Annotated in this window: 220 protein-coding genes (2 of these 220 only partly in view); 114 read left to right on the forward strand and 106 right to left on the reverse strand. The window is 74.1% G+C overall.

The features are described 5' to 3' along the window. Positions 1-2,031 carry the 3' portion of an ATP-binding cassette domain-containing protein gene (locus BFL37_RS09650; RefSeq protein ID WP_086514913.1) on the forward strand. It extends 336 nt beyond the left edge of the window, so the window shows 2,031 of its 2,367 coding nt (coding positions 337-2,367); the start codon falls outside the window, past its left edge; it ends in the stop codon at positions 2,029-2,031. A gap of 29 nt (positions 2,032-2,060) precedes the next feature. On the opposite strand, the gene BFL37_RS09655 is transcribed toward BFL37_RS09650, so the two are convergent. Both BFL37_RS09655 and BFL37_RS09660 read right to left on the reverse strand, forming a co-directional pair. Continuing rightward, on the reverse strand, positions 2,061-3,905 hold the full coding sequence (locus tag BFL37_RS09655; protein ID WP_086514914.1) for a glycoside hydrolase family 2 protein: 1,845 nt from the start codon (positions 3,903-3,905) through the stop codon (positions 2,061-2,063). A 129-nt stretch (positions 3,906-4,034) separates the two neighbouring features. Further along, on the reverse strand, positions 4,035-6,662 hold the full coding sequence (locus BFL37_RS09660) for an MMPL family transporter (protein ID WP_086514915.1): 2,628 nt from the start codon (positions 6,660-6,662) through the stop codon (positions 4,035-4,037). Between the two features lie 67 nt (positions 6,663-6,729). On the opposite strand from BFL37_RS09660, the gene BFL37_RS09665 reads away from it, so the two are divergent. Further along, entirely contained in the window at positions 6,730-7,314 is a 585-nt protein-coding gene (locus BFL37_RS09665) for a TetR/AcrR family transcriptional regulator (RefSeq protein WP_241533942.1), read from the forward strand. Positions 7,315-7,328: 14 nt separating this feature from the next. Here the strand turns inward: BFL37_RS09665 and BFL37_RS09670 are convergent, their stop codons facing one another. Beyond that, a complete protein-coding gene (locus tag BFL37_RS09670; RefSeq protein ID WP_086514917.1) occupies positions 7,329-8,186 on the reverse strand; it encodes a 3-hydroxyacyl-CoA dehydrogenase in 858 nt (285 codons plus the stop codon). Positions 8,187-8,392: 206 nt separating this feature from the next. Between BFL37_RS09670 and BFL37_RS09675 the strand changes: the two genes are divergently transcribed. From BFL37_RS09675 to arfB, 3 genes are read left to right on the forward strand one after another with little or no spacing between them, the layout of a single operon-like run. Further along, positions 8,393-9,241, forward strand: coding sequence for a phosphatase PAP2 family protein (locus BFL37_RS09675; RefSeq protein ID WP_086514918.1), 849 nt, complete (start codon positions 8,393-8,395; stop codon positions 9,239-9,241). Positions 9,242-9,269: 28 nt separating this feature from the next. Then, positions 9,270-9,509: a hypothetical protein gene (locus BFL37_RS09680; protein WP_086514919.1), complete on the forward strand. Its 240-nt coding sequence runs from the start codon at positions 9,270-9,272 to the stop codon at positions 9,507-9,509. A gap of 39 nt (positions 9,510-9,548) precedes the next feature. After that, entirely contained in the window at positions 9,549-9,971 is a 423-nt protein-coding gene (arfB, locus tag BFL37_RS09685) for an alternative ribosome rescue aminoacyl-tRNA hydrolase ArfB (RefSeq protein WP_086514920.1), read from the forward strand. A gap of 27 nt (positions 9,972-9,998) precedes the next feature. On the opposite strand, the gene BFL37_RS09690 is transcribed toward arfB, so the two are convergent. Continuing rightward, complete coding sequence (locus BFL37_RS09690; RefSeq protein WP_086514921.1) at positions 9,999-11,048, reverse strand: LLM class flavin-dependent oxidoreductase; 1,050 nt, start codon at positions 11,046-11,048, stop codon at positions 9,999-10,001. 133 nt (positions 11,049-11,181) lie between these two features. Here BFL37_RS09690 and BFL37_RS09695 point away from each other — a divergent pair, with 133 nt between their 5' ends. Further along, positions 11,182-11,526 (forward strand): DUF2200 domain-containing protein, encoded by a 345-nt coding sequence (locus BFL37_RS09695; RefSeq protein WP_086514922.1) that lies wholly within the window; start codon positions 11,182-11,184, stop codon positions 11,524-11,526. On the opposite strand, the gene BFL37_RS09700 is transcribed toward BFL37_RS09695, so the two are convergent. Both BFL37_RS09700 and BFL37_RS09705 read right to left on the reverse strand, forming a co-directional pair. Then, entirely contained in the window at positions 11,523-11,750 is a 228-nt protein-coding gene (locus BFL37_RS09700; RefSeq protein WP_086514923.1) for a DUF2283 domain-containing protein, read from the reverse strand. The genes BFL37_RS09695 and BFL37_RS09700 overlap by 4 nt on opposite strands. Further along, positions 11,750-12,325 carry a TetR family transcriptional regulator gene (locus BFL37_RS09705; protein WP_086514924.1) on the reverse strand — a complete coding sequence of 192 codons (576 nt, stop codon included), beginning with the start codon at positions 12,323-12,325 and terminating at the stop codon, positions 11,750-11,752. The genes BFL37_RS09700 and BFL37_RS09705 overlap by 1 nt, the downstream gene beginning before the upstream one ends. 95 nt (positions 12,326-12,420) lie before the next feature. Between BFL37_RS09705 and BFL37_RS09710 the strand changes: the two genes are divergently transcribed. From BFL37_RS09710 to BFL37_RS09720, 3 genes are read left to right on the forward strand one after another with little or no spacing between them, the layout of a single operon-like run. After that, positions 12,421-13,554, forward strand: a complete 1,134-nt coding sequence (locus tag BFL37_RS09710) for a zinc-binding alcohol dehydrogenase family protein (RefSeq protein WP_086515295.1) — start codon at positions 12,421-12,423, stop codon at positions 13,552-13,554. 46 nt (positions 13,555-13,600) lie between these two features. Beyond that, complete coding sequence (locus tag BFL37_RS09715) at positions 13,601-13,900, forward strand: rhodanese-like domain-containing protein (protein ID WP_086514925.1); 300 nt, start codon at positions 13,601-13,603, stop codon at positions 13,898-13,900. Positions 13,901-13,937: 37 nt separating this feature from the next. Then, positions 13,938-14,522: a YdeI/OmpD-associated family protein gene (locus BFL37_RS09720; RefSeq protein ID WP_086514926.1), complete on the forward strand. Its 585-nt coding sequence runs from the start codon at positions 13,938-13,940 to the stop codon at positions 14,520-14,522. Between the two features lie 13 nt (positions 14,523-14,535). Here the strand turns inward: BFL37_RS09720 and BFL37_RS09725 are convergent, their stop codons facing one another. Next, entirely contained in the window at positions 14,536-15,195 is a 660-nt protein-coding gene (locus tag BFL37_RS09725) for an HAD-IA family hydrolase (protein WP_086514927.1), read from the reverse strand. 153 nt (positions 15,196-15,348) lie between these two features. Here BFL37_RS09725 and BFL37_RS09730 point away from each other — a divergent pair, with 153 nt between their 5' ends. Together BFL37_RS09730 and BFL37_RS09735 are read left to right on the forward strand one after the other, a co-directional pair. Further along, on the forward strand, positions 15,349-15,543 hold the full coding sequence (locus tag BFL37_RS09730; protein WP_086514928.1) for a hypothetical protein: 195 nt from the start codon (positions 15,349-15,351) through the stop codon (positions 15,541-15,543). Positions 15,544-15,633: 90 nt separating this feature from the next. Then, positions 15,634-16,779 carry an FAD-dependent oxidoreductase gene (locus BFL37_RS09735; protein WP_086514929.1) on the forward strand — a complete coding sequence of 382 codons (1,146 nt, stop codon included), beginning with the start codon at positions 15,634-15,636 and terminating at the stop codon, positions 16,777-16,779. A gap of 42 nt (positions 16,780-16,821) precedes the next feature. Here the strand turns inward: BFL37_RS09735 and BFL37_RS09740 are convergent, their stop codons facing one another. From BFL37_RS09740 to BFL37_RS09780, 9 genes are all read right to left on the reverse strand, one after another. Continuing rightward, positions 16,822-17,499, reverse strand: coding sequence for a hypothetical protein (locus tag BFL37_RS09740; RefSeq protein WP_241533943.1), 678 nt, complete (start codon positions 17,497-17,499; stop codon positions 16,822-16,824). 122 nt (positions 17,500-17,621) lie between these two features. Further along, on the reverse strand, positions 17,622-18,581 hold the full coding sequence (locus tag BFL37_RS09745) for an acetylxylan esterase (RefSeq protein ID WP_086514931.1): 960 nt from the start codon (positions 18,579-18,581) through the stop codon (positions 17,622-17,624). Between the two features lie 105 nt (positions 18,582-18,686). Continuing rightward, positions 18,687-19,346 carry a TetR family transcriptional regulator C-terminal domain-containing protein gene (locus tag BFL37_RS09750; RefSeq protein WP_086514932.1) on the reverse strand — a complete coding sequence of 220 codons (660 nt, stop codon included), beginning with the start codon at positions 19,344-19,346 and terminating at the stop codon, positions 18,687-18,689. After that, positions 19,343-21,400 (reverse strand): CocE/NonD family hydrolase, encoded by a 2,058-nt coding sequence (locus BFL37_RS09755; protein WP_086514933.1) that lies wholly within the window; start codon positions 21,398-21,400, stop codon positions 19,343-19,345. The genes BFL37_RS09750 and BFL37_RS09755 overlap by 4 nt, the downstream gene beginning before the upstream one ends. Next, positions 21,397-23,145 (reverse strand): dipeptide ABC transporter ATP-binding protein, encoded by a 1,749-nt coding sequence (locus BFL37_RS09760; RefSeq protein ID WP_086514934.1) that lies wholly within the window; start codon positions 23,143-23,145, stop codon positions 21,397-21,399. The genes BFL37_RS09755 and BFL37_RS09760 overlap by 4 nt, the downstream gene beginning before the upstream one ends. Beyond that, complete coding sequence (locus BFL37_RS09765; protein WP_086514935.1) at positions 23,142-24,023, reverse strand: ABC transporter permease; 882 nt, start codon at positions 24,021-24,023, stop codon at positions 23,142-23,144. Before BFL37_RS09765 ends, BFL37_RS09760 begins: the two co-directional genes overlap by 4 nt. Continuing rightward, positions 24,020-25,036: an ABC transporter permease gene (locus BFL37_RS09770; protein ID WP_086514936.1), complete on the reverse strand. Its 1,017-nt coding sequence runs from the start codon at positions 25,034-25,036 to the stop codon at positions 24,020-24,022. Before BFL37_RS09770 ends, BFL37_RS09765 begins: the two co-directional genes overlap by 4 nt. Continuing rightward, the gene (locus BFL37_RS09775; RefSeq protein WP_172403787.1) at positions 25,033-26,679 is read right to left on the reverse strand and encodes an ABC transporter substrate-binding protein; all 1,647 of its coding nucleotides are present in this window, start codon (positions 26,677-26,679) and stop codon (positions 25,033-25,035) included. The genes BFL37_RS09770 and BFL37_RS09775 overlap by 4 nt, the downstream gene beginning before the upstream one ends. Before the next feature lie 124 nt (positions 26,680-26,803). Beyond that, on the reverse strand, positions 26,804-27,271 hold the full coding sequence (locus BFL37_RS09780) for a VOC family protein (protein ID WP_086514937.1): 468 nt from the start codon (positions 27,269-27,271) through the stop codon (positions 26,804-26,806). A gap of 103 nt (positions 27,272-27,374) precedes the next feature. Between BFL37_RS09780 and BFL37_RS09785 the strand changes: the two genes are divergently transcribed. Beyond that, positions 27,375-28,355: a helix-turn-helix transcriptional regulator gene (locus BFL37_RS09785; RefSeq protein ID WP_086514938.1), complete on the forward strand. Its 981-nt coding sequence runs from the start codon at positions 27,375-27,377 to the stop codon at positions 28,353-28,355. Between the two features lie 15 nt (positions 28,356-28,370). On the opposite strand, the gene BFL37_RS09790 is transcribed toward BFL37_RS09785, so the two are convergent. After that, a complete protein-coding gene (locus BFL37_RS09790) occupies positions 28,371-30,359 on the reverse strand; it encodes an APC family permease (protein WP_086514939.1) in 1,989 nt (662 codons plus the stop codon). A gap of 491 nt (positions 30,360-30,850) precedes the next feature. Here BFL37_RS09790 and BFL37_RS09795 point away from each other — a divergent pair, with 491 nt between their 5' ends. Beyond that, a complete protein-coding gene (locus tag BFL37_RS09795) occupies positions 30,851-32,200 on the forward strand; it encodes an LPXTG cell wall anchor domain-containing protein (RefSeq protein ID WP_086514940.1) in 1,350 nt (449 codons plus the stop codon). A 99-nt stretch (positions 32,201-32,299) separates the two neighbouring features. Here the strand turns inward: BFL37_RS09795 and BFL37_RS09800 are convergent, their stop codons facing one another. Further along, positions 32,300-33,529 (reverse strand): multidrug effflux MFS transporter, encoded by a 1,230-nt coding sequence (locus tag BFL37_RS09800; protein ID WP_086514941.1) that lies wholly within the window; start codon positions 33,527-33,529, stop codon positions 32,300-32,302. A 154-nt stretch (positions 33,530-33,683) separates the two neighbouring features. On the opposite strand from BFL37_RS09800, the gene BFL37_RS09805 reads away from it, so the two are divergent. Continuing rightward, on the forward strand, positions 33,684-34,514 hold the full coding sequence (locus tag BFL37_RS09805) for an oxidoreductase (RefSeq protein ID WP_086514942.1): 831 nt from the start codon (positions 33,684-33,686) through the stop codon (positions 34,512-34,514). Here BFL37_RS09805 and BFL37_RS09810 read toward each other — a convergent pair. From BFL37_RS09810 to BFL37_RS09840, 7 genes are all read right to left on the reverse strand, one after another. Continuing rightward, positions 34,499-34,936 (reverse strand): VOC family protein, encoded by a 438-nt coding sequence (locus BFL37_RS09810; protein WP_086514943.1) that lies wholly within the window; start codon positions 34,934-34,936, stop codon positions 34,499-34,501. The genes BFL37_RS09805 and BFL37_RS09810 overlap by 16 nt on opposite strands. A gap of 8 nt (positions 34,937-34,944) precedes the next feature. After that, on the reverse strand, positions 34,945-35,202 hold the full coding sequence (locus tag BFL37_RS09815) for a hypothetical protein (RefSeq protein WP_086514944.1): 258 nt from the start codon (positions 35,200-35,202) through the stop codon (positions 34,945-34,947). Between the two features lie 69 nt (positions 35,203-35,271). Continuing rightward, the gene (locus BFL37_RS09820; protein WP_086514945.1) at positions 35,272-35,469 is read right to left on the reverse strand and encodes a hypothetical protein; all 198 of its coding nucleotides are present in this window, start codon (positions 35,467-35,469) and stop codon (positions 35,272-35,274) included. Positions 35,470-35,535: 66 nt separating this feature from the next. Continuing rightward, positions 35,536-36,234 (reverse strand): potassium channel family protein, encoded by a 699-nt coding sequence (locus tag BFL37_RS09825; protein ID WP_241533944.1) that lies wholly within the window; start codon positions 36,232-36,234, stop codon positions 35,536-35,538. Then, on the reverse strand, positions 36,227-37,591 hold the full coding sequence (locus tag BFL37_RS09830; protein WP_086514946.1) for a TrkH family potassium uptake protein: 1,365 nt from the start codon (positions 37,589-37,591) through the stop codon (positions 36,227-36,229). Before BFL37_RS09830 ends, BFL37_RS09825 begins: the two co-directional genes overlap by 8 nt. 62 nt (positions 37,592-37,653) lie before the next feature. After that, positions 37,654-38,316, reverse strand: coding sequence for a methylated-DNA--[protein]-cysteine S-methyltransferase (locus BFL37_RS09835; protein ID WP_086514947.1), 663 nt, complete (start codon positions 38,314-38,316; stop codon positions 37,654-37,656). Next, positions 38,313-38,888, reverse strand: a complete 576-nt coding sequence (locus tag BFL37_RS09840; RefSeq protein ID WP_086515298.1) for an RNA polymerase sigma factor — start codon at positions 38,886-38,888, stop codon at positions 38,313-38,315. Before BFL37_RS09840 ends, BFL37_RS09835 begins: the two co-directional genes overlap by 4 nt. Before the next feature lie 347 nt (positions 38,889-39,235). Here BFL37_RS09840 and BFL37_RS09845 point away from each other — a divergent pair, with 347 nt between their 5' ends. The 6 genes from BFL37_RS09845 (at position 39,236) to BFL37_RS09870 (ending at position 46,047) form a co-directional block, all read left to right on the forward strand. Continuing rightward, the gene (locus BFL37_RS09845) at positions 39,236-39,973 is read left to right on the forward strand and encodes a response regulator transcription factor (protein WP_086514948.1); all 738 of its coding nucleotides are present in this window, start codon (positions 39,236-39,238) and stop codon (positions 39,971-39,973) included. Between the two features lie 269 nt (positions 39,974-40,242). Next, positions 40,243-41,535, forward strand: a complete 1,293-nt coding sequence (locus BFL37_RS14820; protein ID WP_086514949.1) for an LPXTG cell wall anchor domain-containing protein — start codon at positions 40,243-40,245, stop codon at positions 41,533-41,535. Between the two features lie 177 nt (positions 41,536-41,712). Beyond that, on the forward strand, positions 41,713-42,927 hold the full coding sequence (locus tag BFL37_RS09855) for a Gfo/Idh/MocA family protein (protein ID WP_172403788.1): 1,215 nt from the start codon (positions 41,713-41,715) through the stop codon (positions 42,925-42,927). 78 nt (positions 42,928-43,005) lie between these two features. After that, positions 43,006-43,692, forward strand: coding sequence for a hypothetical protein (locus tag BFL37_RS09860; RefSeq protein ID WP_086514950.1), 687 nt, complete (start codon positions 43,006-43,008; stop codon positions 43,690-43,692). 169 nt (positions 43,693-43,861) lie between these two features. Then, positions 43,862-44,584, forward strand: coding sequence for a YcnI family protein (locus BFL37_RS09865; protein WP_086514951.1), 723 nt, complete (start codon positions 43,862-43,864; stop codon positions 44,582-44,584). Then, positions 44,581-46,047 (forward strand): PepSY-associated TM helix domain-containing protein, encoded by a 1,467-nt coding sequence (locus BFL37_RS09870; RefSeq protein ID WP_086514952.1) that lies wholly within the window; start codon positions 44,581-44,583, stop codon positions 46,045-46,047. Before BFL37_RS09865 ends, BFL37_RS09870 begins: the two co-directional genes overlap by 4 nt. A gap of 33 nt (positions 46,048-46,080) precedes the next feature. On the opposite strand, the gene BFL37_RS09875 is transcribed toward BFL37_RS09870, so the two are convergent. From BFL37_RS09875 to BFL37_RS09895, 5 genes are all read right to left on the reverse strand, one after another. After that, on the reverse strand, positions 46,081-47,094 hold the full coding sequence (locus BFL37_RS09875; RefSeq protein ID WP_086514953.1) for a LacI family DNA-binding transcriptional regulator: 1,014 nt from the start codon (positions 47,092-47,094) through the stop codon (positions 46,081-46,083). Between the two features lie 52 nt (positions 47,095-47,146). Next, a complete protein-coding gene (locus BFL37_RS09880; RefSeq protein ID WP_241533945.1) occupies positions 47,147-47,854 on the reverse strand; it encodes a Pr6Pr family membrane protein in 708 nt (235 codons plus the stop codon). A gap of 94 nt (positions 47,855-47,948) precedes the next feature. Continuing rightward, complete coding sequence (locus tag BFL37_RS09885) at positions 47,949-49,148, reverse strand: glycosyltransferase family 4 protein (protein ID WP_086514955.1); 1,200 nt, start codon at positions 49,146-49,148, stop codon at positions 47,949-47,951. Positions 49,149-49,265: 117 nt separating this feature from the next. Next, on the reverse strand, positions 49,266-49,874 hold the full coding sequence (locus BFL37_RS09890) for a YdcF family protein (RefSeq protein WP_086514956.1): 609 nt from the start codon (positions 49,872-49,874) through the stop codon (positions 49,266-49,268). A gap of 61 nt (positions 49,875-49,935) precedes the next feature. Beyond that, positions 49,936-50,187, reverse strand: a complete 252-nt coding sequence (locus BFL37_RS09895) for a DUF4287 domain-containing protein (protein ID WP_086514957.1) — start codon at positions 50,185-50,187, stop codon at positions 49,936-49,938. A gap of 110 nt (positions 50,188-50,297) precedes the next feature. Between BFL37_RS09895 and BFL37_RS09900 the strand changes: the two genes are divergently transcribed. The 5 genes from BFL37_RS09900 (at position 50,298) to BFL37_RS09920 (ending at position 54,518) form a co-directional block, all read left to right on the forward strand. Then, positions 50,298-52,103: a BCCT family transporter gene (locus BFL37_RS09900; protein WP_086514958.1), complete on the forward strand. Its 1,806-nt coding sequence runs from the start codon at positions 50,298-50,300 to the stop codon at positions 52,101-52,103. A gap of 165 nt (positions 52,104-52,268) precedes the next feature. Then, complete coding sequence (locus tag BFL37_RS09905) at positions 52,269-52,835, forward strand: fluoride efflux transporter FluC (protein WP_241533946.1); 567 nt, start codon at positions 52,269-52,271, stop codon at positions 52,833-52,835. Beyond that, complete coding sequence (locus BFL37_RS09910; protein ID WP_086514959.1) at positions 52,832-53,212, forward strand: fluoride efflux transporter FluC; 381 nt, start codon at positions 52,832-52,834, stop codon at positions 53,210-53,212. The genes BFL37_RS09905 and BFL37_RS09910 overlap by 4 nt, the downstream gene beginning before the upstream one ends. 55 nt (positions 53,213-53,267) lie before the next feature. Further along, positions 53,268-53,879, forward strand: a complete 612-nt coding sequence (locus tag BFL37_RS09915) for a class I SAM-dependent methyltransferase (protein WP_086514960.1) — start codon at positions 53,268-53,270, stop codon at positions 53,877-53,879. Between the two features lie 48 nt (positions 53,880-53,927). Next, positions 53,928-54,518 carry an NUDIX hydrolase gene (locus tag BFL37_RS09920; RefSeq protein ID WP_086514961.1) on the forward strand — a complete coding sequence of 197 codons (591 nt, stop codon included), beginning with the start codon at positions 53,928-53,930 and terminating at the stop codon, positions 54,516-54,518. 84 nt (positions 54,519-54,602) lie between these two features. On the opposite strand, the gene BFL37_RS09925 is transcribed toward BFL37_RS09920, so the two are convergent. The 4 genes from BFL37_RS09925 to BFL37_RS09940 form a co-directional block, all read right to left on the reverse strand. After that, positions 54,603-55,451, reverse strand: coding sequence for a DUF4097 family beta strand repeat-containing protein (locus BFL37_RS09925; protein WP_086514962.1), 849 nt, complete (start codon positions 55,449-55,451; stop codon positions 54,603-54,605). A gap of 55 nt (positions 55,452-55,506) precedes the next feature. Then, positions 55,507-56,169: a response regulator gene (locus tag BFL37_RS09930; protein WP_086514963.1), complete on the reverse strand. Its 663-nt coding sequence runs from the start codon at positions 56,167-56,169 to the stop codon at positions 55,507-55,509. Then, the gene (locus BFL37_RS09935) at positions 56,157-57,362 is read right to left on the reverse strand and encodes a sensor histidine kinase (RefSeq protein WP_086514964.1); all 1,206 of its coding nucleotides are present in this window, start codon (positions 57,360-57,362) and stop codon (positions 56,157-56,159) included. The genes BFL37_RS09930 and BFL37_RS09935 overlap by 13 nt, the downstream gene beginning before the upstream one ends. A gap of 90 nt (positions 57,363-57,452) precedes the next feature. Then, on the reverse strand, positions 57,453-57,896 hold the full coding sequence (locus BFL37_RS09940; RefSeq protein ID WP_086514965.1) for a DoxX family protein: 444 nt from the start codon (positions 57,894-57,896) through the stop codon (positions 57,453-57,455). Positions 57,897-57,979: 83 nt separating this feature from the next. Here BFL37_RS09940 and BFL37_RS09945 point away from each other — a divergent pair, with 83 nt between their 5' ends. Further along, on the forward strand, positions 57,980-58,528 hold the full coding sequence (locus tag BFL37_RS09945; protein ID WP_086514966.1) for a TetR/AcrR family transcriptional regulator: 549 nt from the start codon (positions 57,980-57,982) through the stop codon (positions 58,526-58,528). 135 nt (positions 58,529-58,663) lie between these two features. Beyond that, a complete protein-coding gene (locus tag BFL37_RS09950) occupies positions 58,664-60,334 on the forward strand; it encodes an alpha-amylase family protein (protein ID WP_086514967.1) in 1,671 nt (556 codons plus the stop codon). A gap of 66 nt (positions 60,335-60,400) precedes the next feature. Here BFL37_RS09950 and BFL37_RS09955 read toward each other — a convergent pair whose 3' ends face one another. The 3 genes from BFL37_RS09955 to BFL37_RS09965 form a co-directional block, all read right to left on the reverse strand. After that, the gene (locus BFL37_RS09955; RefSeq protein ID WP_086514968.1) at positions 60,401-61,312 is read right to left on the reverse strand and encodes a glycine betaine ABC transporter substrate-binding protein; all 912 of its coding nucleotides are present in this window, start codon (positions 61,310-61,312) and stop codon (positions 60,401-60,403) included. 64 nt (positions 61,313-61,376) lie between these two features. Beyond that, a complete protein-coding gene (locus BFL37_RS09960; RefSeq protein ID WP_086514969.1) occupies positions 61,377-62,312 on the reverse strand; it encodes an ABC transporter permease in 936 nt (311 codons plus the stop codon). Next, the gene (locus tag BFL37_RS09965) at positions 62,309-63,703 is read right to left on the reverse strand and encodes a quaternary amine ABC transporter ATP-binding protein (protein WP_086514970.1); all 1,395 of its coding nucleotides are present in this window, start codon (positions 63,701-63,703) and stop codon (positions 62,309-62,311) included. Before BFL37_RS09965 ends, BFL37_RS09960 begins: the two co-directional genes overlap by 4 nt. 591 nt (positions 63,704-64,294) lie before the next feature. Between BFL37_RS09965 and BFL37_RS09970 the strand changes: the two genes are divergently transcribed. The 13 genes from BFL37_RS09970 to aroQ all read left to right on the forward strand — a co-directional run bounded on the left by BFL37_RS09970 (position 64,295) and on the right by aroQ (position 77,186). Continuing rightward, complete coding sequence (locus BFL37_RS09970) at positions 64,295-65,536, forward strand: sugar ABC transporter substrate-binding protein (RefSeq protein ID WP_086514971.1); 1,242 nt, start codon at positions 64,295-64,297, stop codon at positions 65,534-65,536. Continuing rightward, complete coding sequence (locus BFL37_RS09975) at positions 65,536-66,528, forward strand: carbohydrate ABC transporter permease (RefSeq protein WP_086514972.1); 993 nt, start codon at positions 65,536-65,538, stop codon at positions 66,526-66,528. The genes BFL37_RS09970 and BFL37_RS09975 overlap by 1 nt, the downstream gene beginning before the upstream one ends. Further along, a complete protein-coding gene (locus tag BFL37_RS09980; protein WP_086514973.1) occupies positions 66,521-67,402 on the forward strand; it encodes a carbohydrate ABC transporter permease in 882 nt (293 codons plus the stop codon). The genes BFL37_RS09975 and BFL37_RS09980 overlap by 8 nt, the downstream gene beginning before the upstream one ends. 82 nt (positions 67,403-67,484) lie before the next feature. Continuing rightward, entirely contained in the window at positions 67,485-68,255 is a 771-nt protein-coding gene (locus BFL37_RS09985) for a ThuA domain-containing protein (RefSeq protein WP_086514974.1), read from the forward strand. Continuing rightward, on the forward strand, positions 68,252-69,472 hold the full coding sequence (locus tag BFL37_RS09990; protein ID WP_086514975.1) for a Gfo/Idh/MocA family protein: 1,221 nt from the start codon (positions 68,252-68,254) through the stop codon (positions 69,470-69,472). Before BFL37_RS09985 ends, BFL37_RS09990 begins: the two co-directional genes overlap by 4 nt. Before the next feature lie 20 nt (positions 69,473-69,492). Beyond that, on the forward strand, positions 69,493-70,833 hold the full coding sequence (locus tag BFL37_RS09995; protein WP_172403789.1) for an ROK family transcriptional regulator: 1,341 nt from the start codon (positions 69,493-69,495) through the stop codon (positions 70,831-70,833). 100 nt (positions 70,834-70,933) lie between these two features. Continuing rightward, positions 70,934-71,164, forward strand: a complete 231-nt coding sequence (locus BFL37_RS10000) for a hypothetical protein (protein WP_086514976.1) — start codon at positions 70,934-70,936, stop codon at positions 71,162-71,164. Positions 71,165-71,298: 134 nt separating this feature from the next. After that, positions 71,299-72,246 (forward strand): ATP-binding cassette domain-containing protein, encoded by a 948-nt coding sequence (locus BFL37_RS10005; protein ID WP_086514977.1) that lies wholly within the window; start codon positions 71,299-71,301, stop codon positions 72,244-72,246. Beyond that, complete coding sequence (locus BFL37_RS10010; protein WP_086514978.1) at positions 72,243-73,079, forward strand: ABC transporter permease subunit; 837 nt, start codon at positions 72,243-72,245, stop codon at positions 73,077-73,079. The genes BFL37_RS10005 and BFL37_RS10010 overlap by 4 nt, the downstream gene beginning before the upstream one ends. Before the next feature lie 97 nt (positions 73,080-73,176). Continuing rightward, positions 73,177-74,544, forward strand: a complete 1,368-nt coding sequence (locus BFL37_RS10015) for a sensor histidine kinase (RefSeq protein ID WP_172403790.1) — start codon at positions 73,177-73,179, stop codon at positions 74,542-74,544. Next, the gene (locus BFL37_RS10020; RefSeq protein ID WP_086514980.1) at positions 74,541-75,218 is read left to right on the forward strand and encodes a response regulator transcription factor; all 678 of its coding nucleotides are present in this window, start codon (positions 74,541-74,543) and stop codon (positions 75,216-75,218) included. Before BFL37_RS10015 ends, BFL37_RS10020 begins: the two co-directional genes overlap by 4 nt. Before the next feature lie 60 nt (positions 75,219-75,278). Continuing rightward, positions 75,279-76,496, forward strand: a complete 1,218-nt coding sequence (locus BFL37_RS10025) for a glycoside hydrolase family 26 protein (RefSeq protein ID WP_086514981.1) — start codon at positions 75,279-75,281, stop codon at positions 76,494-76,496. 99 nt (positions 76,497-76,595) lie between these two features. Continuing rightward, entirely contained in the window at positions 76,596-77,186 is a 591-nt protein-coding gene (gene aroQ / locus BFL37_RS10030) for a gamma subclass chorismate mutase AroQ (RefSeq protein WP_086514982.1), read from the forward strand. Positions 77,187-77,316: 130 nt separating this feature from the next. Here the strand turns inward: aroQ and BFL37_RS10035 are convergent, their stop codons facing one another. From BFL37_RS10035 to BFL37_RS10045, 3 genes are all read right to left on the reverse strand, one after another. Further along, a complete protein-coding gene (locus BFL37_RS10035; RefSeq protein ID WP_086514983.1) occupies positions 77,317-77,808 on the reverse strand; it encodes an FBP domain-containing protein in 492 nt (163 codons plus the stop codon). A 236-nt stretch (positions 77,809-78,044) separates the two neighbouring features. Continuing rightward, entirely contained in the window at positions 78,045-78,494 is a 450-nt protein-coding gene (locus tag BFL37_RS10040) for an MSMEG_6728 family protein (protein WP_086514984.1), read from the reverse strand. A gap of 147 nt (positions 78,495-78,641) precedes the next feature. After that, the gene (locus tag BFL37_RS10045) at positions 78,642-80,237 is read right to left on the reverse strand and encodes a hypothetical protein (protein ID WP_086514985.1); all 1,596 of its coding nucleotides are present in this window, start codon (positions 80,235-80,237) and stop codon (positions 78,642-78,644) included. Positions 80,238-80,440: 203 nt separating this feature from the next. On the opposite strand from BFL37_RS10045, the gene BFL37_RS10050 reads away from it, so the two are divergent. Continuing rightward, positions 80,441-81,481: a LacI family DNA-binding transcriptional regulator gene (locus tag BFL37_RS10050; RefSeq protein WP_086514986.1), complete on the forward strand. Its 1,041-nt coding sequence runs from the start codon at positions 80,441-80,443 to the stop codon at positions 81,479-81,481. 66 nt (positions 81,482-81,547) lie between these two features. Here BFL37_RS10050 and BFL37_RS10055 read toward each other — a convergent pair whose 3' ends face one another. Then, positions 81,548-82,549 (reverse strand): LacI family DNA-binding transcriptional regulator, encoded by a 1,002-nt coding sequence (locus BFL37_RS10055; protein ID WP_086514987.1) that lies wholly within the window; start codon positions 82,547-82,549, stop codon positions 81,548-81,550. Between the two features lie 231 nt (positions 82,550-82,780). On the opposite strand from BFL37_RS10055, the gene BFL37_RS10060 reads away from it, so the two are divergent. The 3 genes from BFL37_RS10060 (at position 82,781) to BFL37_RS10070 (ending at position 86,015) form a co-directional block, all read left to right on the forward strand. Beyond that, on the forward strand, positions 82,781-84,052 hold the full coding sequence (locus tag BFL37_RS10060) for an ABC transporter substrate-binding protein (protein WP_172403791.1): 1,272 nt from the start codon (positions 82,781-82,783) through the stop codon (positions 84,050-84,052). 68 nt (positions 84,053-84,120) lie between these two features. Beyond that, positions 84,121-85,110, forward strand: coding sequence for a carbohydrate ABC transporter permease (locus tag BFL37_RS10065; RefSeq protein ID WP_086514989.1), 990 nt, complete (start codon positions 84,121-84,123; stop codon positions 85,108-85,110). Beyond that, complete coding sequence (locus BFL37_RS10070) at positions 85,110-86,015, forward strand: carbohydrate ABC transporter permease (protein WP_086514990.1); 906 nt, start codon at positions 85,110-85,112, stop codon at positions 86,013-86,015. The genes BFL37_RS10065 and BFL37_RS10070 overlap by 1 nt, the downstream gene beginning before the upstream one ends. Positions 86,016-86,111: 96 nt before the next feature. Here the strand turns inward: BFL37_RS10070 and BFL37_RS10075 are convergent, their stop codons facing one another. From BFL37_RS10075 to BFL37_RS10085, 3 genes are all read right to left on the reverse strand, one after another. Beyond that, positions 86,112-87,368, reverse strand: coding sequence for a glycoside hydrolase family 27 protein (locus tag BFL37_RS10075; protein WP_241533947.1), 1,257 nt, complete (start codon positions 87,366-87,368; stop codon positions 86,112-86,114). Next, a complete protein-coding gene (locus BFL37_RS10080; protein ID WP_086514992.1) occupies positions 87,365-88,882 on the reverse strand; it encodes an alpha-N-arabinofuranosidase in 1,518 nt (505 codons plus the stop codon). Before BFL37_RS10080 ends, BFL37_RS10075 begins: the two co-directional genes overlap by 4 nt. A gap of 111 nt (positions 88,883-88,993) precedes the next feature. Continuing rightward, on the reverse strand, positions 88,994-91,429 hold the full coding sequence (locus tag BFL37_RS10085) for a glycosyl hydrolase family 95 catalytic domain-containing protein (protein ID WP_172403792.1): 2,436 nt from the start codon (positions 91,427-91,429) through the stop codon (positions 88,994-88,996). A gap of 159 nt (positions 91,430-91,588) precedes the next feature. Between BFL37_RS10085 and BFL37_RS10090 the strand changes: the two genes are divergently transcribed. After that, a complete protein-coding gene (locus tag BFL37_RS10090) occupies positions 91,589-92,176 on the forward strand; it encodes an AAA family ATPase (RefSeq protein ID WP_086515302.1) in 588 nt (195 codons plus the stop codon). Here the strand turns inward: BFL37_RS10090 and BFL37_RS10095 are convergent. Together BFL37_RS10095 and BFL37_RS10100 are read right to left on the reverse strand one after the other, a co-directional pair. Next, positions 92,146-92,730 carry a hypothetical protein gene (locus BFL37_RS10095; RefSeq protein ID WP_086514994.1) on the reverse strand — a complete coding sequence of 195 codons (585 nt, stop codon included), beginning with the start codon at positions 92,728-92,730 and terminating at the stop codon, positions 92,146-92,148. The two genes, BFL37_RS10090 and BFL37_RS10095, sit on opposite strands and share 31 nt — an antisense overlap. 17 nt (positions 92,731-92,747) lie before the next feature. Then, positions 92,748-93,704, reverse strand: coding sequence for a DMT family transporter (locus BFL37_RS10100; RefSeq protein WP_086514995.1), 957 nt, complete (start codon positions 93,702-93,704; stop codon positions 92,748-92,750). A 69-nt stretch (positions 93,705-93,773) separates the two neighbouring features. Between BFL37_RS10100 and BFL37_RS10105 the strand changes: the two genes are divergently transcribed. Further along, on the forward strand, positions 93,774-94,388 hold the full coding sequence (locus BFL37_RS10105) for a TetR/AcrR family transcriptional regulator (protein WP_086514996.1): 615 nt from the start codon (positions 93,774-93,776) through the stop codon (positions 94,386-94,388). 25 nt (positions 94,389-94,413) lie between these two features. Here the strand turns inward: BFL37_RS10105 and BFL37_RS10110 are convergent, their stop codons facing one another. Beyond that, positions 94,414-94,899, reverse strand: a complete 486-nt coding sequence (locus tag BFL37_RS10110) for a hypothetical protein (protein WP_086514997.1) — start codon at positions 94,897-94,899, stop codon at positions 94,414-94,416. A gap of 142 nt (positions 94,900-95,041) precedes the next feature. Here BFL37_RS10110 and BFL37_RS10115 point away from each other — a divergent pair, with 142 nt between their 5' ends. Further along, a complete protein-coding gene (locus tag BFL37_RS10115; protein ID WP_086514998.1) occupies positions 95,042-95,710 on the forward strand; it encodes an SDR family NAD(P)-dependent oxidoreductase in 669 nt (222 codons plus the stop codon). Positions 95,711-95,836: 126 nt separating this feature from the next. Then, the gene (locus BFL37_RS10120; RefSeq protein WP_086514999.1) at positions 95,837-96,280 is read left to right on the forward strand and encodes an AraC family transcriptional regulator; all 444 of its coding nucleotides are present in this window, start codon (positions 95,837-95,839) and stop codon (positions 96,278-96,280) included. Positions 96,281-96,428: 148 nt separating this feature from the next. Here the strand turns inward: BFL37_RS10120 and BFL37_RS10125 are convergent, their stop codons facing one another. From BFL37_RS10125 to BFL37_RS10135, 3 genes are all read right to left on the reverse strand, one after another. Continuing rightward, entirely contained in the window at positions 96,429-97,337 is a 909-nt protein-coding gene (locus tag BFL37_RS10125) for a dienelactone hydrolase family protein (RefSeq protein ID WP_086515000.1), read from the reverse strand. Between the two features lie 274 nt (positions 97,338-97,611). Then, entirely contained in the window at positions 97,612-98,304 is a 693-nt protein-coding gene (locus BFL37_RS10130; RefSeq protein ID WP_086515001.1) for a YceI family protein, read from the reverse strand. Positions 98,305-98,417: 113 nt separating this feature from the next. After that, positions 98,418-99,410 (reverse strand): helix-turn-helix transcriptional regulator, encoded by a 993-nt coding sequence (locus BFL37_RS10135; RefSeq protein WP_086515002.1) that lies wholly within the window; start codon positions 99,408-99,410, stop codon positions 98,418-98,420. Between the two features lie 99 nt (positions 99,411-99,509). Between BFL37_RS10135 and BFL37_RS10140 the strand changes: the two genes are divergently transcribed. From BFL37_RS10140 to BFL37_RS10155, 4 genes are all read left to right on the forward strand, one after another. Next, positions 99,510-100,547 carry an MDR family NADP-dependent oxidoreductase gene (locus BFL37_RS10140; RefSeq protein WP_241533948.1) on the forward strand — a complete coding sequence of 346 codons (1,038 nt, stop codon included), beginning with the start codon at positions 99,510-99,512 and terminating at the stop codon, positions 100,545-100,547. Between the two features lie 104 nt (positions 100,548-100,651). Beyond that, complete coding sequence (locus BFL37_RS10145; RefSeq protein WP_086515003.1) at positions 100,652-101,158, forward strand: sigma-70 family RNA polymerase sigma factor; 507 nt, start codon at positions 100,652-100,654, stop codon at positions 101,156-101,158. After that, on the forward strand, positions 101,155-102,018 hold the full coding sequence (locus BFL37_RS10150; RefSeq protein ID WP_086515004.1) for an anti-sigma factor family protein: 864 nt from the start codon (positions 101,155-101,157) through the stop codon (positions 102,016-102,018). The genes BFL37_RS10145 and BFL37_RS10150 overlap by 4 nt, the downstream gene beginning before the upstream one ends. 88 nt (positions 102,019-102,106) lie before the next feature. Beyond that, the gene (locus BFL37_RS10155) at positions 102,107-103,483 is read left to right on the forward strand and encodes an MFS transporter (RefSeq protein WP_086515005.1); all 1,377 of its coding nucleotides are present in this window, start codon (positions 102,107-102,109) and stop codon (positions 103,481-103,483) included. Here the strand turns inward: BFL37_RS10155 and BFL37_RS10160 are convergent. From BFL37_RS10160 to BFL37_RS10170, 3 genes are read right to left on the reverse strand one after another with little or no spacing between them, the layout of a single operon-like run. Beyond that, complete coding sequence (locus tag BFL37_RS10160) at positions 103,480-103,983, reverse strand: tetratricopeptide repeat protein (protein ID WP_086515006.1); 504 nt, start codon at positions 103,981-103,983, stop codon at positions 103,480-103,482. The two genes, BFL37_RS10155 and BFL37_RS10160, sit on opposite strands and share 4 nt — an antisense overlap. A gap of 23 nt (positions 103,984-104,006) precedes the next feature. Further along, positions 104,007-104,336, reverse strand: coding sequence for a hypothetical protein (locus BFL37_RS10165; protein ID WP_086515007.1), 330 nt, complete (start codon positions 104,334-104,336; stop codon positions 104,007-104,009). A 32-nt stretch (positions 104,337-104,368) separates the two neighbouring features. Then, the gene (locus BFL37_RS10170; protein WP_086515008.1) at positions 104,369-105,379 is read right to left on the reverse strand and encodes a LacI family DNA-binding transcriptional regulator; all 1,011 of its coding nucleotides are present in this window, start codon (positions 105,377-105,379) and stop codon (positions 104,369-104,371) included. A gap of 228 nt (positions 105,380-105,607) precedes the next feature. Here BFL37_RS10170 and BFL37_RS10175 point away from each other — a divergent pair, with 228 nt between their 5' ends. The 4 genes from BFL37_RS10175 (at position 105,608) to BFL37_RS10190 (ending at position 111,189) form a co-directional block, all read left to right on the forward strand. Continuing rightward, a complete protein-coding gene (locus tag BFL37_RS10175) occupies positions 105,608-106,897 on the forward strand; it encodes an extracellular solute-binding protein (protein WP_086515009.1) in 1,290 nt (429 codons plus the stop codon). 10 nt (positions 106,898-106,907) lie between these two features. Next, positions 106,908-107,936: a carbohydrate ABC transporter permease gene (locus BFL37_RS10180; protein WP_086515010.1), complete on the forward strand. Its 1,029-nt coding sequence runs from the start codon at positions 106,908-106,910 to the stop codon at positions 107,934-107,936. Next, on the forward strand, positions 107,933-108,838 hold the full coding sequence (locus BFL37_RS10185) for a carbohydrate ABC transporter permease (protein WP_086515011.1): 906 nt from the start codon (positions 107,933-107,935) through the stop codon (positions 108,836-108,838). Before BFL37_RS10180 ends, BFL37_RS10185 begins: the two co-directional genes overlap by 4 nt. A 74-nt stretch (positions 108,839-108,912) precedes the next feature. After that, entirely contained in the window at positions 108,913-111,189 is a 2,277-nt protein-coding gene (locus BFL37_RS10190) for a glycoside hydrolase family 3 N-terminal domain-containing protein (RefSeq protein WP_431305860.1), read from the forward strand. Positions 111,190-111,269: 80 nt separating this feature from the next. On the opposite strand, the gene BFL37_RS10195 is transcribed toward BFL37_RS10190, so the two are convergent. Further along, positions 111,270-112,118 (reverse strand): NAD(P)H-binding protein, encoded by an 849-nt coding sequence (locus BFL37_RS10195; protein WP_086515013.1) that lies wholly within the window; start codon positions 112,116-112,118, stop codon positions 111,270-111,272. Between the two features lie 86 nt (positions 112,119-112,204). Between BFL37_RS10195 and BFL37_RS10200 the strand changes: the two genes are divergently transcribed. After that, entirely contained in the window at positions 112,205-112,942 is a 738-nt protein-coding gene (locus tag BFL37_RS10200) for a TetR/AcrR family transcriptional regulator (protein ID WP_086515014.1), read from the forward strand. 34 nt (positions 112,943-112,976) lie between these two features. Here BFL37_RS10200 and BFL37_RS10205 read toward each other — a convergent pair whose 3' ends face one another. Beyond that, a complete protein-coding gene (locus BFL37_RS10205) occupies positions 112,977-113,834 on the reverse strand; it encodes a helix-turn-helix transcriptional regulator (RefSeq protein WP_086515015.1) in 858 nt (285 codons plus the stop codon). 101 nt (positions 113,835-113,935) lie between these two features. On the opposite strand from BFL37_RS10205, the gene BFL37_RS10210 reads away from it, so the two are divergent. Next, positions 113,936-114,616 (forward strand): SDR family NAD(P)-dependent oxidoreductase, encoded by a 681-nt coding sequence (locus BFL37_RS10210; RefSeq protein ID WP_086515016.1) that lies wholly within the window; start codon positions 113,936-113,938, stop codon positions 114,614-114,616. Between the two features lie 21 nt (positions 114,617-114,637). Here the strand turns inward: BFL37_RS10210 and BFL37_RS10215 are convergent, their stop codons facing one another. The 3 genes from BFL37_RS10215 to BFL37_RS10225 are packed head-to-tail and all read right to left on the reverse strand — an operon-like array spanning position 114,638 to position 117,720. After that, positions 114,638-116,053 carry an MSMEG_0567/sll0787 family protein gene (locus tag BFL37_RS10215; protein WP_241533949.1) on the reverse strand — a complete coding sequence of 472 codons (1,416 nt, stop codon included), beginning with the start codon at positions 116,051-116,053 and terminating at the stop codon, positions 114,638-114,640. Positions 116,054-116,056: 3 nt separating this feature from the next. Further along, positions 116,057-117,178, reverse strand: coding sequence for an MSMEG_0568 family radical SAM protein (locus tag BFL37_RS10220; protein WP_086515017.1), 1,122 nt, complete (start codon positions 117,176-117,178; stop codon positions 116,057-116,059). An 11-nt stretch (positions 117,179-117,189) separates the two neighbouring features. Next, a complete protein-coding gene (locus tag BFL37_RS10225) occupies positions 117,190-117,720 on the reverse strand; it encodes an MSMEG_0572/Sll0783 family nitrogen starvation response protein (RefSeq protein ID WP_086515018.1) in 531 nt (176 codons plus the stop codon). 276 nt (positions 117,721-117,996) lie between these two features. Here BFL37_RS10225 and BFL37_RS10230 point away from each other — a divergent pair, with 276 nt between their 5' ends. From BFL37_RS10230 to BFL37_RS10255, 6 genes are read left to right on the forward strand one after another with little or no spacing between them, the layout of a single operon-like run. Next, positions 117,997-118,899 carry a carbon-nitrogen hydrolase family protein gene (locus tag BFL37_RS10230; RefSeq protein WP_086515019.1) on the forward strand — a complete coding sequence of 301 codons (903 nt, stop codon included), beginning with the start codon at positions 117,997-117,999 and terminating at the stop codon, positions 118,897-118,899. A gap of 1 nt (position 118,900) precedes the next feature. Beyond that, complete coding sequence (locus BFL37_RS10235; RefSeq protein ID WP_241534037.1) at positions 118,901-119,221, forward strand: MSMEG_0570 family nitrogen starvation response protein; 321 nt, start codon at positions 118,901-118,903, stop codon at positions 119,219-119,221. Then, entirely contained in the window at positions 119,218-120,522 is a 1,305-nt protein-coding gene (locus BFL37_RS10240; RefSeq protein WP_241533950.1) for an MSMEG_0569 family flavin-dependent oxidoreductase, read from the forward strand. Before BFL37_RS10235 ends, BFL37_RS10240 begins: the two co-directional genes overlap by 4 nt. Positions 120,523-120,531: 9 nt before the next feature. Then, positions 120,532-121,398 carry a carbon-nitrogen hydrolase family protein gene (locus BFL37_RS10245; RefSeq protein ID WP_086515021.1) on the forward strand — a complete coding sequence of 289 codons (867 nt, stop codon included), beginning with the start codon at positions 120,532-120,534 and terminating at the stop codon, positions 121,396-121,398. A gap of 49 nt (positions 121,399-121,447) precedes the next feature. Next, positions 121,448-122,614 (forward strand): MSMEG_0565 family glycosyltransferase, encoded by a 1,167-nt coding sequence (locus BFL37_RS10250; RefSeq protein ID WP_086515022.1) that lies wholly within the window; start codon positions 121,448-121,450, stop codon positions 122,612-122,614. Beyond that, complete coding sequence (locus BFL37_RS10255) at positions 122,571-124,025, forward strand: AMP-binding protein (RefSeq protein ID WP_086515023.1); 1,455 nt, start codon at positions 122,571-122,573, stop codon at positions 124,023-124,025. The genes BFL37_RS10250 and BFL37_RS10255 overlap by 44 nt, the downstream gene beginning before the upstream one ends. 9 nt (positions 124,026-124,034) lie before the next feature. Here the strand turns inward: BFL37_RS10255 and BFL37_RS10260 are convergent, their stop codons facing one another. Continuing rightward, the gene (locus BFL37_RS10260; RefSeq protein WP_206601269.1) at positions 124,035-124,445 is read right to left on the reverse strand and encodes a RidA family protein; all 411 of its coding nucleotides are present in this window, start codon (positions 124,443-124,445) and stop codon (positions 124,035-124,037) included. Between the two features lie 93 nt (positions 124,446-124,538). Between BFL37_RS10260 and BFL37_RS10265 the strand changes: the two genes are divergently transcribed. Together BFL37_RS10265 and BFL37_RS10270 are read left to right on the forward strand one after the other, a co-directional pair. Beyond that, a complete protein-coding gene (locus BFL37_RS10265) occupies positions 124,539-124,946 on the forward strand; it encodes a winged helix-turn-helix transcriptional regulator (protein WP_086515024.1) in 408 nt (135 codons plus the stop codon). After that, the gene (locus tag BFL37_RS10270; protein WP_086515025.1) at positions 124,947-125,483 is read left to right on the forward strand and encodes a GNAT family N-acetyltransferase; all 537 of its coding nucleotides are present in this window, start codon (positions 124,947-124,949) and stop codon (positions 125,481-125,483) included. Positions 125,484-125,496: 13 nt separating this feature from the next. Here BFL37_RS10270 and BFL37_RS10275 read toward each other — a convergent pair whose 3' ends face one another. Then, positions 125,497-125,964, reverse strand: a complete 468-nt coding sequence (locus BFL37_RS10275; protein ID WP_086515026.1) for a MarR family winged helix-turn-helix transcriptional regulator — start codon at positions 125,962-125,964, stop codon at positions 125,497-125,499. 94 nt (positions 125,965-126,058) lie between these two features. Between BFL37_RS10275 and BFL37_RS10280 the strand changes: the two genes are divergently transcribed. The 4 genes from BFL37_RS10280 (at position 126,059) to BFL37_RS10295 (ending at position 129,706) form a co-directional block, all read left to right on the forward strand. Beyond that, positions 126,059-127,021 (forward strand): alpha/beta fold hydrolase, encoded by a 963-nt coding sequence (locus tag BFL37_RS10280; RefSeq protein ID WP_086515027.1) that lies wholly within the window; start codon positions 126,059-126,061, stop codon positions 127,019-127,021. Beyond that, positions 127,018-127,416: a polyketide cyclase gene (locus tag BFL37_RS10285; protein ID WP_086515028.1), complete on the forward strand. Its 399-nt coding sequence runs from the start codon at positions 127,018-127,020 to the stop codon at positions 127,414-127,416. The genes BFL37_RS10280 and BFL37_RS10285 overlap by 4 nt, the downstream gene beginning before the upstream one ends. Positions 127,417-127,498: 82 nt before the next feature. Further along, complete coding sequence (locus tag BFL37_RS10290; protein WP_086515029.1) at positions 127,499-128,392, forward strand: serine hydrolase domain-containing protein; 894 nt, start codon at positions 127,499-127,501, stop codon at positions 128,390-128,392. Between the two features lie 72 nt (positions 128,393-128,464). Continuing rightward, entirely contained in the window at positions 128,465-129,706 is a 1,242-nt protein-coding gene (locus tag BFL37_RS10295; protein ID WP_086515030.1) for an AAA family ATPase, read from the forward strand. 36 nt (positions 129,707-129,742) lie between these two features. Here the strand turns inward: BFL37_RS10295 and BFL37_RS10300 are convergent, their stop codons facing one another. Continuing rightward, positions 129,743-130,798: a LacI family DNA-binding transcriptional regulator gene (locus tag BFL37_RS10300; protein ID WP_241533951.1), complete on the reverse strand. Its 1,056-nt coding sequence runs from the start codon at positions 130,796-130,798 to the stop codon at positions 129,743-129,745. 100 nt (positions 130,799-130,898) lie between these two features. On the opposite strand from BFL37_RS10300, the gene BFL37_RS10305 reads away from it, so the two are divergent. The 3 genes from BFL37_RS10305 (at position 130,899) to BFL37_RS10315 (ending at position 135,263) form a co-directional block, all read left to right on the forward strand. Further along, positions 130,899-132,869 (forward strand): glycoside hydrolase family 127 protein, encoded by a 1,971-nt coding sequence (locus BFL37_RS10305; RefSeq protein WP_086515032.1) that lies wholly within the window; start codon positions 130,899-130,901, stop codon positions 132,867-132,869. A 206-nt stretch (positions 132,870-133,075) separates the two neighbouring features. After that, entirely contained in the window at positions 133,076-134,596 is a 1,521-nt protein-coding gene (locus BFL37_RS10310; protein ID WP_086515033.1) for an alpha-N-arabinofuranosidase, read from the forward strand. 118 nt (positions 134,597-134,714) lie between these two features. Next, positions 134,715-135,263 (forward strand): GNAT family N-acetyltransferase, encoded by a 549-nt coding sequence (locus BFL37_RS10315; RefSeq protein ID WP_086515034.1) that lies wholly within the window; start codon positions 134,715-134,717, stop codon positions 135,261-135,263. Between the two features lie 36 nt (positions 135,264-135,299). On the opposite strand, the gene BFL37_RS10320 is transcribed toward BFL37_RS10315, so the two are convergent. Together BFL37_RS10320 and BFL37_RS10325 are read right to left on the reverse strand one after the other, a co-directional pair. After that, positions 135,300-135,890 (reverse strand): GNAT family N-acetyltransferase, encoded by a 591-nt coding sequence (locus BFL37_RS10320; RefSeq protein ID WP_086515035.1) that lies wholly within the window; start codon positions 135,888-135,890, stop codon positions 135,300-135,302. 46 nt (positions 135,891-135,936) lie between these two features. Beyond that, positions 135,937-136,299: an Lsr2 dimerization domain-containing protein gene (locus BFL37_RS10325; protein ID WP_086515036.1), complete on the reverse strand. Its 363-nt coding sequence runs from the start codon at positions 136,297-136,299 to the stop codon at positions 135,937-135,939. A gap of 100 nt (positions 136,300-136,399) precedes the next feature. Here BFL37_RS10325 and BFL37_RS10330 point away from each other — a divergent pair, with 100 nt between their 5' ends. Continuing rightward, on the forward strand, positions 136,400-137,473 hold the full coding sequence (locus BFL37_RS10330) for a GTP-binding protein (protein WP_086515037.1): 1,074 nt from the start codon (positions 136,400-136,402) through the stop codon (positions 137,471-137,473). 47 nt (positions 137,474-137,520) lie between these two features. Here the strand turns inward: BFL37_RS10330 and BFL37_RS10335 are convergent, their stop codons facing one another. Beyond that, positions 137,521-138,726, reverse strand: a complete 1,206-nt coding sequence (locus BFL37_RS10335; protein WP_086515038.1) for an LPXTG cell wall anchor domain-containing protein — start codon at positions 138,724-138,726, stop codon at positions 137,521-137,523. 239 nt (positions 138,727-138,965) lie between these two features. On the opposite strand from BFL37_RS10335, the gene BFL37_RS10340 reads away from it, so the two are divergent. Further along, positions 138,966-139,973 (forward strand): NAD(P)/FAD-dependent oxidoreductase, encoded by a 1,008-nt coding sequence (locus BFL37_RS10340; protein ID WP_086515039.1) that lies wholly within the window; start codon positions 138,966-138,968, stop codon positions 139,971-139,973. A 65-nt stretch (positions 139,974-140,038) separates the two neighbouring features. After that, a complete protein-coding gene (locus BFL37_RS10345; protein WP_086515040.1) occupies positions 140,039-142,228 on the forward strand; it encodes an ATP-dependent Clp protease ATP-binding subunit in 2,190 nt (729 codons plus the stop codon). A 66-nt stretch (positions 142,229-142,294) separates the two neighbouring features. Here the strand turns inward: BFL37_RS10345 and BFL37_RS10350 are convergent, their stop codons facing one another. Continuing rightward, positions 142,295-144,478, reverse strand: coding sequence for an alpha-galactosidase (locus BFL37_RS10350; protein ID WP_086515041.1), 2,184 nt, complete (start codon positions 144,476-144,478; stop codon positions 142,295-142,297). 82 nt (positions 144,479-144,560) lie between these two features. Beyond that, positions 144,561-144,929: a hypothetical protein gene (locus BFL37_RS10355; RefSeq protein WP_086515042.1), complete on the reverse strand. Its 369-nt coding sequence runs from the start codon at positions 144,927-144,929 to the stop codon at positions 144,561-144,563. Positions 144,930-145,022: 93 nt separating this feature from the next. Between BFL37_RS10355 and BFL37_RS10360 the strand changes: the two genes are divergently transcribed. The 3 genes from BFL37_RS10360 to BFL37_RS10370 are packed head-to-tail and all read left to right on the forward strand — an operon-like array spanning position 145,023 to position 148,076. Further along, the gene (locus tag BFL37_RS10360) at positions 145,023-146,027 is read left to right on the forward strand and encodes an aldo/keto reductase (protein WP_043675427.1); all 1,005 of its coding nucleotides are present in this window, start codon (positions 145,023-145,025) and stop codon (positions 146,025-146,027) included. Positions 146,028-146,034: 7 nt separating this feature from the next. Continuing rightward, the gene (locus BFL37_RS10365; protein ID WP_086515043.1) at positions 146,035-147,240 is read left to right on the forward strand and encodes a dipeptidase; all 1,206 of its coding nucleotides are present in this window, start codon (positions 146,035-146,037) and stop codon (positions 147,238-147,240) included. Continuing rightward, complete coding sequence (locus tag BFL37_RS10370; protein WP_241533952.1) at positions 147,237-148,076, forward strand: GNAT family N-acetyltransferase; 840 nt, start codon at positions 147,237-147,239, stop codon at positions 148,074-148,076. Before BFL37_RS10365 ends, BFL37_RS10370 begins: the two co-directional genes overlap by 4 nt. A 26-nt stretch (positions 148,077-148,102) precedes the next feature. Here the strand turns inward: BFL37_RS10370 and BFL37_RS10375 are convergent, their stop codons facing one another. From BFL37_RS10375 to BFL37_RS10430, 12 genes are all read right to left on the reverse strand, one after another. Continuing rightward, on the reverse strand, positions 148,103-149,914 hold the full coding sequence (locus tag BFL37_RS10375; protein WP_086515044.1) for a DUF2207 domain-containing protein: 1,812 nt from the start codon (positions 149,912-149,914) through the stop codon (positions 148,103-148,105). Then, entirely contained in the window at positions 149,907-150,296 is a 390-nt protein-coding gene (locus tag BFL37_RS10380) for a hypothetical protein (protein ID WP_086515045.1), read from the reverse strand. The genes BFL37_RS10375 and BFL37_RS10380 overlap by 8 nt, the downstream gene beginning before the upstream one ends. Before the next feature lie 36 nt (positions 150,297-150,332). Continuing rightward, complete coding sequence (locus BFL37_RS10385) at positions 150,333-151,682, reverse strand: serine hydrolase (protein ID WP_241533953.1); 1,350 nt, start codon at positions 151,680-151,682, stop codon at positions 150,333-150,335. Positions 151,683-151,851: 169 nt separating this feature from the next. Next, the gene (locus BFL37_RS10390; RefSeq protein ID WP_086515046.1) at positions 151,852-153,096 is read right to left on the reverse strand and encodes a glycoside hydrolase domain-containing protein; all 1,245 of its coding nucleotides are present in this window, start codon (positions 153,094-153,096) and stop codon (positions 151,852-151,854) included. Between the two features lie 213 nt (positions 153,097-153,309). Next, complete coding sequence (locus tag BFL37_RS10395) at positions 153,310-153,759, reverse strand: phage holin family protein (protein WP_086515047.1); 450 nt, start codon at positions 153,757-153,759, stop codon at positions 153,310-153,312. Between the two features lie 84 nt (positions 153,760-153,843). Continuing rightward, on the reverse strand, positions 153,844-154,449 hold the full coding sequence (locus BFL37_RS10400; protein WP_086515048.1) for a hypothetical protein: 606 nt from the start codon (positions 154,447-154,449) through the stop codon (positions 153,844-153,846). Beyond that, entirely contained in the window at positions 154,446-155,024 is a 579-nt protein-coding gene (locus tag BFL37_RS10405) for a hypothetical protein (protein ID WP_086515049.1), read from the reverse strand. The genes BFL37_RS10400 and BFL37_RS10405 overlap by 4 nt, the downstream gene beginning before the upstream one ends. Continuing rightward, positions 155,021-155,395: a hypothetical protein gene (locus tag BFL37_RS10410; RefSeq protein ID WP_086515050.1), complete on the reverse strand. Its 375-nt coding sequence runs from the start codon at positions 155,393-155,395 to the stop codon at positions 155,021-155,023. The genes BFL37_RS10405 and BFL37_RS10410 overlap by 4 nt, the downstream gene beginning before the upstream one ends. Next, positions 155,392-155,580 (reverse strand): DUF2273 domain-containing protein, encoded by a 189-nt coding sequence (locus tag BFL37_RS10415; protein WP_086515051.1) that lies wholly within the window; start codon positions 155,578-155,580, stop codon positions 155,392-155,394. Before BFL37_RS10415 ends, BFL37_RS10410 begins: the two co-directional genes overlap by 4 nt. Further along, positions 155,577-156,017, reverse strand: a complete 441-nt coding sequence (locus tag BFL37_RS10420; RefSeq protein WP_086515052.1) for an Asp23/Gls24 family envelope stress response protein — start codon at positions 156,015-156,017, stop codon at positions 155,577-155,579. The genes BFL37_RS10415 and BFL37_RS10420 overlap by 4 nt, the downstream gene beginning before the upstream one ends. A 204-nt stretch (positions 156,018-156,221) precedes the next feature. Beyond that, entirely contained in the window at positions 156,222-157,379 is a 1,158-nt protein-coding gene (locus tag BFL37_RS10425) for a helix-turn-helix transcriptional regulator (RefSeq protein WP_086515053.1), read from the reverse strand. Between the two features lie 419 nt (positions 157,380-157,798). Then, a complete protein-coding gene (locus tag BFL37_RS10430) occupies positions 157,799-158,341 on the reverse strand; it encodes a hypothetical protein (protein ID WP_086515054.1) in 543 nt (180 codons plus the stop codon). A 209-nt stretch (positions 158,342-158,550) separates the two neighbouring features. Between BFL37_RS10430 and BFL37_RS10435 the strand changes: the two genes are divergently transcribed. Further along, complete coding sequence (locus BFL37_RS10435) at positions 158,551-158,988, forward strand: hypothetical protein (RefSeq protein WP_241533954.1); 438 nt, start codon at positions 158,551-158,553, stop codon at positions 158,986-158,988. Positions 158,989-159,080: 92 nt separating this feature from the next. Then, positions 159,081-159,653 (forward strand): NADPH-dependent FMN reductase, encoded by a 573-nt coding sequence (locus BFL37_RS10440; RefSeq protein ID WP_086515055.1) that lies wholly within the window; start codon positions 159,081-159,083, stop codon positions 159,651-159,653. A 60-nt stretch (positions 159,654-159,713) separates the two neighbouring features. On the opposite strand, the gene BFL37_RS10445 is transcribed toward BFL37_RS10440, so the two are convergent. After that, positions 159,714-162,071 carry a beta-L-arabinofuranosidase domain-containing protein gene (locus BFL37_RS10445; protein ID WP_172403793.1) on the reverse strand — a complete coding sequence of 786 codons (2,358 nt, stop codon included), beginning with the start codon at positions 162,069-162,071 and terminating at the stop codon, positions 159,714-159,716. A gap of 183 nt (positions 162,072-162,254) precedes the next feature. Here BFL37_RS10445 and BFL37_RS10450 point away from each other — a divergent pair, with 183 nt between their 5' ends. From BFL37_RS10450 to BFL37_RS10510, 13 genes are all read left to right on the forward strand, one after another. Next, the gene (locus tag BFL37_RS10450) at positions 162,255-163,541 is read left to right on the forward strand and encodes an ABC transporter substrate-binding protein (protein WP_086515057.1); all 1,287 of its coding nucleotides are present in this window, start codon (positions 162,255-162,257) and stop codon (positions 163,539-163,541) included. Then, the gene (locus BFL37_RS10455; RefSeq protein ID WP_241533955.1) at positions 163,538-164,488 is read left to right on the forward strand and encodes a carbohydrate ABC transporter permease; all 951 of its coding nucleotides are present in this window, start codon (positions 163,538-163,540) and stop codon (positions 164,486-164,488) included. Before BFL37_RS10450 ends, BFL37_RS10455 begins: the two co-directional genes overlap by 4 nt. Next, positions 164,485-165,393 (forward strand): carbohydrate ABC transporter permease, encoded by a 909-nt coding sequence (locus BFL37_RS10460; RefSeq protein ID WP_241533956.1) that lies wholly within the window; start codon positions 164,485-164,487, stop codon positions 165,391-165,393. The genes BFL37_RS10455 and BFL37_RS10460 overlap by 4 nt, the downstream gene beginning before the upstream one ends. A 369-nt stretch (positions 165,394-165,762) precedes the next feature. Beyond that, positions 165,763-166,932 carry an ATP-binding protein gene (locus BFL37_RS10465; protein WP_086515058.1) on the forward strand — a complete coding sequence of 390 codons (1,170 nt, stop codon included), beginning with the start codon at positions 165,763-165,765 and terminating at the stop codon, positions 166,930-166,932. Between the two features lie 271 nt (positions 166,933-167,203). Further along, entirely contained in the window at positions 167,204-168,229 is a 1,026-nt protein-coding gene (locus BFL37_RS10470) for a LacI family DNA-binding transcriptional regulator (protein WP_241533957.1), read from the forward strand. Positions 168,230-168,267: 38 nt separating this feature from the next. After that, positions 168,268-169,314, forward strand: coding sequence for a LacI family DNA-binding transcriptional regulator (locus BFL37_RS10475; protein WP_086515059.1), 1,047 nt, complete (start codon positions 168,268-168,270; stop codon positions 169,312-169,314). A 226-nt stretch (positions 169,315-169,540) separates the two neighbouring features. After that, on the forward strand, positions 169,541-170,755 hold the full coding sequence (locus tag BFL37_RS10480; protein ID WP_172403794.1) for an extracellular solute-binding protein: 1,215 nt from the start codon (positions 169,541-169,543) through the stop codon (positions 170,753-170,755). Further along, on the forward strand, positions 170,752-171,711 hold the full coding sequence (locus tag BFL37_RS10485) for a carbohydrate ABC transporter permease (RefSeq protein WP_172403795.1): 960 nt from the start codon (positions 170,752-170,754) through the stop codon (positions 171,709-171,711). Before BFL37_RS10480 ends, BFL37_RS10485 begins: the two co-directional genes overlap by 4 nt. Continuing rightward, positions 171,708-172,538, forward strand: coding sequence for a carbohydrate ABC transporter permease (locus tag BFL37_RS10490; RefSeq protein ID WP_086515061.1), 831 nt, complete (start codon positions 171,708-171,710; stop codon positions 172,536-172,538). The genes BFL37_RS10485 and BFL37_RS10490 overlap by 4 nt, the downstream gene beginning before the upstream one ends. Positions 172,539-172,612: 74 nt before the next feature. Then, positions 172,613-174,679: a glycoside hydrolase family 31 protein gene (locus BFL37_RS10495; protein WP_086515062.1), complete on the forward strand. Its 2,067-nt coding sequence runs from the start codon at positions 172,613-172,615 to the stop codon at positions 174,677-174,679. A gap of 110 nt (positions 174,680-174,789) precedes the next feature. Next, a complete protein-coding gene (locus BFL37_RS10500) occupies positions 174,790-175,845 on the forward strand; it encodes an ABC transporter substrate-binding protein (protein ID WP_086515063.1) in 1,056 nt (351 codons plus the stop codon). 65 nt (positions 175,846-175,910) lie between these two features. Further along, the gene (locus BFL37_RS10505; protein ID WP_172403809.1) at positions 175,911-176,936 is read left to right on the forward strand and encodes a FecCD family ABC transporter permease; all 1,026 of its coding nucleotides are present in this window, start codon (positions 175,911-175,913) and stop codon (positions 176,934-176,936) included. Next, on the forward strand, positions 176,933-177,703 hold the full coding sequence (locus BFL37_RS10510; RefSeq protein ID WP_086515065.1) for an ABC transporter ATP-binding protein: 771 nt from the start codon (positions 176,933-176,935) through the stop codon (positions 177,701-177,703). Before BFL37_RS10505 ends, BFL37_RS10510 begins: the two co-directional genes overlap by 4 nt. A gap of 28 nt (positions 177,704-177,731) precedes the next feature. Here the strand turns inward: BFL37_RS10510 and BFL37_RS10515 are convergent, their stop codons facing one another. The 3 genes from BFL37_RS10515 to BFL37_RS10525 form a co-directional block, all read right to left on the reverse strand. Further along, the gene (locus BFL37_RS10515) at positions 177,732-178,196 is read right to left on the reverse strand and encodes a hypothetical protein (protein ID WP_086515066.1); all 465 of its coding nucleotides are present in this window, start codon (positions 178,194-178,196) and stop codon (positions 177,732-177,734) included. Between the two features lie 58 nt (positions 178,197-178,254). Continuing rightward, complete coding sequence (locus BFL37_RS10520; protein WP_086515067.1) at positions 178,255-178,746, reverse strand: hypothetical protein; 492 nt, start codon at positions 178,744-178,746, stop codon at positions 178,255-178,257. 127 nt (positions 178,747-178,873) lie between these two features. Beyond that, complete coding sequence (locus BFL37_RS10525) at positions 178,874-179,524, reverse strand: helix-turn-helix transcriptional regulator (RefSeq protein ID WP_086515068.1); 651 nt, start codon at positions 179,522-179,524, stop codon at positions 178,874-178,876. Positions 179,525-179,706: 182 nt separating this feature from the next. Here BFL37_RS10525 and BFL37_RS10530 point away from each other — a divergent pair, with 182 nt between their 5' ends. The 3 genes from BFL37_RS10530 to BFL37_RS10540 all read left to right on the forward strand — a co-directional run bounded on the left by BFL37_RS10530 (position 179,707) and on the right by BFL37_RS10540 (position 184,670). Then, the gene (locus BFL37_RS10530; protein WP_086515314.1) at positions 179,707-180,507 is read left to right on the forward strand and encodes an NAD-dependent epimerase/dehydratase family protein; all 801 of its coding nucleotides are present in this window, start codon (positions 179,707-179,709) and stop codon (positions 180,505-180,507) included. 54 nt (positions 180,508-180,561) lie between these two features. Beyond that, positions 180,562-181,833 (forward strand): MFS transporter, encoded by a 1,272-nt coding sequence (locus BFL37_RS10535; RefSeq protein WP_241533958.1) that lies wholly within the window; start codon positions 180,562-180,564, stop codon positions 181,831-181,833. Between the two features lie 104 nt (positions 181,834-181,937). Then, positions 181,938-184,670, forward strand: coding sequence for a phosphoenolpyruvate carboxylase (locus BFL37_RS10540; protein ID WP_086515069.1), 2,733 nt, complete (start codon positions 181,938-181,940; stop codon positions 184,668-184,670). Between the two features lie 599 nt (positions 184,671-185,269). Here the strand turns inward: BFL37_RS10540 and BFL37_RS10545 are convergent. Beyond that, positions 185,270-186,454 (reverse strand): PP2C family protein-serine/threonine phosphatase, encoded by a 1,185-nt coding sequence (locus BFL37_RS10545; protein WP_086515070.1) that lies wholly within the window; start codon positions 186,452-186,454, stop codon positions 185,270-185,272. Positions 186,455-186,744: 290 nt separating this feature from the next. After that, positions 186,745-187,845: a threonine aldolase family protein gene (locus BFL37_RS10550; RefSeq protein WP_086515071.1), complete on the reverse strand. Its 1,101-nt coding sequence runs from the start codon at positions 187,843-187,845 to the stop codon at positions 186,745-186,747. A gap of 53 nt (positions 187,846-187,898) precedes the next feature. On the opposite strand from BFL37_RS10550, the gene BFL37_RS10555 reads away from it, so the two are divergent. Beyond that, the gene (locus tag BFL37_RS10555) at positions 187,899-189,221 is read left to right on the forward strand and encodes a DUF2254 domain-containing protein (protein WP_086515072.1); all 1,323 of its coding nucleotides are present in this window, start codon (positions 187,899-187,901) and stop codon (positions 189,219-189,221) included. Positions 189,222-189,250: 29 nt separating this feature from the next. Here the strand turns inward: BFL37_RS10555 and BFL37_RS10560 are convergent, their stop codons facing one another. Together BFL37_RS10560 and BFL37_RS10565 are read right to left on the reverse strand one after the other, a co-directional pair. Next, the gene (locus BFL37_RS10560; RefSeq protein ID WP_086515073.1) at positions 189,251-189,922 is read right to left on the reverse strand and encodes an NUDIX domain-containing protein; all 672 of its coding nucleotides are present in this window, start codon (positions 189,920-189,922) and stop codon (positions 189,251-189,253) included. Positions 189,923-189,995: 73 nt separating this feature from the next. Beyond that, on the reverse strand, positions 189,996-191,267 hold the full coding sequence (locus BFL37_RS10565) for an NAD(P)/FAD-dependent oxidoreductase (protein WP_086515074.1): 1,272 nt from the start codon (positions 191,265-191,267) through the stop codon (positions 189,996-189,998). 276 nt (positions 191,268-191,543) lie between these two features. On the opposite strand from BFL37_RS10565, the gene BFL37_RS10570 reads away from it, so the two are divergent. From BFL37_RS10570 to BFL37_RS10580, 3 genes are all read left to right on the forward strand, one after another. Continuing rightward, the gene (locus tag BFL37_RS10570; RefSeq protein ID WP_086515316.1) at positions 191,544-191,990 is read left to right on the forward strand and encodes an Asp23/Gls24 family envelope stress response protein; all 447 of its coding nucleotides are present in this window, start codon (positions 191,544-191,546) and stop codon (positions 191,988-191,990) included. A gap of 120 nt (positions 191,991-192,110) precedes the next feature. Further along, positions 192,111-192,926: an aquaporin Z gene (gene aqpZ, locus BFL37_RS10575; RefSeq protein ID WP_086515075.1), complete on the forward strand. Its 816-nt coding sequence runs from the start codon at positions 192,111-192,113 to the stop codon at positions 192,924-192,926. A 111-nt stretch (positions 192,927-193,037) separates the two neighbouring features. Then, on the forward strand, positions 193,038-193,991 hold the full coding sequence (locus tag BFL37_RS10580) for an Asp23/Gls24 family envelope stress response protein (RefSeq protein ID WP_086515076.1): 954 nt from the start codon (positions 193,038-193,040) through the stop codon (positions 193,989-193,991). A gap of 46 nt (positions 193,992-194,037) precedes the next feature. Here BFL37_RS10580 and BFL37_RS10585 read toward each other — a convergent pair whose 3' ends face one another. Then, positions 194,038-194,481: a DUF805 domain-containing protein gene (locus BFL37_RS10585; protein WP_086515077.1), complete on the reverse strand. Its 444-nt coding sequence runs from the start codon at positions 194,479-194,481 to the stop codon at positions 194,038-194,040. A gap of 272 nt (positions 194,482-194,753) precedes the next feature. Between BFL37_RS10585 and BFL37_RS14855 the strand changes: the two genes are divergently transcribed. Then, positions 194,754-195,050, forward strand: coding sequence for a hypothetical protein (locus BFL37_RS14855; RefSeq protein ID WP_206601270.1), 297 nt, complete (start codon positions 194,754-194,756; stop codon positions 195,048-195,050). Here BFL37_RS14855 and BFL37_RS10595 read toward each other — a convergent pair. Together BFL37_RS10595 and BFL37_RS10600 are read right to left on the reverse strand one after the other, a co-directional pair. Beyond that, on the reverse strand, positions 195,028-196,155 hold the full coding sequence (locus BFL37_RS10595) for an ABC transporter permease (protein ID WP_086515078.1): 1,128 nt from the start codon (positions 196,153-196,155) through the stop codon (positions 195,028-195,030). The genes BFL37_RS14855 and BFL37_RS10595 overlap by 23 nt on opposite strands. Further along, complete coding sequence (locus tag BFL37_RS10600) at positions 196,152-197,033, reverse strand: ABC transporter ATP-binding protein (protein ID WP_086515079.1); 882 nt, start codon at positions 197,031-197,033, stop codon at positions 196,152-196,154. The genes BFL37_RS10595 and BFL37_RS10600 overlap by 4 nt, the downstream gene beginning before the upstream one ends. 286 nt (positions 197,034-197,319) lie before the next feature. On the opposite strand from BFL37_RS10600, the gene BFL37_RS10605 reads away from it, so the two are divergent. Next, positions 197,320-197,856: a hypothetical protein gene (locus tag BFL37_RS10605; protein WP_086515080.1), complete on the forward strand. Its 537-nt coding sequence runs from the start codon at positions 197,320-197,322 to the stop codon at positions 197,854-197,856. Between the two features lie 128 nt (positions 197,857-197,984). Further along, positions 197,985-198,407: a hypothetical protein gene (locus BFL37_RS10610; protein ID WP_086515081.1), complete on the forward strand. Its 423-nt coding sequence runs from the start codon at positions 197,985-197,987 to the stop codon at positions 198,405-198,407. On the opposite strand, the gene BFL37_RS10615 is transcribed toward BFL37_RS10610, so the two are convergent. Continuing rightward, entirely contained in the window at positions 198,398-199,288 is an 891-nt protein-coding gene (locus BFL37_RS10615; RefSeq protein ID WP_086515082.1) for an SMP-30/gluconolactonase/LRE family protein, read from the reverse strand. The genes BFL37_RS10610 and BFL37_RS10615 overlap by 10 nt on opposite strands. Then, on the reverse strand, positions 199,285-200,079 hold the full coding sequence (locus tag BFL37_RS10620) for an SDR family NAD(P)-dependent oxidoreductase (RefSeq protein ID WP_086515083.1): 795 nt from the start codon (positions 200,077-200,079) through the stop codon (positions 199,285-199,287). Before BFL37_RS10620 ends, BFL37_RS10615 begins: the two co-directional genes overlap by 4 nt. A gap of 62 nt (positions 200,080-200,141) precedes the next feature. On the opposite strand from BFL37_RS10620, the gene BFL37_RS10625 reads away from it, so the two are divergent. Then, on the forward strand, positions 200,142-200,915 hold the full coding sequence (locus BFL37_RS10625; protein ID WP_086515084.1) for an SDR family oxidoreductase: 774 nt from the start codon (positions 200,142-200,144) through the stop codon (positions 200,913-200,915). 9 nt (positions 200,916-200,924) lie between these two features. Here the strand turns inward: BFL37_RS10625 and BFL37_RS10630 are convergent, their stop codons facing one another. Next, on the reverse strand, positions 200,925-201,494 hold the full coding sequence (locus BFL37_RS10630) for a TetR/AcrR family transcriptional regulator (RefSeq protein ID WP_086515085.1): 570 nt from the start codon (positions 201,492-201,494) through the stop codon (positions 200,925-200,927). 110 nt (positions 201,495-201,604) lie between these two features. Between BFL37_RS10630 and BFL37_RS10635 the strand changes: the two genes are divergently transcribed. Continuing rightward, positions 201,605-202,270 (forward strand): SDR family NAD(P)-dependent oxidoreductase, encoded by a 666-nt coding sequence (locus BFL37_RS10635; RefSeq protein ID WP_086515086.1) that lies wholly within the window; start codon positions 201,605-201,607, stop codon positions 202,268-202,270. A gap of 18 nt (positions 202,271-202,288) precedes the next feature. On the opposite strand, the gene BFL37_RS10640 is transcribed toward BFL37_RS10635, so the two are convergent. Further along, positions 202,289-203,023: a response regulator gene (locus BFL37_RS10640; RefSeq protein WP_086515087.1), complete on the reverse strand. Its 735-nt coding sequence runs from the start codon at positions 203,021-203,023 to the stop codon at positions 202,289-202,291. Further along, positions 203,020-204,477 (reverse strand): sensor histidine kinase, encoded by a 1,458-nt coding sequence (locus BFL37_RS10645; RefSeq protein WP_086515088.1) that lies wholly within the window; start codon positions 204,475-204,477, stop codon positions 203,020-203,022. Before BFL37_RS10645 ends, BFL37_RS10640 begins: the two co-directional genes overlap by 4 nt. Positions 204,478-204,787: 310 nt before the next feature. Here BFL37_RS10645 and BFL37_RS10650 point away from each other — a divergent pair, with 310 nt between their 5' ends. Then, positions 204,788-206,371: an MFS transporter gene (locus BFL37_RS10650; protein ID WP_086515089.1), complete on the forward strand. Its 1,584-nt coding sequence runs from the start codon at positions 204,788-204,790 to the stop codon at positions 206,369-206,371. Positions 206,372-206,452: 81 nt separating this feature from the next. On the opposite strand, the gene BFL37_RS10655 is transcribed toward BFL37_RS10650, so the two are convergent. Then, positions 206,453-207,301 (reverse strand): alpha/beta fold hydrolase, encoded by an 849-nt coding sequence (locus BFL37_RS10655; RefSeq protein ID WP_086515090.1) that lies wholly within the window; start codon positions 207,299-207,301, stop codon positions 206,453-206,455. Between the two features lie 86 nt (positions 207,302-207,387). On the opposite strand from BFL37_RS10655, the gene BFL37_RS10660 reads away from it, so the two are divergent. Then, on the forward strand, positions 207,388-208,113 hold the full coding sequence (locus tag BFL37_RS10660; protein WP_086515091.1) for a hypothetical protein: 726 nt from the start codon (positions 207,388-207,390) through the stop codon (positions 208,111-208,113). Positions 208,114-208,207: 94 nt separating this feature from the next. Here the strand turns inward: BFL37_RS10660 and BFL37_RS10665 are convergent, their stop codons facing one another. Both BFL37_RS10665 and BFL37_RS10670 read right to left on the reverse strand, forming a co-directional pair. Further along, the gene (locus BFL37_RS10665; RefSeq protein ID WP_086515092.1) at positions 208,208-209,641 is read right to left on the reverse strand and encodes a phytoene desaturase family protein; all 1,434 of its coding nucleotides are present in this window, start codon (positions 209,639-209,641) and stop codon (positions 208,208-208,210) included. Then, positions 209,638-210,534, reverse strand: coding sequence for a UbiA family prenyltransferase (locus tag BFL37_RS10670; RefSeq protein WP_241533962.1), 897 nt, complete (start codon positions 210,532-210,534; stop codon positions 209,638-209,640). The genes BFL37_RS10665 and BFL37_RS10670 overlap by 4 nt, the downstream gene beginning before the upstream one ends. 64 nt (positions 210,535-210,598) lie before the next feature. Between BFL37_RS10670 and BFL37_RS10675 the strand changes: the two genes are divergently transcribed. Then, complete coding sequence (locus BFL37_RS10675; protein WP_086515093.1) at positions 210,599-211,792, forward strand: glycosyltransferase; 1,194 nt, start codon at positions 210,599-210,601, stop codon at positions 211,790-211,792. Between the two features lie 40 nt (positions 211,793-211,832). On the opposite strand, the gene BFL37_RS10680 is transcribed toward BFL37_RS10675, so the two are convergent. Then, positions 211,833-212,546, reverse strand: coding sequence for an SDR family oxidoreductase (locus BFL37_RS10680; RefSeq protein ID WP_086515094.1), 714 nt, complete (start codon positions 212,544-212,546; stop codon positions 211,833-211,835). Between the two features lie 72 nt (positions 212,547-212,618). On the opposite strand from BFL37_RS10680, the gene BFL37_RS10685 reads away from it, so the two are divergent. Next, positions 212,619-213,098 carry a MerR family transcriptional regulator gene (locus tag BFL37_RS10685; protein ID WP_241533966.1) on the forward strand — a complete coding sequence of 160 codons (480 nt, stop codon included), beginning with the start codon at positions 212,619-212,621 and terminating at the stop codon, positions 213,096-213,098. A 21-nt stretch (positions 213,099-213,119) separates the two neighbouring features. On the opposite strand, the gene BFL37_RS10690 is transcribed toward BFL37_RS10685, so the two are convergent. Then, entirely contained in the window at positions 213,120-213,482 is a 363-nt protein-coding gene (locus tag BFL37_RS10690; protein ID WP_015489162.1) for a hypothetical protein, read from the reverse strand. A gap of 88 nt (positions 213,483-213,570) precedes the next feature. On the opposite strand from BFL37_RS10690, the gene BFL37_RS10695 reads away from it, so the two are divergent. From BFL37_RS10695 to BFL37_RS10710, 4 genes are all read left to right on the forward strand, one after another. Beyond that, positions 213,571-214,092: a MarR family winged helix-turn-helix transcriptional regulator gene (locus tag BFL37_RS10695; protein ID WP_086515095.1), complete on the forward strand. Its 522-nt coding sequence runs from the start codon at positions 213,571-213,573 to the stop codon at positions 214,090-214,092. An 89-nt stretch (positions 214,093-214,181) separates the two neighbouring features. After that, complete coding sequence (locus BFL37_RS10700) at positions 214,182-214,604, forward strand: organic hydroperoxide resistance protein (RefSeq protein ID WP_086515096.1); 423 nt, start codon at positions 214,182-214,184, stop codon at positions 214,602-214,604. After that, positions 214,604-215,011: a DoxX family protein gene (locus BFL37_RS10705; protein ID WP_086515097.1), complete on the forward strand. Its 408-nt coding sequence runs from the start codon at positions 214,604-214,606 to the stop codon at positions 215,009-215,011. The genes BFL37_RS10700 and BFL37_RS10705 overlap by 1 nt, the downstream gene beginning before the upstream one ends. A gap of 137 nt (positions 215,012-215,148) precedes the next feature. Next, on the forward strand, positions 215,149-215,553 hold the full coding sequence (locus BFL37_RS10710; RefSeq protein ID WP_086515098.1) for a VOC family protein: 405 nt from the start codon (positions 215,149-215,151) through the stop codon (positions 215,551-215,553). Between the two features lie 10 nt (positions 215,554-215,563). Here BFL37_RS10710 and BFL37_RS10715 read toward each other — a convergent pair whose 3' ends face one another. The 7 genes from BFL37_RS10715 to BFL37_RS10745 all read right to left on the reverse strand — a co-directional run. Continuing rightward, a complete protein-coding gene (locus BFL37_RS10715; protein ID WP_086515099.1) occupies positions 215,564-216,688 on the reverse strand; it encodes an epoxide hydrolase family protein in 1,125 nt (374 codons plus the stop codon). 137 nt (positions 216,689-216,825) lie between these two features. Next, positions 216,826-217,758: a MerR family transcriptional regulator gene (locus tag BFL37_RS10720; protein WP_086515100.1), complete on the reverse strand. Its 933-nt coding sequence runs from the start codon at positions 217,756-217,758 to the stop codon at positions 216,826-216,828. Between the two features lie 73 nt (positions 217,759-217,831). After that, on the reverse strand, positions 217,832-218,890 hold the full coding sequence (locus tag BFL37_RS10725; protein ID WP_172403797.1) for an ABC transporter permease: 1,059 nt from the start codon (positions 218,888-218,890) through the stop codon (positions 217,832-217,834). Next, positions 218,887-219,978: an ABC transporter permease gene (locus BFL37_RS10730; protein ID WP_086515101.1), complete on the reverse strand. Its 1,092-nt coding sequence runs from the start codon at positions 219,976-219,978 to the stop codon at positions 218,887-218,889. The genes BFL37_RS10725 and BFL37_RS10730 overlap by 4 nt, the downstream gene beginning before the upstream one ends. After that, entirely contained in the window at positions 219,975-221,549 is a 1,575-nt protein-coding gene (locus tag BFL37_RS10735) for a sugar ABC transporter ATP-binding protein (RefSeq protein WP_086515102.1), read from the reverse strand. Before BFL37_RS10735 ends, BFL37_RS10730 begins: the two co-directional genes overlap by 4 nt. 97 nt (positions 221,550-221,646) lie before the next feature. Then, entirely contained in the window at positions 221,647-222,651 is a 1,005-nt protein-coding gene (locus BFL37_RS10740; protein ID WP_086515103.1) for an ABC transporter substrate-binding protein, read from the reverse strand. A gap of 180 nt (positions 222,652-222,831) precedes the next feature. Beyond that, positions 222,832-223,871, reverse strand: the 3' portion of a protein-coding gene (locus BFL37_RS10745) for a sugar ABC transporter ATP-binding protein (RefSeq protein WP_086515104.1). The gene runs 664 nt beyond the window's last position; 1,040 of the gene's 1,704 nt are visible here — the last part of the coding sequence; its start codon lies beyond the right edge, outside the window — the gene reads right to left on this strand; its stop codon occupies positions 222,832-222,834.

The following is a 223,871-nucleotide window of genomic DNA, read 5'->3' on the forward strand; positions in this document are numbered from 1 at the left end:
GACGTCCACGCCATGCTGCGCATCCTCTTCTCGCGCCTCGGCGATCCGCACATCGGCTCGCCCAACGCCTTCTCGTTCAACGTGCCCAGCGTGCGCGTCCAGGGGTCGATGACGGTCGAGAAGGCCAGCGCCACGCACGCGGTCGAGCAGGACCACACGATGCTCGGCGGCATGTGCCCGCGCTGCGAGGGCCTCGGCCGCGTCAACGACATCGACCTCACGCAGGTGCTCGACGACTCGCGGTCGCTGCTCGAGGGCGCGATCACCGTCCCGGGCTACACCGCCGACGGCTGGCTCGTGAAGATCTTCGCCGCCTCCGGTTTCGTGCCCGGCGACGTGCCCATCCGCGACCTCACCGACCAGCAGCGGCACGACTTCCTCTACAGGGAGCCGACCAAGGTGAGGGTCGACTCGATGAACATGACCTACGAGGGTCTCGTGCCGAGGATCCAGAAGTCGATCCTGTCGAAGGACAGGGAGTCGATGCAGCCGCACATCCGCGCGTTCGTCGACCGGGCGGTGACGTTCCAGCCGTGCCCCGACTGCGACGGCACGCGGCTCGCCGCCCCCGCGCGGTCCTCGCGGGTCGCGGGGATGTCGATCGCGGACGCCTGCCGCGTGCAGATCTCCGACCTCGCCGCGTGGGTCCGCGGCATCGACGAGCCGACGGTCTCGCCGCTGCTGCAGTCGCTCGCGCAGACGCTCGACTCGTTCGTGTCGATCGGCCTCGGGTACCTGTCGCTCGACCGGTCCTCCGGCACGCTCAGCGGGGGAGAGGCGCAGCGCACGAAGCTCATCCGGCATCTCGGCTCGGCGCTCACCGACGTGACGTACGTGTTCGACGAGCCGACGATCGGCCTGCACCCGCACGACATCCAGCGCATGAACGACCTGCTGCTGCAGCTGCGCGACAAGGGCAACACGGTGCTGGTCGTCGAGCACAAGCCCGAGACGATCGCGATCGCCGACCACGTCGTCGACCTCGGGCCGCGTGCCGGGTCGCACGGCGGCGAGATCCGGTTCGAGGGCACGGTCGAGGCGCTGCGCTCCAGCGGCACCCTCACGGGGCGGCACCTCGACGACCGGGCGAGGTTGAAGGACGCGGTGCGCGAGCGGTCGGGCGTGATCGAGGTGCGCGGCGCGTCGACCCACAACCTGGAGGACGTGGACGTCGACGTGCCGCTCGGCGTGCTGACGGTGGTGACCGGCGTCGCGGGTTCGGGCAAGTCGTCGCTCATCCACGGCTCCATCGCCGGGCGCGACGGCGTCGTCTCGATCGACCAGACCGCGATCCGCGGCTCCCGGCGCTCCAACCCCGCCACCTACACGGGGCTGCTCGAGCCCATCCGCAAGGCGTTCGCGAAGGCCAACGGGGTGAAGCCGGCGCTGTTCAGCGCCAACTCCGCCGGCGCGTGCCCCACGTGCAACGGCGCCGGCGTCGTCTTCACCGACCTCGGGCCGATGTCGACCGTGTCGACGACGTGCGAGGACTGCGGCGGCAAGCGCTTCATGGCCTCCGTGCTCGAGTACACGCTGGGCGGCAAGGACATCAGCGAGGTCCTCGCGCTCCCCATCGCCGAGGCGCATGCGTACTTCGCGGACGGCGAGGCGCGGACGCCGGCGGCGGTGGCGATCCTGTCGCGCCTCGAGGACGTGGGACTCGGGTACGTGACGCTCGGGCAGCCGCTCACGACCCTGTCGGGCGGCGAGCGGCAGCGGCTGAAGCTCGCGGTGCAGATGGCCGAGAGGCAGGGCGGCGTGTACGTGCTCGACGAGCCGACGACCGGCCTGCACCTCGCCGACGTCGCGCAGCTGCTGGGCCTGCTGGACCGCCTCGTCGAGTCGGGCAAGACGGTGATCGTCATCGAGCACCACCAGGCGGTGATGGCGCACGCCGACTGGATCATCGACGTGGGGCCCGGTGCGGGTCACGACGGCGGCACGATCGTCTTCGAGGGCACGCCCGCCGAGCTCGTCGCATCGCGCGCGACCATCACCGGCGAGCACCTCGCGGCCTACGTCGGCGGGTGACCCCGGAGCCGTCCCGGGGGGGCGTGCCGCTACGCCTCCCCGTCCCGCTCCTCGTACGCCGCCCGCTGCTGCTGCACCTCGCGGATCCGCGCGATGTCGAACTTGGGCCGGCGGTGGAAGTCGTAGATGCCGTTCTCCTCCTGGAACGTGTCGGTCAGCTGCGTGAAGCAGTAGCCGAACATGAGCGGATCCTCGAGCAGCACCTCCGTGAGGCCGCGGAACCGGGCGTGCCACTCCTCCACGGTGGCGACCCGCTCGCCGTAGCCCCAGGAGACCGCGCGCTCGGGGTCGCCCGCGTCGGCCTGCGGGCGGTCGATCTCGTCCGGGTTCCACCAGATGCCGCCGTACTCCGAGACGAAGAACGGCTGGCCGGCGTACGGCACGGAGATCGCGCGGCCGTCGAGGTCGTTGACGAAGGGGCGGCCCTCGGCGAGGCCGGCCTGCTCGCGGCGGAACGCCTCCGGGTCCTGCTCGTAGGAGTGGGAGTCGTAGACGTCGGAGGAGCGGACGCGGTGCGAGTAGCCGGAGGCGTCGAGGACGGGACGCGACGGATCCGCCGCCTTCGTGGCCAGGTACATGCCGGCGGTCACGTCGTCGAGCTGCGTGATGCGGTCGTGGATCGCCTGGTACGTCTCGTTCAGCGGGCACCAGCCGACGATCGACGGGTGGGAGCGGTCGCGCGTGACCGCCTCGATCCACTGGGTGATGAAGGACGCCGTCGGCTGCTGCGCGTCCTTGCCCAGGCCGCCGCCCGCGCCCCAGTCGCCGAACTCGCCCCAGACGAGGTAGCCGAGCCGGTCGGCGTGGAAGAGGAAGCGCTCCTCGAACACCTTCTGGTGCAGGCGCGCGCCGTTGAAGCCCGCGGCCATCGACAGCTCGATGTCGCGGACCAGGGCGGCGTCGTCGGGCGAGGTCATGAGCGTGTCCGGCCAGTAGCCCTGGTCGAGCACGAGGCGCTGGAAGACGCGGCGGCCGTTGAGGAGCACGTCGCGGCCGTCGATCGCGATGGAGCGGAGGCCGCCGTAGGAGGCGACCTCGTCGACCACCCGGGCGTCGTCGCCCGAGCCGTCGACCAGGCGCAGCGTGATGTCGTAGAGGTGCGGATCCTCGGGTGACCACAGCCGCACGCGGTCCTCGGGGATGCGGAGGGTGACGCGCGCGCCCAGGTCGCCTGCGCCGATCCGCGACCGCGTGATCTCCCCGTCGGCGTCCGCGAGCACGGCCTCGAACGCGAGTCCCGCCGTGCGGTGCGAGAGCTCGGGCGTGACGGTGAAGGAGGAGTCCGCGCGCTGCGGCTCGATGTGCGCCGAGCGGATGTGCGCCTCGGGGACGGGCTCCAGCCACACCGTCTGCCAGATCCCGGTGGTGCGCGTGTAGAAGCAGGCCGTGTTCTCGAACCAGGTCGCCTGCTTGCCGCGGGCCTGCGGCTCGTCGCGGGTGTCGCGGGCGCGGACCACGATGGTCAGCTCCTCCTCGTCGGCGCGCACGCCGAGGTCCGCGGTGAACGACGTGAAGCCGCCACGGTGCCGGGCGACCTCCTCGCCGTTCGCCCACACGGTGGCGTCGTGGTCGACGGCGCCGAAGTGGAGGAGGACGCGGCGGCCGCTCCAGCCCGCGGGGATCCGTACGGTGCGGCGGTACCAGACCGCCGTGAGGAAGTCGACGTCGCCGATGCCCGACGCCGTGGACTCCGGCGCGAACGGCACGAGGATCTCCTCCGCCAGGTCCCGCTCGAGCAGCCCGCGCTCGAGGCCGGAGTCGCCGCGGTCGCGCTCGAACCCCCACGGGCCGTTCAGGTTCAGCCAGTCGGGGCGCGTGGACTGCGGGCGCGGGTGCTCGGGCTTCGGGATCGCGGGGGCGGTGGCGTCGGTCATGGGCGGAGTCCTTCTGTCACGGAGGGGCCGGGCGAACGTGCTCGGGATCCACTCTCGCGCAGCCGGATGGGACGGGCCCGCGGGAATCGCCGTCCGCGCCGACCTCGACACGACGGCCGACCGCCGCGCCTACCGGTCGTGCGGCGCGGCCTCCGTCTCGGCCTCGATGGTGGTCGCCGTGGGCGGGGCCGCGTGTGCGCCGTGCCCGCCGTCGGCCGGGAGGCCGGCGGGGAGAGGCGGCGCCGAGGCCGACGCGTGCGGGTGCGTGCGCTCGAGCGCGGCGCCCTCGATGTCGACGTCCGGGAGGATCCGGTCGAGCCAGCGCGGCAGCCACCAGGCCGAGCGGCCGAGTAGGTGCATGAGCGCGGGCATCAGCAGCATGCGCACCACGAACGCGTCGAGCAGCACGCCGAACGCGAGGCCGAACCCGATGGACCGGATGATCGTCGACTCCGAGAAGATGAACCCGCCGAAGACCGACACCATGATCAGCGCCGCGGCCGTGACGACCGCGCGTCCGGCCCGGAAGCCCTGCACCACCGCGAGCCGCGCCTCGGCGCCGTGCACGTACGCCTCCCGCATCCCCGACGCGAGGAACAGCTGGTAGTCCATCGCGAGGCCGAACAGGATCCCGACGAGGATCACCGGCAGGAAGCTCAAGATCGGCCCCGGGCTCTCCAGCCCGATGAGACCCGCGCCCCAGCCGAACTGGAACACCGCGACGATGAGCCCGTAGGTCGCGAAGAGCGACAGCACGAACCCGCCCGTCGCGATCAGCGGCACGAGCAGCGAGCGGAACACCACGATCATGATGAGCAGCGACAGCCCCACGACGACGAGCAGGTAGAGCGGCAGCACCGCGGCCAGCGCCTCCGAGATGTCGATGTTGGTGGCGGCCTGCCCGGCGACGCCGAGCGAGATGCCGCCGTCGATCTCGGGCATCGCGCGGATGTCCTGCACGAGCTGCTCGGTCGACTCGCTGTTCGGGCCCTCCTGCGGCAGCACCTGGAACGCGAGCACCGTGTTGTCGTCGGTGTTGGCGACGGGCGCCACGGCGACCACGTCGTCGAGGTCGTGCAGCGCCTGGGCGACGTCGACCTGGGTGGCGAGCAGGTCGTCGTCGGCGAGGCCCGCGGGCACGTCGGCGACCACGAGCAGCGGGCCGTTGGCGCCCTCGCCGAACTCGGCGGCGACCGTGGTGAAGGCGCGCTCGCTGGTGGATCCGGCCGGCTCGCTGGATCCGTCGGGGAGGCCCAGCCGCATGGAGAGGCTGGGGATCGCGACCACGAGCAGGGCGACGACCGTTCCGACGACCGTGAGCACGGCGCGCGCGTTCGACATGGGCTTCAGGGCCTTCGCGGCCTCCTGCGGGCGGGTCGCCGACCCAGCTTCATCCGCCGCCGCGCGGTCGCGCTTCCGCAGCACGCGCGTCCCGGCGAGGCCGAGCACCGCGGGCGTGAGCGTGATCGCGACCAGCACCGCGACGAGCACGCAGACCGCGCCGACCGTGCCCATCAGCGCGAGGAACGGCACGCCCGTGATGTTGAGGGCGAGGAGGGCGACGATCACGGTGGATCCCGCGAACACCACCGCCGTGCCCGACGTGCCGTTCGCGAGGCCGATGGACTCGCGCACGCCGGTGCCGGCGAGCATCTGCTTCCGGTGCCGGTTGACGATGAAGAGGGAGTAGTCGATGCCGACCGCGAGGCCGAGCATCACGCCGAGCACCGGGGTCACCGACGCCATGTCGACGACGCCGGAGAACGCGAGCGAGGCCGTGACGCCGACGCCCACGCCGACCACCGCGGTGACGATGGGGAGCGACGCGGCGATGAGCGTGCCGAGCATCACGATGAGGACGATGGCGGCGAAGATCAGGCCGACGACCTCGCCGATGCCGAAGATCTCGGGGACGCCCTGCGCGAGGTCGGTCGCGAAGTCGACGCTCGTGCCGTCGACGGGGGAGTCCTGGAAGTGCGCGATGGCCTCCTCCTTGGTCTCCTCGGAGAGCTCGAGGCGCGGATCCGTGAAGGAGATGTTCACGATGGCCGTCGAGCCGTCCTCGGAGACCACGCCGATGCCGTCCGTGAGGCCGAGGAGCGTGCGGCCGAGCTCGGCCTGCTCGGCGCCCGACTCGAGCTCGGTGCGGTTCGCGTCGACCGTCGCCTGCTGCTCCTGGAGGGCCTGGGTCTGCTGGTCGAGCTGGGCCTGCTGCGCGTCGAGCGGCGCGAGCTGGGCCGCCTGCGCGCCCGCGGCCTCGGCCTGCTGGCGCGCGGCGGTGAGCTGCTGCTGGCCCGCCTCGAGCTGCGCCTTCCCGGCGTCGAGCTGCTGCTGCGCGGCATCGAGCTGGGCGCGGCCCGCGGTGATCTGGTCGTCACCGCTCTGCAGCCGCGCGGCCTGGTCGGCGCGCTGCTGGGTGACGGCGAAGGGATCCACCACGGAGGCGACGCCCTCGAGGTCGCCCGCGCTCTCGGCGAGGGCGGAGATGTCCTGCTCCTGCTGGTCGGTGAAGGCCGACCCGTCGGTGGTCGTGTAGACGACCGTGCCGGTGCCGCCCGCGGTGTCGGGCAGCGTCTCGGCGAGCTCGTCGGTGACGGCGCCGGACGCCGTGCCCGGGATGTCGAAGCTGTTGCCGAGGGTGCCGGCGAACGCGAGGAACGAGCCCACGCCGATGCCGAGGATCACCACCCACGAGACGATGACGAGCCACGCGCGACGCGCGGCCAACGAACCGAGCCGGAACAGCAGTGACGCCATGGGATCTCCTTCAGACTCCTCGACGATACGCTACGTCTCGTCTAGTTTCTGGAGCTACCCTGTGCAGGTGAACGAGCACCGAACCGGACGGGTCCGCAGCGAGGCGGCCCGCGAGGCGATCCTCGGCGCCACCGTGCGCCTCATCCACGCCGTCGGCTACGACCACCTCACGATCGAGGGCGTCGCCAAGGAGGCGGGCGTCGGCAAGCAGACGATCTACCGGTGGTGGCCGTCGCGCGGCGCGCTCATCGCCGAGTGCATGACCGAGGGGCGGCTGATCCCGGTCGAGTTCGCCGTGCCCGACACGGGCGACCTCCTCGCCGACATCGAGCGCTGGCTCACCGACGTGCTCGCCGTGCTCGACGCCCCGACCGGCGGCCCGCTCGTCCGCTCGCTCGTGGCGGCGGCCGCCGAGGACGCGGCCGTGGGCGACAGCCTGAGCGCGAGCCTCGGCGTCGACCGCGACCTGTCCGAGCGCCTGGCCTCGGGGATCCGCGCGGGCCAGCTCCCCGCCGACGCCCCCGTCGAGGAGCTCGGCCAGGCGATCCTCGGCGTCATCGTGCTGCGCGTGCTCGGTCGCGAGCGCGACCACGCCGAGAGCGTGACGCGGCTGGTGCGGTTCGTGCTGGGGGGCGGCGGGGCGGCGGGCTGACCGCAGCCCGGGCATCACCGGTAGTCGTAGAACCCCTCGCCCGACTCCACGCCGAGCTTGCCCTTGTCGAGGTACTCGCTCTTGAGGTGGGCCGCCCACGCCTGCGCGCCCGGCTCGTCGCTCGCCGCGGAGATCGCGTAGGCCGTGCGGAGGCCGACGACGTCGTAGATCTGGAACGGGCCGAGCGGCGCGCCGGTCGCGATGCGCCAGGTGGTGTCGACCGTCTTCGGATCCGCGACGCCCGCCAGCACGAGGCCCGCGGCCGCCTCCAGCAGCGGCACGAGCAGCGAGTTGAGCACGTAGCCGGGCTGCTCCTTCTTCAGCGGGATCGGGACCATGCCGATCTCCTCCGCGAACGCGACGACCCGGTCGAACACCTCGGGCGACGTCGCTGGCGTGCCCATGATCTCGGCCGTGTTCTGCCGCCACACGTGGTTCGCGAAGTGCAGCGCGAGGAAGCGGTCGGGGCGGCCGGTGGCGTCGGCGATCGCGCTCGGGAGGAGGGTCGAGGAGTTGGTGGCGAAGACCGTGCGCTCGGGGGCGGCGTCGGCGATGCGGCGGTAGACGTCCTGCTTGAGCTCGAGGCTCTCGGGGACCGCCTCGATCACGAGGTCGGCGTCGGCGACGGAGGCGGCGAGGTCGCTCGTCAGCGTGATCCCCGCGGCTGCGGCGGTCGCGGACTCCCTGCTGTCCTCACCGGTCTCCGCGACGAACTGCGCAACGATCGCGTCGAGCCGTCCGCGCGCGGCCACGAGCGCGGCATCGTCCACGTCGTAGCTGGTCACGGTCTTCCCGTGGTTCGCGGCCTGGAACGCGATCTGCGCGCCCAGCACTCCCGCGCCGAGGACGGTGACCTTCGTGATGTCGGGCATGGGGGACTCCTTCGTCGGCGGACCGCGTCGGCGGGCGGGTCCCGCGGCGGCGTCCCTCCAGCGAAGCACCGGGCGGCGGGGTCCGACCGGCGCGTGCGGCGAGCGGACAGGCCCGGCGCGCCCGACCGGCCGCGCCGGAACAGTCGCGCGTGACGCGTCGGTAGGTTCGAATGGCGGGAATCTCCGCCGGACGTGGAGGATCCCCGATGAGCGACACCCCCGGGCGCAGGCCCCTCGCCCCGCTCGACCCCGCCGACCAGGGCGTCGAGGGCGAGCTCCGGCGCGACCGCTTCCTCGGCGACCGCGACCTCACGCGCTGGGACACGCCTCCGGGTCGCGCGATCGCCCGCGTCGAGCAGCGCGTCGTGCGGACGATCGGGCCGCACGCGGCGCTCGGCGTGACCCTCGTGATCGGGCTCGCGCTCGCCGTGGCACTGTCGTGGATCGCGGCCGAGGTCTACGACGCCGTGACCGACGCCGACGGGGTCGCCGGCCTCGACCAGCCCATCCTCCAGGCGATGCTCGGCATCCGCACGCCGTGGCTGAACGCGGCCGCGACCGCGTACACGGACGTCGCCGGCGTCGTGATCATGCCGATCATCGCGGTGGTCACGATGCTGTTCTTAGGCCTCCGGCGGCGCTCCTGGACCCCGGTCATCCTGATCCTCGCGGCCGGCGGCGGATCCCTGCTGCTCACCATCGCGGGCAAGGAGATCATCGGCCGCGCCCGCCCCGACCTCGCCGACGCGGTGCCTCCCTACGAGACGTCGCCGTCGTTCCCGAGCGGCCACACGCTGAACGCGGTGGCGATCACCGGGATCATCGCCTACCTGCTCCTCCTGCGGCAGCACCGCCGCGTGACGCGCGTGCTCTCGGTCACGGTGGCCGTGGTCTTCTCCGTCACCATCGGCATCTCCCGTGTGTACCTCGGGCACCACTGGTTCACGGACGTGCTCGCGGCCTTCTTCCTCAGCGGCGCGTGGCTCGCGCTCGTGATCACGGCGCATCGGCTGTACCTGACGGCCAGGCGGCCGGGGGCGGTGGAAGCCCGCTGACGGATCGCGGGTGTGCGACGGTGGATCCATGGACGACAGGCGCAGCTTCGAGCACGACTCCGCGGCACATCAGCGGCTGACGGGTGAGCCGTCCGCTCGTCAGATCCTCGTGCTGATCGCGGTGACCGCCTTCATGTCCGCGTCCGCCCTGGCCTTCGCCGAGCTCGGGTTCGTCATGCGGATCGTCGTGATGGTGGTCGTGATGCTGGTGCTCGCGCTGATCGGCCGGGTCATCATCCGCCGCAGCAACCTCCGCCAGCACCGCTAGCCTGCACGCGCCACTGCCGCTCCGTGCGACCCTTGCCGCATGGATCTCGAGGTCGGCCCCGCGCTGACCATCCCCGCGGCCGAGCTGCGGTGGCGGTTCTCGCGGTCGTCCGGACCCGGCGGACAGCACGTCAACACGTCGGACAGCCGGGTGCAGCTCACGTGGGACGTGGCGGGATCGCTCGTGCTCACCGACCCGCAGCGGGAGCGGATCCTCGATCGCCTCAGCCGGCGCCTGGTCGCCGGGACCATCACGGTGACGGTCTCGGAGCAGCGGTCGCAGCTGCGCAACCGGGTCGCCGCACTCGACGCGCTGCGTGAGATCGTTGGCGTTGCGCTCGCGCCGGACGCCGCGCCGCGTCGGCCGACCCGTCCCACGAAGGGCTCGCAGCGCCGCCGCCTGGCTGCTAAGACGCAGCGATCCGCCACGAAGCAGCAGCGCAAGCGCCCGACCGGCGACTGACAGCGGAGGCGGGCAGGCGTCAGCGAATCAGGCCGACGCCCCCACCGCCACGTCAGCCCGGTCCCACCCCAGCGCCTCGCCGATCTGCTTGATCGCGGCGAGCGACCGCAGGTTGAAGTCCACGCCGAGCTGATTCGGGATGGTGACGAGGAGGGTGTCGGCCGAGGCGATCGCCTGGTCCTTGCCGAGCTCGTCGATGAGGCGCTCCGGGCTGCCGATGTAGGAGCGGCCGAAGCGCCACTTCTCGCCGCCGACCTGGCCGACCTGGTCCTGGCCCTCGATCTGCGAGCGGACGCCGAAGTACATCTCCGACTCGTCGTCGATGATCGGGATGATACTGCGGCTGACGCTCACGCGCGGCTCCCATGCGTGCCCGGCGGCGGCCCATCCGTCGCGGAACAGCTGGATCTGCTCGGCCTGGAGCACGTCGAGCGGAACGCCGGTGTCCTCCGAGAGGAGCGTCGACGACATGAGGTTCATGCCCTGCTCGGCCGCCCACCGGCCGGTCGCGCGCGTGCCGGCGCCCCACCAGATCCGCTCGCGGAGGCCCGGCGACTGCGGCGTGATCGCCACGCCGCCCGCGATGATCCCGCGCTGCGGGGCCGCGGTCGCGAGCTCCTCGCCCTCGAGCGCGCGGAGGAAGAGGCCCGTGTGGCGGCGGGCCATGTCCGCGTCGGTCTCGCCGTCGCGCGGCACGTAGCCGAACGACTCGTAGCCGGCCTCAACCTGCTCGGGCGATCCGCGGCTGATGCCGAGCTGCACCCGGCGGTTGGAGATGAGGTCGGTCATGGCCGCCTCCTCCGCCATGTAGAGGGGGTTCTCGTAGCGCATGTCGACGACGCCGGTGCCGATCTCGATCCGGCTGGTGCGGCTCGCGATGGCGGCCAGCAGCGGGAACGGCGACGCCTGCTGCGGCGCGAAGTGGTGCACGCGGAAGTACGCGCCGTCGATGCCGATCTCCTCGGCCGCGACCGCGAGGTCGATCGACTGGAGCAGCGAGTCCTGGGCGGTGCGCACGCGGGATCCGCGCACGTCCTGCCAGTGGTTGAACGACAGGAAGCCGATCTTCGTGGCCATGGGGCGCTCCTCGGTGCTCGTCGGCGGCGGATCCGGGTGGATGCGTCTGCATGGAAGTGAACCACGTGCGAGCGGCCGGGTATTCCCGCGGGCGATCCTGGACCGCACGCCCGCCTCGGCCTACGCTCCGACCATGCACCGCATCTTCACGACGCCGTTCGCCGCGGTCTACCCGCTCTACGTGAAGAAGGTCGAGCGCAAGGGGCGCACGCGAGCCGAGGTCGACGAGGTGATCACCTGGCTCACCGGCTTCGGCGCCGCAGAGCTGCAGCACCACCTCGACGCGGAGACCACATTCGAGGACTTCTTCGCGGCGGCCCGCCTCAACCCGCTCGCCGAGGAGGTGCGCGGCGTGATCTGCGGCGTCCGCATCGAGGAGATCGAGGACCCGCTCATGAAGGAGATCCGGATCCTCGACAAGCTCGTCGACGAGATCGCCCGCGGCCGGCCGATGCAGAAGGTGCTGCGCGGCAGCTAGCCGATCCGCTCCGCCTCCGCGAGCACCGCCGCCGGCAGCACGGCGCTCGCGTGCAGCACCTCGATGCCGAGGAGGCGGCCGTCGGCGTCGAAGTCGAGCGCCACCTCCCCGCGGTCGCCGGGCGTCACCAGCGAGTGGATCTGCGACGCCACCTCACCGGGCGCGATCGGGTCGGCCAGCTCGACGTACGCGGCGTCCGCGGCCGCGTCGTACGTGACCCGCATCACGCGCCCTCGCCCATCACCCGGCGGAACGCGTCGAGCGTCTCGCGCAGCACCTCGGCGAGGTCGGTGTCGTTGCCGCCGTCGGAGAGCCAGCGGCCGATCGAGACGCCGAAGACGGTGGCGGTGGCGTGGGCGACGAGCACGGCGGTGAGCGGATCCACGCCGCGCTCCACGAACCCCGCACGCACGGCCTCCTGCATCGCGGCGACTTTCCGCATCTCCCGCTCCTGCAGCCCGGGGTCGGCGCCGATGATGCGCTTGCGGGCGAGCAGCGTCGCGCGCCCCTCCGCGAACTGCGACGCGACGACCTCCGGGAAGCCGTCCTCCACGACCTGGAGCGGCGAGCGGTCGGCCGGCGCCGCCCGGATGATCCGCGTGACGAGCGCGGGCAGCTCGTCCTCCTCCGCGAAGAGCACCTCGCGCTTGTCGGCGAAGTAGCGGAAGAAGGTGCGGGTCGTGAGGCCGGCGCGGGCGGTGATCTCGGGCACGGTCGTCTCCGCGAAGCCCCGTTCGTGGAACAGCTCGAGGGCGGCGGCGGCCAGGCGCTCACGCGTGTCCGGCTGCCATCTGCTCATGCGTCGATCCTAGTGATGACACGACGTGTCATGGCTGTGTATGGTGATGACACGCGATGTCATCGGGCAGCGCGATCCGCAGATCGGAGAACCGCATGCCCACCGAGACCGCCGCCTGGCTCGCCTCGTCCGCCGCCGACCTCACCGTCGGATCCGCGCCGCGGACCGCTCCGCGGGAGGGCGAGGTCGCGATCCGCGTCCGCGCCGTCGCGATCAACCCGCTCGACACCATGAAGCAGCACATGGGCGACCTCATGTACCGCTGGCTGCCGCACCCCGCGGTGCTCGGCGAGGACGTCGCGGGCGTCGTCGACGAGGTCGGCCCGGGCGTCACGCGCTTCGCGCTCCGCGACCGCGTCGTCGCGTACGCGGTGGGCATGGAGAAGGGGCGGCGGCACGCACCCGAGGGAGGCTTCCAGACCCGCGTGATCGTGCGCACCGACCTGGCGTCGCCGATCCCGGACGCGATGCGCTTCGAGGACGCCGCCGTCCTCCCGCTCGGGATCTCCACTGCCGCGTCCGGCCTCTTCGGCGCCGGCCAGCTCCGGCTGCGCACGCCGGACGCGAGCACGCCGCCGACGGGGGAGACCGTGGTGGTCTGGGGCGGATCCACGAGCGTCGGCATGAACGCGATCCAGCTCGCCGTCGCCGCCGGGTACGACGTCGTGACGACCGCGTCGCCGCGCAACCACGACCTCGTGCGCTCGCTCGGGGCGAGCCGCGCGTTCGACTACCGGAGCGCGACGGCCGTCCGGGACATCACGGCGCACCTCGCGGAGGGCGGGCGCCGGGTCGCTGGCGTGCTCGCCATCGGCACCGGATCCGGGGCACCGGCCGTCGACATCGCCATCGCGACGGGCGCGACGCGCGTCAGCATGGCGAGCCCGCCGGTGTCGTTCGAGACCCTGCCGCGCGGCGGGCGCGTCGGCCTGCCGCTCGTGCGCCTCGGGATCCGCATGGGCACGGCCACCCCGGCCCTGATGCTGCGGGCGCGCGTCCGCGGGATCCGCGCGCGCTTCATCTGGGGCAGCGCGCTCATGCACGACGAGGTCGGCCCGATGCTCTGGGAGCGCTTCCTCCCGGCAGCGCTCGCCGAGGGCCGCTACGTCGCGGCGCCCCGGGCCGAGGTGGTCGGCACCGGCCTCGACGCGATCCAGCCGGCGATGGACCGCTTGCGCGAAGGCGTCTCGGCGCGGAAGCTCGTGGTCGCGCTGGACGACCGGGCGTGACCGCCGCGGCTAGCGTGGGGAGCACCGACCACCGAGGAGCACCCGCATGAGCCGCATCACCGTCGACCAGCTCGCCGCCCTGGACTCGCCCGTCCTCATCGACGTGCGCGAGCCCGACGAGTACGCCGCGGGTCACGCGCCGGGCGCCGTGAACCTGCCCATGTCGCAGCTCGACGCCCGCGTCGACGAGGTCCCGACCGACGCGCCCGTGCACGTGATCTGCCAGTCCGGCGGACGCAGCGCCCGGGCGACCGAGGCGCTCGCAGCCAGGGGCGTCGACGCGGTCGACGTCGAGGGCGGCACGAGCGCGTGGATCTCCGCGGGGCACCCGGTCGACCGCAACTGAGCCGGGCCGCGTCGGCGGCGCTCCGTAGCATCGGGGCATGCCCGCCGCCGCGCACGACCTCCTCACCCTCCCCGACCGGGCCGCGTGGCGCGCCTGGCTCGACGCGCACGAGGGGACATCCGACGGCGTGTGGCTGGTGCTCGCGAAGAAGGGCACGACGGATCCGACCTCTCTCACCTACGCCGAGGCGCTCGACGAGGCGCTGTGCAGCGGATGGATCGACGGGCAGACCGCGAGCATCGATGAGCGGATCTTCCGCCGCCGCTTCACCCCGCGGCGGAAGGCGTCGCTGTGGTCGGAGCGAAACATCGGCCTGGTCGCGACGCTCACCGCGGAGGGGCGGATGCGGCCGGCCGGGATCCGCGAGGTCGAGCGCGCGCAGGCCGACGGTCGGTGGGAGCGCGCCTACGCGGGCCAGGCGTCGGCGGCGGAGCCGGAGGACCTGCTGGTCGCGCTCGCCGCCTCGCCCGATGCGGCCGCGACCTTCGCGACGCTGTCCAAGGTCAACCGCTACGCCGTGATCCACCGGGTGACGACGGCGCCGAACGCGACCGTCCTCGCGAACCGGCTCGCGAAGCTCGTCGCCATGCTCGAGCGCGGGGAGGGGCCGCACCCGCAGTGAGCGAGGCGCCGGGTCAGGCGCTGGGCAGCGTCAGCGTCAGGATCCCGTCGCGCACCTCGACCGTCGTGCCGTGGTGGTCGCGGACGCGGGGGAGGCCGACGGTGGTCTCGCTCTCGTGGTCGCCCACGACGACCACGCGCATGCCCGCGGCGAGGCCCGCGCGGATGCCCGCCTCGGCGTCCTCGTAGACGATCGCGTCCGCGGGATCCACGCCCAGGCGCGACGCCGCGAGCAGGTAGCCGTCGGGGTGCGGCTTGCCGTTCTCGACGTCCTCGGCGGTGACCACCACGTCCGGCACGCGGACCCCGGCGCCGGTGAGGCGGGCGCGCGCGAGCTCGAGGCCGGCGCTCGTGACGAGGGCGTGGGATCCGGCGGGCAGCGCGGCCACGAGGTCGCGGGCGCCGGGGATCTCGACCGTGGCGGGGCTGCCGTCGAGCTCCAGCCGGTCGAGCTCGGCGAGGAGCGCGGGCACGTCGCTGCCCGCGGGCGCGAACCGGGCGATGCTGTCGGCGGCGCGCACGCCGTGGATCCGCCGGATCAGCTCCTCGGGGTCGTGCCCGAAGCGCACGGCGAGCATCGTCCAGATCTCCTCCACGAGCGCTGTCGAGTCGACGAGCGTCCCGTCCATGTCGAGGAGGAGCGCGCGGGCGGTGAGCGTGACGGGGGAGGGCATGGGTCCAGTCTCCCGGACGGGTGGCATGCGCGGGCTCCCGGGCCGGCCACGATGGAAGGGGCGCCGCGATGCGGTGCGGGGCGAGCGGGGGCGGCATGGCGGCCGGGAACACGGACGAGGTCGAGTGCGCCAGGGGACTCCTGAGGCGATCCCGTGGGTGACGTGGTCGAGGCGGCGCTCCTCGTGCTGTCGGTCGTCGGCCTCGTCGGCCTGATGGTCTGCTTCGTCTGGATGACGGCCCACGGGATGGTCGACAACCGTCGGCCGACACGGTCCATGCTCCTGACGGGCTTCGCGTGCGCCTTCGTCGGCTGGGGCGCGATGCTGATCCGCGTCTTCCTCTTCTGAGGCCGCCTGCCGCAGTCCTCCACGAGCCGCACCGGTTACGGCCTCCCGCCGGGCCCGGTCTGCCGCCGCAGGCCCCCGTAGCCTGGACGCATGGCGGGATCCACCGGGCGCGGGCGCGCATCGCACCATGTCGTCATCGGCGCGGGGCTCGCGGGGGCGGCCACCGCGTGGCAGCTCGCGAGCCGCGGGCACGAGGTCACGGTGCTGGAGCGCGACCGGCCGGCGAGCATGCTGGGCAGCTCGCACGGATCCGCCCGCATCCTCCGCTACGCCTACGACGACCCCTTCTACGTGCGCCTGATGCGCGACGCCCGCGTGCTCTGGGATCGCCTCGAGCGCACCACGGGCGCGCGGCTCGTGACCCCGACCGGATCCGTCGACTCGGGACTGGTGCGCCGCCCGGCCGAGCTCGCGCGCGTGCTGGAGCGCGTCGGGATCGAGCACGAGCTGATGGGCGCGCGCGAGGCCGAGGGGCGCTGGCCCGAGATGGCCTTCGACTCCGACGTGCTGTTCCACCCGGCCGCGGGCGTGGTCGACGCCGAGGCCGCGGTGCGCACGATGCTCGACCTCGCCGTCGCGCACGGCGCCGTCGTGCACGAGGGCTGGACGGCCGAGCGGGTGGAGCGGGTCGGCGCGGGCTTCGTCGTGACCTCCGACGACGGCCGCCGCGTCGAGGGCGACAGCGTGGTGGTGGGCGCGGGCGCCTGGCTGCCCGAGCTGCTCGGCGGCGCGCTGCCGCTGCCGCGCGCGGCGCTCGACCGCATCCCGCCGCTGCGCGTGCGGCAGGAGCAGGTGTTCCACTTCGCGTACATGGACGGCCCGCCCGCTCGATCGGTGCCGACCTCCATCCACATGGACGAGCGCATGCAGGTCTACGCGCTGCCCGGCGGCCGCGACGTCGAGGGCCGCGGCCACAAGGTCGCCGAGTTCGACGGCGGGCGCGTGATCCCGTCGGCCGCGCACCAGGACGGCGTCGTCGATCCCGCCAACCGCGCCCGTGTCGTCGAGTGGGTGCGCCGCAACCTGCCGGGCGTCGAGCCCGTGCCGTACGCGGAGGCCACGTGCCTCTTCACGAGCACGCCCACAGAGGACTTCGTGATCGACCGGGTGGACGGGATCACGATCGTCTCGCCCTGCTCCGGCCACGGCGCCAAGTTCGCGCCGCTCATCGGCAGCCTCGCGGCGGATGCGGCGACCGGCGAGCGCGTCGAGCCCCGGTTCGCGCTCGCGCCCTGAGCCCTGAGGCCCGCGGTCCGTGCGAGCCGGATCCGGTCTCGCTCAGACCTTCTGCGGTCGACCCCGGCCGGCCGTGCGGGCGCGGGCGCGCCCCTGCAGCCGCGCCTCGGCCACCTCCGCGACGCGTTCCCGATCGGCCGCCAGCCGCGCCACCTCGGCGCGCAGCTCGTCGACGCGGTCGTCGCGCCCCTCCTCGGGGAACGCGCCGGGCAGCAGCTGCGGGGCGAGCCGCGCGCGCACGATCTGCTCGAGCGCCGAGTCGCGCGCGATGACCAGCACCTCGCGGAGCGCCGCCGGGTCGCGCGAGAGGGCACCCAGCCGTTCCACGATCTCCTCCGCGATCTCGGCGCGCAGCCGGAGGCCCGGCACGTCGCCCTCGCGGTAGTCGTCGGGCCGCTTGCCCTTGCCGTCGCGCAGTGCGGCGCGGTCGCGGGCCATGCGCAGCCGCTCGGCCTCGCCGCGCTTCTCGCCGATGAGCTCGGCCAGCTCGCCGCGGAGCGCCTCGATGAGCGACTCCTCGTCGAACGGCCGGCGCTCCCGCAGCGTGCGCAGGATGATGAGGTTCCCCATCTGGATCCGGAGCGCGACGCCGACGAGCAGCAGCGCCTCCTCGACGAGGACCTCCTTCTGCGCCGGATCCGCGGCGACGCGGGCGGCCACGGACGGCGGCGGGGCACCCGGCTTGGAGGACTTCGCGGGGCGGATGCGGGGCCGGGGCATGACGTCCTCCCGGTCCGCTCGCTCCACCGGCGAGGTGATCCCAGGCTACGCGGAACGGCCGACCTCGGGGCGGGTCATGCCCCCGATCAGGGAGCGGATCCGCGTCTCGCCCGCGCCCGCCCTCACCCCATCGTGCGCTTCAGGAACGCGATCGTGCCGAGCTCGTCGTCGATGCCGCCGCCGTCGTGGCCGTTGTACTCCCACTCGATGATCTCCTTCTCGCCCGCGTACGCGTTGAACGCGCCGTAGACGGTGGAGGGCGGGCAGGTCGCGTCCATGAGCCCCACCGAGAAGCGGGCGGGCGCGGTGGCGCGACGCGAGAACGCGACGCCGTCGAAGTACCGCAGCACGGCGTGCACGTCCTCGCCGCGCCCCCGGTGCGTCTTCAGGTAGTCGACGACCTCGTGGTACGGGTACGCGTCGGTGATGTGGGTGGCCCGCTCGATGTCGCAGAGGAACGGCACGTACGCGGAGACCGCGGCGAGGTCGTCGCGGAGGCCGGCGACCGCGAGGGCCATGCCGCCGCCCTGGCTGCCGCCCTGCACGGCGATGCGCGACGGATCCACCACGTCGAGCGACCGGGCGACGTCGACCGCGCGCACGGCGTCGGTGAAGAGGCGGCGGTAGTAGTAGGTGTCGCGCGACGCGATCCCGCGGGTCATGAAGCCGGGGATCGCGGGTCCGGCCTCGCCGTGGTCGGCCGTGTCGCCGGCGCTCCAGTACGAGCCCTGGCCGCGGGTGTCCATCTGCAGGTGCGCGAAGCCGGCGGCCGCGTAGATCAGCGTCTCCTCGGCGCGTCCGCGGCCGCCGCCGTAGCCGACGTACGAGACCACGGTGGGCAGCGGGCCGGTCGCGCCGCGCGGGGTGCGGAGCCAGGCGCGCACGTCGGTGCCGCCGGATCCCGCGAAGGTCACGTCCTGCACGTCGACGAGCGCGAGGTCGGTCTGCACGGGCGCGAGCCGCACGTCGAGGTCGTGGCTCCCGGCCTCGGCGAGCGTGTCGGCCCAGAAGGCGTCGAAGTCCTCGGGGTCGACGTGGCTGCTGACGTGCGCGCGGGCGGCGTCGACGGGTTCGATGAGCATGGATCCTCCGGGAGCGGTGACGACGGGCGGTCGGCGACCGCGCGCCCTCGGGCCGCGTCGCCTCGCTCATCATGCCCGCCCGCGGGTCGGACGGCACGCGCGGGCTCAGCGGAAGAGCGGCGACCCGTCGGAGAGCTCGGCGTCGAGGAAGGTCCAGATCCACTCGAGCGCCCGCGCGTTGTCGAGGCCCGGGACCTTCTGGGAGAGCTGCGTCGCGATCCCGTCGCTGAAGGCCGCGAGCTTGAGCGCGACCTCGGGCGCGTCCACCGCGCGGAACGTGCCGGCCTCGACGCCGCGGCGGATCGTGCGGACGAGGCACGCCTCCCACACGCGGATGCGCTCGAGGCGGTCGGCGGTGAGACCGGGCTGGCGGGCCACGGCGGTCCAGTAGTCCGACCAGAGGCGCCAGTGCGACTCGGCCTCGTCGTCGCCCGTGAACAGCGGCTCGACCAGCAGGCGGATCCCGTGCACCGGATCCGGGTCGGCGTCCACCTCCTCGACGATCGACGCGTAGAACCGGTCGGTCTCGAGCACGACGACCTCGTCGAGGATCTCCGCGACGCTCCCGAAGTGGTACGTCACCGTGCCGACCGAGACGTCGCCCTCGGCCGCGATGTCGCGGAGGCCGGTGGCGGTGAGGCCCTGGCGGAGGATCACGGCGCGGGCGGCCTCGACGATCATCGCCCGCCGGACCTCCGGCTTCTCGCGCTTCCCGCCGCGACGGGCCGCGCCGTCGGTCGCGGTCGCGGTGGTGCCGGCGCTCATGCGGAGGTCCGCGGCACGAGGTCGTCGAACGTGCGGTCGGCGACGAGCACCTCGGGCGCGTCCGGGCCGCCGTCGCGCGCCCAGGCCTTGAGCGTGTTGACCACGCGGAAGGCGTCCGCGTCAGCGGTCACGCGCGAGGTCGTCTCGAGCCGCGCGCGCCAGCCGGGCTTCTCCAGGCCGATGGCCCAGCGCGATTCCGCGACGGCGGACAGCGGGTCGCCCTCGGTGATCCGGTACGTCTCGCGGCTCGACTCGGTGAAGACGAGGCCGTCGGGGTAGATCCGGGATCCGCCGTAGCCGGGGTCCACGTCGAGCGTCCACTCGCCGGTCGCCACGTCGTGGGAGACGCTGCGCTCGGGCAGGCCGGAGTCGTCGGGGATCCGCTGGATGGCGAGCGGCGTCGACTGCACGGCCTCCTCGAAGCGCACGCCGTCGTCCTCCGCGCGCGTCCAGACGGGCAGGGTCACGGTGCTGCGGGAGGGCTCGACGATGAGGGTCGCCTCGCGGGCGTGCGGCCAGATCCACGGCCAGTACGCCGACGACACCGCGATGCGCAGCCGGTGCCCGGCGGGGAAGGAGTGGCCGGTGGCGACGAGCGGGACGCGCACGACCACCTCCTCGCCCGGGACCATGGGGTCGATCCGGGCGCGGTCGACCCGCTTGTTGAGGTTGAGCACGCCGCGCGTCACGAGGGTGGACGCGCCGTCGGGGGCGACGTCGCACAGCCGCACGATCACGTTCGCGTCGGGCAGGTCGCTCGTGACCGCGAGGTCGACCAGCACGTTGCCGAGCACGTCCAGCGGCTCGTCGAGGAGCAGGTCGAAGCAGACGGAGAGGCCGTCCTCGGCGCGCTGGTCCGGCGGCAGGTCGGTGGCGTTGCCGAAGGGGAAGAAGCGGCCGGCGTCGAGGCCCGTGCGCTGGGGGGAGCGGATCACGACGGCGTCGCCCGCGGGGACGGGCCCGTGGAACACGGTCAGCGGCAGCACGGGCTGGGCGGCGACGGACGCCGGCGGCGGCCACGACTCCGCGGCGACCCAGCGGCCGGTGCGCACCGGGTAGCTCGTGGCGGGCGGCTCGGAGTCGCTGAGGAAGGCCCGGAGCGCGGGATCCGCCTCCACCCCGGTGTCGACGCCCTTCAGCCAGCGGTCCCACCAGCGGAGCGTCTCCTGCAGGAAGCCGATCGACGGGCCGGGCGTGAGGCCGCGGTCCGGGTACTGGTGCGACCACGGGCCGACGATGCCCTTGGCCGGGCCGGGCAGGTTCTCCACGAGGCGCAGCACGGCGTCGCGGTACGGATCCGCCCAGCCGCCGACCGCGAGCACCGCCGCGGAGATGTCCGAGTAGTCCTCGCACACGCTGCCGTGGCGCCAGTAGTCGTCGCGCTCCTGGTGCGCGAGCCAGGTGGGCGTCATCGGCTGGTTCGACTCGAGGCGCTCGCGCCAGCGCTCCACCCAGCCGTCGCCCACGACCTCGGGCCGCGGCGGCCGGGAGTTGAACGCGAACATCGTCGCGCCCCACGCGGCCATGTCGATGCCGAGCACCGCGCCGCCCATGTAGTGCACGTCGTCGTCGTACCGGTCGTCGGTGGAGCAGACGGTGACGACGGCCTTCAGGGCCTCGGGCGCGCGGGCCGCGAGCTGCAGGCCGTTGAAGCCGCCCCACGAGATCCCGAAGACGCCGACGGCGCCCGAGCACCAGTCCTGCGCGGCGATCCACTCGATCACGGCGACCCCGTCGTCGAGCTCCTGCGCGGAGTACTCGTCCACGAAGAGGCCGTCGGAGGATCCGGTGCCGCGGATGTCGACGCGGATGGACGCGTAGCCGTGGGCCGCGTACCACGGGTGCCGCTCGCTGTCGCGCGGGGCGGTCCAGTCGTCGAGCCGGTACGGCAGGTACTCGAGGAGGGCCGGGACGGGCTCGTCGGTCGCGGGCGCCCAGATGCGGGCGTGCAGGCGGGCGCCGTCGGGCATCGGGATCCAGACGTCGCGCTGCGACACGCCGGCATCGGCGTCGGCCCCGGTCGTCGGGCTCGTCCCTCGTGCGGCGTCGGTCATCGTGCGTCCTCCCAGTCCCGGATCCGGTGCCCGTCGCCGAGCTCCCTCCACCCTCCACCCGCGGCGTCGCGCCAGGTGGCCGTCACGTCGGCGACGTCCGGCAGCTCGGTGGCGCCGGGCTCGAGCGTCGCCGCGAGCAGCTGGCGCGTGTAGGGGTGGTTCAGCCCCTGGAACACGCGCTCGGTCGGGCCGATCTCCACGATGCGCCCGCCGGTCATCACGGCCACGCGGTCCGCGACGCCGCGCACGACCGCGAGGTCGTGGCTGATGAAGAGGCAGCTCAGTCCCTTGTCGCGCTGCAGGTCGGCGAGCAGCTGGAGGATCTCCGCCTGCACGCGCACGTCGAGCGCCGTCGTGATCTCGTCGGCGATCACGAGCTGCGGGCCCGCGGCCAGCGCGCGGGCGATCCCGACGCGCTGCCGCTGCCCGCCCGAGAGCTGGCTCGGCAGCCGCGACGCGAACTCCGGCGACAGCCCCACCTCGGTGAGGATCTCGCCCACGCGCTCGGCCGAGGCACGGCCCGTGAACAGCTTCAGCGGCCGGGCGATGGCCGCGCCGACGGTACGCCGGGGGTTGAGCGACGTGTCCGCGTTCTGGAACACGAGCTGCACCGCGCGCCGGAGCTCGGGCGATCGGCCGGCGACCGCGGAGGTCAGGTCGCCCGTGACGCCGTCGCCCTGGAAGCGGAACGTGCCCGACTCGGTGGGCACCAGCCCGGCCAGGGCGGTCGCGAGCGTGGTCTTGCCGCTGCCGGACTCGCCGACCACGGCGAGCGTCTCGCGCGGCGCGATGGTGAACGACACGTCGGACACCGCGGGCGGCAGGCCGCGGGCGTACCGGACGACGAGGCCGTCGGCGACGACCATCGGGGTCTCCGCGGCGGGAACGGTGCCCGGAGCGTCCGTGCCGGCGCCGCCCGGGGCTGTGCTCCCCGGGATCGCCGCCAGCAGCTCCCGCGTGTACGGATGCTCGGGCGACGCGAACAGCTCCGCCGTCGGCCGGTGCTCGACGATCACGCCGTCGCGCATCACCGCGATCTCGTCGACCATCGTCGAGACGACGCCGAGGTCGTGGCTGACGAGCAGCACGGCCATGCCGAGCTCGCGGGCGAGGTCGCGGATCAGGGTCAGCACGGCCGCCTGCGTCACGACGTCGAGCGCGGTCGTCGGCTCGTCGAGCACGAGCACCCGGGGGCGCGCGGCGACGGCCATGGCGATCGCGATGCGCTGCTGCTGCCCGCCGGAGAGCTGGTGCGGGTACCGGCGCACGATGGTCGCGGGATCCGGGAGGCGCACGAGGCGGATCAGCTCCAGCACCCGCTCGTCCTCGCTCGGCAGCCCGTGGCTCTCGAGCGCCTCGCGGAGCTGGCGGCCCACGCGCATCGAGGGCGTGAGCGCCTGGCCGGCGTTCTGCGCGACGACCGCCGCGGTGCCGCCGCGGAGCGCCCGCGTCGCGGCGGGCGAGAGGGCGAACACGTCCTCGCCGCCGACCTCCACGGATCCGGCGACGATCCGGGATCCCCGGCGCAGGTGCGCGAGGAGCGTCCGCGCGACCGTGGACTTCCCGCTGCCCGACTCGCCGACGAGCCCGAGCGCGCGCCCGGCGCGGATCTCGAAGCCCACGCCGCGGACCACCGGCACGTCGGCGCTCCCGGCCGCGTAGGAGATCGCCAGGTCGGCGACGCGGACGACCGTGCCGAGCCGCACCTGGCCGGTGAGCGTGTCCTCGAAGCCGCCGGGCGTCATGCCATCCCCCTCTGCGCGCGGTCGACGCCGAGCGACTTGCTGAGCCCGTCGCCGCTGAGGTTGAGGCCGACCACGAGGGTCGCGAGCGCCACGATCGGCGCGAGCGTGCCGAGCGGCACGACCGTGAGGGCGGTGCGGTTCTCCTGCACCATCAGCCCCCAGTCGGGCGTCGGCGGGTTCGCGCCGAAGCCGAGGAACGAGAGCGACGAGATCAGCAGCACGATCCACGACGCGCGCATCGCGTACTCCACGAGCACGACGTCGAGCACGTTCGGCAGGATCTCGCGGAACACGACGCTGAGCGGCCGCTCGCCCCGGGCGCGGGCGGCCGTGACGTAGTCCTGCGTGATCACGGTCCGCGCGGCGCCGCGCACCACGCGGGTCACGGCGGGCGCGTACACGACGGTCACCGCGAGCACGATGACCCAGAGGCCGGATCCGAACACCGTCACCACCACCAGCAGCGCGAGGATCGACGGCACGCTCAGCAGCGCGTCCACGACGCGCATGACGACCTCGTCGAGCCAGCCCTCGGCGTACGCGGTGACGCAGCCGACGACCGTGCCGACCGCGACCGCGATGGTGGTCGCGAGGAAGGTGACGACGAGCGCGTAGCGGCCGCCGTTGAGCGTGCGCGAGAGCACGTCGCGGCCGTACTGGTCGGTGCCGAGCCAGTGCGCCCAGGTCGTGCCGGAGAGCACGTCGTTCGAGTCGGTCGCGACGGGGTCGTGGCCGGCGATCCACGGCGCGAGCACCGCGAGCACGACGTGCACCGTGATGATCGCGAGCCCGACGGTGAGCGCCGTCGATCCCCGCAGCGGGCTCGTCCACGCGCGCAGGCGGCCGCCGCGGCGGGTGGGCAGGGGCGTCGCGGTCATGCGCGGGCCTTCCGTCGGGTGATGGAGCGCGGGGATCGGGCGGGCCGGGTGCGGCGGGCGGTCTGCCTCGTGCGGAGCCGTGGATCCAGCGCGAGGGCGATGAGGTCGGCTGCGAGGTTGCAGACCACGTAGACGCCGGCGCTCAGCAGCGCGATGGCCTGGATGGTCGGCAGGTCGCGGGTGAAGACGGACTCGAGCATGAGCTTCCCCATGCCGGGGTAGTTGAAGACGTTCTCGACGACGACCACGCCGCCGAGCAGCCAGGCGACGTTGAGCGCGACGACGTTGAGCGTCGGCAGCAGCGCGCTCGGCACCGCGTGCCGCCACACCACCTGCCGGGTGGTGAGGCCCTTGAGCTCGGCCGTGGTGACGAACTCGGAGGCCATCACGTCGACGGTCGCCGAGCGCATGGTGCGCACGATGTAGGCGGCCATGGCCAGCGTCAGCACGATCACCGGCAGCCACACCGAGGGCAGCAGCTCGGCGACCGTGGCGTCGGTGCCGCGGAGGACGACGGCGGGGAAGACCGGGATCGTGATGGCGAACAGCAGCACGAGCACCGTGGCGACCATGAACTCGGGCACGCTCATCACGACGAGGCTCACGATGCTGATGACCGAGTCGCTGGTGCGTCCCCGGCGGACGCCCGCGACGACGCCGAGCGCGAGCGACAGCGTCACGCCGACGAGCATCGCCGGCACCGCGATGAGCATGCTGTTGCGGAAGGCGGCGAGGAGCGTCGGCGCGACCGGATCCCCGCTCACGAGCGAGGTGCCGAAGTCGCCGCGCGCGGCGCCCAGCAGCCAGTCGCCGTACCGCAGCCAGACGTTCCGGTCGAGCCCGAGGGACTCGCGGAGCGCGGCGACGGCCTCGGGCGTCGCGTCCTGGCCGAGGAGCTGCTGCGCCACGTCTCCCGGCAGCAGCTGGATCGCGAGGAACACGAACAGGGACGCGAGCACGATCGTGAGGATCGCGGTGCCGAGGCGGCGCAGGACCTGCGCGGTGACGCTCATCGGCGGAACCCGATCGAGAGGTGGTCGAACTCGAAGCCGTATTCGCGGTAGTTCACGACGTCGCGGGAGATGCCCACGAGCCGGTCGCCGAACATGGGCGTCATGTCGGCGCTGTCCTCCACCACGATCCGCTGGGCGTCCTGGTAGAGCATCCGCCGCCGGTCGTCGTCCATCGTGGCGCGGGCGTCGTCGAGGAGCGCGTCGAAGGTCGGGTTCGACCACGCGCTCTCGTTGTAGGAGGAGCCGGTGCGGAAGATCTGGTTGAGCAGCTGGTCGATGGGCCGGCCCGTGAACCAGTAGCTGACCATGAGCGGCTTCTGCATCCAGATCTCCGTGTAGTACGAGTCCGAGGAGGCGTTCGTCACCGTGAGGTCGATGCCCGCCGCCTTCACCTGGTCGCGGTAGGCGACGGCCATGGGCGTGAACACCGACTCGTAGCTCGAGGTGTGGATGGTGGTCCGGAGCCCGGGCACGCCCGCCCTCTGGAGCAGCGCCTTCGCCTGCTCGGGGTCGTAGGCGCGGTCGACGTCGACGAACGCGGCGAGCGACGGCGGCACGGGGTTGTCCCAGCCGGCCGTCCCGGTGCCCTGCAGCGCCGTCGCGAGGACCTGCTCGGGGTCGTAGGCGAGCTTCATGGCCTGGCGCACGAGCGGATCCTGGAACTCGGCGCTCGTGGCGAGCATCGGGATCGTGTACCACTGCGCGTTCTCCACCCGCGCGACCGTGGCGCGGCTCGAGGCGGAGACGACCCGCGCGGTCGCGAAGTCGAGGTTGGTCTGCGAGATCAGGTCGATCTGCCCGGCGAGCAGCGCGTTCACGCGGGCCGTCGTGTCCTGGATGGAGGAGAAGTCGATGCCGTCGAGCACCGGGCGCCCGGCGAAGTGGTCCTCGAAGGCCTCGACGCTGCCGGATCCCGCGGGCTGGAACGACGAGAGGCGGAACGGGCCCGTGCCGATGCCGGTTCGGCCGATCGTCCCGATGGCGTCGGCCGGCACGATGTAGCACTGGTACGCGGTGAGCAGCGAGGGGAACTCCGCGTTGGGGGTCTTCAGCTGGAAGACGAGGGTGTGCGGATCCGGCGCCGACATGCTGCCCGGGTCGAGCATGTCGCCGAGCACGCCGCCCTGCGGGGAGGCCGTGGCGGGATCGATGACGTGCTGGATGGAGGCGATCGCGTCGGCCGCCGTGAAGCGCGTCCCGTCGTGGAACCGCACGTCGCGGCGCAGGCGGAAGGTCCAGATGACGCCGTCGGGCGACGCCGACCACTCCTCGGCCAGGTCGGGGATCGTCTCACCCTGCTCGTCGAGCCTCACGAGCCGGTTGTAGAGGGCGCCGAGGTACTCGTACGCCGACAGCGAGCTCGCGGAGTCGAGGGTCTCGGCGGCGGATGCGGCCGGCCGCGCGACGCGGAGGCGGCCGCCCCGCACGGGCGTGCCGGTCGCTGCTGCCTCCGGGATGGTCGTGCTGCGCGCGCCGGGGGCGCATCCGGTGAGCGCGAGCAGGCCGAGACCCGCGATCCCGGCGGTGCCCGCCAGGACGGCGCGGCGGCTCGGGGTGCGGGGTCGCTCGGGACGGTCGGCGATGCGCAGGGTGCGCGCGCTCGCGCCGGCGAGCGTGGTGCGGGTGGTGACGATCGATGGCATCGGGACGGGCCCTCCTCGTTATCGTTCAGGTGAACGATAGGGGAGATGCGGGCCCCTGGCGAATGCGGGGGCGCGCGCGGACCCGGCGTCCGTGCGCGCCCCGGCCGTCGTGGGCGCTGCGCGATCAGCCCGCGGCGGGCGCCTGCACGTCGAGGATCCAGGTCACGCCGAAGCGGTCGGTGAGCATCCCGAAGCCCGCCGACCAGGCGGATGCCGCGAGCGGCTCGATCACGGTCGCGCCCTCGCCGAGCCCGTTCCACAGGCCCTCGATCTCGTCCAGCGTCTCGCCCCGCACCGACTGGAAGAAGGTGCGGTCGGTGATCGTCGCGCCCTGGGCGCGCGTCGTGGTGCCGGCGATCGCGCTGCCGTCGGCGTCGTCGTGGCCGGGCACGTCGTAGGCCATGAGCCGGAAGCCGTCGGCCGTCTCGAGCCGGCCGAAGACGACCTTGTCCGCGCCGGGGGCCTCGGCCGGCATGCCGAAGTCGGAGTAGGCCGTGACGGCGACCTGCCCGCCGAAGACGCCCTGGTAGAAGTCGAGCGCCTGGCGCGCGGTGCCGCGGAAGTTGAGGTGGGTGGTGGTCGTGATGCTCACGGTGTCTCCTCGTGTGGGTGCGGGCCGGGGATCGGGCCGCTGAGGAGCACTCTCCCGGGGGTGGAGGTCAGGGACGGTCCTCTACTCCGGCGAGACTGGATCCATGATCGGGAGCTCGTCGCGGATGCTGTCCCTCCTGTCGCTGCTGCAGACCCGGCGGGACTGGCCGGGGCGGATCCTCGCCGAGCGCCTCGAGGTCACCCCGCGCACCGTCCGCCGTGACGTCGAGCGGCTCCGCGAGCTCGGGTACGAGATCCGCTCGGTGAAGGGGCCGGACGGCGGCTACCGGCTGGCGGCCGGGGCGGAGCTGCCGCCGCTGCTGTTCGACGACGAGCAGGCCGTCGCGATCGCGGTCGCGCTCCAGGCGGCGCCCGCGATGGGCGTCGACGTCGACGAGGCGGCGGCGCGCGCCCTGGCGACCGTGCGGCAGGTCATGCCGTCGCGTCTCCGGCACCGGATCGACGGCATCCGCTTCACGGGCGCGGAGCCGGAGCCCGGACCGGGCGCCGAGCCCCGCGTGGATCCGGCGGTGCTGGAGGCCGTGAGCGCGGCGGTCCGCGACCGGCTGACCCTGCGCTTCGACCTGGCCGACCGAGTCGGGCAGGAGGGATCGTCCCGACGCGTGGAGCCGCACGCGATCGTGGCCCGGCGCTCGCGGTGGTACCTCGTGGCGTGGGACCTCGACCGCGACGACTGGCGCACCTTCCGGCTCGACCGGATGCGGCCGCGCACGCCGACGGGCCCGCGGTTCGCGCTGCGGGAGCTGCCCGCGGCGGATGCGCGGTCGTTCCTCGCGGCTCGGGCGAGGGGATCTGAGTCCGAGGACCGCTGGCCGTGCACGGGCGAGGTGCTCGTCGAGCTGCCCGCCCGCGCCGTGGCGCCGTGGATCGGCGACGGCGAGATGGAGGAGGTGTCCGCGACCTCGACGCGGATCACCGTCGGCTCGTGGTCGTGGACCGGGGTCCTCGCCGCCGTGGCCCGCTTCGACGCGCCGTTCTCCGTGATCGGCCCGGAGGAGCTGCGCGAGGCGGCCGGCGTGCTGGCGGCGCGCCTCCGATCCGCGCAGGATCCGCCGCGCCCCTGACGGGAGGTCGCCCCCTCAGCTCACGTGCACGTCCGGCCGCCGGGACCGCACCGGCTCGGCCCGCCGCAGCACCTCGCGCGTGACGGGCGCGACCTCGCCCGTGCCCGTCACGAGGAAGCGGAGGAGGTTGCCGACGGGGGACCCCTCCGTCCACTCGAAGTAGACGCTGGGCTTCACGCCCGTGAGGTCGCGCACGGCCAGCAGCACGGCCGCGATCGTGTTGGGCACGTTGCCGCTCGTGACCCGGAGCACGCGGAAGCCGTGCCGCACGACGCCCTGCACCAGGAGGTCCTCCTCGAAGTTCGAGGAGTCGCCCGGGGTCACCTCGAGGAAGATCACGGGGGCGCGCGCCGGGATCCCGCTGTCGCGCCGCTCCTCGCTCGCCTTCCGCCGGTACTCGGCGTCGTGCTGCTCCTCGGTGAGCCCCTCGCCGGGCTCGTCCGGCTCGTGCGCGATGATGCTGACCGCGCCGTAGTCCTCCGCGTCCTCGACCACGAAGGCGCGGGCCCGCTCGTCCATCGTGAGCGAGGTGGCGCGCAGCTGGAACGAGCGCTGCACCCGGCTGACGCTCGAGACCACGAGGATCCCGAGGATGAACAGCGCCGCGATGCGCACGCCGTCCGGCCGCTCGATGACGTTGACCACGGTCGTGTACGCGAACACCGTCGCGATGGCGGCGAAGCCGATGGTGCGCTTGCGCTGCCCCGCCTTCCGGGCCGAGAGCGTCACCGCGGTGGAGGCCGAGGTGATGAGGACCAGCACGCCCGTCGCGTACGCCCCCGCCTGCGCGTTCACGTCGGCCTGGAACACGAGCGTCACCAGCACCGCGATCGCCGTGAACACGAGCACGAGCGGGCGGACGGCGGCGGCCCAGTGCGGCGCCATGCCGTAGCGCGGCAGGTAGCGCGGCACGATGTTGAGGAGGCCGGCCATCGCGGAGGCGCCCGCGAACCAGAGGATGCAGATCGTGCTGATGTCGTAGAGCGTGCCGAAGCCGTCGCCGAGGAAGTCGTGCGCCAGGTACGCGAGCGCGCGCCCGCTGGCCGTGCCGCCCTCCTGGAACTCGGCCTGCGGGATCAGCATGGTGGTCACGAAGCTCGACGTGATGAGGAACGCGCTCATGATGAGGGCCGCGGTCGTCAGCAGCCGCTTCGTGCCGTGGATCCGGGTGCGCGGCACCCCGTCGGCGTCGTCCCCGCCGCGCACCTGCGGCATCAGGGCGACGCCGGTCTCGAAGCCGGAGAGGCCGAGCGCGAGCTTCGGGAACACGATGAGCGCGATGCCCACCATCACGAGCGGGTTGCCGTGCTGCGCCGTGAGGGCGGCCCACCAGTCGTCGACGATCACGAGGTTGCCGGCCACGTGGAAGAGCGAGACGACGATCACGATCGCGTTGAGGGTGAGGAACACCGCGACGAGCGCGACCGCGATGGAGATCGCCTCGCGGAACCCGCGCAGGAAGACGAACGCGAGCGCCGCGATGAGCACGAGCGTCAGCAGCACCTCGTTGCCCTCGAACCAGGCGGGCGCGAACGGGTTCTCGATGGCGTGCGCGGTCGCATCCGCCGCCGACAGCGTGATGGTGATGAGGAAGTCCGTCGCCGCGAACCCGAGCAGCACCAGCACGAAGAGCTTGCCGCCCCACCAGGGGAGGAGCCGCTCGAGCATGGCGATGGATCCCTCGCCGCGGGGGCTCTCGCGCGCAACGCGCCGGTAGACGGGGAGCGCGCCGAGGAGCGTGAGGAGGACGAGCACCAGCGTCGCGAGCGGCGACAGGAGACCTGCCGCGACCGCCGCGATGGCCGGCTGGTAGCCGAGGGTGGAGAAGTAGTCGACGCCCGTCAGGCACATGACGCGCCACCACGAGTGCGTCTTCTCGACCGTCTCGGCGTGCGGGCCGGGGTGCGCGCCGGACGCGCCGGGCAGGCCGTCGAGGAGCCAGGCGGTGAATCCCGCGCGCCGCCGCCGCTGCTCGGGCGCCCGCAGGAGCTTCGGGCCGCTCACGAGCGGGCCGCCGAGGCGGGGAGGTGGAGCGGGGACGTCATCTGACCGTGATCCGGGCGGTGCACGGGGATCCTCCTGAGGCGGCGCCGGGACCCCGTCTCGCGGATGCGACGGTCGGGCCCGGCAGCATCGTCGCCTCATCGTGCCACCTCGGGGCGGGATGCGGGTGGGCGTGCAGGGTGCGGTCATGCGGGCGGGCGTTCCGCGGATGGCCGCCACGCGCGGCGCCCGATGTCGCGTCCCGCATCGGGGCCTCCACGAGCACCCCAGAACAGGGGCGGTCCGCGACCACGATCCGCATGGATCCGCCCGTGTACGCCGTGCGGGGCAGCGGACGTCATCCTCGGGGCGGAGGGGCCGATCCATACAGTCGGTGGTGGGGAGCTGATCCTCCCCACCGCGTCGCCGAGGCCCTGGGACGCGTTCCCTCTCCGCACGTCCGCGGCACAGCGATGACGCGGATGCGCGGTCCTGCACACCTTGGAGATGTCATGACCCGCACCACCACCACGACCGCCGCTCGCGGCCGGTCCTTCCGCCGCGCAGCCGTGGGCGCCTGCCTCTCGGCGTCGCTCGCCCTGCTGCCCCTCGCGCTGGCGCCCGCCGCGCACGCCGCGACGGCTCCCGTCGACGCGACGCCGACCGCCGTCGAGGCGACCCCTGCCGCCGAGGCTTCCGTCGCCGCCGAGGCTCCTGCCGCGACGCCGACCCCCGCGGCGACCCCTGCCATCGATGCGTCCGCCGAGGACGCGACCCCGGTCCCCGCCGCCACCGGGGAGGCCGTGCCCGTCGTCGATGCGCCCCTCGAGCCGGCCGCCGCGGCCACGCCGAACCCCGCATCCGCGGTCGGCGCACCGACGCCTGCCGCGGAGGCCCCCGGCGTCGAGCGGCCCCTCACCTGGACCGGGCCCGACCTGGGAGCGCCCCTCACCATCTCGAAGGGCGTGCCCTTCACCGGCATCGGCTACCCGGGCAGCCTCGTCTCGGCCACGTACACCAATGCCGACGGCCAGCTCGCGATCGCGGGCTACGGCTTCGTGGAGGACGACGGCACGTGGTCCTTCGCCGCCGACTTCGGCGACCTGACGGAGGGCGCGACGACCGCGCGCGTCACGGTCACGCAGGTGGCGCTCGACACGGAGGAGCCCCTGACGCAGGACCTCGCGCGCACCATCCGCTTCGCCGAGGCCCCCGTCGGGCCGTTCGTGCGCGGCGAGGTGGGCTTCACCCTCGAGCGGATGACGCTCAGCATCTCCGAGGCGAAGGACAAGCGCATCGGGATCCGCCCCGCCGCGACCGGCTTCCTCCGCTACGAGGCCGTCGAGGTGACCATCCAGGACGAGGACGGGCAGTACGTCGGCGTCAACATCGACAGCGTCGGCGGCGTCGACCCCGGGATCCCCATCGATCCCCCGGTGGGCACCCGCTCGCTCCAGGACCGCGTCCGCGCGGACGAGGACGGCACCTACCGCCAGGACCTCTCCCTGTACGGACCCCTCCAGCCGGGCAAGTACTTCTTCGTCGTCCGCGGCCTGGAGTCGGGCATGGCGCAGGGCATCGACTTCTTCCTGACGGCGGACGAGGCGGCGACGCCCGTGATCCCGGACCTCCCCACGCAGCCCGGCACGTCCGTCCCGGCGCCCGCCGCGCCGTCGGTCGTCCCCGCGGGCACGGCTCCGAAGCCGATCGCGAAGCCCGTCTCCCACGGCGACCAGCTCCCCGTCACGGGCACGGACGGGGCTGCCGCCCTGGGCCTCGGCGGTCTCGCCGCCGTGATGGCGCTCGTCGGCGCGGGTGCGGTCGTCGCCCGTCGCCGCCTGCGCTCGAGCTCCGCGGAGTAGCGCCCGCATCACCGCGCGTGACGACGGCCGGATCCCTCGGGATCCGGCCGTCGTGTCGTGCGGGCGGCGCGCCCCGACGCCCTTCCGTCCCGACCGCGGTCATCCGCCGGCGCGGGCCCGCGAGGCCCACAGCTGCGCGGCGAGCCCGACCACGATGAAGCCGCACATCAGCGATCCCATGGCGGTCGCGGTGCCTCCGAGCGCGCCCGCGAGCGGTGTCGCCAGCCCGCCGAGCCCGAACTGCAGGCCGCCGACGAGCGCCGAGGCCGTGCCCGGGTGCCGATGGCCGAGCGCCTGCGTCAGGGTGATGGAGCCGGGGATCACCCACCCCCAGCCCGCGGTGACGAGGGCGAGGGCCGGCCAGACCAGCGCGGGGCCCGTCCCCGCGAGGGCCCCGACCAGCACGAGGGTCGAGCCGAGCGCGCAGGTGGCGAGGCCGACCGTGAAGAGGCGGTCCTCGTCGAAGCGTCCGATGAGGCGGCGGAAGACGAGGGTCGACGCGATCATGCAGGACGCGTTCGAGGCGAACACCAGCGTGTAGAGGGCCTCGCCGAAGCCGTACTGCTCCTGGAAGACGAAGGAGGAGGTGGCGATGTAGGAGAAGAACCCGATGGTCGCGGCGCAGCCGGTGACGAGGTACCAGCGGAAGCGGGGGATCCGCAGCAGCTCCGCCATGCGGCCGAGGACGGCGCGCGGCGACGTGCCGCCCGCGCCGGTGCGGACGAGCGTCTCGGGGAGCAGGCGAGCCGCGGCGACGGTGAGTGCGAGGCCCAGCGCCGCCAGGACGAGGAACGCGGCGCGCCAGGACGAGAACGTCAGCACGAGGCCGCCGACGAGCGGGGCGACGACCGGTCCGACCGAGTTGACGACGGCGAGCGTCGCGAAGAGGCGGCTGCGGAGGGCGCCGGTGGAGGCGTCGCCGACCATCGCGCGGGCCGAGACGGCCGCGGCGGCACCGCCCAGGCCCTGCACGACGCGGGCGAGGATCAGCGTCGTCACGTCGGGCGAGATCGCGCAGACGACGCTGGCGACGGTGAAGAGGGCGGTCCCCGTGAGGAGGATGCGCCGGCGGCCTGCGCCGTCGCTGATCGGCCCGATCACCAGCTGCCCGACGGCGAACGCGACGAGGAAGGCGGTCAGCGTCAGCTGCACCGACGCCGTGGAGGCGTCGAGGTCGGCGGCGATGGCCGGCAGGCCGGGGATGTAGAGGTCGGTCGCGAACGGCGAGATGCCGACGATGAGGGCGACGGTGAGGAGCGGACCGCGGCGCGCCGTCCACGACGTGCGCGGGTCGGGGTCGGAGTCCGGGTGTCGGGCGTCGTCGCTCATCCATCCCGACGGTAGCCCGGTTCCCGCCGGAGCGGCGGTGGCGGAGGGGAAGCCGGTCCCGCTCGCCCAGCCGCCGCGGCCCGATGCGCCTAGCCTCGACGAGGGCCGCGCCGCACCGGCCGCCCCACCGCATCCACGAGGAAGAGGAACGCGCATGACGACCTGGCTGATCACGGGATGCTCCACCGGACTCGGGCGCGCCTTCGCCGTCGAGGCGCTGGAGCGCGGGCACGACGTCGTCGTCACGGCGCGCGACGCCGCGAACGTGCAGGACCTCGCCGACCGCTTCCCCGAGCACGCCCTCGCGCTCGACCTCGACGTGACCGACCAGGCGCAGGTGTCGCTCGCGGTCGACGAGGCCACCGCCCGCTTCGGCGGGGTCGACGTGCTCGTCAACAACGCGGGCTACGGCTACCGCGCGGCCGTCGAGGAGGGCGACGACGAGGACGTCGCGCGCCTGTTCGACACCCAGTTCCACGGCAGCGTCCGCATGATCAAGGCCGTGCTGCCCGGCATGCGCGAGCGCCGCAGCGGCACCATCGTGAACCTCTCGTCGATCGGCGCCGCGCGGACGGGCGCCGGATCCGGCTACTACGGCGCCGTCAAGGCCGCCATCGAGCAGATGACGATGGCGCTGCGCACCGAGCTCGAGCCGCTCGGGATCGTCGCGACGGTGGTCGCGCCCGGATCCTTCCGCACCGACTTCTCGGGCCGCTCGCTCACGCAGTCGTCCACCGTGATCGACGACTACGCCGCGACCGCCGGCAAGCGCCGCAAGGAGAACGACACCACCGACGGCACGCAGCCCAACGACCCCGCGCTCGGCGCGAAGGTGCTCGTGGACGCGGTCGAGGAGGGCGCTCCCTACTACCTGCTGCTCGGCGCGGACGCCGTGGAGATCGTCACGGGCGCGCTCGACGACCTGCGCGCCGACGTCGACGCCTGGGCGGAGCGCAGCCGGTCGACGGTTTACGACGCGGACTGATCCTCGGGCGCGACGAAGACGCAGAAGGGGTGGCCCGCGGGATCCCGCAGCACGAAGAGGGGCTCGTCCGGATCCGCCGACCGGTCCTGCAGCACCTCGGCGCCGAGCGCGACCGCACGCGACCGCTGGCGCTCGAGGTCCGCGACGGATCCGACGGTGAGGTCGAGGTGCAGCATCTGCGGCGGCGATCCCTCGGGCCAGCGGGGCGCGGGCATGCCGGGCGCGAGCTGGAAGGCGAGGCGGCGGGCGCCGTCGTCGTCGACGAGGACGAGCCAGTCCGGATCCGGGTCGGTCGCATCGGGCTCGTCGCCCGGCCGGTACCGGAAGCCGAGCAGCTCGCGGTAGAACTCGGCGAGGCGGCGCGGATCCGGCGCGTCGAGGACGGTCTGCAGCAGGCGCGGGTGGCCGGGCGAGGTGGACATGCCCCTGTCTACGCCGTCGGGGGCGGGTCGTCGTGCGCCGCGGCGACGTCGCGCTCGCGCTTCTTCGGCCGCACGCTCATCACGAGGAAGGTGACGCCGAGGATCACGAACGGGAGGCCGGCGACGCGGGTGTCGTCGAGGGTCAGCATCAGCACGAGGCCGAGCATCGCGAACACGATGCCCAACGAGGCGTTCGTGCTCGAGGAGTCCGCGTCGTCCTCCGCAGGCGGATCCGCGGGGTTGCCGGGTGTCGTCGGATCGGTCATGGGCCCACGCTAGGGAGCCGAGCCGCGCGCCCGCGTCCGCCTCGTGGGGGACGCGGTCGGGCGCGGCGGTCAGCGGGATGCGTCCCGGCGACGCCACCGGACGATCGTCGCCGCCAGGAACACGGTCGCGCTCACGACCATCAGCAGCGGGCCGAGCGGATCGAGGTCCTCGCGGGTCAGCGCGAGCAGCACGCCGATCGCGAAGAGCGCGGCGAGCCCCGCGTCGCGCAGGCGGCCGGCGCCGCCCGGGGTCCTCGGATCGCTCATGCGCTCAGGCTATGCGCGGGTCCCGTCCGCCCGCGTCCTCCCCGTGGCGGATCCCGCGCGACGCCGTCAGCGGAGCTGGCTGAAGGCCTCCACCCGGTCCGGGGCGCCGGCGACGAGGACGATGTCGCCCTCCTGCAGCACGGTGTCGAGGCTCGTGTACGTCCACCCGTCGGACGGCCGGTGGAACGCCGTGACGGTGACGCCGTACCTCGCCCGCACACGCGTCTCCGACATGGGCACGCCGAGGATCGCGAGCGGCGGCGTCGTCTTCACCAGCGCGAAGTCCCGGCTGACCTCGATGTAGTCCTCCATCGCCCCGCGCACCAGGTGCGCGACGCGCTTGCCCATGTCCTTCTCCGGCGACACGATGTGGTGGACCCCGAGCTGGGCCAGGATCTCCTGGTGCGGCTCGCTGACGGCCTTCGCCCAGATGGTCGGGATCCGCAGCTTCAGGAGCAGCGACGCCGTGAGGATGCTGGCTTGCAGATCGCCGCCGATGGCCACCACGACCCGGTCGAAGTCCGGCACGGCGAGCTGGCGGAGCACGTCCTCCCTGGTCGAGTCGGCCCGCACCACGTGCGTGAGGAGGCCGTCGTGGTTCTGCACGACCTCCTCCCGGTCGTCGATGCCCAGCACCTCGACGCCGCTGGCCATGAGCTCCAACGCGAGGGCGCTGCCGAAGCGGCCGAGGCCGATGACGGCGACGGAGTCCGCCTGGGCGATCCGTGTGGTGGGGGATCGGACGAGGGAGGGGAACCTAGCCAATGACGGGCCTTTCCTGAGGGAGCTCGTAGGTGATGCGGCGCGTGCGCAGTGCGAGCGCCGTCGCGAAGGTGATGGGGCCGAGGCGCCCGATGAACATCAGGAGGACGAGGATCAGCTGTCCGGCCGTCGGCAGGTCCGCGGTGATGCCCGTGGACAACCCGACCGTCCCGAAGGCGGAGACGACCTCGAAGAGGAGGCGGTCCGTGCTGATGTCGGTCAGCAGCATCAGCGCGACGGTGGCGATGACCACGACCGCGACGGCGAGGAGGACGACGGTGATGGCCTCGCGCTGCACGGAGCGGGGGAGCCGCTTCCCGAGCACGTTGACCGCGCGCTCTCCGCGGAGCTCGGTGAGGAGGATGAAGAACAGCACGGCGAAGGTCGTGATCTTGATGCCGCCCGCGGTGCCGCCGGGGCCGCCGCCGATCAGCATGAGCGCGTCCATGCCGAACCAGCTCGCCGGATCCATGGCGCCGGTGTCGATGCTGTTGAAGCCCGCCGTCCGGGTCTGGACGGACGTGAAGAACCCGGCGAGGATCCGTCCGGGCCAGTCCATGGCGCCGAGGGTCCTCGGGTTCGACCACTCGATGGCGGTGATGTAGACCGTGCCGAGGACGAGCAGCACGAGCGTGCCCGCGAGGACCAGCCGGGTCGTGACGGTCCACACGCGCGGCAGCGTGAGATGGCGGCGGAGCTGGACGATGACCGGGAAGCCGAGCCCGCCCACGATGATGGACGCCGCGATCGGCAGGCAGACGAGGGGGTCGGTGGCGTACGACATGAGGCTGTCGCTGAACAGCGCGAAGCCCGCGTTGTTGAACGACGACACCGAGTGGAAGGCACCCAGCCAGAGGGCACGGCCGAACGGCTCGCCGTAGCCGAGCCAGAAGCGGAGCGCGAGGGCGGTGGCGACGAGGGCTTCGGCGACCAGCGTGATCCGGACGACGCCGAGCAGCAGGCCGCGGAGGTCGCCGAGGCCCGTGCTGTGCGCCTCGGCCGCGGCGGTGATCCGCGAGCGGAGCGACATCCGGCGCACGACCGCGAGCCCGATGACGCTGGCGAAGGTCATGATGCCGAAGCCGCCGATCTGGATCAGCAGCAGGATGGTCACCTGGCCGAGCGGCGTCCAGTAGGTGGCGGTGTCGACGACGACGTGGCCTGTCACGCAGACGGCGGACGTGGCCGTGAACAGGGCCTCGACGAATGATGCTCCGCCCGGCCCCTGCTTGGCGACGGGGAGCATCAGCACGGCGGTCCCGAGGAGGATGGCCCCGGCGAACGCGGCGACGATGGCCTGGGCCGGCCGGAGCAGCTGACGACGCATCCCGCGGGTGGCCGGGGGCGGGCGCTCGGGCATCCGCTCACCATACGCGGACGCGGGCTGCCGTCCACGTCCCCGGGCGGGAGCGGACGGCGACGTCATCGACCGTCCGCGTCGTGGCCGATCCGCCCCTCCAGCTCCAGCAGCGTCGTCTTCGCCGTGAGCCCGCCGATGTAGCCGCCGAGCGTGCCGTCGGAGCGGAGGACGCGGTGGCAGGGGATCACGATGGGCAGCGGGTTCGTGGAGCACGCCGTGCCGACCGCGCGCGTGGCGGCCGGGCTGCCGGCGGTCTCGGCGACCTCGCGGTAGGTGCGCGTGGACCCGTACGGGATCTCCGGCAGCAGGCGCTGCACGCGGTCGCGGAAGCCGGTCGAGAGCATCCGGTCGAGCGGCAGGTCGAAGGAGCGGCGACGGCCGGCGAAGTACTCCTCGAGCTCGCGGGCGGCCCGGTCGAGGCGCTTCGGGGCGCGCAGGATCCGCGGGCCGAGCCGGCGCGCGAGGTCGCCCAGCACGGTGTCGTGGTCCTCGCGGGAGTAGGCGACGCGGATCAGGCCGCGCTCCGTGGCGGCGAGCAGGAGCGGGCCGACGGGGGAGTCGATGGTCGTGAAGCCCACGTCGAGGGCGCCGTCGGCCTCGGCCCGGTCGGCGAGGCGGAGGCGGAGGGCGGCGAGGGCGGGCGCGGTCGGGTCGGCGCGGTCGAGCGCGTCGGCGTCGAGGAAGGGGGCGTCGTCGGTGCGGGGGTCGTCGGCGGGGTCGGTCACGGTCGTCCTCCTCGGGCGGCGTCGGACGTGGGTGCGGCTGCGGGTGCGGATGCGGAGGCGGCGGGCGACGGCGACGCGGCGGGACCAGGGGCGCCGCCCGGCGGATCCGCCCCCATCGACCGCCGCAGGCTCGCGACCCCGTCCGCCGCCGCGCGCCGCACGGCCTCGGGCGTCCCGCCGACGATGGCCGCCACCTCCGCGTACGGCAGCCCGCCGAGGTACCGGTACGCGACCGCGAGCCGCTGCCGCTCGGGCAGCGCGGCGACCGCGCGCCAGAGGTCCGGGTCGTCGGATCCCGGCACGCCGAGGTCGGAGATCCGCTCGGGCACCTCGTCGACGGGGAGCGCGCGGCGGCCGCGGGCGCGGATCGCGTCGAGGGCCTTGCGATGCGCGATGGTGACGAGCCAGGCGCGCACGTCGGCGCGCGGCCCGAGCCGCGGGTACGCGACCAGCGCCGACAGGAACGTCTCCGACCACGCGTCCTCGGCGTCCGCGTGCCCGCCGAGCACCGCCCGGCACACGCGGAGCACCACGGCGCCGTGCTCGGTCACGACCCTGTCGAACGGCTGCATCATCTCCACACCGGGTAGACGCCGGGGCGGGGTGATCCGTGAGGTCGGCGTGCGGATCAGTCTCGCGGATCCGGCGCCCGTCCGGCAGCCCGGTGAGCGGCCCGTCCGACAGCCCGCCGCGATCGCCGCGCACCTGCGGACGCGCCGTGCGCCTCCTCGCCGTCTCCGATGCCCCGCCCGTGCACGCCGTGGGGACTACCCGTGACGGTCCCCGGGGATGACGCCCCGCGGCTCCCCGGTGGCGAGGATGGAGACGCGGCCCACCCCCGGCCGCGCGCTCCGCAGGGAGCATCCGCCGCCGGCCCGTCCCCCGGGCCGGCGGCGGCACACGACGGAAGAGGATCCGCATGGGCAGCACCCTGAGCTCCGCCGCACGCGACGACGAGCAGGCGGTGCCCGGGCAGGCCCCCCGCGTGCTCCGCGTCTTCGTGGTCGACGAGGAGGCGCCCATCACGCAGCTGCTGTCCCTCGCGCTGCGGATGGAGGGCTGGGACGTGCGCGTCTTCGCCACCGGCCGCGCCGCCGTCGGCGCCGCCGTCGAGGCCGCGCCCGACGCGATCCTGCTCGACATGACGCTGCCCGACGTCTCGGGCGTGGAGGTGGTGGGCGAGCTGCGGCGCGCCGGCGTCGCGACGCCCGTGCTGTTCCTCACCGGCCGGGACTCGCTCGAGGACCGGCTCGCCGCCTTCGGCGCGGGTGCGGACGACTACGTCACCAAGCCGTTCGGCCTCGAGGAGGTGGTCGAGACGCTGCGCGTGCTCTTCCGCCGGCGCGGGCTCGCCCCGGCCATGGTCACCGCGGGCGACCTCGTGCTCGACCCGGTCACGGGCGAGGCGTGGCTCGCGGGCGTGCCGCTGGACCTGGATCCGATGGACCTCGCCGTCGTGCAGGCGCTCGCCGAGGAGCCGAGCAGGCGGCTCTCCCGCCGCGAGCTGGTGCGCCGGCTGGCGGATGCGGGCTGGGGTCCCGTCGCGCCGCGCGCGCTGCTCGACCTGCCGTCCGTGACGGGCCGACGGGCGGGCCGCGACCAGGTCGTCCTGCTCGCCGTCGCGGGCGATGACCTCGTGCTCGCACCGGCCGTCTGACGCCCGCCCGGGCCGGAGCCGGCGACCCGCGGGCACCCCAATCCGGGGGTCGATCCCGCGTGTCACCGCCGCAACTCCGGGGATCACGAGTCACACGCGTCACACTGCGCCAAGAATTTCCCCAGGTGGGTAGCGGGAATCCCTACAGTCGGCGGTGGGAAGGAGATCCTCCCCGCCGCGTCCTGGAGACCCCGGAGCGCGTCCCCTCTACCGCACGATCGCGGCACAGCAATGGCGCGCACGGGCGGTCCTGCACCACTGGAGATGCCATGACCCGTCCCACCCCCGCCGCAGGTCGCGGCAGGTCGTTCCGTCGCGCTGCTGCCGGCGCCTGCCTCTCGGCCTCGCTCGTGATCCTGCCGCTGGCCATGGCGCCCGCCGCCCACGCCGAGACCGTCCCCGTCGACTCCGCGCCCGTCGCCGTCGAGACGCCGGCCGTCGAGGCGCCCGCCGCCACGCCGACGCCCGCCGTAGAGGCCCCGGCCGAGGACGCGACGCCGACGCCCGCGCCCACCGAGACCGCCGACGAGACGGCCCCCGTCGCGGACGCCCCGGTCGAGACCACGCCGACCCCGGCCGTCCCGACCACCCCCGGCGCCCCCTCGACCGGCCTCCCGACGCTCGAGCCGACCGCGCCCGTCGTCGAGCTGCCCTTCACCTGGACCACGCCCGACCGCGGCGTCGCGCTCCCGATCAACGAGGCCGTGCCCTTCGCCGGCACCGGCACCGCGGGCAGCATCGTCACCGCCAGCTACTTCAACGCGGTCGGCGTCAAGGCCATCGCCGGCATCGGCATCGTCGGCGAGGACGGCGCCTACGCCTTCCCCGCGAGCTTCACCGAGCTCCTGCAGGACTCGAAGACCGCCAGCGTCACGCTGACGCAGGTCGGCCTCGACCTCACCGTCAAGGGCGAGATCCGCGGACTCGTGCGCTTCGCCGAGGCGCCCGTCGGCCCGTTCGTGCGCGCCGAGGCGTCGTTCTCCACCATCTCGCCGATCTCCGTCACCGAGGCCACCAGCCTCCTCGGCGGCCTGAAGGTGAACGCGACCGGCTACCTCCGCTACGAGGCCGTCGAGGTCACGGTCACCGCGCCCGACGGCCGCGTGATCCAGCTCAGCGACGAGAACGCGGGCGTCGGCGTCGGCACCCGCTCGCTCAAGGACCTCGTGCGCGCCGACGTGGACGGCACGTTCGCGCAGCCGGTCATCCTGTTCGGCGACGTCCAGCCCGGCACGTACCAGGTGTCCGTCGCGGGCCTCGAGTCGGGCCTCACCCAGGGCGGCACCGTCGAGCTGACCGGCGAGGACGCGGGCGGACCGGTCATCCCGGGCCTGCCCACGCTGCCCGGCACGCCCACCCCGGCGCCGACCGCGCCCTCGATCGACCCCGCGGGCACCGCCCCGAAGCCGATCCAGAAGCCGGCCGCGCACCACGACGACACGCTGCCCGTCACGGGCACCGACGGCGCCGCGGCCCTCGGCCTCGGCGGCCTCGGCGCGCTGATGGCGCTGGCCGGCGCGGGCACGCTCGTCGCCCGCCGCCGCATGCGCTCCGCGGAGTAGCGGGACGGCGCCACCGCGCCACGCACCACGCCCGACGACGGCCGGATCCCTCGAGGTCCGGCCGTCGTCGCGTGCGGCGCCGCCTTGTCCCGGCCCGCGGCCTCCCCGTACATTTGACGGGATCCGCAACGAATCACCGCCCGTGGATACGCACCCTGTATGAGACGAAGGAGTCCCATGTCCGACACGCAGCCCGCCGCCCCCGCCACGACGACCGGAGGCGGCCTCGGCGTCGCGATGATCGGCCACGGCTTCATGGGCGCCGCCCACTCGCAGGCCTGGCGCGTCGCCCCCGCGTTCTTCGACCTGCCGCTCGCGCCGCGCATGGTCTCCGTCGTCGGACGCGACCAGGCGCGCACGCAGGAGTCCGCGGACCGCTGGGGTTGGGACCGCGCCGAGACTGACTGGCGCGCGGCCATCGAGCGCGACGACATCGACGTCGTCGACATCTGCTCGCCCGGCAGCACGCACGTGGAGATCGCGGTCGCCGCGCTCGAGGCCGGCAAGCACGTGCTGTGCGAGAAGCCGCTCGCCAACACGGTGGAGGAGGCCGAGATCATGGCGGCCGCCGCCGAGAGGGCCGCCGCGAAGGGGATCCGCGCGATGGTCGGCTTCAGCTACCGCCGCGTGCCCGCGATCACGTTCGCCCGCGACCTCGTCGCCCAGGGCGCCGTCGGCGAGCTCCGCCAGGTGCGCGCGCTCTACCTGCAGGACTGGCTGACCGACGCCGAGGGGCCCATGACCTGGCGCCTCGACAAGGACGCGGCGGGATCCGGCGCGCTCGGCGACATCGGCGCGCACATCGTCGACGCGGTGCAGTTCATCACCGGCGAGGACCTCGACGCCGTCAGCGGCCTCCTCCGCACCTTCGTCGAGGAGCGCCCGCTGCTGGCGGAGACGCGCGGCCTCGGCGGCGTCGCGTCGAGCGAGCGCGGGAAGGTCACGGTCGACGACGCGGCCTACTTCACCGGCAAGCTCGCCGGCGGCGCGCTCGCCAGCTTCGAGGCGACCCGCATGGCCACCGGCCGCAAGAACGCGCTGCGGCTGGAGTTCAGCGGATCCGACGGCGCCATCTCCTTCGACCTCGAGCGCCTGAACGAGATCGAGCTGTACGACGCGACCGCGCCCGCCGACCGGCTGGGCTTCCGGCGGATCCTCGTCACCGAGCCCGAGCACCCCTACACGGCAGCGTGGTGGCCCACCGGGCACGGCCTCGGCTACGAGCACGCCTTCACGCACCAGGTGCGCGACCTCGTGCACGACATCGCCGAGGGCCGCGAGCCGCAGCCCTCCTTCGCCGACGGGCTCCGCGTGCAGCGCGTGCTCGACGCGGTGGAGCGCAGCTCGGCCGACGGCAGCGCGTGGAAGACGGTGGATCCCGTCGCGGGCTGACGCCGGCGGGCTGACGCCGGCGGGCTGACGCCGGCGGGCGCTCGCGTACCCTGGTCCGGACGACCGGGAGGCGGACGGGTGCAGGCACGGCAGGAGCGGACGCTGCGCGCGGCGCTGTCCGCCCTGGTCTGCACGCTCGTCACGGCGACCGCGCACGCGGCGGCCGGCGGCGGGATCCCGCATCCGCTCGTCCTGGCGCTCGCGCTCGTGCTCGGGGTCGCGCTGTGCTTCGCGCTCGGCGGCCGGCGCGTCACGCTCGTCCACCTCGTGCTCGCGATCGGCGCGACGCAGGGAGTGCTGCACGCCGCGTTCACGTTCGGCGGATCCGCGACCGGCGCCGGCACGTCCGCCTCCGCTGCCGCCGCCCCGGCCGCAGGCCACGCCCACGGGCACGCCGCGGCCGACGCCGCGCGCGCCCTGGCCGGCGGATCCGCCATGGCGGGGATGCCCCCGGGCCACGACGGCGACATGCTGCTCGCCCACGTGATCGCCGGGATCGTCAGCGTGTGCTCGCTGCGCGCGGGCGCCGACGCGGTCCGCCGGGTCGTGCGCGCCCTCGCCCTGCGCGTCGGCGCGGCCGTGGGCGGCGCCGTCGGGGTGCTCGTCGGCGCCGCGGTCGCGCTGGCCGCCGCGCTCGCCGAGCCCGCCCGCGCACCCCGGCCGCGCCGGCTCGCGAGCGACCTCCGTCCCGCGCGCCTGGTCTCGCTGCTCGACGCCCGGATCCAGGGCCGCCGCGGCCCGCCGTCGCCCGCGCTCGCCGCCTGATCCGCGTCCGCCGCCGCTCCCTCGGAGCCCGGGCGCGGTCCCGCGCGACCGCCGCGCCGATCCGCCCGCCCGTGCCCCGCGCGCCCGGGCGTGCCGACGTCGCGCCGCCGCGCGCCTCCCGCACGCCCGGACCGTGCACGGACACCCGTGCACCCACCGAAGGACAGCCATGCCCTCCCGCACCACGCACCCCGCCCGCCGACCCGCCCGCCGTCTCGGCCCCCGCCGGATCCCCGCCGCCCTCGGCGCCGCCGTCGGCCTCGCGCTCGCCGTCTCGGGGCCGCTCGCCGCCTCCGCGCACGTCGAGCTCGACGCCTCCTCCACCGCCCCCGCCACCCTCAGCGTCCTGACCTTCGCGGTCGGGCACGGCTGCGAGGGGTCCGCCACCACCTCCCTCGCGATCCGCTTCCCCGCCGACGTGCAGGCCGTGAAGCCGACCCTCGCGCCCGGCTGGTCGGTCGCCGAGCAGGAGGCGGCCGCCGGCACGACCGTCACCTACACGGCCGACACCCCGCTGCCGGACGCCCTCCGCGCGACCGTGCAGGTCGAGGCGCTGCTGCCCGTCGACGGCGCGGCCGGGGACGTGGTCGCGTTCCCGACGCTGCAGACCTGCGTCGAGGGATCCACCGACTGGGCCGAGACGCCCGCGGCGGGGACGGAGCCCGACCACCCCGCTCCGGCGATCACGCTGACCGACGCCGCGACCGGGGGCGGCGGAAGCGCCGCCGGCTCCGGCTCCGCGGCGGGCACGGAGGCCGCGGCCGTCGCTGCCGTCGCGCCCGTGGATCCGGTCGCGCGCCTCCTCGGCCTCGGCAGCCTCGTGGTGGGCGTCGTCGCCGTGATGCTCCTCACCATCGGCATGCGCCGCCCGCAGCAGGGCGGCCGCCGATGACCGCCGTGGACGACCGCGCGGACGCCGCCGGTCCCGCCGCCGAGCCCGATCCGCCCGCAGCGACCCCCGCGGTCGCCCGCCCGCAGCGAGGCTGGTTCCTCCCGCTGCTGCTCCGCCTGCACTTCCTGGCGGGGATCTTCGTGGGCCCCTTCATCCTCGTCGCCGCGCTCAGCGGCGCGGCCTACGCGCTCGCGCCGACCGCCGAGCGGGTCGTCTACGCGCACGAGCTGCATGCGCCGGCGACGGGATCCACCGTGCCGCTCGCCGCGCAGGTCGAGGCCGCGGAGGCCGTGGTCGGCGGATCCGGCGCGCTCGTCGCCGTCCGCCCGGCCCCCGCTCCGGGCGACACGACGCGCGTCATGTTCACGGGCGACGGCCTCCGCGCGAGCGAGAGCCGCGCGATCTTCGTCGACCCGGCCGACGCGTCCATCCGCGGCGACCTCCCCGTCTACGGCACGAGCGGCGCCCTCCCTCTGCGTTCGGCGATCAGCGACATCCACCGCACCCTCGGCCTCGGCGACGCAGGCCGCCTCTACAGCGAGCTCGCCGCCAGCTGGCTCGGCATCGTGACGGTCGCGGGCCTCGGCCTGTGGATCGCGCGCTGGCGCCGGTCGCCGCGCCGGCGCGACCTCGTCCGGCCGGAGGCGAAGGCCACCGGCTACCGGCGGATCCTCTCCTGGCACGCGTCGACGGGCGTCTGGCTCGTCGCGGGCGCGCTGTTCCTCTCGGCCACGGGCATCACCTGGTCGCAGTTCGGCGGGCAGAACGTGACCGGCCTCCGGGCGGCGCTCAGCTGGCAGACGCCCACCCTCACGACCGCGCTCCCGGGGGCGGGGGCGGGCGCGGCGTCGGCGGCGGATCCGCACGCCGGCCACCACGCGGCAGTCGCGCCCGCGACGACCGGGCCCGTGGATCCCGCGACCTTCGACGAGGTCCTCCGCGTCGCGCAGGGCGTCAACGTGGACACGGGGCTCGTGGAGATCACGCCGCCGAAGGAGGCCGGCACGGCCTGGACGGTGAGCGAGATCCAGCGCACCTTCCCGACCGAGGTCGACCAGGTGGCCGTCGACGGCAGCACGCTGCAGGTGGTGGGCCGCACCGACTTCGCCGACTACCCGCTGCCCGCGAAGCTCGCTCGGTGGGGGATCGACACGCACCAGGGATCCATGTTCGGCCTGCCGAACCAGCTCCTCCTCGCCGTGACGGCGCTCGGCATCGCCGCGATGGTCGTGTTCGGCTACCTGATGTGGTGGAAGCGCCGGCCCGGCGTCGCGCGCCCCGGCCGTCCGGCCCCGGCGGGCGCGCTCGTGCGGGCGCCGTGGTGGGGGATCGCGGCGGTCGTCGCGGTCGGCGTCGGCGTGGGGCTGTTCCTGCCGCTCGTCGGGATCCCGCTGGTCGGCTTCGTGCTGCTCGACGCGATGATCACCGCGGCGCGCGCGCACCGGGCGGGCGCCGAGGGCTGATCCCCTCGGCCGGGGCGGCCGGTCGCTCGCGGCTCAGCGGGCGGCCGGCGCCGGCCCGGTGGACGCCGCCACGTGCAGCCGGCACGGCAGGAGCGCGTGCGGCAGCTCGGTGGCCGTGCCGTCGAGCCGCGCGAGCAGCATCTCGACCGCGAGCCGGCCGAGCTCGGGACCGGGCGCGTCCATGGTGCTCAGCGCGGGCTCGACGAGCGCGCCCACCTCGGTGGACGACGCGAGCGAGAGGATCGAGACGTCGTCCGGGACGCGCCGCCCGGCCGCGTCGAGCCCGGAGATGAGGCCGCGCGCCGCCTGGTCGTTGAGGATCATGACCGCCGTGATCCCCGGATCCGCCGCCAGCAGCTCGCCCGCCGCCTCGCGTCCGCCCACCGGCGTCGGCGCGCACCGGGCGACCCGGCCGCCCAGCCCGCGCGCGGCGGTCTCCCGAAGGAACGCGCTCTCCGTGCGGGTCGTCGGGCCGTATCCGCGCAGCGGCCCGCGCTCGAGGTCCTCGACCAGGAGCCCGAACCGCCGGTGGCCGAGGTCCTGCAGGTGGTCGATGCCGTCCGCGACGGTGCCCTCGAAGTCCATGTCGACGAAGGGCAGGTCGCGGGTCTCCGCCGTGCGCCCGATCGAGACGAAGGGGACGTCGAGCGCCTGGAGCTCGCTGATGCGCGCGTCGTCCATGCGCACCTCCATCACGATGACGCCGTCGACGAGCCGGCCGCTCACGAGGTCGGACACGTCGTCCGGCGACGTGCCGGTGGGCCAGAGCACGAGGTGGTAGCCGAGCTCGGAGGCCCGCGTGGCCGCGCTCATGAATATCTCGAGGGCGATGCGGCTGAGGCGCTGCACGTCGGCGGGGAACAGCAGCGCGACGATGCGGGTGCGCTTGCTGGCGAGCGCCCGGGCCACGACGTTGTTGCGGTAGCCGAGCTCCTGCATCGCCCGGGTGACGGCCAGCCGGGTCGGCTCGGAGACGGCCTTGGTGCCGTTGACGACGAAGGAGACCGTGGCGATCGAGACCCCCGCGCGCGCGGCGACCTCTCGCATGGTCGGGATGGCGTCTCCTCGCGGTCGGGCGGCGCGTCGGGCGGACGCGTGCTCAGCGTATAGCGGGGATCGGCGCGCGGCGCGGCGCCGTCGGGGAGCGCAGGCGCGACACCGCGACGAGGGCCGCGGCGATCGCGCAGACGGCGAGCGTGAGGCCGACCACGTACTCGGCGACCGTGAGGTAGCCGCCGGGCGACGACGCCGGGTCGAGGAATCCGTACGGGTAGTAGGTGGCCGACCCGGTGACCTGGTCGCCGGTGAACGGTCCGCGGAGGAGCGTGACGGCGATCCAGGCGAGGGGGAACAGGATCACGCGGCCGACCGCGCCCAGCCGCAGCGGCCGCCGGTCGGGGGCGATGAGCCAGTCGAGGAGCACGATGGCGGGCACGGCCACGTGCACGATCTGGTCGGCCCAGTCCAGCTGCAGCGCCGGCGGCTGGGGCAGTCCGCGGAGCAGCAGGTTCCAGACGAGGCCCGTGATGACGAGGTAGACCGTGGAGGCCAGGCGCAGCGTGACCCAGCCGACGCCCGGATCCGCGACCCGGCCGCGCGCGAGCCGCACCGCGCCCACGACCAGGACGATCGCGGCGAGCACGTTGGAGTCCTCCGTGAAGAACAGGGCGAAGTCGAGGGACTTGCCCGCGATCCCGGTGACGCCGAGACCCTGCCAGTAGGCGAGGTTGACGTGGTACTGGGCGATGACGCCGACCAGGGCGGCGGCCGCGGTGGCGAGGCGGACGAGGGCGAGGATCCTGAGCACGGGAGACCGTCTCATGCGCGCGTGGGCGGAGCCGCCGACTGTCCACGGGGCGGCATCCCGAGGCCGGCCGAGGAGCGGCGCGGACGGGAACGGGTCACGCCGTCGCCGATCCGCGGTGGGCGCGGATGGCGCGTGCGCGCGCCTCCTCGACGCTCCGCGCGTGGGCGTCCGGGGCGACGGAGGCCGCGAGGCGCGTCGCGACGCGGGCCGCGGCGTCGATGGGGCGGCGGTCGACGGCCAGCCGCAGGATCGACTCGGCCAGCCCGTCCGCGTCGACGTCGTCCGCGAGCAGCGCGGCGCCGCCGAACTCCGCGCCGAGCACGGCGTCGCTGACGATCGCCGCGCGCCCCTCCGCGAACGCCTCCATGGCGATCATCGGCTGGTTGTCGAAGCCGTGCGAGGTGATGACCGCCGCGTGGGCGCCGCGGAGCAGGGCGGTGACGGCGGCGGTCGGCACGCGCCCGTGCACCGTGACCCCGGGCGGGGCGGGCGTGCGCGGCTCGCCGCCCGCGAGGTCGAGGTGCACGGCGCCGGGCGCGGACCGCTCCGCGACCCGCGCCATCGCCTCGAGCATCACGTCGAGGCGCTTCTCGGGCGCGAACCGCGCCGCCCACACGAGGCGCAGCTGCCCGTCCGGCGGCAGGGGCGAGGGCTCCCGGCGCGCGGCGCAGCTCGTGTTGGAGAGGACCTCGACCGCGGGCAGCCCGGCCGCCCGCAGCACGACGGCCTGGTGCGCGGAGGGGGAGAGCACGAGGTCGGCCTCGCGGCAGGCGGCGAGCGTCATGCCGCGCAGCGCGCTGTCGAGGCGGCGCGGGGCCAGGCGCACGCGCGGATCCGGGAGCCCGGTCATCGCGCGGTGCACGGCCGTGGCGGCGGGCGCGAGGAACCCGCCCCACGCCGGGCCGCGCAGGAAGAAGGTGTGGACGGTGTGCAGGGTCGGGATCCCCCGCTCGCGCCCGAGCCGCAGGGCGGTCGCCGCGAGCCCGTGCTCGGAGTGCGTGAGGACGAGGTCGGTGCCGGCCCGGTCGATCAGCGCGCCGAGGTCCCGGCGCGTGGCGGCGTCGGCGCGGATGAGCGGCAGGCCGAGGAGCGGGACGGGGAAGGTGGGCGCGACGTCGTGCAGGGCGACGCCCGTGCCGTGCAGCTCGCGGACGGAGGTGGCGTCCGGCGCCGCGACGGTGACCTCGTGGCCCGCCCGCGCGAGCGCGAGCGCCTGCTGGACGACGGCCGTCTGGGCTCCACCGAGGTAGGAGAAGGCGTAATCCATCACGAGGAGGGGGCGGAGCGTGTTCATCGCGGCTGACGGTAACCGCCCGGGCGCGTCGCGCGCTGGGGCCTGGGGAGACCGGGGCACCTCGGGATGGTCCGCGCGTCGGCGGGGCGGATCGGGTAGGGCGGCGGCGTCCCCGGCCTAGCCGGACCGCGCGCGCCTGAGGACCGCGACGACGATGGCGAGCGGCTTCATCCACGTCACCTCGCCGAACCGGTAGTCCTCGGCGCGCGCGAGCCGCGCGGCGAGGTCGGGTCGCGCGGCCCGCAGGTAGCCGCGGGCTTCCTCCGCGTGCACGGGATCGGAGACGATGCGGATCGTGTCCGCGTCCTCGATCAGCGGGATCGCGTTCGCGACGTTCTCGCGCGTGCTCCGGCTCGCCTCCTCGAGCACGACCCGACCCGCGTAGCCGAGCTCGCGGGCGTACCGGGCGAGGATCCGGGCCTCGGGCTCGTCGCCCATCACGGATCCGCCGCACAGCACGAGCGCGGTCGACGCGGCCCGCGGGTCCATCGAGCGGAGGGCCGCCCGGACGCGGTACCGGTTGATCCGGTTGGCGCGCGACCCGGCGTTGCCGAACCCGAGCACGACGACCGCCTCGCGGCCGACCCGCCCGTCGGCGCGACCGGGGGCGGCGCCGAGGCCGCGCGTGCTGGCGAGCCGGTGGATCCCCTCGCTCGCCAGCAGCACCGCGGCGACCGCGGCGAGGAGCGCGGCGGCCGGGGCGACGACGGTCCGGCGGGTGCGCATGGGCCCAGGCTACGGGCGGGGAGCGCGGGCGGCCGGGCCGCGTCGGCGACCGCTGCCCGGGTCAGGCGGAGCGCGCGGCCCGCACGTACGCGACGACCGCGTTGGCGTGGCCGTGCCCGAGGCCGTGCTCGGCCTTCAGCCAGGCGACCGCCTGCATGTGCGGCTCCACGTCGAGCCGGGCGTCGGCCAGGTCGATCCAGTGCTGCACCGGCCGCCCGTGCGCCTTCTCGATGCCCGGGAAGTAGGAGGCGGGCCCCTTCGCCCGCTGGCCCTCGGGCGGCGGGGGCGGGGCGACGATGCCGTGCGCGTTCATGCTGCGACGGTACCGGCGGAGCGGGGCGCGGACCAGGGGCGCGCGGCATCCGCGGGGCGCACGGGTGACCCCAGATGGTGCCCGAGTCGGTGAGCGGGCACCATGGACGCATGGCGATCACCACCCCCACCCCACCCGATGCCTCCTCGGAGCAGCCCGACCCCGTGGATCCGTCCGCCCCCGCCCCCGCAGCCGCCCACCGCGTGAAGCGCTGGGTCTTCTGGCCCTCGGCGGTGATCGTGCTCACGTTCGTGGCCTTCACGCTGATCGCGCCGGCCTCGGCGGAGTCCCTCTTCGTGACCCTGCAGAGCGGGATCGTCAACAACTTCAGCTGGTACTACGTGCTGGTCGCGGCGTTCTTCATCGGCTTCTCGATCTTCGTCGGCTTCAGCCGCTTCGGCAGCATCAAGCTGGGCAAGGACGACGACGAGCCCGAGTTCTCGACGGCCTCCTGGTTCTCGCTCCTCTTCGCCGCGGGCATGGGCATCGGCCTCGTCTTCTACGGCGTCTCCGAGCCGCTCAGCCACTTCGCGTCGCCGCGCCCCGGCGTCACGGGCACCGAGTCGGAGCTCGCGCAGCAGGCGATGGTGCAGACGTTCCTGCACTGGGGCCTGCACGCCTGGGCGATCTACGTGGTGCTCGGCCTCGCGCTCGCGTACGCGATCCACCGCCGCGGGCGTCCCGTCTCCATCCGCTGGGCGCTCGAGCCGCTCCTCGGCAAGCGCGTGCGCGGCGGCTGGGGCAACCTCATCGACGTGATCGCGCTCGTCGGCACGCTCTTCGGCGTCGCGACCTCGCTCGGCCTCGGCGTGATCCAGATCGGCGCCGGCCTCGAGAGCGCGGGCCTCGCCGAGAGCAGCACCGTGAGCCAGATCGCCATCATCGGCGTGATCACCGCCGTCACGATCGTCTCGCTCGTCACCGGCGTCACCAAGGGCATGAAGATCCTCTCGAACTTCAACCTGGCGCTCGCGGCGGCGCTGCTCCTGTTCGTGCTCATCGTCGGCCCGACCCAGTTCCTCCTGCGCGACTTCGTGCAGTCCATCGGCGCGTACCTCCAGAACGTCGTCGGCCTGTCCTTCAACGTCACGGCCCAGCAGGGCGCGGCGGGCGAGGCATGGCAGGGCTCGTGGACCACGTTCTACTGGGGCTGGTGGATGTCCTGGGCCCCGTTCGTGAGCATCTTCATCGCCCGCATCTCCAAGGGCCGCACCGTGCGGCAGTTCGTCTCCGGCGTGCTGCTCGTGCCGACGGCGCTGACCTTCCTGTGGTTCGCGGTGCTCGGCGGCGCGGCCATCCACCAGCAGACGGACGGCGCGGGCGGCCTCGTCGGCGCGGACGGCTCGGTCGACATCGAGGGATCCCTGTTCGCCCTCCTCGGCGGACTCCCCGCCGGCACGGTCCTCACCTTCGGCGCGATCCTCCTCATCGGGGTCTTCTTCGTCACGTCGTCCGACTCGGGCTCGCTGGTGATGGCGATGATCGCGTCCGGCGGCGACATCGAGCCGAAGAACTGGCTCCGGGTGTTCTTCGCGATCCTGGCCGCGCTGCTGGCGATCGCGCTGCTGCTCACCGGCGGGCTGGACGCGCTGAAGACCGCGGCGATCACGACGGCGCTGCCGTTCAGCGTGGTGCTGCTCCTCTCCTGCTGGTCGACGATGATCGCCTTCACCCGGGAGCGCCGCGCCTACGACAAGGCCGAGCGCGATCTGCTGCTCGACCGGATCGGCGTGCACTACGGGCTCGAGGTGGAGGCGCCGGCCGAGCGCGGACTCGTCGTGCCGTGGCGGGCGCTGAAGCGGCGCGTGCGCGGGACGACGGGCGCGGCGGCGGGGGCCCCGGGCGCCGCCGGTGCCGCGCCCGACTCCGTCGTCGCCCGGGACGACGACGGCGAGCGGACGCCGCCTCCGGCCTGACGCCGCCGCGCCGGCCGGTCGTGGTTCAATGGTCCCGCCTCCTCGCGGAGGGGCCTCCCGCGGGAGGCACGGCGGTGGGGCTCGCCGTACCCGAACCTCGACATCCTCGTCGACGACAGTCCCTGTCTCTTCGGCATCGCCATGCCATCCGAGATGGGAGACCCCATGACCGACGATCGACCGCCCCGCGACGGCCTGGCCCGCGACGGGTCGCCGTTCGACAGCGTGCCGTTCGACAGCGTGCCGCTCGAGGGCGCGCCGCTCGACAGCGACATCGAGGTGGACGACGACCCGGGCCGCCCGGTCCACCTCCGCTGGTCGTCGCTCGGCCTCGTCGCGCTCGGCGGCGCCGCGGGCACGGGGATCCGCGAGGCGCTCGCCCTCACCTGGCCCGCGCCCGCCGGCGGCCTCCCCGTGACGATCCTCGTGATCAACGTGGTCGGCGCCTTCGTGCTCGGCGCGCTGCTCGAGTCGCTCGCCCGCCGCGGGCCCGACGAGGGGCGGCGCCGCGCCATCCGCCTGCTCGTGGGCACGGGCGTGCTCGGCGGCTTCACCACCTACAGCTCGCTCGCGACCGACGCGGCGTCGCTCACCGGATCCGCGCTCGGCACGGCGGTAGCCTACGCGGGGATCACGCTGGTGGTCGGCGCCGCGTCGTCCGTCGCCGGGATCGCCGCGGGTGCCGCGATCCACCGCCGCATGGCTGGCCGCGCGACGGGGGCGGCGTCGTGACCGGGCCGCTCGTGTTCGCGCTGATCTGCGTGGCCGGCGGCGTCGGGGCGGCGCTGCGGCTGCTCCTCGACGGCGTCATCCGCGGCCGCCTCGGCGCGGCGTACCCGTGGGGCACGACCGTCATCAACGTCACCGGCTCGTTCGGCCTCGGCCTCCTCACCGGCGCGGCCGCGCAGGCGGGCCTCCCGCACGACCTCCTCCTCATCCTCGGCGGCGGCCTGATGGGCGGCTACACGACCTTCAGCACCGCGAGCCTCGAGACGGTGCGGCTCGCGCAGGCGGGCCGGATCGGCGCGGCGCTCGCGAACGGCGTCGGCATGCTCGTCGTCTGCATCGCGGCGGCGGGCCTCGGGATCGCGGTGGGCCAGGCGCTGTGACGGGCCTCGCGCCCGTGCGCGTGCCCGCATCCGCCGAGGATCCGGGACGCCGCGGGTGACGGGCCCGGTCGGAGACGCCTACGCCGCCCGCGCCGCCGAGTACGCGGAGCGCCTCGGCACCCTCGACGCGGTGCACACCTCGGATCTCGCGCTCGTCACGTCGTGGGCCGACGGGATCACGGGCCCGGTGCTCGATGCCGGCTGCGGACCCGGGCACTGGACAGCGCACCTCGCGTCGCGCGGGCACGATGTCCGCGGCGTGGACCTCGTGCCGGACTTCGTCGCGCACGCCCGCGCCGCGCATCCGGGCATCCCGTTCGAGTTCGGCGACCTGGAGGCGCTCGACGCTCCGGACGGCGCGCTCGGCGGCGCGCTCGCCTGGTACTCGCTCATCCACCACGCGCCCGACCGCATCGGCGTGCCGCTCGCCGAGCTGGCGCGCGCGATCCGGCCGGGCGGCGGCCTCCTGGTCGGGGCGTTCGCGGGCCTCGGCCAGGCCCCGGACGCCGAGCCCTTCGACCACGCCGTCACGCGCGCGTGGCGCTGGTCGCCGGATGCCCTCGCCGCCGCGATCGAGGCCGCCGGCTTCGCGGTGGACGAGGTGCACACGCGCCGCGGTCCCGGATCCCGGCCGCACCTCGCGATCACCGCCCGCCGCCTCGGCTGACCCGCCCCATCGGCTGACCCGACGCCCGCGCCGCCCTAGGCTCGCGGGGTGACGACCGCGGAACCGACCCCCGGCCCCGAGCCCGTCTGGGCCACCACCGACCGCCGCGACCTGCACCGCGGCCGCGTCGTCCTCGTCGAGCACGACGTGCTGCTGCCCGACGGATCCGGGTCGCGCTACGAGGTCGACGAGAGCGTGCCGTTCGCGGTCGCGACCCTCGTCATCGACGGCGACGCCGTGATCCTCTCGCGCCAGTACCGGCACCCGCTCGGGCGCTGGATCCTCGACCTCCCCGGCGGCGCGGGCGACGCCTCCGAGCAGCCCGCCGACGCCGCCCGCCGCGAGCTCGAGGAGGAGCTCGGTCTCGTGGCGCCGGAGATCCGCCCCCTGCGCACCTACGCCGTGAACCCCGGCCGCGCGTCCTGGCTCGTGCACGTCTTCGCCTGCACCGCCCCGACGACCGCGGGCACCGCCGACCGCTCCGACCCGTCCGAGCAGGTGCGCCTCGTCCGCATGCCCGTCGCGGAGCTCGACGCGCTCATCGCGGCGGGCGGGATCGAGGACCCGACCCTGCTCATCGCCCGCGCGGCCGCCGCCGAGCAGGGGCTGCTGCCGCCGGTGGGGCCGCCCCCGGGCTGACTCTTGGCCGGAGCCGCCGACGCGGCGACGCCGTGATCCCCGCCGAGGCGGAAGTCACGGCGCGGACGCCCGGACGTCGCCGCCTCAGCGCTGCGCGACCTCGATGTCACCCATCGTCGCCGAGAGCACGTACCGGCGCGGAGCGTCCGCATCGCTGCCGATCGCGTTCGACACCTGTCCCATCACCGTCTCGGTCGTGATGGCGTAGGAGCCGGCCGGCAGCCGGATCCGCTGCTCGCCCGCGGTCGTCTCCACGCGCATCGCGGTGGGCGCCGTGGCGAGGTCGAGCTCGGTGTCGCCCGCGGCGCTCGTCGTGCGGATCTCGCCGGTCACCTCGAGCGCGTCGGCCATGAGGTCGCCTGCGCCGCTCTCGACCGAGAGGTCCGCCACGCTCCCCGAGAGGCGGATCTCGCCCGCGCCGGCATCGAGGTCGACGTCGCCGAACGCGCCCGCGAGCACGATCCCGCCGGCGGCCGACGAGACGTGGACGGCCAGGTCGTCGCCGGTCGTCCCCGCGGGCACCTGCACCACGAGCTGGGCCCCGGGGGACGAGCCGAACGGCAGATCGAGGACGCCCCAGCCGGGGCTCCGCAGCTGCACCCGCAGCTCGCCGTCGCGCACGGAGTGGGTCTCGCTGAGGGCGGATCCGCCGGAGTTGAAGACGATGCGGGCGACGTCCACGTCCGCCTGCTCGATCCGCAGGTCGGCGGCGGACGCGTCGACCGACACGCGGTCGAAGGGCTCGGCCACGGTGCTGGTGCGCGAGCGGTCGTCGCGGTCGAGGCCGGCGACGACCTGCAGGGCGACGAGCGCGAGGAGCGCCACGAGGGCGATGGAGCCGACCGCGAGGAGCACGGTGCGGAGCGTCCGCGGGCGGCGGGGCGCGGGCGGGGCGGGCTGCGCGGGCGGACCCGCGGGGGCGATGGTGGTCATGACGGCCTTCTGTCGGAGGAGGGGCGGGAGGAGAGGGTGAGGAGGGAGCGGCGGATCAGCCGCGCGGGTCGGCGGCGCGCGCCAGGTACCGCAGCACGGCGAGCACGCGGCGGTTGCCGGTGCTCTCGACGGGGAGGTCGAGCTTCGTGAAGATCGCGGAGACGTGCTTCTCGACGGAGCCCTCGGAGACGTGCAGGGCGCCGGCGATCGCGCTGTTCGAGCGCCCCTCGGCCATCAGCTGGAGCACCTCGGCCTCGCGCGGCGACAGGGCGTCGACCCCGTCGGATCGCCGGGATCGGACGACGATCTGCGCCACGACCTCCGGGTCGAAGACCGTGCCGCCCGCCCCGACCTCGGCGACGGCGGCGAGGAACTCGTCCACCTCCGCGACGCGGTCCTTGAGGAGGTAGCCGAGCCCCGCGGAGTTCGCGGCGATGAGGTCGGAGGCGTAGCGCTCCTCCACGTACTGGGAGAGCACGAGCACGGCCGCGTGGCGGTCCTGGGCGCGGATGAGGACCGCGGCGCGGATCCCCTCGTCGGTGAAGGTCGGCGGCATGCGCACGTCCACGATGGCGAGGTCGGGGCGCTCCCGGTCGACGGCCGCGAGCAGCGCGGAGGCGTCGGCGACGGCGGCGACGATCTCGTGCCCCGCGTCGGTGAGGAGGCGCTCGAGGCCCGCCCGGAGGAGGACGGAGTCCTCGGCGATCACAATGCGCACGGGACCTCCACGGTCACGTCGGTCGGGCCGCCAGCGGGGCTCGAGGTGGTCAGGGTGCCGCCGGCGGCGCGCACCCGGTCGTGCATGCCGCCGAGTCCGCCGCCGGGGTTGCCGTCGCGGGTCGCCCCGCCGCGGCCGTCGTCGGAGACCACGGCGCGGATCCCGCCCGGCACCTCGTCGACGGACACCGCGCAGCGGGACGCGCCCGAGTGCTTGGCGACGTTGGTGAGGGCCTCGGCGACGGCGAAGTACAGCACCGCCTCCACCTCCGGGCGGGGGCGGGCGGAGAGGTCCACCCGGACGGTCGTGGGCACGGGGTTCCGGGAGGCGACGGCGGAGAGGGCGGCGTCGAGGCCGCGGTCGGTGAGCACGGCGGGGTGGATCCCGCGGGCCAGCTGCCGCAGCTCGGTGATGGAGTCCTTGGCGTCGCGGTGCGCCTGGTCGAGGAGCTCGCGGGCGGCGGCGGGATCGCTGTCCAGGCGCGAGCGGGCCATGCCGAGCGTCATCGCGAGCGCCACGAGCCGCGGCTGGACCCCGTCGTGCAGGTCCCGCTCGATCCGGAGCCGCTCGGTGGACGCGGCGTCCACCGCGCCCTGCCGCGCGTCGACGAGCGTGTCGACCCGGCTCTCGAGGGCCGCCGTGCGGCTCGTGCCGAGGAGGGCGGGGGCGACGGCGCGGTCCAGGGATCCGGCGCCCCACACGTAGAGGAGCAGCAGCGCCGCGACGGCGACGCCGGTGATCGTGCCGGCGAACGCGCCGCCGGGGACGCCTGCCACCTCGCCCGCGCCGACCGCGACCGCGAGCTGCGGCACCGCGAACAGGAGCGTGAGGAAGACGAGCCCGAGCACCGTGCTCAGGGCGTGGTGCAGCATCTGGCGCCACGTCACCGGGTCGACGAGGTCGAGGAGCGGCTGGGCCAGGTGGCGCCAGGCGCTCGTGACCCGCGTCCGTCGACGGACGGGGAGCGTGATCGCGATGTCGTGCACGGCGACGGCGCGCCCGCGCTCGACCACGCCGATGCCCCGGACCAGGACGGCGGTGGCGGCCAGGACGAGGAGTCCGAGGCCGCCGGCGGGGAGCGTGCCGACGCCCGTGGCGAGGAGCGTGACCAGGATCACGAACCAGGCGGAGCCCAGCACGGCGTCGAGGAGGAGGTCGACGGCGGAGGTCCAGATGGCGGTCACGATGTTCACGCTCTCACCGTATGGGTCTCGATTTCCCCAGGCGATGGAGGTGTCCTCCCGGCTCGGTGGGGGACAGCCCCCACCCGCGCCCCGGCCGCCTCAGCCGAGCACGACGACGGCGCAGGCCAGCAGGAACCCCGCCTGGATCGCGGCGCGCAGCGGGAGCGGGGTCGTCGGGGCGTCCGGGTGGCGGCAGCCGCGGGCCGCGCGCACGTTGGCCGGGAACACGGCGACGAGGAGGAGCGCCAGACCGATCGCGGCGGCCGTGCGGAGGGCGGGGATCAGGAGCCCGACCGCGCCCGCGATCTCGAGGACGCCCGTCGCCGTGACGACGAGCTCGGGCCGGGGCACCGCCGGGGGCACGATCGAGACGAGCCCGGAGCGACGCGGCTCCTGGAAGTGGGCGCCGGCTCCGAGCGCGAACGCGGCCGCGAGGCCCACCGCGACCGACGCCGGCCAGCCGTGGAGGTAGGGCAGGGGCACGGCGATCCCCACGAGCCGCGCCTCCAGGGCGACGACGATCAGGGCGGCGAACGGGATCATGGGGCTCCAGCATCTTGACGGCGACAAGATCGTGTCAGGATGCACCGGTCTTGTCAATGTCAACATGCGCGTAGCGTGATCGCATGGCCTACCACCACGGCGACCTCCGCTCCGCCCTGCTCCGCGAGGCCGCCGCGATCGTCGCCGCCGACGGCCCGGACGCGGTCACCCTCCGCGAGCTCGCGCGCCGCGCCGGCGTCTCGCACGCGGCGCCCGCGCACCACTTCCGCGACCGCCGCGGGCTCATGACCGCGCTCGCGACCGAGGGCTTCCGGCAGCTCGGCGACGCCCTCCGCGAGGCGCCCGACTTCCTCGCCGCCGCGGAGGCGTACGTGCGCTACGCGACCGGACCGGGGCGCGGCCACTACGCCGTGATGTTCGACCCCTCGCGCATCGACCCGGCGGATCCCGCCCTCGCCGCCGCGCGCGCCGCCACCGACGAGGTGCTGCTCGCGGGCGTCGCGACCGTCGAGCCGCGCACGCCCGACTCCCCGCTCGCCGCGTTCGCGCTCGTGCACGGGCTCGTGATGCTGCACGGATCCGGCGCGCTCGAGCGCAGCTACGCGGGCGAGGATCCGGTCGACCTCACGCGGCGCATCGCGCAGGTGCTGTTCTCCTTCCCGGAGGGCTGATCGGCGTGTCCGCGCCCGTCGCCCCGACCGATGCCCAGGCCGCGCCGGTAGCGTCGTCGAGGAGCCGCTGACCCGACACGGAGCCGACATGATCCACGCGACGCCCGCCCGCCCATCCACCCCGACGGCCGCCCGATGAGGGTCACCGACACCAGCGACCTGTGGTGGAAGACCGCCGTCTTCTACAACCTCAAGGTGGAGACGTACCTCGACTGGGACGACGACGGCGTCGGCGACCTCGAGGGCCTCGCCCACCGCCTCGACCACCTGGCCGAGCTCGGGGTCACGTGCCTGTGGCTCGCGCCGTTCTACCCGTCGCCGCAGCGCGACAACGGGTACGACATCTCCGACTACTACGGGGTGGATCCGCGCTACGGCCACCTCGGCGACTTCGTCGAGGTGATCCGCACCGCCAAGGACCGCGGCCTCCGCGTGATCGTCGACCTCGTCGTCAACCACACCAGCGACCAGCACCCGTGGTTCCAGGCCGCCCGCCGGGATCCCGAGAGCCGGTTCCGTCGCTTCTACCGGTGGAGCGACGAGGTGCCCGCCGACCAGCCGGCCAACATGTTCCCCGACGTGGAGGACGGCGTCTGGTCGTACGACGAGGTGGCCGGCCAGCACTACCGCCACTCCTTCTACTCCCACCAGCCCGACCTCGCCACCGACGACCCGGTGGTGCGGGAGGAGATCGCGAAGGTCATCGGCTTCTGGCTCGAGCTCGGCATCGACGGCTTCCGGGTGGACGCGGTGCCGCACCTCATCGCGACCGAGGACGGTGCCGAGCACGACTTCCTCCGGGCCCTCCGCGGCTACGTCTCGCGCCGCAGCGGAGGCGGCATGATGCTCGGCGAGGTCAACCTGCCGTACGACGAGATGGTGCCGTTCTTCGGCGCGGACGACGGCGACGAGCTCACCATGCAGTTCGACTTCGTCGCCAACCAGGCCCTGTACCTCGCGCTGGCCCGCCAGGACGCGACACCGCTGCGGGAGGCGCTCGCCGCCCGTCCGGCCATCGCCCGCGGCAACCAGTGGGGCAACTTCGTGCGCAACCACGACGAGCTGACCCTCGACCAGCTGACCCCGGACGAGCGCGACGAGGTGTTCCGGGCCTTCGCGCCGGAGGAGTCGCAGCGCATCCACGGCCGCGGCATCGTGCGGCGCCTGCCGCCCATGCTCGACGGCGACCCCCGCCGGATCCGCATGGTCTACAGCCTGATGTTCTCGCTGCCGGGCGCGCCCGTGCTCCTCTACGGCGAGGAGATCGGCATGGGCGAGAACCCGGCCGTGAAGGGCCGCGGCGCGGTGCGCACGCCCATGCAGTGGACGGACGAGCCCGGCGGCGGGTTCTCGCGCGCCGCCGCGGACGACCTCATCACGCCGCTCGCGGCGGAGGGCTGGGCGCCGCAGCACGTCAACGTGTCCCGCCAGCGCCACGAGCCGGGCTCCCTCCTCCGGTTCATGCAGGAGCTCATCCGCCACTACCGGTCGTCGCCCGAGATCGGCTGGGGCGAGCTGACCCTGCTGGACTCCGGCCACCCGTGCGTGCTCGCGCACGCGGTCACGAGCACGACGGGCGCGCTGGTCGCGGTGCACAACCTCGCGCCCGACGGCCGGATGCTCGACCTCGACCTCGACGCCCTGGGCCTCGGCGCCGACGGTCCGCTGCGCGCGGTCGACCTGCTCGGCGACGAGCCGTCGCCCATCGAGCTGGACGCCGCGGGCCCGCGCCTCGCCATCGAGATCGAGGGCTACGGGTACCGCTGGCTCCGGATCCTGAGGCCGGGGGAGAAGCGCCTGGTCTAGGACGCCCCGCGGACGACGACGCCCCGCCGGACCAGGTCCGTCGGGGCGTCGTCGTCGAGCGGTGGATCAGCTGGCGAGCGTGTCCACGTAGTCCTGGTTCTCGGCCATCCAGGCCTCGACGACCTCGGTGTAGTCGTCGCCCTCGACGCCGCTGTTGAACATGGCGTTCTCGAGCGAGGAGAGGGTGGCGGTGTCCATCTTGAAGGCCTTGAGGCGCTCGGCGAGGGCGGGGAAGTCCTCCGTGAAGCTCTTGCCGCCGAACGAGTGGATGCCCTCGGCGTCGCCCAGGGTGCCCTTCGGGTCGGCGAGGTCCTTGATGGGGAACGCGTCGTACGCCCAGTGCGGGCTCCACAGCGTGACGGCGATGTCCTCGCCGGCATCCGTGGCGCTCTTCAGCTCGGTGAGCATGGCCGCGGTGGACGAGGTCTGCAGCTCGAGGCCGGTGATCTCGTACTTCGGGATGGTCTGCTCCTGCACGGCAGTGGTGAGCCCGGCGCCGGACTCGATGCCGACGATCGTGCCGCCGAACAGGTCGGCGTTCTCCTGCAGCTGCTCGATGGAGTCGATGGGGGCGTCCTCGTTCACGGCGATCGCGAGCTTCGCGTCCTCGTTCCACGCGCCGAGGTCGGTGAGGTCGTCGCCGTACTCCTCGATGTAGTCGGCGTGCGTGGTCGGCAGCCAGGTGTCGAGCACGACGTCGAGGTCGTCCGTGGTGAGGCCGACGTAGCCGGGGGCCACGTCCACCATCTCGAGGTTCACGGTGTAGCCCTCGTCCTCGAGGATGCTCTTCCACAGCCAGGACGCGGCGATGCCCTCGTCCCAGCCGTTGAACACGGCCATGTCGACGACGCTGCTGTCGCCGTTCTCCAGCGTCTCGTCGGCCGCGGGGGAGCCGGACGTGGAGGGCGGGGAGCACGCGGCGAGGCCGAACAGGGCCGCGCCGAGGGTGATGGATGTCGCGAGCGTGCGCTTCTTCATGTGTTCCTTCCGAGAACGTGGGTGCGGTGTGGTGCGGGTGGGAGGGGGAGCGGACGCGCGGGCGTCACGCGGAGGCGGTCGCGGGCTCCGGGCGGCGGTGCGCCTCGGGGTCGGCGGCGTCCCGGTCGGGGGCCGGGGCGACGCGCGCCGCGGGTCGACGGCGACGGCTCCTGCGGTCCTCGCCGAGGGCCGCGGTCATGCGGTCGAGGATGATCGCGAGGATCACCACGGAGACGCCTGCCTCGGCGCCCAGCGCGACGTCGATGCGGCCGAGGCTCGCGATGACGTCCTCTCCGAGGCCGCCGGCGCCGACGAGGCCGGCGATCACGACCATGGAGAGCGACAGCATGATGACCTGGTTGATGCCGGCCATGATGCTGGGCTTCGCGAGCGGGAGCTGGATCTGCCGCAGGATGCGCCACGGCGAGGAGCCGAACGCCTGGCCTGCCTCGACCACCTCGGTGTCGACGCCGCGGATCCCGAGCTCGGTGAGACGCACGCCGGGCGCCATCGCGAACACGATGGTCGCGACGATCCCGGGCACGACGCCCAGGCGGAACAGCAGCAGCGCGGGGATCAGGTAGACGAACGCGGGCGTCGTCTGCATGAAGTCGAGGATCGGCCGGATGATGCGGGACGCCACGTCGGACTTCGCCGCCAGCACCCCGATCGGGATGCTGATGACGATCGCGATCGCGCTGGCGACCAGCACGAGCGCCAGCGTCGCCATCGCGTTCTCCCACTGGTCGAGCGTGCCGATGAAGAGCAGGCCGATCGCGGTGCCGACGGCGAGCTTCCAGCCGCGGGCGAGGAACGCGAGCCCGGCGATCACGATGATGATCGCCCAGAACGGCGGAGCGGCCAGCGCGTAGGCCACCCACTCGTAGAAGAACGTGAACAGGACGCGGAGCGCGTCGAAGAGGCCGCGGAAGTTCGTGGTGAGGACGTCGACGCCGTCGGAGACCCAGTCGCCGAACGGGATGCGGAGGAGGTCGTTCATCGGAGGGTCCCCTCGTGGCGTGCGTCGGCGTGGTCCGGCGAGCCGGCCTCGGGCGATCCGGGTCCGGATCCGACGACGGGGTTCTCGCCCGTCGCCAGCGTCTCGTCGAGCTCGGTGTCGGAGATCCGCGTGACGGGCTCGAGCACGGGGATCGGGGAGGTCGACGTGTCGACGTTCCCGAGCGCGGCGAGCAGCGTGACCCGGGGAATCACCCCGAGCAGCCGGTCGTGCCCGTCCACCACCGCGATGGGCAGCGGGCTCTCGACCGCGAGCTCGAAGAGGTCCACGAGGGACGCGTCCGGCCCGACCTTCGCGAACGCCGTGCTGACGATGCGCTCCAGGTCGGTGTCGTTCGCCTTCACCTGGCGCATCACGTGGCTGTCGCGCACCCAGCCGAGCAGCTTGCGGTCGCGGCCGAGCACGAACAGGGCGGCGGTCTGCAGGTCGCGGAGCACGCGCAGCGCGCCGCGCGGGCCGACCGTGAGCGGCACGACGGCGCGCGCCGGCTCCATCACGCTCGCGGCGGTGAGCACGCGGGCGCGGTCGACGTCCTGCACGAACTGGGCGACGTAGTCGTTCGCCGGGTCGGTGAGGATCTCCTCGGGCGTGCCGATCTGCACGATGCGGCCGTCGCGCATCACGGCGATGCGGTCGCCGAGGAACATCGCCTCGTTGAGGTCGTGCGTGATGAAGACGATGGTCTTGCCGAGGCTGGCCTGCAGCTCGAGCAGCTGCTCCTGCATCTCGCGGCGGATGAGCGGGTCGAGCGCGCTGAACGCCTCGTCCATGAGCAGGATCTCGGTGTCCGCGGCGAGCGCGCGGGCGATGCCGACGCGCTGCTGCATCCCGCCGGACAGCTCGGACGGCATCTTGTCCGCCCAGCCGTCGAGGCCCACGAGGCCGATGACCTCGCGCGCCTTCTCGAGCCGCCGGGCGCGGCCGACGCCCTGCACCTCGAGCCCGTAGGCGACGTTGTCGATGACGGTGCGGTGCGGCAGGAGCGCGAAGTGCTGGAAGACCATGGAGACGTGCGAACGCCGCACCTGGCGGAGCCGGGTCGCGGGCACGTCGGTGATGGTCTCGCCGGAGACCTCGACGGTGCCGGCGGTGGGCTCCCACAGGCCGTTGAGCATGCGGATGAGGGTCGACTTGCCGGATCCCGACAGGCCCATCACGACGAAGATCTCGCCGGGCTGCACGTCGAACGACGCGTCGATGACGGCCGCCGTGCCGAGGTGGGCGGTCTCCTCGCGGCTGGCGCCCGCGGCGAGGCGACGGGCGGCGTCGGCTCCGCGGCGGCCGAAGACCTTGTAGAGGCCGCGCGCGCGGACGGCGGGGACGGGGGTGTCGGCGGTGTCGGCGGCGGTGGGGCGATCTGTGGTGACGGTCATGGGTTCTCCATGCGGTCGTCGGCCGGCTCCGGGCACGGGGGCACGGTGGTTCAGGAGCGGGGCGGACGTCGGCGCGTTCGGTCGACGGACGGGTCGGAGGGGGTGCGGGGCCGGCCGGGACTCGAGGCCGGGCGTGAGCGCCGGATCCCGAGACCACCGGGCGTCCTCCGCGGGCCGGACCACGGGGTCCGCGCCCACTCCTCCGGACCGTACGACGACCGCGTGCCGATGGTGATCGGCGGCCGGTCGGCGCGTCCTGGATGATGACGGGCCCGTTCGTCCGGGCCGTATCGAAGGTAGCCCGGGGCCCGCGGGGGGACTAATCGCCCGCCCCCGCCCAGGGCCCCGATCGCGGCGTCCGCGGCGCCCGATCGCCGCAGGCGCGGGGATCGCGTCGTGTCCCGATCGTTATGCGCGGTCTCCGGCCGGTGCCGGTCCGGATCCCGGTTAACCGCTTTACAGGGACCCGGTCCCGGTGTTAGCGTCGCCGCCATCGGGTTCGCGACGGCGCCTCCCGGATGCGCGCGATGCGAGCGGATCGGAGGTCGTCGGGACCCGGACCGACCGCCACCTCAAGGAAGAGACCACGCGATGTCCCCTCGATCCACCGCCCGCCGCCGCCGACTCATCGGCGCCGCCGCCTTCGCGGCCACCGTCCCCCTCGTGCTCGCCGGCTGCTCCGGCGGCGGGGGAGGCGGATCCTCCTCGGGCGGCAGCCCGTCGGAGATCACCGTCACCGACTACTACAACGAGGGCAACGACGACACCGTCATCGGCGACACGCTCACGAAGTGCGGCGAGTCCCTCGGCGTCACCATCGAGCGCACCTCGATCCCGGGCTCGAGCCTCATCCAGAAGGTGCTGCAGCAGGCGTCGTCGCGGACGCTGCCCGACGTGCTCATGCTCGACAACCCCGACCTGCAGCAGATCGCCGCGACCGGCGCGCTCGCCCCGCTCGAGGACTTCGGCATCTCGACCGACGGCTACGCGCAGGGCGTCGTCGACGCCGGCACCTACGAGGGCAAGACGTACGGCCTGGCGCCCACCGTGAACACGATCGCGCTCTTCTACAACAAGGCGATGCTGGCCGACGCCGGGATCCAGCCCCCCACCACGTGGGACGAGCTGAAGACCGCGGCCGCGGCGCTCAAGGACGGCGACCGCTACGGCATCGCGATGGACGCCAACGCCACCTACGAGGGCACCTGGCAGTTCCTGCCCTTCATGTGGTCGAACGGCGGCGACGAGAAGGACATCGCCACGCCCGAGACCGCGGAGGCGCTGCAGCTCTGGACCGACCTCGTCAAGGACGGCTCGGCCTCGCAGAGCGTCGTGAACTGGACCCAGTCCGACGTCAACGACCAGTTCATGGCCGGCAAGACGGCGATGATGATCAACGGCCCGTGGCAGATCCCCGCGCTCACCGAGTCGGGCGTCGACTACGGCATCGCGAAGATCCCCGCGCCCACCGCGGGCGGCACCGCCGTCGCCCCGCTCGGCGGCGAGGTCTGGACCGTCCCGCAGACCGGCGACGAGGAGAAGCAGGCGACGGCCGCGAAGGTCGTCGAGTGCCTCAACTCGGACGAGAACCAGCTGGAGATGGCCACCAAGCGCTTCACGATCCCGTCGAAGACCGCCGTCGCCACCGAGTTCGGCCAGCAGGTACCCGAGGAGCAGGTGTTCGTCGACCTCGTCGCCGACGCCCGCGCCCGCACCGGCGAGCTCGGCGAGGACTGGCCGAAGGCCGCCACGAAGATCTACACGGCCGTGCAGTCGGCGCTGACCGGTCAGTCCTCCCCGGAGGACGCGCTGAAGAACGCCGAGCAGGGCTGATGGCGACGACCGCCGTCCCGACCCGTCCGGCCGCGCAGGCGGCGGGACGCGGCCGGGGTGCCGGTGCCGCGGCGGATGATGCGCCGCGGCCCGTGCGCCGCCGTCCCCGCTGGAGGTGGGAGCGCTTCTTCCAGGCGATGTTCCTGGTGCCGGCGGTCGTCTACCTCGTGCTCTTCTTCGGCTTCCCCGTCGTGAAGAACATCGTCATGAGCTTCCAGGAGTACACGACGACCACGTTCTACACGGGCGAGGCGCCGTGGGTCGGGTTCGCGAACTACGCGTCGGTGCTCTCGTCGGGGATCTTCTCGACGGCGCTCCTCAACACGTTCCTGTTCACGATCGGGTCGATCCTCGGCCAGTTCGTCATCGGGCTCGTGCTCGCGCTGTTCTTCCGGCGGAGCTTCCCGCTCAACGGGCTGCTGCGGGCGCTGCTGCTGTTGCCGTGGCTCCTGCCGCTCATCGTCTCGAGCGCGGTGTGGAAGTGGATCCTCGACCAGGACTCGGGCGTGCTCAACCAGTTCCTGCTGGGCGCAGGTCTCGTGCAGGACCCGGTGCCGTGGCTCACGAGCCCGGCGTTCGCGCTCATCACGGTGATCGCCGTGAACGTGTGGATCGGGATCCCGTTCAACACGACCATCCTCTACGGCGGCCTGCAGGACATCCCGCCGGAGCTGTACGAGGCCGGATCCCTCGACGGGGCCACCGGCTGGCGGGGCTTCCGCCACATCACCTGGCCGCTGCTCCGACCGGTGGTCGGCGTGGTGCTCGTGCTCGGGGTCGTCTACACGATCAAGGTGCTCGACATCATCCTCGGCCTCACGAACGGCGGGCCCGCGAACTCGACGCAGACGATCGCGACGCAGTCGTACACGCTCTCGTTCCAGCAGTTCGACTTCGGGTCGGGCGCCGCCCTCAGCAACATCCTCATCGCCATCTCGGCGGTGTTCGCGGTGGTCTACCTCCGCGCGAACAGGAAGGCCGTCGATGAGTGACACCGCCGAGCGCCTCGTGCCCGTCCCCGCTCCCGCCCGCCGCGTGCCGTCCGGGTCCCGCCGACCGCGGGCCGACCGCAGCTGGATCGGCACGGTCGTCGGGATCGCGCTCCTCGCCGTGATGCTGTTCCCCGTCTACTGGATGGTCAACATCTCGCTGCAGCCCGCCGGCCCCGCCATCGAGGCCGCGTGGTTCCCGTTCGAGGCGCAGTTCGACGGGTACGCGACCGCGCTCGGCGAGCAGGGGCAGGCGCTCGGCACGAGCCTCGTGATCGCGCTCGGCAGCGTGGTGCTCAGCCTGGCCATCGCGACCCCGGCCGCGTACGCGCTGGCGCAGTTCAAGTTCAGGTGGATCAACGTGGTGCTGTTCGGGATCCTCATCTCTCAGATGATTCCCGGCATCGTCGTCGCGAACGCGCTCTACGCCGCGTACAACGACCTGGGGCTGCTCAACTCCATCCCGGGCCTCATCCTCGCGGACTCCACGGCCGGCATCCCGTTCGCGATCCTCATCATGCGGGCGTTCATGGCGGGGATCCCGCCGTCGATCATCGAGGCGGCGAAGGTGGACGGCGCCGGGAACTTCCGGGCGTTCCGCTCGATCGTGCTGCCCGTGAGCCTCAACGCCGTGATCACCGCCGGGCTCTTCACGTTCCTCTTCACCTGGAGCGACTTCCTGTTCGCGCTGACGCTCACGACCACCGACGACGTGCGCCCCATCACCCTCGGGATCTACCAGTACATCGGGACGTACACCGCCGACTGGAGCACGGTGATGGCGACGGCGGTGCTCGCGTCGCTGCCGGCGATCGTGCTGCTGCTCGCGGCGCAGCGCTTCATCGCGGCGGGCGCGACGGGCGGCGCCGTCAAGTGATCCGGCTGCCGCACGCGCGCGCGCCCGACGCGGCCCGCGCCCCCTCCGACCCTCCGCACGACCCCTCCGAGAGAGAGACACCATGACCGACACCACCTCCCCGCTCCGCGTCACCGTCTGGGGCGAGAACCGCCACGAGCAGATCGAGCAGCACGTCCGCGACCGCTACCCGACCGGGATGCACGGCGCCGTCGCCGAGGGCGTGCAGGAGAACCTGCCCGAGGCGCACGTCGAGATCGCGACCATGGACCAGCCCGAGCACGGCCTCACCGAGGAGCTGCTCGCCCGCACGGACGTGCTCACCTGGTGGGGCCACGCGGCCCACGCCGAGGTGGACGACGAGATCGTGGAGCGCGTGCACCGGCACGTGCTCGACGGGATGGGCCTCATCGTGCTGCACTCCGGGCACTGGTCGAAGATCTTCACGAAGCTGATGGGCACCACGTGCACGCTCCGCTGGCGCAGTGAGCACGACCGCGAGCTGGTGTGGACCGTGAACCCGCAGCACCCCATCACCCGCGGCGTGCCGAACCCGATCGTCATCGACGAGCAGGAGATGTACGGCGAGTACTTCGACGTGCCCACGCCCGACGAGCTCGTCTTCATCTCGGGCTTCACGGGCGGCGAGGTGTTCCGCAGCGGCATGACCTACCGCCGCGGCTTCGGCCGGATCTTCTTCTTCTCGCCCGGCGACCAGGACTTCCCCGTGTACCACCACCGGGACGTCCGCCGCGTGATCGCGAACGCGTGCGAGTGGGCCCGACCCGACCGCCGCGAGACGCCGACGCTGCTGCGCTACGAGTCCGGCGAGTTCTTCCAGGGGGCCGACTACGCCGGGGCGCTCGAGCGATGACGTCCGTCGAGGAGCGCACGGGGGCCGCCCACCGGATCGTCGCGCCCGCCGACGGCGCGCCGCTCCGGGTGGTGCAGGTCGGCGCGGGCGGCATGGGGAAGGCGTGGCTGAGGACCATCGCGGAGGATCCCGACGTCGAGCTCGTGGGCGTCGTCGACCTCGACGAGGAGGCGGCCCGGGCGGGCGCGTCCGCGCACGGGGCGTCGGCCGAGGCGTCCACCGACCTCGGCGAGCTGATCGCGCGCGTGCGGCCCGATGCCGTCATCGACGTCACCATCCCGCGCGCGCACCACCCCGTCACCACGCAGGCGCTGTTCGCGGGGATCCCCGTGCTCGGCGAGAAGCCGGTCGCGCTCACGGTCGCGGAGGGGCTGTCGCTCGCGGCGGCCGCCGAGATCACGGGCGAGCTGTTCATGGTCAGCCAGTCGCGCCGCTACAACGACCACCTCGTCGCCCTGAAGCGTCGGGCGGCGGACCTCGGCGGCGTCGGCATCGTCACCACCGAGTTCTTCAAGGCCCCGCACTTCGGCGGGTTCCGCGAGGAGATGGACGACGTGCTGCTGCTCGACATGGCGGTGCACCAGTTCGACGCCGTCAGGTACCTGCTCGACGCGGATCCGGTGGGCGTCTACTGCGAGTCGTACAACCCCGACTGGAGCTGGTACCGCGGTGACGCGGCCGCCACCGCGGTCTTCGCCTTCGAGGGCGGGGTGCGCTACGTCTACACGGGCAGCTGGTGCAGCCCGGGCGCGGAGACGTCGTGGAACGGATCCTGGCGGGTCAGCGGCGCGCACGGCACCGCGCTCTGGGACGGCGACCACGAGCCGACGAGCGAGATCCCGGACGCGCCCGACGGGCCGCCGGCGGATCCCGCGCCGGAGGAGTCGGTGGGCGTCGAGATCGCCGGGTCGCTCCGCGCGTTCGTGCGCGCGCTGCGGACCGGTGAGCGGCCGCACGGCGAGGTGCACGGCAACGTGATGAGCCTCGCGATGGTGGAGGCCGCGATCGAGTCGAAGGACACGGGCCGGCGGCTGATGATCGACGACGTCCTCGAGCGCGCGTACGCGACCGCGCTCGCCGACGAGCGGCGCGACGACGTGCGCGCGCGGCTCGAGGAGTGGCGCGAGCGGGGCGTGAGGGAGGCGCTCCAGGGTCCGCCGGCATCCGGGGACCGCCCGGGCATCGCGGCCGTCGCCCGCCCGGCCGCCGCCGGGTAGCCTCGTCGGGTGGGGATCCAGTGACCGGGCACGAGACGGGCGACGCCGAGCGCGCGCCCCTCGCGCCGGTCGCGGACCCCACCCGCGCCGTGCCGCTCGCGCCGGATCCGCGCTCCCGCGAGATCCCGCCCGCCGGCGACGCCCGCTCCCGCGGCACCACGCCCGACCACGTCCGCCGCTCCAACCTCGCGACCGTGCTGCAGATCGTGCACGAGACCGGCCCCGCGTCCCGCTCCGAGCTGACCCGCGAGACGGGCCTCAACCGCTCCACCATCGCCGCGCTCGTGGGCGAGCTGCAGGAGCTCGGGCTCGTCGTGGAGTCCGAGCCGCCCGGCACCAACCGCGTCGGCCGGCCGAGCCCCATCGTCTCGGCGGATCCGCGCGTCGTGGTCTTCGCGGTGAACCCCGAGATCGACGCCGTCACCGTCGGGCTCGTGGGTCTTGACGGCGTGGTGCAGCAGCGGATCCGCCGCGACACCGAGGGGGTGCCCACCGCCGCGCAGGCCGCGCGGCTCGCCGCCGCGATCATCGACGGGATCCGCGCCGACCTCCGCGCCACCCGGCCCGACGCGCGCGTGCTCGGCATCGGCGTGGCCGTCCCCGGACTCGTGCGCTTCGACGGCGGCCTCGTGCGCCTCGCGCCGCACCTCGGCTGGGTCGACGAGCCGTTCGCCGCGCTCCTCGCGGAGGCCACCGGGCTGCCCGCGCTCGCCGCCAACGACGCGAGCCTCGCCGCCGTCGCGGAGGGGCGGTTCGGATCCGGCCGCGACGTCGACGACCTCGTCTACCTCAACGGCGGCGCGTCGGGCGTCGGCGGCGGCGTGCTCATCGGCCGGCGCCCGTTCGGCGGCGCGGAGGGCTACGGCGGCGAGCTCGGCCACACGCTCGTCGACTCCGGCGGCGAGCTCTGCCACTGCGGCGCCGTCGGCTGCCTGGAGACGACCGTCGGGCAGGACGCGCTGCTCGCGGTCACGGGCCTGCCGCGCGCCCGCGCCGACGAGCTCGGCGACGTGCTCGCGGCGGCGCTCGAGGCGGGCGACGCGGACATCACACGCGAGGTCGAGCGGCAGATCGACAACCTGGCCGTCGCGCTGCGCAACGTCGTCAACATCTTCAACCCGTCGCTCGTGGTGCTCGGCGGATTCCTCGGGTCGCTGCACGCGGCGGATCCCGACCGGATCCTCGCCCGCGCCACCGCCCAGGCGCTCCCGGGCGCCCGCGAGGCGCTGCGCATCCGCCGCGCGGCGCTCGGTCCCGACCGGCTCATGATCGGCGCGGCCGAGCTGGCCTTCGCGCGCGTGCTCGTGGATCCCTCGGGCGTCGCCCGCGAGGCCGCCGCCGCGGAGCGGACCTCCGCCTGAGCGACCTGCCGGGGCTGCTGGGCGCCTTCGCGGGCTGACCGCACCCGGTGCCCCGAGATGGGGCGCGCGCCGCGGCGCCCGGGCCCCTAGCGTCGAGGCCATGGCCTCCACCCCGCGCCCGATCTGGAACGCGGCCGCCGCGCTGCTGCTCACAGCCGGCGTGCTCGCGGTCGGCGTGTGGTCGGGCGGCTGCGCCGACCACGTGGGCATCCCGGGTGAGTGCTGGGCAGGGCCGAGCCTCGGCTGGCCCGGGGCGATCCTGGTGTCCGTCGTCTGCGCGTCGCTCGCGGCGCTCTGCATCCGCCGTGCCGCCGGAGGCCGTCGCCGCTAGGCCCGCCCCTGCGCCCCCGGGGGCACGGCATCATCCCCGCGGCGTAGGGCCGGGTGGCCCCGATCTGGTCCTCCTGATCGTCCCGGGCGTCGGGCTCCGTCGCGAGGCTGGACGTGCCGAGCAGAGGAGGGCACATGATCGAGGCATCCGGCCTGACCAAGGACCACCCGGGAGGACGCGCGGTCGACCACGTCGACTTCGCGATCCGACCCGGCGTCGTCACCGGCTTCCTGGGGCCGAACGGCGCCGGGAAGTCCACCACGATGCGCATGATCGTGGGCCTCGACCGGCCCACGTCCGGCAGCGTCACCGTGAACGGGAAGGCGTACGCGCAGCACCGCGCGCCCCTGGGGGAGGTGGGAGCGCTGCTCGACGCGAAGGCCGTGCACTCCGGTCGGTCGGCCAGGGCGCACCTGCTCTCGCTGGCGGCCACGCACGGGATCCACCCCCGCCGGGTCGACGAGGTCCTCGACATGGCGGGCCTCGCGAGCGTCGCCCGCCGCCGCGTCGGCACCTTCTCGCTCGGGATGGGCCAGCGCCTCGGCATCGCCGCCGCGCTCCTCGGCGACCCGCGGACCCTGATCCTCGACGAGCCGGTGAACGGGCTCGACCCGGAGGGCGTCCTCTGGATCCGCACGCTGCTGCGCGGCCTCGCGGCCGAGGGCCGCACCGTGCTCCTGTCGTCGCACCTGATGAGCGAGATGGCCCTCACCGCCGACCACCTGCTGGTCCTCGGCCGCGGCCGCGTGATCGTCGACGCCCCCACGCGCGACGTCGTGGAGCGCGCGCAGACCCGCGTCGTGCGCGCCCGGACCCCGATGCGCGCGGAGCTCGAGCGGGCGCTCGCCGGTCGACCCGGCGTCGCCGTCGTCGCGGTGGAGCACGACGCGCTCGACGTCTCGGGGATGGACGCGCCGGGCATCGCCGCCGCCGCGTCCGCCGCGGGCGTGGTCCTGCACGGGCTGGCACCCGTCCAGGTCTCCCTCGAGGAGGCCTACATGCAGCTCACGGCCGGCGAGGTCGAGCACCGCTCCGCCGCATCCGCCGCCACCCGCCACGACGCCCGAGGAGCACGCGCATGACCGCGACCGTCCCCCCGTCCTCCCACCACCCGGCCGTCCAGCCGATCACCTTCCGCCGCCTCGTCGCCGGCGAGCGCATCAAGATCGGCTCGCTCCGGTCCACGTGGTGGATCCTCCTGCTCGGCACCGCCGTCGTCCCGGCCTTCGCGGTCTCCCGCGTCATCAGCATCGCGGGCGTCCCGGAGGCCGTCGGCTCCGAGGTCATGGTCGGCGCGGCCTACGTCACGGGCGGCGTCGCGCTCGCCCAGCTGGCCTTCGCGGTGCTGGGGGTGATGGTCGTGGCGGGGGAGTACGGATCCGGCCAGATCCGCACCACGCTGACGGTCACCCCGACGCGCGTCCGGGCGCTGCTCGCGAAGCTCGTCGTCGTGGTGCTGGTCGTCGTGGCCGCGTCGACCGTCGCCGTGCTCGCGGCCTGGGCCGCCAGCGCGCCCTGGTTCGGCGCGACCGGCATGTCCATCGACCTGCGGCGCGAGGAGGACGCCCGGCTCGTCCTCGGCACGCCCCTCTACCTCGGCGCGGTCGCCGCGCTCGCGTTCGGCATCGGCCTGCTCGTCCGCAGCGCGGCCGCGGGCATCTCGATCGTGGTGGGCCTGCTGCTCGTGGTCGAGAACCTCCTCGCCGCGATCCCGTGGGCGCCGCTGCAGTCCCTCGCGGCGCACCTGCCCTCGAGCGCCGGCAGCCGGCTGCTCCGGTCGGATGCGGTCGGCTCCGTGATCACCGTCGCGAACGGCACCGAGCTGTCCCCGTGGGGCGGATACGGGGTCATGCTCCTCTGGGTGCTGGGGGTGCTCGCCGTCGCGGCGGTGCTCCTGCGGCGCCGGGATGCGTGACGCCCGCGCCGGCTCCCTCGCGGCCGCGGTCGGTCGGCCGGCCGGCGGGCCGCGGCCGGCGACCTGCGAGAGTGGGACCGATGATCCAGGAGCGGGCGTGAGCGCGGGGCTCGGCGAGGCGCCCGACCTCGCCGAGCTGCAGGTGCGACGCCTCGGCCCCGTCGGCCGGTTCCTCGCGCGGCGCCCGGCCGTCGGCGACGCGGCGCTCATCGCCTGCTTCGCCGCCTGGGCGCTCTTCACGGGCGTCGGAGCCGACTCCATGTACGCGCTGCACGTGCACCTCGGCGACGACACGGTGCTCCGGATCCAGACCGCGTCCCTCGTGCTGACGGCCGCCGGGTGCGCCCTCCTCGTGGCGCGGCGGAGGAGGCCCGTCGTCGTGGCGGCGGGCATGGCGGTCCTCGGGCTGGGGGCGCTGGCCCTCACCGGCGCGCCGTCGGGGTTCGACCTCGGGCTCGCGCTCGCCCTCCACGCCGTCGCGGTCTCCCGCCGCCCCCTCGTCACCTGGGCCGTCTTCGTCCCCGCGGTGGGGGCGATGCTCGTCGCCGCGCGCATCCTGCCCCTGCCGCTCCAGGTCGGCGCCGTGATGAGCGGCCTCTCGCCGGACTCCTCGACCGGCCCCGATCCCCTCCTCGGCGGGTGGCAGCCGATCGCCCTCCCCGTCCTCGTGCTCGCGCTCCTGGCCGTGGCCGTGGGGACCGGCGTCCGGAGCCGGCGGCTGCACCTCGCCCGCATCGTGGAGGCCGCCGAGGCGGTCGCCCGCGAGGCCGAGCAGCGCACCCGGCTCGCGGAGGCGGCGGAGCGCGCGCGGATCGCGCGCGAGATGCACGACGTCGTGGCGCACAGCATCTCGGTGATGGTGGCCCTCGGCGGCGGCGCCTCCATGGCGCTCGACTGGGCGCCGGACCGCGCCCGCCTCGCCCTCGACGAGCTCGTGGGGACCGGGCGGACGGCCCTCGCCGACATGCGCCGGGTCCTCGGGGTGCTGCACGACGACCCGCCGGCCGACACCGCCGACCCGGCCGACCCCGCCGCCGCGGAGCCGTCGGTCGCGCCGCTCCCGGGCATCCGCGACCTCGCGGCGCTCCTGGATCGGTTCCGGCTGGCCGGGCTCCCGGTGCGCGCGACGGGGATCGCCGACCCCCGGCTCGCGCGCGTGGACGCGACGCTGCAGCTCGCGGTGCACCGCATCGTGCAGGAGGCGCTGACGAACGCGCTGCGGCACGCGCCCGGGACCGCGGCCGTCGAGGTGGCGATCCGCCTGCTCCCCGGCCGGATGGAGGTCGTCGTCGCCGACCAGGGCCCGGGCGTCCCGGTGGAGCGGACCCCCGGCTCGGGCCGCGGGGTGCTCGGCATGCGGGAGCGGGCGGCCGCGTTCGGCGGCACGGTGGACGCGGGTCCGCACGGGCGGGGCTGGCGCGTGCGCGCGGAGCTCCCGTGGGACGACGAGGAGGACGACGCATGACGAGGATCCTGCTGGTGGACGACCAATCGCTGGTGCGGATGGGGTTCCGGCTCGTGCTGGAGAGCGCCCCCGACCTCGAGGTCGTCGGCGAGGCGGCCGACGGGCGCACCGCGATCGACCAGGTCGCCGCGCTCCGCCCGGACGTCGTGCTGATGGACGTCCGGATGCCGGGGGTCGACGGCATCGAGGCGACCCGGCGCATCGTCGAGGAGCACCCGGCCGTGCGCGTGCTGATCCTCACGACCTTCGACGTCGACGAGCACGCGTTCGCCGCCCTGCGCGCCGGCGCCAGCGGCTTCCTCCTGAAGGACGCGACGCCCGCCGAGCTGGCGTCCGCGGTGCGCGTGGTGGCCTCCGGCGACTCCGTGGTCGCGCCGCGCGTGACCCGGCGGATGCTCGAGATGTTCGCCGGCGTGCTGCCCGTGGGGTCCGCCGCACCCGCCGCCGACGGCGTCCACCCGCGGCTGGCGGCGCTCACGCCGCGAGAGACGGAGGTGCTGCGCCGCGTCGCCGAGGGGCGCTCGAACGCGGAGATCGCCGGCGACCTGTTCCTCGCGGAGGCGACCGTGAAGACGCACGTCGGCCGGATCCTCGCCAAGCTCGGCGTCCGCGACCGGGTGCAGGCCGTCGTCCTCGCCTACGAGACGGGGCTGGTGCGCGCCGGGGCGGAGTGACCGCGCGCGGCGTCCTGCGCGTGCGGGGGCCAGGTTTCTCCATCCGGATAATGAGAAGGGATGCCCACCTCGCCCCACCGCCGTCGCTCCTCGTCCGTCCCCGTGATCGCGGGCCTCGGCATCGCGGGCCTGACCCTGCTCGGCGGATGCGCGCCGGGGGAGCCCGAGCTGCCCGCCTGCATCGCCCGCACCGCCGTCGACGCGGTCCCCGCCGAGGGAGCGCTGTTCGGCGTCAACCCCGACTGGGGGGACCAGACGCTCGCGGCGTACGCCGAGCTGCTCGGGCGCGATCCCGCGGTCGCCGTGTCCTTCGCGGACGTCCCGCTCGACGCGACGGACCGGGAGAACGTGCTCGCCGCCGGCGAGCAGGTGCGCGGCATGGGCGGCACCCTGCTCCTCACCCTCGAGCCGCGCGAGGGCCTCGCCGAGGTCACCGACGAGGTGGCGGGGAACGTCGCCGGGCTCGTCGACGGGATCCAGCGCACCGGCGTGCCCGTCGTGGTCCGCTTCGCGCACGAGATGAACGGGTCCTGGTACGCCTGGGGCCAGCAGCCGGAGGAGTACGTGGCGGCCTTCCGCCGGGTCGCCGACGCGCTGCACACGCGGGCGCCGGGCAGCGCCGTCATGTGGGCGCCCAACGAGGGCGGCGGCTACCCGTTCACGGGCGGCCCGTCCGCGGCCGTCGCGGGCACCGAGGCCTTCGAGCTCCTCGACACCGACGGCGACGGGGTCCTCACGATCGCCGACGACCCCTACGCGCCCTACTACCCGGGCGACGACGCGGTCGACTGGGTCGGCATGTCGCTGTACCACTGGGGATCCGAGCACCCATGGGGCGAGAACGTGCTGCCCGAGGAGGGCAAGTTCGCCGCCCAGCTCACCGGCGAGTACGCCGGCCTCGACGGCGACCAGACAGCGGTGCCGGACTTCTACGGCGTCTACGGCATCGAGCACGGCAAGCCCGTCGCCATCCCCGAGACCGCGGCGCTCGTCGTCCCGCGCGGCGACGACGCGGGCGAGCGCGCCATCAAGCAGGCCTGGTGGGCGCAGGTGCTGTCCGACGACACCGCGGCCCGCTTCCCCGAGCTCAAGATGGTCAACTGGTTCGAGTGGGACAAGGAGGAGGCCGAGGTCGGCGAGAGCGTCGACTGGACCGTGCTCGGCGACCCGGCCACCCGCGCGGCCTTCGCCGAGGAGCTCCCCGCCTGGCTGCGGTTCGGGGCGGCCCCGGAGCCCTGCGCGGTCCTGACCGGGGCTCCTCCGAGCGCCGGCGGCTGAGGCCCGGCGCGGCTGCCTGTGCACGGGCGCGAGGGCGGCGGGTGCCGGGTGCCTAGGCTCGCGGGCATCCCGCCCACCCGAACCCCGAACGGATCCGCCATGCCCCGTCGCGCCCTCCTCGCCACGTCCGCGTTCGCCGTCACCCTCGCCGCCGTCCTCGGCGCCGCCGCGCCCGCGCAGGCGTGCCCGCGCGACCCGGCGGAGCGGCAGGCGGTCACCGCCGTCGCGTCCGCCGCGCTGGACCGCCTCGAGATCGCCGACGACGTGGCCGCCTCGAAGTACCTGTCGGGCAAGGCCGTGGCGGATCCCGCGCGCGAGCAGGCCGTCATCGACGCGACCATCGCCGCCGCGAAGGCCGACGGGGTCGACCCGGTCGCCGCCGAGCGCATCATGCGGGCGCAGATCGAGGCGAGCAAGCAGGTGCAGGACGCGCTCATCGCCCGCTGGCACGCGCACCCCGCGGAGGCGCCGACGACCGCGCCCGACCTCACCACGAGCGTCCGCCCGCGCATCGACGCGGTGGACGCCCGGCTCGTCCCGGCCATCGGCGAGGCGCACGACGCTCTCGACGACGCGGCGTGCGGCCACCTCGTGAAGGACGCCCGCGGCGAGCTCGGCCGGGGCCTCGACGACGCGCACCGCAAGGCCCTCCGCACCGCGCTCGCGACCGTCTGCACGCCGGAGTCCTGACCGGCCCAACCGACCCGGTCGGGTCCGCTGCCCCCGATGCGCGGATCCGGCCGACCCAACCGCGCGCGCGTCCGTCCTCCTGGACGGACGCGCGCCGCCGTGCGGGATCAGCGCCCGAGCGGGGACCGCGTCAGGCGGTCGACGCGATGTCGGACGCGAACGCGGCGACCCGCGTCCGCAGGTCGTCGATGAGCTGCGCGGTCGCCGCCGCGGGGTCGAAGCCGAGGTAGGGGATCGGGCGCGGCTTCCGCACGTTCGCGCTGCACTCGAAGTCGGTGCAGACGAGCGTGCCGACGGTGTTGCCGTTGCGGCCCGCGGCGCCCGCCCGGCGCGCGCCGTAGAACACGACGGGGTTCGGCAGGCGCACGTCCTGGCACCAGGTGCACTGGGCGCGGGATCGCGGTGCGGTGGAGGACTGCTGCAGCAGCACGCCGATCAGCTCGTCGCCGACGGGGACGACGACGACGCCGCGCTGCGGGGCCTTCGGGTCGCGCCAGCCGAGGAAGTCGAGGCGGTCCCAGGCGAGGTCGGCGAAGCCCTCGGGGAGGCGGACGTCGCGCGCCTCGCGCTGCGAGGCGTTGACGAGGGAGGAGCGGATGGCGGATTCGGTCAGGGGGAGCATGCGGTGCCCTTCGTGCGGGGTCGCGGCGGTGCCGCGGGAACGGTGTCGGGAGACGGCGGCCGGATCCTCGTGGATCGGCGGCGCGCCAGGTGGCGGCCGGCCCTCGCGGGCGCGGCGACGGATCCGCTGACTACCTGGTGCCGACGGACGTGCCGCCGACGACCTCCCCACGCCCCGAGGGCGCCGCGCTGCTCGTGATGCTCACGGGGCAACGGTACCCCGGGTGGGGGAATCGATCACGCGCCGGCGCCGGGCCAGACGTACTCGAGGTCGTCGGGATCCTCCGGGAACGCCGGCCGGTACAGCTCCGGCGCCTTGGCCAGCAGCTTCGAGCGGTGGGAGAGGTGCAGCTCCGGGCGGCCCCACCACGGCGGCAGCTCGATGCGGCCCTCCGTGTACGCGACGAGGTCCTCGGGCGCCTCGGCGAGGATCGCGAGCGTCTTCTCGAAGCACGTGTCGGCGAACCCGCGGCGGGTCCACTCGGCGCAGGTCGCCTCCTGGTACTCCATGAGCGCGGGCCGGTGGCCGCGCCACATGCGCGTGACGGGGTGGCTCTGCCAGCCGTAGCCCGCGACGGTGACCGCCTTCATCACCTGCAGGGTCTCGACGCGCTGCTTCCCGAGCCGCCTGTCGTCGAGCACGGCCATGCTCGCCGCGAGGTCCGGGTAGGGGAGGAACGTCTGCACCCGGCCAGTCAACTCCGGTGGGCGCGAGGCGGCCGGCGCGGCGGCGTCAGCGCGACCAGGCGTACGGCGTGGTGGTCGAGCAGGCGACGAGGCCGGCGCGCTCGAGGATCGGGCATGGCGGCCCCCGGCGAGGGTCGCGCCGGCCGGTCACGACCGGCGGCGCAGCTGCAGCACGCGCGCGGAGGGGCCGCCCGGTACCGACCGGACCGTGAGGATCCCGCGGCCGGCCTCCCACTCGGCGTCCCACGCTGCGAGCCGGGTCGGGAAGGCGGTCGTGACGTCGACGCGCCGGCCGACGAGCGACGGGAACGAGAGGACGGCGGTGCCGGCGTCGTCGCCGCGGTCCCACACGGAGACCACGACGGCGTCGCCGGCGTCGTGCGCGACGGACGCCCAGCGGTCGTCCGCCGCGGGCAGCCCGAGCGGCCACAGCGGCACCGAGCAGGCGATGCCGTCCCGGAGCGCGTCCGCCGTGCGGGTCGCCTCGGCGACGAGGGCGCGCTGATCCGGGTGGAGCCTGTCGTCGCCGTCGCCGTCGCCGTCGTCGGCGGTCGGCGCGGGGCGGGTCAGGCGGGTGACGAGGGCGAACGCGGTGAGCTCCGGCGTCGCGCCGGGCGGCACGGGCGCCGGGGTCGCGGCGCGCTCGGGGAGCGTCGACAGCGGTGCCGCGGCGGCCGTGCCCGCAGCGCGGAGGAGGTCGACCGGGGCGGCGTCGGTCCCGTCGGGTGCCGCGGTCGGCGCGTCGTCGAGGTGCGGTCCGCGGAGGGCGCGGCGTCCCCGGGTCAGCGCCGCGGCCGCGTCCTCGAGGTCGGTGCCGACGGCGACGAGCGACATGGCCGACGAGCGCGAGGCGCCGGGCGCGAGCGCTGCCGCCGACGCGCCGTCCGGCGCCGCGCCGGACAGCGTCACGCGGCAGTCGCCGCGGTGCCCGCCGACCTCCCAGCGCCAGGGGGCGTCGGACGCGACCTCCCACAGCCACGTCACCTCCTGCCGCTCCGACCGCAGCCCGGCGACGGGCAGCGCCGCCCCGGGCAGCGCCGCCGCGGGCAGCGCCGCTCGGGCCGTCGCCGCGCCCTCCGAGGAGCGGACGACGGATCCGCGCGGCGGAGAGGCCGCGTACCCCACGGGATCCCCGAGCAGCTCGCGGCTCCGCAGCGGCAGCGTCGACCAGACGGCGCCGGCCCCGGGCGCGACGCGGCCCTCGACGAGGTCCCAGTCGGCGGCCGGATCCGGCGCGTCGCCCTTGTCGAGCCGCACGCCGAGCGGCGCGGCCCAGCTCGTGATGACGGCGATCGGCACGGGCCCGCCCGTGCCGTTGCTGACGACGGCGCTGCTGCGGAAGGCGCCGTCGCGGCCGTGCAGCGTGACGGCGGCGCGGATCCCGCGCGGCGTCTCGGACACGATCTCGATGGTCGTGCCGTCGGCGGAGACGGAGTGCGCGACGTAGCGCAGCTCGGCGCCGACCGCCGCCGGCACCAGGCGGTCGACGCCGGTCGGACGGTCGCGGCGGACGGCGAGGACCTCGACGAGCGGCACCGGGTGCGCGAAGTGCGTCTCCACGGATCCGGCGACGAGGCGGGTGAGCGCGACGGGGCCGTCCGCGGATCGGCGGAACCGGAGCTCGAGCCGGCCGCTGCGCCAGACGAGGTCGTCGCGGCGGCCGTCGGGTGCGGGGCGGCGGGCGGCGCGGCGGGGACGGTCCACGGGCCGCGACCGCAGCTCGACGAGCGGGGTGGGGGTCATCGTCGTCCTCCGTGTGCCGGGCGGATCCCTCCGCGTTCGCCATCGAACAGACCTTGCGCAACTCCCGGGGGTCGCGCGCGGTATCCGCACATCATCCCCCGCACGACGGCGGGCGGCAAGGGCGCGGCGGGTCTCGATCCGATGACGACACGTTCCAGGAGTTGCGCAACTCGTGGGACCGCGGCTCGGCTAGGCTCCGGCTCATGGACAGCACGACCGCCGCACCGCGGCCGACGATGGCGCAGATCGCCGAGCGCGCCGGCACCACGGTCCCCACCGTCTCGAAGGTGCTCAACGGCGGCACCGACGTCTCCGAGGCGACCCGGTCGCGCGTGATGGCGGCGGCGCACGCGCTCGACTACCGGCGGAGGCCGCGGGCGCGACCGACCGACCGGGATCCCCGGGCCGCCGGCGTCGTCGACGTCGTGGTGGGGCACATCGAGGGCAGCTGGGTCGGCCCGGTGCTCCGGGCGATCGAGGAGGAGGCGTCCGCGGCGGGCGTCGACCTCGTGCTCGCACGCGCCCGCCCGGACGGCGCGTGGATCAGCCGGCTCCTCCGCCGCCCGTCGCTCGGCGCGATCCTCGTGCTCGTCGACGCCGCCCCCGCCAGCCTGCACACGCTCACCTCGGCCGGCATCCCCGTGGTCGCGATCGACCCGAGCTCCCGCCCGCCCGCGGAGGTGGCGAGCGTCGGGGCCACGAACTGGGACGGCGGGCGCATCGCCGCCGAGCTGCTCATCGCCGCGGGGCACACGCGGATCGGCGTCATTGGCGGCGTGACGGCGCACCTCTTCGGCAGCGCGCGCATCGACGGCCTGACGACGGCCCTGCGCGCGGCCGGCATCCACGTGCCCGATGACCGCATCGCCTTCTGCGACTGGGACCGCGAGCGCGCCCGCGCGGCCGCGGGCGCCATGCTCGCCCGGCCCGACCGGCCGACCGCGTTCTTCGCCTGCTCCGACGTGATGGGCCTCGGCGTCTACGAGGCGGCGGACGACGCGGGGCTGAGGATCCCGGACGACCTCAGCGTCGTCGGCTTCGACGGCGTGCAGGAGTCGGCGTGGGCGATGCCGCCCATGACCACCGTGCGCCAGCCCATCGCGGAGATGGGCGCCACGGCGTTCCACATGCTGCAGCAGGCGGATCGCGCCGGGCGGCCGCGGGCGGGCGGCACGCCGGGCACGCGCATGGAGCTCGAGACCGAGCTGGTGATGCGCGGATCCGTGGCGGCGCCCCGGGCCTGACGCGGCCCGGAGGGGTCCGCGCGAGATCGATCTCGCACCTCGATGACCTGCGGCCGCGTCAGCCGCTCACGCCGACTCGCGCTGGACGAGGCTCGTCGCGAGCACCGGCTGCCGGTCGACCTCGCGGCCCTCGATGGTCGCGATCACCGTCTCGGCGGCCACGCGCCCCATCTCCTCGAGGGGCTGGCGCACGGTGGTGAGCGGCGGATCCGAGGTGGTCGCGATGATCACGTCGTCGAAGCCGATGACGGAGACGTCGGTCGGCACGCGCCGCCCCGAGGCCTGCAGCATGCGGATCGCGCCGGCGGCCATGAGGTCGGAGGATGCGAAGACGCCGTCGATCGAGGGGTGCCGCTGGAGCAGCCGGGCCATTGCGGCCGCGCCGCTCTCGAGCGTGAACTCGGCGTGCACGATGGCGCCGTGGTCGACGCCCTGCGCGGTGAGCTCGTCGCGCCAGCCGCGGATCCGGTCGCGCGCGGGCTCCATGTCGTGCGGCCCCGCGATGATCCCGAGCTGCCGCCTCCCGGCGTCGACCAGCGCGCGCGCCGCGAGCCGCCCGCCCCCGTGGTTGTCGGAGTCGACGATGATCGCGTCGTCCGCGAGGTCGCCGCGCGGGCGCCCCACCCAGGCCACGGGCACGGGGGAGTCGGCGAGCGTCTGGGCGAGGTGCGTGATCTCGTGCTGCAGGATCACGATGGCGCCGTCCACCGCGCGCGAGCGGAGGAACCGGGGGATGCGGTCCGCGTCGTCCTGGTCGGCGGGCAGCAGCACGGGTTGGATCTCCGCCGCGTGCAGCCCCTTCGCCGCGCCCTTGAGCACGGACGTGAAGAACGTGCCGGTGAGGCTGTCGAGCTCGTTGAACGCGATGATCAGCGCGATCGCCCCCGACCGGCCCCCGCGGAGCATGCGGGCCGCGCTGTTCGCCTCGTAGCCGAGCTGCTTCGCCGCGTGCTCGACGGACGCGGCCATCCGCGCGTCGACCCGGGTGCCGCCCGAGAGCACGCGCGCGGCCGTGGCACGGGAGACGCCGGCCGCCTTCGCGACGTCGACCAGGGTCGGCCGGGTCATCGGGCGCTCGCCCTCGTCTGCATGGATCTCCTCCCGGGCGGGCGCCGTCTCGGTCGCGAAGCCTCCCTGATCCTAGGCGGAGATCGATGTCTGACGCCGCGGTCCCGGTTGCGCATCGTCGCTTGCACCACGCTGGCCCGCGAGCTACGGTGACGCCAAGAGATCGTTCTCTCGGCCGGAGCGCTGACGCTCCGAGCACGCCGCACGGATCCCCGACGAAGAGGAAACATCGTGAGAAGAAGCTTGACGGCCGTGGCCGCCGCAGCAGCAGTCGCCGTCGCCCTGACCGGATGCTCCTCCGGCGGAGGGGGCGGCGCATCGGACGACCCGAACGCGGAGGCGTCCTTCTGGTCCTTCACGGGCATCGCCGCCAAGGACGGCGTCGCCGAGTACCAGGAGAAGAAGCCGGACGCGAAGATCAAGCTGACCGAGGTCGGCTCCACCACCGAGACGGCCACCGCGCTCACCGCGGCGCTGGCCGGCGGCAAGGTCCCCGACCTCGTCATGATCCAGAACGACGACCTGCCCCAGTTCGTCGAGAACAGCGGGAACTTCCTCGACCTCCGCACGCTCGGCGGCGATGACATCGCGGACGACTACCTGCCGTGGGCCGCGTCCGCCGCCACCGCGGAGGACGGCTCGGTCGTCGGGATCCCGACGGACGTCGGCGGCCTCGGCTTCGCGTACCGCGCCGACCTGTTCGAGCAGGCCGGCCTGCCCACCGAGCCCGACGAGGTCGCGGCCATGTGGAAGGACTGGCCGTCGTTCATCGCGATGGGCGAGCAGTACACGGAGGCGACGGGCAAGCCGTTCGTCGACAACATCGAGACGAGCATCTTCTTCGCCACCGTCAACCAGGTGAGCGAGAAGTACTACTCGGAGGACGGCGAGCTCGTCTACGACACGAACCCGCAGGTGGAGGACGCGTTCCAGGTCGCCGTCGACGCGCACGACGCCGGCATCAGCGCCGGCATCGCCGCGTTCTCGTCCGGCTGGGCGCCGGGTCGCGCCAACGGCGCGTTCGCCGTCACCGTCGCCCCGTCGTGGATCCTCAAGGGCATCAAGACGGACGCCCCCGACACCGCGGGGAACTGGCGCGTCGCGAGCGTCCCCGGCGTGGGCGGCAACTGGGGCGGCAGCGTCATCGCCATCCCGGCGCGGGCCGAGAACCCGCAGGCGGCCTGGCAGTACATCGAGACGATGATGTCCAGCGAGGCCCAGCAGGAGCACTTCACGCGGTCCGGCACCTTCCCGGCCGCGGCGGACGCGGTCGAGAGCGCGGACGTGCTGGCCTACCAGGACGACTTCTACGGCGACTCGAAGATCGGCGAGGTCATGTCGGAGTCGGTCACGCAGTTCCCGTCCTTCTACAACGGGCCCGACACGACGCCCATCAACGCGGCCTTCCTCAACACGCTCGTCGAGCTGGAGGCGGGCAACGTCTCCTCCGGCGGGGCGTGGTCCGAGGCGCTCTCGACGGCCAAGACGGCCATCGGCGGCTGATCCCGTCCCACCCACCCGGGCGGCCCGGCGCGCGATGCCCCGGGCCGCCCCTCAGACGGAGGTACCCCATGTCGACGGCGACATCACCCCGCACGAGCACCGAGCCCCCACCGCCCCCGCGGCCCCGCCGCGGCAAGGCGCCCGCGGTCCCGAAGGCCCGCCAGATCCAGCAGTCGCTCTCCGAGCGCATCGCGCCCTACGCCTACGTGGCGCCCTTCTTCGTGATCTTCATCGTGTTCGGCCTGTTCCCCCTGGTCTTCACGTTCTACGTCTCGCTGTTCGACTGGAACCCGATCGGCGACCAGACCTTCGTCGGGCTCGCGAACTTCCAGCAGCTCTTCGCGGACGACCGGTTCTGGAACGCGCTCGTCAACACCTTCGCGATCTTCCTCATCTCGACGATCCCGCAGCTGCTGCTCGCGCTGTTCCTCGCGCACCTGCTGAACCACGCCCGGCTCAAGTGGGCGAACTTCTTCCGCATGGCGCTGCTCGTGCCGTACATCACCTCGGTCGCCGCGACCGCGATCGTGTTCGCGCAGATCTTCGACCGCAACTTCGGCCTCATCAACTGGGTGCTGAGCCTGTTCGGCCTCCCGTCGGTCAACTTCATGGCGACCAACCACGGCTCGTGGATCCTCATCTCGGCCATGGTGATGTGGCGCTGGTTCGGCTACAACACGCTGCTCTACCTCGCCGGCCTCCAGGCGCTCCCGCGGGAGATGTTCGAGGCGGCGGCGGTCGACGGGGCGTCGAGCTGGCAGCAGTTCCGGCACCTCACGATCCCCGCGCTCCGCCCGATCATCATCTTCACGGTGATCATGTCGACCATCGGCGGCCTGCAGATCTTCACGGAGCCGCTGCTCGCGGCGCCCGAGTCGGGGCTCACGTGCGGCGCCGGCCGGCAGTGCCAGACGCTCGCGCTGTTCCTCTACGAGCAGGGCTTCGGGCAGTTCGAGTTCGGCTACGGATCCGCCATCGGCGTCGTGCTGTTCGTGATCGTCGTGGTCGTCGCGCTCCTCAACTTCTACCTGTCCACCCGCACGAGGAAGGCGAGCTGATGTCCGACGTGATCGACCAGACCGTGTCACCGGTCGTCGCCGCACCCGTCCAGAAGCGGTCGGCCCTGCCGAAGCGCCGGGGCAAGGGCGGCGGCATCAGCCCGATCGTCTACGTGTTCCTGGGCATCGCCGTGCTGATCTCGGTGTTCCCGCTCTACTACATGCTCGTCGTGGCCTCGGTGGGGGCGACCGCGGTCACCTCGATCCCGCCGCGCCTGCTCCCGGGCGGGAACTTCTTCACCGTCGCGGCGAAGGTGTTCGACACGGTGCCGTTCATGCTCTCGCTGCTCAACAGCGTGCTGGTCTCGACGACCGTCGCCGTGCTGTCCGCGGTGCTCTGCGCCATGGCCGGGTTCGCGTTCGCGAAGCTCACGTTCCCGGGGCGGAACACGCTGTTCCTCATCGTGCTGCTCACCATGACGGTGCCCGCGCAGCTGAGCGTGATCCCGCAGTACCTGATCATCAGCCAGCTCGGCTGGGTCGACACGCTGCAGGCGATCATCGTGCCGGGCCTCGCGAGCGCGTTCGGCATCTTCTGGATGCGGCAGCACATGAGCACCACGGTGAGCGACGAGCTCATCCAGGCGGCCCGGCTCGACGGCGCGAACTCGTGGCAGCTGTTCTGGGGCATCGCGTTCCCGGTGGTGCGGCCGGCCGCGTTCGTGCTCGGGCTCATCACCTTCACGGGCGTGTGGAACGACTTCATGTGGCCGTTCATCGTGCTGAAGTCGCCGGAGCTGTTCACGGTGCAGATCGCGCTGAAGCAGCTGCAGGCGAACCGGTCGATCGACGTGGCGCTCGCCATGGGCGGGTCGTTCATGGCGACGCTGCCGCTGCTGATCCTGTTCTTCTTCGTGGGTCGGCGGATGATCACCGGGATCATGGACGGCGCCTTCAAGGGCTGAACCCGGCCCCGCGCGCGACGACGCCGGCCGCCCCGATCCCTCGCGGATCCGGGCGGCCGGCGTCGTCGTGCGGTGTCGCGGCGTCGCGCGGCGTCGTCAGCCCAGGCGGAGCAGCCGCACGCCGTGCGCCTCGATCTCGAGCGGGATCCCGCCGTCGACGATCGCCAGCTCCTCGCCCGACCAGAGGTCGGTGGCGCGGGTGGCCTCCGAGCAGCCGAGGTCGGCGAGGTGCGCGGTCACGGTGCGGGGCGCGTCGCCCAGCTGGAACACCGCGCGCCACCGGGTGGATCCCCGCTCCGCCGCCCACACCACGAGGTCGCCGTCGCGGACGATCTCGCGGCTCGCGTCGCTCCCGAGGAGCTCGAGCACGTCGTCGTTCGTGAGGAGCGCGAGGGTCGCCGGATCCGTGTCGGGCAGGTGCCCGCCGAACATGAGCGGCGACCGCAGCAGGCACCAGAGCGAGACGAGCGTGCGCTGCTCGGCCGGCGTGAAGCGGCTCTGCCGGTCGGCCCCGACGTGGGCGCGGACCCCGATGCGGCCGAGCGGCAGCATGTCGGCGTCCGCCCATCCGCCGGGTCGCTGGTGCGGCGCCCACCGGGCCGCGCGCTGGAACTGCTCGCGGAGGTGGTCCCAGTCGTCCCAGAAGTCGTCCGAGATCCGCCAGAGCTGCGCGGTCTCCCGCAGCAGGTCGAGGTTCTCGAGGGACAGCTGCTTGCCGGGCGAGAGGCTCAGCGTCATCGGGCGGCCGGACGCCGCGATGGCGCGCGAGATCGCCCGGATCTCGGCCGCCTGGATCGGCGGGTACAGCACGTCGTCGAGCTTCACGTAGTCGACGCCCCAGCCCGCGAGCATCGCGAGGACGGAGTCGTAGTACTCCTGCGCGCCCGGCCGGGTCATGTCGATGCCGTGGTCGTCGGGGTTCCACGGGCAGGGGTTCGCGGGGTCGGCGATGTCGGCGCACGTGGCGTCGGATCCGAGGACCGGCAGCCGCTCCTCCGCCGCGCGCCGGGGCACGCCGCGCATGAGGTGCACGCCGAAGCGGAGGCCCATGTCGTGGATCCGCGCGGCCAGGTCCTGGAAGCCGCGCCCGCCGGCCGACGACGGGAACCGGCCGACCGCGGGCTGCGGGCGTCCCCACGCGTCGAGCTCGGGGGCGGACACCTCCTGGTAGTCGGCCATGCCGGGGTCCGGCTCGTACCACTGGATGTCGACGACGACGGTGTCCCAGCCGTGCGGCAGCAGGTGCTCGGCGAGGTAGCGTGCGTTGGCGAGCACCTCCTCCTCGGTGACGGAGGCGCCGAAGCAGTCCCAGCTGTTCCAGCCCATCGGGGGCCGGGTCGTGGCGGCGCTCACGCGTCGACCCGGAGCGAGAGCGTCGCGAACGAGTGCGGCGGCAGCGTGAGGCGCAGGCCGTCCGCGGTGCGCTCGAAGGCGTCGAACGGCACGGGGCTCACGGCGTCGGCGTCGCCCGGGCGGTTGTGCGCGTCGGGCCGGTCGGCCGTGAGGATGCGGCCCACGACGTCGTCTACCGCGCCGCCGCGGAACGCGAGGTCGATCTCGAGCGGCTCCTCGAGGTCCACGTTCGAGACGGAGACGAGCACGCGACCGTCCTTGGCGCTCGCCGAGGCGGAGGCCAGCGGGATCTCCCGGCCGTCGACCGCGCGCTGCGGCCCGACCACCGTGGCGGGCAGCGAGGCGGCGTCGTGGTGCCCGCGATTCATCTCGAACACGTGGTACGTGGGGGTGCGCACCATCTCGCCGCCGTCGGGATCCGTGAGCAGCATCGCCTGCAGCACGTTCACCGTCTGCGCGATGTTCGCCATCCGCAGGCGGTCGGCGAACGCGTGGAAGACGTCGAAGTGCAGGGCCGCGACCATGGCGTCGCGGATGGTGTTCTGCTGGAAGAGGAAGCCCGGGTTCGTGCCCGGCTCCACGTCCCACCAGGTGCCCCACTCGTCGAGCACCATGCCGAAGCGCTTCTCGGGGTCGTGCACGTCCATCACGGCGGCGTGCGCGCGGAGCAGCGGCTCGATCCCCTGGGCGGCGACGATCGTCGACCAGTACGCCTCCGCGTCGAAGTCCGTGGCGCTGCCCTTCGCCGTCCAGCTGCCGCCGATCGTGTAGTAGTGGACGGAGATCGACTCCCACGGCACGGACGAGAACGGGTGCTTCTCCATCTCCGGGATCACACGCATCAGCGTCTCGGTCCACTCGGTGTCCATGGTGTCGGCGCCGGCCGCGATGCGATGCAGCGGGGTGTCCCCGCCGCTCTCGCAGAAGGTGCCGAACTGCCGGGCGAGGTCGGCGTAGGTGACCGAGCGCATGTTGCCGCCGCAGCCCCACGCCTCGTTGCCGAGGCCCCAGAACTGCACCGTCCACGGCTCGTCCCGGCCGTTGGCGCGGCGGAGGTCGGCCATGGGCGACTGGCCCGCGCCCGTGAGGTACTCGACCCAGTCGGACATCTCCTGCACCGTGCCCGAGCCGATGTTGCCGGACACGTACGCGTCGGCCCCCAGCAGCTCGCAGAGCGCCATGAACTCGTGCGTGCCGAAGGAGTTGTCCTCCACCGCGCCGCCCCAGTGCGTGTTGATGAGCTTCGGCCGCTCCTCGCGCGGGCCGATGCCCTCGCGCCAGTGGTAGCGGTCGGCGAAGCAGCCGCCGGGCCAGCGCAGGTTCGGGATGTCGAGCGCCTTGAGCGCCTCGACGACGTCCAGGCGGATCCCGCCGGCGTTCGGCACGGGCGAGTCCTCGCCCACGAAGAAGCCGTCGTAGATGCAGCGGCCGAGGTGCTCGGCGAAGTGCCCGTAGAGGTGGCGGCTGATGGTGGCGCCGGGGCGGTCGAGGTCGACGGTGATGGTGGTGGTCACGGGTGCTCCTCCGGTGGGGCGGCGACGATGCCGCGGTGGGGCGTGCGGTGATGCGGTCGGGTGCGGTCGCCGAGCGGTCGTCGGTGCCGTCCCCGAGGTGAGAGATCGATCTCAGCGTACGCGTCCCGGGAGCCGCTCGACCTCGACGCGCACGGCGTCCTCGCCGATCCGGATGCGCTCGCCGGCGCGGTGCTCGCGCCCGTCCACGCGCATGGACGCCGCCCACGGCAGCCGGAGCGCCGTGCCCTCCGCGGGCGCCAGCCACCCGGCGCCCGGGACGCGCCGCACGACGAGGGAGGCGCCGTCGGGATCCCAGTCGAGCCGGTCCACCACGAGGCCGCCGCGCGCGCGGAGCCCGGCGACGGATCCGCGCTCCCATGCCGCGGGCAGCGCCGGGAGGACCGCGAGCGCGCCGGCGTCGGATCCCAGCAGCATCGCCGCCACGAGCGCGGGGAGGCCGCCGCTCGCGTCGAGGTTGAAGATGCGGCCGGCGTCGTGCCGGGTCGTGAGCGTGGGGCTCCAGTGGTCGCCGGCCAGCCACTCGACGCAGGTGAGCGCGGCCTCCGCGTCGCCGAGCGCCGCGGCCGCGAGGCCCACCTGCACCAGGCCGAACGCCATCTCCATCCGTCCGGGCGGCGCGGTCGGGTCCTCGGCGCGCCACGCGATCTTCGCGGCGACGGTCGCCGCGGCCGCGGCACGGAGGCGCACGGCCTCGTCGCCGTCGCCGACGAACGCGGGATCGACCTCGTACCAGAGCGGGTAGAGCTGCGACGCGTGGCGGTGGGCGACCTGCTCCGGCCAGCGCGGATCCAGCCACTCGGCCAGCGCGCCGCCCTCGGCCACCCGGTACGGCGGCAGGTCGCGGACCACCGCGGCCCAGCGCGCGTCGAGCGACGCGTCGCCGCGCGCCCGGCCGAGCAGGGCGGTGGCGCGGGCGGCGTCGCGGAGGATCGCGACGTCCATGGTCGCGTCGGTCGCCGCCGGCACGCGCCCGCCGGCCGGGGTGTTCTCCGGCGAGTAGGAGGGGACGAGGCGGCGGACCCCGTCGACCGTCACGGTGGCGGTCTCGGCGAAGCGCAGCACGCCCTCGGCCAGCTCCCACAGCCGGTCGTCGACGATGCCGCGATCGCCCGTGGCGGCGACGGCGTCGGCGGCGATGCGGAGGATCCAGCCGCCGCAGCCCTGCCAGAACGGGTGCGGATAGTCGGCGGAGAGGTGGTCGGCGCGGCCGTGCGTGGACATGCGCGCGGGCAGCAGCATCCCCTCGGCGTCGAAGACGCGGCGGGCGTTCTCGCGGTGGTCGTCGAGGTGGGGGAGCACCAGCTCGAGGAGGGTGCGGGCGAGCTCGGGCGTGCCGGTGGGGACGAGGCCCGCGACGGCGCCGTTCTGCACGTTGCCGTTGAGCGTGTAGTCGGCCGACCACGCCGGTCGCCATGTGCCCTGCCACACTCCCTGCAGCGTGGGCGGCAGCTCGCCGGTGGAGGAGATGATCGCCGCGCGTCCGCTGAGGTAGGCGACCTCGACGACGCGGCGGCGGGCGGCGGGGTCGCCCGCGCGGGCGGACGCCCAGAGGTCCTCGGTGGTGGGGTCGGTGTCCGTCCCCCCGCGGAGGTCGAGGGTGGATGCGCCGACGAGCCGGCCGTGGGCCGAACGCTGTCCGGCGCGCAGGTCGTCCCAGGTCGGCATCGCCCGGGGCGGGCCGTCCGGGGTCGGCGTCGCTGAGGCCGGACCCGTCGCGACGGCGAGGCGCAGCAGCCGGGTCGCGCCGGGGCCGGTGCGGAGGGTCGTGCGCGCGGATCCGCCGACGACCTCCCACGCGCCGTCCGCGTCGGCCGCCGTGACGGCCCGCACGGCGCCTCCTTCCGAGTCGGCCGCATCGGCCGCGCCGCCGGCATCGGCCGGGCCGTCCGCGCCCGCCTCGGCCGTGAGGATCCCGCGCTCGCCGCCCGCGACGGAGGCCCGCACCGCGGCGGACGCGTCGGGCACGCCCGTGTCCCACGACGTCGCGTCGCCCCCGCCGAGGCCGAGCTCGACGACCGTCTCCGAGTCCCGGTCGGACTCGAGCGCCAGCCAGCAGGCGGCGCCGTCGCGCGGCGCGACGAGGCGCAGCGCATGCCGGCCGCCCGCGAGGTCGGTCCACTCGATCGCGGCCTCGCCGCCGACGGGATCCATGGTCCGGCGCATGCCCGCCGCGCCGTCCGCGACGCCGCCCGTCGTGCGGACGACGAGCGTCGCGCAGATGCCGAGCGGATCCGTCCAGACGAGGTCGTCGCCGTAGCCGCTGTCCCGCGCCCCGGCCAGGAGCTCGGCGCTCGCCGCGTCGGCGTCGCCCGCGAGGAGGGCCTGGCGGATCGCGTCGAGGCGGGGCCGCAGGTCGGGCGCGGACGGTCGCGGGTTCACGGGCGGGAACCAGCGCTCGTGCGCGAGGGAGATCGTGATCGCGTCGGCCGGCCCGTGCGCGACGGCGCCGATGCGGCCGCTGCCGACGATCACGCCCTCCTCCCACGTCGGCGCCGCGGTCGCGGTCGTGAAGATCGGGGAGTCCACGTGGTGCGCATCGTCGCGCGAGAGCGATCGGATGATCGGCCCCTTCCGGTCGGCGTCCGTTCGTTGCGGGCGGCACCAAAGTACCGGGCGGGCTCCGCGCGCGGAAGGAGCGGGGGCGCATCCCGACGGCGCGACGGCCGCCCGCCCTAGGATCGCGGGATGCTCGGACCCGTCGACCGCCTCGATCCGCCCGCCCGGCGCATCCTCATCGGCGCACCCGCCGGCACCGGGAAGTCCACGCTCGCGCGGCGGATCCACGCCCGCACCGGCGTGCCGTACGAGGAGCTCGACGCCCTCTTCCACGGCCCCGGCTGGACCGAGCTGCCCGGCTTCCGCGACGACGTGGCGGCCTTCGCCGCCCGCGACTCCTGGGTCACCGAGTGGCAGTACACGACGCAGCTCGGGCAGCTGCTGCCGTCGCGCGCCGACACCCTGGTCTGGCTCGACCTGCCGGTGGGCGTGCACATGGGCCGCCTGATCCGCCGCACCCTGCACCGCCGGTGGTACCGCGTGCCGCTCTGGCACGGGAACGTCGAGCCGCCCCTCGCGACGATCCTCACGGACCCGGACCACATCGTCCGCTGGGGCTGGAAGGGGCGGGCGAAGCTGCGGACGCGCATCGTGCGGGCGGTCGTCGAGCACCCGCACCTGCGGATCGTGCGGCTGCGGTCGACCCGCGAGGTCGACGTGTGGCTGCGCGGGCTGCCGGGGGCGGGTCAGCCCACGCGGCCGGCCAGCTCCGGGTAGAAGTCCCCGCACCCGAGGCCGATCGGGCCCGGGCCGTCCAGCGTCAGCGGCTGGAACGAGTCGAGATGCGGGGCGTCGGAGACCATGTCGGAACCGTTCACGGCCGACCAGATCGTGCCCGTGAAGTCCGGCCGGGTCGGATCCTGGTCCGTCGCCCACAGCGCCACGAACCGCTCCGGCTCCACGCCGTCCTCGATCGGGGGCACCACCATCCCCGCCAGCGTCCAGACCTCCTCGTCCGGGTCCCAGACGGTCTCGAGCCCGTCGAGCTGCAGCCCCGGGTAGGGGCCCGGATCCCGGGCGATGCTGGCGTTGACGGCCGCGAGCGCGGCGGGCGAGGCGTCGGCGCACTCCGTGACGAGGCTCTCCGGGGTGCGCGTCGGCGTCGGCGTCGGCGTCGCCGTGGACGTCGGCAGGTCGATCGGCGGCTCCTCCGGCGTGAGCCCGCCGCCCGCCCCGCCGCCCGCTCCACCGGGCGTCGCGCACCCGCTCATCGTGAGGACGGCGGCGGCGCAGAGTCCGGCCCAGGCGACGGTGGTCCGTGGTGCGCGCATGCCCCGACGCTAGGGGCTCAGGCGGCCCGGGCGGCGGGCTCGCGGCGATCCGCACCCGGACTGGGGTGGTCCGCGACGGATCCGCCGCCCGGGACCGACGGCGCCGCGGCCCGCCGCCGACCCTCCGTCGCGAGCACCGCCGCCACGCCCGCCCCGCACAGCGCGAACCCCAGGAGCGTCACGAGCGTGATCCGCTCCCCGAGCAGGAGCGCGCCCGCCGCCGCGGTCGTCGGCGCGACGAGGAACAGGAGCGCGTTGAGCGCCGTGATCCCGACCCGCTCGAGCAGCCACCAGTACAGCCCGTACGCGGCGAGGGTCGGCACGAGCGCGGCGAGCGCCGTGGTGATCCAGAACGCCGGATCCGCGGGCGGCACCAGCGTCCCCGTCGCGATCGCGGCGACCAGCAGCGCGGCCGCGGTGACGACGACGTGCACGGTCAGCGTCACGAGCACCGGGGGCCGCCCGGACGACCGCCGCTCGAGGAAGGTCCCCGCCACCAGGCAGGCCATGGCGGCCGCGGGCAGCAGGTAGGCGACCGGATCCGCATCCGCCGCCCCCGCCTGCGACCGCACCACGAGCACGACGCCGACGGCGCCGAGCGCGAGGCCGGCCCACTGCGCGCCCCGCACGCGGAGCCCGAGCAGCGGGCCGACGAGCGTCGCGACCACGAGCGGCTGCACCGCGTCGATGAGCGCCGTCGTGCCGGTCGCGATCCCCGCGCCGATCGCCGCGTAGACGAACGCGCAGTAGCCGAGCTGCGCGAACGCGCCGATGAGGGCCTGCCGGCCGAGCATCCGCGGCGCGATCCCGCGTGCCGCGCCGGTCACGACGACCAGCGCCACGAGCGCCACGGCGAGCGGCGCGAACCGCCACACCAGCAGCGTCGTCGCGGGCACCTCGACCGTGCCGATCGCCGCGATGAGGAAGCCGGAGCTCCACGCGAGCACGAACCCGGCGGCGGCCACGACGGTCACCAGTGGTCGAGGTATACCGATCTGTCTACTTGTCATGGGCTCGACTATACAGAACGGTATATTCGTCGTGTGAACACCGCCGTCCCCGACCTCGCCCCCCTCACCCCCGGGGCCCGCCGCGTGCTCGACGCCGCGTCCGAGCTCTTCTACGCGCGGGGGATCCACGTGGTCGGCGTCGACGCGATCGCCGCGGCCGCCGGCGTCACCAAGAAGACGATCTACGACCGCTTCGGCTCCAAGGAGCAGCTGGTGGTCGCGTACCTCCAGCACCGCGACGCGCGCTGGCGCGAGCACCTCGCGGAGCGGCTCGCGCGCACGCCCGAGCCCGGGATCGAACGGGTGCTGGCCGTGTTCGACGCGGCCGTGACGTGGGCGGACGCGAACACGCCCAAGGGCTGCAGCGCCATCAACGCGCGCGCCGAGCTCGGCGCGGGGGACCTCGGCGACGAGGACGACGGGCACGACGTGCTGCCCGAGGTCATGCGGCAGAAGGCGTGGCTGCACGAGCTGATCCGCGACCTCTGCCGGGAGGCCGGTGCGCCGGATCCGGCCGCCCTGGCCCGCACCCTGATGCTCCTCTACGAGGGCGGCCTCGTGACGCTCGGCATGGGCACCTTCGCCCGCCCGATGGCGGTCGCGCGCGATGCGGCCCGCGCGATCCTCGGGGCGTCGCTGCCGGCGTGATGCCTCCGCGGCCGTGACCCGCGCCCTAGGCGTCGGCCGCGTCGTACAGCAGCCACTGCGCGGGCGCCCCGCTCTCGTGCGGCGTCGGCTGGCGGTGGAGGAAGACCTCGCGACCGCTGTGCGGGATCACGTCGACCGCGTCGGCGGGCGAGGCGCCCGGCGGCCAGGCGGGGAAGTCGGCCATGCCGCCCGTGACGAACGGCAGGGTGGATCCGTCGCGCATCCGCACGACGAACATCAGGTACCCCATCCCCGACTCGCCCGCCTCGTGGACCCGCTCGGTCAGCTCCGCGGGCAGCCGCACGGGGCTGTCCTCGATGCGCGCGACGTCCTCGACCTCGAAGGCGCCCGTCACGCGGAAGCCCGCACGCGCGACGGCGGCGCGCTCGCCCACGAGGACGCGGTCGCGGACGTGCCCCGACCGGAGCGTCACGCGGCACGGCGCGAGCAGGCCGCCCTGCGTCCGCGGCACCCGGGCGAGCTGGTCGGCGAGCTCCGGGGTCAGCTGCATGCCGTCACGCTATCGGCGGATCCGCGCGGCGTCCTGTCGCCGGATCCGGACGACGCCGCCCGACCGGCCTAGCGTCGAGACCACGAGCCGCGCGCGCACCCGACGCCCGGCCGCCATCCGTCCGATCCGCAGGAGGAGAACCATGACCACCATCGCCATCGTGGGGGCCGGCGCCGGCCTCGGCGCCGCCGTCGCCCGCCGCTTCGGAGCCGAGGGCTTCGCCGTCGCGCTCATCGCCCGCAACCAGGAGCGCGTCGACGACCTCGCGCGCACCCTCTCCGACGAGGGGATCACCGCCCGCGGCTACGTCGCGAACGTCCGCGACCACGTGGCGCTCGCTTCCGCGCTCGACCAGGCCGCGCAGGACCTCGGGCCGATCGAGGTGCTCCAGTACAGCCCGCTGCCGCAGAAGGACTTCCTGCGACCGGTGCTCGAGACGACGCCCGGCGACCTCGTCGGCGCCTTCGAGTTCTCCATCCAGGCGCCCGTCGCCGCCGTGCACCAGGTGCTGCAGGGGATGCGCGTGCTCGGCCGCGGGACGGTCCTGTTCGTCAACGGCGGCACCGCGGTGCAGCCGCTGCCGAAGTTCGCCGGCACCTCGATCGGCTTCGCGGGCGAGACCGCCTACGGCCAGATGATCCACGAGGCGCTCGCGGGCGACGGGATCCACGTCGGCCAGCTGATCATCCCCGGCGCCATCACGCAGGGCCACCCGAAGAAGGACCCGCAGGTGCTCGCCGACGCCCTCTGGGAGATGCACGTCGAGCGCGGGGAGTTCCGCCGCTTCGCGACCACCATGGACGACGAGTAGGGATCGGATCGGTCGCGCGGGACGCCCCGACGGGGGCTTCCGCACGGCGGCCTCCCGCTGGCACGCTCGCCAGATGGACGCCACCGGACCCCTCCTGACCTGGGCCCTCGCTGCCGAGAGGGGATCATGACGGAGGTGGCCAGGACGCACGAGCTCGGCCGGATCGACGTCGTCGTCCTCGAGGACGCCCCCGCCCTGAGCCGCGACGTGCCGCTCGACATCCCGACCATCCAGGCCGCCTGGCCGGCGTTCGAGGCCGCCTTCGACTCGCTCCGCGGGCGCAGGATGATGGGCCTCGTGCAGGCCGCGGACGGGGTGTACCGCATGGCGTCGGTGCGGCTGGAGCGCGACGGCGCGACCCCGGCAGACATGGACGAGACGGTCGTCCCGGGCGGCGCCTACCTCCGGCTGCGCCTGCGGGGCGAGGCGCCCGGCGTCTACGAGCTCATCGAGCCGGCGTTCGAGGTGCTGTTCGGCCTCGCCGACCACGATCCGGACCGGCCGCACATCGAGCACTACCGCCGTGCGGGCGAGATCGACTGTCTCGTGCCGATCCGCTCGGCGATGTAGGCGGCGGCTGCCGGCTGCCGGCTGCCGGTACGAGGATCCGAGGTCCGGACGCCGCGACGCCCGGACGCAGAGACGCCGAGACGACGAGAGCGGCGCGCGACCGGTGGTCGCACGCCGCTCTCGTCGGGCCCGGGGGCCGGGGCCGGATCTACCGGGGGCAGGAGCTGGCGGACTCGCTGATGGCGGCCGACGTCGGCGGGGCCGGGCACACGTACTTCCTGTACGCGCTGTTGCCGTCGAGGTAGACCTTCAGGAAGTTCGTCACCGCGTCCCGGACCGTGCCGTTCGTCGTGGCGCGTGCCGCGAGGTGGTCCGCGCCGCGGAGCTCCAGGTACTGCTTCGGGGTGGAGGCGGGGATGGAGTCGTAGGCGGGCTTGCCCATGGACGCCGCCGGGGCGGTCGTGTCGGCCTGGCCGGTGATCACGAGCGTCGGGGTGGTGATGCCGGGGTACGTGGGCGACTCGGTGGGCTTGTACGGGTCGGTCGTGCCGGCCGGGAAGTCGTAGGGCATGAGGGCGACCGCGGCCTTGAGGCCGTGCTGCTCCACGGCGGCCTGGAGCGCGCCGCCCCCGCCGAGCGAGTAGCCGACCACGCCGATGTCCGCCGGGTCGACCTGGTCCTTGACCGAGCTGGCGGTGGCGAGGTACTTCGCCGCGGCGAGCATCTCGTAGGAGCGCTGGTTCGGGAGGTCGTACTTGCCGAGGGTGTCCATGTTCAGCACGATGAAGCCCTCGCCGGCGAGGTCCTGGGCGAGCCAGGCGAGGTCGGACTGGTCGCCCTTGAGGCCCGGGGCGACGACGATCGCGCCGAGCGTCTTCCTGCCGGTGCCCTGCGGGGCGTAGAGGGTGGCGGCGCCGAAGCCGGTGCCGTCCGTGGCGGGGATCGTCTGCTGGCTGACGGGATACGCCGCGTGGTGGTGGGCGGACGCGTGGTCCGCGGTGGCGGCATGGTCGGGGGTGGCGGCCTGCGCGGCGGTGGGGACGCCGAGGAGAGCGAGCGTCGCGAGCGCGGCGACGGCCGCGGGTCGGGTGCGGGAGGCGGAGCGGGTGACGGACATGGTCGTGTCATCTCTCTGTGGTGGGCGGTGATCGGCGTCTCGGCGGGAGGACCCTCGCCGGACCGCGATGACCATAGGCACGGGGATCCGGGGAAGCCGCCCGCCCCTCCCCAGGAGCCGCCGCCCGTGGAGAGACGGAGCGCGGGATCCGCGGAGGTGCATGGCGGTGGGCCCGGCGCGCGCACCTGCCCGGACGCACGGAAGGGGAGGGGGAGCGACCCGGATGCGCTCCTCCTCCCCTCCAGTCGGGGCGGCCCCGAGGGCCGGTCCGCGACTACCCCGCGGGCGTGGCCTTCACGAGGAACTCGACCGTGCCCTTGTCCTCGACGCTCACGAAGCCGAGGCTCGGGGCCTCGACGCCGTAGTCGGAGAAGGTGACGGGGATGGATCCGCTCACCTGCACGCCGTCCGCGGTGAGCGCGGCCTGCAGCGGGACGGTCACGGTCTGCGTGACGCCGTGCATGGTGAGCTCGCCGGTCGCGTCGACCGTGGCGACCTCGCCGCTCGCGGGCACGGCCGCGTCGACCGGCTGCGTGAGCGTGAAGGTGGCGTCGGGGTACTTCGAGACCTCCATGGCGGTGCCGCGGAAGTAGTCGTCGCGCGGCGGCTGGTCGGTGGCGATGGTGCCGACGTCGACCGTGACGGTCGCGGCCTGCAGCGTGGATCCGTCGACGGTGATGGTGCCGGACACGTCCTCGGTCTTGCCGACGACGGTCACGTCGGTGCCGTTGAGCACCTCGGCCACGCGGTAGCCCGCGGTGCTGCCGGCGCCGATCTGCCAGTCGCCGGAGAGGTTGCTCGTGTCGAGCGTGGAGTCGGCGGGGGCGGCCGAGACGGAGGGGGCGGCCGCGGGGGCGCCGACGATCACGTCGCGGTAGAAGGCGGGGCCGAACGCGGCGGCGCTGACACCGAGCACGACCACCACGGCCGCGCTCGTGCCGAGGATGATCTTGTTCTTCTTCTGCATGGGGGTCTCCTGATCCGGATGGTGCTTGTCTGTCCGTCGCGGGAAGGTGCGCCGACATGGAGGACGACGGAGCAGCCGCGGAGAACGTTCACGCGCTCAGGGGTCTGCCAGGTTCAGCGGCTGGATCCCGGTGCCACGAGGTCCACGCGGCCGGCCTCCCGAGCCACCGCGGAGAACGCCGCCACGAGCTCCGGCGGCTCCACGACGACGAGCGGCCGGTCGAGGAGCAGGAGCCACCGGGCCATGGACGCGTGGCTGTCCGCACCCGCCGCCACGATGCAGGATCCGTCGCCGTCCGAGGTGACGGTGCCCCAGGCCGGAGCCACCCACCGCGCCACCTCGGTCGCCGGCGCCTGCACGCGCACCGTGCCCGTCACCCGCCGGATCGTGGACCGGATGCCGTCGGCGACGAACGCGTCGAGGTCCTCGGCGGGATCCGGGCGGGGCCTGCTCGACACGTCGGTCCGCAGGACGTCGCCCATGCGGTCGACGCGCAGCGTGCGCCAGCCCTGCGAGTCGACGGCGTACGCCAGGAGGTACCAGCGGTCGAGGGTCCGGACGAGATGGCGGGGCTCGAGGCGCATCGGTCCGCGGCGCCCGTCGTCGCGCTCGTAGTCGCAGGTCAGCTGTCGCCGGCTCCGGCATGCCCGGGCGATCTCCGCGAGGGTCGCCGGCGCGGCGGATCCCGCCGACGCGCGCACCGGCTGCCCGAGGTCGACCTCCCCGGAGTGCCGCTCCACCGCCGTCACCGCCGCGCGCGCCCGCTCGGGGAGCACCCGCGTGACCTTCTCCAGCGCGGCCCGTGCGTCCGCCCGCTCCTCCGGTCCCGCCTCCGCGACGGCACGACGGAGCGCGAGGTGGATGGCGATGGCCTCCCGCGGATCCAGCAGCAGCGGCGGCAGCACCGCCCCGGCCTCCAGCCCGTACCCGCCGTCCGTGCCGGTGGCGCTGGTGACGGGGTAGCCGAGCGCGCGGAGGCGGCCGACGTCGCGACGGATCGTGCGGTCCGTGACGTCGAGCTCGGCCGCGAGCTGCTCCGCGTTCCACGGACGGCGGCGCTGGAGCAGGCCGAGGAGCAGGAGGAGCCGTTCCGACGTGTCGCGCATGGCCTCACCCTCGGTCGCCTCCCGGACGGACGCTGTCCGGATCGGTCCCTAGCTTCGCAGCGACCCGGCGGAACGCCCGCCGCGACGAGGAGGACCCCCATGACCGAGACGACCCCCACCCGCACGACCGCCCAGGTCGTGCTCGCGCATCACCGGGACGGCGTGCGGGACGCGCCCTCCGCGTCGCTGGCCGTCCGCGCGGTGGCCGTCCCGCCGCTCGCGGACGGCGAGATCCGCGTGCGCAACGACTCCATGCAGCTGACGGCGGTGATGGCCGACCTCATGCGGGCGGACCCTGGGCTGCCGATGCCGCCCTACGCGCTCGAGGAGCCGCTGTGGGGCGGCGCCGTCGGGACGGTCGTCGAGTCGCGGGCGGAGATGCCGGTCGGCACGGTCGTGACGCACATGAGCGGCTGGCGCGAGGAGGTCGTCGGCATCGCGTCCGCCTTCCGGCCCGTGGACGTCGATCGGCTCCCGAGCGCCGAGCACGTGCTCAACCAGGGCGTCACGGCGTACCACGGCATGGTCGACGTCGCCCGCGTCGGTCCGGGCGACGTCGTCTTCGTCACCGGAGCCGCGGGCGGCGTCGGGTCGCTCGCCGGGCAGATCGCCCGGGCGCGCGGGGCGGGGGCCGTGATCGGATCCACCGGGAGCGCCGAGAAGGCCGCCTACCTCGTCGACGAGCTCGGGTTCGACGCGGCGATCGTGCACCGGGACGAGGACGTCCTCGAGCGGCTCCGCGAGCTCGCGCCGGACGGCATCGACGTGCTCTTCGACACCGTCGCCGGCCCGCAGCTCGAGGCCGCCGTGCAGGCGGCCGCCCACGGTGCCCGCTTCGCGCTCTGCGGGGCGCTCGCGGGACAGGTCGACGGCGGGGACGGCGGCCACCCGCGGCTCGACGTGATGACGGCGATCGTCAAGGAGCTCGAGATCCGGCCCTTCTCCACGATGCACACGCCCGCGCAGGTGCGCGCGTGGGAGGAGCACTACGCGGCGTGGCTGTGGGAGGGGCGGCTCGTGTTCCCCCGCACGATCGTCGAGGGCGGGCTGGCCGCGGCGCCCGGCGCGCTCGACGGGCTCCTGCGCGGGGAGCACCGCGGGAACGTCATCGTGCGGATCCCGGGTCGCCAGCCGTAGGGCAGCAGGGGCGGGCGCGGGTCGCCGACGGGATCCCCTGAGAAGATTCCCCTGAGCGGTGAACCTTCCGGCCGTCCATCTCGTCGTGGGAGGAGGAGGCACGGATGACCACGGAGAGCACGGCCCGCATGCGGGCGCTGCACGATGCGCACGCACCCGCGCTGCAGCGGTACGCGCTGCGGCTGACGGGGGATGCGGCGCTCGCCGAGGACGTCGTGCAGGAGGCGCTGCTGCGGGCCTGGCGTTCGCCCGCGATCCTCGCGGAGGACGACGAGTCGGCCCGCCGCTGGCTCTTCACCGTGGTGCGCAACCTCGTCATCGACGACCGCCGCAGCGCGTGGCGCGGCCGCGAGACGTCGACCGACGCGCTGCCCGAGGATCCCGTCGCCGACGCGTCCGACGCGATCATCGACCGCCTGCTCGTCGCCGAGGCGCTCGCGTCGCTCTCCGCGGAGCACCGCCGCGCGGTCGTCAGCTGCTACCACCTCGGTCGGTCGGTCGCGGAGACCGCCGAACGCGAGGGCGTCCCGCCCGGCACCATCAAGTCCCGCCTCCACTACGCGCTCAAGGCGCTCCGGCTCGCACTGCAGGAACGAGGAGTCACCCGATGAACGACCGCGCCGACGACATCCACGAGTGGGATGCCGCGTACGTGCTCGGCAGCCTGAGCGCCACCGACCGCGCGCTCTTCGAGGCCCACCTCCAGGGCTGCGACGCGTGCATGCGCTCCCTCGCCGAGCTCTCCGGCCTGCCCGGCGTGCTGCGGATGCTGCCCGTCGAGGACGCGCTCGCGCTGCTCGACGAGCCGGATCCCGCCGCCGACGCCCGCGGTGCCGCCGCGCCGTCGGCCGCTGCCGCCGGCTCGACGGCGGCCGGGCCCGCTCCCGTCGCCCTGCCGACCGCCTCGGCCGGCGCCGAGCACCGCGTGCCCCGCGGGCGGGGGATCCGCGGCGGTCGTCGGCTCCCGGGATCCGCGCCCCGCCCCGCGCGGATCACCCGCCGCACGGGCGGGTGGCTGCTCGCGGCCGCCGCCGTCGTGCTCCTCGTGGGCGGCGCGGGCCTCGGCTCGGCACTCCGCGCCGGCGTGAGCGCGCCCGTCGCGGATCCGGCCCCGGCCGCCTCCTCTCTTGCCGGGGAGGGGTCCCTTGCCGAGGGCCTCCCGGCCGACGCCGTCAGCATGCGCTCCGAGCTCGACGAGGGCGTGACGGCGCAGCTCGCCGTGACGGCCAAGCCGTGGGGCACGCGCTTCGACTGGAGCTGCGCCTACGCGGGCGGTGGAGCGGGCAAGGGCGCCTACGACCTCGTCGCGATCGACGACGACGGGACCCGCACGGTCGTCGCCACGTGGGGCGCGGGCCAGGCGGAGGCGACCCAGCTCGCGGCCACGTCGGCGCTCCCCATCGAGCGGATCCGCGAGGTGCAGATCACGCCCTCCGACTCCGACGTGGTGCTGGCGAGCCGGGACCTCTGATCGTCGTCGCCCACCCCTGGCGCGCCGCGCGCGCCGCCCCGTAACCTGGCGTTCGACACCCGAGGAAACACGAGCAGGCGAGGATCCGATGAGCGACCCGGCGATCCCGGCCGACGTGCCCGAGATGAGCGCCGCCGACGCGGCCGTCGTCGCCGCCCGCTGGAAGCGCAACGCGACCCTCTTCCTCAGCGGCCAGACCGTCTCCCTGTTCGGCTCGATGCTCGTCCAGTACGCGGTCATGTGGTACGTCACGTTCGAGACCCGCTCGGGTCTCGCGGTCGCGCTCTACGCGGTGTGCGCGTTCCTGCCGCAGGGCATCGTCTCGATCTTCGGCGGCACCCTCGCCGACCGCATGAACCGCCGCGTCCTCGTGATCGTGTCCGACAGCTCCATCGCGATCGTCACCCTCGCGCTCGCCCTGCTGATGATGAACGGGGTCACCGACCTCTGGATCATCCTGCTCGCGGTCGCCGTGCGCTCCGTCGGGGCCGGCTTCCAGACGCCCGCGGTGCAGGCGATGATCCCGCAGATCGTGCCGCCGGAGCAGCTGCTGCGGGTCAACGGGATCTTCGGCACCATCCAGTCCGCCATGGCCCTGCTCGCGCCGGCGGCCGCGGGCGCGATCTTCGCCGCCTACGGCCTCGTGCCGCTGTTCTTCGTCGACGCGATCACGGCCGCGATCGGCATCGCGTTCCTCGCCGCCGTGGCCGTGCCGACGCTCGCCTCCGTCGCCGACAAGACGTCGACCTACCGCGAGGACCTCGTCGAGGGGATGCGCTACATCGGCGGCAACCCGGTCGTGCGCTGGCTGCTCGTCGTGTTCGCGATCATCTTCCTGCTCACGGTCGCGCCGTCGTTCATCACGCCGCTGCTCGTCGCGCGCACATACGGCACCGAGGTCTGGATGGTGACGGTGCTCGAGATCGCCTTCAGCGTCGGCATGCTCGGGGGCGGCGCGCTCGTGTCGACGCTGTTCGCGAAGTCCGACCGCATGACCCTGATCCTCGTGAGCTGCTTCGGCTTCGCCGTCTTCACCGCGGGCCTCGGCCTGAGCCCCAACCTCTGGGTGTTCTACGGGTTCATGTTCGCGATCGGCCTGTTCGTGCCGCTGTTCTCGGCGCCGTTCATGACGCTCGTGCAGGAGACCGTCGCCCCGGAGATGCACGGCCGCGTCTTCAGCTACGTCGGCATCGTCATGGCGCTCGCGACCCCGATCGGCGCGGTCGCGTTCGGTCCGCTGGCGGACGTCTTCAGCGTGCAGGAGCTGCTGGTGGCGGCGGGGATCATCACGGTCGTCGTGATCACGGTCGCCATCTCCCTGCCGTCGGGCCGCGCGGCGATCCGCCTGGCCCGCGCGAAGAAGGCGGAGGCGGACGCGGTGGATGCGGATGCCGGGCCGGACGCCGCCGACGCCGGATCCGGCTCGACCCCGGGCGACCCGGCGCGCGTGACGCCCGGCTCCTAGCCCGCGGCGGGTTCGGTGCGCCCGCGCTCCGCCAGCTCGTCCGCGTACGCGGCGACGGCCCGGCCGTACTCGGGAAGCGCGGGCGCGAGGCGGCGCAGCGCCAGGGTCAGCGCCTCCGTCGGGCGGCCCGCGTCGTGCAGCGCGAGCGCGAGGAACGCGTCGCGGCCGGGCGCGTGCGCGTCGTCGGGCATCGACTCGAGCAGGGCGACCGCCTCGGCGGCCTCGCCGACGTTGCGCAGGGAGCTCGCCAGCTGGATCACCGCGAGCGGCCGGTGCTCGGGATCCAGCCCGCCGTCGAGCGCGGCCCGGTACATCGGCACGGCCTCCGCCTCGCGGCCCACGAAGTCGTGCGCGCAGGCCAGCTCGAAGAGCGCCCGCGGATCGTCGGCCGGACGCTCGGCGGCCAGCGCGCGCATCTCGGCGACGGTCTCGTCCGCCCGCTCGTCGTCGGCACTCGCCCAGAAGGCGGCGACGCGGGCGTCCCAGTCGTCGAGGTGCATGAGCCCAGCCTGTCAGGCCGGGGTCAGCCCGTGCGATCGGCGACGGGGGGACCGTCCTCGCCGTCCTCCGGCGATGCGGCCCGCTCCGCCTCGTCCGCCGTGCCCTTCCGTGACGCCCGCATGACGTTCCTCACGCCCCAGACCGCGTACCCCACGATCACCAGGGCCATCCAGATCCCCCGGACCGGACCGGCCGGGAGGAACACCGCGACGATCATGAGCGGGATCACCGCGTAGAACTTGACGATCGCGTTCTGGGTGCGGAACTCGTCGTGATCCCGCATCTCCGCCGGCGTCGACCGGCGCGTCCACGCCGACCCCTTCCCGCGCCGCTCGGCGTCGTCGTCTCCCATGCGTCGAGCCTGCCAGGCCGCCGGCCCGCCGGTCACCGCGAGCGCGCCGGCGGCGGACCCGTCGTCGCGCGGCGCACGAGCCGCGTCGGCAGCTGCACGCGCATCGCGTCGGGCTCGGTGCCTCCCATCAGCGACATGAGGAGATCCACGGCGGTCGTCCCGAGGCGCTGCATGGGCTGGCGGATCGTGGTGAGCGGCGGCGTCATCTGCGAGGCCTCCGGGATGTCGTCGAAGCCGATCACGGAGAGGTCCTCGGGGACGCGCATCCCGAGCTCGGCGGCCACCTGCAGGATCGCGATGCCCGAGAGGTCGTTGGCCGCGAAGATCGCGGTCGGCCGGTCCGACATCGACAGCAGGGCGCGCGCGGGCTCCCGCGCGGGCGCCGTGAGGAAGAGGCCCGCGCGCACGAGCGCCGGGTCGAACGCGATGCCGGCGTCGTGGAGGGCCCGCCGGTACCCGGCCTCGCGCAGGCTCGCGGAGCGGAGGTCCGGGCGACCGGCGAGGAACCCGATCCGCCGGTGCCCGAGCTCGAGGAGGTGCCGCGTCGCCTGGAGCGCGCCGCCGAGGCTGTCGGACTCGACGCTCGGCAGGTCGGCGGGTCCGGTGTGCGGGTCGATGGAGACGACGGGGATCTCGGTCTGCGCGGTCACGACAGTGGGCGTCACCATGATCGCGCCGTCGATGAGGGTGCCGCTCAGCCGGCTGAGCGACCGCCGCTCCCAGCCCGTGCCGTCCACCTGGCGCGATCCGCTGTAGGCCAGCAGGTCGTAGCGCGACTTCCGGAGGGCCGCGCCCACGCCCTTGAGGATCTCGGCGCTGAACGGCTCGAAGTCCGCCACGAGCACGCCGATCACGCCGGTGCGGTGGGAGCGCATGCTGCTCGCGACGAGGCTGGACTCGTAGCCGAGGCGCTCGACGACCTCCATGACGCGGCGCGACGTCTCGGCCGAGATGCCGTAGCGACCGTTCACCGCCTTGGACACGGTCGACACCGAGACGCCGGCGGCAGCGGCGACGTCGTGGATGGTGGGGCGGCGGGACATGGACTGGACCCTACGCCCGGGGAAAAGGATTTCGAAAACGTTTGACGATGATCGGACCGCGACCGAGACTGGCCCGACCGGCCCCCGTCACGACGAAGCGACGACGCGACGACGCGACATGGGCCCGGTTCGAGTCGCATCCCCACAGCACCAGGCACGCGGCTCGAGCACGTCCCCCCCCCCCGACACCCACCAGGGTGCGCTCAATGAAGAGACAGGTAGAACGACATGAAGGCACGGAAGATCCTCACGGGATCCGCGGCCCTGCTCGTGGGGGCTCTCGCCCTCACCGGCTGCAGCGGCGGCTCGGGCAGCAGCGACGACGGCGGCCCCGTCGAGATGACGCTGTGGCACAACTCCACCACCGGCCCCGGCAAGGCGTTCTGGGACAAGACGACCGCGGACTTCAACGCCGCCAACCCCGGCGTCACGGTCACCCCCACGTCGGTCCAGAACGAGGACCTCGACGGCAAGCTCCAGACGGCGCTCAACTCCGGCGACGCACCCGACCTCTTCCTGCAGCGCGGTGGCGGCAAGCTCGCCGCCACGGTCGCGGCTGGCCAGGTCATGGACATCACCGACGGCATCTCCGCCGACGCGAAGGCCGGCATCGCGGAGAGCGCCTTCGACGCGAACTCGATCGACGGCAAGGCCTACGCCATGCCCGTCGCCGTGCTCCCCAGCGGCATCTTCTACAGCCAGGACCTCTTCACCGCGGCCGGCATCACCGAGACGCCGAAGACCATGGACGAGCTCGACGCGGCCGTCGACAAGCTCAAGGCCACGGGCGTCGCGCCCATCGCGCTCGGCGCGAAGGACGCCTGGCCCGCCGCGCACTGGTACTTCAACTTCGCGCTCCGCGAGTGCAGCTCGGACACGCTCGAGCAGGCCGCCACCGACAAGGACTTCAGCGACGAGTGCTGGATCAAGGCGGGCCAGGACGTCGAGGACCTCGTGGGCACGAACCCCTTCAACGACGGCTTCCTCACCACCGCGGCGCAGCAGGGCGCGGGCAGCTCCGCCGGCCTCATCGCCAACAAGCAGGCCGCCATGGAGCTCATGGGCGCCTGGGACCCGGGAGTCATCGCGGGCCTGACCCCCGACCAGAAGCCGCTGGCCGACCTCTCCTGGTTCCCCTTCCCGGAGATCTCCGGCGGCGAGGGCGCGCCCGGCTCCATCATGGGCGGCATCGACGGGTACTCCTGCTCCGCGCAGGCCCCGAAGGAGTGCGTCGACTTCCTCAACTACATCGGCACCGCCGACGTGCAGAAGGAGTACTACGCGGCCTTCAACGCCCCGCCCGTGAACACCGAGGCGCAGAGCGCGGTCACCGAGCCCTACCTGCAGGAGATCATCACGGCGTACAACGACGCGCCCTACGTCTCCCAGTGGCTCGACACGGTCTACGGCCTGAACGTGGGCAACGCGATGAACGTCGGCGTCGTCGACCTCATGGCGGGCGACGGCAGCCCGGAGAAGCTCATCCAGACCGTCGGCGACGCGGCCAAGAAGGCCTAGGCGATCCGACATGGCTATCCGCGAGAGCTCGCTCGACGAGCAGCGTCCCGCGGCTGATCCTGCACACCCCGAGGGCGGCGTCGTGACGACGCCGCCCTCGGCGGTGCGTGCGCGACGCCGCGGCCTCGGCTGGACCGGTCGCCTCGAGGTCCTCATCCTCGTCGGCCCGGCCCTCCTCTTCTTCCTCGGCTTCGTCATCTACCCCGTGGTGATGGCGGCCTACTACGGCTTCTTCAGCTGGCAGGGCTTCGGCCCGCCCACGATCTTCGTGGGCTTCCGGAACTACATCACGATCCTCCAGGACCCCACGTTCCACGAGGCGCTGATGCACAACGCCGTCATCGTGGTCCTGTCGCTCGTGCTCCAGGGCCCGGTCGCGATCATGGTGGCGCTCCTCCTCAATCGGAAGCTGCGCGGCCAGTCGCTCATCCGCGTGCTGATCTTCGTGCCCTACGTCATCTCCGAGGTCGTCGTCGGCACCGGCTGGAGCCTCATGCTCCAGGGCTCGGGCGCGCTCAACGGCTTCCTCGCGAACATCGGCCTGGCGGACCTCCAGCAGGACTGGCTCGCCAACCCGGACATCGCGATCTGGTCGCTCATGACGATCATCACGTGGAAGTACATCGGCTTCGCGGTGATCCTCTTCCTCGCCGGCCTCCAGGGCATCCCCGAGGAGCTCTCCGAGGCGGCCGCCATCGACGGCGCGTCGTACTGGCAGATCCAGCGGCGCATCACGCTGCCGCTGCTGGCTCCGACGCTGCGCATCTGGGCGTTCCTGTCGATCATCGGCTCGCTGCAGCTGTTCGACCTCGTCTACATCATCTGGGGCCAGTACATCTCCGCCACCGCGGGCACCTCGACCATGGCCACGTACCTCGTGGCCAACGGACGCGGATCCGGCAACTACGGGTACGGCAACGCCGTCGCCGTGGTGCTGTTCCTCATCTCCCTGGTCGTCGCGCTCGTCTACCAGCGGTTCGTGCTCAACCGGGACACCGCCGGCGCCCTCACGGGTGCGGGAAGGAAGAAGAAGAAGTGAGCGTCGTCACCGCGGCTCCGCGCAACGCGGACCTCGATCCCACCTACTCGGCGAAGGCGCCGAAGCCCAAGCGGGCCAAGACGCCCGGCCAGGGCAACAACCCGATCCCCTACCTCGTCGCGGTCGTGCTCATCGCCCTGATGCTCACGCCGGTGGCGTACATCATCCTGGGCGGGTTCCGCACGAACGCGCAGATCACGACCGACCCGGCGGGCTTCCCGTCGCCGTGGCAGATCGGCAACTACCTCGACGTCCTCACCGGCTCGATGTTCTGGCGCCAGGTGGGCAACTCGCTCATCGCCGCGATCGGCACCACGGTCGGCGCGGTCGTGCTCGGCCTCATGGCGAGCTACGTGCTGGCCCGGTACACGTTCTTCGGCCGGGGTGCGCTCTACGCGCTCTTCGCGTCGGGGCTCATGTTCCCCATCACGGTCGCCATCACGCCGCTCTACATCGTGATCCGCTCGCTCGGCCTCACGAACTCGCTGCCGGGGATCATCCTCCCGCAGATCGCGTTCGCGCTCCCGACGACGATCATCATCCTGGTGCCGTTCCTGCGGGCCATCCCGGACGAGATCCAGGAGGCCGCGTTCATCGACGGGTGCAGCCGCATCGGCTTCTTCTTCCGCATGGTCGTGCGGCTGTCGATGCCGGGCGTCATCACGGTCGGGATCCTCGCGTTCATCGGCAGCTGGAACTCCTACCTGCTCCCGCTGTTCCTCCTGAGCGATCCGTCGATCTACACGCTGCCGCTCGGCGTGCAGTCGTTCTCGTCGCAGTACTCCGTGGACACGGCCAAGGTGCTGGCGTTCACGTCGCTCTCGATGATCCCCGCGCTCATCTTCTTCTCCATCTTCGAGCGCCGCATCGTCGGCGGCCTCACCGGCGCGGTGAAGGGGTGACCGGGGCGGAGGCGCCATCGGGCGCCGTCGCGCTGCCCGAGGTGTCGGAGCGCGTGCGCGAGCTGCACGCGCGCATGACCCTGGAGGAGAAGCTCGCGCAGATCGTCGGCTACTGGGTCGACCAGGGCGGCGAGGTCGTCGCGCCCATGCAGGGCGAGATGGCCACGACCGGCCGCTACGAGGAGGCGACCGAGCACGGCCTCGGGCACCTCACCCGCGTGTACGGCACGCGGCCCGTGGATCCGGTCGAGCGCGCGTCGTGGCTCTGGGCCGAGCAGAGGCGGCTCCAGACGGAGACGCGTCTGGGGATCCCGGCGCTCGTCCACGAGGAGTGCCTCACCGGGCTCGCCGCGTGGCAGGCCGCGACCTTCCCCACGCCGCTCGCCTGGGGCGCGTCCTTCGACCCGGGCCTCGTGGAGGAGATGGCCGCGCTCATCGGCGGATCCATGGCCGAGCTCGGCGTGCACCAGGGCCTCGCGCCCGTGCTCGACGTGATCCGCGACGCCCGCTGGGGTCGCGTCGACGAGTGCATCGCCGAGGACCCGTACGTGGTCGGCACCATCGGCACCGCGTACGTGAAGGGCCTGCAGTCGGCCGGGATCCACGCGACGCTCAAGCACTTCGTCGGCTACTCGGTCTCGCAGTCCGGCCGCAACCACGCGCCCGCGCACGTGGGCCCGCGCTTCGTGGAGGACGTGCTGCTGCCGCCCTTCGAGATGGCGGTGCTCGACGGCGGCGTGCGCTCGGTCATGAACTCGTACGCGGAGATCGACGGCGCGCCCGTCGGGGCCACGCCCGAGTACCTCACCGACGTGCTCCGCGGGCGCTGGGGCTTCGACGGCGTCGTGGTCTCCGACTACTTCTCGGTCGCGTTCCTCCAGGTGATGCACGCCGTCGCGGGCGACCGCGGCGAGGCGGCGGCGCTGGCCCTCGAGGCCGGCATCGACGTGGAGCTGCCGACCGGCGACGCGTACCTCGCGCCGCTGGCGGAGCGGATCCGCGCCGGGCTCGCCGACGAGTCGCTCGTCGACCGCGCGGTGCTCCGCGTGCTCGACGAGAAGGAGGAGCTGGGGCTCCTCGACGCGACCTTCGACGCGCCGCCCACCGAGATCGACCTCGACACCCCGGCCCACCGGGACGTCGCGCGTCGTCTCGCGGAGGAGTCCGTGGTGCTGCTCGCGAACGACGGCACGCTGCCGCTCGCGGGCGGCGACCGCAGCGCTCCCGGGCGCATCGCGCTCATCGGCCCGAACGCCGACAGCGCCGAGGCGCTCATGGGCTGCTACTCGTTCGCGAACCACGTGCTCGCGCACCACCCGGGCACGCCGCTCGGGTTCGCGATCCCGACCGTCGCCGAGGCGCTCCGCACGGAGCTGCCCGACTCGGAGCTCGTGCTCGCGCCCGGCGCCGACGTCGAGGGCGACGACCGCTCCGGCTTCGACGCCGCGGTCGAGGCCGCGCGTGGATCCGACCTCGCGGTCGTGGTCGTCGGCGACCGGGCGGGCCTGTTCGGCCGCGGCACGGTCGGCGAGGGCAACGACGTCGAGAGCCTCGAGCTGCCCGGCGTCCAGCGCGAGCTGGTCGAGGCCGTGCGCGCCACCGGGACCCCCGTGGTCGTGGTGCTGCTCACCGGCCGGCCGTACGCGGTGGCGTGGGCCATCGAGGGTGAGTCCGCTCCCGCCGCCGTGCTCCAGGCGTTCTTCCCGGGCGAGGAGGGCGGGTCCGCGATCGCGGGCGTCCTCTCCGGTCGGGTGTCGCCGTCGGGCCGCCTGCCGGTGTCGCTCCCGCGGTCCGCGGGCGCGCAGCCGTTCTCGTACCTGCACCCGATCCTCGGGGGCCCGTCCGAGGTGACGAGCGCGGATCCCACGCCCGTCCTCCCGTTCGGGCACGGCCTGTCGTACACGACGTTCTCGCGCTCGGATCTGCGGGTGGACGCCGCCGAGGTGGTCGCGGGGGAGTCCTTCACCGCGACCGTCGAGGTGCGCAACGCGGGCGACCGCGACGGCACCGACGTCGTGCAGCTCTACGCGCGCGACGTGCAGGGCAGCGTCACGCGGCCCGTCGCGCAGCTGCTCGGCTACCTGCGGCTGGATCTGGCCGCCGGGGAGTCGGCGCGCGTCACGTTCCGGGTGCCCACCACCCGCCTCGCCCTCACCGACCTGCGGTACCGCCGCATCGTCGAGCCGGGCGCGGTCGAGCTGTGGGTCGGACCGTCGAGCGCCGTGAAGGAGACGGAGGCCGCGATCGCGGTCACCGGATCCGCGCACCACGTCACGATCGCGGACGAGCGGTACGTGGGTACGTCGGTCGAGCGCGTCGGGGTGGCCGAGCGGGTGCTCGCGACCAGCTGATCCCGCCCGCACGACGGAGCCCCGGCGCCGCGTCCTCGAGACGCGGCGGCCGGGGCTCGGTCGTGCGCGGCGGCTGCGGGTCAGCCGCGCGCGAGGTGGTCGCGCACGGTCTCCGGCTCGCGGCCGAGGAGCTCGCCGAGCAGCGGATCCGTGCCCGCGAAGAAGCCGCCCGCCGCCGCCAGCGGCAGGGTGATCAGGAAGCGCGCGACCGCCTCCGGCGTGCCCGCCGCGACGAGCCCGGCGATCCACTCCTCCGGGTCCACGAGCTCGAGGCGCACCTCGCGGCCGGCGACCTCGGACGCCTGCTCGGCGACGTCGGCCATGGTCGGCGCCTCGCCCGCGGTGAGCATGACGGGCCCGTCGAGCGGCGCGTCGGCGAGCAGGATGCGGGCGGCGCCCTCCGCGGCGTCGGCGCGCGCCGTCCACGAGACCGGGCCATCCGCGGGGACGCGGATCACGCCCGTCTCGCGCCAGGCCCCGAGCAGCAGGTCGACGCTGTGCAGGTAGAAGCCGTTGCGGAGCGCGGTCCACGGGACGCCGGAGTCCGCGAGGATCCGCTCGGTCGCGATGTGGTCCCGCGCGGGGCCGAAGGGCGAGTCCTCGGCGGCGCCCTGGTGGCTCGTGTAGAGGATCCGGTCGACGCCCGCCTCGACCGCAGCCTCTATCGCCGTGCGGTGAAGCGCCACCGCGTCGGCGCGGGGGTCGCTGGAGGACACGAGCAGGAGCTGGTCGGCGCCCGCGAAGGCGGCGGGCAGGGAGGCCGCGTCGGCGTAGTCGCCGCGGCGCACCTCGACGCCGCGGTCGGGGAAGGAGCGCGCGCTCTCGGGATCCCGGGCGACGACGACGAGCTCCGTGGCGGGGATGCGCGCGAGCAGGTGCTCGGCGGTGGCGCCGTTGAGCGCGCCGGTGGCTCCGGTGATGGTGATCATGGATCTGCCTCTCGTGGTAGCGGTGATAACACGTGAACGGTAGCACGGGAAGCAGTGCGCTAACGCGTGTGCGTTATCGTCGATCCATGACCGTCGAGACCTCCGCCCCGGCCGACGCGCGCGCCGGGACCCGCGATCGCATCGTCGACGTCGCCGCCGACCTGCTGCGCGCCGAGGGCCGCGCCGCCGTCACCACGCGCGCGGTCGCGGAGGCCGCCGGCGTGCAGGCGCCCACGATCTACCGGCTCTTCGGCGACAAGGAGGGCCTCCTCGACGCCGTCGCCGAGACCGAGATGACGCGGTTCGCCGCGACAAAGGCCGTCGTGATCCGTGCCGCCGCCGAGCGCGCCGCGGACGCGGTCGACGACCTCCGCGCGGGCTGGGACGCGACCATCGCCTTCGCGCTCGACAACCCCGAGCTGTACGCGCTCATGAGCGACCCCGCCCGCGGGGAGGGCTCGCCCGCCGTGCGCGCCGGCGTCGCGCTGCTGGAGGAGCGCGTGCACCGCGTCGCCCTCGCCGGGCGCCTGCGCGTCGCCGAGCCGCTCGCGGTCGAGCTGATCCACGCGGCCGCCACGGGCGCGCTCCTCTCGACGATCCGCCGCCCGGCCGCGCAGCGCGACCGCGGGCTCGTCGACGCCATGCGCGACGCGGTGCTCGACAGGATCCTCACGCCCCCGGAGCGCACCCGCGCCCGGCGCGAGCCCGGCCTCGTCGAGCGCGCCGTCGCGCTGCGGGCGCACGTGGCCGACGCGGACCGCCTCAGCGCCGGCGAGCGGTCGCTCCTCGCGGAGTGGCTCGACCGGATCGCCGCGGCGCGCTGACCCTGCGCCGCCCGGCCGGCGCCGTCAGGCGCCGTCAGGCCCCCGCCACCTCCACGGGCGCCGTCGTCAGCGCCTGCAGGCCGGTGACGCGGAGGAGATCCAGCCGCGCCTCGTCCGTGCTGCCGGGCTCGGCCGTGTAGACGACGATGCGGAGGTCGCTGCCCGGCACCGAGAGGGTGTCGCAGTCGATCGTGATGGGGCCGACCGGCGTGCTCGTGACGGTCTTGCGGCTCGACCGGTGCTCGGCGACGCGCGCCTCACTCCACCGGCGCTCGAACTCCGGCACCTCGGCGCGCAGGCGGGCGACGAGCCGGGCGAGCGCGCGGTCCTCCGGGTAGCGGCCGACCGCGGTGCGCAGGTCGGCCGCGAGGTCGCGCGCGAACTCCTCCTCGTGCACGGCGTCGAAGTCGGTGCCCGCGTGCCCCTGCGTGAAGTAGGTCCAGACGAGGTTGCGGTCCCAGCCGGTGCGCGTCGACGGATCCCCGTTCAGCGCCGCCCACAGCGGGTTCCAGAGCAGCATGTCGTGCGTCGCCGTGAACACGGCGATGGGCACGTCGCCGAGCCGGTCGACGATCCGGTGCACGCCCGGGGTGATGTGCCGCGGCACCTCGCCGCGACCGGGCGGGGCGACGCCCGCGACCCGGTGCAGGTGGTCGCGCTCGTCCTCGGTGAGGCGGAGCGCCCGGGCGAGCGCGCCGAGCATCTGCGGCGACGGGTTCACCGACCGGCCCTGCTCGAGCCGCACGACGTAGTCGACGCTCACGCCCGCGAGCGCGGCGAGCTCCTCGCGGCGGAGGCCCGCGGTGCGGCGGTGGGATCTTGCGGGAAGGCCCACGTCGGCCGGCTGCACGCGCTCGCGCCAGGAGCGGAGGACGCTCGCGAATTCGGTCATGCCCCCATCCTGCGCGCGGGGAGACGGATCAGCCTGGTACCGCCGGTCCTCCCGTCGACCGGTGCCTGGGCGATGCGGCGGGCGGGGCGCAGGCTCGATGCATGACCACGACACTGATCACCGGATCCAACCGCAGCCTCGGCCTCGAGACCGCCCGCCGCCTCATCGAGGCCGGCCACACCGTCTACGCCGGCATGCGCGACACCGCCGACGGCGACGCCGCCCGCGCCCTCGGCGCCCACCCCGTGCAGCTCGACGTCGACGACCAGGCGAGCGTCGACCGCGCGATGTCCGAGCTCCCGGAGCTGGACGTGCTCGTCAACAACGCCGGCATCCTCGGCACCTCGTTCGGCGTCGACGACCTCACCCCGGAGGCGATGGCCGCGGTGCTGCAGACGAACGTCGTCGGCATCGTCCGGGTCACGCAGGCGGCGCTGCCGCTGCTGCGCGCCTCCGCCGCGCCCGTCATCGTGAACGTCTCCTCCGGCGTCGGCTGGCCCCGCGCCCTCCGCGGCGACGGCACCGACGAGAGCCACGTGCTCGCGATCCCCTACGCGGCGTCGAAGGCCGCCGTGATCACCGCGACCGTGCAGTACGCCAAGAACCTGCCGGGCTTCCGGGTCAACGCGACCGACCCCGGCTACACGGCCACCGACTTCAACGGCAACAGCGGCCACCAGACCGTGACCGAGGGCACCGACGCGACCGTCGCGATGGCGCTCGTCGGACCCGACGGGCCGACCGGCGAGTTCCACAGCCGGCACGGGCGCATCGAGTACTGAGGCCCGGGCTCCGCGCCCGGCTCAGGCCGCGCCGAGGCCCGTGACGCCCGCGGCGACCGCGGGCGTCACGATGCCGTCGGGCCAGCGGAGCCCCACCCCGGGCTCGGCGGTCAGCCGGCCGATCCCCGCGGTCGTCGCGTGCGGCGACGCCATGCGCGAGGCGCCCGGGGCGTCCGCGGTCAGCATCCCGAACCCGGGGAAGCAGGTGAGCCAGTCGCCCATCGCGACGTCGGCGGATCCGGGCACGGGCACGTCCGCGACGTCGACCACCGCGCCCGTCCCGCTCGCCTCCGCGAGCATGCCGGCGGTGCCGACGATCCCGGCCATGCTCACGTCCTTCGCGGCGGCCGGGCGGGCGCGCGCGACGGTCGCGGCGAGGTCGCGGAGCTCCGCGGGGGAGCGCTCCTCGGTCGAGTTCCACTGCGCTCCGCGGTGGCCGGACCGCCAGGATCCGGACACGTCGACCGTGAGGCTCAGGGCCTGGCCGGCGGAGCCACCGCCCCCGGGGACCGGCTCGGCGGTCCTGCCGAGGGCGGTGACGCTGAGGGCGGCGGGCACGCCGAGCTGCGTGTGCCCGCCGAGGACGGGGATGCCCCAGGCCGCGGCGGCGCGGCGGACGCCGGCCATCACGCGGCGGACGGACGCGGCGTCGCGCCCCGCCACGGAGTCGAGGAGGCCCACGGGGGTCGCGCCCATCGCGCTGAGGTCGTTGACGTTGACGAGCACGCCGCACCAGCCGGCCCACTCGGGATCCCGCTCCACCATGCAGGGGAGGATCGCGTCGCAGGCGGCGATCACGTCGGTGCCGGGCACGGGGGCGCCGTCGTCGCCCACCCAGCCGGGCCCGCCGAGGGCGCCGAGGGCGGCGGGATCGCCGGACGCACCGGGCTCGAGCACAGCGGCGAGGTGCGCCTTGGTCGCGTCGACGAGCCGCTGGATCCGGCCGATGGGCCAGCGCATGGTCACGTGGTCGACGCCGCCGACGACCGCGGTGCCGGTGGGGATCCAGCCCAACCGCCGGAAGAGCACCGCGCTGCGCGCCTGCACGGTCGCGTCGAAGCGCAGCACGCCGGCCTGCTCCGCGTGCACCGCGGCGGCCCGCACGAGCGCCGAGCCGACGCCGCGGATCCCGCGTGCGCCGGGCGCCACGACCAGCCGCGACCCGGTCCACCAGCCGATGTCCCGGACACCGACGGGCGCGAGCCGCACGCCGCCGACGACCTCGCCGGCGGCGCGCGCGACCAGCACGACCGTGCGCGGATCCTCGTCGAGCGCGTCGAGGTCGGTGCCCGCGAAGATCCCCTGCTCCTCGACGAACGCGTCGTGCCGCAGGCGCCGGTAGGCGTCGAGGTCGCGCCGGTCCGCCTCGGACACGAGGAACGCCGGCGCCGACCGGACGACCGGCGGGCCCATGAGGGCGGGGACGTCGAGGAGCACGGATCAGCCCCCGGCGGTCTGCAGGGCGGAGCAGGCGCCGCAGGCCGCGCAGCCCGCCTTCTGGTCGGCGCCGCGCATCCCGGCGGCCTGGAGCGCGCGCGAGACGCGGAACGTCACGTCGCGGAGCACGGATCCCTCGGGCGCCGGCACGTGGTCGACGTCCGTCGCGAGCGTCCCGCGCAGCGGCCGGAACGGCACGATGAAGGGGTAGACGCCCATCTCGATGAGCTCCTGGGCGCCGGCGACCATCTCGTCCGGATCCTCGCCGAGCCCCACCAGCAGGTAGGTGGAGACCTGGTTGCGGCCGAAGACGCGCACCGCCTCCCGCCACGCGGCGCGGTACTCGTCCATCGAGACGCGGGACTTGCCCGGCATCCAGCGGCGGCGCACGTCGTCGTCCATCGACTCCACGTGGATCCCGATGGACCGCGCGCCGGCCTCGTACAGGTCGGTGATGGTCGACAGCTGCGCGGGCGGCTCGCACTGCACCTGGATCATGAGGTCGGGGACGGCCTGCTTGATGGCCCGGACGCAGCGCGCGAGGTGGGTGGCCCCGCGGTCGCGCCCGTTGCTCGTGCCCGTGGTCATCACCATCTGCTCGACGCCGTCGAGCCGCCAGGCCGCCTCCGCGACCTCCGCGAGCATGGCCGGCGTCTTGACCGCGATGGTGCTGCCCGAGGCGAGGCTCTCCTCGATGGAGCAGAACCGGCAGCGCTCCGACTCGTCGTACCGCACGCACGTCTGCACCACCGTGGTGGCCAGCACCTTGGCGCCGTGCAGGCGCGCGATCTTCTCGTAGGAGACGCCGTCCGCGGTCTCGAGGTCGTAGAACCGGGGCCGGTCGACCGCGTCCACCTCGTAGCCCGTGTCCTCGCCGTCGAGCAGCAGCCTGCCGTCGTCGACGAGGTAGGGGCTGTCCGGGTCGGCCGGCACCGCGGACTGCAGCCCGCGGAACATCACGTGCCCGTCGTCGCTCGGCCCGGCGCCGCCCTCGCGGTGCACGGGCGCGGCGACGCGGATCCCGCGGATGGCGATGTCGACGCGCGTGGTGAGCGCGGCGGCGTCCGCATCCGCGTCCGACTGCCGGGCGCGGCTCGGCGTCGTGGTCCCTCTCGTGATGGTCATGGGCGCACCGGTCAGACCATGTACGTGCTGTTGATGATGGCTCCCTTGCGGGCGTAGTGGATCACCGCGTCCTGCACGTCGAGCGGGTGGCACGGGATCACGCCCGCTATGAGGTCCTCCTCGCGCGCGCCATGCAGCGCCAGGCCGAAGCGGCAGCAGAAGACGGTGCCGCCCTCGCCGATGAACGTCTCGAGGGCGTTGTTGATGTTGTTCTCGCCGGGGAAGCCGTCGGCGCCCGTCGTGGGGAAGCCGCGGTTGGCGATGGCGTTCAGGGATCCGGGTCCGTAGAAGTACAGGACGCTCGTGAATCCCTTGCGCAGCGCGCGCGTGGCCTGCAGCACGGCGACGAAGCTCACCGACGACTCGTGCGCGATGCCGTGCACGAGCTGGAAGTAGTGGTCCTCCTTGGTGGCGGTGTAGTCGGGGAAGATCTTCGTCGACCCGTAGATGCTGCTGCCCTTCGGCAGCGAGGGGTGCGCGATCTCCTCGCGCGACCTCTCGATGTTGTCGAGGATCTGCTGGTCGATGTCGGCGTCGCTCATGGTGCTCTCCTTGGCGGTCGGATGCGGCGGGTCGGGGTCTGGCTCGAGTCTTCGGTCGTGCTGTTGCGGGCGGATTACGGCGACAATTCCATTTGCTACCCCATGTCGGCGGTCGGAGCCGGAAGGCCCGGTCGTGAGCGGATTCGGGTCCTGCGGATGGCGCGCGCGAAACGAGATCTTGTTCCGAGCGAAACCAAGCGGAAACACACCGTGGCCTTGACTGGGCCCCACGCGCAGGATCCTGCGCCGACCGGATCGACCCCCTCAGGAGGCACGATGTCGACGACCGTCGCCGCCGTCTCGGCGAACTTCACCCGGGACCTCGAGCAGAACTACGCGCTCATCGCGAGCCTGATCGCCGAGGCCCGGGAGAGCGGCGTCCAGCTCATCGCATTCCCGGAGGCCGCGATCGGCGGCTACCTCTCCTCGCTCGGCAACCACGGCGACACCCTCAAGACCACGAGCCGTTCGCTGCCGCCGGCGATCCGCCTCGATGGCCCCGAGATCCGGCGCGTGCAGGAGATCGCGGGCGACATGGTCGTGTGCATCGGCTTCTGCGAGCTCGACGACGACGGCGAGACGCGGTACAACGCGGCCGTCTGCCTCGACGGATCCCGGATCCACGGCTCGTACCGCAAGGTGCACCAGCCTCTCGGCGAGGCCATGTCGTACTCCGCGGGCGACGTCTACGCGGCGTTCGACACCCCGGTCGGCCGCGTGGGGATGCAGATCTGCTACGACAAGGCCTTCCCCGAGGCGGCCCGCTCGCTCGCGATGGACGGCGCCGAGATCATCGTGAGCATGTCGGCCTGGCCGGTCGCGCGCACGGCGACGGCCGAGGACCTGCAGCAGGATCGGTGGACCTACCGGTTCAACCTCTTCGACTCCGCGCGGGCGCTCGACAACCAGGTGTTCTGGGTCGCCTCGAACCAGGCCGGGTCGTTCGGGTCGCTGCGCTACGTCGGCAACGCCAAGGTCGTGGATCCCGGCGGCAACGTGCTCGCGACGACGCTGCTCGACGCGGGGCTGGCCATCGCCGAGATCGACGTCGAGGGCACGTTCCGGGCGATGCGCGGCGGCATGTTCCACCTGCGCGACCGCCGGCCCGACGCATACAGGACCGGCGAGGGCGTCCCCGCCGCCGGCCTCCCCGCCGAGGAGGCGCTGGCCCGTGCCTGAGATGACCTTCCGGGTGCGCTGGCCCGACGGATCCGAGGCCGACTGCTACTCGCCGAGCCTCGTGATGCACGACCACCTCGCCGCCGGATCCGAGTACCCGCTCGACGACTTCGTGCGCCGGTCCACCGAGGCGCTGCGCGTCGCGAGCGAGCGGGTGCGGGCGCGGTACGGGTTCGCGTGCACGTCCGCGATGCAGCAGGAGGAGGAGATCCTCCGGGCGGCCGCGGGCTTCGACGGCGGGACCGTGGCGGTGCTGCGCATGGAGCCGCCGCTGCCGGACCCGGCGACGACGACCGCGACCGCGACGGGGGCCGGCGCGTGACCCGCGCGACCCGCGTCGTCGACGGCGCGCGCGTGCCCGTCGCGGTGGTGGGCGGCGGCCAGGCCGGGCTCTCCATCAGCTGGCACCTCACGCGCCGCGGCGTCGAGCACGTGGTGCTCGAGCGCGACCGCGTCGGGCACGACTGGGCCGACCGGCGCTGGGACGCCTTCACGCTCGTCACGCCGAACTGGCAGTGCCGGCTCCCCGGGTACCCGTACGCGGGCGACGACCCCGACGGCTTCATGACGCGCGACGAGGTGCTCGCGTGGATCCGCGGCTACGCCGACTCCTTCGACGCGCCCGTGGTCGAGGGCGTGCTGGTCACCCGGCTGCGCGAGGCGGCCGCGGGCGGCTTCGAGGTCGTCACCGACCAGGGCACGATCGTCGCGGAGCAGGTCGTCATCGCGACGGGCGGCTACCACCGGCCCGTGCTCCCGGCGGCCGCCGCGCGGATCCCCTACGGCATCCGGCAGGTGCACTCCGCCGACTACCGCTCGCCCGAGGCGCTCCCCAAGGGGGCCGTGCTCGTGGTGGGATCCGGCCAGTCCGGCGCGCAGATCGCCGAGGACCTCCACCTCGCGGGTCGCCAGGTGCACCTCGCCCTCGGATCCGCGCCCCGGTGCGCCCGCCGGTACCGCGGCCGCGACTGCATCGCCTGGCTCGAGGACATGGGCGTGTACGACATCCCCGTGACCGCGCACGTCGGCGGCCTCACCAAGCGCGAGTCGACCAACCACTACATGACCGGGCGTGGCGGCGGGCGGGACATCGACCTGCGCGCCTTCGCCCGGGACGGCATGCGCCTGCACGGGCGGCTCGCCGGCGCGGACGGCACGCGGCTCGCCTTCACGCCCACCGTCGAGGCGTCGCTCGACCATGCCGACTCGGTGATGGAGTCGATCAAGGACGACATCGACCGGCACATCGCGCGGGCCGGCATCGACGCGCCGACCGAGCCGCGGTACGTGCCCGTCTGGCGGCCGGAGCGCGAGGAGACCGGGCTCGACCTGGCCGAGGCCGGGATCACGAGCATCGTGTGGGCGGCCGGCTACCGGTCCGACTACTCGTGGGTGCAGGTGGGCGCGTTCGACGGATCCGGGCACCCGATGCACCAGCGCGGATCCAGCGCCGTCACCGGCCTGCACTTCCTCGGCCTGCCGTGGCTGCACACGTGGGGATCGGGGCGCTTCGCCGCGATCGCGCGCGACGCCGAGCACCTCGCGGACCGGATCGAGGAGCGCGTGGCCGAGCGGAGGCCGGAGCACGCCGGCGCCGGGGTGGGGGCGGCCTGGTCCGGCTAGCCTGTCGCCATGGCCGAGATCACGATGGGGGCGGTCGCGGCGCACTTCGGGCGCGACGTCGAGCGGACGCTCGCCAAGCTCCCCGGCATGATCGACCAGGCCCGCGAGCGCGGCGTCGACCTGCTGGTGCTCCCGGACGCGACCATCGGCGGCTACCTGCTCGACATGGAGCACCCGGGGCCGGACGCGCTCCCGCCCGCCGTGGAGCTGGACGGCCCGGAGGTGCGGGCGGTGACCGAGATGGCCGGCGACATGACGGTGTGCTTCGGGGTCGCGGAGCGCGCGCTCGAGGGCGGCGAGGAGATCCGGTACAACAGCGCCGTCTGCGTGCAGGGCGGCCGGGTGCTCGGCACGCACCGCAAGGTGCACCTGCCGCTCGGCGAATCGGAGGCCTACCGGGCCGGATCCGCGTTCGCGGCGTTCGACACCCCCGTGGGACGCGTCGGCATGATGATCGACTTCGACAAGACCTTCCCGGAGTCGGCGCGCACGCTCGCGCTCGACGGCGCCGAGATCCTCGCCTGCCTGAGCGCGTGGCCGGCCAGCGTCACCGACCGCTCCGACCGGCTCCGCAACGACCGGCAGGCGCACCTGTTCGACCTCTACGACTGCTCGCGCGCGGCCGAGAACCAGCTCTACCTCGTGTCGTCGAACCAGACCGGGGTGCTCGGCGGCCTGCGGTTCCTGGGGCAGGCGAAGGTCGTGGATCCCGCCGGCGAGATCGTCGCGAAGACGTGGGCGAAGGGCGGCCTGGCCGTCACGACCGCGGACGCGTCGTCGGACATCGCCCGCGCCCGACGCACGATGCACCACCTGCGCGACCGGGTGCCGGCGGCCTACGCGCCGACGCCCGCACCCGCGCCCGCCGCCGGCTGACCCGCCGATCCCCGACCCGCCGCCCGCCGACCCACCCGAGGAGCGCCCCGTGCGGATCGCCCTGCTGACCTACTCCACCAAGCCGCGCGGCGGGGTGGTGCACACGCTCGCCCTCGCGGAGGCGCTCGCCCGGCGCGGGCACGACGTCGTCGTGTGGACCCTGGGGCGCGGCGGCGACCGCGCGTTCTTCCGCGAGGTCGACCCGGCCGTGCGGATCCGCGTGGTGCCGTTCGCCGCGCGCGACGACGAGACGGTGGGCGAGCGCATCGTCCGCTCGATCGCGACCATGCGCGCGGCCTTCGCCGCCGCGCGCCAGGCCGAGGCCTACGACGTCGTGCACGCGCAGGACTGCATCTCGGCGAACGCGGCCGGGCCCTGCATCCGCACCATCCACCACCTCGACGAGTTCACGACTCCGGAGCTCGTGCGCTGCCACGACGCCGCGGTGCGCGAGCCGATCGCGCGGCTGTGCGTGTCCGCCGCCGTCGCCGCGGAGGTCGAGGCCGGATGGGGGCTGGTGCCCACGGTGATCCCGAACGGCGTCGACGGCGCGCGCTTCCGGGCGGCGGCGGGGCCCGCGGGCGCCGAGGGCCGCGACCGGATCCGCGCCGCGCTGCGCGAGCACGGCGTGGAGGGGGACTACGTGCTCGCGCTCGGCGGCATCGAGCCGCGGAAGGGCAGCGTCGACATGCTCGAGGCGTTCGCGCTGCTCCGTGCGTCGCGGCCCGGTCTCCGGCTCGTGTTCGGCGGCGGCGAGACCCTGTTCGACTACCGGGCGTACCGCGAGGCGTTCGACGCGCGCGCGGCCGAGCTGGGGATCCGGCCGGTGATCCTCGGGGTCGTCGACGACCCCGACGTCCCGCCGCTCGTCGCCGCGGCGGGCGCGCTCGCGTTCCTCTCCACGAAGGAGGGCTTCGGCCTCGCCGCGATGGAGGCGCTCGCCGCGGGCGTGCCGGTGGTCGCCCGCGACCTGCCCGTGCTGCGCGAGGTGTTCGGGTCGTCCGTGCTGTTCGCGACGGGTCCGGCGGGCGCGGCCGACGCCCTCGCCGCGGCGCTCGACGGGCGCGCGCCCGACCCGGCGGGGGGCCGCGCGCTCGCCGCGTCCCACGACTGGGACGACGTCGCCCGCCGGCACGAGGCGTTCTACCGGGCGACGGGGACGGAGGGCGACGGTGGCGAGGCAGTCCATCTCGCGGATCATCTCGGGTCTCGCTGACGCGGATCCCGACCGCGTCGTCGTGCGCGACGACGCCGGGACGCTCACCGCGCGCGAGCTCGACCGGGCGTCGAACCGGCTGGCGCGCGCGTACCTGGCGCTCGGCGTCGGGCAGGACGACCGGGTCGCGATCGCGCTGCCGAACACCCGCGAGATGGTCGTCGTCTGCGCGGCCGTCTGGAAGGCCGGCGCGACCCCGCAGCCGATGTCGACCGGGCTCTCCGCCGAGGAGCGCGCGCACGTCGAGGACCTCGCCCGGCCCGCGCTCGTGGTCGGCGCCGATTCCTCGCGGAAGGGCGTCCCGTCCGTGCCCGCCGGCTGGTCGCCGCCGGCGGGGCTCGACGACGGACCGCTGCCCGACGCCTGGGCGCGCAGCTGGAAGGCGCCGACCTCGTCGGGATCCACCGGCCGCCCGAAGGTCGTCGCGACCACGGCTCCCGCGCTGCTGGATCCGACGCTCCCCGTCGCGCCGTACCTCCCGCTCGACCAGGTGCAGCTGGTCACGGCGCCGCTCACCCACTCGGCCGCGTTCACCTACGCGTTCCGCGGCCTCATGACGGGCCACGCGCTCGTGCTCCTCCCGCGCTTCGACGAGCGGCGGGTGCTGGCTGCGATCGCCGAGCAGCGGATCACGTGGGCGCTGCTCGTGCCGACGATGCTGCATCGCCTGCTCCGCCTCTCCGCCGACGAGCGGCGCGCGGCCGACCTGTCGAGCCTCCGCACGGTGCTGCACCTGGGCGCGCCGTGCCCGTCCGGCGTGAAGCGCGCGTCCATGGACTGGATCGGGCCCGAGCGGCTCGTCGAGGTCTACGCGGGGAGCGAGTCGAACGGGATCCTCACGATCCGCGGCGACGAGTGGCTGCGGCACCCGGGCAGCGTCGGCCGGCCCGCGGCGGGCACGGCCGTCTCGATCCGCTCGGCCGAGGGACGGGAGCTGCCCGCGGGCGAGGTCGGCCGGATCTGGATGCGGCGCGACGGCGGGCCGGCCTATGCGTACGTCGGCGCCGGATCCGCCCGCACCCCCGACGGCTGGGACACGCTCGGCGACCTCGGGCGCGTGGACGACGACGGGTACGTGTTCGTGCTCGACCGCGCCGACGACGTGATCCTGCGCGGCGGCGTCAACGTGCACCCCGCCGAGGTCGAGCGCGTGCTCGAGCAGCACCCGGACGTGCGCGGCGCGGTCGCGTTCGGCGTGCCGGACGACGACCTCGGCCAGCGCGTCGAGGCCGTGGTCGACATCGCGGACGCGGAGGTCGACGCCGCCGAGCTGCTCGCCTGGGCCCGCGCCCGCCTGGATGCGGAGCGCCGCCCGGCCGCCGTGCGCCTCACCCGGACGCCCGTGCGGGACGACGCCGGCAAGACGCGGCGGCGGGCCTACGCGCGGGCGGCGGTCGAGGGGCGCGACTGAGATCCCGCGTCAGTCGAGCACAGCGGTCGCCTCCACCTCCACGAGCACGTCGGGCTCGAACAGGATCTCCACGCCGATGAGCGACGCGGGCGGCATCGGGCTCGGGAGCCCCAGCTCGTCCGCGACCGACTCGACGCCCGCGAGGAACGCGCCCATCCGATCGGGCGTCCAGCGCGTGACGTAGAAGGTGAGCCGCACGACGTCGCCGAATCCGGCGCCCGCGCTCGCGAGCCCGGCGTGCGCGTTGCGGAGGGCCTGCGCGACCTGGCCCGCGAGGTCGTCGGGCGATACGGCGGATCCGTCGGCCGTCCGCGCGATCTGTCCGGCGACGTGCACCTGGCGGCCGCCGGTCGCGACGGCGACGTGGTGATACGGGACCGGCTGCATGAGGCCGGCGGGGGAGGAGAGGACGACGGGCACGGGGGCTCCTTCGGGTGTCTGCGCGGCCGCGGATCGGGCCGGTATCTCCTGGATACCCGGTGACGGGCGGTCGCTTCCACGAGACTGGGTGTCGTGACGGATACCGCGACGCATGCCGCCCACCCGCCCCACGACCCCGCCGATCGGCTCGCGATCAGCGCGCCCCACCGCGAGCTGCTCGACCAGGTCCTCGACCGGTGGTCGCTCGCCGTGCTCGACCGGCTGTGCGAACGGCCGACCCGCTTCGCCGAGCTGCGCCGCGTGATCCCGGCGGTCACGCAGAAGTCCCTGACGACGACGCTCCGCCGGCTCGAGCGGAACGGCATCGTCGAGCGCGTCGTGCTCGGCACCCGGCCGCTGGCGGTCGAGTACCGCATCACGCCGCTCGGCAAGACGATGCGCGCGCCCGTCGACGTGCTCCTCGCCTGGGCGTCCCAGCACATGCCCGCGATCGAGGCGGCCCGCGACCGCTTCGACGACGCGACCGACGGGCCCGTCTAGGTGGGCCACGCGATCCTCCGCCCCTGGACCGCTGCCGACGCGCCGGTTCTCCGCGACGCGTTCCTCACGACGCCGGATCTGGTGACCCAGCTCGGCGGCGCCGACCTCGCGACGGTCGACGCAGCCGAGGCGCACATCGCGGGTCCGCTCGCCTCCGACGACGCGCACCGCGTCTGGGCGATCGTCGACGGGGGAGCCGCGCTCGGCACCGTCGGCGTCTCCGCCATCGACCGCCGGCACGACACGGCGTGGCTGCACTACTGGCTGGCGGGATCCGGCCGGGGACGCGGCCTCGCGACCCGGGCCCTCGCGGGCGCCGCGGCGTGGGCCTTCGCCGACGGCCTGTTCCGCCTCGAGCTCGGGCATCGCGTGAACAACCCGGCGTCGTGCCGGGTCGCGACGCGCGCCGGGTTCGCGGCTGAGGGGATCGAGCGCGCGAAGCTCCGCTACGGCGCCGAGCGGTTCGACGTGGAGACGCACGCGCGGCTCGCGACGGATCCGGTGCCCACGGTCGCGCCGCTGCCCGTCGTCGGCTGATCCCGGAGCGCGGTCAGCCGGTGCTCGGCGCGCTGCCCGCCGGGGCCGCCCGCCGCGACCCGTCCCGGAGGCGCCGCAGCCCGTCCTCGAACGCCCCGACCCGCTCGGCGCCCTCCGCGCGGACCCACCGCGCCCGGATCCGGTCGAACGCACCCGCGCCCACGGCCACCGCCTCGCGACCCCGGTCGGTGAGCCGCAGCTCCTTGCGGCGGGCGTCGGCGGCGTCCGCCGTGCGCTCGACGTAGCCCAGGCCCTCCAGCGCGCCGATCGTCTTGGCCGCCGCCTGCCGCGAGACGCCGAGCGCGCGGGCGAGGCCCGCGGCGGTGACCGCGCCCTCGTCGACGGCCTGCATCGCGAGCTCCGCCGCGACGGTGAGGCCGGGATGGCCGGCGGCGGTCAGCTCGGCCGTGACCTCGTCGACCATGGCGTCGAACGTCTCCGCCACCAGTCGCGCGAGCGCGGCCCCGGGATGCGTCGTCATGCCGTCGATCCTACCCCGGTTGACAACCGGGTTGCCTTCTTCCTATTCTGACAACCGGGTTGCCGATCGGGCGCCCGACGACGAGGAGGACCCCATGACCGCATCGCCCATCACCCCCATCGCCGCGCCGGGCGCGACCGTCCCCGGGACGCAGCACCACCGCGCCGACGTGGGCGGCACGAGCCTGCACGTCGTGACCGCGGGATCCACCGGCTCCACGGTCCTGCTCGTGCACGGCTTCCCGGAGTCGTGGTGGGCGTTCCACCGGCTGATCCCGCTGCTCGCCTCCGAGCACCGCGTGGTCGCCGTGGACCTGCGCGGCTTCGGCGACTCCGACGTCGCCGGGCCCGACCACGACAGCGCGACCACGGCCGCGGACCTGCACGCGCTCATCGACGCGCTCGGACGCGGACCCGTGCACCTCCTCGCGCAGGACATCGCCGGCGGCGCCGCCTACCGCCTCGCCGCGGACCACCCCGAGAGCGTCCGCAGCCTCACCGCGGTCGAGATGGGGCTCGCGGGCTTCGGGCTCGAGGGGCTCGGCGACATCACGCACGGCGGCTCCTGGCACATCGGCGCCCTCGCCGCCCCCGGCATCCCCGAGCTCCTGCTGGCCGGCCGCGAGCGCGAGCTGCTCGGATCGTGGGCCTTCCCGACCATGACCGCCGTGGCCGGCGCGGTGACGGACGCGGACGTCGACGAGTTCGCGCGCGGCTACGCCCGACCCGGCGGTTGGGCGGGCGCGGTCGGCCTCTACCGGTCGATGCTCGCCGAGGGCGCCGAGCTGCGGGCGCGCGCCGAGGTGCCGCTCGCGATCCCGGCGCTCGCCGTGGGCGGATCCGGCGGGCCGTTCACCGTCGCGACCCTCGAGGGCGTGATGGCCGGCCCGGTCGCGTCGGTCCAGCTCGACGGCGTCGGCCACCACGTCGCGCTGGAGGCGCCGGGACCGCTCGCCGACGCGGTGCTCGCCTTCCTCCGCGGGGTGGACGGCGGCGTCGAGCCGCTGCCCACGGGATCCGCGACACCGGACGAGGCGCCCGGTAGCGTCGGAGCGTGACCTGGCCCGCGCTGCACATCACCCGTTCCGTCGACGCCGACGTGGCGTCCGTCGTCGCCGTGGCGGGGGATCCCGCGCGGCTGCCCGAGTGGGCGGCGGGCGTCAGCTCCGGCATCCGCCTCGAGGGCGGGCGCTGGCTGTCGGACTCGCCGATGGGCGCCATCGAGATCGCGTTCACGGGCCCGCGTGAGCTCGGGATCCTCGACCACGACGTGACGCTCCCCGACGGCACCGTGGTCCGCAACCCGCTGCGCGTCCTCCCCAACGACGACGGCAGCGAGGTCGTCTTCACGCTCTTCCGCCGGCCGGGCACGACCGACGTCGCGCTCGCGGAGGACGCGGCGCTCGTCGCGGAGGACCTCGACCGCCTCGCGGCGCTGGTCGCGCGCGGCTGATCCGCGCGCCCGCACCGCAGGCCGGATCCCGCCGACCGACGCGCGCCCCGCGAAGCGGGCACCGCCCCGCCACACTGGATCCATGAGCACCGCCGCCGACGCCCTCGCCCTCCTCGTCGCGGGCATTGATCGCGAGCGGCTGGGCGCGCACGGCGTCGTCGTGCGGATCGGCGACGACGAGGTCGCGCACCGCTGGCGCAGCGACGACCGCGAGAACCTCTACTCGGTGTCGAAGGGCGTCTGCGCGCTCGCCGTCGGCATGGCGGTGGATGAGGGGATCCTCCGGCTCGACACCCGCGTCCCCGAGCTGCTGCCGGACCTCGACCTCGGCGCGGGCGTCGACGAGGTCACCGTCGAGCACCTCCTCACGATGACGAGCGGCATCGACTTCGCCTGGTTCGGCGACGAGCCCGTGCCCGGCCCCGACCTCGCGCAGGCGATGCTCGGCCTCCCCGCGAGCGACCCGGGCCGCGTCTTCCGGTACAGCGACGCCAGCCCCTACGTGGCCATGCGGATGCTCGCCGCCGCGGTCGGCGACGTGCGCGACTGGCTCCTCCCGCGGCTCTTCGATCCGCTCGGCATCGACGACCCGCAGTGGCACCGCTGCCCGCTGGGCTTCATCGTCGGCGGCAGCGGGCTGGAGCTGCGCACGGGCGAGCTCGCGCGCATCGGCCGGCTGCTCCGCGACCGCGGCGCGTGGGAGGGCCGGCAGCTCGTGGGCGCCACATGGGTCGACCGGATGCACGGATCGTGGGTCGACACCGGCGCCGACCCCGCCGCGCCCTTCGCCCGCTACGGCCTCGCGACCTGGGACGGGCCGGGCGACGCCTGGCGCCTCGACGGCCGCTACGGCCAGTACGTGCTGGTCGACGGATCCCGCGACGCGGTCGTCACCATCACGGCCCACGAGGAGGAGCGCGACCACCGGCTCGCGGAGCTGGCGGCGGCGGCCGTCGCGGAGGCGGCGCCCGCGTGAGGAGGACCTGATCCGCCGGCCTCGGGGTTGGTAACATTACCAAGCTCCCCTGAGCTTGGTAACATTACCAACGTGCGCGACGCGACCGACAACCCCTTCAGCCCCGGCTCCGACACCGTCCCGGAGATCTGGGCCGGCCGCACCGAGCAGCTCAGCGACTGGCGCGACGTGGTCCGCCCCCGCCTCCTCCGGGGGCTCCCCGAGCGCGGGCGCACCGTGCTCGGCGAACCGGGGCTCGGCAAGTCCTCCCTCGTGCGGCGCATCGCGCAGACCGCCGCGCGGGAGGGGGACTGGGTCACGCCGCAGCTCCGCATCCCCCTCGGCGCCGATCCGCTCAAGCCCGTCGCGGCCGCGGTGCTGGAGCTCGCGCGCGCCGCCGGTCTGCCTGCGGTGCGCGAGAAGCGCATCAAGGACGCCATCGCGCGCGTGGAGACGGTCGCGGCAGCCGGGATCTCGCTGTCCATGCGCGGGGGATCCGAGCAGAGCGGCCCGGAGCCGTACACGGCGCTGACCGCGCTGCTGGTCGAGGTCGGCCGCGCGGCGATGCGGCACGAGCGGGTCGCCCTGGTGCACATCGACGAGGTCCAGAACATCACGGACGAGCGGACGCTGTCCCAGCTGCTGATCGCGCTCGGCGACGCGATCACGCACGAGGAGGAGGTCGCCGTCCCGGGCGGTGCCCGTGTCCGCCGGTCCCTGCCGATCGCCGTGTACCTCACCGGCCTGCCGGACTTCGAGGACCGGGCCGGCGCCCACAAGGGCGCGACCTTCGCGCGGCGCTTCCGCACCACGGTCCTGACCGCGATCGACGACGACGACATCCGCGCCGCGCTGCAGGACTTCGTCGTGCCGGGCTGGGAGGTCGCGGACGGCTCCGGCCGCACCCGTCGGATCCGCATGGAGCAGGATGCCGCCGCGGCGATCGTGGACCTGTGCCGCGGGGAGCCGTTCCTCTTCCAACTGGCGGGGGAGCGCGCGTGGTACGCGGGATCCGGGCCGACGATCACCCGGGACGAGGTCCATGCGGGCTGGCGCGGGGCGGAGCGCGAGGCGGCCGCGCACGTCGAGCGGATCCTCGAGCGGCTGCCCCCGCGGGAGCGCGCCTTCATCGAGGCGATGGCCGCGCTGCCCGCCGAGGAGCGCACGCTCACCCGCATCGCGAAGGAGATGGGCCGGTCGAGGGCCGCGGAGGTCGGCACCACGGCGCAGCGCCTCGACACCGTGCGCGGCATCATCGACCGGGGCACGGCCTACGGCTTCCGGCACCGCGCGATCGAGGCGCACCTGACCAGCGGATGGCCGCGGGTCGGGTGAGCCCGCCGAGGAACAGCGCGTCGGTGCGGATCCCCGTCACGCGCCCGTCGACGCCCGCGCGACCACGCGCACCGGCTCGCGGGTGACGCCCGCGACGGTCGCGCCGCCGATCATGTCGACCAGCCGCTGCGCCGCCGTCCGGCCGAGGCGCTCGAGCTCCATCGCGACGCTCGACAGCGGCGGGCGGGCCTCGCGGACCAGCAGGTCCCAGTCGTCGAAGCCGATGACGGCCACGTCGCCCGGCACGTCGCGGCCCTCGTCGCGGAGCGTGTCGAGCACGCCGCGCGCGATGTGGTCGCTGCCGCCGATGATCCCGTCGACCGCATCCCCGCCCCGCACGAGCAGGCGCGCGCAGTCCCTGCCCCACGCCTCGCCCCACTGCCCGTAGAGCGCGGATCCGCCGACCGGCTCGAGCCCGTGCGCGGCGAGCGCCGCCACCACGCCCTCGGCCCGTTCGCGGGCCGCCGCGTACGACGACTCGCCGTTCACGAGCGCGATCCGCGTGCGTCCCCGCGCGATGAGATGCTCGGCCGCCAGGCGCCCGGCCGCTACGTTGTCGGGCGTGGACGACGCGTCGGCCTCCCCGGTGGAGGGCGCGTAGGCGTAGACCACGGGCACGTCGCCGACGTCGGCCACGGGTGGCCGCGGGTTGGTGGTGCGGCCGACGACGAGGAGGCCGTCGACGCGGCGGGCCAGCAGCGATCGGACGTGGGAGCGCTCGCGGTCGGGGTCGTCGCGCGTGTCCGCCAGCAGGACGGAGAGGCCCGCGGCGTCGAGCGCCTCCTCGGCGCCGCGGACGATGGGGACCACGAAGCGGTGGTCCAGCTCGCTCGTGACGACGCCCACGCTGCCCGTGCGCGCGGAGTTGAGGGCGCGGGCGAAGAAGTTCGGGGTGAAGGACAGCTCGGCAGCCGCCTCCTCGACGCGACGCCGGGTCGTCGGGGCCACCTGCGGTCGTCCGTTGAGCGCCTTGGAGGCGGTCGCCATGCTCACGCCCGCGGCGCGCGCGACGTCCGCGAGGGTCGCGGTCGGCGCCGCCGGGACGGACCCCGCCCGTCCCTCGTCCGCCGCCATGTCTCGAAAGTAGTTCATGTTGTCGTTGACCCGGCGGCGCGTCCCCGGTTAGCGTCGACCCGGGTAAGACCGAAAGTAGTTTCGGTCCGCCGAGAGTCGACGACGACCAGGAGGAGCCATGAGCACGATCCACCCCGAGACCGCATCCGCCCCCGCTCGCCCCGCGCGCGCCAGAGGCCCCGTCGCGCCGTCGACCTCGCGCCTGACCTCGCTCGACGCCGCGGAGATCCGGCTCGTCGCGGGCTTCTGGGGCGACCGTCAGCGGCTCGACGCCGACGAGATCCTCGCTCACTGCGAGTCCTGGATGGAGCGCATCGGCTGGACGTCCAACTTCGACCGCGCCGCCTCCGACGAGGAGGGCTGGGAGCACGCCGGCATCGAGTTCGTCGACTCCGAGATCCACAAGCTGCTCGAGGGCATGGCGTGGGAGCTGGGGCGGCCGGTCGCGGACGGCGACACCGCGGCGGCGCTCTCCCGAGCCGACCTCGACGAGCGCTTCGGACGGCTCGTCGCCCGCGTCGCCGCGGCGCAGGACGCGGACGGCTACCTCCACACCTCCTTCGGTCGCCCGTGGCAGCGCCCCCGCTACTCCGACCTCGAGTGGGGGCACGAGCTGTACTCGATGGGGCACCTCATCCAGGCGGGCGTCGCGGCGCACCGCACGGGCGCGTCCGACGAGCTGGTGCGCGTGGTGACCCGCGTCGCCGACCACCTCTGGGACGCCTTCGGGCCGGACGGGCGCGAGGTCGTGTGCGGGCACCCCGAGGTGGAGGTCGCGCTCGTCGAGCTCGGGCGGGCGCTGGGGGAGCCGCGGTACGTGGAGCTCGCCCGCCTGTTCGTCGAGCGTCGCGGGCACGGGCTGCTGGGGCCGATCGCGTACGGCGCCGAGTACTTCCAGGACGACGTGCCCGTGCGCGACGCCGACGTGCTCCGCGGCCACGCCGTGCGCGCGCTCTACCTCGCGGCCGGCGCGCTCGACGTCGCGGTGGAGACCGGGGACGCCGACCTCGCCGACGCCGTCCGCCGGCAGTGGGAGGAGACCGTGCGGAGCCGCACCTACATCACGGGCGGCATGGGCTCTCACCACCAGGACGAGGCGTTCGGCGCCGACTTCGAGCTCCCGCCGGACCGCGCCTACGCGGAGACCTGCGCGGGCATCGCGTCGAACATGCTGTCGTGGCGGCTGCTCCTGCAGGAGGACGACCCGCGCTACGCCGACCTCATCGAGCGCACGCTGCTGAACACCGTCCTCGCCTCGCCCCGGGAGGACGGCCGGGCCTTCTTCTACACGAACACGCTGCACCAGCGGACCCCCGGCGTCGCGCCCGACGAGGACGAGGTCAACGCCCGGGCGCTCGCGAGCCTCCGTGCGCCGTGGTTCGAGGTGTCGTGCTGCCCGACCAACGTCGCGCGCACGCTCGCGAGCATGGAGCTGACCTTCGCGACGCGCTCGCCGGAGGGCGTGCAGATCCACCAGCTCGGCTCCTACGACGTGGACACGACGCTCGAGGACGGCACCGCCGTCGCGATCTCGGTGCGCAGCGGCTACCCGTACGCGGGCGACGTGACCATCACGTTCCGGGAGGACACGGCGCGCGAGGTGGAGCTGGCCGTGCGGATCCCCGCGTGGGCGCGCACCGCGACCCTCACCGAGCCGGGCGGCGCGCCGATGGAGGTCCGCGGGCGGCGCGCCCTCGTGCACCGCCGCTTCCGCGCGGGCGACGAGGTGCGGCTCGACCTGCCGATGACCGCGCGGTTCGTGACGCCGGATCCGCGCATCGACGCCGTGCGCGGGCAGGTCGCGGTGGAGCGCGGGCCGCTCGTGCTCGCGCTCGAGTCGACGGACCTGCCCTCGGGCGAGGTCGGCGACGTCGCGGTCGACACGTCGAGCGCGCCGGAGCCCACGGCGCGCGGTGCCCGCGTGCGGCTCTCCCGCACGGTCGCCGACGCCGCCGACTGGCCGTACGGCACGGGCGTCGACCGCGTCGAGCCGCTCGGCGACGTCGACCTGATCCCGTACGCCTCCTGGGGGAACCGCGGCCCGTCGACCATGCGGGTCTGGATCCCCGTGGCCGCCGACCGGGCCTGATCCGGGCGCGTCCCCCGCCCCGCCCCGCGCGTCGCGGCTCCCGATGACGCGACGCGCGGGGCGGGGCGGGGCGCGTGGCGTTGACACTGTCCCGGCACCCCCGCGACAATGGAGGCGCGTTGCTCTTACAACGTTGTAAAGGCTCGGATCCACCCGCATTGCGCGGCGTCGATCGGCCCCGCTCCCGATGAAGTGAAGGACCCTCCATGACCGACGCCCCCACCCCCGACGCCCGCATCGCCCTCGACCGCACCGCGGTCGTCGCCCCCGTCAACCGCCGCACCTTCGGCTCGTTCGTCGAGCACCTCGGCCGCTGCGTCTACGACGGCATCTACGAGCCCGGCCACCCCACCGCGAACGCGGACGGCTTCCGCGGCGACGTCGTCGACCTCGTCAAGGAGCTCGGCACGAGCACCATCCGCTACCCCGGCGGCAACTTCGTCTCCGGCTACCGCTGGGAGGACGGCGTCGGCCCGCGCGAGGACCGCCCCAAGCGCCTCGATCTCGCCTGGCACTCGCTCGAGACCAACGAGGTCGGCCTCGACGAGTTCGCGCGCTGGTGCGAGCTCACCGGCAGCGAGCTGATGATGGCCGTCAACCTCGGCACGCGCGGCGTGCTCGAGGCCCTCGACATCCTCGAGTACTCCAACCACCCGGGCGGCACCGCGCTCTCCGACCAGCGCATCGCCAACGGATCCCCGAAGCCCCACGACGTGAAGATGTGGTGCCTCGGCAACGAGATGGACGGCGACTGGCAGGTCGGCAACATGACCGCCGAGGACTACGGCACGCTCGCCGGCCGCACCGCGCGCGCCATGAAGATGGTCGACCCGACCCTCGAGCTCGTCGCGTGCGGCAGCAGCGGATCCGGCATGCCGACCTTCGGCGAGTGGGAGCGGATCGTGCTGGAGAAGACCTACGACTCGGTCGACTTCATCTCCGCCCACGCCTACTACCAGGAGCGCAAGGGCGACCTCGGCAGCTTCCTCGCCTCCTCGCTCGACATGGAGTACTTCATCCAGACGGTCGTCTCCACGGCCGACCACGTCAAGCACCGCCTGAAGAGCGACAAGACGGTCAACATCTCGTTCGACGAGTGGAACGTCTGGTACCTCGACGAGCACCAGGAGTCCGGCGTCATCACGGAGGGCTGGCCCTACGCGCCGCACCTGCTCGAGGACGTCTACTCGGTCGCGGACGCGGTCGTGCTCGGCAACCTCATGATCACGCTGCTCAAGCACAGCGACCGCGTCACGTCGGCCAGCCTCGCGCAGCTCGTGAACGTGATCGCGCCGATCATGACGGAGACCGGCGGCGGCGCCTGGCGCCAGACCACGTTCTTCCCGTTCTCGGTCACGAGCCGTCTCGCGCAGGGCGAGGTGCTGCGGCCGCGCATCGACGTGGGCACGTACGAGACCGAGGTGCACGGCACCGCGCCGCTCGTCGACTCCGTCGCGACCTTCGACGAGGCCACCGGCCGCGCGGCGGTCTTCCTCGTGAACCGCAGCCTGACCGAGGCCCTCACCATCGAGGTCGACGCGGCCGGGCTCGGCGTGTCCGAGGTGCTCGAGGCCGTCGGGATCCACGACGAGGACGTCTACGCGAAGAACACCTTCGAGGACCGCGAGCGCGTCGGCCTCACGCCGAACGCCTCGGCGTCGCTCGCCGACGGCACCCTCACGATCACGCTGCCGCCCGTGTCGTGGACGGCCGTGTCGCTCGGCTAGCCGCACCCGCTCGACCACGCGCCCGTCGCGCCGCACCCGCGGCCGGCGGGCGTCGTGCGTGCGCGCGTCGGACCCCGTACCGACCCGGATCCCCAGCTCCTCCCCGGAGGATGGGCGCATGAGCTCGCAGCCGACCGCACCGACCGTCCACCTCGTCGAGCTGCAGGAGGGGGAGCGCTCCGCCTGGATCGAGCGCCTCCGCGCCGCCTTCGCCGCGGGCGTGCGCGACGCCGGGCTCCAGCCGGGCGACGAGGAGATCCCGGAGATCGAGGACACGCAGGAGGTGCTCGACGCGCCGGGGGTCGAGGCGCTGCAGGTCGTGCACGACGGCGACGTCATCGGCGGAGCGGCCGTCACCGCCCTGGAGGACGGCCGCCGCAGCCTCGAGCTCTTCTTCATCGACGCCGGCCGTCACGGCGGCGGGATCGGCGTGGCCGCCTGGCGGGCCATCGAGGCCCGCTACCCGGACACGGAGGTCTGGCAGACCGAGACGCCCTACTTCGAGCAGCGGAACATCCACTTCTACGTCAACCGCTGCGGCTTCCGGATCGTGGAGTTCTTCCACCCCGGGCACCGGCCCGAGCGCGGCGGATCGGCCGACCACGCGGGCCCGGATCGCATGTTCCGATTCGAGAAGGCGAAGCCGACCGCCGCTCGGGAGGGCTGACCGCGCGATCCCCGGCGCGTCCCATGGCGCGCCGGCTCAGCCCCGCGGATCCGACCGCAGCAGCGCCATCACGATCACGTCGACCGGCTCGTCGTCGAAGCGGAAGGCCGCACGGAGGCGGCCCTCCGCGACGAACCCTGCGCGCTCGTAGACGCGGCGGGCACGGGGGTTGAAGTCCATGACCTCGAGGGAGACGCGCTCGAGGTCGGTCGCGGCGAACGCGTGGTCGACGAGCAGGCGGACGGCCTCGGAGCCGAGCCCGCGGTCGCGGCCGGCGGGGCCGATGAGGATGCGCAGGTTCGCGCTCCGGTCCTCGGGGCTCCAGTCGTTGATCACGGCCTCGCCCACGCACGCGTCCGTCGCGCGGTCGACCAGCGCGAGGTCGAGGCGGTCGGTCTGCTCGGCGCGCGTCGCGTACCAGGTGCGCGTGCGGTCGTCGAGCTCCGGGCGCGCGGCCATCTCCGCGACCTCGGCGGTCGTGTGCGCGGATCCGGTGAGGCGGATCACGTCGGGGTCGGCGAGCACGGGGCCCATGGACTCGACGTCGGCGGGGGTGAAGGGGCGGAGGATCACGCGCTCGCCCTCGAGGCGCGGGACGGCGGGGAACAGGCGGGGCTCGGCGCTCATGGATCCATCGTGCCGTTCCGCGGAGGCCGCGGTCGCCGTGCGACGCTCAGCGCCCGTCGCGGCTCCGGTAGAGGGTCATCAGCGTGGCCGAGATGCGGCCGCCGGGACCGAGCCGGTGGCCGTTCGCCTCGAGCCATTCGCGGGCGGCGGCGCGCTCGCCGGTCGGCGCGGCGCCTGCGCGGGTGCCGGCGGCCGCGCGCGCGGGCTCGTCGCGGATCGGCGTGATCGTCACGGTCGTGCGCCGACCGGCCGCGACGTACGGCGCGAGCACGGTGCGGAGGGCGCGGGCGTCGTCGGGGGAGAGGTCGACCTCGTGCACGATGCCGTCGAGGCCGAAGCGCACCGTCTCGGTCGCGTCGCGCGTCGGGTCGCCGCGCTCGTCGTCGTGCGCATCCACGTGATCGGTCATGCCGTCTCCTCGAGCTCTCGAACCCCCATCGGAAGCCTATGTCGCCGCGGCGACATCGCCCGCGGCGCAGATGAGAACGGTTCTCTTCTAGGCTGGGCGGATGGATCCCCAGCGCAACGCCCGCCCGTCCGTCGTCCGCGGCGGCCTGGCCGTCATGCTCGTCTCCGCGAGCGACCTCGACGCCGCCGCGCGCGTCGCCGCGGCCGCGGTCGGCGCACCGGCGTCGGCCGCACCCGCGGTGGTCGAGGCACCGGGCGGCGACAGCGGCGACCTCGGCGCCGACCTCGCCGACGGCCTCATCGCGGACGCCGACGACGGGCGCAGGGGGCTCGCGGTCGTCGCGCTCGAGCCGGCCGCGGATCCGCTCGAGGTCGCGCTGGTGCTCGAGCACGTGGTCGAGGCGCGGCATCCCGGATCCACGCCCATCGGCGTCCTCGACGTGGTCGCGGTCTCCTCCGTCGCGGAGATCGGCGCGCTGCTGCTCGAGCCCGGCGAGGGCGACGCGACGCCGTTCGACGCGGCCGAGCGGCTGGCCGGCCGGCTCGAGTGCGCGAGCGTCGTGGTGCTCGACGACCTGGATCCCGACCATCCCACCCCGGACGCCCGCCGCGCCGTCGCCCTGCTCGCGCACCTGGCCCCCGACGCGCGCGTCATCGCGACGGCGGACCGCGACGCGCTCGCGCCCGCGCCGCTGCGCATCGGTCGGCAGCGCGCGCGGTCGCTCGCGGCGGGCATGGGCTGGCAGCTCGCGCTCGCGGGCGAGGCCGCACCGACGACCGCCGACGGGATGGGCGTGCACGTGTTCCGCGACCCGCGCCCGTTCCACCCCGGCCGCCTGCACGGGGCCGTCGCGCACGAGCTCGTGCCGGGCCCGGTCGGCCGGATCATCCGCTCGCGCGGCCTCGTGCGCCTCGCGACCCGGCCCGCGACCGTCGGCGCGTGGGCCACAGCGGGCGACGTGCTGAGCCTGGATCCGACCGCGATGCGCAGCTGGGACGCCGACTCGCCCGCCGGGCAGGAGATCGCGTTCGTGGGCGAGCACCTCGACGGCGCCCTTCTCGACCGGATCCTCGGCGCCTGCCTCCTCGCGCCCGCCGAGCTCGTGGCGGGGCCGGACGCGTGGCATGGCTACGCGGACCCGTTCCCCGTCTGGGACACCGAGCACCGGCACTGAGCCGGCGGGCACGTGCGCGTCGCGCCGACGGTCGGGGTGCGGGGCCCCTATGCGGTGCGGCGGTGGCGGCGGGCGACGAGCACCCCGCCGGCCAGGAGCAGCAGCGCGCCGAGCCCGCCGAGCGCCAGGGCGGAGTCGCCCCCGCCCGTGACCGGGAGGGAGTCCCGTCCGGCGGCGATCGCGGTGCCCTGCCAGTAGTTGCTGTCCGGGTCGACGGCGCTCGTGCCGGCGACGGTGAAGCCCGTCGAGAGGACGACACCGGAGCGCTCGCCCGTCAGGTCGATGCGGTAGTCGCCGTTGACGGCGTAGTACTGGCCGGCGATGGCAAGGTGGTAGGAGATTCGCCCGCGCTCGTCGGCCGTGCGGGTGTTGCCGTACTCCTCCAGAGGGCCGTCGTCGTAGAGGGTGATGTCCGTGGCGACCCCGGGAGGGGAGGTCAGCGACGCTGTCACGCGCTCACCCGGGAAGAAGCCGGTCGCGCGGACGGCGATGCCGCTGCCAGCCGCCTCATCGGGGTCGAACACGGTCTTCGGGATGCTGATGGCCGGGGTCTCCGGGTAGACCATGTCGGAGTCGTCGGCGACAGCGCTCTCCCCGGAGACCGTGAAGCCCGTGGTGAGGACGAGTCCGCTGTCGGCACCGGTGAGCGTGATGGTGTGGGCGCCGTTCGCGGCGTAGTACTCGAAGAGGACGAGGTGCAGGGCGACGCGGCCGCGGGGATCCGCGGGGGCGGCGTCCCCGTACAGGTTCTCGCCTGTCGCGGAGCTCAGGCCGAAGTCCCGGTAGTCGTCGCTCGACGGGGACGTCATGCTCACGGCGACGGTCTCCCCGGGGAGGAAGCCCGCCGCGGTGAGGGCGATGCCCGGGTCGATGGGCTGGTCGGGGTCGAGCGTGTCATCCGGGATGCTGATGCTCGGCTCCTCGCGGACAGGCGCCTCGGCGGCCGCGGGCGACGCGGTCGCCTCGGGGGTCGGGGTCACGACCTCGGCGATCGGCGCGTCGGCGGCCGGCTCGTCGGAGCCCGGGGTCTGAACGGCGAGAACCGGCGCGGCGGCCGGCTCCGTGACAGCCGGGGTCGGCTCCGCGGTCGCGCCCGCGGGCTCCGTCTGCGTCGTGCCGGTCGTCGGATCCGCGGCCGCGAACGCGGCGGGGGCCCAGGCGAGGGGTGCGGCGACGAGCGCGGCCGTGAGGCACAGCGCGGTGACGGGGCGTCGCAGGCGCGTGGTGCGTGCTGCGGCGGGCGTGAGGTCCATGGGGCTCCTGATCCAGGGTGGGCCGGTCTCGGAGGACACGGCAGTGGGTGGCGGACCCGGCGGACCCGCCGTGATTTCTCCCGATGGGGGAAAACGTATCGGGATACCTGATCAGAGCTGATGACGAATCAGTACGCGGCGGCGTCGAGGACACCCCCACTGCGGGTGCCGGCTGCACGTTCCTTGCGCATCCGGCAAGGAGCGATGCCCCAGGCGATGGCAGCGGCGACGCTGGATCCATGGACATCGCACAGCGCATCGAAGGTCAGCAGGAGTGGGACGCGGTCGTCGTCGGCGGCGGGGTCGCGGGATCGAGCGCGGCGCTCATGCTCGCGCGGGCCCGCAGGAGCGTGCTCGTCGTCGATGCGGGCCAGCCGCGCAACGCGGTCGCCGCGCACATGCACGGCGTGCTCGGGCACGACGGGAAGCCGCCGCGCCAGCTCGTCGCCGAGGGGCGGCGCGAGATCGAGGGGTACGGCGGCGTCGTGGTCGACGGGCGGGTCGAGGGGATCGAGGCGGTCGAGGATCCCGCCGGGCCGCGCTTCCGCGTGACGCTCGACGGCGGCGCCGAGGTCACGGCCCGTCGCGTGATCCTCGCGACCGGGCTCGCCGACGTCCTCCCCGAGGTCCCCGGCCTCGCCGCGCACTGGGGCGCGGGCGTGGTCGTCTGCCCCTACTGCGACGGCTACGAGGTGCGCGACCGCCGCATCGGCGTGCTCGCGACCGGGCCCGGCGGCCTCCACCACGTGCAGATGCTGCGGCAGTGGTCGTCCGACATCACGTTCCTCGTCGCGGGCGGCACGGCCGACGGGGCGCCGCTGGAGATCGACGCCGCGACGCGCGCGGGGATCGACGCCCGCGGCATCCGCGTCGAGGAGGCCGCGGTCGTCCGCGTGCTCGGCGAGCGGGGCGCGCTCGAGGGCGTCGAGCTCGCCGACGGCCGGATCCTCCCGCTCGACTCGCTCTTCGCCATGCCGGGCGTCGCGCCGCGCGACGGGTTCGCCCGCGCGCTCGGCGCGGCGACCGAGGACACCCCGTGGGGCCCGTTCGTGGCGGCGGATCCGATGGGCCAGACGAGCGTCCCCGGCCTCCTCATCGCGGGCAACGCGTCGAGCGGATCCGCGAACGTGCCGGTCGCCATGGCGGCCGGCACCATGGCGGGCGCGATGGCGAACGCGGGGATGGTGACGGAGGACGTGGCGATGGCGGTCGCCGCCGCCTCCGCTCCCGTGGCTGCCATGCGGTAGCGATCCGTGCCCTTCCGGCGTAAACTTGAGTCACCCAGACTCAAGTACGTGAAGGAAGGACCGCAGTGGCCAACATGCAGGGCGCACCCGCCACCGACGAGAACGCGAAGACCGCGCTCGAGCAGTACGGGGTGAACCTGACCGAGATCGCGAAGAGCGGCAAGCTCGACCCGGTCATCGGACGCGACGCGGAGATCCGGCGCATCAGCCAGGTGCTCACGCGGCGCACCAAGAACAACCCGGTGCTCATCGGCGAGCCCGGCGTCGGCAAGACGGCCGTGGTAGAGGGCCTCGCGCAGCGCATCGTCGCGGGCGACGTGGCCGACTCGCTCAAGGGCAAGCAGCTGGTGGCGCTGGATCTCGCGGCGCTCGTCGCGGGCGCGAAGTACCGCGGCGAGTTCGAGGAGCGGCTGAAGGCGGTGCTCAAGGAGATCGACGACGCCGACGGCGAGATCATCACGTTCGTCGACGAGCTGCACACGCTCATGGGCGCGGGCGGCGGCGAGGGATCCGTCGCGGCGTCCAACATGCTCAAGCCCATGCTCGCGCGCGGCGAGCTGCGCCTCATCGGCGCCACCACGCTCGACGAGTACCGCCAGTACATCGAGAAGGACGCCGCCCTCGAGCGCCGGTTCCAGCAGGTCTACGTCGGCGAGCCGAGCGTGGAGGACACCGTCGCGATCCTCCGCGGGCTCAAGGGGCGCTACGAGGCGCACCACCAGGTGCCCATCACGGACGCGGCGCTCGTCGCGGCCGCGTCCCTCTCCAACCGCTACATCCCCGCCCGCCAGCTGCCCGACAAGGCCATCGACCTCATCGACGAGGCCGCGTCGCGCCTGCGGATGGAGATCGACTCGTCGCCCGTCGAGATCGACGAGCTGCGCCGCGCGGTCGACCGGATGCGGCTCGAGGAGCTCGCGCTCAAGCGCGAGAAGGACGAGGCGTCGAAGGCGCGGCTGGCGAAGCTGCGCGAGGACGTCGTCGCGCGCGAGCAGACGCTCGGCGAGCTGCAGCGCCGGTGGGAGGCGGAGCGCGCGAGCGTCAACCGCGTCGGCAAGCTGAAGGACGAGCTCAACGAGCTGCGGATCCGCGCCGAGCGGGCCCAGCGCGAGGGGAACCTGGAGAAGGCGTCGCGCCTGCTCTACGGCGAGATCCCCGTGATCGAGCGCGAGGTCGCGCAGGCGGAGGCCGCCGAGTCGCTTCCGGAGGGCGACCGCATGGTGAACGAGCAGGTGACCGCCGAGGACATCGCGGCCGTCGTCGCGGCGTGGACGGGGATCCCCGTCGGCCGGCTGCTCCAGGGCGAGACCGAGAAGCTGCTGCACCTCGAGCAGGAGCTCGGCAAGCGCCTCATCGGGCAGAAGCAGGCCGTGCGGAGCGTGTCGGACGCGGTGCGGCGCACGCGCGCCGGCATCTCGGATCCCGACCGGCCCACCGGCTCCTTCCTCTTCCTCGGGCCCACGGGCGTCGGCAAGACGGAGCTCGCGAAGGCGCTCGCGGAGTTCCTGTTCGACGACGAGAAGGCGATGGTGCGCATCGACATGAGCGAGTACGGCGAGAAGTTCGCCGTCTCGCGGCTCGTCGGAGCGCCTCCCGGCTACGTCGGCTACGAGCAGGGCGGCCAGCTCACCGAGGCCGTGCGGCGCCGCCCGTACTCCGTGGTGCTGCTCGACGAGGTCGAGAAGGCGCACCCCGAGGTGTTCGACGTGCTGCTGCAGGTGCTCGACGACGGCCGGCTCACCGACGGCCAGGGCCGCACGGTCGACTTCCGCAACGTGATCCTCGTGCTCACCAGCAACCTCGGCTCGCAGTTCATCAGCGACGCCACGCTGCCGCTCGACCAGCGCGAGCAGGCCGTGCAGCAGCTCGTGCGCCAGACCTTCAAGCCGGAGTTCGTGAACCGGCTCGACGACATCGTCGTGTTCCAGACGCTGTCGATGGACGACCTCGCGCAGATCGTGGAGCTCTACATCGACCGCCTCGGCGTGCGGCTCTCGGACCGCCGGCTCACGCTCGGCGTCACGCCGGACGCCCGCAGCTGGCTCGCCGAGCGCGGCCACGACCCGCTGTACGGCGCGCGTCCGCTCCGCCGCCTCATGCAGCGCGAGATCGACGACCGCCTCGCGCGCGAGCTGCTCGCGGGCGACATCCGCGACGGCGACGCGGTGCGGGTCGACCTCGCGCCCGACGGCGAGGGCCTCACGGTGAGCCGCGCGTGGAGCGACGAGCCGGAGGACGGGGCGCCCGGCCTCTGATCCCCGTGCGGCCCGCCGCGCGCCCGTCTCGGGTGCGCGGCGGGCCGTCGTCGTGTCCGGTCGAGATCAGACCGCCGTCACCCGCAGGATCGCGATCGACTCGGGCAGCATGCCGGGCGCGTGCAGGCCGGACGCCGCGAGCGCGCGGCCCGTCAGCTCGACGCCGTCCCACCAGGCCGGCGCCGTGAAGCCCGGCTCGGGGGTGCCGACGCGCACGGGCTCCACGCGGTAGCGGCGCTCAGGATCCAGGCCCGGCAGCAGGAAGCGGCCGCGCGGCGAGACCTCGGAGCGGCCGATCGACGCGAGGAAGAACAGCGCGGAGTCGGCCGAGGACGCGACGGCGCCGTAGACGAGGAGCGTCGGGTCGCTCTCGTCCGCGCGGACGACCGTGCCCGTGTGCATGAGCGCGCGCTCCTCCTTGTAGAGGGCGATCCACGCGGCGAGGTCGGCGTTCTCCTCGTCGGTGGCCTGCGCGAGGTCCCACTCGATGCCGAGGTGGCCGTAGAGCGCCGAGCCCGCGCGGAACGCCAGGCGGTGCGCGCGGCCGGTGGTGTGGCTGACGCCCGAGGCGATGTGGGAGCCGAGCAGCTCCGGCGGGAGGAGCTGCATGGTCCAGCGCATCATCTGCTGGCGGTCCAGCGGGTCGATGCAGTCGGAGACCCAGACGCGGTCGGTGCGCTCGAGCACGCCGAGGTCGACGCGGGATCCGCCCGACGAGCACGACTCGATCTCGAGGCCGGGGAAGCGAGCGCGCAGCTCGTCCATGAGGCGGTACGCGGCGAGCGTCTGCAGGTGCACGCCGGCCTCACCGCGCGGCGCGATGCCCGCGTCCACCAGGTCGCGGTTGTGGTCCCACTTGATGTACGCGATGTCGTTCTCGGACAGGATCGCCGTCATCCGCTCGAGCACGTACGCGTACGCCTCCGGGATCGCGAGGTCGAGCACCTGCTGGTCGCGGGCCCGCACGGGGAGGCGGCCGCCGGTGGCCATGATCCACTCGGGGTGGGCGCGCGCCAGGTCGGAGTCCTCGTTCACCATCTCGGGCTCGAACCACAGGCCGAACTCCATGCCGAGGCCCGTGACGTGGTCGATGATCGGGCCGAGCCCGTCCGGCCACACGTCCTCGTCGACGTACCAGTCGCCGAGGCCGGCGTGGTCGTCGCGGCGGTGGCGGAACCAGCCGTCGTCGAGCACGTAGCGCTCGACGCCCAGGGCCGCGGCGCGATCCGCGAGGTCCGTCAGGCGCGCGAGGTCGTGGTCGAAGTACACGGCCTCCCACACGTTGATCGTCATGGGCCGTTCGCGGCGCGGGTGCGTGTCGCGGGCGCGGAGGAAGCGGTGGAAGCGGGCGGCCTGGTCGTCGAGGCCGTGGCCGAACGCGCCGTAGACCCACGGGCTCGCGTACGACTCGCCCTGCGCGAGCCGCACCTCGCCCGGCAGCAGGAGCTCGCCGCCGCCGATGACCTGGCGGCCGGTGGACAGCCGCTCGGCGTAGTGGCGGTGGTTGCCGCTGAACGCGACGTGCACGCCGCGGACGTCGCCGTGGCGGAATCCGAAGCCGGGCGTGCCGACGGAGAGGAGGGTGGCGGCGTCGGGCCCGGTGCGGCCCTTGCGGCCCTCGCGCTCGTGGATCCCCACGACCAGCTCCCGGCGCTGCGGCGTGCGCTCGAGGCCCCAGCGCCCGGCGAAGTCGAGGATCTCGCGGGCCTCGGCCGGGAGCGGCAGCGCGAGGTCCACGCCGCCGACGGAGTAGGTCGTGTCGCCGAGGTTCGTGACCTCGGCGCGCGTGCGGACGAGGCCGGACGGGAGCAGCTCGACGTCCATCGCGAGCCCGAGGCCCGCGACCTCGTCGACGGCGTCGACGTGGACCAGCGCGGGGCCGGCGGACGCGGATCCGGGGCGGCCGTCGACGCCGGCGGGGAGCGGAGCGCCGTCGACCGTGGCGGACGTGACGCGGAACCTCGGCGACCAGTCGGCGCCGTCGCGGTGGCCCTCGAGGCCGGGCTTGCCCATCCACGACGTGTGGGCCTCGGGGAGGATCGCGAGGCGGACGGGCTGGTCGGCCACGCTGCCCGGGATGGGCTCGACGGCCGCGCGCACCATCGTCTCGAGGTCGGCCGCCGTGGTGTCGCCGAGGTCCGCGCCCCAGTGCAGGACGGCCGGCAGGCGGGCCCCGGTGAGGTCGAGCACCAGCGAGACGCCGGACGCCCGGAGGTGGAGGAGGGCGGAGGGGACGGCGGTGTCGGGCATGATTCTCCTGCGTCGATGCGGGTGGGGTGCGCCCATCCTCCCGTGCCGACGGGCTGCGCGCACCGAGGAGGCGGGCGTGCCGTCAGCCCAGGTCCTCGATCCCCGGGACGGCCGTGCCGTCCTGCCGGTCGGCGGTGACGCTCGTGCTCGACTGCACGTGGCGGGCGCGGACGGAGATCGCGCGGATCCGCGCGACGGCCTCCGGGTCGCGCAGCTCGTCCTCCGCGGGGCCGGCCGGCTCCACCACGATCTGGCTGGCGGGGCCGACGAGGATCTCGACCCGGCCCACGCCGCCCTCCGGCAGCCACACGGGCACCGTCACGGTCGCCGCCGCCGTCCCCTCGCACGCGAGCGCCTCCGCGCACTCGACGACGGCCCGGGCGATGTCGTCGCCCGTCAGGTAGCGGCCGTCGGCGTAGCGGATGATGTGCACGCCTTCAGTGAAGGGCATCGCACCCGCGCCGCCTAGGGGGTTGCCGGCAGCGGACCGCGGGGTCGGGCAGCGCCGCGCGGGCGGCCGGGCCGCCCTCGGTACGCTCGGCGGATGACCTACGTTGCTCATCCCGATCGCTACTCGTCCATGCCCTACCGCCGTTCCGGCCGCTCGGGGCTCAAGCTCCCCGAGCTGTCGCTCGGCCTCTGGCACAACTTCGGCACCGCCCGCCCCATCGACACCCAGCGCGCCATCGTCCGTCGCGCGTTCGACCTCGGCATCACCCACTTCGACCTCGCGAACAACTACGGCCCGCCGCCCGGCAGCGCCGAGACCGCGTTCGGCCGGATCCTCGCGGAGGACCTCCGCCCGTACCGCGACGAGATCGTCATCTCCTCCAAGGCCGGCTACCTCATGTGGGAGGGCCCCTACGGCGAGTGGGGATCCCGCAAGTCGATGCTGGCCTCGCTCGACCAGAGCCTCGGCCGCATGGGACTCGAGTACGTGGACGTCTTCTACTCGCACCGCCCGGATCCCGAGACGCCCATCGAGGAGACCATGGGCGCGCTCGCGACCGCGGTGCACCAGGGCAAGGCGCTCTACGCCGGCATCAGCAACTACTCGCCCGAGCAGACCGAGCGCGCCGTGGCGGCGCTCGCCGAGCACAAGGTGCCGCTGACCATCCACCAGCCGAGCTACTCCATGTTCAACCGGCACGTCGAGGGCGGGCTGCTGCCCGTGCTCGAGGAGGCGGGATCCGGCTGCATCGTGTTCTCGCCGCTCGCGCAGGGGCTGCTCACCGACCGGTACCTCTCCGGATCCATCCCCGCCGACTCGCGCGCAGCGACCAGCGGGTTCCTCGACGAGTCCGCGGTCTCGTCCGTGTACCTGGAGCGGGCGCGCGGCCTGCAAGCCGTCGCCGAGGGGCGCGGGCAGACGCTCGCGCAGCTCGCGCTCTCGTGGGTGCTGCGGCACCCGGGGATCACGAGCGCGCTCATCGGGGCGTCGAGCGTGGAGCAGCTGGAGCAGAACGTGGCCGCGGCCGGCGCTCCGGCTCTCACCGACGACGAGCTGGCCGCCATCGAGCCGCTCGCGGTCGACGGCACCGGGCGCTGATCCGCGGATGACGGACGCACCCGCACCCTCCGCCCTCGCCGACCGCGTCGCGCGCCTGCTCGACGAGCAGGGCATCGTCGACGGCCACGACGACCTCGCCTGGGCGCTCCGCGAGCGCGCGGTGCGGGAGGGCGGGCCGAGCGCGTCCGCGGCCGACGACGTGATCGCGCGCCTCGCCGTCGAGGACGCCGTGCCGGGGCTGCACACCGACCTGCCGCGCCTCGTGCGCGGCCGGGTGGCCGCGCAGTTCTGGTCGGTGTGGGTGCCGGACCTGCCGGGCATCGATCCGGTGCGCTCGACCATCGAGCAGGTCGACGTGGTGCGCCGCGTCGTCGCCGCGCACCCGGACCGGCTCGCGCTCGCCGTGACCGCCGACGACGTGGACCGCGTCGTCGCGTCCGGCCGGATCGCGTCATTGCTCGGCATGGAGGGCGGCCACTCGATCGGCGGATCCCTGGGTGCGCTGCGGACGATGCGCGCGCTCGGCGTGCGGTACATGACGCTCACGCACAACGCGAACGTGGCCTGGGCCGACTCGGCGACCGACGTCCCGGTGCACCACGGGCTGAGCGCCGCGGGCGAGCGCGTGGTGGCGGAGATGGAGCGGATCGGCATGCTCGTCGACCTCTCGCACGTGTCGGCGGACGTGATGCGGCACGCGCTGCGGATCGCCCGCCGGCCGGTGCTGTTCAGCCACTCGGGTGCGCGGGCGGTGTGCGACGTGCCGCGCAACGTGCCCGACGACGTGCTCGCCGCGCTGCCCGCGAACGGCGGCGTCTGCATGGCCACGTTCGTCCCGCAGTTCGTGTCGCCCGCGGTCGCGGCGTGGCACGACGAGACGCTCGCGCTCGCCGTGGCGGAGGGCGTGGATCCGCGCGACCACGAGGGTGTGCAGGCCGTGGCCGCCCGCCGCCCGGGGGAGCGGCCGCGCGCGACGCTCGCCGACGTCGTGCGGCACGTGGAGCGGATCCGCGAGGTCGCCGGCCCCCGGCACGTCGGCCTCGGCGGCGACTACGACGGCGTCGACCGCACGCCCGACGGGCTCGAGGACGTGTCGCGCTACCCGGCGCTCATCGCGGCGCTCGCCGAGCGCGGCTGGTCGGACGACGACCTCCGGGCGCTCGCGGGCGGCAATGCGCTCCGCGTGCTGCGGGCGGCCGACGCCGACGACGACGTGTCGCGCGCGGAGGCGGACGCGGGCGCGCTGGCGTGAGCGGCCGGCCGGGTCCGTCCGCGGCGGCCGTGCTCGGCGCGGACCCGCGCGCCGCGGCCGCGCTGCTCGACGACCTGGCCGACCGCGGCTGGCCCGCCGAGACCCGCCAGCGGCACGGCGGGTGGATCCTGCGCGCGGCCGGCGGCGTGACCAAGCGCGCGAACTCGGTGCTGCCCGCAGGTGTCGTCGACGATGCCGATGCCGCGCTGGACGCCGCGGAGGCCTTCGCGCGCGAGCGCGGGATCGCCGCCTGCGTGCAGGTGTCGCCCGCGTCGGAGCCGGCGGCCCTCGCGGCGCGGCTGGCCGCTCGCGGCTACGTCGCCGAGGCGCGCACGCTCGTGCAGGTGGCGGACGCGGCCGACGTCGCCGAGCGGCTGGGCGGGGCTGCCCTCGACGATCCCGCGCTCGAGGTCACGGTCGCGGACGCGCCCGACGCCGCCTGGCTCGACGCGTGGTGGAGCGTCGACGGGCGCGGGGGATCCGCGGAGCTCGCCGTCGCGGGCCGGATCCTCACCGGCGGCCCGGCCGTCCACGCCGCGGTCCGCGAGCGCTCCGCCGCCGACGGATCCGCGGGTGCGGTCCTCGCGACCGCCCGGCTCGCGCTCGTCGACTGCTGGGGCGGCCTGTTCGCGGTCGCGACCCGGCCCGAGGCACGACGCCGTGGCCTGTCCCGCGCGGCCATGGCGGCGGCCGTCGACGCGGGGATCGCCCGGGGGATCACCGCGCTGTGGCTGCAGGTCGTCGAGGAGAACGCCGGCGCCCGCGCGCTCTACGCGGGGCTCGGCTTCGCGACCGCGTCGCGCTACGAGTACTGGACCCGCCCGGCCGACGCGTAGGGCCTCGGCGCGGGCGCCCGACCGGGTCAGACCCCGCCGCCCCCGCCTCCTCCACCGCCGCCGCCGGAGGTCGTGCCTCCCGTGGATCCGCCGCTCGAGCTCGTCCCCGAGTACGCGCCGTGCATGCTCGACGACACCGAGCCGAGGCTCGAGGCGAACACCGCGGGCGCGAAGGGCGTCTGCCCGGCGTACCAGCCCGGCCGGCTCCGCTCGTGCTCGTAGCGGCGGCCGAGCTCGTCGGCCCACTCCTCCTCCTGGCCGAACATCGCGGCGTACGGCAGCAGCTCCTCGGTGAGGCGCAGCACGTCGCGGTCGTCGCGCGGGAGGTCGTGCCGCTCGGCGCCCTCGGGCGACTGCAGCACGCGGATCCGGTCGGCCTCGGCCAGGCGGATGAACTCGCGCAGCCCCAGGAGGTGGTCGCGGAGCGCCACGCCGCGCGCGGTGAGCGGGTGCTTCGCGACGAGCACGACGGTCGCGCCGAGCGCGAGCACGCCCGCCACGAGGAACGCGATCACGACCGGTCCGCCGAACGCCTGCGCGAGCGAGAGCACCGCGAAGACGATCGCGGCGGCCATGCCGAGCGTCGCCGCGACGAGCAGCAGCACGATCGGTCCCATCGGCAGCGGCTTCCGCAGGCCGTCCGCCACCGTGCGCTTCGTGACCCGGGCCATCAGCGTCCGGATCCGCGTCGTGGCCTTCGCGTCCGTGCGCGTCAGGTCCTTCACCGCGCCCGCGCCCGCGCCGTCCCCGAAGACCGCGGCGACGAAGCGCTGCTCGTCGGGGTCGGTGACGCGCGACGGGTCCACGAGCTCGAGCGAGAACGTCGGCTTCCGGCCGCCGTCGCGCTGCAGGATCCGCACGGCGCCGCGCACCGCGAGGTCGAGCAGGAGGGCGGTCGTCGCGCGGGCGGCGTCGCCCGAGATCACGGACGAGACCAGCACCCCCACGACCTCAGGCGGGTCGTACTGGGCGACGATCGTGCCGCGGCCGGGCGCGTCGGCGAGGCGCCGACGGCGCAGCACGAGGGCGCCCGCGGCGGCGGCCAGCGCGAGGAGCGCGCCCGCGAGCGACAGCGACGGCCACGGAGCTGCGAGGAACGACGAGTCGCGCGGCGTGAAGGTGCCGGGCTCGAAGCCGATGGAGAGGCTGAGGTTCTCGCGGGGCGCGAGATCGGTGGCGCTCGCCGTGAAGCCGGTGTCGGTGCGGGTGATCTCCGCGGGCCCATCGGCGCCCGCGGGTCCGGCGGCCGCGTCCGCGCCGCCCGTGAGCCGGGGGAGGAGCGCGGGCGCGATCTCGACGGTCGCCGTCACGCGCCCGAACGGCTGGGCCCAGCCGAGGCCGTTGACGTCCCAGTAGAACTCGTCGGCCTCCGTGTCGGAGAACGCGCGGGTCACGTCGCGCTGCTCGTACTCGATGACGTAGGTCTGCTCGCCGCGCACGTACCGGTCGTCGTCGGCGATGGTGAGCACGAGGGCGCCGTCGTCCGAGTCGGACTCGTAGGCGCGCGCGGCGCCGACCTCGTCCGTCACGGAGAGCACGCGGAGGCCCGTCGGGTGGCCGTCGTAGTCGCGCACGAGCTCGCGGCGGATCCCCCGGTTCTGGTCCCGGTCGGGGAACTCGGCCACGAGCGTCTCGGTGGTGAGGAGGACCGAGCGGCCCTCGTCGTCGGCCGAGAGGCGGTAGAGGGCGTCGAAGGAGCGGAAGGAGAAGTCGTCCACGTCGGCGTGGGCCGGGGCGGCGAGGCCGAGCGGGATCGCGAGCGCGGTCAGCAGCGCGGCGACCAGCAGCAGGCGGATCCGGGCGGCGCGGCCGGCGAGGCCGTCCGCGCGCTCACGCACCGGTCGCTCCGGCGGTCGTGCCGGATCCCGGCCCCGCGTCGACCAGCCGCCACTCGGCGACGAACCCGCGCACGCTCCGGGTCTCGAGGTCGAGCCGCACGCGCTGCAGCAGCCGGTCCGCTTCGTCGAGGTCGCCCGCGTCCGTGCGCAGGACCTCCCGGCCCGTGTCGATCCGACGGACGACGAGCTGCGCCTCCCGGCCGAAGCGGCTGAGCTCCCCGCCCAGGCCCACGACCGTGAGCGCGACGCCGCTGATCGCGCGCACCGCCCGTCGCACGGGCCGTCGCGGCCCGGGCTCCAGCACCGCCTCGAGGACCTCGGCGGCGACCGCCTCGTCCCGGCCGCCCTCGCCCGTCGTGCCGGATGCGCCATCGCCCGTCATCGTGCTCCCCTCGCGCGGCCCCCGCCGCACCCGGAGTCAACCACGGGCGTCGTCCGCCAGCAGGGCCGCGGCGTCCGCGGCGAGGCCCGCGTAGGCCGACTGCCGCTCGAGCCCGGACGCCTCGCGCGCCGCGGCCTGCACGACCACGGTCCACGCCTCGTCCCCGTCCTCGACGAGGTACGCCAGCGCGAGCGTGCCCACCGAGCTGCCGCCCTTGAAGGCCACGTGGTCGAAGCGCTCCGGCTCGGGCAGTCCCGGGTTCGCCGAGAGGATCCCGCGCACGGGCTCCCCGGCGGGCGTCTCCGCGAGCTCGGCGAGGCGCACGTGCGCGCGGGCGATGTCGTCGGGGGTCGCGAACCAGTCGACGCCGTCGGTCCACACGACGTCGGTGACCGCGGTGACGGGGACGTCGAGGACGCCACCGGGCAGAGCGTCGAGGAGCGCGCGCCGTTCGGTCGCGTCGCCGTCGGCCCACGCGGCGCGCAGGGCGCCGTCGTCCTGCCAGCCGATGCGGAACAGGTCGCGCGTGGTCGGGAGCGGCACGTTGCGCGGCGGATCCGAGTGGCCGAGGTCCGCGAGCGCCGCCTCCACCCGCTCCCGCCCGACCGCCTGGATCAGCATGTCGGTGGCGGTGTTGTCGCTGATGGAGATCATCTTCTCCGCGGTGTCGCGCACGCTCACGACGGTGCCGGTCGGCGCGTCCTGCAGCTCGCCCGAGGGGAGGCTGCGCACGTCGTCGGTGACGGTGAGGGGGTCGTCCCAGCCGATCCGGCCCTCCTCCACCGCCTGCACGAGCGCGCCGAGCACGTAGAGCTTCACGATGGATCCGATGGGCCGCGCCTCGGTCGCCCCGACGCCCTCGGGCAGCACCTCGAGGATCCGCTCGCCGAGCTCCCCGTCGGAGACCCGCGTGACCGTGAGGGACACGTCGCCGCCGAGCGCGGCGGCCTGCTCCTCGAGCTCGTCCCAGCTGGTGGCGGGCTCGCGGTCGCCCTCGGGCTCGCCGAAGAACAGGCCCTCGATGAGCCCCGCCCCGTCGACGGAGACCTGCATGTCGAACGTGCCGGCGTCCGCGCTCTGGATGGTCGTCACCGACTGCCCGCCCTGCTCCTCGTGCGCGGTCGCGGTCCACGGACGGCCCTCGCGCACCTGCTCCAGCACGGCCGCGATCTCCTCCGCCGAGGCCGCGTCGAGCATCACCTGCGCCAGGCGCTCGCCGGTCTCCTGCACGGGCACGGCGTCGTCGGCGTCCACCGTGTCGAGCAGCCACTGCGCCTGCTGTCCGACGGGCGTCCCCGGCAGCACCACCGGCTCGGTCACCGGGGCCGGGGTGGCGGTGGCGGGATCCGCGGGCGACGCGGAGCACGCGGCCTGGAGCGCGGTCACGGCGGCGATCGCGAGCGCGAACGCGACCCGGGCGGTACGGGATGGACGGGTGGGTCGGTGCGATGGCGCAGGCATGCGTCCATCCGACACGAACGGGGCCGCCCGGGCGTCCCCCAGGAGGGGGAATCGTCCGGGCGGCCCCGTGGGTCGCCGCGCGTCGAGGGGTGGATCAGCCGCGCGGCTCGACCCGGCTCTGGCCCGGGTCGCGGCCGGACACGACGTTGGTGTCGATGTCGAACGCCTGGTCGCCCTCGCCGACGGTGTGCTCGAGGATCTGGTCGAACGCCCAGTTCTCGGGGATGCGCACGCCGAGGTTGGCGCCCCAGCCGGTGGACATGTCGGCCACGAAGCTGAGCTCGGTGAGGTGCGCGGCCGCGAGGGTCGCGCAGATCCGGCGGCCGGCGTACACGCCGATCCGGTACGCGCTGCCGCGGCGCTGGAGCTCCGCGTGGATCCCGCGGAAGTACGGCTCGAGGTACGTCTCGACCTCGTCGCGCGTGGCGTCGAAGTCGATCGCGTAGTAGATGGTGGTGCCCGGCAGGAAGCCGAGGCGTCGTGCCGCGTCGTCCGCGCGGCCGGCGGCGCGCACCCCGAGGTCGTACGAGAAGTACGTGGTGTCGGTGCCGCCCTCCTGGAAGATCGGGAACGCCTTGAGGCCCCCGGCGAAGATGGCCTGGAGCTCCCCGTCCTGGATGCGCTTCTCGAGCGCGTCCGGCCGGTCGGAGTCCGTGAGGTAGCGCCCGACGATCGTGTAGCCGGCGTCCTTCAGCGTCTTCGCGCGCTCGGGGGTGATGACGGTGATCCCGTCGATCGCGGCGCCGGGACGCGTCGGGTCGCCGTTGCTGGCGAGGAGCGCGGCCCAGGTGCGGTAGTCGCCGACGCCCGTCTCGGGGAGGGCGACGGTGCGCTGGAACTGCGCCAGGCGCGTGCCCTGCTCGGCGGAGAACCTGCCGTCGACGGGGCCGTCCCACGTGCTCATGACCACGAGCGACGCCTGCAGCAGGTGCACGAGGTAGCCGGTGGTGTCGGCGGATCCCACCTGGAGGGTCGCCTGCTCCTGCAGCGTGGTGCGGGTGAGGGGGCCGAAGGCGCCGTTGGCGGTGGCCTCGTCGATGCCCATCTCGAGCTGGAGCGCGTGGATGAGCGCCTTGTGCGCGTCGCCCGTCCACACGCCGTCGGTGGTGACGGCCGGGAAGCCGGTGCGGGCGCCGTAGCGCGCGACCAGCTGCTCCTGGATGTCACGGACGACCGGGCGGCCGTTCGACGCGAGGGGCGTCTCGGGGATGGGCGGTGCGGGGGTCGTGGCCTCGTCGGCGTGCGCGGGACCCGCGGCGACGAGGGCGACGGGGACGGCGGCGAGTGCGCCGCCCAGGACGGAGCGTCGGGACAGGACGGGGCGTCGGGACAGGTTCATCGGTGTGCCTCCCATGCCGGACCGCCGATCAGACCGCCCGCGTGGCGGGCGACGAGTCCGGGGGACGGCGGTCTGCGGTTGTTCGACGGCCGGATGGCGACGCGTGGTGCCGCCGGGCCGTGCGGGCGTGAACGGTCACCGTACGTGAGGCCGATGCGCGCCGCCGCCCGGCGTCCACAGGGAGGCCGGGCGGCGGGCGGAGCGGGCGGTGCGTCATCCGGCGGATCCCGCGGGCCCGGTCGGCCCGTCGGATCCGTCGCCGCCCGCACCCCGGTCGCCGGGGCGCATGCGGTCGCGCGCGTGGTGCAGCGTGTCCGACGGCACGGGCGGCACCCCGCGGGAGAGCCGCGCGAGGCCGAGGCGGACGACGACCGCGGTCGCGATGCCGAAGAGCGCCAGCGTGATGAGCGTCGCCGCCCACAGCGGCAGCGCGAGCAGCAGGAGCGCCACGATCACGGCGGCCAGGAGCCCCAGCGAGACGAGCGCGAGGGCGACGCCCGCGCCGAGCATGATCGCGCCCGAGCGGGCGGACCGGGCGCGCTCGCCGACTTCGCGCTTCGCGGAGTCGATCTCGGCGCGCACCGCGCGGAGCAGGGGGTCGACGGCCTTCTGGGCGAAGGATCCGCCCAGCCAGCCGCCGCGGGAGGAGCTGTCGTCGGTCATGGTGCGTCTCTTCTCTGTTGCAGGTGACAGACGGCCGCCCCGGCACGGATCGCGGAGGATCCGTGACCGGGGCGGCAGCAGGGATCAGGCCAGGCGGGTCTCGCTCGTCATGCTCGAGCGGAGGCCGCCGGTGATCTGGATGACGACCGGCACCTCGGTGCCGAGCACGGCGTCGAGCCGGGTGACGGCCTCGTCGACCGTACGGCGGACCGCGACGGGCGAGACGCCGCGGCGGGCGACCGCGGTGACCCGCAGCGTCGTGCCGTGCGCCACCTCGAACGCCGTGACGTCGACCGACACGATCGCCGGGTCGTCGCGCAGGGCGTCGACGAGCAGCTGCTCGGCGAGCTTCGCGTCGATGACGACCGATCCGCCCGTGGGCGACCCGGCGTCGCGTCCGCCCTGGAGGCGCACGAGCGTCCCGGTGCGGCCGTGCCCCTGGCGGAGCGCGAACCAGGCGAGGACCACGATGAGCACGAGCGCGACCAGCGCGACGACCCAGGGGATCCACGGCTGCCCGCCGGAGAGCGCGTCCCCGACCGGCTGCTTCGCGTCGGACGCCGCGCCGGAGACCGTGGACTGGACGTCGGGCAGGAGGCTGCCGGCGCCGAGGGCGACCCCGGCCGCGATCAGGACCAGCCCGACCACGATGACGAGGAGGCGGTTCAGCGCCCTGTTCGTGCTGGTCATGAGCCCACCTTCCCGTCCTTCGCGAGCGTCACCTTGGCGGTGAGCCTCGGCGTGTAGTCGTAGCCGTCGAGCTCGGCCCGGACGGCCTGCTCGATGGCGGCCCGGTCCGGCGTGTAGCCCGTGGAGGGCGTGAGCCGGACGAGCACCTGGCGCTTCGAGACCGAGACGTCCACCTGGTCGGGCGACACCTCGCCCGCGTAGCTGGCGGTGAGGGCGACGGAGCGGGCGATGACGCGGTCGTCGACGACGGCCGCGGTGCGTCCGACGCTCCCGCCGCGGCGGCCGCGGCTGCCGGGCTTGATCCCCACGATCACGAGGATCAGCCCGACGACCGCCACCACGACGCCGACCGCGACGAGGGCGCCTGCCGGGGCCGACGCGGCGTCGAGCGTCGCCGACGCGAGGTCGGCGGGCGCGAGGAGCAGCGGCGCGGTGCCGACGGCCGCGAGGACCGACTCGGTGCCGAGCCAGGCGAGCACGAGGATCAGCAGCACGGCGAGCGTGATGGCGATCCCGGCGCGCGACGAGTGCGTCTCCCGCCGCACGAGGCGGCGGTAGGTGCTGTCGGTGCTCATGAGACCCTCCTGCGTTCCTGGATGCGCGCGCCCGTGATCCGGAGGTCGACCCGGCCCACGGTGGATCCCGTGAGGCCGAGCACGCGCTCGCGGACCTCGGTCTGCGCGGCGGTGAGGCGCTCCACCAGCGACCCCTCGCGGACCGGGCGGTCCGAGAGCGCGGGGACGCGGATGGGGGTGCGCGCCTCGACGGCGAGCTTGCCGCCGGCGTCCGTCAGCGTGACGGAGACGTCGCCGGCCGGCACCTCGAGGGCGTCCGCGGTGACGGCGGAGACCACGCGGCGCACGGCGCGCGGCGCGATCGTCGTGCGGCCGCGGGTCGCCTGCGACGCGGTGCCGGGCGTCCCGGGAGCCGCGATCGCGGTGCTCACGACGACCGGCGCCCGCGGAGGGCGTCGGCGAGGCCGCGGACGTCCAGCTTGCCCTCGAGGACGCGGCCGACGCCGAAGCCCGCGGCCATGAAGATCAGCACGAGGAGGAAGCCCCCGAAGCCGAAGGCGAGACCGGAGAGCGCGAGGACCGCCCCGACGAGGAGGCCCGTGACGGTGGGGGTCACTGGACGCGCTTCTCGGCCGCGTCGTCGTCGGACGACTTGTCGGACGGCAGGTTCACGTCGCTGATGGTGACGTTGACCTCGGTGACCTCCATGCCGACGACCTGGTCGATGGCCTCGGTGATGGCGGTGCGCACGTCGTCGGCGACCTGCTGCAGGTCGACCGGGTACTCGGCGATGAGCGTGACGTCGACGGCGACCTGGGTCTCGCCGACCTCGACGGAGATGCCCTGGCCGCGGTCCTGCTGGCCGATGACGTTGCGGATCGCGCCGACGGCACGGGCCGCGCCGTTGCCGAGGTCGTGGACGCCGGCCACCTGGCGGGCCGCGATGCCGGCGACCTTCTCGATCACGCCGTCGGCGATGGTGTTCTTGCCGCCGGTGGTGCCGGTCGTGCCGGTGACGCCGGTGGACGCGGACGTGGGGGTGATGCTCGACATGGTGTCTCTCTCTCGTGGTGGTCGGACGGTGATGGTGGTGCAGCTGCGTGGCGCGGATCGGAGGGTGCCTCGCGATCCCGCCTCGTCATTCAGACGCATGGACCGGGTGGTTCGGCACGCGGTTCAGGCGACTCCCAGGGAGCGCGGGCGGCGCTTCGCCTGCCGGACACGGATCGGGGCGGGAGCGGATGGCCTCTCCGTCCGTCAGCCGCGCAGCGTCGCGCTCGGCAGCTCGCCGAAGCGCTCCGCGTAGGAGGCGGCGAAGCGGCCGAGGTGGCCGAAGCCCCACTGCTCGGCGACCGCCCGCACGGTGGTCGTGGTGGGCGACGCGTCGCGCAGCTCGGCGCGGACGCGGTCGAGCCGGATCCCGCGGAGCAGCGCGCTCGGGGTCGTGTCCTCGTAGCGGCGCACGGCCAGCTGGAGCACGCGCGTGCTGATCCCCGCGGCCCGCGCCGCGTCCGCCGGCGTGATGGGCCGATCGGCGTGGTGGTGCAGGTACTCGATCGCGGTGCGCACGGCGCTCATGCGCGGTGCCCGCATCTCGGCGCTGAACGGCACGTCGTGCCACGGGAACAGCTGGAGCGTGGCGCGCGCGACGAGGAGGCCGGCCTGCATCCGCAGCAGCGGGCTCGACGTGGCGTCCTGGAGGACCGGGCTCGCCTCCCCGACGGCGTGCCGCCAGGCGGTGGTCCGCTCGGCGCCGGGCTCGCGGGCGTGGTCGAAGACGAGCGGGCGGGAGCGCCCCTCGTGCAGCTCCGCGGCGGTCTCCTCGAGGAAGGTCGCGTCGATGTGCACGAGGTTCTGCACGCTGGGGGCGCAGCGGAAGGTGAACGACCGGCCGGAGGGCAGGAGGAACGGGCGGGATCCGCTCGAGCGCACCTCGTGCGAGCCGACGTCGACGGCGCCGGATCCCTCGCGCCACCAGGCGACGACGTAGTCGGGCAGCGCGGGCAGCCGGCCCCAGTGCTCGGCCGGGAAGGTCGACGAGCGGAGCGTCACGTTCTCGTCGCCGACGAACGAGTACCGGTACGCGAAGTCGCCCGGGCCCTTCGTCGCGTGGAACTCGGTGCCCGGGTGGAGCGCGGCGTAGCGCGCGACGGCCTCGTCGATGTCGGTGCCGGACATGTGGCCGCGGCGCAGCGCGGGTGCCGGGGCCTCCGCGGCCCACTCGCCGAGGTCGCCGGCCCGGGCGTCGGCGCCCGCGCCGCCCTCGTGGGGCGCGATGGTGTCGACGGTGGCGTCGCCGTCGTGCGGGCGGGCGTGCGGCAGCCCGCCACGGGCCCGCTCGTCGTGCGGCGGGCGCAGCGCGTGCAGGGGGGACGCCTCGCGGTGGCGCCCGTCGGGCGCGGATGCGGTGCTCATGGATCCTCCGTCCTGCGCGACCGGGATCCGATCGCGTGTCATGGAGTGGACGTTCCCGGCGGGGCGTTCGTCACGCTTCTCAGGGCGATGCGCGCCCGGCCGCCGTGCCGGATGCGGGCGGCGGGGTCCGCGGCCTCGGCCCGCGCGCTCCTGCCGCTCGCCGGGCTGATCGGCTACCTGTCGAACATGGGCACGCTCCGAGGAGGTCGGCGGTGAGCACGGCTCGTCCATGAGCATCCGCGGTGCCCACGATCCACCCCGCATCCGTCGTGCGCAATGCCTTCGGGCCCGCACAGCGCTGGGATCCGGCGCCCGGCTACCGGTATGCGGGGCCGGATCGCGCACAGGGGTCCGCCGCACCGCGGACAGCACGACGGCGGGGCGCCCTCAGGCACCCCGCCGTCGTCCGTGCGTCGTGACTAGCTCTTGAAGCGGTCGATCCAGCCGGCGACCGGGCGCTGCTGCTCGCCCTGCTGGGCGGCGAGCACGACGAGCACCGCGGTGAGCGCGGGGATCGCCCACTGGAGCACCTTCTGCTGCTTTTGGGCGCTGGCGAGCTCGTCGGAGACGGCGGCGCCGGGCTCGGTCGTGCCCTTCGGGGCCTCGTCCGCGTGCTTCGCCATGCGACCGCCGACGAGTGCCGAGTACAGCGTCGTGCCGGCGGCGGCGATGGTCAGCACGGTCTTGACGTTCGTGTTGGTGCGGGCCTCGCCCTGGGCTGCGAGGCGGCCCTTGTTGGCGTAGATGAGGCCGAGTCCGCCGACGGCGTGCGCGCCGAGGGCGGCGAGCTGCACGGGCGCCCACTTGGCCCAGCCGATGGAGGAGAGGCGCACGCGCTCCTGCGGCTGCTTGGCGGCGGCCGCGGCGCCGTTGAGGCCGACCGCGCCCATGAGGGATCCGCCGAACCAGGCCGCGAGGCCGAGGTCGTGCATGCTCCTGATGACGGTGTTGCGTTCTGACATGGTGCTTCTCCCGAGTCGTTGGACGGCCGCCCGCGAGGCGGCCGCTGCCTGTGAGCTGGACGCTACGCCCGGGATCGAGCAGTGTGCAGGGGGTCAGCGGATGCCCAGGGTCGAGGGCCAGGGGAGCATCGGCGGCGGACGTCAACGGATCCTGGGAGTCGCGACCCCCGCCCTTGGCGCCGCCCGCCCGGCCCGGTTGCATGGACGTGATGTCCGCCGCGCGGCGGGCCGGACAGATCGAGGGGACGGATGCCATGGGCAAGGCGTGGATGGTGATGGTCGCGGCGGTGCTCGGCGGCCACGGCTTCGTGGGGCTGTTCATCGAGGGGTCGCACCTGCTCGGCGTCCTCAACGTCGACATCTTCGTCGACGTCCTCTACCTCCTGAGCGCGGTCGTGCTGCTCGTCGCCGGCACCCGTCAGCTCGGACCGGGCGCGATCCGGGCCACGCTCGCGGCGTTCGGCGGCCTGTTCACGCTCCTGGGCGTGCTGAGCATCCTCGACGACGAGCTCGGCGGCCTCACGCCCACCGGCTTCACCGTCGTCGACGACTTCCTCTTCTTCGGGATCGGCCTCTCCGGTCTCGCGCTCGCGCTGACCCCCAGCTCGGCCGAGCCGCTGACCACCGGCGGCAAGGCGCTCAACTAGCCGCCGAGGCACGGCACCCGGGTGGCGTCCACCCGCCGCCGCTAGGCTCCATGCGCGCGCATGGAACTGATCCGTGCGGGAAGGAGCACCCCATGAGCACCACGTACCGCGTCGGCTACCTCGTCGGCAGCCTGTCGTCCACCTCCATCAACCGGGCCCTGTCGCTCGCGCTGAAGCGCCTCGGCGCGCAGGCCGGCCTCGAGCTCACCGAGATCCCGATCCAGCCGCTGCCCTTCTACAGCGCCGACATGGACGGGGACTACCCGCAGGTCGCCGACGACTTCAAGGCGGCCATCGCCGACGCCGACGCGATCCTGATCGCGACGCCCGAGTACAACCGCTCGATCCCCGGCGTCCTCAAGAACGCGCTCGACTTCGCGAGCCGCCCCTACGGCGAGAACGCGTTCCAGGGCAAGCCGAGCGCCGTCATCGGCACGTCCATCGGCTCCGTCGGCACGGCCGTCGCGCAGCAGCACCTCCGCAGCATCCTGTCGTACCTCGCCTCGCCCGAGCTGTCGCAGCCCGAGGCGTACATCCAGACCACCGAGGGCCTCATCTCGCCCGAGGGCGAGATCTCGAACGCCGGCACGGAGGAGTTCCTCCTCACCTGGCTGCAGGCGTTCCACGCGCACATCGAGCGCAACCTGCAGGCCGTCTCCGCGTAGCGGACGAGGCGCACGACGCGGGGCCCGGGCGGATCGTCCGGGCCCCTCGTCGTCGGCGGATCAGCGCCGGAGCTGGATCCCGAGCACGTCCCGCGTGCGCCCACCCGGCAGCGCGTGCACCGACACTGCGATCGCTCCGGCGGGGGATCCGGCGCGCATGGCGTCGGTGATCCGCACGTCGAGCGCGTCGTCGTCGGCCTCGCCGCCGAGCTCGCGCGGGTCGGCCTCCGCCTCGACGCCGCCGACGCGGATCGACTGGCCGACGACGGGGGCGGAGCCCGCGGCATCGCCCGTCCCCGCCTCGCGCCGCAGCCGCACGCGCACGACGGTGGCCGTGCCGCCGGGATCCCGCAGCTCGTACGAGAACCAACCGGTCGCGCTCCGCCAGTGCACGCCGTCGGCGCCGCCCGCCCGCGTGCCCTCGCCGCGGAAGCCGTGGTCGACCTCGGGCTGCTGCTCGCCCGCGGCCACCTCGTCGACCACGTCGTCGTCGGTGCCCGCGGCGTCCATGGCGCGCAGCTCGGCGACGCGCGCCTCGGGCTCGGCGCCGGTGGGCCACACCAGCGTGTACCGCTCGTCGTGGATCCCCGCGAACGGCTCCAGCGCGACCGACACCCGCCCGCCGTCCCGCCACGCGTCGAGCCGGAACGCGAGCGCGGGACGATCGACGAGCGTCACGGCGTCGGCCGGATCGACCGCGGTGACCACGGGCGCGCGCTCGAGCGGCACCTTCGTGGCGGGCGTCACGTGGCCCATGCGCGAGTCCTCCGCGAGCGAGCCCGCGACGCCGTCGCCGATCCCGTCGACGCCGTCGCGCGAGGCGAGCGCCACCGGTCCGTACCGGAACGACGTCCACGCGGATCCGTCGGGCAGGCGCTCGGCCCGCACCTCCATGCCGAGCTCCACGGTCACGACCGTCGTCGCCGACCACGTCCGCCGGAGCGACGCGTAGGCGGCGCCGGGCGCGGGCACGACGGGGGAGGCGGCGCCGTCGACGCGCACCTCCATCGACGTCGCCCAGCCGGGCTGCCGGAGCCGCAGCTCGAGGTCCACCTCCGCGTCGGCCTCGACGGTCACCGTCATCCGGCCGTCGCGCGCCACGTCGCCCGCGATGCGCGCGCGGATCCCCCGCTCCGCCCAGTCGAGCTCGGCCGGCACGTAGAGGTCCACGAGCAGCGCGTCGTCCCCCGCGCGCGCGAACACCTGCTCGCCGTAGCGCGCGTGGTTCTCCATGCCGGTGCCGACGCAGCACCACATCGACTCCTCGGCCACGGAGTACACGCGGTGGTGCGCCGGTCGGAGCGAGGTGAAGTAGACGAGCCCGCCGTGCTCGGGGTGCTGCGTGGAGAGCACGTGGCCGAGGGTCGTGCGCTCGACCTGGTCGAGGATCGCCGGATCCCCGGTGCGCTCGAACCGCAGCCGTGCGAGCTCGAGCATGTTGTAGCTGTTGCAGGTCTCCGGGCCCTGCTCGTCGAGCACCATGGGCGCGAAGTCGCGCGACGGGTGGAAGTGCTCGCGCACGCTGTTGCCGCCGATCACGACGCTCCGCCGGTGAGCGACCGAGTCCCAGAACGCGTCGGAGGCGGCGAGCAGGCGCGCGTCGCCCGTCATCCGGCCGAGGCGCTCGACGCCGATGACCTTGGGGATCTGCGTGTTGGCGTGCAGCCCGTCGAGCTCGTCGCGGCCGGCGGCGAGCGGATCCACGAGGGCGCGCTGCGCGAACCGCCGTGCCTCGGCGAGCAGGTCGTCACGGCCCGTGATCCCCGCGAGCGTCGCGAAGGCGTCGCACATGCCGCCGTGCTCGGTGGCGAGCATCCCCTCGAACCGGTCGTCGTCGAGGTGCGCCGAGACGCCGAGCCACCAGTCGGCCAGCCCCGCGGCCATGCGCAGGGCGCGGGCGGATCCCGTGTGCTCGTGCGCGTGGAGCAGCCCGCGGAGCGTCTTGTGCAGGTTGTAGAGCGGCACCCACCTGCCCTCGAGGTCGAAGGTGTCCGCCTCGATCCGGCCCTCCGCGATGGTGCGGCCGAACTCCCGGCCGTCGGGCACGCCGCCGAGCCATCCGTCGCCGGCCGCCTCCTGGCAGCGCTCGAGCACGTCGAGCATGTGCTCGAGCCGGGGCAGCAGGCGCGGGTCGCCCGTGGCGGCGTGCAGCTGCGCGAGCGCGGAGAGGTGGTGACCGCCGACGTGGCCGTCGAGGCCGATCGCCTCCCAGCTGCCGTAGCTCGGCACGGGGGACTCGAGCCCCGCCTCGCGGAGGAACGGCGCGAGCAGCCGGTCGGGATCCTGGCGCAGCACGTACTCGACGTCGGTGAGCTGCGCGTGCCGGAGCGGTCCGTCGCCGAGGCGCACGGCGGAGAGCGGGAAGCCCTGGACGGCGCCGATCACGGCGGGGTGCGCGGCGGCGGGGAGTGCGGTCATCGGGATCCTCGGCTCTCGGCGTGCGGACGCGGCGGCGGTGCCGGGCCCGGATCGACCTGCCCTTAACGGGCAGTACATCGATGCACATAATCTAGTACAACGATGTAGAAGGCGCCATGGCGGCGCGTGCGGCCTCCGGGCCGAGCCTCTCGGGGCCGACACGTCACGGACACGAGGAGCGCGATGAAGCGGACCACGACGAGGCTGGGCGCCGCGGCGACCCTCATGATCACGGGCCTCGCGCTCACCGGATGCTCCGCGGGAGCGGGCGACGCCGACGACGGCACCGTCACGCTCTGGATCCGCGACTACGAGAAGGCGCTCGTCGAGCCGCTCGCCGAGGCGTACAACGCGACGCACGAGACGCAGGTCGAGATCACGCTCGTGCCGTCGCCCAGCTACGTGCAGAAGCTCGCGACCTCCATCGCCGGCGGCGACCCGCCGGACGTGGCCGCGCTCGACCTCGTCTTCACGCCGTACTTCGCGCAGGCCGGCGCGCTGGTCGACATCACCGACCGCGTCGACGCGCTCGGCTACGCGGACGACTTCAGCCCCGCGCACGCGTCGGTCTCGGTGTTCGACGACCGCACCTACGCCGTGCCGTTCACCGGCGACGCGTCCGTCCTCTTCTACAACAAGACGCTCTTCGCCGAGGCCGGGCTCGACCCGGAGGATCCGCCGTCGACGCACGCGGAGATCCGCGCCGCCGCGAAGGCGATCACCGAGCTCGGCGACAGCACCTACGGCTACTCCATCCCCGGCGCGTGCGGCGGCTGCCTCATCTTCGGCTTCACGCCGCTGATCTGGGGCGGCGGCGGCGACGTGCTCTCGGCCGACGGCCGCACCGCCACGCTCGACAGCCCGGAGGTTACGGAGGCCCTCGAGCTGATGCGCGGCATGTGGACCGACGGCAGCATGCCGTCCCTGGCGCGCACCGACGCGGGCCCCAACACCGCGACCGCGTTCCAGCAGGGCACCGTCGGCATGATCGCCGACGGCACCGCCACCATGGGCTCGCTCGTCGCGGGCGGGAAGGTCGACTTCGGCGTCACCCCGCTGCCCGGGAAGGACGGCGGATCCGCGTCCTTCGGCGGCGGCGACACCCTCACCATCCTCGAGGGCTCGGACGACGTCGACGCGGCGTGGGAGTTCGTCGAGTGGGCGACGGGCGAGGAGGCGCAGACGATCCTCGCCGAGCAGTCGGTCGTCCCCATCCGCACCGACCTGCTCGACGAGGTCTACGTGCCGCAGGACCCGCGCTACTCCGTCTTCGCGGACGCGCTCCGGGTCGGCCACGTGCCGTTCAGCCCGGTCGAGAACGAGCTGTTCAACGACAACAACGGGGTCTGGGTCAACCTGATCTCGCAGTCCGTGTTCGGCGGCGGGATCCCGGAGGCGCAGCGCGAGGCCCAGGCCGAGGCGCAGCGCATCCTCGACTCCGTCGTCTACGTCGAGGAGGACGAGAAGTGACCGCACCCGTGATCACCCGGCTGGAGGGCGCCGTCGCGTCCCCGGCCCGCAGCGCGGTGCGCGACCGCGGCGGCATGGCGAGGAGGCGGCGCCGCACCGGGATCCTCCTGGTGCTGCCCGCCCTCGTGATGCTCGTCACGTTCTTCATCTGGCCGCTGATGCGCACCATCGCGATGAGCACGTACACCTGGCCGCTGCTCGGCAACCGCGCCTTCACGGGGCTCGCGAACTACGTCGAGGCGTTCCAGGACCAGGCGTTCCTCGAGGCGGTCGGCTTCACGCTGGTCTACACGGCGGTCGTGACCCCGGTGCTCCTCGTGATCGGCCTCGTGCTGGTGCTCCTCATTCAGCGCCGCACCCGCACGGCCCGGATCTTCCAGTCGATCTTCTTCCTGCCCGTCGTCGTCGGCCTCGCCTCCGCGAGCTACCTCTTCCTCTTCATGTGGCAGCCGGTGATCGGGCCGACCATGAAGGCGCTCGCAGGGGTCGGGCTCGTGGACGTGTCGACGAACATGTTCGGCGGATCCGTGACCGCGTTCCTCGTGGTCGTGAGCATGGTCGCGTGGAAGTCCGCGGGGCTGCAGATGCTGCTCCTGCTGTCGGGCTTCCAGTCGATCCCGCAGGAGGTGAACGAGGCGGCCGAGGTGGACGGGTCCACGCGCTGGCAGCGGTTCTTCCACATCACGCTGCCGCTGCTGCGGCCGACCCTCGCGCTCGTGCTGGTGTTCAGCGTGGCCGGGTCGCTGCTGGCGTTCGACCAGTTCTACATCATGACCGCGGGCGGGCCGGACAACGGCACCATCACGGCGGTCTACGAGATCTACCGCTCCTCGTTCATCCGGCTCGACCTCGGCTACGGGGCCGCGCTCTCCATCATCCTCATGGTCGTCCTCGGCCTCGTCAGCGCAGCCCAGATGCTGCTCCTCCGGAACTCGGACCACTCATGAGCACCTCCGCCCCCGCCCGCCCCGCCTCCTCCGCTTGCGCCGAGGGCGCGCCCCCGACCCGTGCCGTCCGCGACCGCGACGCCCGCGGCCTCGGCGCCGTGCGCGCCTCCATGCCGCGCCTCGCCTGGTACGTCGCGTGCGGCTGCGTCGCGCTCCTCTTCCTCTACCCGCTCGGGATCATGCTCGGCACCGCGCTCACCGCGCAGGACGGCTCGATCGGCTTCGGCAACGTGCAGCGGCTCCTCACGCCGACCGGCGGGCTCGACCTCCTGACGAGCCTCCGGAACAGCGTCTTCGTGTCGCTGCTGGTGACGGCGATCACGATCGTGGTCTCGACCCTCGCCGGCTACGCCTTCGCGCGGCTGCCGTTCCGGGGGAGCGACGTGGTGTTCTTCGTCGTGCTGATCACGTTCATGATCCCGTTCCAGGCGATCATCACGCCGCTGTTCCTGACGCTCATCGAGCTGGACCTCGACAACAGCCTCGTCGGCCTCGCGCTCGTGCTCGCCACGTTCAACCTGCCGTTCGGCATCTTCCTGATGCGGAACTCGTTCGCCGCGGTGCCCGCGAGCCTCGAGGAGGCGGCGCTCATCGACGGGAACACGCCGCTGCAGGCGATGGGCCGGGTGATGCTGCCCATCGCGATCCCCGGCATCGTGTCGACCGCGCTCCTCACCTTCTTCTCGGCGTGGAACGACTTCTTCGCGACGCTCATCCTCATCACCGACCAGAGCCTCTACACGCTGCCGGTGAGCCTCAACATCCTCTCGGCCGGCCAGAACAACGCGGTCGACTGGGGGCTGATGCAGACGGGTGTCGCCGTCACGGTGATCCCGTGCGTCGTGCTGTACCTGCTGCTGCAGCGGTACTACGTGGCCGGGCTCATCAGCGGCGCCGTGAAGTAGGGGCGCCTGCCGCCACCGTGGCCATCGCGCAGGTGGTCCGAGCCCAGTGGGCCACGTCCCGCAATGCGCCCACTGCGCCACGGGCCACAGCACCTGGATCGACGGCGACGATGCCCACGGTGAAGGCGACGTCGCTGCCGCCGTAGGCCTGCACGCGAACCCCGCGACCCTCGACCTCGGGCGTAGGCGGCTGCTCGCTCCGCCGCACAGGGGATGCGACCGCGTCAGGAGACGGGGTCAGCGCCTTTCCGGGGCGGCGACGGCATCCGCTGCCCGGTCGCGTCTCGCCGTCGTACTGACGCAGTTCTCCCGAGATATCCCGTTGTCTGTCAAGATCTGACAGACACGGGGAGAAGAAGGGAGATCCGCATGGACAGCACCTCCAACCCCTACGCGCCGGGTGCCGGCGCACGACCGCCCGCACTCGTCGGCCGCGACGCCGAGCTCGAGACCTGGCGGATCTCGGTGGCACGCGCCGCAGCCGGACGAGCTCCCCGCTCCCTCGTCCTCTACGGGCTCCGTGGCGTCGGCAAGACCGTGCTGCTCAGCGAGATGTCCGGTGAGGCCGAGAACGCGGGATGGGTCGTCGCCCAGATCGAAGCCGCCGCCGGGACGTCCATGCGCGGCGCTCTCGCCTCCGCCCTCCAGGGCCACGTCGCCCGCATCGCCCGACGGAACCGGAAGCGGCCCTTCCTCCGCGCGCTGAAGACCGCCCTCTCGTTCTCCGCACGCGTGGACGCCGACGGCACCACCACCTTCGGGCTCACGCTCGACGACGTCGAAGCCGAGCTGGCCGACTCCGGCGACATCGAACTCGACCTCACCACCGTCGTCGACGGCATCCTCGGCGCGGTCCGCGACGACGGTCTCGGCCTCGCCATCCTCATCGACGAGGCCCAGGACCTCACCCCCGACGAGCTCGTGGCCATCTGCGCCGTCGCCCACCGGGCATCCCAGCGACAGGCGCCCATCCTCTTCGTCCTCGCCGGGCTGCCGAGCCTCCCCACCCGCCTCGCCGAGGCCAAGTCCTACTCCGAGCGCCTGTTCCAGTACCGCAACATCCGCGAGCTCGAACCGGAAGCCGCCGCGGCAGCCCTCACGGTCCCCGCCAGCGACGAGGGCGTCACCTGGACCGACGACGCCATCGAACTCGTGGTGACGCTCACCGGCGGGTACCCCTACTTCCTCCAGGAGCACGGCTCGGAGGCGTGGCTCGAGGCCGCGTCATCTCCGATCTCCCGGGACGACGCCCAGAACGGCGCTGAGCTGGCCCTCCGGCACCTCGACGACGGCTTCTACCGCACCCGTTGGGACCGGGCCACGCCGCTCGAGAAGGAGTACCTCCGCGCCATGGCCGCCGACGGCGACACCGGATCGAAGACCGCCGACGTGGCACGCCGCCTCGACCGCACCACCCAGCGCCTCAGCAAGATCCGCCAGAACCTCACCGACAAGGGCATCATCTACGCGCCCGAACACGGACGCATCGCCTTCACCGTCCCGTGGATGGCAGCGTTCATCGAACGGCAGCCAGCCTGACGGTCATGGGTGCGGACCGGGGGAGCGGGGCCGTCCTGGACGTGCCGGCTGCCTCTCGACGGCACGTGCTCGCGATCAGCCGTCCGACGCGATCGACGGTGCTCGTCGACATGCTCGACGCCGAGCGAGACGCGCGTGATGTCCGACCGCCGGTGACGACCGCCCCCGGGCCACGGCGCCACAGCGCCCGGACGCCCGGCGTGCGAGGCTGGGCGCTGTGTGCGCCGGCCCGCCAGGGACCGGCGGCGGACGGCGACACGAGGGGGAGCGGATGGCGGCCACGATGAGCGACGTCGCGAAGGCCGCCGGCGTCTCCATCAAGACCGTCAGCAACTTCTTCAACGGCTACCCGTACATGCGCGACGAGACGCGGGCGCGGATCGAGGCGGCCGTCGCCGAGCTCGGGTACCGGATGAACGCGTCGGCCCGGAACCTGCGCTCCGGCCGGTCGCGCATGATCGCGCTCGTGATCCCCGAGCTCGACAGCGCCTACCTCGCGCCGCTCGCGCAGGACGTCATCGACGCGGCCGACGAGCTCGGCCTCAGCGTGCTCGTCGAGACCACGGCGGGCCGGCGCGACCGCGAGATCGGCGCGCTCTCGGGACTGCACCGCCAGGTGCTCGACGGCGTGATCTACGAGCCGCTCGCCCTGCACCAGGAGGACGCGGGCCTCATCGACCTGAACGTGCCGCTCGTGATGATCGGCCAGCGCTTCCTCGAGGGGCTCGCGGACCAGGTGCTCATCGCCGACCGCGACGCCGCGCGCGCCGCGGTCGCGCACCTCGTGGAGACCGGCCGGCGGCGGATCGCGCTCATCGGCGTGCGCGACGCGGACGAGCCGTCGGGATCCGCGCTCCGGCTCCGCGGCGCCGAGGACGCGCTGACCGCGGCCGGCATCGCGCTCGACCCGCGCCTCCAGGTGGATCCCGGCCCCTGGCGCCGGGAGTCCGGCGCCGCCGCGATGGCCCGCCTCCTCGACGACGGCGTCGAGGTCGACGCCGTGTTCGGCTTCAACGACTCCCTCGCGCTCGGCGCCCAGTGGATGCTCCAGGAGCGCGGCATCCGCGTCCCGGAGGACGTCGCCGTCGCGGGCCTCGACGACACGGAGGACTCGCGATTCGCGCAGCCGCCGCTCACCACGGTGTCGCCCGGCCGCCGGGCCATCGCGCGCCGCGCTGTCGAGATGCTGGCCGAGCGGATCGAACGGGGCGCGGACGCGGGCCCCTTCCGCACCGAGACCATGGGCTTCGAGCTGCGGGTGCGCGGGTCGACGGGGTCGCGCGAGGCCTCCCGATAGCGACGAACGCGCCCTCGGATGCTGGGTAGCCTGAGCGCATGGTGACCATCCGCGACGTCGCTGCCGACGCGGGCGTCGCGCGCAGCACGGTCTCCTACGTGCTCTCCGGCAAGAAGAAGCTGCCCGACGCCACCCGGGAGCGCGTGCTCGCGAGCGTCTCGAAGCTCGGCTACCGGCCGGATCCCGCGGCCCGCGCCCTCGCGCTCCGCCGCACCAACATCCTCGGCTTCCTCGCCTCCATCGACCCGGCGTCCCGGGAGTCGGACATCGAGGTGTTCATGCGCTTCGTCCGGGCCGGCATGTACGAGGCCAACCTGCGCGGCTTCGACCTGCTCATCATGGGCAAGGGCGAGGACGAGCTGCGGGGGGACGTGCTCGCCGACGCGCTCGTCGTGATGGACATCCGCGACGACGACCCGCGGATCCCCGTGCTCCAGGCCATCGGCCTCCCCACCGTCCTCGTCGGGCACCCCGGCCGGCCGTCCGCGTTCAGCGCGGTGGACCTCGACTTCGAGGAGGCGGGCCGCGTCGCCGTCGACCACCTGGTCGCGCTCGGGCACCGGGAGATCGCGCTGCTCGGCTCGAACGCGCCGGCCGCCGAGACGGAGATGGGCTTCGCGGTGCGCTTCCGACGCGGCTTCGCGCAGCGGTGCGCGCACCACGGGATCGAGGGCGCCATCGTCCCCTCCGCGGTCGGCGACGACGCGGCGGAGCGGTGGCTCGACGCCGCGCGCGACGCCCTCCCCGGCGCGAGCGCGATCGTCGCGCACACGCCGGGCGAGCTCGAGCCGATCGCGGCGGCGCTGCGGGCGCGCGGCGTCCGGATCCCCGAGGACTGCTCGCTCATCACGGTCGCGCCCGAGGTGGTCATGCGCGCGTCCGCGCTGCCGCTCACGGTGATCGACCTCCCCGGCGACGAGATGGTGCGTCGCGCCATCGGCCTCGCCGTCGACGAGCTCGCGGGCACGGCGGAGCCCGGCGTCGTCGAGCTGCTGCCCGCGGTGCTGGGCGACCTCGGATCCACCGGGCCGCACGTGCCCGGCGTGGGCGGGACGGCCTTCCGCTCCGCGTCCGCGCGCGCCTGATCCGCCGGGATCCCGCCCGCGCCGACGCCCGCCGACGGTGGCACCGACCTCACGCGCCTAGCCGCGAGATCACGGATGGAGAACCGGTTCGCCGAAAGTGTTGAACCGGTTCTCCAAAACTCCTAGGCTCGCCGACAAGCCGCCGTCACGGGCCGCTCCTCCCGGCATCGCCGCCGCGGACGGAGACGGACCCGGGCGCACAGGTACGTATTCAGAGAGGAATACCGTGAACAAGACACGCACCCGCACCGCCCTGGCGGCCACCGCCGTCGTCACCGCAGGCCTGGCCCTCACCGGCTGCTCCACGGGGGGAGGGGGCGGCTCGGACGCGTCCTCGCTCACCCTCTGGGACAGCTTCACCCAGTACGACGCGTCCTCGCCGTACGGGAAGCTCATCAGCGGCTGCGAGACGAGCACCGGCATCACCATCGAGCGCACGCAGAACCCCGACAACGAGACGAAGTTCCTGCAGGCCGCGTCGTCGAAGACCACGCCGAACCTCATCGTGCTCGACAACCCGGCCATCGCGCGGTTCGCCGACACCGGCCTCCTCGTGCCGAACGACGAGTCGGGTCTAGACACCTCCGCGGTGCTGCCCAACGTGCTCGCCGCCGGCCAGTACGACGGGAAGACCTACGGATCCTCGATCGGCGCCAACACCCTCGCGCTCTTCTACAACACGGACCTGCTGCAGGCCGCGGGCGTCGAGCCGCCCACCGACTGGGCGAGCCTCCAGGACGCCGCCGCGAAGACCACCCAGGGCGACGTGCAGGGCCTCGGCTTCTCCGCGATCGGCACCGAGGAGGGCACGTTCCAGTTCCTCCCGTTCTTCTGGGGAGCCGGAGCCGACCTCTCCGACATCTCCTCGCCCGAGGCCGTCCGCGCGCTCACCCTCTGGACCGACCTGGTGGAGGGCGGCCAGGCGTCGAGCGCCAACGTCAACGCCAACCAGCAGGACATCCGCGACCAGTTCCTCGCCGGGAAGCTCGCGATGATGGTCAACGGCACGTGGCAGCTCTCCGCGCTGGACGAGGCGGGGCTCCCCTACGGCGTCGTCCCGCTCCCCGCGGCGGACGGCGGCGCCGCGCCCAGCCCGCTCGGCGGCGAGTTCGTCGAGGTCGTGGTGAGCGACCAGGCGAAGCAGGATGCCGCCGCGGAGTTCGCGCAGTGCATGATCGACCCGGCCAACCTCGCCGACTGGACCGCCGGGCAGTCGTACATCTCCCCGTACGCCGACGCGGCCGCCGAGCAGGCGTCGTCGGACCCGGAGCTCGTGCCGTGGGTCGACGCCGTGTCGGTCGCGCAGGGCCGCACCGCCGACCTCGGCATCGCCTACCCGGACACCTCGAAGGCGCTGTACCAGGCGATCCAGGAGGCGCTCACCGGGAGCAAGTCGCCCCAGGACGCGCTCGACGACGCCGCGGCGACGCTCAAGAAGTGAGCGGCCGCGTGATCGACCGCCCCCTCGCCCCCACCCGGGGCGCGGGGGCGGATGGCCCGGCCGACGGGCGGCCTCCGCGCCGCCGGCCGTACCGCACGGTGAGCGTCGTCGCCGCCGTCGGCTTCATGGCGCCGGTCGTCGCGTTCCTCGCGATCTTCTTCGTCTACCCGATCATCCGCGGCTTCCTGCTGAGCCTGCAGGAGTACGGGCCGCGCGCGTTCGTCACGGGCGAGGCGCCGTACGTCGGGTTCCAGAACTACGTGACGATCCTCACCGACAGCCTGTTCGCGACCATCGCCTGGCACACGGTCGTCTTCACCGTGGTCTCGCTCGCGGGGCAGTTCGCCATCGGGCTCGCGCTCGCGGTGTTCTTCACCCGCAGGTTCCCGCTGTCCACGACGTTCCGGTCGCTGATCCTGCTGCCGTGGCTGCTGCCGCTCATCGTCTCGGCGACGGCCTGGCGGTGGATGTTCGACCAGCAGTTCGGCATCATCAACGCCGCGCTCGGCACGCCGATCGGCTGGCTGAGCGACCCGTCGGTCTCGCTGTGGTCGGTGATCATCGCCAACATCTGGCTCGGGATCCCGTTCAACATGATCCTGCTGTACGGCGGTCTGCAGGGCATCCCGGAGAACCTCTACGAGGCCGCCGCGCTCGACGGCGCCGGCCGCTGGCGCACCTTCCGCAGCATCACCTGGCCGCTGCTGCGTCCCGTCACGGCGGTGACGCTGCTGCTCGGCCTCGTCTACACGATCAAGGTCTTCGACGTGATCTGGATCCTCACCAAGGGCGGCCCCGCCAACAGCTCGCACACCCTCAGCACGTGGGCCTACGAGAAGTCGTTCACCGACCTCGACTTCGGCGTGGGCGCCGCGGCCGGCGAGATCCTCGTGGTCGTCGCCCTCGTCTTCGGCCTCGTCTACGTGCGGGCCCAGCGCAAGGAGGCGCAGTCGTGAACACCATCGACACCCCGGTCCGCCGGTGGACGAACGCCGCCATCGGCCTCGCCATCTGCGCGGTCCTGCTGTTCCCGCTCTACTGGATGCTCAACGTCTCGCTGACGAAGCCCCAGGACCTCATCTCGAGCACCCCGAGCCTGTTCCCCGCGGATCCCACGCTCGACGGGTACGCGCAGGCCATCTCGACGCAGCTGCCGAACCTGGTGACGAGCCTCGTCATCTCGATCGGCTGCGTGATCCTCACGCTCGCGATCTCGCTGCCCGCGGCCTACGCGATGGCGAAGTTCAAGGTGCGGGGCACGGGCGCGGTGATGTTCGTGTTCCTGCTCGCGCAGATGATCCCGGGCATCGTGCTCGTCACTGCCCTGTTCGCGATCTACAACGCGCTCGGGCTGCTGAACACGTACCCGGGTCTGATCCTCGCCGACGCCACCGCGTCGGTCCCGTTCGCCGTGATCGTGCTGCGCGCGTTCATGCTCGGGATCCCCGACGAGCTGCTCGAGGCCGCCCGCATCGACGGCGCCACGAGCTGGCGCGCTTTCGTCTCCATCGTCGTGCCGCTCAGCCGGAACGCCATCGTCACGGCGGCGCTGTTCTCGTTCCTGTTCGCGTGGGCCGACTTCCTCAACGCGAACTCGCTCACGTCGGGCAACAGCATCGTGCCGTTCACGCTCGGGCTGTACCGCTACATCGGGTCCACGACGACGAACTGGAACGGGATCATGGCGACCGCCGTCATCGCGTCCATCCCCGCGGCCGTGCTGCTCGTCGTCGCGCAGCGGTTCGTCGCCGCGGGCGTCACGGCCGGTGCCGTGAAGGACTGAGCGCGGCGGGCCCGGCGCCGAACCCGGGCACCAGCACACGATCCGACGCACCACGACACCGAGGACGACCACGCATGATCGACGACGACCAGCACTTCACGACGGACGGGACGCGCCTCGTGTGGCGCGGCGACGGGGAGACCCTCGTCGTGGAGCCGTGGGGGCCCGACAGCCTCCGCGTGCGCTCGCGCATCATGGCGCCCGTGCAGGACGCCGACTGGGCCCTCCTGCCGCAGCCGGAGGAGCGCGCGCGCATCGAGGTCGACGGGACGACGGCGCGGATCACGCACGGCGGCATCACGGCCGTGCTCGTCTCCGAGTCCTCCTACGGCTACCAGACGGGGTACGAGGAGAACCGCTGCCACGTGACCTTCCTCGACCGCCACGGCGACGTGCTGCTGGAGGAGATCGGCACGGGCGGCGCGCTGCATCTCCAGGCGCGCGAGCAGCGGCCGCACCTCGGCGGCGACTTCCGGATCACGGCCTCGTTCGCGACCGGGCCCGACGAGAGGCTGTACGGGATGGGGCTGTACCAGCAGGACATCCTCGACCTCGCCGGATCCACGTTCGAGCTCGCCCACCGCAACTCGCAGGCGAGCGTGCCGTTCGTGATGTCGAGCCGCGGCTACGGGTTCCTCTGGCACGACCCGGCGATCGGCCGCGCGACGTTCGCGGCGAACCGCATCGAGTGGACGGCCGAGACGAGTGAGCAGCTCGACTACTGGATCACCGCGGGCGACACCCCCTCCGACATCAGCCGCGCGTACGCCCGGGCCACCGGATCCGCGCCGATGATGCCCGAGCACGGCCTCGGCTTCTGGCAGTGCCGGCTCCGCTACTGGAACCAGGAGCAGCTCCTCGAGGTGGCGCGCGAGCACACCCGCCGAGGCCTGCCGATGGACGTGATCGTCGCCGACTTCTTCCACTGGCCGAAGATGGGCGACCTCCGCTTCGAGGAGGAGTTCTGGCCGGATCCGACCGCGATGGTCGAGGAGCTCCGCTCGATGGGCATCGAGCTCATGGTCTCCATCTGGCCGCAGGTGTCGCTCGAGTCGGAGAACTACGCGCGCATCAAGAAGGAGAACCTCCTCGTGCGCAGCGAGCGCGGCATCGACGTGCAGATGCAGTTCGAGGGGCCGAGCGCGTTCATCGACGTGACCAACCCGGACGCGCGCCGCTTCCTCTGGGAGACGGTGCAGCGCAACTACGGCTCGCACGGGATCCGGCTGTTCTGGCTCGACGAGGCCGAGCCCGAGTACGGCGTCTACGACTACGACAACTACAGGTACCACGCGGGTCCCAACGTGAGGGTCGGCAACGTGTACCCGCAGATGTTCTCGCGCGCGCTGCACGAGGGGCGGATCCAGGCGGGCGAGGAGGCGGGCGTCGACCTGGTGCGCGCGGCGTGGGCCGGCAGCCAGCGGTACGGCGCGCTCGTCTGGTCGGGCGACATCCACTCCACGTTCGAGGCGCTGGCGCGGCAGGTGACCGCGGGGATCCACATGGGCGTCGCCGGGATCCCGTGGTTCACGACCGACATCGGCGGCTTCGCGGGCGCCCGCACCGACGACCCGGCCTTCCACGAGCTGCTCGTGCGCTGGTTCCAGTTCGGGGCGTTCTCGCCCGTGATGCGGCTGCACGGCGACCGCGGGCCGAGCGTCGAGGTGCGCGCGGCCGACGGATCCCGCCGGGCGCCGACGGGGTCCGCGAACGAGCTCTGGAGCTTCGGCGAGGAGGTCTACGGGATCCTCGCCGGGTACGTGCACCTGCGCGAGTCGCTGCGTCCGTACCTCCGCGACGTGATGCGCGAGGCGCACGAGGACGGCCAGCCCGTGATGCGCGGCATGTTCCACGTGTTCCCCGACGACGCCGCGAGCTGGACGCTCGGAGACCAGTACATGCTCGGCGCCGACGTGCTCGTGGCGCCCGTGCTCGAGGCGGGCGCCCGGGCCAGGAGCGTGCACCTGCCTTCCGGCACCGCGTGGATCGAGGCGTCGACGGGCGCGCGGCACGAGGGCGGGCAGCGGGTGATCGCGGACGCGCCGCTGCACGTGATCCCCGTCTTCGTGCGCGAGGGCGCGGCGGTGGAGGTGCGGCTGCCGGACGGGACCGGCTCTTCCCCGGATGCGTCGGCGGGGTAGCCCGGACCGGCCTGGTGACAGGGGGTCGAGCCGCATGGTGAGGTAAGGCTATGCTTACCCGCGGCCCGGCTCCCCGCGGGCCGCCCGTCGGCCTCGACCCCAGGAGACCCATGCCCCGCGCTCGCGCCCTCGTCCGCCTCACCGCCGTCGCCGTCACGGGCCTCGCGCTCGTCGCCCTCACCGGATGCGGGGCGTCCGAGGAGGTGCCGGCCGCACCCGTCGCCGAGGCGGGGGAGGGATCCACCGCGTACCCGGTGACGCTGCAGAACTGCGGCCACGAGGTGACGATCGACCAGGCGCCGCAGCGCGTGGTGTCGCTCGACCAGGACTCCACCGAGATCCTGCTGTCGCTCGGGCTCCAGGACCGCATGGTCGGCACGGCGTCGTGGACGGATCCCGTGCTCGACTCCCTCGCGGACGCCAACGCCCAGGTGCCGCGCCTCGCCGACAACGCGCCCACCTACGAGGTGCTCTTGGGCGCGGATCCCGACTTCGTCACCGCGTCCTTCGGCCGCCACTACGGCACGGGCGGCGTGGTCACGCGCGACCGGCTCGACGAGACGGGCATCCCCTCCTACCTCTCGCCCACCGACTGCGACTCCGACGTGAGCATCAACGGGGGCGGCCAGCGCACCACGCCGCTCACGGTCGACGCGCTGTACCAGGAGATCCGCGAGATGGCGGAGGTCTTCGACGTGCAGGACCGCGGCGAGGCGCTCGTCTCCTCCCTCCAGCAGCGCGCGGCCGCGGCCACGGAAGGCGTGGACCTCGGCGGGGCGAAGATCATGTACTGGTTCGCCGACACCAAGACGCCCTACATGAACGGCGGCTTCGGCGCGACGGCGATCCTGTCGCGCGAGGTCGGCGCGACGGAGTCCTTCCCCGAGGTGCGCGACGACTTCATCCAGACCGGCTGGGAGACCGTGGTGGACCGCGACCCCGACATCCTCGTGCTCGGCGACCTGCAGCGGAACCGGTTCCCCGGCGACAAGCTGCAGGACAAGATCGACTTCCTGAGGTCCGACCCGCTGACGCGGGACCTCACGGCCGTGAAGGAGGACCGGATGGTGGCGCTGCACGGCGCCGAGATGAACCCGTCGATCCGCTTCGTGGACGGGCTCGAGAAGATCCGGGCCTGGTGGGACGCGCGCGGGGACCGGCTCTGAGCGCCGTGGCCCCGCGTGCCGCGCGAGCGCGCCGGGCGCCGCTCGCCGCGGTCGCGCGGCGCGTGATGGGCCTGCCGCACTCCCTGCGCGTTGCGGTGCTCGTGGCGCTCGGGATCGTGGCGGTCGCGCTCTCGGTGGGCGTCGCCGTCACGCTCGGCCCGGCCGACGTCTCGCTCGTGAACGTCCGCGACATCCTGCTCAACCACGCAGGGCTCGCGCAGATCCCGGTGCGCGTCTCCGAGGACGCCATCGTCTGGCAGGAGCGCCTCCCGCGCGCCCTCGTCGCGGCGGCCTGCGGCGCGGGCCTCGGCCTCTGCGGCGTCGTGCTGCAGTCGCTGCTGCGCAACCCGCTCGCGGACCCGTTCGTGCTCGGGGTCTCCTCGGGCGCATCCACGGGGGCCGTGCTCATCGGGGTGCTCGGCCTCGGCGGCGGCGCGATCGGCATGTCCGGCGGCGCGTTCATCGGGGCGCTCGTGGCGTTCGGCTTCGTGCTGCTGCTCGCGCGCTTCTCCTCGGGCGGCACGGCGGGCGTGATCCTCGCGGGCGTCGCCGGCACGCAGCTCTTCTCCGCGCTCACCTCTCTCGTGGTCTTCGCCTTCGCGGACTCCGACGAGACGCGCGGCATCATGTTCTGGCTCCTCGGATCGCTCGAGGGCATGCGGTGGGACGAGGTCGGCCTCAGCGTCGGCGTGGTCGCGATCGGCGCCGTCGTGTGCCTCGCCTCCGCGCGCTCCCTCGACGCGTTCGCGTTCGGCGAGGAGGTCGCGTCGTCGCTCGGGATCCACGTGGGCCGCACCCGCACGATCCTCCTGGTCGTCACCGCGCTCCTCACCGCCACCCTCGTGAGCATCGCCGGGGCCATCGGCTTCGTCGGCCTGGTGCTCCCGCACGCGGCGCGCCTGGTGTTCGGCCAGCGGCACGCGCGCGTCGTCCCGGCGACCATCGTGCTCGGCGCCGTGTTCATGGTGTGGGTCGACGCGGTGTCCCGGATCGCGTTCGCGCCGACGCCGCTGCCCGTCGGCGTCGGCACCGCGCTCGTCGGCGTCCCCGTCTTCATGCTGCTGCTGATGCGGAACCGAGGGCGCGCATGACGCTCGAGGCGCGGGCCGTCAGCTGGTCGCGCGGCGGCCGGCTCGTGGTCGACGGCGTGACGCTGGAGCCCGCACCCGGATCCACCGTCGGGCTCCTCGGCCCGAACGGCTCGGGCAAGTCGTCGCTCCTGAAGCTGCTGCAGGGCGCCGCGTCGCCGGACTCCGGCCGCGTGACCCTCGACGGCGCCGACCTCGCGGGGATCCGCCGGCGCGAGATCGCGCGCCGGGTCGCGACCGTGACCCAGCACGGCGAGACCGAGGTCGACATCGTGGTGCGCGACGTCGTGCGCCTCGGCCGCACGCCCTACCGCACGCTGCTCGGCGGCGACACCGCGGAGGACCAGGCGGCCATCGACCGGGCCATCGCGCACGTGGGGCTCGAGTCCAGGGCCGACCAGGCGTGGCGCACGCTCTCCGGCGGCGAGCGGCAGCGGGCGCACATCGCGCGCGCCCTCGCCCAGGAGCCGCGCGAGCTGCTGCTCGACGAGCCCACCAACCACCTCGACATCCGCCACCAGCTGGAGCTGCTGGCGCTCGTGCGCGACCTGCCGGTGACCACCGTGGTCGCGCTGCACGACCTCAACCTCGCGGCGATGTTCTGCGACGCCGTGCTCGTGCTGCAGGCCGGTCGCGTGGTGGCGGGCGGGCATCCGCGCGAGGTGCTCACGCCGGATCTCATCGCCGACGTCTACGGCGTACGGGCGCGCATCATGCACGACGAGGCCGCGGGATGCGCCCGCGTGCTGTTCGACGCGGCGCCGCTCTAGGGGTGCGGCGGAGCGCCTCGGAGGCGCTTCATCCGGCGGCGATGCCGTCCGGAGGGCTGTCCTGCTCGGCATCGCGGCGCGCCGTCCGGCGCTCCATTCCCTTCACGAAGGGCCAGTAGAGGAGCAACGCGATGCCCGCCGCGAGCACGGCGCCCTCCGGTCGCGCGAAGTAGACGCCCAGCATGAGGCTGAGGAGGGAGCAGAGCACCACGAGCTCGACGACGGTGCCGACGGGGCCCCGAGGCCGCGACCCGCGCAGGTGCTTGCCGACCGCGTCGACGACGGAGCCGACGAGGAACAGCCCGGGGTAGATCCAGAGCAGGTGCAGGAGGTGCGGCGTGCCGACGTCGTCGCGCAGCCCGCCGGTCTGCGGGAGCAGCGCCGCCGCGAAGATCCCCGCGATCATCGGCAGCGACGCGACGAAGACGGCACCGAGGAAGAGCAGGAGCATGATCGCCCCGCCGGTGATGCCCGGCCTGGATGCGGTGCCCATGTGCCCTCCTCGGTGCCGTCCGTCGTCGTGCCCGGGTCGTGCCCCTCCGGTCAGCCCATCAGAGGAAGGTGACGATCCACTGGGCGGCGTAGCGCGCGACGTCCGGCGGCAGCCCCGCGCTGGTGAGGGTGGTGAAGATGCCGACCTCGGCCATGCCCTCGACCTCGTCGATGAGGTTGTACAGCTTGTCGGCGTACGGCCGGATCTTGGCGGGCAGGTACGGCTTCCCGTACCGCAGGGCGGCCTTGATGGCGTTCTTGGCGATCAGACCCCACGCCTGCGTGGAGACCTGGCCCTTGTCGGGCACGGCCATGCGCTGCGCTGCCGCGGCGGCCGCGGTGTCGCCCTGGGCGCTGGCCCGCGCGGCCACGTCCGCCCACTGGGCCGGCGTGAGGAGGACGGGCGTGCCGGTCGTGACGGTCGATCCGGTGGAGGGCCCCGTTGCGGGGGCCGCGGTGGCAGCGCTGGCGCCGAGGCCGGTGAAGACCAGGGCGCCGGCGACTGCCGCGGCGGTCAGGCGGGTGGTGCGTGTCCTGCGAGTGGTGTCCATGTCATCCGCTTCCGTGGGTGGGTGATCGGCTCCGGAGCCGATCGGGGTGCGACGTCGAGGACCACGCTAGGGAGGGGCGGCGACGCCAGGATCCCCCACCCGAGGGAATGCATCACCCGACCAGGGGTCACGGGCGAGCGCCCATCTGGTAGGCGCGCACGGCGAGCGCGACGCGGTTGCGGCACTCCAGCTTGCGCATGAGCGCCGCCACGTGCGACTTCACCGTCTCCGGGCTCAGGGTGATCTCGTCGGCGATCTCCACGTTCGACCAGCCGAGCAGCACGCATTCGAGGACGTCGCGCTCGCGCGATGTGAGGTCGGCCCAGGCGAGGGCCGCGCCGTCGTCGCCTCCGTCGCCTCCGCCGCCGGCGACCGCCGACCCGCCCGCCGCGACGACGCGCAGCGCCCCGGCCAGGGCGGCGGCGGGGGCGCGCAGGTGCAGCGCCGCGTGCGCGCCCTCGCGGACGAGGCCGGCCCCGTCGTCGCTCGTGAACGGATCGCACACGACGACGCAGGCAGGACCGCGGGGGGGCGGGATCCCGGGCCCGGCCGCGCCCTCGGGATCACGTCCCCGCCCCGCACGCGACGCGAACAGCTCGCGGTCCATCAGGACGACCTCGGGCTCCGCGAGCAGCAGGAGGTCGTCCAGCCCGTCCGTGCCCAGCGCGTAGCCCACGACGGAGACGTCGTCGACGCGCGCCAGCGCGTCGCGCAGGAGCCGGGCGTGCATGTGATCGCTCGTCGCGACGACGACGGTGGTCGTGTCGATCCCCTCCACGCAGGCACCCCCATGCCGTCCCCACGGTGGGACTGAACCGACCCTACGGGCGCGTCACACGGCCCCGCGTCCACCTCACGGCGGACGATCCGGCGCGCGGGGCTGCGCGCGGGGCGCCCGTCGCCCAGGATGGGAGGACGGCCGCGGTGCGCGGCGCGTCGACGATGACGAGGGGATCCGACATGGGCACGATCACGATCACGGGAGGATCCGGCCGGATCGCCACGAGCATCCGCCCGCTGCTCCTCGCGGCCGGGCACGAGCTGCGGCTGCTCGACGTGGTGGAGCCGCCGACGCCGCTCGCGCCGGGGGAGACCTCGGCCGTCGTCGACACCACGGACGTGGACGCGTGCACGGAGGCGTTCCGCGGATCCGACCTCGTGGTGCACCTCGCGGCGCACGCGGCCGAGCGGCCGTGGGAGGCGATCCAGGCCGTGAACAACGACGGCGCGCACGCGGTGCACGAGGCGGTCGTGCGGGCGGGGGTGCCGCGGATCCTCGCGGCCAGCTCCATCCACGCGGTCGGCTTCCTGCCCGCGACCGAGGCCGCGCGCGAGGACGTGCCCGCGCCGCGACCCGACACGTTCTACGGCCTGAGCAAGGTGCTGCTCGAGGGGCTCGGCAGCATGTACGCCGACCGGCACGGGCACGTCGTGGTGAGCGTGCGGATCATGACGGCGGAGCCCGAGCCGTCGCAGGCCCGCAGCGTCTCGACCTGGCTGTCGGCGGGCGACGCCGCCCGGCTGGTGGAGGCGGTGCTCCGCCTCGACGGGCCCGGCCACCGGATCGTCTGGGGCGTCTCGCGGAACACGCGCCGCTGGGTGTCGCTCGCGGCGGGGGAGGCGATCGGGTACTTCCCCGAGGACGACGCCGAGGTCTTCGCGCACCGCTTCCCGGAGCTCGGGGAGGACACGTCGCCGCCCGCGGGCGTGCTGCTCGGGTCGATCTTCACGGAGGTGGAGCTGGGGTCCGACATGGGGTGACGCGGGCGCGCAGCGTACGTCCGGCGGCGGCGCCGGCGGACGTACGCTGAACGCATGCGGTCCTTCCGACGTGCGGGATCCGCACGCACCCCCGAGCCCGGCGACGGCTCGATGCCCGACACCCCCGGCCCCGCCAGGGCCCCGCGCGCGAAGCTCCCGCGCGACGTGCTCGTCCTCGGCGTCATCGCGTTCTTCGTGATGGTCGGCTTCGGCGTGGTCGTGCCCGTGCTGCCCGTCTACGCCGAGAGCTTCGGGGTCGGCAGCTTCGAGGTCGGCGCGGTCATCTCGGCCTTCGCGCTCATGCGGTTCGTGATGAGCCCGTTCGTCGCGCGCCTCATCGACTGGAGCGGCGAGCGCACGGTGCTCGCGGTCGGCATCGGGATCGTCGCGGTCTCCTCGGGGCTCGCCGGCCTGGCGCAGGACTACGTGCAGCTGCTGCTGCTCCGCGGCGCGGGCGGCATCGGGTCGGCGATGTTCTCGGTGGCCGCGATGACGCTGCTGCTCGGCTCCACGGATCCCACCCGCCGCGCCCGCGCCATCGGCTTCTACCAGGGCGGCTTCCTCATCGGCGGCATGGCCGGGCCCGCGCTCGGCGCCGTGCTGGCGACCATCTCGCTCACCGCCCCCTTCTTCTTCTACGCGGCCACGCTCGCCGTCGCCAGCGTCATCGGGCTGCTGCTGCTCCGGCCCCGCACGCGCGAGGTCACGGCGACCGGGGCCGACGAGGTCGTGATCCCGTTCGGCCGCGTGCTGCGCGATCCCCGCTACCGGGCGGCGCTGCTCGCGAACCTCGGCAACGGGTGGGCGTCGATGGGCGTCCGCAGCGCGCTGATCCCGCTGCTCGTCGTGGCCGTGATCGGCGCGGATCCCTCGGCCACCGGCATCGCGTTCGCGTGCGCCGCCGTGGTGCAGGCCCTCGCGCTCGCGCCGGCCGCCCGCTTCGTGGACACGCGCGGCCGGCGGCCGGCGATCATCGGCGCGTACGGGGTCGCCGGGCTGCTCATGATCGCGATCCCGTTCGCCCCGGACATGATCGTGCTCACCGTGCTGCTCTGCGTGTACGGCGCGGCCGCCTCCTTCATGGGCACCGCGCCGGCCGCAGCCGTGGGGGATGCCGCGGGCGCCCGCAGCGGCCGACCCGTCGCGGTGTTCTCGATGGTGTCGGACCTCGGTGCCATCGTCGGCCCGCTCGTCGCCGGCTTCCTCGCGGACGCGTTCTCGTACCCGGTCGCCTTCGCGACGGGCGCGGTGCTGCTGCTCGCCGCGTCCGCGTACGCGCTGCTGCGGATGCCGCGGGACGAGCGCGTGGCGGCACCCGCCTCCTGATCCGTGGCCCGCGGCTCTCCTCCACCGCCGGATCCGCGGCCGGAGCACGCGTCCTCGGACGTCATGCGCAGGATCCGCCGCCCGCCTTCCGTATCCTCGACACCGTGACGACTCCCCCGAAGAAGCCGCTTCCCCTCGAGCCCGACTCCACCCGCGACGGCACGCGCGACGCCGTCGAGCCGGCGCTCCGCTCCGACGTCAGCCACCTCGGCGGACTCCTCGGCCAGGTGCTCCGCGAGTCCGGCGGAGAGGATCTCCTGCGCGACGTGGAGCGGCTGCGCGAGCTCGTGATCGACGCGTACGAGAGCGCGCGCGACGCCTCCATCGACGACGCCGAGCGCCTCGTCGCCACCTTCACGCCCGAGCGCGCGGAGCAGGTCGCCCGCGCGTTCACCTGCTACTTCCACCTGGCGAACCTGGCCGAGGAGCACCACCGCGTGCGCGTGCTCCGCGAGCGCGAGGCGGCCGCGGGCTTCGTGCCCGACTCCATCCCGGACGCCGTCGGGAAGCTCACCGAGGAGCTCGGCCGCGAGGAGGCCATGCGGCGCCTCGGCGAGATGCGCTTCCACCCGGTGCTCACGGCGCACCCGACCGAGGCGCGCCGGCGGGCGGTGGCCACGGGGATCCGCCGCATCGGCGACCTGCTCACCGAGCGCGACGGCGCCATCGCCGGCACGCTCACGGGCCAGGACGTCGACCGCCGGCTGCTCGAGGAGATCGACGGCCTGTGGCGCACGTCGCCGCTGCGCACCACGCGGCCGACGCCGCTCGACGAGGTGCGCACCGCGATGGGCGTCTTCGACCAGACCCTGTTCGAGGTCGTGCCGCGCGTCTACCGCCTGCTCGACGACTGGCTGCTCGGCGACGACGCCGGCGTGCGCGACGCGGTCGCGCCCGCGTTCTTCCGGCTCGGCAACTGGATCGCGGCGGATCGCGACGGCAACCCGTACGTCACCGCCGCGGTCACCGAGGAGGCCGCGGGCATCGCGAGCGAGCACATCCTGCTCGGGCTCGAGCGCGTGGCCCTGCGCGTCGGCCGGTCGCTCACCCTCGGCGACGCCGACACCCCGCCGAGCGCGGAGCTCCGCGAGCTCGCCGCCGCGCAGGACGCCATCGCGCCGCACCTCACCGCCCGCATCGGCACGCGCGCCCCGGCCGAGCTGCACCGCCGCGTGCTGCTCGTGATCGCCGACCGCCTCGCCGCCACGCGCACGCGCCACGACGACCCCATCGCCTACCCGTCCGCCGCCGAGCTCCTCGCCGACCTCCGCGTGCTGCAGGCGTCGCTGCGGAGCGCGGGCGCGCACCGCATCGCGGGCGGCGAGCTGCAGGGCCTCATCTGGCAGGCCGAGACCTTCGGCTTCCACCTCGCCGAGATGGAGGTGCGGCAGCACTCGCAGGTGCACCGCGAGGCGCTCCGCGAGGTGCTCGCGGTCGCCTCAGCCGATGCGGCGGGCGACGCGGCTCCCGAGCTCGCGCCGATGACCGTCGAGGTGCTCGACGTGTTCCGCACGCTCGCGCGCCTGCAGGAGCGGCACGGGGTCGCGCCGTTCTCCCGCTTCATCGTGTCGTTCACGCAGTCCGCCGACGACATCCGCACGGTGCACGAGCTGGCCGCGCTCGCGCTCGGCTCGGCGGAGCAGGCGCCCGTCCTCGACGTCATCCCGCTGTTCGAGACGTTCGCTGACCTCGATGCGAGCACCGAGATCCTCGACGGCATGATCCGCCTGCCGCAGGTCGAGGCCCGCCTCGCCGCCACCGGTCGCAAGCTCGAGGTCATGCTCGGCTACTCCGACTCCTCGAAGGACGTCGGGCCGGTCTCCGCGACCTTCGCGCTGTTCGACGCGCAGGCCCGCATCGCCGCGTGGGCGCGCGAGAACGACATCGAGCTCACCCTCTTCCACGGCCGCGGCGGCGCGCTGGGCCGGGGTGGCGGTCCGGCCGACCGCGCGGTGCGGGCCCAGCCGCCGGGATCCGTCGACGGCCGCTTCAAGCTCACCGAGCAGGGCGAGGTGATCTTCGCCCACTACGGCGACAAGCGCATCGCCGCCCGCCACATCGAGCAGATGGCCGCCGCGACCCTGCTGGCGTCCGCACCGTCGAATGAGGAGCGCAACGCGGAGGCGGCCCAGGGATCGGCCGAGATGGTCCGCACCATGGACGAGGCGTCGCGCGCCCGCTTCTTCGAGCTCGTGAAGGCGCCCGGCTTCGCGCCGTGGTTCGCGCAGGTCACGCCGATGGAGGAGATCGGGCTGCTGGCGCTCGGCTCGCGGCCCGCCCGCCGCGGCCTGTCGGTCGAGTCGCTCGAGGATCTCCGCGCGATCCCGTGGGTGTTCGCCTGGACGCAGGCGCGCATCAACCTCACGGGCTGGTTCGGCCTCGGATCCGCGCTCGCCGCAGTCGGCGACGAGGCCGTGCTCCGCAGGGCCTACGAGGAGTGGCCGCTGTTCACGTCGATGATCGACAACGTCGAGATGTCGCTCGCCAAGACCGACGGCCGCCTCGCGGAGCGCTACCTCGCCCTCGGTGACCGGCCGGACCTCGCGGCGCTCGTCACCGAGGAGATGGAGCTGACGCGCGAGTGGGTCCGGAAGGCGACCGGCCGCGGCGACATCCTCGAGGGCCGACCGGTGCTGCGCCGGGCCGTGCGCCTCCGGAGCCCGTACGTCGACGCGCTGTCGCTGCTGCAGCTGCGCGCCCTGCGCGCGCTGCGCACCACGGCTTCCGACGCGGCAGGCCAGGCCGCTCCCGGCCAGGCTGACCCGACGGATCCCGACCACCGGCTCCTGCTGCTCACCGTCAACGGCATCGCGGCGGGGCTGCAGAACACGGGCTGATCCGCGCCCGCACCCGCGCGACGGCGGCCGGCTCCCGAGGGGGCCGGCCGCCGTCGCCTCGTGGAAGGGAGGGCTGCGCTCCACGCCGGGACATGGACACGTCGACGGCGACGCCGTACCGCCGGCTTCAGGACGCCCCGAGCGCCGATGCGGCGGCGGCGATCACGAGGCGCGTGGCCGCGGAGGGCGTCTCGTCCAGCACCCCTCACCGGACTCATCCCCGGACCGGTCCATCGAGACATGCCGCGCTCGTGCCGGCACGAGTGCGCATCCGCCACCCACGGAGTCCGGCGAGCGGTCTCCTGTCGGACGCCGGCGAGTGGCCGTGTTCCCGACGATGCGTCCCTTCCCCAGCCCGGCTGCGCCCGCCGCGGGCCGGTCATCATGGCGGTGCTGCTCTCCTTGCTCGCAGTTGTGGGGCGGATCCACGGCATGAGGGATCCGGGAGGCGTGGGGAACGGGACCATGTCATCGCCCTGGGCGTCGAGGGCAGCGTCCCGCGCCGTGAGGCTGCGGTGGAAGCTGGGCCGGGATGACGCGCACGATGCGACTCAGGGTCGAAGAGCCGTTCCGCACGGTCGAGCCGGGGTAGGGGCGGATCAGCGGTACTGGATCGCGAGCACGGTGACGTCGTCATCGTGGGATTCGCGGCGGCCCCGGTCCTCGAGGCGGGAGACGAGGCGGTCCGGGTCCGGCTCCGCCACGGCGAACTGCTCGAACCGATCGATCGCACCGCTGTCGTCGCCGAACAGGTCGAGGACTCCGTCACTGACGACGAGGACCACGTCCCCCGGGCGTAGCGCCGTCTCGTGGTCCGTCCAGGTCGCTCCGACACCGATGGGCAGGTCCATGCCTCGGAGCCATTCGCGACTACCGTCCGCTCGCAGCACGAGCGCCAGTCCGTGGCCGGCGTCGACCCATCGGACCATTCCGTCCACGCTGATGTGCATGTGGAAGCACGTCGTGAACTGCTCGGTGGTCGGCGCATCGAGGACGGTGGCGGTCCGGCTCACCGCAGCGTCGGGTCCGCCCCCTTGGACCGATGATCGGAGCACGGACCTCACGACGGCGGCGATCATGCCGGCTCCGACGCCCTTGCCCATGACGTCGCCGAGGGTGAAGGCAGCGCCCTGATCGATCGGGAACCAGTCGTAGAAGTCACCGCCGACGGAGCGGGTCGGCAGGCACACGGCCCGGACCGTGAATTCCGCCGGGATCTCCGCGGTCGACACCGGAAGCAGGGAGCGCTGGACGAGCGCGGCTTGGTTGATCTCCGTCTCTGCCTGGCGCCGAAGCGCCTGGACGGCCCGCAGGCGCTCCGCGCCCTGTCGGGCGAGTTCATTGGTGACGCCGGCCACGGCGGTGAACACCACCAGCACGAACACGAGGCGCACGATTTCGCTCGCCCCGAGGTCGGTCTCGCCGAGGAGCATGGGGACGAGGAACGTCGCGGCCGTTCCGAGCAGTGGGTAGAAGATGTTCTGCCGACCCGGCCGTGCGGCGATCCAGATGACCGGCAGCAGCACCGCGGCGAGGAACGGGGAACGAGCGTCGCCAGTCCCGAACCGCAGGAGCCCGATCGCGACGAAGTCGACGATCGGGATGAGCAGCTCGAACCGGGCGAGTTCCGGTCGTGTCACGAGCACCCCGGCGGACGCCAGCCCGAGGGTCGCCAATGCCACGCCGGCCCACATGCTCGACGCGTTCGTCACCGTCAGCCACGGGAGCAGCACGCTGCAGACCGCCGCGACGACGGACACCACGACGACCACCGCCTGGTTCATGACAGGAGTCGTCCGCAGCCCGGCTCCCGTCCGAGCGGGAACTACTAGGTCCGCCCCGCCATGAGGGTCGACGGTCTGGGCGCGGGGTGTGTGCGTCGTCACCCTCTGACGCTATCTGCCGCGCGACGATGAGGGAACGCGCCCTTTCGTGGGGCACCGGCATCCGCCCCCACCTGCCTTCCTCGGCGTGCGTGCGAGCTCAGGAGGAGAAGTGGCGCGATCGCCGCGCGTCGAGTCCATGGGCCCACGATGACGGGGTGCGTCGACGGCGCAGTGACGTCAGTTCGAGGCTACGCGGCCCCGACCTCGCGGCGGATCGCGGCCGCGAAGCGGTCGATGTCGTCCTCGGTGGTGTCGAAGGAGCACATCCAGCGCACCTCGCGGCGGGCCGGGTCCCAGTCGTAGAAGCGGAACTCGGAGCGGAGGCGGTCGGCGACGCCCTCGGGGAGGATCGCGAACAGGCCGTTCGCCTGCGTCTCCTGCGTGAACTCGACGCCGTCGACGCCGTCGAGCGCGGCCCGGAGGCGGGCGGCCATGCCGTTCGCGTGGCGCGCGGAGCGGAGGTAGAGCGGCACGCCGTCGACCTCGGATCCGAGGAGCGCCAGCAGCTGCGCGCTCACGAACCGCATCTTCGAGGCGAGCTGCATGTTGAGCTTGCGGAGGTAGGTCAGCCCCTCCGACGCCTCGGGGTCGAGCACCACGATGGCCTCGCCGTAGAGCAGGCCGTTCTTGGTGCCGCCGAAGCTGACGACGTCGACTCCCGCGTCCGACGTGAAGGCGCGGAAGGGCGCGTCCAGCGTGGCCGCCGCGTTGGAGAGGCGCGCGCCGTCCATGTGCAGGCGCATGCCGCGCTCGTGCGCGTGGTCGGCGATCGCCCGCACCTCGGCCGGCGTGTAGACGGTGCCGAGCTCGGTGGTCTGCGTGATGCTCACGGCCAGCGGCTGCGCGCGGTGCTCGTCGCCCCAGCCCCAGGCCTCGCGGTCGATGAGCTCGGGGGTGAGCTTGCCGTCCTCGGTGGGCACCTGGAGCAGCTTGATGCCGGCGACGCGCTCGGGGGCGCCGCCCTCGTCGGTGTTGATGTGCGCGGTGGTCGCGCAGACCACGGCGCCCCAACGCGGCAGCATCGAGAGGAGGCCGGTGACGTTCGCGCCCGTGCCGTTGAAGACGGGGAACGCCTCGGCGCCGCGGCCGAAGTGCTCGCCCACGACCTCCTGGAGCCGGGCCGTGTACGCGTCGCCGCCGTACGCGACCTGGTGCCCGCCGTTCGCGGCCGCGATGGCCTCGAGCACCTCGGGGTGGATCCCGGAGTAGTTGTCGGAGGCGAAGCCGCGGGCGGCGGTGTCGTGGAGGTGGAGGGGGGAGGCGGCGGTGGCGTCGGTCACGGGATCCATCCTCCCGCACCCCGCGGAGGGGCGGCGCCGACCGCCACGGCCTAGCCTGAGGCATGCGATCCCGGCTGCTCCACGCCCGCGAGTCCTTCTGGTTCCTGCCCGCGCTCCTCGGCGTCGGCGCGGTGCTCGCGGCCCTCGGCCTCATCGAGCTGGACCGGCTGCTCGTCCGCATCGGGGTGGACGACATCCCGCTCGTCGAGGACCTGTCGGCCACCGGCGGGCGCGCGATCCTCTCGGCCATCGGCGGGACGATGCTCGGCGTCGCCGCCACCTCCTTCTCCATCACGATCTCCGTGCTCGCCACCACGTCGTCTGCGTACGGGCCGCGCCTCGTGCGGAACTTCATGGCCGACCGCGGCAACCAGGTCGTGCTCGCCGTCCTCACGTCGACGTTCCTGTACGCGCTGATCGTGCTGCGCTCCATCCACACCGAGGACGACGGGGTGGTCGGGTTCGTGCCCATCGTCGCCGTGAGCGCGGCCGTGCTGCTGGCGGTGGCCGACGTGGCCGTGCTCGTGTACTTCATCCACCACATCGCGATGTCGGTGCAGGTCACCACGCTGCAGAGCCGCGTGCTCGCCGACCTCGAGGCCGCCATCGACCGGATCCGGCCGGAGGACCCGGACGCCGACGCGCACGGCCGCCGGGTGGCCCACGGCGCGGCGCCGGTGACGGGACCGGTCGTCCGCGTCGTGCGGGCCCGCGCCACCGGGTACGTCGCGGGGGTCGCCCTCGACGCGCTCGTCGCCGACGCCGCGGAGCGCGACGCCCGCTACCGCGTGGTGGCGGTGCCCGGCGACCACGTCGTGGCGGGCGACGCGCTCGTGGAGGTGCACGGCGGATCCGGCGGGCAGGAGGACGGCGACGACGCCGCGCGCGCCGCCGTCGACCTCCAGTCGGCGCGGACCCCGCACCAGGACCTCGGCTACGCGGTCCAGCAGATGATCGAGATCGGCGTGCGCGGCCTCGCCTCCGGGACGAACGACCCGTACACGGCGGTCGGCGCGCTCGACGCGCTCTCGGGTGCGCTCCGCACGCTGTGCCTCCGGCCGGGGGAGGAGGTCGAGGTCCGCTGCGACGCCGACGGCACGCCGCGCGTCGACATCCGCTGGCCGCGGACGGCGGTCCTCGTGGGCGAGGCGTTCCTCGCGATCCGGGCCTACGGCGTCGGGCACGCGCTCGTGATGCGCGCCGCCCTGCGCCTCGCCGAGCGCCTGGAGACCGTGGCGGACGACGACGTGCGTCGGGCGCTGCGGCAGGACGTGCGCGCGCTCGCGTCGTCCTACGAGCGGACGGATCCGGAGCCCGTGGACGCCGGGCCCCTCCGGCGCCGTCTGGCCGAGATCGAGGCGCGGCTGGCCGTCCCGCGGGCCTGATCCGGGCGGAGCGGATCCGGGCAGCGGGATCAGGAGCGCGGGAGCGCGTCCGGGAAGCCGTGCAGCGCGACGTGCTGGAGGAGGATCACCGTCTTGCCGTCGGCGATGCGGCCGTCGGCGACCATCGCGAGCGCCTCCTCGAGCGAGACCTCGATGCGCTCGATGTCCTCGCCCTCCTCGGCCACGCCGCCGCCCGCGCCCACGACGTCGGCCGGCGTGTAGGAGGCGAGGTAGTGGTGCACGCGCTCGGTCACGGATCCGGGGCTCATGAACAGGTCGAACAGGTGCGTGAGCCCGACGACCTCCACGCCCAGCTCCTCGCGGGCCTCGCGGCGGATCGCGTCCTCGGGGGAGTCCTCGTCGAGGAGCCCGGCCGCCGCCTCCACGAGCATGCCGTCGGGGTGGCCGTTCACGTAGGCCGGGTAGCGGAACTGGCGGGTGAGGAGGATCCGGTGGCTGTCGGCCGCGTAGAGGAGGACGGTCGCGCCGTCGCCCCGGTCGTACGTCTCGCGCTGCTGCTCCTGCCAGGACCCGTCGCGGAGCCGCAGGTCGAGCGTCGTCCGGCGGAGCACGTGCCAGCCGTCGGAGGTGACCTCGACGCGCTTCACGACCACGTCCGGGTTGCGGTCGAGGTCCGTGCCGCGGAGGTGGAGGCCGGTGCGGCCCCGCGAGTCGGGCACGGTCTCGCCGGGGCGCGTCATGCGGCCATCCTCGCCGGGCGGAAAGCGGCGGCGCGTCCGCCGGAGGGCGGATCCGCGCGGCGGACGTCGTGGGTCAGGCGCGGCCCTGCAGGATCAGGTTCCAGTACACCCACGGGAGCACGTACCGGTCGGCGAGGAACGTGATGCGGCGCTCCTTCGCGAGGCCCTTCCAGCCCGGGATCGTGGGCTTCGGGCGGTAGCGGTCGTCGAACTCGGCGAACACCACCGTGGAGCGCGAGACCACGAACGGGCACACCGAGTAGCCGTCGTACGTCTGGGGCAAGGCCTTGCCCTGGAGCGCCGCGACGAGGTTCTTGGCCACCGCAGTGGTCTGGTTGCGCAGCGCGCCGCCGGACTTCGAGTTGGTGGTCGCGGCGGCGTCGCCGAGCGCCCACACGTCGGGGAAGCGCGGGTGGCGGAGGGTCAGCGGATCCACCTCGACGAAGCCGCCCGGGTCGCCCGGCGCCGCGAGGCCGGTGCTCGCGAGCCAGTCGGGCGCGGACTGCGGCGGGACTGCGTGCAGGACGTCGTAGGGGATGGTCTCGCGGCCGACGTCGCCCCGGTCGTCGGCGCGCGCCGCGTGGTCCGGCCCGAGGAGCGCGCGGGCGCGGTCGTCACCCGCGATGTCGACGGTGCGGGCGACCGGATCCACCGCCACGAGCTCGCGGCCGTACCGCACCTCGATGCCGTACTCGGCGACCTTGCGCTCGAGCTCGGCGTCGATGAGCGGCATGCCGAACAGGGTGGGCGTCGGCACGACGAGCACCACGCGGATGTCGTCGAGCACGCCGATCGCGCGCCAGTGGTCGCACGCGAGGTACATCGGCTTCTGCGACGCGCCCGAGCAGGTGCCGGGGCCGCCCGGCTGCGTGAAGACGACCGTGCCGGAGCGCACGTCGCGCAGCACCCTCGACGCCTTCGCGGCGTAGTGGTGCTCGTAGTTGGAGACGCCGACCGGGGACGCCATCGCCTCGGCGAGGCCGGGCACGGCGTCCCAGTCCTTCTGGATGCCGGGGCACACGATGAGCTGGCCGTAGCCGACGCTCCCGCCCGAGGCGAGGGCGACCGTCCTCGCGTGCGGGTCGATGCCGGCGACGCGGTCCTGGATCCACGTGACGCCCTTCGGCGTGACGGACCCCTGCGGCCGCGTGGCCTGCGACGCTCGGGCGGTGCCGCCCGCCACGTGCGAGAACATCGGCTGGTAGTAGTGCGTGTCGCGCGGCTCGATGACCGCGACGTCGTCGACGCCGTAGCGCCGGAGGCGGCCCGCGACCGAGAGCCCCGCGTTCCCCCCGCCGATGACGAGCACGTCGTGGTGGGCGGGCGCGCTGCCGGGTGAGGTCATGGCCTCAACCTAGGCCCGGCGTGCGTCATCCGGGCGGGTGCGGTCGAAGCGCGGGTCCGGATGGGAGCGCCGCCGGCTCCTCGCGGCCCTGGCCGGAAAGCGCACGCCGGCCAGCCGTCGGTGGCCGCGGAGCGAAGCGCGGACGCTCCCGCCTGGAGGAACGCTGGACGTGCGGGACGAGCCGGGCGCCCGGCCCGTCTCCTTGACGTGCCGGTCATCCAGCCGGCATCGCGATCCCGCATCCGGGAGCGCGCCAACGACCATCAGGAGCACCACATGACCGACGTCACCCCCGCCACCGCCTCCAGCCGCGCCGCCGCGAAGCACACGCCCGCCGACCAGGCCGCCGGCAAGAACACGATCGCCGACGGCGTCGTCGAGAAGGTCGCCGGCATCGCGGCCCGCCAGGTCCCCGGCGTGCACGACCTGGGCAACGGCGCGGCCCGTGCCGTCGGCGCGATCCGCAACGTCATCGGCCAGCAGGACCGCGGCCAGGGCATCTCCGTCGAGGTCGGCGAGAAGCAGGTCGCGGCGGACATCGTCGTGGTCGCCGAGTACCCCGTCGCGCTGCAGGACCTCGCCGACCGGATCCGCGAGTCCGTCACCGACGCGATCTCGCAGGTCGTCGGCATGGACGTGACCGAGGTCAACGTCACCGTCTCCGACGTGCACATCCCGTCGGACGACAAGGACGACGACGACCAGAAGAGCCGCGTCCAGTAGCACCGCCTGCTGACGGGACCGGGGCGCGCCCCGGTCCCGTCGCCGCGCGGGGCGCCGTCCCCGCGTGCCCCCGACCGACCCACGACCGCACCACCCGCAGCATCCAGAGGACACGAACCGATGAGCAAGTCGACCACCACGAGGGCGCCCCGCGACACCCCGGCCCAGGGCCGCGGGCAGAAGGCCGCATCCGCCGGGGAGCGCCCGTCGTCCGCCGCGCGCTGGGGCGCCGAGGCGTTCGGCACGTTCCTGCTCGTGTTCGGCGGCGTCGGCACCGCGCTCTACGCGTCCGCGTTCCCCGACGACGGCAACGCCACGGGCGTCGGGTTCCTCGGCGTCGCGCTCGCGTTCGGCCTCACCGTGATGGCCGGCGTCGCCGCGGTCGGCGGGATCTCCGGCGGCCACTTCAACCCCGCCGTCAGCGTCGGCCTCGCGTTCGCGGGCCGCATCGGCTGGCGCGAGGTGCCCGGCTACGTGATCGCGCAGCTCATCGGGGGGATCCTCGCCTCCAGCGCCCTCGCGCTCATCGCCGCCGACGGCCCGGCCGGGTACCTCGCGGCGGCGCAGGACGCGGGCTTCGCCTCGAACGGCTTCGGTGACGCATCACCCGGCGGCTTCGGCCTCGCCGCCGTGCTCGTCGCCGAGGTGATCCTCACGGCGGTCTTCGTGACCGTGATCCTCGCGGTCACCGGCCAGAAGGCGTACGCGGCCGTGGCGCCGATCGTGATCGGGCTCACGCTCACCCTGATCCACCTCATCAGCATCCCGGTCAGCAACACGTCCGTGAATCCGGCCCGCTCCATCGCCGCCGCGGTCTACGGCGGGCCCGACGCGCTCGGGCAGGTGTGGGCGTTCATCGTCGCGCCCCTGGTCGGCGCTGCGATCGCCGGGCTCGCGCACCGCGCGCTGACCCGCGCCGCCGCCGTCCCCGCCTGAGCCGGCCCTCTCCCGCCCGGGACTCGCGCCCCCGCACCCATCCCGCCCCCGCACCGATCCCGCCCCCGCACCCATCCCGCACCGCATCCGCACCACCGAAGGAGCACCGCCGTGAACGACGCCGCACCCGCCATCCGTCCCATCGACCTGACCGGCATCGACGCCGCGCACCCGGAGGGGGAGACGGTCGCGCATCGCGTGGGCGTCGCCGCGGCCGAGACCGCCGCGGGCGTCACGGGCGTGCATCACCTCGGCGGCCCGGCCGCGCGCGCCCTCGACGCGGCATCGCGGGCGATCCGCGGCGCGAGCACCGGCCCCGGCGTCACGGTCTCCGAGGAGGCCGGCGGCACCGTGGTCGACATCGACCTGGTGGTCGAGTACCCGGCGCCCGTGCAGGACGTCGTCGACGAGACGCGCGAGCAGGTGGCCCGCGCCGCCCGGCAGATCGCCCCCGGCGCCGTGCGCGTCAACATCCGCGTGACCGACGTGCACGGCCCGTTCGACGACGAGCAGTCGCCCGCCGGGGCCGCGCTCGAGAAGGCGAAGGACGCCGGATCCGACGCGCTGGAGAAGGCGAAGGCGGCGGGATCCGAGGGGCTCGACAAGGCGAAGGCGGCGGGCTCCGAGGCCGCCGACCGCGCCCGCGAGGCCGGCGACCGGATCCAGGGCGCATCCGCCGACGCCGCCGACCGCGCGCAGGACGCCGGATCGCGCGCCGCGGACGCCGCGAAGGACATCGGTTCCGAGGCCGCCGACCGCGCGAAGGCCGCGGGCGCCGTGCTCGCCGGATCCGCGAAGGCGGACGTCGAGGAGACCCGCGAGGCGGCCGCGGAGCGCGACGCCGCCGAGGCCGACGACGACGCCGCCGACTTCGACACCTACGCGGAGCCCGCCGCATCCGCGTCGCCCGAGGTCACCGTGATCGTCGACGGCGACCGCGACGGCACCACCCGCGTCGAGGTCGACGGCCCCGCGACGGTGGAGGTCCAGGGCGACCGCGTCGAGGTCGACGCCTCCGCCGCGGCCCGCGCGGACGACGCTGACGGGGACGCCGACCGGTCCTAGCGATCGGGGGTGGGGCTGGACGGCCCGCGCGCGCGGCTCCGCGGCGTCAGTCGAAGCGGACGCCGCCCGGCCGTGACCGGCTCGCGGTCATGACCAGGTAGACGATCTGCCCGAGGAGCGGGATGAAGTTGATGAAGATCCACGTGCCGCTGCGGTCGACGTCGTGCAGCCGTCGCCACGAGACGGCCAGCGACGGGATGAAGACGGCGAGCTGCGCCACCGCCGAGATGCCGCTCCAGACGTCCACGACGGCGAAGCTGCCGGCGATGTCCAGCGGGTCGCGTCCGCCCGTGCTGAGGCCGCTCAGGATGTCGAGGACGTTCGAGGCCACGAACCCCGTGAGCGCCCACCACCAGAACTCGCTCCGGCTCGCCCGCCCGCGGAAGGTCGCGTACTTGAGGAAGAACCTCCGCATCGCCTCGTACCAGGACGCGCCGTAGAGTGGCAGGTCGAGGGACGGCGTGGATCCGGGCGTCGTCGCGGGGGTCATGCCTCGACCGTATCGGTGGCGCGCCCGTCGGCACAGCGCGCAGGCGCGGCCGGGCGGCGCGCCGGCCGGGACCCGGACCGGAGCACACCGCCGCCAGCCCCAGCACCGCGAGCGCCCCGAACGCGACGCCCCACACGACGATCGCGATCGTCTCCCAGATCAGCACCGCGCGCGGGCGGGCGCCGAAGGAGACCATCGCGGCCGACGTGAAGTGCGTCGGCAGCAGCAGCGGCCCGAGGAGGCTGACGCCCGGCACGCCGTACCGGTCGAACGTGCGGCGGACCTTGGCACGCCGGGGCGTCTCCTCCTTCGCGCCGTCGCGCGTGAGCCGGGTGCGCGTGCGGGACGCGACCAGCACGATCAGCGCCACGATGGCGACGTTCCCGACCACCGCCGCGAGCACCGCGACCGCCACGTGCTGGCCGCTGAGCACGCCCAGCACGGCGGCGAGCTCGACCTCGAGGAACGGGATCATCGCGGTGACCATGATCCCGAACCACCGGAGCACCTCCGGCAGCCCGTTCGTGAAGTCCTGCAGCGCGTCGATCATGCCTTCAGCGCCTCCTTGAGCTTCACGCGGGATCCGGTCCGGAGCAGCGAGTTGCTGTAGATGCGGGATCCGAGGGCGACCACCACGGCGGTCGTCGCGATGAGCACGGCGAGCGACACGAGCGGCTCCCACCACTGGGCCTCACCGAGGAACAGGCGCATCGGCATCCCGACCGGGGCCGCGAACGGCACGTACGACATGATCGTCATCACCACGGGGTTGTCGTTGAAGAAGATGACCGCGAAGTACGGGATCATCACGAGGTACGTGACCGGGGCCGTGACGGCGCCCACGTCCTCCTGGCGGGACACGAGCGAGGCCGCGGCCGCGAAGAGCGACGCGAGCAGCACGAACCCGAACAGGAAGAACACGACGAACCAGATCACGGCGGGGCCGACGATCGCCAGCAGCGCCGTCTGCTCGGTCACCAGGAGGCCGACGCCCGTCATCAGGGCGATGAGCGCGATCTGCGTGAACGCCAGGAGGCTGTTGCCGAGCACCTTGCCCGCGAGCAGCGCCCGCACGGGGATGGTCGACATGAGCAGCTCGACCACGCGGGTCTGCTTCTCCTCGACGACGCTCTGGGCGATGATCTGGCCGAACGTCAGCGCGGAGATGAAGAACACGAGGCCGAACGCGATCGCCACGAGGTAGGCGATGGCCGGGTTGGTGGCCGGCTCCTCGAGGAGCTCCACGCGCGGGGTGTCGGTGAGGGCGCCCACGACGCCGTCGGGCGCAGAGGTGTCGCCGATCACGAGCACGGCGCCGTCGACGTCGGCCTGGGTGTCGGGGACGACCGCGGCCTCCACGTCGCCGTCGCGCACCATCTCCTGCGCGGCCTCGACGCTGTCGGCGGGCACGCCCTCGAGCGACTCGGCGGCGGACACGGCCTGCGAGGCGGTGCCGACCACGGCCACGCGCGTGCGTTCGCCGTCGCCGTCGTCGTTGGCGGCGAGGAACCCGGTGACGACGATGGAGGCCAGGATCCCGATGAGCAGGATCGCGGTGCTGATGAGGAACGACTTGCTGCGCAGGCGCATGCGCACCTCGCGGCCCGTGACGAGCATCGTGGACTGGGCGAAGGACGGGGCCGTGCCCCGTTCGGTGGTGCGGGCGGTGCTCACTGGACGACCTCCTGGAAGATCTCGCTGAGGGTGGGGCGGCGGCGCGTGAACCCGGTGACGGATCCGCGGGAGACGGCCTCGGCGAGCACGCGCTGGCGCGCCTCCTCCTCGGCCTCGAAGAGCACGTAGCCCCCGTCGAACTCGACGACCTCGACGCCGGGCACGTCGCGCACCCAGCCGCCGTCGCCGTCGATCTGGAGCTCCGTGAGGGGGCGGCTGTGCTGGTCGCGCAGCTCCTCGCGGTCGCCGGATGCGCGGATCCGGCCCTCGGCGATGACGACCACGTCGTCGCAGAGGCGCTCCACGATGTCGAGCTGGTGCGAGGAGAAGAGGACGGGCACGCCCTGCGCGGCCCGGTCGGTGAGGACGCCGAGGACGGTCTCGACCGCGATCGGGTCGAGGCCCGAGAACGGCTCGTCGAGCACGAGCACCTCGGGGTCGTGCACGAGGCTCGCGGCGATCTGCGCGCGCTGCTGGTTGCCGAGCGACAGCGACTCGATGGGGTCGTTCCGGCGCTCGCCGAGGCTGAGGCGCTCGAGCAGCCGCTCGGTGCTCGCGGTCGCGTCGGCGGCGCTCATGCCGTGCAGGCGGCCGAGGTAGACGATCTGCTCCTGCAGCTTCATCTTCGGGTAGAGGCCGCGCTCCTCCGGCATGTAGCCGAAGGTGCGGCGGCTGGAGGTGCCGAGGTCGCTGCCGTTCAGCGACACGGAGCCGGAGTCGGCGGTGAGCACGCCGAGCATGATCCGCATGGTGGTGGTCTTGCCGGCGCCGTTGCCGCCGACGAAGCCGGTCAGCCTCCCCGGCCGCACGGCGAAGGACACGTCGTCGAGGACACGGCGGTCCCCGAACGATCGCGTGACGTTCTGGACTTCGAGCACGGAGGGCCTCCTCGGTGGGCGTGGGTGATCCGTGCTGCTCACGCTAGGCGCGGGGTGCCCGCGGGGAGTCCGCCATGAGGGGGAACCGGGTGGGGGACGGGACGGGGCGTTCCTCAGGTGGTCCGCTCGGGCGACGGGGATGCGGCTCGCGGCCGATGGGGCAGGGGCGCGCCCGCGGGAGCGTGGGGGCATGAAACGACGTCTCCTCGTCCTCCCTGTCCTCCTCCTCCCTGTCCTCCTCCTCCTCCCTGTCCTCCTCCTCCTGAGCGGTTGCGCGTCCGGCCCCATGGGCGGGACCGGGGAGGCCGAACCGGACCCGACCTCGACATCGACCTCGGCTCCTACGAGGACGGCACCGCGGGAGGACTGGGCGGCCATCGAGGAGCGGCTCACCGAGGCGGTCGCCGCGACGGAGGCCGCCCTCCCGGGCGAGTGGACGGACACGCCGCCCTTCCTGCTCGAGCACGCGTGCATGGCCGACCGGGGTGACTACCGCCGGGAGCAGTGGGTGCCCACCTCGACCGGAACCGCCGTCGTCTACTCGGGACGGGCCAGCTGGTACGAGGAGGAGGACTACTTCGACACGCTCGACGAGCGGCTCGTCACCACCTGGTCCGCGCTCGGCCTGGAGGTCGAGTCGGGTGACATCGCGACCCGGGACGACGAGGCGCTCGCCTCGCTCTCCTTCGCCTACGGCGTGGCCGTCGCGACGATCCCCGGCTCCGACCAGATGCGCTTCGTCGGCGGCTTCGACGGTGACAACTGGATCGTCGCGGCGACCGTGAGCTGCGACACCCCGGGATTCCCCCGCCCCGCATCCTGAGGCCCCGCCCGTCCGACCCCTCGACCGCACGGGCGGTCGTCCTTCGGGTCGGGGGATGCCGATCACGCCCCTGCTCTGGGGCGCCGCCGCGGGTGGCTCGGCGGCCGCGGCGCTCCTAAGGTCGGACCATGCGCATCGCCACCGTCGTCCAGGCCGTCGCCGACGGGGTCGGCGCGGCGGGATTCGTGCTGTTCGCGCTGATCGCGACCGACATCGGCACCCCGCCGCTGGCCCTGAGCGGGCTCGCGCTGGTCGTGCTGTCCGGCGTCGTGCGGGTGGCCGCGCTCGTCCAGGTGCGTCGCGGGCTCGTGCGCGTCGGGACGCGACGCGGAGCGTGGCGCTGGTGGATCCACGCGCTCTGGATCGTGCAGGCCGTCGCCTTCGTCGCGGGGCTCGTGCTCGCGCACTCGTCCGTGGGTCCGGCCGTGACGGCCCTGCTCGCCGGGGTCGTGGTCGGCGTCGCGTCCGCCGGGCTCGCCGGGGGCGCCGCCCGTCGCGCGGGACGCGGATCCGCCTTCGTCGACTCGGCCTCGATCACCGCCTACGCGTAGGCGCTCGCCGCCGGCCCCGTGACGCCCGGGCGCACCGCGAACAGCATGCCCGCGCGCGGATGCCGGGCCGAGTCCTCCGCGATGTAGCCCTCCTGCGAGGTCGTGATGACGAGCACGTCGCGGTGGGGGCCGACGAAGGCGCAGCTGGAGACCTGGGGCGCGTCGACGCGCACGGATCCCACGTGCTCGCCCGCGGGCGAGTAGCGCCGCACCTCGCCGCCGCCCCAGAGCGCGACCCAGAGGAACCCCTCGTCGTCGACGCACATGCCGTCGGGGTGGCCGTCGGCGGGGTCGATCTCGACCACCACCTCGGGATCCGCCAGCCCGCCGTCCTCCGTGATCCGGAACCGGCGCACCTGCTGCGTGGGGGTGTCGATGTAGAGCATCTCGGTGCCGCCCGTGTCGAACGCGGTGCCGTTGGAGATGGTGACGCCCTCGAGCACGGTCGTCGCGACGCCGCGGTCGAGCAGGTAGAGCGCGCCGGCGCCGGGCGTCTTGTCGAAGGCCATGGATCCCGCCCAGAGCCGGCCGCGCGGATCGACCTCGCCGTCGTTCATGCGGCGCCGGACTCCGTCCTGCGGCAGCACGTCGGCCATCGGGATCAGCGTGCCCTCCGCCGTGAGGCGGACGAAGCCGTCGCGCGCCGCGAGCACGTGGCCGCCTTCCGCGTGCCGGACCACAGCGCCGACCGGCCCGCCGACGTGCGTCTCCGTGACGGGCCCGACCGCGAGCGTGACGGGATCCAGCGTGGCCTCCCGCACGATGCCGACGTACTGGTCGGCCCAGAGGAGCGTGCCGCGCGCCGCGTCCCAGAGCGGCGCCTCGGCGTGCTCGGAGCGGACGGTGTCGAGGGGCACGGCGTCCCACGCGGTGACGCTCATCGGGCGCCGTCCCGCGGCCCGCGCTCGGGCGACCCTTCGCCCTCGTACGCGCGCTGGGGCATCTGCGTGGCGAGCTTGCCGCCGCTCACGTCGACGAGCGTGCCCGTGATGTAGCCGGCGCGGTCGCTCGCGAGGAAGACGAGGAGGTCGGCCACGTCGTCGGGTCGCTCCCACCGGCGGATGCTGAGGGTGTCGAGCAGGCGGTCCTGCGCCGGCTCCGGCATCTCGGCGAAGCCGTTCATGGCCGTCGGGATCATGCCGGGCGCGTAGGCGTTGACCGTGATGCCCCATGGGCCGAGCTCGCTCGCGAGCACGCGCGTGAACTGCACGACCGCGGCCTTCGAGGCGCCGTAGGCGGCCGCGCCCACGCTCGGGATGACGGCGGCGAACGACGCCGCGTTGAGGATCCGCCCGCCTCCGGCCGCCTTCATGGCCGGCATGACGGCCTGCGAGAGGAGGAACACCCCGCCCACGTTCACGTCGAACGCGGCCTGGAAGCGCGCGGGGTCCAGCGACTCGACGGACCCCTCCACGTTGATCCCGGCGTTGTTCACGAGCACGTCGACGCGGCCTGCCGACTCGACGACCTGCGCGATCGCCGCCTGCGCGGAGGCCGGGTCGGTGACGTCGGCGACGATGGCCTCGAGGCCCGCCGGCGGCTCCTCCCGGAACGCGAGGTCGAGCCCGAAGACCCGGCAGCCCTCCTCGAGGAAGCGCGCGGCGATGGCGCGGCCGATGCCCTGGGCGGCACCGGAGACGACGACGACCCTGTCGCGGAGGTCGATGAGCATGCGTGTTCCCCACAGTCCGAATAGCGTTTCCCTCAACGTAGGGGTGACCGAGGGAGACTGCCATGTCCGCAGACCGGACGCACGAGGACGACGACGGCGACGCGCCTGGGGAGGGACCGGAGAGCCCGCCGATGCTGTGGGTGAGCGGCGCCGGATCCGGCGTCGGCCGCGCGACCGCCGTCGCCGCGGCCCGCGACGGCTGGCACCTCGTGCTCTCGGGCCGCCGCCGGGAGGCGCTCGAGGAGACGCGCGCGCTCGTCGACGACCTCGGATCCACCGCGGTCGTCGCCCCGCTCGACGTGACCGACGACGCCGCGCTCGCCGCCGTCGTGGCCGGCCTCGACCGGCTCGACGGGGTCGTGGTCGCCGCCGGCCTCAACGCCCCGCGCCGCACGTGGGCCGAGCAGGACCTCGCCGACTTCGACCGCATCGTCGCGACCAACCTCACCGGCCCCGCGCACCAGGTCGCCGCCGCGCTCCCGCTGCTGCGGGCGTCCGGCGGCACGGTCGTGCTCGTCTCCTCGTACGCCGCGTGGACGCACTCGCCCGGAGCCGGCGTCGCCTACAGCGCGTCGAAGACGGCGCTCGGGGCGCTCGTGCGCGACCTCAACGCGCAGGAGGCGGGCAGCGGGATCCGCGCCACGCACCTCTGCCCGGGCACGATCGACAGCGACTTCCTCGTGCTCCGGCCGACCGTGCCCGACGCGGCCGAGCGCGCCGCGATGCTCACGCCCGACGACGTGGCCCGCGCCGCGATGTTCGTGCTCGCGTCGCCGCCGCACGTGCGGATCGACGAGCTGGTGCTGTCCCCGGTGTCGCAGCGCGGCGGGTTCTGACGGGGCGGCTCAGGCGGGCTCCCGCCACGCGGCGGCCAGGCTGCGGTCGATGACGCGGCGCCAGGCCTCCGGAGCCGCAGCGTCCCGGCTGGCGGTGCCGGCCAGCCAGATGATGGCCATGAGGTCGTCGTCGGTGAAGTCGTCCGACAGGGATCCGTCGTCGTGCGCCTCCTCGACGAGCCGACGCCCGAGCGCGAGCGAGCGATCGCAGGTGCTGATGAGCGCCGCGGCCCCGGGGAAGCGCCGGAGCATGGCGTCGTTGAGGGCGGGATCCTCGAGCTGCAGGTCCACCATGCCGTGGACGAAGCGCTCCAGGCGCTCCCGAGGGGTGGGCTGCGCGTCGACGGACGACTTGAGCGCGAGCAGCTTCTCGCCCGCGATGGTCGGGATCACGGCGTCGATGAGCGCCTCGCGGGAGCCGACGCGGTTGTAGAGGGTCCCGATGCTGACGCCCGCGGCGCGCGCGATCTCCTCCAGGGGCGCGCCCAGGCCGCGCGCGGTGAACGTGGCGAGGGCCGCCGCGTGCAGCTTCTCGACGTTCGCGCGGGCGTCGCGCCGCATGCTCCGCTGCTCGGCCATCGGGCTCCCTTAAGTTGAGGCGTGCCTCAAGTCATGCGTACACTCGTGCTTGAGGTCACCCTCAACTTACCGCTCACGCCGGCTGCCGCCGGCCAGGACGAAGGACCACCATGCCCCTCATCACCATCGTCGGCGCGGGCGCCGGGCTCGGCCTCGAGATCGCCCGCGCGTTCGGCCGCCAGGGCTTCGCCGTCGCGCTCGTGTCGCGCGACCAGGCCAAGCTCGACGGCCTCGCCGCCACCCTCGGCTCCGAGGGCGTCACCGCGCAGGGCTTCGCGGCCGACATCCGCGATGCCGCGAGCATCACCCGCGCTCTCGACGCGGTCGTCGACGCGCTCGGCCCGATCGACGTGCTCGAGTTCTCCCCGGCCGATCCGTCCCTCGAGACCGTCGACGTCCTCGCGGTGACCCCTGCGAACCTGCAGCCGCAGATCGACTTCTACCTCGGCGGCGCCCTCACCGCGGTCGGCCACGTCCTCCCGAGCATGATCGAGGCCGGGCGCGGCACCGTGCTCGTCACCACCGGCGGCGGCTCCATCTCGCCCCTGCCGTTCCTCGGCAACGTCAACATCGCCGCCGCGGGCCTGCGCAACTGGACGCTCAACCTGCACGCCGCGCTCGCGCCGAAGGGCGTCTACGTCGCGCACGTGGGGATCACGGCCCTCATCGGCGGCGGGCACCCGGACGCGGCGCCGGAGGTCATAGCCCGCGAGTACACGCGGCTGCACGCGGAGCGGACGGACGCCGAGCTGCACCACGTGGCCTACGACGGCTGATCCCGGCGACGGCGCGCATCAGCTCGTCCCCGGCACCACGATCCCGCGCTCGTACGCGAAGACGACGGCCTGGACGCGGTCGCGCACGCCGAGCTTCAGCAGCAGGCGCGACACGTGCGTCTTCACGGTGGCCTCGCCGAGGTAGAGGCGCTCGGCGATCTCCGCGTTCGCGAGGCCCTCGGCGAGGAGCCGCAGCACCTCGAGCTCGCGGTCGGTGAGGGTCGCCACGCGCGGGTCGGTCGGGATCGTGGGGGCGGGGGCGGCCGCCGCGTCGTCGCCGTCGGCCGTGCCGGATCCGCGGCCGAACCGCTCGATGACCCGGCGCGTGACGTCGGGCGAGAGCAGCGCGTCGCCGCGCGCGATCACGTGCACGGCCTCCACCAGCGACTCCGGCGACGCGCTCTTCAGCACGAAGCCGCTCGCGCCCGCGTCCAGCGCCGTGAAGAGGTAGTCCTCGCGGTCGAACGTGGTGAGCATCAGCACGCCCGCGGTGATGGCCGGGTCGGCGACGATGCGGCGCGTGGCCTCGAGCCCGTCGACGCGCGGCATCTGGACGTCCATGCAGATCACGTCGGGCGCGAGCTCGGCGGCCAGGCGCACGCCCTCCTCGCCGTCCGCGGCCTCGCCGACCACCTCGATGCCGTCCTCGCTCTCGAGGATCACGCGGAATCCGGCGCGCACGAGCGCCTGGTCGTCGACGATCAGGACGCGCACGGAGGCGGCGGCGGCGGGGTCGGTCGGGTCGTCGGTCATGCGGAGGTCTCCTCGGGTACGGATGCGGGGGCGGGCTCCGGCGCGGGCGCGGCGGCGGGCTCCGGGACGGAGACGGACAGCGGGACGGGCAGCGGCACGGGCGGCACCACCGGCGCGCGTCCCGTCGGCACGGACGCGCGCACGAGGTAGCCGCCGCGCGCCTTCGGGCCGATCTCGATGGATCCGCCCACGGCCGCCACGCGCTCCCGCATGCCGCGCTGGCCGAGCCCGCCGGGGCCGTTCCGCACGGGACCGGCGGCCGCCGACGCGGCCGCGCCCGCGGGTCCGCCGTCGCTCACCTCCACCTCGACCCGGTCGGCGAGGTAGCGCAGGCGGAGGTCGACGCGCGCGCCGGTGCCCGCGTGCTTCCGGACGTTCGTGAGCGACTCCTGCGCGACGCGGTAGACGATGAGGTCGACCGTGGGAGTGAGCGGCCGCGGGGTGCCGATGACGTCGAACGCGACCTGCAGGCCCGCGCCGCACGCGTCCGCCACGAGCTCGTGCAGCTGGTCGACGCCGCGGGTGGAGGCGGTGCGGGTGGGGTCGGCGCCGGCGCCGGCGTCGGATCCCTGGCCGTCGTCCTCCTGCCGGAGCGCGACGAGCATCCGGTGCAGCTCCTCGATGGCGCTGCGGGCGTTGTCCTCGACGATGCCGAGCGACGCCGCCGCCTTCTCGGTGTCGCGGTCGAGGACGCGCCGCGCGGCGCCCGCGTGCACGCCCATCACCGACACGTGGTGCGCCACCACGTCGTGCAGCTCGCGGGCGATGCGCACGCGCTCCAGCGTGACCGCCTGCTCGGCCACGCGCTCGCGCTCCGTCGCCAGCTCGGCCGTCCGGGTCTCGAGCGCGCAGCGGTCGCGCGCCGACGCCCAGGCCCGGTCGCCGAAGTACCAGGCGCCGCCGAAGTAGAGGAGGTTCGTGATGATGGAGATGAGGCCGGCGGCGACGGGAGGCGGGATCCAGGCGTCATCGGGGGCGTTCTCGAACGTCGAGCCGGACAGGGAGTAGAAGCCCGAGGTCTGCAGCAGCGAGCTGAACAGCCAGGCGAACATGCCGACCACGATGATCCCGCGCACGATGTTCGCCCGGAGCCGGCTCCGTCCCCAGGCACCCAGCGAGTACATCGCGATGAACATGGCGATGTTGGAGAACATCAGCTCGGGGACGAACTGGTACGCGCCGACGATGAACGTGGCGCCGATCACCAGCGTCACGGCCTCGGGCTGCAGCCGGCGGAAGGCGAGCGGCACGCACATGAGCAGGATCCAGGCCGCGATGATCCACATCGCGGGCCGCGAGGGGTACATCCCGAGCGCGTAGTACTGCATGACGCTGAACGTGGTGAGCACCAGCATCACCGCGGCCAGCAGCGCGTCGTACCGGAGGCCGGCCCGGTCGGGACGCGGGCGCACCCAGAACCGGTCGACGCTGTCGGGGGCGGGTGCGGCGCTCATCCGCCCACGCTATCGACGGGGTCGTCGCGGGCGCATCCGCCGGATGACGGAACGGCCGGCGGGTGACGGGTGACGGGACCCTGTGCCCGGACCTCCGGATAGGCCGCACGGGTCAACCGGTGCCAGACTGGCGGGACGGGCGCATCCGCCCGGCCGTCTCCCCGCACCGCCGCGGATCCTCCTCCGCTGCCGCCCGCCGGCACGAGAGGCGCCCGACCTCCCGTCCCGCGTCCTCGTCGCCCGCTCGCGCGCTCGCCGGCCGGATCCGCTCGCACCACCGCCGACGCCCGCGCCGGCACGAGAGGACCCCATGTCCGACACCACCGCATCCGCCCGCCCGGCGGCCGGCGCATCCGGCGCGCCCGACGCCGGCCGTCCGCCCGCTCCCGTCGTCTCGCGTCGCGCCTGGCAGGCGCTCATCGTGCTGCTCGCCGGCATGTTCATCGCGCTGCTCGACACGACCATCGTGAACGTGGCGCTGCCCACCATCCGCACGAGCCTCGATGCCTCCGAGTCGACGCTGAGCTGGATCATCTCCGGCTACGCGCTCGCGTTCGGGCTCGCGCTGATCCCCGCGGGCCGCCTCGGCGACCGCTACGGGCACAAGTGGGTGTTCGTGACCGGCATCGCGCTCTTCACGCTCGCCAGCCTCGCGTGCGGTGTGGCCCAGGACGACCTCCAGCTCGTGATCGCGCGCGTCGTGCAGGGGCTCGCCGGCGGCCTGTTCGTGCCCGCGGTGACCGCCTTCATCCAGCTGCTGTTCCCGCCGCAGGCGCGCGGCAAGGCGTTCGCCATCATGGGCGCCGTCATCGGCGTCTCCTCCGCGCTCGGCCCGATCGTGGGAGGCCTCATCATCCAGGCCGCGGGGGAGGAGTCGGGCTGGCGCCTGGTCTTCTTCGTGAACCTGCCCGTCGGCCTCGCGACCGTCGTCGCCGCCATCTTCCTGCTCCCGAGCCGCCGGGTGGCCGAGGAGGTCGCGGGCGACGTGCGCGCGCAGTCCGGGCAGCAGGCCGGACGCGGATCCGCCGCACCCGCCAAGGCCCCCGCCCCCTCGGGCGTCGACCTCGTCGGCATCCTGCTCGTGAGCGCCGGACTCGTGGCCCTGCTCGTGCCGCTCATCGACGGCCAGGACCAGGGCTGGCCGCTCTGGACCTACCTCTCGCTCGCGGGCGGCGTCGTGCTCCTCGCTCTCTTCGGCGCGTGGGAGGTCATGCAGACGAGGCGCTCGAAGGGCGTCCTCGTGCCGCCGCACCTGTTCACGCACCCCGCGTTCACGGGCGGCGTGATCCTCGCGATGGTCTACTTCGCGGCCTTCACGAGCATCTTCTTCACCATCTCGATCCTCTGGCAGTCGGGCCTCGGCAACTCCGCGCTGGAGTCCGGGCTCGTCTCCATCCCGTTCGCCATCGGCAGCATCGTCGGCTCCTCCCAGAGCAACCGGCTCACGAACCGCCTCGGCCGCACCGTGCTCGTGATCGGCACCGCGCTCGTCAGCGTCGGCCTCATCTGGCTGTGGCTCGTGCTGCTGAACACGGCCGCGGCGGACCTCACCAGCTGGATGCTCCTCGTCCCGCTGCTGCTCGCCGGCATCGGCAACGGCCTCTTCATCGCCCCGAACGCGCAGTTCATCGTCGCGACGGTCGACCCCGCGGAGGCGGGCGCGGCATCCGGCGTGATCGGCACCGTGCAGCGCGTCGGCTCGGCGGTCGGCATCGCGGTCATCGGCAGCGTGCTGTTCGCGGGCGTCGCGGGCGCCGGGATCCAGGGCCCGCAGATGGTGCCGCAGGCGTTCACCGACGCGTCGGCGTCGGCCATGGGCGTCAGCGCGATCTTCGCGGTCGTCGCCTTCGCTCTCGTCTTCGCCCTGCCGCGGCGGGTGTCGCGCGGGCACTGACGCGCGTCGCTCCACCGCTCCTCTCGCCGATCCGGATCCGTCCGGGTCGGCGAGAGCCGTTTCCGCGGGTGCGTACCTCTTCTATGCGGCGGCGATGCGCTCCAGCAGCCGGCCGAGCGCGTCGGCCGCGCCGTGCAGCACCGAGATGTGGCCGTCGTCCGGGCGGATCACGAGCTCGGCGCCCGGCACCCGGTCGGCGAGCCAGCGCGCATGGGCGACCGGCGCGATCCGGTCGGCGTCGCCGTGCAGCAGGATCACCGGCGCGCGGACGGCCGCCAGGTCGACTCCCCAGTCGGCGACGAGCGCGAGGTCGTCGTCGACCATGCCGCCGATCCCGGCGTCGAGCCCGCGCCCCGCCACGTCCTCCAGCCACGCCCAGTCGGTCTCGAGCGCGCGGATGTCGCCGTCGGTGAACATCGCCGGGTCGAACGCGGATCCGGCGAGCTCCGCCTCGAGCGCCTCGCGCCCGGCGACGGCCGCCCGCAGCTCCCGCTCGCCGCCCGCGTGCATGCCCGCGAACCAGTCGAGCCCCTCCGCCTCGACCGGTGCGAGCGCCGCGCCGCACAGCGCGCCGAGCACCCGGTCGCCGAGCGACGCGGCCGCGGCCAGCGCGAGCACGGCACCGCTGGAGTGGCCGACCACGGCGAAGCGGTCGACGCCGAGCGCGTCCGCGACGGCGAGGTCGTCGGCGACGGTGGTCGCGACGGTGCGGCCCGGGTGCCGGGTGGATCCGCCGTACCCGGGCCGGTCGTACGACACCCACCGGATCCCGCGGCCCACGGGCGCGTCGACGAGCGGCGCGGGCGGCGGCCCGACGTTCGGCGTGCCGTGATGGTAGACGACCACGAGCTCGGCGCCGTCGCCGGATCCCGTGTCGTAGCAGTGCAGCGCGCGGCCGTCCGGGAGCCGCAGGTCCGTCTCGATGAGCATGGCCCGAGCGTAGGCGCGCGTGCGCGCGGCGGACAGGGCCCCGGACGGACCCGGACGCGGGAGGCCCGGGGTGACAGGATCGGCACATGGACGAGGCGCAGCGGGGCGAGCTCCGGGAGCTCCGCCGTCGCGCGTACGGACCGCACCCCGACCTGGACGACGCCGAGCTCGGCCGGCTGCGGGAGCTGGAGCGGGAGGCGCGGCAGGGCAGGTCGGCCGCGGCGCCAGCCGCCGCATCGGCCGCGGCGCAGGCGGTCCCGCCGGTCGCTCCGGCCGGATCCGACACCGCGGATCCCGCCCACGACGCCGATCCCGCCGATCCCGGCCCCGATCCCGCTGACCACGACGCGCTCGATCCCGCCGCCGGCCCGGCAGCCCCGCGCCGCCGCACCGCAATCCTCTGGGCCGCGTCCGTCCTCGTCGCCGTCGGCGCGACCGTCGCCCTCACCACGGGCCTCGCGTCGGTGACCGGCCGCGAGGTCGCGACCGTCGCGCTGGATCCCGACCGCCCCGTCCCCGACCGCTGGGACGACTGGTACCAGGACGTCGCGACGGGCGTCGGCGAGTTCCACGGCCTCACGGTGATCGGCCTCGTGAACCCCGAGGACGACGCCGCGTGCGTCACGGTCGTGGCCCCGCGGTTCGCGCGCGGCACGAACCCCGTCGGCGGATGCGCGGCCGGCACGTTCCCGGCGCGCGGCGTCCTGACGGTCACCGGGGACATGCCCAGGGAGCTCCGCGACGAGTTCGCCGAGGGCACCGCGCTCGAGTTCGTGCTCGAGGGCGGATCCGTCCGCGTCACCGCGGGCTAGGCACCGCGGGTCAGGCGCCGCGGGCTGGGCACCGCGGGTCAGCCGCCGCGGGCAGGGCGCCACGCGATCCCCGCGCGCCGTCGCTGTCCCCGCGTCAGGCCCGGTTCGACCTGAGCAGCCTGCTCACCGCGATCATCGCGCCGCCCACCACCGCCGGGATCCCGCCGCCGGGGTGCACCGACGCGCCGACCCGCCACAGCCAGGGCCGCCAGGGGTCGTTGTACGAGGGGCGGTGGAACGGCCCGCTCAGCCACGGCGGACGCGCCGCCCCGTAGAGAGCGCCGTGCGGTTCGCCGCCCTCGCCGTAGTACCGCGGATCCAGCACCGTCTGCTCGTCGAGGAGGTCGGTGAGGGGCCCGTCGAGCCCCATCGCCGCCGACACCCGGTCGACCTCGCGCCGTACGAAGGGGTGCTCGGCCGTGTAGCGACCGCCGTCGGCGGGCGCGGTGAGCAGGATGCCGACGGTGCTGCGCGGGTTCGGGTACACCTCGCCGGCGCGGTACTGGTTGACGAACACCATGGTGTCCGCCGGCTCGTCGCCCGCCTCGAGGCTGCGGTGCAGCGCGGCCGGCTTCGTCGGCAGCACCACGCTGTGGGTCGCGATCCCCGCCGGCAGCTCCTCCCGCAGCGCGCCGTACACCGCGACGGCGGAGCAGGAGAGGGTGCGCGGGCGCAGACGGGGGAGCGTCGGGATCCGCGACGGGCCCGTCAGCGCCGCCAGCCGGTCGGCGTCGAGGGCGCTCACGACGAGGTCCGCGGGGTAGCGGCCGGCCTCGGTGGTGACCGACCCGCGCTCGATGCGGGTGACGGCCTCGCCGGTGCGGATCTCCACCCCGGCCGCTTCGGCCAGCCGGCCCAGCGCGAGCACGATCTCGTACACCCCGCCGCGGGGCACCCAGGCGCCGGTCTCCGCCATGATCGCCGGCATGCTCGCGTAGAGCGCCGGGGTGCGTGACGGCGAGACGCCCGCGTTGAGGGTGTGGATCGCGATGATCTCGCGCAGCCCGTCGGGCAGCCACGGCAGGCTGTCGAGGTACGCGCGCGTGGTGAGGCGCGTGCCGTACACGTCCAGCAGCCGGCGCAGCGCCGGGAGGGCGGCGCGGTCGAGGGGGTCGGCGAGCAGCAGCTCGGTCACGTCGTCGGCCAGGGGCGCGTGCAGGTCGGAGAAGCGTCGCCAGGCGGGGTACCAGGGGTGGTCGGGCGCCACCGGCAGGGAGGTCTCCTCGCCGTCGTAGTAGTAGCGGCCCACCTCGGGCATCCGCACCAGGTCGAGCCCTCCGTCGTCGCGGGTCCGCTCGGGCGCGTGCCCGCCGTTCCCGAGCCGCCGCAGCAGCTCGTCCCACACCGCCGGGAACGTCACCAGCGACGGGCCGGTGTCGATGCGGTCCTCGCCCAGCCGGATCCGACGGCTCTTGCCGCCGAGCTCGGGGGAGGCCTCCAGCAGGGTGACGCGGTGGCCCGCGTGCGCGAGCAGCGCGGAGGCGGTGAGCCCGCCCAGGCCTCCGCCGACGACGACGATGCGGCTCACGGGTACCCTCCGAACACGATCGCGACCATGAGCAGCACCCCGGCCAGCGTCCCCGCGATGTACGGGAAGGCGACCGACAGGCGGTAGAGGCGGTGGCCGGTCGCCGGCGTCGGGTCGCGCAGCAGGGACACCACGAGGATCCCGGCGATGAGCAGGTTGACGGCCGCCACGGGCACGCTCACCACGGCGAAGAGCGCCGTCGAGAGGATCCACCACCCACCGCTCCACAGGGCCGTCCCGCGTGGGCCGAGCCGCACCGCGGTGGTGGTGATGCCCGCCTCGCGGTCCTCCACGATGTCCTGCACCGCGTCGAACGCGTGCTTGGCCACGCTCCAGGCCATGAGGCCCAGGGCGGCGGGCCAGACCGGCGCCACCTCGAGGGCCGCGGGCACGATCACCAGCGGCAGCGCGTACGCCGCGTTGCTCAGCGAGTCGAGGAACGGCCGCGCCTTGAAGCGCAGCGGGGGTGCCGAGTAGAAGACGAACACGCCCGCGTAGAGGAGGATCGCCGCGTTCGCGAGCGGCGGCAGCGCCAGCAGGAAGTACACGAGGAACGGGACGTTGACGACGGCGACGGCCCAGGCGATGAGCCGCACCTCGGACTGGCGGATGCGGGCGCCCTCGATGGAGCCCTTGCGGGGGTTCGCGGCGTCCGTGTCCTGGTCGTAGATGTCGTTCACGCCGTAGATGAGCAGGTTGAACGGCAGGGTGAGCCACAGGATGAGCGGCAGGGCCCGCATGTCGAACAGCGCGCCGGTGAGCCAGACGGCCACGAGACCGGATCCGATGGTGTTGATCCACAGCACCGGGCGGGAGATGAGCACGAGGCGGCGCACGGCCACGCCGATCCCCGACGGTGCGATGCGCGACATCCGCTCGCTGCTGTCGGTCACGGGCACGAGCGTACGCCGCCCACCATTACGTCGGCCTCACCGCCGTCGGGCCCAGACTGGGGGGATGCGCCTCATGCTGATCACCGCCGGCACCCGGGGCGACGTGGAGCCCTTCGCGGCCCTGGCGCGACACGCCGCATCCCGCGGCCACGAGGTGCGCCTGGCCCTGCCCGACGACGCGGTCGCGCCCGCGGGCGTGGAGGTCGTGCGACTCGGCCTGGACGCACGGCGCGTGCTCTCCCCGGCCGGCCGCACCCCCTGGGCCCTCGCCCGCCACCTGCGCACGGAGGTGCGGCCCGCGATCCGGCGGATGCTCGCCGCCGCGGTGCGGGAGACGGTCGCCTTCCAGCCCGACGCGGTGGTCCACCACCCCCTGATCCTCAGCGCGCCGATGGCGGCGGACGCGCTCGGCGTGCCCCGCGTGCTGGTGGAGTTCGCGCCGGTCGCCACCCCCAGCGACCGCTTCCCCGCCGCCGGGGGTCCCACGGCCACGCGCGACCTCGGCGCGCGCAACCGGTCCACCTACGCCGTGCCGCGTGCCGCCGGGCGCCTCTTCGACGGCGACGTGGCGCGCGCGGCGTTCGCGCTGCCGACGGGCGCGCGTACGGGCCCGCGCTCGTCGTCGCGCGCGACGCTCATGGCCGTGAGCCCGCAGCTGCTGCCGCGGCCCGACGACTGGCCGGAGCGGATCCACCAGACGGGGGCCTGGTACGAGGAGGCGCCGGCGTCGCTGGATCCGGTGGTCGAGGAGTTCCTCGCCGCCGGGCCGTTCCTCGTCGCCTCGTTCGGATCGATGGCACCTGGGGACGCGTCGGCGCGGGGCCGGGCGATCGTCACAGCCGCCCGCGCCCACGGCCTGCGGGTGCTGCTCGTCACCGGGTGGGGCGGGCTCGCGCTGCCGGCGGAGTGCCAGGGCCCCGACGTGCTGGCGGTGCGGGCGGCGCCCTTCGACCAGGTGCTGCCGGGCGCGGCGCTCGCCGTGCACCACGGCGGGGCCGGGACCTCCCACGCCGTCGCCCGGGCCGGCGTGCCCGCCGTCGTGGTGCCCGTCACGGCCGACCAGCCGTTCTGGGCCGCCCAGCTGCACCGACAGGGGGTGGCCGCCGCCCCGATCCCGCTGCGCCGCCTGTCGGTCGACGCCCTCGTGCCTGCGATGGGCGACGCCCTGTCCCGACGCGCGCGGGCGGCCGAGGTGGGCGGGACCATGCGGCGGGAGTGCGGGGTGCATCAGGCGCTCGACGTGCTCGAGGCCCTCTGACCCGGCGACCGCTCGCCGGGCCCCGCGCCGCCGACGCCGGTCAGCCGAGGATCGCGCGCATCCTCTCGTAGAACGGAGTCGGGTCGCCGGCCAGCGAGTCCTTCACCATGCGGCTCCAGTCGTCGACGACGACCTCGACGGATCCCGCGACCACGCCGTCGAGCGACGCCCGGGCCACGTCCCGCGGCGCGATCATCGGGCCGTCGTAGCCGGCCATGATGTCGGTGTCGGCCGCGCCGAGGTGCACGCCCTGGACGAGGGTGCCCTGCCCGGCGAGCTCCAGGCGCACCGCGTTCGTCATGTTCCACTCGGCCGCCTTCGCCGCCGCGTAGCCGCCGTTGCCGGAGGTCGAGAACCACGACAGCGCCGACAGGATGTTGACGATCCCGCCGCCGCCGTTCGCGGCGAGGACCGGCGCGAAGGCGCGGATCACGCCGAGCGTCCCGTAGAAGTGGGTGTCCATCTCGCGGCGGATCTCCGCCATGTCGCCCGTGATGAGCGCGGCGCCCGTGGAGATGCCCGCGTTGTTGATGACGAGCGTCACGTCCGACGCGGCCTCGGCGGCGGCGGTCACGGACGCGGGGTCTGTGAGGTCGAGGCGCAGCACCTCGACGCCGGGGATGTCGATGGCCTCGGGTCGGCGCGCGGTCGCGTAGACCTTGCGGGCGCCGCGCTCGAGGAGCTCCTCGACGAACTGGCGGCCTATGCCGCGGTTGGCGCCGGTGACGAGGGCGACCTGATCCTGGATGTCCATGCGTGCTCTTCCTCCTGCCGCCCGCGTCGGATGCGCGGTGCGGCGCGGCCTACGCTAGGAGTTGACGTCGACGTGAAGGGCAAGTCCGCCCGGCGGATCGACGGGATCACCACCACGAGGGAAGAGGGCGGCATGCTGCGGATCGGCGACGTGGCAGGACGCGCGGGCGTGAGCACCCGGGCGCTCCGGTACTACGAGGAGCAGGGCCTGCTGCCGGCCGAGCGCACCGCGAGCGGTCAGCGCGTCTACCCGGAGGCGGCCGTCGAGCGCGTGCAGCTCATCCAGCGGCTGTTCGCGGCGGGATTGCCGAGCCGCACCATCCGCCAGCTGCTCCCGAGCGTCGACAGCGGCGTCGCGGCGCCCGAGTCGCTCGCGCTCCTGCGCTCCGAGCGCGACCGGATCACCGCGGCCATCGCCGAGCTCGAGCGCGCCCGCGAGGAGCTCACCCGGGTCATCGACATCTGCCTCCACCCGACGCCCGAGCACTGCCCGGCGCTGCGCGAGGGCGGGCCGGCGTACGAGGCCGATCGCGAGGAGGGCGTCGCGGCCTGACCGGTCGGGTCCGCGAGGCGGCTACGGCCGCTCGTCGACCACGCCCACGAACCGGCTGCCGATCCCGTCGACCTCGCGGCGCGCCAGCCCGAGCGCGGGCTCGGGCAGCTCGTCGGGGGAGTGCCGCTCGCAGGAGAGGTAGCTGAACTCCGGCCACCACTTCTTCGGGCGCACGGCCTCGGTGAAGCCGCACACCTCGCACGTGAGCTGCACCCAGACGGGCCGCTTGCCGGTGGAGTTGGCGCGGGACTGCGCGAGCCAGGCGGGCGGATCCTGGTCCATCGCGGCGATCTCGGACTCCGGGACGCGCCCCGGGATGCCGTGGCGCGTGGCCATCTCCAGCGGGATGCCCAGCCGCAGCGCGGCCTCTCGTCTCGTGATCATGTCGCTCCAGGGTACGCGGCGGCGCCCGCCGCCTGGGCATCGGCCGAGATGAATTGCGCACAACTTTGTTCCGTGCCAGAGTCGACCCATGCCCGAGACCGAGATCCGCCCGCCCGCCGACGAGACCGCGCCGCCCGCGCGCATCGCCGACGAGCTGGTGTGCTTCTCGCTCTACACGGCCTCGCGGTCGACCACCCAGGCCTACCGCGCGCTGCTGGCGCCGTGGGGCCTCACCTACCCGCAGTACCTGGTGCTGGTGCTGCTGTGGTCGGGTGACGACCGCACGGTCACCGAGCTCGGGCAGCAGCTCGACCTCGACTCGGGCACGCTGTCGCCGCTGCTGGCGCGGATGGAGGAGGCCGGCTTCATCGCCCGCCGCCGCGTCTCCGCCGACCAGCGCGTCGTCACGGTGTCGCTCGCGGAGCGCGGCCGCACCGTGCGGGCCGAGCTCGCGCACGTGCCCGCGGCGATCGTCCGCGGAATGGGCCTCGACCTCGACCGCGCGCGCCAGCTCCTCGCGGCCCTGCACCTGCTCACCGCGGGGATGCAGGAGACCGCGGCGGAGGCGCTCGCGCATCCGCCGGCCGTGTCACCCCGCCCGACCCCCTAGACCCGCACCACCTGCCGGGGCCCGGCATCCGCCGCAGCCCGCATCCCCCACGGCCGCCACGAGCGGCCCGAACGGAAGGAAAGATCAAGATGAGCGCCCTCTACACCGCCGAGGCCCTGGCCACCGGGGCGGGCCGCAACGGCCACGTCGCCGTGAGCGACAGCGACCTCGCCCTCGACCTCGCCATCCCGAAGAGCATGGGCGGATCCGGCGACGGCGCGAACCCCGAGCAGCTGTTCGCCGCCGGCTACGCCGCGTGCTTCCACTCCGCGCTGCAGGGCGTCGCCCGCGGCCGCAAGGTCTCCATCGCCGACTCCAGCGTCGGCAGCCGCGTCAGCATCGAGTCGAACGGGCAGGGCGGCTACCAGCTCGCCGTGCACCTCGAGGTCGTCATCCCCGGCGTCGAGCACGACCTCGCGCAGGAGCTCGCCGACCAGGCCCACCAGGTCTGCCCCTACTCGAACGCGACCCGCGGCAACATCGAGGTCGTCGTCACGGTCTCGGACGACTGATGGCCGGCCTCGCCCGCACGTCCTTCCCGCGAACCGCCGCCCGCGTGGTGCTCGGCTCGTTCCTCGCGTTCGCCGGCGTCTCGCACCTCACCGTCGCGCGGGAGGAGTTCCGCGCGCAGGTGCCGAAGTCGCTGCCGGTGCCCGAGGACGTGACCGTCGTCGGATCCGGCGTGGCCGAGATCACGCTCGGCTCGGCCCTGCTCTTCGCGCGCTCTCGCCGCGGCCTCGCGGGCTGGGCGGCCGCCGCGTTCTTCACGGCGATCTTCCCGGGCAACATCGCGCAGTACGTGCACAAGCGCGACGCCTTCGGCCTCGACACCGACGGCAAGCGCCTCGGCCGGCTGTTCTTCCAGCCGGTGCTGATCGCGGTCGCGCTGTGGTCGACGGGGGCGCTGAAGAAGCGCTGACCCGACGCACGGCCCGCGACGGCCACCGGATCCCGCAGGGGAACCGGTGGCCGTCCGTCTTGACGTGCACGGGCGCGCGTCGCCAGCATGGGCGCACCCGCATCGCCCGCGGTCCCTGCGTCTCGAAGGAGAGACCCGTGCCCATGATCTTCGTCAACCTGCCCGTCACCGACCTGCCCCGCGCCATCGCGTTCTACGAGGCGGTCGGCTGCACCGTGAACCCGGACTTCAGCGACGAGAAGGCCGCGTGCCTCGTCGTGGAGGCCGACCGGAGCGCGTTCATGCTCCTCACGCGGGACTTCTTCCAGTCGTTCCTCGACGTGCCCGTGGGGGATCCGTCGTCGAGCGCGGCGGCGATCACCGCCGTCATGCTCGACAGCCGCGCCGACGTCGACGCGCGCGCGTCGGCTGGCCTCGCGGCGGGCGGATCCGAGCCCCGCCCCGCCGTCGACCTCGGCTTCATGTACCAGCGCCAGCTCCGCGACCCGGACGGCAACGTGATGGAGCTCGGGCACATGGATCCGGCCCCGGCGGGCGCCTGACCGGACGTCGCTACCGCAGCGTCCGCAGGAACGCGCGGATGTCGTCGGCCAGCAGGTCCGGCTCCTCGTGCGGCGCGAAGTGCCCGCCGCGCGGCATGGTCGTGTACCGCACCACGTCGTAGGTGCGCTCGGCCCAGCTCCTCGGCGGGTGCACCAGGTCGTGCGGGAAGACGGCGACCGCGGTCGGCACCCGCACGCGCGAAACCGGTGCGGTGCGCCCGGAGCCGTACGCGAAGTACGGGCGGAACGAGGTGCCGATGGATCCCGTGAACCAGTAGAGGGACGCGAGCGTCAGCAGGTGGTCGTCGCTGAAGACGCGGGACACGTCGCCGCCGCAGTCGCTCCAGGCGCGGTGCTTCTCGAGGATCCACGACAGCAGGCCCACGGGCGAGTCCTGCAGCGCGGGCGCGAGCGTGAGCGGACGCGTCTGCTGCTGGTGCTCGTACGCGCCCTCCGCGGCCTCCCATGCGCGCACTTCCTCCTGGTACTCGCGCTCCTCGTCGCTGAGCGTCGCCTCGTCGAGGTCGTGCGGTGCGTGGACCGCCATCAGGTGGATCCCCGCGACCGCCTCCGGGTGCGCCTCCGCCAGCCGCGACGTGATCCCCGCGCCGAGGTCGCCGCCGTGCGCCGCGTACCGCGCGAAGCCCAGCTCCGCCGTCATCAGCCGGTGCCAGAGCTCGTGCGTCGGCTCGTCGATCCGCGGCCGCGGCGGCGAGAACGGGAAGCCGGGGAGCGCCGGGACGATCACGGTGACCGCGTCGGCCGGATCCCCGCCGAAGCGCGACGGCGACGACAGCCGCTCCGCGAGCGGCACCAGCTCGAGCGCGGAGCTCGGCCAGCCGTTGGTGAGGATCACCGGGAGCCCGCCAGCCTGCTCCGCCTCGAAGCGGAGGTAGGAGACGGGCGTGCCGTCGAGGTCGGCGCTCGCCCACGGCAGCGCCCGGATATCGCGCTCGCGCGCCCGCCAGTCGAACCCGTCCGCCCAGACCGCGGCGAGGCGGCGGAGCAGGGCCTGGTCCGCGCCGGCCTCCCACGGCTCCACCGGCCACGGGGCCGCCCAGCGCGTGCGGCGGATCCGGTCGCGGAGGTCGTCGAGGTCGGCGTCGGTGACGTGCATGGGGAACGGGTGGGTCATGGTCGGTCCTCGTTTGCGGGTAGGCGAATTTCTAGCTTTAGTGCGCTTTATCCGATGGTCCTAAAGTTCGGCAGCCGTCGATGAGTCGCCGGGTCGAGGCCACGGGCTGCGCGGGTCGTCGCCCGTAACTCTGACGCCTAAGCCTCGTCCAGGTGGAAGACGCCCATCTCCACCAGCAGCTCCTGGCAGCGGAGGCGGGCGGGGGAGAGGTCGTAGGGCATCCGCGTGAGGGCCTGCGCCGCGGTCAGGGATCCGTGCCCCCGGCCGGGACCGGCGCCGGGCTCGTCCTCGCTGCCGTCGGAGTCGTCGGGGTGCAGCCGCTCCCACTCGTCGAAGAGCGCGTCGTCCTCCTCGTGCTGGCCGGACTCCGTGATGGTCGCGTGCAGCGTGCGCTCGAACGCGAACCGCTCGGCGGCGGCCTCGGCGACGCGGGGGTCGTCCACCGCGACCGTGTCGTCGAGCGCCTCCTCGGCGGCATCGACCCGGTCGGCCTGCGCACGGAGCTCCGGGTGGGTGGCGAGCGCGACGGCCCGCGAGGCGTGCACGGCGGCGCCGAGCGGGCCGAGCATGCGCTCCATCACGAGGAGGGCGTCGAGGTCGGCCGGCCGCACGGATCCCGCGGGCAGGTCGTCGAGCCGACGTGCGACGAAGTCGGAGAGGAGCCCGAGCCGGCTGCCGCGGGCGCGCATGCGCTGCACGGCGGTGCGCTGCCGACCGATCTCCGCCTCGCGCTCCGCGAGCGAGGCCTCCAGCCGCTCCAGGATCCCGTCCACGTCGGCGTGCCCCTCCGCGTCCGGGCCGCCTGACCCGGAGGAGACCTCAGCGGGGCCCGCGCCGGCGAACGCCTCGCGGATGTCGCCGAGCGGGATGCCGGCGTCGGCGGTCCGCAGGATCCACAGCAGCCGCATCATGTCGTCGTGCCCGTAGCGCCGACGGTCGTCGGCGCCGCGCTCGGGCTCCGGCAGCAGGCCGACGCGGTGGTAGTGGCGGATCGCCCGCGGGGTGGTGCCGGCGAACGCGGCGGCGTCGCCGATCTTGACCGAGCGGGGCGGGGTGAGGGACGTGTGCATGGACGGGCCTTCCTCGTCGTGACGTGTGATCCCACTGGACCACATGACGTCACGTCACCTGCAAGCCCTGCGGCTACGTCCGCCGCCCCCTCGCCATCACGGCCCGCTGCAGCAGTACGAAGACGAGCAGGATCCCGCCCGTGATGATCGTCGTCGCCTCGGGCGGGATGCCGCCGTCGCGCGTGATGAGCACGTTCATCAGGCCCAGCACGAGCGCGCCGACGACCGAGCCGAGGACGAAGCCGACGCCGCCCGTGAGGAGGGTGCCGCCGATCACGGTCGCGGCGATCGCGTCGAGCTCCCAGCCGATGCCGGTGATGTTCTGCGCGCTGCCGAGCCGGGCCGTGTAGATCACCGAGGCGAGGCCCGCGAGCGAGCCGCTGATCACGTAGACGGCGAGCTTGGTGCGGCGCACGGGCAGGCCCATGAGCGCGGCCGACTGCTCGGATCCGCCGGTCGCGTACACGGTGCGGCCGAGGCGCGTGCGGTGCAGCACGAAGAACGCGACGGCCACCACCACGAGCGCGATGAGCACGCCCGGCGTCGTGACGACGTCGTTCACCTTCGGGCCGTCGACCACCTTCATGTTCGTGGCGAGCGAGCGCAGCGGCGACTCGTCGTCGAGGCGCTCGGGCACGGTGCTGAGGATGGAGGCGAGGCCGCGGCCGAGGAACATCATCGCGAGCGTCGCGATGAACGGCTGCACGTCGAAGAACTGGATCAGCACGCCCGAGACCACGCCGGAGGCCGTGCCGATGAGGATCATCAGCACCATCACCACCCACGGGTTCCATCCGGCGTTCGCGAGCAGCACGCCGGCGACGCTGCTGACGGCGACGATCGCGCCGACGGACAGGTCGATGCCGCCCGTGAGGATCACGAACGTGAGGCCCACCGCGAGCACGATGACGTGCGCGTTGTTGATGAGGAGGTTCGACAGCGTCGCGGCCTGCAGGATCCGGCCGTACGCGATCTCGCCGTAGGCCAGCATCGCGAGCAGGATCACCAGGGCGGCGACCGTCGGCAGCGAGTCGAGGCGGAGGCGCATGCGGCGGCGCGGCGGCCGGGGCGCGGCGCCCGGTCCCGGCGCGGGCGTCGGGGTCAGGGGCGGCTGGATCGTCGTGGCGCTCATGCGGGCACGGCCTCCTTCTCGGTCGGCACGGGGGCGGGCGCCGGCGGCCGGCGCCTCGTGAACAGCGCGCGGACGCGCCGGGACTGCAGGAGCACGATCGCGACGATCACGATCGCCTTGAAGGCGGGCGTGGCCGAGGAGGAGATGCCGAGGAACACGACGGTCTTGTCGAGGGTCGCGATGAGGAGCGCGCCGACGGCGGCCCCGAGCAGGTGGAACTTGCCGCCCGCGAGCGACGTGCCGCCGATGACGACCGCGAGGATCGCGTCGAGCTCCAGCTGGTAGCCGGTGCGGGAGACGTCGACGGTCATGACGCTGGCGGTGGCGAAGATCCCGGCGACGCCCGCGAGCAGGCCGCTCGCGATGTACGCGGTGAACAGGAGCGCGCGGCGGTCGAGGCCCGCGAGGCGCGCGGCCTGCGGATCCATGCCGATCGCCTCGATCATGAGCCCGAGGGCGCTGCGCCGCACGAGCACGGCCACGCCGATCGTGATCAGCACGGCCAGCAGGAACACCACCGGCAGCCCCACGAGGTAGCCGTTCGCGACCCAGCGGAACGGCTCGTTCGAGGCCGCCGTGTTCTGGCCCGCGGTGATGACCTTCGCGAGGCCGCGGCCGGCGAGCATGATCACGAGCGTGCTGATGAAGGGCTGCAGCCCCACGACCGAGACGAGCATGCCGTTCACCGCGCCGAGGATCCCGGCGATGAGGAGCGCGAGGCCCATCGCGCCGAGCGCGACGCCGAGCGAGTCGGATCCGGCCGCCTTCAGGAACTCCATGGACACGGCGCCGGCGACCACCATGATCGACCCGACGCTGAGGTCGATGCCGCCCGTGGCGACCACGAGGCACATGCCGACCGCGATCATCAGCACGGGCGCGGCGGCCCGGAGGATGTCGACGAGGTTGCCGACGAGGTTCCCCGTGTCCGGGTTCACCGAGAGCGCGAGGTAGCCGGGGTCCTTGGCCACGTTGATCGCCAGCAGCAGGACGATCGCGACCGTGCCCCAGAACCAGGGCCGGTGCAGCACGTCGCCGAGGCCGCGCGCGCGGGGTCGCCGCCGGGCGGTGGTCGTCGGGTCGCTCATCGGGTGGCCTCCTCGGGCGCGGTGTCGGGCACGGTCTCGAGCGCGATGTCCGAGGCGCCCTCCTCCGCGATGGCCGCGACGATCGACTGGGCCGTCACGTCGGGGCCGGCCTCGAGCTCGGCGATCTTGCGGTGGTCCTTCAGCACGAGGATCCGGTCGCTGAGGCGCACCACCTCCTCGAGCTCCGAGGAGATGAACACGACGGCGACGCCCGTGTCGGCGAGGGCGGCGACCTGCTCCTGGATCTCGGCCTTCGCGCCCACGTCGATCCCGCGGGTCGGCTCGTCGAGGATCAGCAGCTCCGGCTCGGTCGCCAGCCACCGGCCGAGCAGCACCTTCTGCTGGTTGCCGCCGGACAGGTTCCGGATGGGCCGGTCGGGATCCGCGGGCCGCACGTTGAGCTCGGTGAGGTACTTGGCGACGATCCGGTCCTTCTCCCTGCGCGGCAGCGGCCGGGCCCAGCCGCGCTTCGCCTGCACGGCGAGCACGAGGTTCTCCCGCACGCTGAGGTCGCGGATGATCCCCTCGTCGCGCCGGTTCTCGCTGGAGAACGCGATGCGGTGCTTGAGCGCCTTGGCGGGGGAGGAGATGGCGACGGAGCGTCCGTCCATGGTCACGGATCCGGTGTCGGGCCGGTCGACGCCGTAGAGGAGGCGCGCAAGCTCGGTGCGGCCGGATCCGAGCAGCCCGGCGAGCCCCACGACCTCGCCGCGGCGGAGCTCCACGTCGGTCGCGTCGAGCGAGCCCTTCCGCCCGATCCCCGTGGCCCGGTAGACGGGCTCGCCCGCGGCGACCTGGCGGGAGGCGCGCTCGCGGTCGAGGGAGCGGAGGCTCTGCAGGTCCTTGCCGATCATCAGGGCGATGAGGCCGGCCCGGTCGATCTCGCGGGTGAGGTGCTCGCCCACGAGCTTCCCGTTGCGGAGCACGGTGAGCCGGTCGCTGATCGCGAACACCTGGTCGAGGAAGTGGGAGACGAAGAGGATGGCGACGCCCTCGTCGCGGAGGCGCCGCATCACGCGGAAGAGGCCCTCGACCTCGTCGGCGTCGAGGCTGGAGGTCGGCTCGTCGAGGATCAGCACGCGGGCGTCGACGACGGTGGCGCGGCTGATGGCGACGAGCTGCTGCAGCGCGAGGCTGAGCGCGGAGAGCGGGGTGCGCGGATCCAGGTGGCCGAGCCCCACGCGCGCCAGCACCTCGGAGGCGGCCGCGTGCGTGCCCTTCCAGTCGATGCCGAACCGGCCCCGCCTCTCGTGGCCGAGCATGACGTTCTCGCCGATCGTGAGGTTCCCGCAGAGGTTGACCTCCTGGTAGACCGTGGAGATCCCGGCGGCCTGCGCGTCGGCCGTTCCGGAGAGGCGGCGCTCGGTGCCGCCCACCAGGACGCGGCCGGAGTCGATCCCGTAGACGCCCGTGAGCGCCTTGATCAGCGTCGACTTCCCGGCGCCGTTCTCGCCCATGAGCGTGTGGACCTCGCCGGGGAAGAGGCGGAGGTCGACCCCGTCGAGCGCCTTGACGCCGGGGAAGGAGATGGTGATGCCCTGCATCTCGACGATCGGGCTGGATGCCTGCATGGCGCGTGCTCCGTTCCTGCGCCGGCGTCGTCGCCGGCGGGTGGGGGAGGCGGGGCGGATGATCCGCCCCGCCTCCCGGTGTGGCCGTGCGGGCGGGTCAGAACTTGCGGTCGGGCAGCGCGGTGGCGGCCTTCTCGGCGGAGTCGAACACGTCCGACGGGACGACGATCGACGATTCGACGCTCTCGCCGTCGAGCAGCTGCTGCACGGCCTCGAGCGCGGTGTCGCCGAACAGCGGGTTGTACTCCGCGACGAAGCTGAGCTTGCCGTCGGCCAGCGCCTGGAGCGCGCCCCTGGTGCCGTCGATGGTCGCGATCTTCACGTCCTCGCCGGGCGTGAGGCCCGCCTCCTCGACGGCCTGGACGGCGCCGAGGCCCATCTCGTCGTTCTGCGCGAAGACCATCTGCACGTCGTTCGCGTTGGACTTGAGCACGGTCTCGAAGACGCTCTTCGCCTCCTCGGTCGACCAGTTGGCGGTCTGCGCGCCGACCTCCTCGAAGGAGCTCTCGGCGCCGATGACCTCGTCCCAGCCCTCGTTGCGCTCGTTGACGACCGAGACGCCCGCGGGGCCCTCGAGGGTGAAGTACTTGCCGCCCTCGGGGAGCGCGGTCTTCGCCCACTCGGCGACGGATCCGCTCACGGCGATGTTGTCGGGGGCGATGCGGGTCGCGTAGAGCGAGTCGTCGTCGGGCTCGATGCCGCGGTCGATGAGGACCACGGGGATCTCGGCCTCCTTGGCGCGCTCGAGCGAGTCCTCCCAGCCGGATCCCTCGGTGGCCGAGAGCAGGATCACGTCGACGCCCTCGTCGACGAACGACGTGAACGCGTCGATCTGCGACTTCTGGTCGTTGTTGGTGGCGGGCGCGTACTTGAGGTCGAACCCGGCCTCCTCCGTGAAGGTGTCCTGGATGTCCTTCTCGTTGGCCTGGCGCCAGGCGCCCTCGGGGCCGACCGCGACGAAGCCGACGGTGGCCGTGTCGCCGCCGCTGTCGGCGGCGCCGCCCGCCGTGGATCCGGTGCCGGAGTTGCTGTTGCAGGCCGTGAGGCCGAGGGCGATGACCCCGGCCGCGGCGATGGTGGCGATGCGCCTCTTCGTGGACATGTATCTCCTCCTTGAGATGTCGGGACGTCGGCGTCCCGTTCCGACCCGCGGGGGCCGGCCGTGCTGCGGTTGCGCGGGGTGCTGCCGCGTGGTGGGGATGTTACCGGTAACACTTCGGCACGCACAAGGGGACTGTTACCGCGAACATCCGCGCCGGTCCCGGGACAGCGTCGCGGATGGTCAGCCGCGCCGGGACGGCTCCCGCGGGAGGGGCGCGGGCGGCGTCGCGGGCATCCCGGGAAGCGTCGGCAGCGGGAAGTCCTCCTCGTCCTCATCGTCGGCGGGCGCGGCGATCAGCTCGACGATCGTGTCGACCGTCACGCCCGGGCCGTTGCTCAGCTCGCCGATCTTCTCCCGGTCCTTGAGCACCACGATCCGGTCGCTCACGCGCACAAGCTCGTCGAACGCGCTGGAGATGAAGACGACCGCCACGCCCTCGAGCGCGAGCTGCGCGATGTGCGCCTGGATGTCGACCTTCGCGCGGATGTCGACGCCGCGGGTCGGCTCGTCGAGGATCAGCACGCGCGGCCGGATCGCCAGCCAGCGCGCGAGCAGCACCTTCTGCTGGTTGCCGCCGGAGAGCTGGCCGGCGGGTGCCGAGGGGTCGGCGGGCGTGATGCCGAAGTGCTCGATGTGCCGCTCGACGAGGTCCTCGCGCTCGGCCTTGCCGAGCGGGTGCGCCCAGCCGCGCAGCGCCTGCAGCGCGAGCACGATGTTCTCCCGCACGCTCAGCTCGCCGATGAGGCCCTCGGCGCCGCGGTCCTCCGCGGAGAGCGCCACGCGGTTCCGGAGCGCGTCGGACGGTCGGTCGATCACGACGTCGCGCCCGCCGAGCGTCACCACGCCGCCGTCGGCCCGGTCGGCGCCCGCGAGCAGGCGCGCGAGCTCGGTGCGGCCGGATCCGCGGAGCCCCGCGATGCCCACCACCTCGCCCGGGTGCAGCTCCAGGTCCACCGGCCGCAGCATCCCCCGGCGGCCCACCCCGGCCGCGCGATAGAGCGGCGGTCCGACCGGATCCACGCGATGCGCCCGCCGCTCGGACCCGATGCGCTTGAGGTGCGCCACGTCCCGGCCGATCATGCGCGCGACGAGCTCCGCGCGGTCGAGCTCGTGGGGTAGGTGGTCGCCCTCCTTCACGCCGCCGCGGAGGATGGTCATCCGGTCGCTGAGGGCCAGCACCTGCTCGAGGAAGTGGGAGACGAACAGGATCGCGACGCCCT

The sequence above is a fragment of the Clavibacter michiganensis genome (assembly GCF_002151125.1).
GTDB classification, from domain to species: Bacteria; Actinomycetota; Actinomycetes; order Actinomycetales; family Microbacteriaceae; genus Clavibacter; species Clavibacter michiganensis_C.

Coding starts and splice junctions, on each gene's coding strand:
- BFL37_RS10045 (WP_086514985.1), bottom strand. CDS start 80,237: ATGACCCCCACCCCGCTCGTCGAGCTGCGGTCGCGGCCCGTGGACCGT.
- BFL37_RS09655 (WP_086514914.1), bottom strand. CDS start 3,905: ATGACCGACGCCACCGCCCCCGCGATCCCGAAGCCCGAGCACCCGCGC.
- BFL37_RS09795 (WP_086514940.1), top strand. CDS start 30,851: ATGACCCGCACCACCACCACGACCGCCGCTCGCGGCCGGTCCTTCCGC.
- BFL37_RS10330 (WP_086515037.1), top strand. CDS start 136,400: ATGGATCCCCAGCGCAACGCCCGCCCGTCCGTCGTCCGCGGCGGCCTG.
- BFL37_RS10140 (WP_241533948.1), top strand. CDS start 99,510: ATGACCGAGACGACCCCCACCCGCACGACCGCCCAGGTCGTGCTCGCG.
- BFL37_RS10565 (WP_086515074.1), bottom strand. CDS start 191,267: ATGACCTCACCCGGCAGCGCGCCCGCCCACCACGACGTGCTCGTCATC.
- BFL37_RS10450 (WP_086515057.1), top strand. CDS start 162,255: ATGAAGCGGACCACGACGAGGCTGGGCGCCGCGGCGACCCTCATGATC.
- BFL37_RS10095 (WP_086514994.1), bottom strand. CDS start 92,730: ATGCGCGCACCACGGACCACCGTCGCCTGGGCCGGACTCTGCGCCGCC.
- BFL37_RS10635 (WP_086515086.1), top strand. CDS start 201,605: ATGCCCCTCATCACCATCGTCGGCGCGGGCGCCGGGCTCGGCCTCGAG.
- BFL37_RS09830 (WP_086514946.1), bottom strand. CDS start 37,591: ATGCCCGAGCGCCCGCCCCCGGCCACCCGCGGGATGCGTCGTCAGCTG.
- BFL37_RS09725 (WP_086514927.1), bottom strand. CDS start 15,195: ATGCCCTCCCCCGTCACGCTCACCGCCCGCGCGCTCCTCCTCGACATG.
- BFL37_RS10625 (WP_086515084.1), top strand. CDS start 200,142: ATGTCCGCAGACCGGACGCACGAGGACGACGACGGCGACGCGCCTGGG.
- BFL37_RS10585 (WP_086515077.1), bottom strand. CDS start 194,481: ATGACCCCCGCGACGACGCCCGGATCCACGCCGTCCCTCGACCTGCCA.
- BFL37_RS10640 (WP_086515087.1), bottom strand. CDS start 203,023: ATGACCGACGACCCGACCGACCCCGCCGCCGCCGCCTCCGTGCGCGTC.
- BFL37_RS10055 (WP_086514987.1), bottom strand. CDS start 82,549: ATGACCCGGCCGACCCTGGTCGACGTCGCGAAGGCGGCCGGCGTCTCC.
- BFL37_RS09985 (WP_086514974.1), top strand. CDS start 67,485: ATGACCGACACCACCTCCCCGCTCCGCGTCACCGTCTGGGGCGAGAAC.
- BFL37_RS10610 (WP_086515081.1), top strand. CDS start 197,985: ATGCGCATCGCCACCGTCGTCCAGGCCGTCGCCGACGGGGTCGGCGCG.
- BFL37_RS10695 (WP_086515095.1), top strand. CDS start 213,571: ATGCCCGAGACCGAGATCCGCCCGCCCGCCGACGAGACCGCGCCGCCC.
- BFL37_RS10630 (WP_086515085.1), bottom strand. CDS start 201,494: ATGGCCGAGCAGCGGAGCATGCGGCGCGACGCCCGCGCGAACGTCGAG.
- BFL37_RS09745 (WP_086514931.1), bottom strand. CDS start 18,581: ATGCTCATCGAACCCGTCGACGCCGCCCGCGCGCACGTCAGCAGCCAC.
- BFL37_RS10205 (WP_086515015.1), bottom strand. CDS start 113,834: ATGACCGAATTCGCGAGCGTCCTCCGCTCCTGGCGCGAGCGCGTGCAG.
- BFL37_RS10145 (WP_086515003.1), top strand. CDS start 100,652: ATGACCACGGAGAGCACGGCCCGCATGCGGGCGCTGCACGATGCGCAC.
- BFL37_RS09735 (WP_086514929.1), top strand. CDS start 15,634: ATGGCGGGATCCACCGGGCGCGGGCGCGCATCGCACCATGTCGTCATC.
- BFL37_RS09700 (WP_086514923.1), bottom strand. CDS start 11,750: ATGCGGGTCACGTACGACGCGGCCGCGGACGCCGCGTACGTCGAGCTG.
- BFL37_RS10315 (WP_086515034.1), top strand. CDS start 134,715: ATGAGCTCGCAGCCGACCGCACCGACCGTCCACCTCGTCGAGCTGCAG.
- BFL37_RS10520 (WP_086515067.1), bottom strand. CDS start 178,746: ATGGACACCACTCGCAGGACACGCACCACCCGCCTGACCGCCGCGGCA.
- BFL37_RS10405 (WP_086515049.1), bottom strand. CDS start 155,024: ATGAGCACCGACAGCACCTACCGCCGCCTCGTGCGGCGGGAGACGCAC.
- BFL37_RS10530 (WP_086515314.1), top strand. CDS start 179,707: ATGGGCACGATCACGATCACGGGAGGATCCGGCCGGATCGCCACGAGC.
- BFL37_RS10715 (WP_086515099.1), bottom strand. CDS start 216,688: ATGACCCACCCGTTCCCCATGCACGTCACCGACGCCGACCTCGACGAC.
- BFL37_RS09765 (WP_086514935.1), bottom strand. CDS start 24,023: ATGACCGCGACGCCCCTGCCCACCCGCCGCGGCGGCCGCCTGCGCGCG.
- BFL37_RS10505 (WP_172403809.1), top strand. CDS start 175,911: ATGGGCCTGCCGCACTCCCTGCGCGTTGCGGTGCTCGTGGCGCTCGGG.
- BFL37_RS10620 (WP_086515083.1), bottom strand. CDS start 200,079: ATGCTCATCGACCTCCGCGACAGGGTCGTCGTCGTCTCCGGTGCCGCC.
- BFL37_RS10460 (WP_241533956.1), top strand. CDS start 164,485: ATGAGCACCTCCGCCCCCGCCCGCCCCGCCTCCTCCGCTTGCGCCGAG.
- BFL37_RS10550 (WP_086515071.1), bottom strand. CDS start 187,845: ATGGATCCCGTGACCGACGCCACCGCCGCCTCCCCCCTCCACCTCCAC.
- BFL37_RS10305 (WP_086515032.1), top strand. CDS start 130,899: ATGAGCACGATCCACCCCGAGACCGCATCCGCCCCCGCTCGCCCCGCG.
- BFL37_RS09690 (WP_086514921.1), bottom strand. CDS start 11,048: ATGGCCACGAAGATCGGCTTCCTGTCGTTCAACCACTGGCAGGACGTG.
- BFL37_RS10740 (WP_086515103.1), bottom strand. CDS start 222,651: ATGTCCACGAAGAGGCGCATCGCCACCATCGCCGCGGCCGGGGTCATC.
- BFL37_RS10725 (WP_172403797.1), bottom strand. CDS start 218,890: ATGAGCGCCACGACGATCCAGCCGCCCCTGACCCCGACGCCCGCGCCG.
- BFL37_RS09975 (WP_086514972.1), top strand. CDS start 65,536: ATGGCGACGACCGCCGTCCCGACCCGTCCGGCCGCGCAGGCGGCGGGA.
- BFL37_RS10225 (WP_086515018.1), bottom strand. CDS start 117,720: ATGAGCGACGCCGACATCGACCAGCAGATCCTCGACAACATCGAGAGG.
- BFL37_RS09770 (WP_086514936.1), bottom strand. CDS start 25,036: ATGAGCGTCACCGCGCAGGTCCTGCGCCGCCTCGGCACCGCGATCCTC.
- BFL37_RS10180 (WP_086515010.1), top strand. CDS start 106,908: ATGGCTATCCGCGAGAGCTCGCTCGACGAGCAGCGTCCCGCGGCTGAT.
- BFL37_RS10175 (WP_086515009.1), top strand. CDS start 105,608: ATGAAGGCACGGAAGATCCTCACGGGATCCGCGGCCCTGCTCGTGGGG.
- BFL37_RS10245 (WP_086515021.1), top strand. CDS start 120,532: ATGGCCGAGATCACGATGGGGGCGGTCGCGGCGCACTTCGGGCGCGAC.
- BFL37_RS10235 (WP_241534037.1), top strand. CDS start 118,901: ATGACCTTCCGGGTGCGCTGGCCCGACGGATCCGAGGCCGACTGCTAC.
- BFL37_RS14820 (WP_086514949.1), top strand. CDS start 40,243: ATGACCCGTCCCACCCCCGCCGCAGGTCGCGGCAGGTCGTTCCGTCGC.
- BFL37_RS09695 (WP_086514922.1), top strand. CDS start 11,182: ATGCACCGCATCTTCACGACGCCGTTCGCCGCGGTCTACCCGCTCTAC.
- BFL37_RS10475 (WP_086515059.1), top strand. CDS start 168,268: ATGGTGACCATCCGCGACGTCGCTGCCGACGCGGGCGTCGCGCGCAGC.
- BFL37_RS10605 (WP_086515080.1), top strand. CDS start 197,320: ATGGGCGGGACCGGGGAGGCCGAACCGGACCCGACCTCGACATCGACC.
- BFL37_RS09905 (WP_241533946.1), top strand. CDS start 52,269: ATGACCGACGATCGACCGCCCCGCGACGGCCTGGCCCGCGACGGGTCG.
- BFL37_RS10535 (WP_241533958.1), top strand. CDS start 180,562: ATGCGGTCCTTCCGACGTGCGGGATCCGCACGCACCCCCGAGCCCGGC.
- BFL37_RS10150 (WP_086515004.1), top strand. CDS start 101,155: ATGAACGACCGCGCCGACGACATCCACGAGTGGGATGCCGCGTACGTG.
- BFL37_RS10195 (WP_086515013.1), bottom strand. CDS start 112,118: ATGATCACCATCACCGGAGCCACCGGCGCGCTCAACGGCGCCACCGCC.
- aroQ (WP_086514982.1), top strand. CDS start 76,596: ATGCCCCGTCGCGCCCTCCTCGCCACGTCCGCGTTCGCCGTCACCCTC.
- BFL37_RS10660 (WP_086515091.1), top strand. CDS start 207,388: ATGGACGAGGCGCAGCGGGGCGAGCTCCGGGAGCTCCGCCGTCGCGCG.
- BFL37_RS09815 (WP_086514944.1), bottom strand. CDS start 35,202: ATGACCGATCCGACGACACCCGGCAACCCCGCGGATCCGCCTGCGGAG.
- BFL37_RS10495 (WP_086515062.1), top strand. CDS start 172,613: ATGATCGACGACGACCAGCACTTCACGACGGACGGGACGCGCCTCGTG.
- BFL37_RS10050 (WP_086514986.1), top strand. CDS start 80,441: ATGGACAGCACGACCGCCGCACCGCGGCCGACGATGGCGCAGATCGCC.
- BFL37_RS09960 (WP_086514969.1), bottom strand. CDS start 62,312: ATGAACGACCTCCTCCGCATCCCGTTCGGCGACTGGGTCTCCGACGGC.
- BFL37_RS10350 (WP_086515041.1), bottom strand. CDS start 144,478: ATGCCCGACACCGCCGTCCCCTCCGCCCTCCTCCACCTCCGGGCGTCC.
- BFL37_RS09720 (WP_086514926.1), top strand. CDS start 13,938: ATGCCCGCCGCCGCGCACGACCTCCTCACCCTCCCCGACCGGGCCGCG.
- BFL37_RS10340 (WP_086515039.1), top strand. CDS start 138,966: ATGGACATCGCACAGCGCATCGAAGGTCAGCAGGAGTGGGACGCGGTC.
- BFL37_RS09775 (WP_172403787.1), bottom strand. CDS start 26,679: ATGCCATCGATCGTCACCACCCGCACCACGCTCGCCGGCGCGAGCGCG.
- BFL37_RS10010 (WP_086514978.1), top strand. CDS start 72,243: ATGACCGCGACCGTCCCCCCGTCCTCCCACCACCCGGCCGTCCAGCCG.
- BFL37_RS09680 (WP_086514919.1), top strand. CDS start 9,270: ATGGACGACAGGCGCAGCTTCGAGCACGACTCCGCGGCACATCAGCGG.
- BFL37_RS10275 (WP_086515026.1), bottom strand. CDS start 125,964: ATGACGACGCATCCCGGGGCCGCGCTCGCGCGACTGGTGGCGGAGACG.
- BFL37_RS09890 (WP_086514956.1), bottom strand. CDS start 49,874: ATGCGCACCCGCCGGACCGTCGTCGCCCCGGCCGCCGCGCTCCTCGCC.
- BFL37_RS09840 (WP_086515298.1), bottom strand. CDS start 38,888: ATGCAGCCGTTCGACAGGGTCGTGACCGAGCACGGCGCCGTGGTGCTC.
- BFL37_RS09805 (WP_086514942.1), top strand. CDS start 33,684: ATGACGACCTGGCTGATCACGGGATGCTCCACCGGACTCGGGCGCGCC.
- BFL37_RS10500 (WP_086515063.1), top strand. CDS start 174,790: ATGCCCCGCGCTCGCGCCCTCGTCCGCCTCACCGCCGTCGCCGTCACG.
- BFL37_RS10570 (WP_086515316.1), top strand. CDS start 191,544: ATGACCGACGTCACCCCCGCCACCGCCTCCAGCCGCGCCGCCGCGAAG.
- BFL37_RS09755 (WP_086514933.1), bottom strand. CDS start 21,400: ATGACCGACGCCGCACGAGGGACGAGCCCGACGACCGGGGCCGACGCC.
- BFL37_RS09750 (WP_086514932.1), bottom strand. CDS start 19,346: ATGAGCGCCGGCACCACCGCGACCGCGACCGACGGCGCGGCCCGTCGC.
- BFL37_RS09810 (WP_086514943.1), bottom strand. CDS start 34,936: ATGTCCACCTCGCCCGGCCACCCGCGCCTGCTGCAGACCGTCCTCGAC.
- BFL37_RS10705 (WP_086515097.1), top strand. CDS start 214,604: ATGGCCGGCCTCGCCCGCACGTCCTTCCCGCGAACCGCCGCCCGCGTG.
- BFL37_RS10065 (WP_086514989.1), top strand. CDS start 84,121: ATGTCGACGGCGACATCACCCCGCACGAGCACCGAGCCCCCACCGCCC.
- BFL37_RS09900 (WP_086514958.1), top strand. CDS start 50,298: ATGGCGATCACCACCCCCACCCCACCCGATGCCTCCTCGGAGCAGCCC.
- BFL37_RS10425 (WP_086515053.1), bottom strand. CDS start 157,379: ATGAGCACCGCATCCGCGCCCGACGGGCGCCACCGCGAGGCGTCCCCC.
- BFL37_RS10025 (WP_086514981.1), top strand. CDS start 75,279: ATGCCCACCTCGCCCCACCGCCGTCGCTCCTCGTCCGTCCCCGTGATC.
- BFL37_RS09990 (WP_086514975.1), top strand. CDS start 68,252: ATGACGTCCGTCGAGGAGCGCACGGGGGCCGCCCACCGGATCGTCGCG.
- BFL37_RS09800 (WP_086514941.1), bottom strand. CDS start 33,529: ATGAGCGACGACGCCCGACACCCGGACTCCGACCCCGACCCGCGCACG.
- BFL37_RS10680 (WP_086515094.1), bottom strand. CDS start 212,546: ATGGACATCCAGGATCAGGTCGCCCTCGTCACCGGCGCCAACCGCGGC.
- BFL37_RS10510 (WP_086515065.1), top strand. CDS start 176,933: ATGACGCTCGAGGCGCGGGCCGTCAGCTGGTCGCGCGGCGGCCGGCTC.
- arfB (WP_086514920.1), top strand. CDS start 9,549: ATGGATCTCGAGGTCGGCCCCGCGCTGACCATCCCCGCGGCCGAGCTG.
- BFL37_RS10735 (WP_086515102.1), bottom strand. CDS start 221,549: ATGCAGGCATCCAGCCCGATCGTCGAGATGCAGGGCATCACCATCTCC.
- BFL37_RS10420 (WP_086515052.1), bottom strand. CDS start 156,017: ATGTCGAGCATCACCCCCACGTCCGCGTCCACCGGCGTCACCGGCACG.
- BFL37_RS10400 (WP_086515048.1), bottom strand. CDS start 154,449: ATGACCAGCACGAACAGGGCGCTGAACCGCCTCCTCGTCATCGTGGTC.
- BFL37_RS10515 (WP_086515066.1), bottom strand. CDS start 178,196: ATGGGCACCGCATCCAGGCCGGGCATCACCGGCGGGGCGATCATGCTC.
- BFL37_RS09865 (WP_086514951.1), top strand. CDS start 43,862: ATGCCCTCCCGCACCACGCACCCCGCCCGCCGACCCGCCCGCCGTCTC.
- BFL37_RS09925 (WP_086514962.1), bottom strand. CDS start 55,451: ATGACCACCATCGCCCCCGCGGGTCCGCCCGCGCAGCCCGCCCCGCCC.
- BFL37_RS10070 (WP_086514990.1), top strand. CDS start 85,110: ATGTCCGACGTGATCGACCAGACCGTGTCACCGGTCGTCGCCGCACCC.
- BFL37_RS09760 (WP_086514934.1), bottom strand. CDS start 23,145: ATGACGCCCGGCGGCTTCGAGGACACGCTCACCGGCCAGGTGCGGCTC.
- BFL37_RS10310 (WP_086515033.1), top strand. CDS start 133,076: ATGACCGACGCCCCCACCCCCGACGCCCGCATCGCCCTCGACCGCACC.
- BFL37_RS09895 (WP_086514957.1), bottom strand. CDS start 50,187: ATGAACGCGCACGGCATCGTCGCCCCGCCCCCGCCGCCCGAGGGCCAG.
- BFL37_RS09875 (WP_086514953.1), bottom strand. CDS start 47,094: ATGCGAGAGGTCGCCGCGCGCGCGGGGGTCTCGATCGCCACGGTCTCC.
- BFL37_RS10430 (WP_086515054.1), bottom strand. CDS start 158,341: ATGTCAGAACGCAACACCGTCATCAGGAGCATGCACGACCTCGGCCTC.
- BFL37_RS09970 (WP_086514971.1), top strand. CDS start 64,295: ATGTCCCCTCGATCCACCGCCCGCCGCCGCCGACTCATCGGCGCCGCC.
- BFL37_RS10300 (WP_241533951.1), bottom strand. CDS start 130,798: ATGAACTACTTTCGAGACATGGCGGCGGACGAGGGACGGGCGGGGTCC.
- BFL37_RS10035 (WP_086514983.1), bottom strand. CDS start 77,808: ATGCTCCCCCTGACCGAATCCGCCATCCGCTCCTCCCTCGTCAACGCC.
- BFL37_RS10110 (WP_086514997.1), bottom strand. CDS start 94,899: ATGCAGCTGACCCCGGAGCTCGCCGACCAGCTCGCCCGGGTGCCGCGG.
- BFL37_RS09955 (WP_086514968.1), bottom strand. CDS start 61,312: ATGAAGAAGCGCACGCTCGCGACATCCATCACCCTCGGCGCGGCCCTG.
- BFL37_RS10445 (WP_172403793.1), bottom strand. CDS start 162,071: ATGACCGCACTCCCCGCCGCCGCGCACCCCGCCGTGATCGGCGCCGTC.
- BFL37_RS10135 (WP_086515002.1), bottom strand. CDS start 99,410: ATGCGCGACACGTCGGAACGGCTCCTCCTGCTCCTCGGCCTGCTCCAG.
- BFL37_RS10720 (WP_086515100.1), bottom strand. CDS start 217,758: ATGCACACGTCCCTCACCCCGCCCCGCTCGGTCAAGATCGGCGACGCC.
- BFL37_RS10645 (WP_086515088.1), bottom strand. CDS start 204,477: ATGAGCGCCGCACCCGCCCCCGACAGCGTCGACCGGTTCTGGGTGCGC.
- BFL37_RS09820 (WP_086514945.1), bottom strand. CDS start 35,469: ATGAGCGATCCGAGGACCCCGGGCGGCGCCGGCCGCCTGCGCGACGCG.
- BFL37_RS10700 (WP_086515096.1), top strand. CDS start 214,182: ATGAGCGCCCTCTACACCGCCGAGGCCCTGGCCACCGGGGCGGGCCGC.
- BFL37_RS10230 (WP_086515019.1), top strand. CDS start 117,997: ATGTCGACGACCGTCGCCGCCGTCTCGGCGAACTTCACCCGGGACCTC.
- BFL37_RS10560 (WP_086515073.1), bottom strand. CDS start 189,922: ATGACGCGCCCCGGCGAGACCGTGCCCGACTCGCGGGGCCGCACCGGC.
- BFL37_RS10280 (WP_086515027.1), top strand. CDS start 126,059: ATGACCGCATCGCCCATCACCCCCATCGCCGCGCCGGGCGCGACCGTC.
- BFL37_RS10470 (WP_241533957.1), top strand. CDS start 167,204: ATGGCGGCCACGATGAGCGACGTCGCGAAGGCCGCCGGCGTCTCCATC.
- BFL37_RS10325 (WP_086515036.1), bottom strand. CDS start 136,299: ATGACCGATCACGTGGATGCGCACGACGACGAGCGCGGCGACCCGACG.
- BFL37_RS10130 (WP_086515001.1), bottom strand. CDS start 98,304: ATGCAGAAGAAGAACAAGATCATCCTCGGCACGAGCGCGGCCGTGGTG.
- BFL37_RS10555 (WP_086515072.1), top strand. CDS start 187,899: ATGCGATCCCGGCTGCTCCACGCCCGCGAGTCCTTCTGGTTCCTGCCC.
- BFL37_RS10355 (WP_086515042.1), bottom strand. CDS start 144,929: ATGCCCTTCACTGAAGGCGTGCACATCATCCGCTACGCCGACGGCCGC.
- BFL37_RS09710 (WP_086515295.1), top strand. CDS start 12,421: ATGCCCACCGAGACCGCCGCCTGGCTCGCCTCGTCCGCCGCCGACCTC.
- BFL37_RS10435 (WP_241533954.1), top strand. CDS start 158,551: ATGTCCGCCGCGCGGCGGGCCGGACAGATCGAGGGGACGGATGCCATG.
- BFL37_RS09965 (WP_086514970.1), bottom strand. CDS start 63,703: ATGACCGTCACCACAGATCGCCCCACCGCCGCCGACACCGCCGACACC.
- BFL37_RS10290 (WP_086515029.1), top strand. CDS start 127,499: ATGAGCACCGCCGCCGACGCCCTCGCCCTCCTCGTCGCGGGCATTGAT.
- BFL37_RS10395 (WP_086515047.1), bottom strand. CDS start 153,759: ATGACCGACGACAGCTCCTCCCGCGGCGGCTGGCTGGGCGGATCCTTC.
- BFL37_RS09870 (WP_086514952.1), top strand. CDS start 44,581: ATGACCGCCGTGGACGACCGCGCGGACGCCGCCGGTCCCGCCGCCGAG.
- BFL37_RS09715 (WP_086514925.1), top strand. CDS start 13,601: ATGAGCCGCATCACCGTCGACCAGCTCGCCGCCCTGGACTCGCCCGTC.
- BFL37_RS10675 (WP_086515093.1), top strand. CDS start 210,599: ATGCGCCTCATGCTGATCACCGCCGGCACCCGGGGCGACGTGGAGCCC.
- BFL37_RS09705 (WP_086514924.1), bottom strand. CDS start 12,325: ATGAGCAGATGGCAGCCGGACACGCGTGAGCGCCTGGCCGCCGCCGCC.
- BFL37_RS10005 (WP_086514977.1), top strand. CDS start 71,299: ATGATCGAGGCATCCGGCCTGACCAAGGACCACCCGGGAGGACGCGCG.
- BFL37_RS10170 (WP_086515008.1), bottom strand. CDS start 105,379: ATGTCCCGCCGCCCCACCATCCACGACGTCGCCGCTGCCGCCGGCGTC.
- BFL37_RS09660 (WP_086514915.1), bottom strand. CDS start 6,662: ATGGCGTCACTGCTGTTCCGGCTCGGTTCGTTGGCCGCGCGTCGCGCG.
- BFL37_RS09945 (WP_086514966.1), top strand. CDS start 57,980: ATGGCCTACCACCACGGCGACCTCCGCTCCGCCCTGCTCCGCGAGGCC.
- BFL37_RS10320 (WP_086515035.1), bottom strand. CDS start 135,890: ATGAGCGCCGAGCCCCGCCTGTTCCCCGCCGTCCCGCGCCTCGAGGGC.
- BFL37_RS09675 (WP_086514918.1), top strand. CDS start 8,393: ATGAGCGACACCCCCGGGCGCAGGCCCCTCGCCCCGCTCGACCCCGCC.
- BFL37_RS10020 (WP_086514980.1), top strand. CDS start 74,541: ATGACGAGGATCCTGCTGGTGGACGACCAATCGCTGGTGCGGATGGGG.
- BFL37_RS09950 (WP_086514967.1), top strand. CDS start 58,664: ATGAGGGTCACCGACACCAGCGACCTGTGGTGGAAGACCGCCGTCTTC.
- BFL37_RS10335 (WP_086515038.1), bottom strand. CDS start 138,726: ATGGACCTCACGCCCGCCGCAGCACGCACCACGCGCCTGCGACGCCCC.
- BFL37_RS10365 (WP_086515043.1), top strand. CDS start 146,035: ATGACGGACGCACCCGCACCCTCCGCCCTCGCCGACCGCGTCGCGCGC.
- BFL37_RS10160 (WP_086515006.1), bottom strand. CDS start 103,983: ATGCACCTCGACGACTGGGACGCCCGCGTCGCCGCCTTCTGGGCGAGT.
- BFL37_RS10615 (WP_086515082.1), bottom strand. CDS start 199,288: ATGAGCGTCACCGCGTGGGACGCCGTGCCCCTCGACACCGTCCGCTCC.
- BFL37_RS09885 (WP_086514955.1), bottom strand. CDS start 49,148: ATGAACACGCTCCGCCCCCTCCTCGTGATGGATTACGCCTTCTCCTAC.
- BFL37_RS10155 (WP_086515005.1), top strand. CDS start 102,107: ATGAGCGACCCGGCGATCCCGGCCGACGTGCCCGAGATGAGCGCCGCC.
- BFL37_RS10650 (WP_086515089.1), top strand. CDS start 204,788: ATGTCCGACACCACCGCATCCGCCCGCCCGGCGGCCGGCGCATCCGGC.
- BFL37_RS10120 (WP_086514999.1), top strand. CDS start 95,837: ATGACGGAGGTGGCCAGGACGCACGAGCTCGGCCGGATCGACGTCGTC.
- BFL37_RS09940 (WP_086514965.1), bottom strand. CDS start 57,896: ATGATCCCGTTCGCCGCCCTGATCGTCGTCGCCCTGGAGGCGCGGCTC.
- BFL37_RS10115 (WP_086514998.1), top strand. CDS start 95,042: ATGACCACCATCGCCATCGTGGGGGCCGGCGCCGGCCTCGGCGCCGCC.
- BFL37_RS10440 (WP_086515055.1), top strand. CDS start 159,081: ATGAGCACCACGTACCGCGTCGGCTACCTCGTCGGCAGCCTGTCGTCC.
- BFL37_RS10545 (WP_086515070.1), bottom strand. CDS start 186,454: ATGAACCAGGCGGTGGTCGTCGTGGTGTCCGTCGTCGCGGCGGTCTGC.
- BFL37_RS10655 (WP_086515090.1), bottom strand. CDS start 207,301: ATGCTCATCGAGACGGACCTGCGGCTCCCGGACGGCCGCGCGCTGCAC.
- BFL37_RS09785 (WP_086514938.1), top strand. CDS start 27,375: ATGATCGGGAGCTCGTCGCGGATGCTGTCCCTCCTGTCGCTGCTGCAG.
- aqpZ (WP_086515075.1), top strand. CDS start 192,111: ATGAGCAAGTCGACCACCACGAGGGCGCCCCGCGACACCCCGGCCCAG.
- BFL37_RS10190 (WP_431305860.1), top strand. CDS start 108,913: ATGACCCTGGAGGAGAAGCTCGCGCAGATCGTCGGCTACTGGGTCGAC.
- BFL37_RS10380 (WP_086515045.1), bottom strand. CDS start 150,296: ATGACGGGCGATGGCGCATCCGGCACGACGGGCGAGGGCGGCCGGGAC.
- BFL37_RS10000 (WP_086514976.1), top strand. CDS start 70,934: ATGGCCTCCACCCCGCGCCCGATCTGGAACGCGGCCGCCGCGCTGCTG.
- BFL37_RS10390 (WP_086515046.1), bottom strand. CDS start 153,096: ATGAACCTGTCCCGACGCCCCGTCCTGTCCCGACGCTCCGTCCTGGGC.
- BFL37_RS10210 (WP_086515016.1), top strand. CDS start 113,936: ATGACCACGACACTGATCACCGGATCCAACCGCAGCCTCGGCCTCGAG.
- BFL37_RS10465 (WP_086515058.1), top strand. CDS start 165,763: ATGGACAGCACCTCCAACCCCTACGCGCCGGGTGCCGGCGCACGACCG.
- BFL37_RS10690 (WP_015489162.1), bottom strand. CDS start 213,482: ATGATCACGAGACGAGAGGCCGCGCTGCGGCTGGGCATCCCGCTGGAG.
- BFL37_RS09845 (WP_086514948.1), top strand. CDS start 39,236: ATGGGCAGCACCCTGAGCTCCGCCGCACGCGACGACGAGCAGGCGGTG.
- BFL37_RS10730 (WP_086515101.1), bottom strand. CDS start 219,978: ATGAGCGACCCGACGACCACCGCCCGGCGGCGACCCCGCGCGCGCGGC.
- BFL37_RS10200 (WP_086515014.1), top strand. CDS start 112,205: ATGACCGTCGAGACCTCCGCCCCGGCCGACGCGCGCGCCGGGACCCGC.
- BFL37_RS09980 (WP_086514973.1), top strand. CDS start 66,521: ATGAGTGACACCGCCGAGCGCCTCGTGCCCGTCCCCGCTCCCGCCCGC.
- BFL37_RS10360 (WP_043675427.1), top strand. CDS start 145,023: ATGACCTACGTTGCTCATCCCGATCGCTACTCGTCCATGCCCTACCGC.
- BFL37_RS09855 (WP_172403788.1), top strand. CDS start 41,713: ATGTCCGACACGCAGCCCGCCGCCCCCGCCACGACGACCGGAGGCGGC.
- BFL37_RS10165 (WP_086515007.1), bottom strand. CDS start 104,336: ATGGGAGACGACGACGCCGAGCGGCGCGGGAAGGGGTCGGCGTGGACG.
- BFL37_RS10125 (WP_086515000.1), bottom strand. CDS start 97,337: ATGTCCGTCACCCGCTCCGCCTCCCGCACCCGACCCGCGGCCGTCGCC.
- BFL37_RS10090 (WP_086515302.1), top strand. CDS start 91,589: ATGCTCGGACCCGTCGACCGCCTCGATCCGCCCGCCCGGCGCATCCTC.
- BFL37_RS09670 (WP_086514917.1), bottom strand. CDS start 8,186: ATGCCCGACATCACGAAGGTCACCGTCCTCGGCGCGGGAGTGCTGGGC.
- BFL37_RS09740 (WP_241533943.1), bottom strand. CDS start 17,499: ATGCCCCGGCCCCGCATCCGCCCCGCGAAGTCCTCCAAGCCGGGTGCC.
- BFL37_RS10220 (WP_086515017.1), bottom strand. CDS start 117,178: ATGACCATCACGAGAGGGACCACGACGCCGAGCCGCGCCCGGCAGTCG.